This is a genomic window from Streptomyces sp. IBSNAI002, assembly GCF_052244475.1.
Taxonomy (GTDB): domain Bacteria; phylum Actinomycetota; class Actinomycetes; order Streptomycetales; family Streptomycetaceae; genus Streptomyces.
In genome coordinates this window covers 57672-285034 of the sequence record NZ_JBQPXG010000002.1, presented here as the reverse complement: position 1 = coordinate 285034, position 227363 = coordinate 57672, and the positions used below count along the sequence as shown (strand labels likewise).

The window sequence follows — 227363 nt, the reverse complement described above, 5'->3', positions numbered from 1 at the left end:
CGACATCCACCAGGTCCGCGAGGGCTGGGGGAAGGCGATCTTCCCGATGGTGCCCGGTCACGAGATCGCGGGCGTCGTCTCCCGGGTGGGCGCCGGGGTGACGCGCTTCGAGGTCGGCGACCGGGTCGGCGTCGGCTGCATGGTCGACTCCTGCCGAGCGTGCGAGAACTGCCGGGCCGGCCTGGAGCAGTACTGCGCCCAGGGCCCGGTGTGGACGTACAACGCCGTCGGAAAGGACGGCAGGCCCACGGACGGCGGTTACTCGCAGAAGATCGTCGTCGACGAGAACTACGTCGTGCGCATCCCGCAGGCGCTGTCACTGGATGTCGCCGCCCCGCTGCTGTGCGCGGGCATCACCACCTACTCGCCGCTGCGCCACTGGAACGCCGGACCCGGCAAGAAGGTCGCCGTCGTCGGTCTCGGCGGGCTCGGCCACATGGCCGTCAAGATCGCACACGCGCTCGGCGCCGAGGTCACCGTGCTCTCCCAGACCCTGTCCAAGAAGGACGACGGCCTGCGGATGGGGGCCGACCGCTACTACGCCACCTCCGCCCCGGCGACGTTCGAGGACCTGGCGGGGAGCTTCGACCTGATCCTGAACACCGTCTCCGCCCCGCTCGATTTCGCCGCGTACTTCTCCCTCCTGCGCACGGACGGGGCCATGGTCAACCTCGGCCTTCCGGAAGAGGCGGCGCAGCTGGAACTGCAGTCGTTGTTCGGGGGGCGTCGCAGCATGAGCAGTTCGGGCATCGGCGGCATCGCCGAAACCCAGGAGATGCTGGACTTCTGCGCCGACCACGCGGTGGCGGCCGAGATCGAGCTGATCGGCGCGGACGGGATCAACGAAGCCTACGAGCGCGTCCTCGCCAGCGACGTCCGCTACCGCTTCGTCATCGACGTCGCCACCATGTGACGCGCTCCGCGTCCGGCGCCCGAGTCAGCTCGGGACGCCGGCCCTGACGCGCTGGTTGTGCAGGCGGCGCATGACTTCCCAGGGCAATAGCGCCGCTGTGCAGTAGACGGTCATGGCCGCCCACGACGGCAGCGCGAAGGCGAGCAGCAGGGCGCTTGCGAGCCACGCAGGCAGCAGACCGGATAGCCCCGGAGCGGAACCGTAGCGAAACCTCGAAGGGCTACGTCCAAGGGAAACCGGCTGCAGGTCGTGCGGTCATGCGGCGAAATGCCGTGTCTTGACATCGGGGGAGCGGCGGGCGGGGCAGCGGCCTGTGCCGGTGACAGATCGGCGGGGTTTCGTCCAGTCACGCGTTCTCGTGCCACGCGAAACAGGGACGTGACGCGATCCGAAGGCAGGGGCTCAATGGGATACGTCGCGTCCCGCGCAGCTGCGGGACGCATTCCCCCGCTTCCTCCCCGGAAAGGACGTGGCAGAGATGTATCCCTCTTCCCCGCACCCCCTGTACATCAAAGCGATCCTGGACCCCGGTCTCAGCCGATGGAAATGGCTCGTGAAATGGATCCTTGCGATCCCGCACTACGTCGTGCTGGTCTTCCTGCAGATCGGCTTCTTCCTGGTGACCGTCGTCGCGTTCTTCAGCATCCTCGTCACCGGCAGATATCCACGGTCCCTCTTCCGTTTCAATGTCGGCGTCATTCGCTGGAACACGCGCGTCAGCTATTACTCCTCCACCGTGCTCGGCACCGACTCGTACCCGCCGTTCACCCTGAAGGACGTGCCTGACTATCCGATCCAGGTGGATGTCGCCTACCCCGAGCGGCTTTCCCGCGGACTGGTCCTGGTCAAGTGGCTGCTGGTCATCCCGCAGTTCCTGGTGATCTTGCTCCTCGTCACCAGCGGCTGGGGCATATTCCGCTACTTGGACGACTACAGCCCCTTCTCCTCCGGGCTCATCGGCCTGCTCTCCCTGTTCGCGGTGGTGATCCTGGCGGTGACGGGGACCTATCCCCGGGATCTGTTCGATTTCCTCATGGGCCTGCTGCGATGGTCGTTGCGCGTATGCGTCTACGCGTTCCTGATGACCGACAAGTACCCGCCGTTCCGGCTGGACATGGGAGGAGCCGAGCCCGCACCGGGTCCGCCGGCGCCGGCGGCCGGCTGAAACCGCGCACCGGCCGGCGGCGACCTGGGGCCGAGCCGGCGGCCCTGTCTCGATCGCAAACCGCACAGTGGGTAAAGCCTTGGCCCCTATGGAGTGAATCGCGTCAGAACCCCGTGACCCCCGGCCGGAACGCTCCATAGGTTGGCCGCTCTTCGTTCATCACCACAACTGGGGGGCCGGTGCGCAACCACCGACTCGTAATGACCGCTGCCCTCGTGGCAGCCGGTCTCGGCATCATTCCGGGCGCCGCACAGGCGGCGGATCCCGTACCCGTCGCGGCGGGCGTGGCCGAGGCGATAGCCGCGGCAGCCACCTCCGAGGGCTTCCACAGCCCGGCCGACCGCACGATCCGTACCGCCCTGCCCGCCGCCAAGGGGAACGGCGCGGCGAACGCGAAAACCGCGGGATCGCAGTCCGCGCAGTCCGCGCAGTCCGCGCCGACCGCGCTGACCGAGCAAGCCGCGCTGGACGCCGGGGCCAACCCGGCCCTGGCCGTCGACGTCAGCGGCACCAGCTACACCGCGCACGGGATCGAGCTCACCGCCCTGATCACGAGCGCCGACTTCGCGCTCGACGTGGTCATCGACTGGGGCGACGGGAAGACCGACACCGTCACCGCCCAGGGCAACGCCGAACTGCACCACTCGCACGTCTACGACAAGTCCGGCGAGTACCAGGTGAAGGTGACGGTGACCGACACCGCCAACGCCGTCGAGGCCGTCAACGGCGGCGCCTTCCTCACCCCCGGCTCCGACTTCACCCCCCACACCCCGACCCGGCTCCTCGACACCCGCAACGGCACCGGCGCGCCCGCGGGCAAGGTGGCCGGGCAGGGTTCGGCCCGGGTGAAGGTGGCCGGCAACGCCGCCGTCCCGGCCGGAGTCACCGCGGTCGCCCTCAACGTCACGGTCACGGAGACCGTCGACAGCGGGTACGTGACCGCGTGGCCGGGCGCGGGCTACGACCGCCCCGGCACCTCCAACCTGAACTACACGGCCGGACGGTCCGTCCCGAACCTGGTGATCGTGCCGGTCGGTGAGGACGGCTACGTGGAGCTCTACAACGGAGGCCCGCAGTCCGTCGACCTGATCGCCGACGTCACCGGCTACTTCACCCGTGCCTCGGCCGGCGGCTACACCTCGATGACGCCCGCCCGGTTCGTGGACACCCGCGAGGGCGTCGGCGCGGCCAAGGGCCGGCTCGCCGCGCGCAGCGCGTTCACGACCAGGATCGGCGGTCTGCAGGGCGTGCCCCAGGGCATCTCGGCCGTGGCGCTGAACGTCACGGTGACCGAACCCGGAGGGCCCGGTCACCTGACCGCCTACTCCGGCAGCGGGCCGGTCCCGACGGCGTCGAACCTGAACTTCGTGCCCGGCCAGACGGTCGCCAACGCGGTGATCGTGCCGGTGGCCGCGGACGGGACGATCAAGGTCTTCAACGGGTCGTGGATGCCCGCCCACGTGGTGGTCGACGTCGTCGGCTACTACAGCAACGACAGCAAGGCCGCCTTCCTGCCCTTCACCCCGTTCCGGACGCTCGACACCCGCGAGGAGGCCTACGGCTGGCCCGGAGGCAGGTTCCGCGCCCGTGAGTTCATCACGCAGGGATTCACGCCCGAGGCCGCGACGGGCGTCGAGGCCTACGTACTGAACACCACCGTCACCGAGACGGCCGGCACCGGATTCCTCTCGGTGGCGCCGAGCCCCGCCCCGCTGCCGGTGGAAGGCGGGCCCGCCGCACCCGCCGGGCCGCGCCCCGGTTCCTCCACCCTGAACTGGACGGCCGGCGACACCGTCCCGAACCTGGTGCAGGCGAGCGACGGCGAGCACGGCGTCATCACCTTCTGGAACCAGGGCCACGAGGACGCCGACCTGGTGCTCGACGTCTTCGGCGTCTACCAGTCGAAGTGACACCGCGGCGACGCGCATGAAGCGGGCGGGCCACCCCGGTGGGTGGCCCGCCCCCTCAGGCGGCGGCCGGAGCCGCCGCCGTCACAGCTCCGGGAAGGTGTCCGCGACGCCCAGGGCGGGGGCGATCGCGTGCCAGATCGCCGAGCGGGCCGTGGCCAGGTCCAGGCGGGGGTCGTCGAGCATCAGGCGGATGCCGAGCCCGTCGCACAGGGCCAGTACGAGCGTGCTCACCGCCGCCACGTCGCAGTCGGTGAACTCCCCGCTCTCGATGCCCCGTTCGATGGCTCCGCCGACCCACGCGTGCAACTGGTCGTACAAGTCGACCGCCAGGTGCCGGGCCGCCGCATCGCGCTGGGCGCGCACCCACAACTCCTGCCAGAGCTTCCAGTCCTGGCGCAGTTCCGCATCCGTCGGCAGCATGCTCCGCAGGATGCGGGCCAGGGCGACAGCCGCCGGGACCGCGTCCGCGCCGCCCTCGGCGCCGGCGTCGTTGTCCGCACCGGTCTGGGCGAAGGAATGCGTCATGGCCTCGGCGAAGAGCTTCTCCCTCGTGTCGAAGTGGTAGTGGAGCAAGGCCTTCGAGACACCGGCGTGGTCGGCGACCTTGCGCATGCTGACGTTCTCGAACCCGATCTCCGCGATGACTTCGCACGCGGCCGTGAGGATCCGCTCACGTGTCTCGAGTGCGCGTTCGACCTTGGTCACGTCGGCTGCTCCCCGTGTCGGCGCCCGTGGACCGGGCGGGCTGGCCCGGCTGCCCCGGCCACCACGGCACCATCCTCGCGCATCGCGCCCCCGTGCCCGCAGACGCCGTAACCGTGGAAGCCCCGGCCGGTCTTGCGGCCCAGCAGGCCCGCGTCGACCATCCGGGCGAGCAGCGGCGGCGGAGCGTACAGCGGCTCGCGGTACTCCTCGTACATCGACCGTGCGATGGCCTGCACCGTGTCCAGGCCGATCAGGTCGGCCAGGGCCAGCGGTCCCAGCGGGTGTGCGCAGCCCAGGGTCATGCCCCGGTCGATGTCCTGGGCCGACGCCATACCGCTCTCGGCCATGCGTACGGCGGCCAGCAGGTACGGCACGAGGAGCGCGTTCACGACGAAACCCGCACGGTCCTGGGCGCGGACGACCTCCTTGCCCAAGACCTCGGTGGCGAACGCGTGCGTCCGCCGGACCGTCTCGTCGCCGGTCAGCAGGGACGGCACCAGTTCGACCAGGGGCAGCACCGGTACGGGGTTGAAGAAGTGGAGGCCGATGACCTGCCGCGGCCGCGAGACGGCGGCGGCCAGCCGGATGACGGGGATGGAGGAGGTGTTCGTCGCGAGGACGGCGTCCGCGCGCTCCACCACGGCGTCGAGCCGGGCGAAGACCTCCAGCTTCGCCCGCTCGTCCTCGGCCACCGCTTCGACGACCAGGTCCCGGTCCGCCATCCGGGCCATGTCCGTGGTGACCACGATCCGGCCGACGGCGGCGTCCCGCTGGGCTCCGGTCAGCTTGCCGGGTGCCACGGCGCGGGCCAGGGAACGGGTGATCCGCTCCAGGCCGGCGGCCGCGGCCGTACGGCTCGTCTCCACGACCACGACGTCCCGTCCTGCGTGGGCGCAGACCTCGGCGATACCGGACCCCATCAGTCCGCAGCCCACGATCCCGACCCGCCGGACATCGGCACCGGCATCGTAGGCATCGGCATCGACATCGGCATGGACCTTGATACTGGCGCTGACACCGACCGTGCTCATGGGCTTGCCTCCCCTTCCACTGTTCTCCTGCGTACCCCGGGCTCCGCGTCAGTCCGCCGACGGCATCCGCAAGACGCCCGTACCGCGCTTCACGAGCTCGCCCGCGATGATCAGGCGCTGGATCTCGGAGGTGCCCTCCCAGATCCGGTCGACGCGCAGCTCGCGGTAGAGGCGTTCGACGGGGTACGAGCGGTCGTAGCCGCGGCCGCCGAAGATCTGCAGGCAGCGGTCGATGACCCGGCCCGAGGCCTCGCTGGCCGCCAGCTTGGCGATGGCGGCCTTCGCGTGCAGCGTCTTGCGGTCGGCGATGCCCTGGTCCACCTCCCAGGCGACCTGGTGGGTGTAGGCACGGTTGACGGCGATGTCGACGGCGCTGTCCGCGAGCATCCCCTGGATGAGCTGGAAGTCGGCGATCGGGGAGCCGAACTGGCGGCGTTCGACCGCCCAGTCGCGGGCCAGCTCCAGGGCCCGTTCCGCCGCCCCGATCGTCCGGGCCGCGATCATCAGCCGCTCCTCCGTGAACCAGGAGCGGGTGATGTCGTAGCCCTGCCCCACCTCGCCGAGCACCGCCCCGTCGGGGACGAACACCTCCGTGAAGGTGAACTCGGGGTGCTCGTAGACGAAGGTGTGCATCCAGCGCGGCACGCGCGTCATCTCGACGCCCGTCGTGTCCTTGTCGACGAGGAACAGGGTCGGTGCGCGCTCCTCGCCCGCCGCGGCCAGCACGATCATGAAGTCTGCGTGGTCGCCGACCGTGACGAACCACTTCTCGCCGTTCAGCACCCAGCCGCCGTCGGCCCGCGTCGCCGTCGTCTTGAGGTTCTGCGGGTCCGAGCCCGCCTCGGGCTCCGTCACCGCGTAGCAGTCCCGGCGCTGGCCGCGGATCACGGGGACGAGGTAGCGCTCGCGCTGCTCGGGCGTGCAGAAGGACAGGGCGTTGGCCGGCCGCCACACCATGTCCCACAGTGCTCCGGTCAGCCGTCCGAGCTCCGCCTGGACCGTGACCTGCTCCAGGATGGTGAGGCCGGCGCCCCCCCATTCCCGGGGCATGTTGACGGCCTGCAGGCCGCTGTCGAGCACGGCGTCGCGGATCTCGGCGTGGGCGTGCGGAGGCAGGCCGTTGTTCTCCTCGCAGTCGAGCTCGTACTTCGTGATGAAGTCGGTGAGCGCGCGCGCCGCGTCCCGGAGCTCTTCCTGACGGGCGGTGAGACGGAAGTCCATGTCTGTCCTTAAGGAGAAGGAGATGGAGGAGGGATCGTGTGGGGGAGGGAGGGGGCGGCCGTCAGGAGTCGGTGGGCAGGGCGAGGGCCCGGGTGCCGCGCTTGATCAGCTCGTTGGCGATGATCAGGCGCTGGATCTCGGAGGTGCCCTCCCAGATCCGGTCGACGCGCAGTTCCCGGTACATGCGCTCGACGGGGTACGAGCGGTCGTAGCCGCGGCCGCCGAAGATCTGCACGCAGCGGTCGATGACCCGCCCGGCGGCCTCGCTCGCCGCGAGCTTCGCCGTCGACGCCTTCGCGTGCAGCGTCTTGCGGTCGGTCTCGGGCCGGTCGGCCTCCCAGGCGACCTGGTGGGTGTAGGCGCGGTTGACGGCGATGTCCACGGCGCAGTCGGCGAGCATCCCCTGGATGAGCTGGAAGTCGGCGATGGGGGAGCCGAACTGGCGGCGCGAGACAGCCCAGTCGCGGGCCAGCTCCAGAGCCCGCTCGGCGGCGCCGACCGTCCTCGCGGCGATCATCAGCCGCTCGTCCGTGAACCACTCCTTCGTCAGCTCGTAGCCGTTGCCGACCCCGCCCAGCACGTCCTCGTCGGGGACGAAGACGTCGGTGAAGGTGAACTCGGGGTGCCCGTTCACGGCGGAGTGCATGAACCGCGGTACGCGCGTCATCTCGACCCCGGGCGCCTGCTTGTCGACGAAGAACAGGGTCGCCGCCCGCTCGGGCCCCGCATCGGCCTGCACCAGCAGGAAGTCCGCGATGTCGCCACAGGTGACGAACCACTTCTCGCCGTTCAGCAGCCAGCCGCCCTCGGTACGGACGGCGGTGCTCGTGCCCGAGCCGGGGTCGGAGCCCGCCCCGGGCTCGGTCACCGCGAAGGCGTCGAACCGCTCGCCCCGGATGACGGGCAGCAGGTACTTCTCCCGCTGCTCCTCGGTGCCGTAGGCGAGGACGTTCGCCGGCCGCCAGGGGATGTCCCAGAGACAGTTGGTGACCTTGCCGAACTCCTCCTCGACGATCACCTGGTCGAGGAGGGACAGCCCGGCGCCGCCCCACTCGGCGGGCATGTTGATCGCGTAGACACCCGCCTCGACGGCGGCGCGGGTCAGTTCACGGACCGTCTCGACGGGCAGCGGGCCGCCCGCCTCCTCGGACTGGTCCTCGTACCTCATCAGGAGCTGCGCGTACGCGGCGGCGCGCGCCTTGAGGCCGGCCTGCTGGGGGGTGTAGCGGAAGTCCATGTGTCCTCCGGGGCACAGGTGGTGCGGACGGGTGGGGGGAGCGGGGCGTGTCGTTCAGCTCGTGACGGGGCCTGTGCCGGTGGCGTCCGGCGCGGCCAGGACGGCCCGCGCGTCCAGTGCGAGGGCGCCGTCGGGGCGGACCAGCAGCGGGTTGACCTCCAGTTCGGCGATCTCCGGGTGCGCCGCGGCCACCGTGGTGATCCGCTCGATGACGGCGGCCGCCGCGGCCACGTCGACGGCAGGCCGGCCGCGTACGCCGTCCAGCAGTGCGGCGCTGCGCAAGCCCCGCAGCAGCGCCTCGGCGCGCCGGGCCGGTACGGGAGCGAGCGCGAAGGCGACGTCGCGCAGCGTCTCGGTGAGGACGCCGCCGAGGCCGACCAGGGCGACCGGCCCGAACCGCGGGTCCTGGTTCACTCCCACGATCAGCTCGACGCCGTCCGCGAGGTCGGCCATCGCCTCGACGGAGTAGGCGGGCGCACCGAGCCGGGCGTGCATCTCCCGGTACGCGGTGAGCAGCGCGTCCCGGTCGGGCAGGCGCAGTGCCACCCCACCGGCGTCGGACTTGTGCAGGACGTGCAGCGCCTTGAGTACGTACGGCCCGTCGAACTCCGCTGCGGCGCTCTGGAGTTCCGTCTCGTCCGTGACCTCCCGCGCGGCCGGGAACGGGACGCCGGCGGCAGCGAGCAGCGCCCGCACCCCGTGGTATCCCGGGTCCCGCAGTGGCGTGGCGGCCCGCGGGAGCGGGGGCACACCGTCCGCGTCGGCCCCGGCCGGCCGCCCGCCGGTGATCGCCGCCAGGGCGCGGGCGGCGTCCTCGGTGGCGGAGAACACCGGCACCCCGGCCTCGGCCAGCACCCGGCAGCTCGGAGAATGCGGGTACATCGACTGCACCACCAGGGGTTTCGCACCCGTGGCGAGGTGGCCGACGATCTCCTTGGCGGCCCGGGTCTCGCCCTCCGCGAGCGGCGAACCGCCGCCGGGGCCACCACCCAGACCGCCGCCCAGACCGCCCTCGGAGGCAGCGTAGCCGCCGAAGTAGCCGGTCATCAGGACGGCGTCGACCTCTTCGGCGGCGAGGAGTTCCCCGACCGTGTCCGCGTAGGACAGCGGCCGCTGTTCACCCATCCCCGCCAGGTCCACCGGGTTGCCGACGGAGGACTGTTCCCACAGCACGGTCCGCAGCCGGTCCTGCGTCGGCGCGCCGAGCTCCGGTACGACGAGACCGGCGTCCTCGGCGGCGTCCGCGGCGATCGCGCCGTGGCCGCCGCCATCGGTGAAGACCGTGGTGCGCCGGCCGGCCGTACGGGACCCCGAGCTCAGTCCCGCCAGTACGACGGTCATCTCCCTCGGCGTCCGCACGAGTTCGACTCCGGCGTCGCGGCAGGCGGCGGCGACCACGTCGGCCGAGGTGGTGAGCGCCCCGGTGTGGGACTGGGCGCTGCGCGCGGAAGCGCTGCCGCGACCGGCGGTGAGCAGCACCACCGGTTTGCCCGCCGCCGCGGCGGCCGCCGCGAAGGCCCGGCCGTCGCCGAAGTCCTCGGCGTACACGGCGATGGCGGTGGTGGCCTCGTGGCGGGCGCAGTCCGTGACGAGGTCGACGAGGGTGACGTCGGCCTGGTTGCCGAGGGAGACGAAGCGGGAGAACCCCAGGCCGTGCGGTTCACCGCGGAGCTGGAGTTCGAGGGCGAGGTTCCCGCTCTGGCTGAGCAGGGCGACGCCGCCGGGGGCGAAGCGGTCCGAGGCGAGGTACAGCTCGGTGGTGTTGTCCGCGATGCCCAGGCAGTTGGGGCCGACGAGGACCGCTCCGGCAGCGCGGACGCGGGCGGCGATCGCCCGCTGCCGGGCCAGACCCGCCGGCCCGGCCTCCGCGAAGCCCGCGGTGATGGCGACGATCGCCTTCGCCCCGCAGGCCAGCGCGTCGTCGACGGCGGCCTCGAAGCCCGCGCCGGGCACGGAGATCACCACGAGTTCGACGGGTTCGCCGATCTCGGTCAGGGAGGTGGCGGCGGTCCGGCCGAGGACCGTGCCGCCGCGCCGGTTGACCAGGTGGACGGGCCGCCGGTCGGGGGCGCGCAGTGCCTGGGAGGCCACGGCGTGGCCGTACTTGGCCGGGTCGTCGCTGGCGCCGACGACGGCGACGGAGCGGGGGTCGAAGAGGGCGCTCAGGTCTCGGGCGGTCATGTCATCCCTCCACGCGGAGGGCGGAGTTGGGGCAGCTGTCGGCGCAGGCGCGGGCGGCGTCCTCGCCGCCGGGCGGGACGACGACGGCGAGGATCTGCGCGTAGCCCCATTCGTCGAGTGCGACCAGGTCGGGTGCCGGTTCCTGGCACAGCCCGTACCCCTGGCAGCGGGTGGAGTCCAGCAGGAGCTTCACGGCGTTCCTTTCAGCGTGGGCAGCGGGATTGCGGTGGGGGAGGAGGCACGGGGCGCTCCGGTGGCGCGGCCGGCGGCTGGCCGCGGGGGAGCCGGGATCCGGCCGGGCGGGACGGCGACCTCCGGCACGGCCACGGTGAGGCGGCGACGGCCGTCCGCGGGGGCGTGGCCGGCGCAGTCCGGGCAGGGGGCGGCGAGATGGGAGCGGACGAGTGCGGGGAAGGACCGAAGCAGGCTGCCCGCGATGCCGGCGGCCGCGTCGAGGAGCCCGCAGGCGCCCCGTCCGCGCAGGCCCGTCGCCCAGCGCTGCAGGTGGTCCGGAGTGTCCGGAGCGGCGGTCCCGGCGGCGAGGGCGTGCAGCGCGTTGCCGACGGCGCCGGTGCCGGAGACGCAGACCCCGCACTGCCGTGCGCTCTCGGCCGAGAGGTGGGCGGCCGCGTCGGCCGCGGTGGTGACCGGGCAGTCGCCGGGGACGAGGAAGCGGATCGCGCCGCAGCCCAGGGCGGTACCCGCCGCCGCGAGTGCGGCCGGTTCGAGGGGCAGGTCCAGGGCGCGGGCGTCGACCAGCCCGCCGAACAGCCCGCCCATCAGGGCTCCCGTCGCGTCGGGGCTGCCGTGCCGTTCGGCCAGGTCGCGCAGGGAGGTGCCGTACGCGGCTTCGGTGAGTACGGGCCCGGCCGCGCGGCCGGACAGGGTCACCAGCGTGCCGTGGGCGATGTCGCGGCGCAGGTCGGGCCGGGCGGCGGTGAGCGCGATCCGGGCGAGCGTCTCGACGTTGGACACCAGGGTCGGCGCGCCGCCGACCCCGCGTTCGAAGGGGCGGGGCGGCTTGGCCGTCGGCAGGGCCGGTCCGCCGTCGATCCTGCGGACCGCGGCCGTCTCCTCGCCGGCGACGTAGGTGTGCGCGGTCTCGACGACCTCGACGGGCAGCGGCGGCGGGTGCTCGGTGAGGGCCCTGCGTACGCTCGCGGCCGCGGCAGGGTCCGAGAGGTACACGAAGCCCCGTACCGCGCCGGTGATTTCGGCGGACCGGACGAGTCCGTCGAGCACCAGGTGGGGCCGGGCCCGCAGCAGCCACCGGTCCTTGGCCGAGCCCGGTTCACCCTCCTCGCCGTTCGCCACGACGACGGGGGCTCCGCCGCCGTCGCGCACGGAGCGCAGCTTGACGGCGGCGGGGAATCCGGCCCCGCCACGGCCGCGCAGTCCGGAGTCGGTGAGGTGGGCGAGCAGTTCCTCCGGGCCGGTGGCGGCCGCGCCGTAGCCGCCGGTGGCCCGGTAGGCGCCGGCGCTCTCCGTGCGGTGCGGGGCCGGCCCGAGCACGGAGCCCGAAGGTGTCGACGACGTCGTCGGGAGGCGGATCGTGGTCATCTGCCGGCTCCTTCCAGGGTGTGGGTCGGGGTGCGGGTGCGGGTACGCAGGGTGCGTACGGCGCTCTCCAGTGCGGTGCGGTCCTGTGCGGTGCGGCCGTATCCCGGTCCCGGGAGGCCGATGAGCATGCGGTGGTGGTCGAGGACGACCTCGCCGGCGAGCAGGGCGGCGGAGGGGTCGCCCGCCCGGGATCCGGCGGCCACGCCGGTCACCAGATCGGTGACCTCGGCGAGGTAGCGCAGCCAGCTGTGTCGGCTGCCGCGCAGGATCAGGCGCTCGACGCGGCGCCGCTCGGCGGCGGCCAGGTCTCCCGGTGGCCTGCCGGGAGTGCCGGGAGTGCCGGGAGTGCCGCGTGACGAGGCGCGCAGGGCGGCGACCGCCAGGGGGAGTTCTCGCTCCGGTTCGGGCGTCAGCCCGAGCCAGTCCAGACGCCGACGACCGCTCATGCGTGCCTCCGGGGGGTGGGATGCCGCCGTCGGCCCGGTGCGGTGCGGTGCGCCGGGGCGCACTGCGGTGCCGGGCGGGGATCGGGCGGATCGGGAGATCGGGGGTGCGGGGCCCGGATGGAGACGGGCGGGCCGTCCGGCTGCGTACATCCCCGGTGAGCAGGAGGAATGCGGAGCGCAGCCCGTACGGCGACAGGGAAGCACGTTTGCTGACCGATCGGTCAGGCAAGAATCACGCTAGCTGACCGATCGGTCAGTGAACAAGTCTTGACCCGGCGGAAATGAGCCAGCAATGTGGCTGTCCAATCGGTCAGCCAGGTCCCGGCTTCCCGCCCCGACCGCCTGTCCGCAGCAGGGTCGCCTCGCCATGGAACGCCGACACCGACCGCCGCACACCGGCACGGAGGAGTCACCGATGCAGTCCAGAGCTCCCGGAACACCCGCGGACCCCACCGCCCCCTCATCCCCCAGGGTCCCCAGTGCGCACCCCGAGCACGCCGGCCGGACCGGCCCGCCGGGCCGTACCCCCGGACCCGGACCCGGGCAGCAGTCCCCGCCCACTCCCGCCACCATCGCTGCCACCGCCACCGACATCCCCGGGCCGGGCCTCCCGGCGCGCTACTACACCGACCCCGAGACCGCCGCCGCCGAGACCCGGCAGGTCTTCGCCAAGTCCTGGCAGCTCGTCTGCCACGAGTCGGACCTTGCCGCCCCCGGCGCCCGGCTCGCGGCCAAGGTCGCCGACCGGGAGGTCATCGTCGTCCGCAAGGAGGACGGCTCCCTCGCCGCCCACCTCAACGTCTGCCGTCACCGCGGCACCCGCCTGGTCACCACCCCGGAGCCGGACGGCAAGGCCATCCGCTGCCCGTACCACGGCTGGACGTACCGCCTCGACGGAAGCCTCGTCGGCGCCCCGGAGGCACGGCAGATCCCCTGCCTGGACAAGCCGAGGCTCGGCCTGTTCCCGGCCGCCGTCGAGTCGTTCCTCGGCTTCGTCTTCGTCAACCTCGACCCCGGCGCCGTACCGCTGGCCACCAGCTGCGCAGGCCTCGCGGAGGCGGTCGGCCACTACGCCGGCGCCGACCTGGTCCCGGTCGGCCGCGCCCGCATCCACGACCTGGCCGGAGCCGAAGTGCAGCAGGCCAACTGGAAAGTGGCGGTCGACAACTACCTGGAGGGCTACCACGTCCCGGTCGCCCACCCCGGCCTGATGCGGCTGCTCGACTACCAGGGCTACACCTGCGAGATCGAGGAGAACTACACGCTTTTCGCGTCACCGCTGCGCGACAAGCCGTCCTCCAACTGGGCCGAACGCCTCTACCAGCGGATCGCCGCCCCCATGCCCGGCCTCGCCGAGGCCGACCGCCGGGTCTGGCGCTACGCCGTCATCTACCCGAACACCCTCATCGACTTCTACCCCGACCACGTACTGGCCTGGACGGCGATCCCGACCGGCGTCGACCGCGTGGCCGTGCCCGGCGCCTTCTACACCCGCCGCGGCACCGGACTGCGCACCCGCCTCGCCCGCCGCCTGAACATCCACATCGGCTGGATCACCAACGACGAGGACGCCGAGCTGGTCGCCCGAGTCCAGAACGGGCTCACGACCCCCGGGTTCGAGCCCGGACCACTGTCGCGCCGCGAAGCCGCGGTCGCCTGGTTCGCCGGGCGCATCCGCGCGGACCTCGACGGCGCCGCGGACCCCGACGGCGCCGCGCCGTAGGCCCGCAGGCCGCCACGCCCCACCTCCCCTCCGCCCCACCGCCGCACCGCCGCACCCCCGCCCGGTCATCGCCGTATCCCCGTCCCTACGGAAGGACCCCATGTCCGCCGAGGCACTCTCACCCACCAGACGCTCGTTCCTGCGAGCCGGCACCGCCGCCGCGTTCGCCCTCGCCGCCTCCGGCTGCGGCTTCGCCGCGGACGATGACGCGGCCGGCAAGGAAGCCGCACAGGCTCCCATCGACGTCGAGGTCGACGGCGACCTCGTCTACTTCAACTGGGCGGACTTCGTCGACCCCACCGTCTTCGAAGGCTTCCAGAAGGAGTACGGCGTCAAGGTCATCCAGTCGAACTACGACTCCATGGAAGGCATGGCCGCCAAACTCAACGCCGGCAACCGCTACGACATCATCTTCCCCACCGCCAAGTGGGCCGAGCGGCTCGTCGCCGGAGGCCGGCTGCGTGCCATCGACCACTCCCGACTGCGGGGCAGCGAAGCCGTGTTCGGCGGCTACGGCTACTTCGCCGACCCCTGGTACGACCGCCGGTCCGCGCACACCGTCCCGTTCACCATGTACAAGACGGGCATCGGCTGGCGCCGCGACCGGCTCGGCGATCTCACCGGCTCCTGGGGCGACCTGTGGAACGCCGAGGCCCAGGGCAAGGTCTTCGTCCTCGATGACCGCGACGAGGTCCTCGGAATCGGCGCGCTCAAGCTCGGCCTCGACCTCACCACCGGTGACAAGGGCGACCTCGCACGCATCACCGACACCCTCCGGACGCTCCGCCCCCACCTGCGGGGCTTCTCCAGCGACAGCTACAACAACCTGCTCAACGGAAACGCCGACATGACGCAGGCGTGGAGCGGTGACATGGCCGCCATGCTCGCCCAGGCCGAGGACCCGGCCGTCTTCGGTTTCGAGGTCGCCCGCGAGGGAGCCCCCGTCAACTCCGACTGCTACGCCATCCCCGCCGACGCCCGGCACCCCGGCACCGCGATGCTCTTCATCGATTACATGCTCCGCCCGGAGAACGTGCGGAAGAACATCGAGTACATCGGCTACCCGATGCCCGTCCGCGGCACCGAGGACACGTACGCGGCGCTCGTCGAGCCGTTCCCGCAGTGCGTGGTCACCGCCGACGACCTCAAGGCGGACCTGTTCTTCCGCAACCGCGACGCCCGCGGAGAGCAGGCCCGCGACGCCGCGTGGACCGACGTGAAGGCCGGCTGACATGGCACGAACCGACCGACCCGAAGCCGCGGCACGACCGCCCCGTCTGTGGACCTGGCTCCTGCTGCCCGGCACCGTCTGGATGACCGTCTTCCTCCTCGCGTCCCTCCTCCTGGTGGCCACCCTCGCCCTCGGTACCACCGATCCGCTCGGCAACCCGCGCTTCGGCCTCAACTTCGACAACCTCACCGCGCTGGCCGACCCGGCCTACCGCACCGTCCTGCTGCGCTCCGTCGGCTACGCGCTGATCACCTGCCTCGTCAGCCTCGCCGTCGCCTACCCGGTGGCCTACGCCATCGCCCTGTACGGCGGCCGCTTCAAGAACCTCCTGATCGCCGCCATCGTCGTGCCCTTCTTCGCCAACTACCTGGTGCGGATGTACGGCTGGTCGGTCGTGCTCTCCGACGACGGCCCCCTCCTGAAGGCCCTGCGGGCGACCGGCCTCGCCGACGACGGCACCAAGATCCTGCAAACCGGCACAGGTGTCATCGCCGGACTCGTCTACGGCTTCGTCGTCTTCATGGTCATCCCGCTGTACGCGGCGATGGAACGCATGGACACCTCACTCATCGAGGCGGGCCGCGACCTCTACGGAGGCCCGCTGCGCACGTTCCTCTTCGTCACCGTCCCCGCCACCCGCCAGGGAGCGGCCGCCGGCTGCGTCCTCGTCTTCCTGCCCGCCATGGGCGACTTCGTCAGCGCCCAGCTCATGGGAGGCCCCGACCAGATCATGATCGGCAACCTGATCCAGGACAAGTTCTTCCAGGGCCAGAACTGGCCCCTGGGCTCGGCCCTCACCATGCTGCTGATGGCGGTCCTGTTCCTCGGCATGCTCGGCTACCTGCGACGCGCCCGCAAGGACGAGGCGGAGGCCGCCCGATGAGCACCCCGATACGCACCCCGAAGCGCCGCCGGCCGCGCGGTGCCGAACGCCGCCCCCGCTTCGCCCTCGCCGTCACCGCCGTGTTCTTCGCCCTCCTCTACCTCCCCGTCGCCGTCGTCGTCCTGTTCTCCTTCAACGCCCAGAAGTCCCTCACCGTCTTCGACGGCGCCAGCCTGCGCTGGTACTCGGCCCTCGTCCACGACAGCGTGCTCCTCGACTCCGTAGGCATGAGCCTGAAGGTGTCCCTCGTCGCCATGGCAGGCTCGCTGGTCCTCGGCGTGGCCCTGGCCCTGGGCCTCGTACGCAGCCGCAGCCGCCTCGGCTCCTTCGCCGGCCTGGTCATGCTCGTCCCGCTGATCACCCCGGAGATCGTCACCGGCGTCGCCGCGATGCTGCTCTTCAAGGGCCTGGGCATCCCCCTGTCCACCACCACCGTGATGCTCGCCGAGATCACCTTCTCGATCTCCTACGTGACGGTGATCCTCCGCTCCCGCATCGCCGCCCTCAACCCCGAGGTCGAAGAGGCCGCCATGGACCTAGGAGCCACCCGCCGCCAGGCACTGCGGCTGGTCACCCTGCCCGCACTGCTCCCCAGCATCCTCGCCTCCGCAGTGCTGATCTTCGCCCTCGTCTTCGACGACTTCGTCCTCGCCTACTTCACCACCGGCGTCGACCCGCAGCCGCTGTCCGTACGCATCTACTCGGCGATCCGCTTCGGCGTACAGCCCACCATCAACGCCGTCGGCACGCTGATGCTGGCCGGATCCGTCGCCCTGATCGTCCTCGCACTCGCCATCCCGCGCCTGTTCGGGCGCCGCGGCGGCCTCGACCTGCTTTCCGGGAAGTGACCCTCATGCACCCCACAGCCGTGCACCCGACCCCAGCCGTCCGGCTCGACCACGTGAGCAAGCGCTACTCCGGCGCGGGCGCCGCCTACGCCGTACACGACGTCGAACTCGACATAGCCCAGGGCGAGTTCTTCTCCCTCCTCGGCCCCTCCGGCTGCGGAAAGACCACCCTGCTGCGGATGATCGGCGGCTTCGCCGACCCCACACGGGGCAGCGTCCTGCTCGACGGCCAGGACGTCACCGGCCTCCCGCCCAACAAGCGCAACGTCAACACGGTCTTCCAGAGCTACGCCCTCTTCGACCACCTCTCCCTCGCGGACAACGTGGCCTTCGGCCTCAAACGCAGCGGCGTCGACCGAGCCGAGATCCGCCGGCGCGTCACCGAGATGCTCGACCTCGTCCAGCTCGCACACCTCGCGAGCCGCAAGCCCGCCACCCTCTCCGGCGGCCAGAAACAGCGCGTCGCACTCGCCCGCGCGCTCGTCAACCGCCCCCAGGTGCTGCTCCTCGACGAGCCGCTGGCCGCCCTCGACCTCAAACTGCGCCGCCACATGCAGGTCGAGCTCAAGCAGATCCAGCGCGAGGTCGGCATCACCTTCGTCTTCGTCACCCACGACCAGGACGAGGCCCTGACCATGTCGGACCGCCTCGCCGTCATGAACGAGGGCCGCGTCGAACAGTGCGGCACCCCCGAGGACGTGTACGAGCGCCCCACCAGCAGCTTCACCGCCTCCTTCATGGGCACCTCCAACCTCGTCCCCGGCACCTACCGCTCCGGCAGCGTCGTCCTCGACGACGGCCCCGAACTGCCCGTCGGCACCCGCGCGGCCGTCCCCGACGGCAGCCGCGTCAACCTGTCGATCCGGCCCGAGAAGATCTGGCTGTCCGACCTGGAACCCGGCATGGCCCGCGTCACCGGAGTCGTCCGGGAAACCGTCTACTGCGGGCCGACCACCACCTACCTCATCGAACTCGCCCCCGGAGTCACGGTGTCCGTCCTGGAGCAGAACACCGTCCGCTCCCGCAGGGAGGACCGCTGGAGCGGCGGCGAGAGCGTCGAGATCGGCTGGAAGCCCGAACACTGCCTGGTCCTGGACTGAAACGGCCCCGACCGAAGGAACCCCCATGAACCACGATGTCATCGTGCTCGGCGCGGGCCTGGCCGGCCTCTGCGCCGCACGCGACCTCGCCGCCGGCGGAGCCGACGTCCTCGTCGTCGAGGCCCGGGACCGCGTCGGCGGACGCGTCGAACAGACCGAACTCCCCGACGGCCGGCTGGTCCAGCTCGGCGGCGAGGTCGTCGGCCGCGCCCACACCGCCTACACGGCCCTGGTCGCGGAGCTCGGCCTCACCCTCACCCCCAGCTACGTCGCCGAGCCCGGCGCACTCACCCGCGCCACCGCCGAAGGGATCTCCGCCGGCGACCCGCCCCACTGGTTCGGCCCCGGCGACGACGGCTGCCACCAGAAGGTCACCGCCGCCTTCCGCGCACTCGCCGGCACCGTCGACCCGGCCGACCCCTGGGCCCACCCCGACGCCACGGCCCTGGACCGGACCTCCGTCGGCGACTGGCTGCGCGCCCAGGGCGCCACCCCGCCCGTCGTCCGCCTCTGGGAGATCGGCCAGCTCGCCCTCGCCGACGGCTCCTACGAGCGCACCTCCCTGCTCGCCGCCCTGCGCAAGCACGCCGCCGTCCCCGCACCCGGCCCCGACCACTACGACTACGAGGCCTGGGAAGGACTCCGGGTGGCCGAGGGCTCCGCCACGGTCGCCCTGCGCATGGCCGCCGCCCTCGGCGGACGCATCCGCACCGGCTCACCCGTCGCGGCCGTCACCGTACGCCGCGCCGGCGCATGCTCCGTCCGGCTGGCCGGAGGCGAGACCCTCACCGCGGGGGCCGTCGTCAGCGCCCTGCCCGTCGGCCCGCTCCGCAGCGTCACCGTCACCGGCGTCTCCGAGGAGCGCCTCGCCTCCCTGCACCGCCAACGCCAGGCACTCGCCGCGAAGTTCGTCGCCGCCTACGACCGCCCGTTCTGGCGCGACCGCGGCCGCAGCGGACTCTCCGAGTGCGAAGGCGTCCTCGGCAGCACCTGGCCCCAGAGCGACGGCATCCTCTCCGCCCTCGTACCCCCCGAGCGGCTCGGCGTCCTGCTCGGCACGCCCGCCCCGCTGCGCACCCACGAGCTGCTCGACGACATCGCCCGCCTGTACGGCGACGAAGCGCACCGGCCCCTCGCCACCCACATCCGCCTCTGGGGCACCGACCCCTGGACCCAGGGGTACGTCACCCAGTGGACCCCCGGCGACGTCACCGCCGTAGGCCCCCGCCACGGCACCCACGAACCACCCTTCTACGTCTGCGGATCCGACCAGTGGGTGGCCGGCTACATGGAGGGCGCCGTACGCACCGGACGCGACGCCGCCAAGGAGGCGCTGCGCCGTGGCTGACACCCCGTACACGTCCGCTTACCCGTACACCGTGCACAACCACATCGCCGGCGAGGACCGGCCCGCGGCCTCGGGCGAGACGACGCAACTCGTCGACCCCGCCACGGGCCGGGCCCACCGCCACGCCCCCCGCTCCGGCCCGGCCGACGTCGAAGCCGCCTGCACCGCGGCCGCCACGGCGTACGCACACTGGTCCGCCACCACACCGGCCGTACGCCAGCGCGCCCTGCTCGGCATCGCCGACGCCATCGAGCGGCACGCGGACGCCCTGGTGGCAGCCGAGACGGGCGACACCGGCAAGCCTCCCCACCAGTTCCGGGACGAGGAACTGCCCGCGATCACCGACACCATCCGCTTCTTCGCGGGAGCCGCACGCAACCTGCCCGGCCTCGCGGCCGCCGAGTACACCGAGGGCCGCACCTCCCTGCTGCGCCGCGAACCGGTCGGCGTCTGCGCCCAGATCACACCGTGGAACTACCCCCTGATGATGGCCGCGTGGAAGATCGCCCCGGCGATCGCGGCAGGCAACACGACCGTGCTCAAACCCGCGGACACCACCCCGTCCTCGACCGCCCTCCTCGCGCGCATCGCCGCCGAGCACCTGCCGCCTGGCGTGCTCAACGTGGTCTGCGGCGACCGCGACACCGGCCGCGCGCTCACCGCCCACCCGGCCGTCGCCCTCGTCGCGCTCACCGGCAGCGTGCGCGCCGGCCGGGAGATCGCGGCCGCCGCGGCCGCCGACCTCAAACGCGTCCACCTGGAACTCGGCGGCAACGCCCCGGTCATCGTCCACGAGGACACCGACGTCGAGGAGACGGCAGCCGCCCTCGCCGCGGTCGCCTTCTACAACGCGGGCCAGGACTGCACCGCGCCCACCCGCTTCCTGGTCCACCACCGGATCCACGACGCGTTCCTCACGGCCTTCGCGGCCGCGGCGGCCACCCTGCGCACGGGCGGCCCGGACGAGCCGGACACGGACCTCGGCCCCCTGAACAGCGCCGCCCAACTCGCCTCGGTCCGCGGCCTGCTGCAGCGGCTCCCGCAGCACGCCGAGATCGTGACCGGCGGCGCCCGCCTCCCGCGGCCGGGCTACTTCCACGAGCCCACCGTCGTCGCGCACGTGCGCCAGGACGACGAGATCGTGCAGGAGGAGGTCTTCGGGCCCGTGGTGACCGTGCAGCCCTTCACGGACGAGGCGCAGTCGCTGAACCTGGCCAACGGCGTCCGCCACGGCCTGGCCGCGAGCATCTGGACGGCGAACCACGACCGTGCCATGCGGGCGACCCGCGCCCTGCACACCGGCATCGTATGGGTCAACACCCACGGCACCACCGTCTCCGAGATGCCCCACGGCGGCGTCCGGCACTCGGGCTACGGCAGCGACCTCTCCATGGCGGGCCTCCTGGACTACACCCAGGTCAAACACGTCATGCTGTGACCCGCGCCGGCGCCCGCGCCCGCGGGCCGTCAGGGCGGCGTGGTGATCGGGTCGAGGGAGTACCCGAACAGGCCGTGGTCGCCACCGACGTACAGGGAGCGGCCGTCCGGCCCGAACGCGAGCGCATGGAGCCCGCTGCCGGTGCGCATGAGGGTCAGCGCGCCCTCCTGCCCGGGGTCCCAGATCCGTACGGTCATGTCGGCGCCGGCCGACGCGATCAGTGCGCCGTCCGGGCTGATGGCCACCGCGTTGACCCGGCCGGTGTGGCCGCGCAGCGTACGGAGCAGCCGGCGGCTGAGGGTGTCCCAGATCCGGATCTCCCCGTCACGGTCCTGAGCGGCCGCCAGCCACGTGTCATCGGGGCTGATCGCCACGCTCGTGGTCTCCGACCATTCGTCGGTGGGAAGGTCGTGGAAGTCCTCCCACGACCTTCCGTCCCCGGAGACCATCAGGACGCTGCTCAAGCTCCCGACGGCGAACCAGGTGCCGTCGGAGTTGACGGCCACGGAGGAGGCCGCACTGAGGTGGGGGACCTCATGGGCCAACGAAAGGCTTCGGCGGCCGACGGTGCCGTCCTGGTTGACCGCGATGACCGTGGTGTTGTCCGGTCTGACGGCCAGTGCCCGCGCGCTGCTCCACTGGCTCGAGACGTGCTCCTGCCCGGTGAGGCGGTTGAAGAGGCGGACGGATCCGTCTCGGGCGCTCGTCGCGACCGCCGTTCCGTCCGGGCTGATGGCCACTGCGTCGAGGTGGCCGCGGTGACCGGTCAGGGTGCCCGTCTCCGCCCCGGTCACGGGGTTCCAGGTGCGGGCCAGCCCGTCGTCGCCGGTCGTCGCGAGCCAGGACCCGTCGGGGCTGATCGCCAGGGTGCGTACGGCGACCGCCGGCCGCGGTCCGCCGGACGGCCCGGCGCCTACGTAGGTGTCACAGACGCGTACCGCGCCGTCCGGCTTGAGAGCGGCCAGCCACGTGCGGTCGGGACTGATGGCGATGCTCCGCACGTGGCCGGTGCCGCTGAGGAGGCCGAGCTCGCCACCGCCCGCGGATTCCCACAACTGCACCGTGCCGTCGGTGCCGCCGGTGGCCAGCCACGCGCCGTCGGGGCTCACGGAGACGGTGTCCACCGCGCGGGGACGCGGGGTCAGCGCACGGATCTCGGCGCCCGTGTCAGGGGCGTGGAGGGTCACCGTGCCGTTGCCGCCGGCGATGGCGACCCACCCGCGGTCCGGGCTGACGGCTGCGGCACGCACCGAGCCCGTACCGCAGGTCACGGTGGTCAGCAGGGTGCCGTCGGAGGTGTTCCAGGTCCTGGCCGTGCCCACGGAGTCGATGGTGGTGAGCAGGGCGCCGTCGGGGCTCGCACCCGCGGCCCGCACGGCGTTCGGGGACCAGATCGCCGGCGTGCCGTTCGGGAGGGCCAGCGTGCGGAGCCGTCTCCAGGTGACGGTGCTCCACAGGTGGGTGGAGCCGTCGCGGTTGACGGTGGCCAGCCATACGGCGTTCGGGTCGGCGATCAGCGCGGTCACCCAACTGGTGTGGCCCCGGAGGGTGTGCACATGAGCTCCGGACGCGGTGTCCCACACCCGCACGCGTCCGTCCGCACCCGCGGTGGCCAGCCACGCGTCCGCCGGACCGATCGTCAGCGCGCTCAAGGGGCCGTTCTGTTCCCCTCCCAGGGTCCTGATCTCGGTACCCGTGCCGACGTTCCGGAGACGAACGGTGCCGTCCTGGCCGGCGGTGGCGAACCATGAGCTGTGCGCGTTGACGGCCAGCGCGGTGGCACCGTGGTGCGCGTCGGTGTGGTCGCGCATCAGCGAGGGGTCGGGGAGGTCGGGCGGGGCCCACTTGTCGACCAGCGTGGGAGGGGACGCGGCGAGGGGCACGCGGCGGGCGGCCCAGTGGGGGAGCGACCCGAGGCGGCTGCGGAGCACGCCTTCGAGGGCCTCGGGAGGGTCCGTCGGTGTGAGCAGGTGCGCCGCACGTGCCAGATCCCGTGCCATGGTGCGCGTCGCAGGTGTCCGGACCCGGTCGAGGTCGCGGATGGCGGCGTTGGGCCCCAGCTCCTCCAGGTGCGCCCTGATCCAGCGCAGATCACCGGCCAGGGCCTCGGCGACGTCCGTCCGGTCGGCGTCGACGAGGTGCTCGACGAGATGGTCCCGTACGTAGCGGCTCTCGGAGTGCCACCAGGCCCTGCCCAGGAGCGCCGTCGTACCAGGGCCGACGGCCGGACGCGGAAGGTCCACGCCCAAGGCGTCGGTGAACACGCGGTTCACCACGGCCAGTTCGCCGCCGAGTTCGGCACGCTGGTAGTCCCGCACGACGTCGTGGATCCGTACGACGCCTTCGGCGACGGTGGTGTCGAGCGTCAGCAGGGACAGGTCCGCCATCTGCTTGCACAGGGCCCGCGCCCGTGCCTCGTCCAGCTGCCCCGTGCTCTGCCAGAGCCGGAGCACGAGCGGCACGGGGACGGTCTCGTCCTCGGCGAAGATGCCCAGTTCGGCGAAGCGCCGGGCGCCGTCCGGCGGCAGGAGGGTGGTGGCGGCCTGAATGCTCGCGCGCACGGCGGCGTTGCGCCGCTGGGGGTCGTTCAGATCCAGCGGGGCATCGGGATCGTCCGCGCCGGTCGGCCCCTGCGCACGCAGCCGGGTCAGGAGCTGGTAGGCAGCGGCGGCGGGGTCGGCGCCGGTGGCGGCCTGAGCGGCCAGACGCTGGTTGGCCATCCGCAGGAGCAACGCCCACCGGCCCGTGGCATCGACCAGGGCGCGCGAGATCGACTCGGGCAGGTCCAGGCCGTGGTTCAGGACGGCGAGCGCCTGCTGCGACGACATCCGGTCAACGGTGACGGGCCTCGAACCCGAGGGCAGCACCCCCGGATTCCGCGTGGTGACCAGCCTGACGCACGTACGGGAAGCACCGTGCATGAACGGCGCCAGCTGCTCGGCCTCCCAGACGTCGTCCAGGACGAGCAGCATACGAGGCCGCTGTGCGAGCAGCCCCGCCAAGTGCCGGCCCGCCAGGTCGGGGTCCTGACCGATGTCCCGTGCGTCGCCGGTGAGGTACCGGGTCACCTCCGCCACCTTCGCCGCGATCGCCGACCGGCCGCGCACCTCGCGCCCGATCGTGACGATGTAGACGTGACCGCGGAAGTGGCGGCGAACCTTGGGATCCGCACAGACCACATGGGCCAGCACGGTCTTCCCGAAACCGCCCGCCCCGTGGAGACCCGTGGTGATGCCCACCGCTCCGCCGCCCCGCCGCCCGCACACGGCGGCGACCACCTCCCTCACCTCGGCCCTTTCCACCACCCACTCGGGCACCACCGGCGCGGCGGACAGCGGGAGGCCCGCCTCCGGGGACTGACCGGCGCGGGACGTGCGCAGCGCCGCGACGAGCGCGGCGATCCCCGCCGCGGCGCCCAGCACACTGGCGACGGGGTCCGCCCCACCCCAACCGTCTCGCACCGCCATGGCGCCGAGCCAGACCACCGCGGCCACACAACAGGCCACTCCCGCACGGACGCCCCAGCTTCTTCCCCCACCCATGGGACCGATCCTCGCCGCCCGCCCCGCGGCACGCCAGCCCTTCACCGCGGTCCACCGCACCGCGGCGCGGCGTCAGCGGGGGAGCACCTTGCGGGACACCACGTTGCCGAGGAGCTGCGCCGCCTGCACCAGGGCGATCAGCACGAGCACCCGCCGAGGGGCGAGAGGTCGTGGCCGTCCAGCGGCACGCTGCCCGAGGTCGGCTCCTCCAGGCCGTTGACCAGGCGCACAGGGTGGACTTGCCTGCCCCGCTGTGCCCGACGACGCCGAAGACGGTTCCCGCCCCGACGCCGGGGCTGACTCCGTCGACGGCGCGCGCTCTCCGGGAACTCCTTCGAGACGTTGCGCAGTTCCACGGGGGCGGGCAGCTCGACGTGGTGGGCGGTGCCGCTGCTGCTGCGGCGGACCTCGTCCTGCACGACCTGGGACGCGTAGAGCTTGCCGATCTTCTGGTAGTGCGCGTTGTTCATGGCCTCCTCGGCGAGGACGTCCCGCTCCGGGGAGCCGCCGGAGACGCCGACCCGGATGCGATGTCCGTCGGAGCCTCCGGTGCCGCAGCCGCGCGGCACCGGCGCCGTGTCGGCTAGCGCCAGACGACGGCGCGCCAGCGGACCGGCCAGCTCCTCGAACTGCCCACGTCGCCCGCGACGCTCCCGGTCGCGTTGATCCCGAGCGGCTGGGTGGTGTCGATGCCGGCGGGAAGGGGAAGGGCGGTGACCCGCCCCAGTGGGTCCCATGTCACGGCACGCTCGTCGGAGGTGCCGACGCTGGTCCCCGCGTCGTTGATCCCTTTGACGAAGACCCGGCCGGTGCCGGGCAGCACCGCGAGTTCGGTGGTGTCGTCCGCGTCCCACCTCACGGCGTGGTCCTTGACGTTCCCGACGACGACGTCGGCGTTGTTGAGGCTCGCGGACCGCGCGCCGACCCCCTGCGACGGCAGGGCCCTGAACTTCTTCCCGTACGGGGCGCGAACGGCCTTCCACTGCCCGGCCCCGTCGGTCGCCCGGCCGATCACCGTGCCGCGGTCGTTGATCGCGCTCGACTCGCCGTACGAGCCTCCGAGCGAGCCGAGATCGTGGACGCGGCCGGCGGTGTCCCACCGTACGGCCCGGATCTTGTCGCCGGGCAGGAACACCTGGCCGGCGATCTCTCCCCGCCTGTTGATGCCGGTGGCCACGCCGCCCTCCGCGTACGCGGGCAGTCGCAGCAGGGTCGCCCGGCCGTCCGGGCCCCAGCGCACCGGGCGCGTACGGTCGGCCGTCGACAGGCGGCCCACGGCGACGCGGGAGTCGTTGACGTCCTGGGCTTCGCCGTCGACGTAGCCCGGTGGTTCCTCGAGCCGGGTGAGGGCGCCTGACGCGGACCATCGGGCGGCATGCCGCACGCCGTCCGGGGTGGTGGTGAAGCCGGCCACGGTGCCGTCCTCGGCGATCTCGGCCGCCTGTCCGCCCGCACCTCCGGAGACGGCCTGCAGACGGGTGAGGGAGCCGTCGGCGCCCCACCGCACGAGGTAACCCTCTTCGTTCTCGTCCAGCGAGAGCCCCACGACGTCCCCGGCGTCGTTCATCGCGTGGGCCGAACTACTGGAATGGCCTGCCAGGAGCGGCAGTTCGTACATCGAGACGGCCGCGCCGGAGGGCGCGGAAGGCGCCACCAGCACGGATAACATCGCGGAAACCACCACGGGTATCAAGAAGCTCCCCCTGTCTTCTTTCGGATTTCCCGGACTTCTCGGATTGTCGCGGCGCCGTGCCGGACGCACTCGCCCGCCCCTGCACGACGCCCGAGCCCTCCCCCGACTCCGGGGCGAAGAAACTTTCCCGAGGAATCCGCCGCCTACCACTACTTCGACGGCCGCGAAGACCTGCTGACCGCAGTCCTCGACCGGGTGCTGGCACGACTGCTCGGCGCCCTCGGCCCCTGGGTCCCGGCCCGTGACGAGGCCGACTTCGGGTCCCGGTTCGCCGCCGGCTCCGCCGCCCTCGCCGCCCACCTGCGCGACCAACCCGAAGACCTGGCCCTCGCCGACGCCGCCATCGGACGCACCCACGCGGGCCCATGGCTCGCTTGGTTCGAAGCCCTGGTCACGGACGGGCAGCGGCTCGGGACGATCCGGACCGACGTGGACCACGGGCTGCTCGTGTCGGCAACCGCAGCGGTCATCCGGGCCGCCGACGCCTGGGCCTTGGCCCGTATGACGGCCGGACCCCTCCCCGAAGCCGGCGACTTCCCGGCAGACGAGAGCCCGGCGCAGCTGTGGCGTCTGCTGCTCGGACTGTGGGGCGGGGCGGTCGCCAAGACCGCCACGGCTGCCGGAGAGGACCCGACCGATGCGCGGTGACCTGTGGATCTCCTGGGAGATACCGGCCGCTCAGCCCGGCCTCGCGGGACGCATGGAGCGGTTCATGGGCCCGGGCAAATCCCGTTCCGAGTCCGTGGTGGAGACCCTCGGCATCCTCGGCTGCGCCGTGCTCCTGGCGGCCGGCCTGTGGACCTCGGGGGCCACGCGCGACTGGTCGACCGCGCAACTGGTCGTGGTCGCCCTCATCGGACTCGACCTCATCGGCGGGGTGCCGACCAACGCCACCAACGCAGCTAAGCGTTGGTACCACCGGGCCGACCCCGGGGCCAGGCGCGCCCGGCTGCTGTTCGTCTCCGCGCACCTCATCCACCTCGCCGCGATGGGGCTGGGCGTCCTGTCCGGTGACCTCATGTGGACGCTGGCCAACGCCGTTCTGCTGCTCGGCGGCGCCGTGGTCGTGGAGTTCGTGCCCGTGCACCTCAAGCGGCCGGTGGCGATGGCCCTGCTGATGACGGCCGTTCTCGTCAACTTGTTCTGGCTGCCGGTGCCGGCCGCCCTCGCCTGGTTCGCGCCCCTGTTCTTCCTCAAACTGCTCGTCAGCCACCTGGTGCCCGAGGCGCCGCTGGAGCGGAGGCGAGATGCCTGAAGCCGGGGCCGGCCGTTCCTGGCGGATCGACACCGATCCCGACGCCGACGGCTGCGTCGACCTGCTGGCCGCCGCCTTCGCGCGGGAGCCCGCCGTCTCCTGGATCTGCGGCGGCTCGGCCCGCGTACGCACCCACTGGTTCCGGGCCACCCTGCGCACCCACGCCGGCCTCCACGGGGCCGCCGTACCGCACTCGTGGGCGCGGACGGCCGGCTCCTCGCGGCGGCCGTCCTCACCCCGCCGAGCGCGACCCCGGCCGCGGGCCCGCACGTCCTCTGGGCCGCCCGGACCGGGCTGCGCTGCGGGCCGCGCACCCTCGGCAGGACCCTGCGCTACCTGGACGCCACCGAAGCGGGCGCACCGCCGGGAGCCTGGACCCTGGAGTTCGTCGGCGTCCGTCCCGACCTGACCGGACGCGGCGCGGGCCGCCTCCTCCTGGACCACGTTCTGGTGGTCACACCCGCCGCCCACGGCCTGTACCTGACCACCGCGGACCCGGCGAACGTCCCCCTCTACCGCCGCTTCGGCTTCACCACGCTGCGCGAGACCCCACTGGGGCCGCTGCACGTCACATCCATGAGCCGCCCGGGGAGGTGAAGCATCCTCGACCGCGCCGCGAGCGGGGCTGTAGCGACGGGGCTTGACCTCAAGTGGGGTTCAGCATGGAGGCTTCCTCGTATGCAGCTGGCCGGCCGTTGGACAGCGCAGCACTTCACACGTTGGAGGAAGTCCCATGTCGAGCAACGCCGTTCACCACTCCGGCTCTGCCCTGCCCGCCGCACCCTCGGTCCGCCGCTCCGGCTTCTCCTGGTGGAAGGCGCTGGTCACGGGCGCGGTCGGCGCGGTCGTGGTCAACCTGATCGTTCTCGCCGTCGCCAAGCTGGCCGGTGCCTCGCTCATCGTCGTCGACAGCGGCCAGGAGCACCCGATCACGGTCGGGGGCGTCATCAGCGCCTCCGTCATCCCGCTGGTCGTCGGCATGGGCGCCGCCCTCCTGCTGGCCCAGTGGAAGCCCGTCTTCCTGCGGATCGCGCAGTACGTGGGCGGCGGGCTGGCCCTGCTGTCGGTCGCCGGACCGTTGTCGTCCAGCGCCGACGGCGGGACCGTGGCAGCCCTGGCCCTCATGCACCTCACCCTCGGCGTGGCGGTCGTCGCCGCCCTGCAGCTCCACCGCCGCGACCGCTGAGCTCGTCCCTACCGCTCCGGCCACGAACCCTGCCCCGCGCGCGAGTCGGTCGGGCCGGGCCGGCCGTGGCGTGACGTAGGGTGATCGCCGGCGCAGCGGTACCGGTACCAGTAGCGATACCGCAGGAGCGCCCGACGGACAGCACCAGGGACGGGACCCATCACGATGAAGCTCGGCGAAGCACTGGCGGAGCGCGCGGAGGCGGCTCGCCGCGTCGAGCAACTGCGGGCCCGCATCGTGGCCAACGCCCGCCACCAAGAGGGCGAAACCCCCGCCGAGGACCCGGCCGCACTGCTCGCCGAGGCCACCGAGACCCTGGACGCCCTGGAGTCCCTGATCCGGCGCATCAACCGGACGAACGCCGCCGTCGACATGGGCGCCGACGGCACCCTCACCGACGCGCTCGCCCGCCGGGACACCCTGCGCCTGCGCCACTCCGTCCTGACCTCGGCCGCCGACGCCGCCGCGGGCAGCGGGGACCGCGGCTACGGCCGCCAGCTGCGCTCCGAGCTGATGGTGCTCCCCGCGCTGCCCGTCGCCGAGCTCCGCGCCCGCGCCGACGACGCCGCTCGCGAGATCCGCGAGATCGACGTACGCATCCAGCGCACCAACTGGGAGGCCGACCTCCTGGACTGAGACCCGCGACGTGGAGCAGGTAGTCGCTCCGGAGGCGTGCACAACCGAGGGCCGGCGGTTACCGGCCCGGCTGGCGCGCGGAGAGCAGCGCATCGGGTTCGACTCCCGAATCGACAGTGCAGCTCAGCAGCGTGACGAGTCACAGCGCATCGCGCACATCTCATCACCACGTGCAGATCCGGGCGCGACGAGGGCGGGTTCGGGGCATCCACACCGCAGGACGGCGCCCGGTCCGAGAGCTCAGGCTCCCGGACCGGGCGCCGTGTTCCCGTTCCCGTTCAGCGTGGGACGCCTGCGACGTCGAGAAGCCGGTGCATGAGCGCGCCGGGCAGGGCGGGATTGCGGGCCGCCGCTCGCGCCATCCCTTCCGCGGGCACACCGAGGAGCTCCACCAGACGTCCATAAGGCAGGCCCGGGTGGGAGGCGGCACGGCTGCGGACCAGGCCCTCCGCGTCGTGGGAGAGGCGCTCGACGAGGTCGGGCCCCACCTCCGGGTCGAGCAGGGCCGCATAGCGCAGCCGGTGGTTCGGGTCGTCCGCGAACCGGGCCAGACCCGGGCGCGCGAAGTTGCGGCGGTACGCCAGCATGCCCCAGCTCAGCCCGTTCCAGTCGGCGTACATCTCCACGAGGAGCTCGTGAGGGGCGTGCTCGTTCTCGCAGAGCATCAGCCTCACGAAGTAGTCCTCGTCGGCCGCCAGCAGTTCGACCACATCGGCGGGCAGCTCCGGTGCACACGTGACGCCGCGACGCAGCAGGACGTGACGGGATGCCGCGATCTCCCGCAGCGCATCCGGGTCGCCGAAGCGTTCCTCCACCCAGGTCGGCACCGGATGGCGGCCTTCCGGCACCGTGTACGCGATCGCCGCCCGCTGCTCCTCGGTCACGTCCGCGCGCAGGGACACGGCGAGCCGGACGAACGGCTCCGGGTCGGCGGCCAGCCGGAGGGCGAGCGCGGTGGGCACGTGCGGGTTGCGGGCCGCGCCGTGACGCAGCGAACCGTCCTCGTGGGTCGCGAGGAGCGCGGCCAGGGCCGCGTCGACGGGTGCGCCGGACGCGGCGTCGCGGCGGCGGTGTTCGTCCGTCTCGGCGAGGAACTCCTCGACCGTCGTCGGGAGCGGTGCCTCGACGTGGGTGGCGCGGTCGACCGCCTTCCGTACCCGGGGATCAGGGTCGGATTGGGCCGTGGCCCGCACCTCCGGGCGCAGCCTGGGCCAGCTCCACGAGCTGATGGCCGCGGCCCGCACACGGGGGTCGGGGTCCTCGGCGAGCGAGAGCAGCGTCTCGTCCGGCAGGCCGGGCAGCCCGGCTGCGAAGAACCGCAGCCGCGCCTGCGGGCCGGTGGCGAGCCGTACGGTCAGCTCCGCCGGCAGCTCGACCCCGTACTCGCGCGCCATCACCACGGCGACGCGTTGCACCTTGGGGTCGGTGTCCTCGGCCAGCACGGCGAGCGCCTCCGGCGGCAGGTACGGATTCTCGGCCAGGACCTGACGGACCCACGGGTCCGGGTGCGCGACAGCGGCTCCGGCCACTCGGGGCGACAACTTCCGGTAGGCGAGCCAGGACCGGGCGTCGGGCAGCGGGTCGAGCGTGAACACGCGCCGCAGCACCTCGTCGGGCGCCGCGTCGTTCGTGGCGATCCCCGCGATCCACTCCGTGCGCAGATCGGCATCGGCTTCGAGCAGCCGCACGGCATCGGCGAATGCCGCGTCCGTCGCCTCCGGCACAGCCGAGGGGGCGCGTGTCAGCTGATCATCTGTGTGGGCCATGAAGCGATCATCTCAAGGCCCTCACAGCAGCCCAACGATCCTTGATGCCGGCGAGGCCGAGACACGGCAGGGCCCGCACAATCGGACCATGACCAACACCGTCGAAGCAGCCTGGCACACGATCCTGACCACCTACGGCGAGCCTTCCCGGCCGGAGGTTTCACCCCTCACGGAACCGTTTGCCAGGCTGGTGCGGGCAGCGCACGCCGAACCGCTGCTACGGCGACTCGCCCCGTGGACCGGGATGTGGGAGCTGCACTTCAGCAGATGCACGGAGATCCGCTACACCTGGGACATCCCGTACATCGGCACAATGAGAGACGGCCGGTACTACGTCGAGGGACCTCATCGGAGCAGTCCGAGGATCGCCGAGACGGCCAGCGCGGAGGCCGCGGTGGCGCTGGTCATCGACCGCCTCCCGCCGGGCTGCGGCCCGGCCTTCATCGGCAATGCGGAAGCACTGGCCGAGTACGGGAAGGAACGAGACCGCAGCATTCCCGAGCGGCGGCAGCCGTGATGGCGCGCGCAACACCGCCACTGACCCCGCGGGCGCGAACCTTCGTCGAGGTGCACGGGCTGCGCGTTCCCCGCCGGGACATCGGGCCCCATCGGGATGCATGGCTCGAGCACGGGATACCCGCGCCGAGATCGACCGGGCCGTGGCCTTCCAGGAACACTGGGGCGGTCTCGCGCTGCCCCCAGCCCCCGCGTACGAGGGCGGCCCACGTGCCCTCCAAGCCGATGATCGGGCCGGGTGGTGAGTTCGGGATCGACGCCTACCGCTGGACACCGCTGCACGCCAGTGCGGAGGGCTGGGTGGAAGCCCTGGCGCTGGCCCACCACGCGCGCCGCTGGGCCAGGACCGTCACGAAGATCAAGGGCGACGCCGTCGAAGCACTGGACCTCGACGGATTCGAGCCGGTACCTGAAGTCCAGGGACTGGCCGACACCTGGTGGCGGGGCAAGGACTCGCTCGTCGCCGTCTACCGAGGCGAAGCCGTCGGCATGCAGGCCCCTCAGTGCCGAGAGGCCCATGTCTACGGCGGACTCGACAGCTGGGGCCTGGGCGGCGGCTGACTTCCGCAGACCAAGCTCCCTGTCCTGGTGGCCTGTTACGCCACGGGGTCGGTCGCGCCACGGGATGATCTCGTGCCCGCGGCCGTTCGGCACGGCCCGTTGGCACGTGAGGTGGGACCCGGCCTCGGCGATGGCGGGCTTCACCGGGGGTGACCGGCGAGGGCCACAACCTCCCCAAGCCGGCCGAGAGGGTAGCCGTCGCGTCCCTCTGACCTCGGCTTATCGTTGGCCTGAGGTATTGCGGAGAGTGATCGATTCGGGAATGATTCCCCGCCGTGACCATCTTCCTCGCCGTCGCACTCGGCGTGTTTCTCATCGTGCTCTACCTCGTCTTCATCACCCCCAGCCGTGTCGACCGCTGGGTCAAAACGCACTTCGTGGCAACCGCCTACGGCCTTCCGCCCCGTGAGGTGCTCGACGACCGGCGCCCCGGTCCGCCCCCGCCGGCGCACCGGGCGCACGAGGTCCAGGCCGTCGCCGACGCCGCGTGGCAAGGGGACTGGAAGTCCGCCGAACGGTACGTCCGGGCGGCGGGTGAGGACTGGGACGAGCGCTGGTCCCGGCTCGAGCTCCTGAAGGAAGTCGCCCGGCAGGACGACGCCTGGCTCGACGCCTGGCGCGCCGCCGAGCCGGGCAACTGCGACGCGGCAACCCTCCACGCGAGCATCATGGTCCGCCGGGCCTGGGAGATCCGGGGCGGCGCATACGCCCACGAGGTCCCGACCTCGGACATGAACCGCTTCCGCGCCATGCTCCCGGCCGCGATCGAAGAAGCCCGGAAGGCCGCGCTGCTCGACCCCGCGAACCCCGGCCCCTGGGTCGTCATGGTCACGGCGGCGCGCGGCGCCCAGTACGGCCACTCGCAGTTCAAGCCGCTCTGGGAAGGGCTCGTCGCCCGCGCGCCCCACCACTACGAGGGGCACTGGCAGGCCCTCCAGTACTGGTGCGCCAAGTGGTTCGGCAGCAACGGCAAGATGATGCGGTTCGCCCGCCAGGCGGTCCGCAAGGCCCCGGCCGGCAGCCCGCTCGCCGGGATCTACCTGCACGCCCTGAACGAGCTGACCGCACGCTCCGCCACTGCCGCGCTGCCCGTCACGCCCATGGCGAGGAGACTGCTGAAGCAGGTCGCCGCCGCGTTCGACCAGGTCGCCCCCGACGACGAACGCCTGCCGGTCCTGCGCCACCTGCTGGCGCACTACATGCTCCGGTCGATGATGTACGGGCCCGCCCTGGAGCAGTTCCGCCAGATCGGCGCATGGTGCGGGGCCGAACCCTGGCGCAAGGAGGGGAACCCGGTCGTGGCCTTCGAAGCGGCTCGCGGCAGGGCCGTGAAGCTGTCCCGGGCCCGTCCCGCCCCGGCATCGCAGGACTTCGGGATGGCGCGCTGAGGGCACCCGAAGGGCGCCGCGCAGCTGCTTGTGTAATATCCCAACTGAGATTGCAGTCATTACTTGGAGGGGTGTCCGGATGTGGGAGCTCGCGCGTTCGTGGGTCGACGGATGGACCGTCTCCCGGCGGGCGCCCAAGCCGGTGGATGTGCCGTGGGGGCTGAGGATTCAGGTCGGGCGGCCGACCGAGGCGGTCCGTCACGTCCTCCTCGACGCCGATGCCGAGACCGCCCGCGGGCTCGTCCGCTCGATCACCGAACCGGCCACCTGCATCAAGGCCTTTCTGGAACCGGACGTCATGGAGCCGTGGTTCTCACCCGAGTGGGAGCCGGTCGATCCCGGCTTTCTGATGGCCGTGGACCTGCGTCCGGCCGTCGTGCACGCGCCTGACGGCTACACGGCTACAGCCGAGACCGCCGACGGCGTCGTCAGTGTGCGCATCCTGGCCGCCGGCGGGGAGCTCGCCGCGCGCGGTCAGGTGGGGCTGGCGGGTACCGCGTGCGTCTTCGACCAGATCATCACCGAGCCCGCTCACCAGCGCCTCGGCCTCGGAACGGTGGTGATGGGCGCGCTGACCAACGCGGCCGTCGAGCACGGTGCGGGCACCGGCGTCCTGGGCGCCACCGTCCAAGGCCGCGCGCTCTACGAAACGCTCGACTGGAAGGTCCTCGCGCCGCTGAACGGCTTCATCCACGAGCCAGTCGCCGGCTGAACCGCAACCCGGGTCCGGGAACGGCGCCGCGCGGGCCCAACCCGGCTGAGAGGATTGGGCGATGAGCACCACACGCCGCCCGCTCGGGCACGGACCGACCCCCCGTGACGAGGACCAGCCCGTCCGCGCCGCCCGTGGCCGGACAGCCCCCGAGCCGGCCGCCGAGGAGGCGTCCCCGCAGCCCGCCCCGCGTAAGGAGACCGGGACCCCGCCCCCGCGGCGCGGCCTCGGGGCCGGACCGCTCCGTCAGTAGGTCGGGCAGAGGTTGGTCTGCACGGCGGCGAGGATGAACGCGGCCTTGGTGGGGCCGAAGCCCTCCGGGTGGTTGGGCCCGATGAAGCGCCGGTTCGTGGACTCGACGCGCTTCGTCGGGTCCTTCTCGTCCTTCATGGACTGGCACTGGTTCAGGCCGCGGCTGATGGCCTTTTCGTCGTTGCCGTTCACGATCTCGGGGTCGATCTTGTTGAGCGTGGCGAGGTAGATCGTGCGCTGCGCGGGGGCGGGGCTCGGCGGGATGCCGGCGCCGGAGGGCGCGGCCTCAGGGTCGGCCGTGGGCGTGGCGGCGGGCGCCGAGGCGGTGGGCTTCTGTTTGCCTTCGTCGCTCTTGCCCGCGTGGTCGGCGTCGGCGTCGGCGCATCCGGTGAGGGCCAGGAGGGCGGCGGCTGCGGCGATGGTGAGGGTGTGGTGTGTACGCATCAGGACATGGTGGGGGCCCGGCGTTTGGGGACGGGGCGGCGTTGCAGTGCTGTGACACGGACTGCGGCAGTGAACCGAAACAGTCAACGTCAGGTTTAGGGTTAGTCCGGCGTCGTTGTCAGTGGTGCCGTGCATGATCGGTGTGTCAGTACTTCAACGGCGATGGGGAAGCGCATGCCGATCACGAACCAGCAGGTGGCAGAGCACGTATTTCTGCGGCACATGTACGCGGACTCGTACTTCCCCGATCACGTCGTCGGCCGGGGCGGAGCGATCCTGACGCGGCTCTGCGAGCGCATCGAGGCTGAGCAGCCGTCGGATCTGGCGGCGCTGTACGTGCTGACGCAGGCCGCGACGGAAGAGTTCAACCTTCTGGAGGCGGAGTTCGAGGCGGCCGGGAGTGAGATAGAGACGGTTGCGCGCGAGTGGATCGCCGACGACTTCTGGTTCGTCGCATCGGCATACGGATTCACGGACGCGGATGTGGAGGAGCTGATCGCCACCCGGGATTGGTGAACGAACACCGGAGGGCCGGCTGCCGCCATCGCGCCGCGTCGTTCGTCCGCAAACTCTCGGGACAGAGCACCAGCGGGCACTATGGCCTCATGACAAAACTGTCCGTACGGTCGGGCCGTCGTGCCTCCTCTGGTTCGCTGCTGTCGCTGTGGTCACAGGACTCCGTGCTGTCGATCGGCTCGGTCGGATCCGTCCTGTCCGTGGGATCCGTCGGTTCCGCCCTGTCGATCGCCTCCATCGGTAGCGCCTTGTCGGTGGCTTCCATCGGTTCCTCGCTGTCACTGATCTCAACCGGGTCGTGGCTGAGCACGGGATCGGTGTTCTCCGCGCAGTCGCGGTGGTCGGTGCTGTCCTGGCGTTCCTCTCACGGGTTCCTGGCCGCGGGAGCGGTAGGGGCCGCTGCCGGAGGCGCCTTGTTGATGGCCCACATGCTGCAGAAGGCCGGATCCGGCACCGACTAGTCACGGAGTCGCAGCACAAGGTGAAACCGCGTCCCGGCGCGGCGATGAGTCTGGGCGAGCCGGCAGGTCTACCCCTTGACGGAGGCAGAACGACTCACCGGGAGCAAGCCATGGGACTCATCCACATCGAGATGTTCGCGACCCTCGACCTCGTCGGGCAGGCGCCCGGCGGCCCCGACGAGGACCCGGTGGGGTTCCCGTTCGGCGGCTGGCAGGCGCCCTTGCTCGACGAAGTCGCCGGGGCGCAAGTCGCTGCCGCGTACGAGGGCACGGACGCGCTCCTGCTCGGCCGGCGGACGTACGACATCTTCGCCGCCTTCTGGCCCCACTACGAGGGGAGCGAGGACAGCGAGATCGCCACCCTCTTCAACGGCGTCCCGAAGTACGTGGCCTCGCGCGGCAAGCCGGACCTCTCGTGGGCCGGGTCCGCGCAGCTCGGCCCGGACCTCGCCGCCGCGGTACGCGAGATCCGTGACCGGCACGAGAACGTCAAGGTCGTCGGCAGCCTGAACCTCGTGCAGACCCTCCTGCGCGAAAAGCTCTTCGACCGCATCGACCTGTGGCTGCACCCGATCGTGCTCGGCGTCGGCAAGAAGCTGTTCGACGGCGGCGCCGTGCCCACCAACGTCACGCTCCTCGCACCCCCGGCAGCCGGCCCGAAGGGCACCGTGTACCTGCGCTACGGGCTCGCCGACGGCATCCCCGCGACGGGGGACATGAGCGCACCCGACCGTGGCGCCGGCGTGGCGCCGGCAGCGACGTCTGAGGCCTGATGCCACCGGGCCCCTGGCGTCCCGTGCCACCGGGGCGCCAGGGCCCGCGCGAGTGCGGCGTACACAGGCCGCCACGCCTGCTTCGGCAACATGGTGTTCACGACATCGCACGCCCGGGGGTAACAAGCGCTTTCTAGCGTGACCGACCGTGGGCTGAGGCGTGAACAGGGCGCCGTCGGCGGTGCTTTTGACGACCCGTCGCCCCGTCCTGTCAACGGCGCCGCACGGGGCCCCCACCGCAGCACCTGCACCTGTACCTGCACCTGCACCTGCACTCAGCCCCACCGGGAGGCGCGGCATGAGCACCACCGAGTCACGACAGGCGACGACGGACGCAACGGCCACCGCGGAGGCCGTTGCCGACCAGGCGGTCAAGGAGACGCTGGAGGACTACACCCTCCGCTTCGCACCCCGCAGCTACCGCCGCTGGACCCCCATGGTCGTGGCCACCACGGCCCTCGGCGGCATCGCCTACATGGCCGACTTCTCCATCGGCGCCGGCATCGGCCTGGCCCACGGGACCGGCAACGCGCTCGTCGCCATCGCCGTCGCCGCGGTCGTCATCTTCATCACCGGCTTCCCGCTGGCCTACTACGGCGCCCGCTACAACATCGACCTCGACCTGATCACCCGCGGCTCCGGCTTCGGCTACTACGGCTCGGTCATCACCAGCATCATCTTCGCCAGCTTCACCTTCATCTTCTTCGCCCTCGAAGGGGCGATCATGGCCCAGGGCCTCAAACTCGGGCTCGGACTGCCGCTGTGGCTGGGCTACGCCGTCTCCACACTCATGGTGATCCCGCTGGTCATCTACGGCATGAAGGCGCTCAGCAAGCTCCAGGTGTGGACCACCCCGGTCTGGCTCCTGCTCATGGTCGCTCCGCTCGTCTACCTGGTCGCCAGTGACCCCGGCACGGTCGACCGCTTCCTGGGCTACGCAGGCACGAACGGCGACGGCGCCGTCAACACCGCCTCCGTCCTGCTCGGAGCGGGTGTGTGCCTGTCCCTGATCGCGCAGATCGGCGAGCAGATCGACTACCTGCGCTTCATGCCGCCCAAGACCCAGGCGAACAAGCGCGCCTGGTGGACCGCCGTGGTCATGGCCGGCCCCGGGTGGGTCGTGCTCGGTGCGCTCAAGCAGGCCATCGGCGTCTTCCTCGCCGTCTACGTCATCGCCGAGGTCGGACCGGCCGCCACGCCGGAGCCCATCCAGCAGTTCCGCGGCGCCTTCGACGCGATGATGCCGTCCTGGATGGTCATCCCGCTCGCCGTGGTCCTGGTCGTCATCAGCCAGATCAAGATCAACGTGACGAACGCGTACTCCGGCTCGCTGGCCTGGACGAACTCCTTCACCCGTGTCACCAAGCGCTACCCCGGCCGCATGGTCTTCGTACTGGTCAACCTGGCCTTCGCGCTCGCCCTGATGGAAGCCGACATGTTCAGCTTCCTGGGCGGCATCCTCGGCTTCTACTCGAACTGCGCGATCGCCTGGGTGGTCACCGTGGCCACGGACATCGGCGTCAACAAGTACGTACTGAAGCTGTCCCCGCTCCAGCCGGAGTTCCGCCGGGGCATGCTCCACGCGGTCAATCCGGTCGGCGTCGTGGCCTTCGTCGCCGCCTCCGGCCTGTCGATCGCGATGTACTTCCACCTCCTCGGCGACACCCTCCAGCCGTACTCGCCCGTGGCCGCGGCCGTCATCGCCTTCGTCGTCACCCCTCTGATGGCCGTGGTCACCAAGGGCCGTTACTACGTGCGCCGCACCGACGACGGCATCGCCGAACCCCTGCTGGACACGGACGGCAACCCCAGCGGGGTCACCCTCGACTGCCACGTCTGCCACCAGCCCTACGAGCGCCCCGACCTCACCGCCTGCGTCACCCACGCCGCGGTCGTCTGCTCCCTGTGCCTGAGCACCGACAAGGCCGGCGCCCACGTCCTGCCGGTCACCGTGTAGCCGACCCCGCTCAAGGGCCAGGGCCAGGGCCGCCTCGCCGAGCGGGGCGGCCCTCGCGCGTGCACACCAGCCGGTCTTGCTGCGGCGTGCGGCTCTGACCGTCGGTTCGTGGAGGGACCGCGGGTGTCGTGGGCCGCCGAGCGGCCTCTTGACGGCTCGTCAAAGTGCCTGGTGAGAGCGGGTTTCCCGGGAGTTTCCCGTTTCCCGTTGCGGTGGGCCACACGCGCTACCTCGACATGGAGGCGTGACGGGGCACAGTCTCGAAGTGTCGACGGCCGGCCGGTGCGTGGCTTCGTACCACGAGCTGAGCATGCCGACGAACACCACCATCACGACGAGCACGGAAACCCGCGCGACACCGGCGGGGACGGGGGAACGGACATGGCGATGCGGAGAACGGCCGGGGCGGCGGCGGTGGCCGCGATGACCCTGCTGGCCGCGTGGGGAGGGGTACTCGGCGCCTCGGCAGCCGCGGCGCCGAAGGCGGCGGGGGCGGCGCAGGCCGCGGAGGCGTGCGGTGTGCTCGCCCCCGGAGCCTCGGCGGCGGCGGAAGGAGCCGTACGGGCCGCATGCGAACAGATCGGGGTCTGGTACACCTGGGGCGGCGGCCACGGTCCGCAGCCCGGGCCGACGTACGGTCAGGTCGACCCGAGCGACCCGGACAGCGAACACGACCCGGAGCGGCTGGGCTTCGACTGCTCGGGGCTGGTCCGGTACGCCTACGCCCGTGCGGCCGGCGGGGATCCGCTGCCCGGCAACGCGTACCACCAGTTCAACTCGCCGCAGGTGAAGCAGCGTTTTTCGGCGGCGCAGGGGACTGCGCCGCTGCTGCCGGGGGACCTGCTGGCCTGGGGATCGGGGGGCTCCATCCATCACATCGCCATCTACCTGGGTGCGGGCAAGATGGTCGAGGCCCGGGAATCGGGCACCCGGATCACCGTCAGCGACGTGCGGTCGGGCGGGGACTACGCGGGAGCGGTCCGCATCTCCGGCGCGGCGGCTCCCGGCACCTTCAGCACCTGGGGCACCGATGTGTGGACCCACAAGGAGCCGTCCACCACGAGCCCGAGGGTGCACCGGTTTCCCGGCCCGACCACGGTGCGCATCGAGTGCCAGAAGCACGCCGAACCGGTGACCGCTGAGGGCTACACCAACGACGCCTGGTCCTACCTGCCCGAGTACGGGGCGTGGATCACCAACAGCTACATCAAGGGCCCCGCCTGGCTGGACGGCGTACGCACCTGCCCCTGATCACCGGCCGAACCTGCACCACTGAATCAGACACACCATCACCCGGCTCCTGACGGAGCCCTTTTGAGGAGGAAGCATGTCTGCAAGCAGGAAGATCGCCCTGGGTCTCGCCGCCGCCGCACTGGCGGGCGGCATGGCCACCGTGACCGGACCCGCCGTGGCGACGCCCGCCACCGGGCAGAGCGCGGCCGCCGAATGCGGTGTCCGTGCCGACGGCAAGCTGTGGTGTGGCAACCGGGTCGGGGCCAAGGGCTACGAGCACCGCCGGTACAACTCCGCGGTGCGGGGGCCGCTGAACACGAGCCCCAGCTGGTTCCAGTGCTGGGGCCGCGGAGACCAGCACGCCGGCGGCAACAACGTCTGGTACTGGACCAAGCTGGACAACGGCCAGTGGGGCAACGTGGCGGCGGTGGACGTCCACACGTCGGTCGACCCCGCGCCGGGCCTGCGCGAATGCTGACGCTCCGCGAGCGCGGTGTGCGGCCGGGGCTTCGGCACCCGCCCGCCCGGCCGGCCTGAGCGGCTGGTTCACATTGCTCCGATGCCCTCCGGCCACCACAGGCCGGAGGGCATCGGAGCGGTTCGGCGGCGGGTTCAGCCCCGGTGCCGGACCGCGGCGAGGGCGTTCTTGACCTCCCGGACGACGCGGGCGGCGTCCTCGGGGTCGTTCACCACGTCCGTCTGGTTCATGTCGATGATGAGGACCTCGCTGGCCGAGTAGTGCTTGTGCACCCAGTCGTCGTAGCCGGACCACAGCGTCCGGTAGTACTCGATGAGGCTCTCGTCCTGTTCGAAATCGCGGCCGCGCAGTCCGATGCGGTGCAGGACGGTCTCGAAGTCGGCCTTGAGGTAGACCATGAGATCGGGCGCCTTGCGGTAGGGCAGGCCGTCGATCTCGCGCATCATCTCGCCCAGCAGCCCCTCGTACACCTGCATCTCGAGGGAGCTGATCCGGCCCAGGTCGTGATTGACCTTGGCGAAGTACCAGTCCTCGTAGATGGACCGGTCCAGGACGTTGTCGCCCTGCTTGTACGCCTCCTTGATCGAGGCGAATCGTGTCTGCAGGAAGTAGAGCTGGAGCAGGAAGGGGTAACGCCTGGCCTGGATCTCCTCGGGGCTCGCCGTGTAGAAGAGCGGGAGGATCGGGTTGTCTTCGACGCTCTCGTAGAAGACCTCGCTGCCCAGTTCCTTGGCGAGGAGCTCGGCCACGCTCGTCTTGCCGATCCCGATCATGCCTCCGACGCAGATCACTGACATACCTCACTTCTCCCTGGGGATCTTCTGTTCGCGGACGGGCGGGCTGGGCACCCCGCACCTGAGACGCGCGCCGACGGGCGCGCGATTCCCCGGGAGCTTCATGATCAGCGTCGTACGGTCCCCGCCCGGACCAGAACCCTTTTCCGCAGTCGCCGCGCACAGCGGCGATCCGCAGCCCCGCGGCCAGCATGAATCTTAAATCACGATGTACCCCGGCCGGGCCAGCCGGCCGACGTGATGGACCACCGCGAGGCCTCGGTGCGATTCTTCACCCATGACGACGAGACGACTGAGCCAGGCGGAGCGGGACGCGATCCCGGTGGAGATCGGGTACGCGCTGCTGAGCGCGTGCTTCCTCGGGGCGGTCGTGTTCGCCGCGATCGCCGGGCCGACCGCCGTCTGGGCCCTGCCGCCCACGGTCGAGAGGTTCCTTCTGGCCGGCGGGGCATGGGTTGCCGGAGGCCTCGCCGCGATCCGTGTCGTCCATGTCCTCTGGCGGTACGGACGCCACCACTGACCAGGCTCCGAACCCGACGGTCGCCGCGGCCGCCCCCGGGCTCGCCGGCGGCGGCGGCGCATCGTACGTGAGGCCGGGGCATCGCGAGGGGAGAGGCGATCGTGGGGGAACTGGACGGCAGGACCGCACTGGTGACGGGCGGCTCGCGGGGGATCGGGCGGGCGGTCGCGCTGCGGCTGGCCGCCGAGGGAGCGCTGGTCGCGGTGCACTACGGCGTCAATGGCGAGGCCGCCGCGGAAACCGTGGCGCGTATCGCGGAGGCCGGAGGCCGGGCATTCCGGGTGCGGGCCCGGTTCGGCGAGAGCGGTGCGGTGGACCGGCTGTTCACGGAGCTCGTCGCCGGGCTGGCGGATCACGGTGCGGACGCTCTCGACATCCTTGTCAACAACGCGGGCATCCACTCGGTCGGCTCGATCGGCCAGCTCACCGAGGAGGAGTTCGAGCGGCTCCCGGCGGTCAACGTGACCACGCCGGTCTTCGTGATCCAGCGGGCGCTGCCGCTGCTGAGGGACGGCGGGCGGATCGTGAACATGGGCGGTGGCCGGACTCGAGTCGATCACCGCGCTCGGACGGATCGGCGAGCCGGAGGACGTGGCCGACGTGGTGGGCTTCCTGGCCGGGCCGCGCGGACGCTGGGTGACCGGCCAGACCATCGACGTCTCCGGCGGTACCTACCTCGGACCGATCGCCCCCGGGTGACCGGCCCGGGAGGCCCTCGGTACACCGGTCCGCCGAACGGGTCACTCCGCGGTGCGTCGGCTTCCCTTTTCGAATCGAACAGAATTACGATTCGAGAGTGAGCGACGAGACCTCCTTCCCCGACGCCCTGCTCCGCCTGCAGGAGCGCCTCCACCGCGCACACGCCGAGCACCGCGCCTACCTGGCGGCCCTGCCCTGGAGCGAGGAACCGATGAAGGGCCGGGTGCGTGGCGGGCGCTGCTCCCGCCGCACGGACGTCGCCGACAGCCCCGGCTGGACGGACGAACAGAAGGAGACCGCGGACCGGATGTGGGCCGAGATCCGGCAGCTGTCGATCGAGGTCGCCGCACACCCGCATTGGAAGACCGTTCCCACCGACCTCGTGGTGAGCGGCCGCATGCAGCTGAAGCGGCAGGCGCGACCGGCCGGCGTCGGCGAAGCGGCGGGGGCCGCTTAGCCCGGCATGCCGCCGGTTGGCGACACACAGGAAGAGGCTCGACCATGCAGCTCACCATCCTCGGCGCCACGGGCCCCATCGGCCGGGGGGCGCTCCAACAGGCCCTCGCGGCCGGGCACCGGGTCACCGTCCTGGTCCGTGACGCGGCCCGGCTGCCGGAGCACGGCGACGAGCGGGTCACCGTCGTCATCGGCGACGCCGCCACCGCCGCGCACGTGGAGGCCGCGGCGCGGGGCAGCCAGGCCCTCATCTGCGCCCTGGGGCCGGGCAAGGACTACAAGTCCACCCTCGCCACCCGCACCGCCGGTCCCGTCCTGCAGGCCATGGCCGCGGCCGGCGTGGGGCGTCTCGTCTGGCTCTCGGCCCTCGGTTCGGGTGACACCGTCCGCCGCCAGTCGCTGTTCCAGGCGGCGGCGTCGAGGCTGGTGATGGGCAGGCTCATGGCGGACAAGGGCATCGCCGACGAGACCATCGCCGGCAGCGACCGCGACTGGACCATCGCCCTGCCCGTGTTGTTCGGGAAGGACGATGCCACGGGCGACTACGAGACGATCCCGCTGGACGGAACCCGGGGGCGGGTCGGCGGCAGGATCAACCGCGCCGACGTCGCGGACTTCCTGCTCCACGCGGCGACCAGCGGCCAATGGGGCCGACGGCGGGTCATCCTCACCGGCGGAGCCGGCCGGCAGAGGTGACGGGTCATGGCGCGGCGGTCGGGCCGGCCACGTGCGTGCTCAGGCGGGGTAGCCGATCTCCGCGATGTCCTCGGCCAGATCCGCGAGCTCGACGTCCGGGTTGAGCGCGGCGAGGATCTCCGGTGTCAGCGGGCGACGGGCCAGCAGGGCCCGGACGGCTTCGACATCGACGGGTGTCTCGTAGTACGCGGACGCCCACGCCGCGTAGGCCTCCGGCGAGCGGTCGACGAGGAGCTCGAAGAGCATGTCCGCGCCGTCCGGGTCGCCGTCGCCCGCCTCGGGAAAGGTGATCGTTCCGGCCCTCCAGGCGGTGTCTCCCGCCGCTCGCCACACACAGCACGTGACGGTGGCGACGTCTTCGTCGCAGAACGCGGCCTCGGTGACGTACGGGCGGAAAGCGTCCGGCACGTCGTCCAAGACGCCGGGCCACACCCTGGGAGCGTCCATGCGGGCCCACGGGCTCATAGGGGATTCGTGGTCGAAGCCCCGAACCCAGGCCCCGGCGGCCGAGAACACGATCGCGTACTCACCGCCCATCCCGTCGCGCATCGACGCCATCTGCTCCCCCTCGTCCCACTGGGCGTCGAAGCAGTAGTACCGAGCGTCCCACTCCGGGCTGAGCACGGCGTCCAGCATCGCGATCCCGCGGCAGTGCTCGCGGAGCTCCTCCATGCCCGGCAGGGCCCGGGCCACATCGTGTACGGTCACGCGCCCATTCCACCGCACCCCACTGACAGCTGATCGCCGGCCAGGTTCTCGGACGCCACGGTCCGTGGCACTCTGGTGCAAGATCAAGGAGGCGTCACGGCGGCGTCGTGATCGGGGGAGAGACGTGTTCGACCGGGCGGCACTGGACGAGCACGTGGCGGGCTGTGCGGAGGTGCTGCTGAGCGCCTGCGCCACCGGGCGGCGGCTGACGCGAACCGAGCTTGCCGATCGGCGGACCCAGGGGGAGCGGGCGGCGGAAGCGGGCCTGCCCCTGCGGGGGCTGATCCGGCACCACCTCGTCGTGGCGCAGGAGGTCCTTCCGTCCGTTGGGCCCGCCGCGGCCACGCTGCTGGCCTCGGTCGAACAGGCGGTGGACGCCTTCGCCGAGGGGTACGAGCGCTCCCAGCACCAGGCGGTGCGCCAGGAGGAGGCCGCGCGCCGGGAGTTCGTCGACGACCTGCTCTACGGGCGCAGCGACCTGGGCCGGCTGGCGGAGCGGGCCGAACGCTTCGGGCTGCGGCTGTCCCAGGCACACGCGGTCGCCGTCGCCGCCGGACCCGAGCCGTACGGGGACGGGTACCCGGTCGCGCGCGGTATCGAGGCGGCGGTGCTGTCCCGGTTCGCGGGCCGGCAGATCCTGCTGGCGACGAAGGACGGGAGGCTGATCTGCGTGGCGCCAGGGGAACAGCCCGATGTGCTGGCGTACTTCGCGAAGCAGGCGTACGCCGTCACGGGTGGCGGCCGGGTCGCCATAGGCCGCTCCCACCCGGGAGCGGGCGGGGTCGTGCACTCCTACGAGGAGGCGCTCAACGCGCTCGACCTGGCCGAGCGGATGGGCCTGGAGGGCCCGGTGCTGCACGCGGCCGACCTGCTGGTCTACCCGGTGCTCACGCGGGACCGGCAGGCCATGGCCGACCTGGTGGAGAGCGCGCTCGGTCCGCTCCGCACGGGGCGTGGCGGGGCCCAGCCGTACCTCGACACCCTGACCGCGTACTTCGACAGCGGCTGCGTGGCGACCGAGGCGGCTCGTCGGCTGTCCCTGAGCGTGCGGGCGTTGACCTATCGGCTGGAGCGCATACGGGTGCTCACCGGCACCGACCTCGCCGACCCGGTGAACCGGTACATGCTCCAGACCGCGGTGATCGGTGCCCGCCTGCTGGGATGGCCCGAATCCGACGCATGAGGCCATGTCCGGCCAGGGCTGAGGGCGCGTTGCAGGGATGCGTCAAAACCGCGTAAAGATTGCCGACGGCAGGCAATGCGTGCCGACCCCTCCTGCTGTCACGATGCCCTTGTCCGGGGATGACCGCGGTCAGACGGGGGTGGCGCTCGTGGGGTTGTTTCTGGGGTTCGGCATCGGGGGACTCGCGCTGCTGGCCGCCTCGCTGGTGTTCGACGGGATTCTCGAAGGGTTCTTCGACGGTGCCCTGGATGGCCTGTTCGAGGGCTGGCTGTCGCTTCCCGTGATCGCGGGCTTCGTCTCGATGCTCGGTTTCACCGGGGCGATCGTGCTCGGGTCCACCGGACTCGGCCCCGGAGCGGCGGCCACTGCGGGGGCAGTGGCCGGCGCGGGGGCCGGCTGGCTGACCTGGCGGCTGAGCCGTGCCCTCCTGCGGGACGGCAGTGGGGCCGCCCCGCACCACGATGACCTGGTCGGCTCGGCCGGGAGGGTGGTCACCGCCATCCCGGGCGGCGGTTACGGCGAGGTCCTGCTCAGGATGGCCGGGCAGCCCGTGAAGTACTCCGCGACCGCGGAGAGCCCGCTGGCCCGCGGCGCGGAGGTGTGGGTGACGGACGCCCCGTCGCCGACCGCCGTCACCGTCCGGGCCGTGGAGCGCTGACCCGTAGCGCCGGAATGGAGCGCTGACCGGTAGCGCTGACGCGGGCCTCCGGCGGTCCGACGTCGTTTCACCACCAACGATCTGCCGCTTCGGGGGCAGGAGGGGATCCCTCATGAGTCCAGTTGTCACCGCGGTCGCCGGAGTGGTCGTACTCCTCGTCCTGCTCGCCCTCGTCGTGGTCACCCGCTACAAGGTCGCGGGCCCCAGCGAAGCGTTCATCATCACCGGCCGCCGCGGCAAGAAGTCCACCGACCCCGACACAGGCCAGGTCATGACCGACAACAGCGGCCAGAAGGTCGTCGTCGGAGGCGGGGTCTTCGTCGTCCCCTTCGTGCAGCAGCGGTACACCCTCGACCTGTCCAGCCGGCACATCCCGATCGCGGTCCGCGGCGCGGTCACCTTGCGCGGCATCAAGGCGAACCTCGAAGGCGTCGCGATCGTCAAGGTCGGCGGCAACGAGGACGCCATCCGCGCCGCGGCCCAGCGCTTCCTCCAGCAGCAGGACGGCATCGTCGGCTTCACCCAGGAAGTGCTCTCCGGCGCCCTGCGCGCCATCGTCGGCCGTATGTCCGTCGAGGACATCATCCGCGACCGCGCCGCGTTCGCCGGCCAGGTCGCCGAGGAGGCCGAGGCGAGCCTGTCCGGGCAGGGCCTCGTGCTGGACGCCTTCCAGATCCAGGACATCACCACCGAAGGCTCCTACCTCGAGGACCTCGGTCGTCCCGAGGCGGCCCGCGCCAAGCAGGAAGCGGACATAGCCGAGGCCAACTCCCGCCAGGCCGCCGAGCAGGCCCGTCTGAAGGCCGAAGAGGAGATCGCCGTCGCGCAGCGGACGCTGTACCTGCGCCAGGCCGAGATCAAGGCCGAGACCGACGCGGCGGCCGCCCAGGCGAACGCCGCCGGCCCGCTGGCCGAGGCCGACCGGCAGCAGCAGATCCTGGCCGAGCAGGAGAAGGTCGCCGAACGCCAGGCCGCCCTGACCGACCGCCAGCTCGACACGGAGGTACGCAAGCCCGCCGACGCCCGCCGCTACCAGGCCGAGCAGGAGGCCGAGGCCAAGCGCGTCGCCCGCGTCAAGCAGGCCGAGGCCGAACGCCTGGCCGCCATCGCCGCCGCCCAGGGCGAGGCCGAACGGGCCCGCCTGACCGGTGAGGGCGAGAAGCAGCGCCGCTCCGCCCTCGCCGAAGCCGAAGCGATCGAGGGCGCCAAGCGGGGTGAGGCCGAGCGGGCCCGGCGCGCGGCGATCGCCGAAGCGGTCCGGCTGGAGGGTGATGCGGAGGCCGCGTCCATCCTGGCCAGGGGCTCGGCCGAGGCGGAGGCGATGCAGAAGAAGGCGGACGCGTTCGAGAGCTACGGTGACGCGGCGATGATCCAGATGGTGGTCGAAGCGCTGCCGCAGGTCGTCGCGAAGGCCGCCGAACCGCTGTCCGCCATCGACAAGATGACCGTCATCTCCACGGACGGCGCGAGCAAGCTCACGCGTACCGTCGCCGACAACGTCGCCCAGGGCATGGAACTCCTCGGCTCCACCACCGGCGTCGACCTCCCCGAGCTCCTCAAGGGCCTGACATCCCCGAAGACGGAAGCCGTGCCCGAGCCGGTCTCCGCGGTCCGAGGCGGTTCCAACGGCAGGATAGACATCACCGGTTGACCACAGTGGTTCGTACGAAACGGTCGAAGGACCCCCTCCATTGCGGGACCTTGGCCTCACGAACTTCGCGGAGGGAGCGGGCGAGGATTGACCTGATCTCGTCAGGAAGCCCAGCCCCGACCCCGGGGTGCCTGACGAGCGTCTCCCAGACGAAGGAGCCTGGTCATGCCGTTCACCATTCGCTTACGCATCCATCGCCCGACCACACGCGTCGTACTTCGACAACGGCTGTCGTTGGTCTTCGCCGCCGTGTGCACCCTGACCGCGGCAGCCGTCTCGGCGGCTCCTTCCGCATCGGCGGCGAGCACGGCCGGCGCGGCGAGCGCGGCCGTCTCGGACCCCGTCGTCTTCGTCCACGGACTCAACTCGGACTCGGGCGTGTGGGACAGGGCCGCGAAGCACTTCACCGACAACCGGTTCGGCGGAAAGCTCCACACGTTCGACTACCGGGCCACGACGCACGAGCCGATCGAGAACAACGCCGACCGGTTGTGGGAGTGGATGGAGAAGGAGAACCTCAGCGGAAAGCGGGTGAACTTCGTTGCCCACTCGCTCGGGGGCCTGGTCACCCGCAAGATGGCGCTCGACCACAACCGGGACTTCACGCTGAGTTCCCTGGTCACCCTCGCAACACCGAACCACGGATCCAAGTTCGCGGACGTCTGCGTGGGCTGGGAGCCCGACCCGAGGTCCGTGGCCGAGTCGCGGACCCTGTGCAACTCCGCGGTGCTGCAGATGAAGTCGGACTCGCGATTCCTCGACAAGCTCAACGGCGCCACAGAGTTCTCGGGGCACTACAACCCCGGGAACACCCTCACCTATGCGATCACCGGCGACGGCCAGGTCGACACCGGTTCGGTGTCCCTCGCCGGCGCCACCAACAAGACGTTCCAGAACGATTCCGAGGACGGATTCGGCGGAGCGGGCGTCCACACCTCGATCACCGGCAAGAGCACCGTCCTGGAGGACGCCCTCGACTTCGTCGAGAAGGCCAACGGCAACGACCGCGTTCTCGCCTCGGGCCCCGCCCTGCACGACTCGAACTGCTGGATGTTCTATCCCAACAGCGGAACGATCAGCTGGCGGCTGCCCGGCAACGCGCCGCCCACCCTCAAGGCGGAGATCACCCGAACCGACGGCAAACCGTGGACGGTGCCGGCGAGCGACAAGGGCAAACACGACCTCCCGAACGGCGCCTACCGCATCCGCTTCGTCGACCCCTCCCCGAACGGCTACTCAACCGCCTACTCCACCTTCCGCTTCCACGGCGGCACCTGGGCCTGCGAGCCCTCGCACAGCAATACGGGACCCGAGCTCACCACCTGGCCCGCCTCGAAGGACCGGGTCCGGACGTAGCACCCTGCTGGCTGCCGGGCCGGCTCCTCTGCCCTTACACCCCTTTGGGGTGGCAGGCACCCCCGCCAGAAGACTTTCTGTCGGGGGTGCCTCACAATGTCGACGTGGATCCACTCCGGGGAGCAGCCCTCGGCGCCGTGGTTCCCCGACGACCTGAGGACACCACCACGTGAACGCAGAATTCTGGGTCGCTTTCGCCACCGGCGTCGTCGGCATCCTCGCACTGATCACGAGCTCGGCAGGCGCCGCAAGAGCGCGCGTCAAGGCCATCGAAGACGCCTACATCGCCCGCTACTGGCAAATCCTCGACCGCTTCCCCGCCGCGGCCCTGGTCGCCGAGCACGGCCCGCAATGCCAAGGCGAGGAGCTCAAAGCCGTACGCCTGTACTTGCGGCTTTGCGAGGACGAACTGGAGCTGCGCCAGCTGGGCTGGGTCGGCCGCAAGACCTGGCAGCAATGGCGCCCCGGCATCCAAGCCCAGCTCAACCAGTGGCCCGTCGTCGACGAATGGGCCCCCATCCGCGATCGCCAACGTGCCCCCCACCAGTTCAGCCTGCTGCGTCAACTGGACACCGCCCCCGACTACGACCCCTATGAGCCCCACCCCTACGTCGGCCGCCTCACGCGGCTATGGCGGGGACTGTAAGTGCTTCAGTGGTTGCGCCGGATGAGGTCGTGGATGAGCCACGCACCCTGGCCGTCGGGCAGGTTGGCGTAGTCCATGGCCACGATTCCGAGTGCGGGGCCGGTCCAGCCGTGGATGCGGTCCTTGGTAAGGTGGTTGACGCCCCGCGAGAACGCGTCGTCCTTGGCGATCGTGTAGGGAGTCGCTGCTCCGCTGGTGGCCCCGGTCGCGCTCAGGTGGTTGACGTACAGCTTGCCTTTGATGGGTACGTTGTGCGCCCGCACCAGGAACGGCTCGACGTGCTGGGTGAACTTCTTCCAGCTGCGGGGAGCGGTCGGCGCCTTGTAGTGGTCCTGGACCACCATGTGACCGTTCTCGAAGGTTCCGCAGTCGCCGCCCGCCCAGGGGATTCCGGGAAGCCCGCCGGCGTTGCTGATGACGACGACCTTGCCGCGGGCTTCGCGGAGCGTGGGGATGACCGCGGGCTGGATGAGGCGGCCCTGCTTCTTCAGAGGTCCGGCGATCCTGTCGAAGGCGCTGACGAAGTCCTGGCCGCTGATGCCGTTGCCCGCTCCCTCGCGCTTCACACGGATGAGGATCGTCTCGGACTCGTTCCGGGCCAGGAACTGGTCGCAGTGCCGGAGCACGTCCGTGAACGTGTCCGGCATGGTGACGTTGCCATGGCATATCCGGAGGTCGTGGTGGTCGGCGCGGATGTCGAGGTAGCGGATCCCGTTGTCGAGCTGCCGGCGGATGTCCCACTCCTGGCACTGCCACCACAGCCCACCGGCGGTGGCGCCGGAATCGTGCGTGCCCGGGATCGTGATGTTGCAGAGGGAGACATCGTCGGCCACCCGGGACATCCATCGCCCGAGCACGATGTCGCTGCTCGGTTGGGGTGTTCCCGCCCGGGCGATGCCGGTGGGCAGTGCGAGTGCCGCGCCGGCCGCGGTGGTCAGGAGACCTGTGGTCTTCAGGAAATCTCGTCGCTCCATGGGCACGTGTCCTGCCGCCTTTCCGTTCGTCCTGCCAAGTACAGGTTCTGACGGTTCATCATGCGGATGCGAGGGTCATAGGTCCCGAGGGTGTGCCTGTTGGATGGCGTCGAGCCGGGGCACTGGGAGGTATGAGTTCGCGGCGCCGGTCACGGCGCAGACGAAGGTGCTCTTCGACGCGGCACAGAAGCTCGAGCCCCTGGCTGAGGGAGACGTACGCTTGCCCGGAACGGCCACCGTTTCCAGTGCGGACGCCGACCGGGGTATCGCCGTCGTCGTCAACGCCCCGAAGGGCCCATGTGTGGTGCCCCCCGCCGGCCGGGCCGCGGGGGGCACCACCTGTATCCGCGCGGAAGCGCCCACGGGCCCGGGCCGGGAGGCCGTGCGTGCGGCCGCCGGTGCGTAGCGCGAGGTGGGTCCGGTCGTTGAGTCACCGGAGAGAGCTGTACCCGTCCTTCTCCCGGCAACCTGAGGAGTACGCCATGTCCACGCCGCTACATCAGAGCCTGGTTCTCGACTTCGGAGGGGTGCTGACCACCCCCGTCGCGGACAGCGCCCGCGCCTTCTGCGTCCGAGAAGGCCTCGCCCCCGACGCCTTCACGGACGTCATCTCGAAGGATCCGACGGGCCGGGAGCTGTACGGGCAACTGGAGCACGGCCAGATCGGCCAGGCCGAATGGAACAGCCGTACCGCCCCGCTGCTCGGTGTCGACGCGACGAATCTGATCGGCCGCGTCCTGAGCGGCCTCCGCCCGGAACCGGTCATGCTCTGCGCGGCACGGACTCTGAGGGCGGCGGGTGTGAAGGTCGTCCTCCTCTCCAACAGCCTCGGTTCGGATCCGTACGACCCGTACGAGGGCTACGACCTCGACACGTTGTGCGACGCGGTGGTCCTCTCCGAACACCACGGAATCCGCAAGCCCGACCCGGCGCTCTACGCGATCGCTGTGGAAGCGGCCGAAGTGCCCGCACGGGCCTGCGTCTTCGTGGATGACTCTCCCCGCAACCTCACGCCGGCCGGGGACCTGGGCATGACCACCGTCCTGGACACCACGCCGGCGGAGACGGTCCGCCGGCTGGAGGACCTCTTCGGATGTCCGCTCGGCTGAATCCGGGGCCGTGGCCCCGTCCCGCTACCCGCACTCGTGGCAGCAGGGCCGTGCCAGTTCGCGGAAGAGGGAGGCCAGGTCGGCGGGATCGTCCGGCAGTCCGTTGCCCACGCCGACCGCGGTGGCGCCCGCGTCCAGCCAGGGCTGGACGCCGTCGGGGCGTATGCCGCCGGTGGGGATGATGACGGCTCCGGGCAGCACGGCCTTGAGCGAGCGGATGAACTGCGGGCCGCCCACGTGGGCCGGGAAGACCTTCGCGGCTCCGGCCGCGCCGACGGCGGCGGCCACTTCGCCGGGGGTGAAACCGCCTTCGATGAAGACTGCGCCGCGTTCCCGTGCCGCCTCGCGCACTTCGGGCGCCGGATAGGGGGAGATGAGGAAGGCGGCGCCGGCGTCCAGGGCGGTGCGTGCCTGCTCGGCCGTGGTGACGGTGCCCATGCCGATCGCTGCCGGGCGGCCCCGGTGGTCGGTCAGGGGGACCGAGCGGGCCAGGGCCTCCGCCCAGCCCGGAGTGGTGGTGGTCAGCTCGACCGCGCGGCAGCCCGCCGCGAGCAGTGCGGTGGTCTGGCGTACGGCTTCGTCGGCATCGGCGTTGCGCAGTACGGGCAGCAGGCGCTGCGCGGCGATGACGGAGTAGGGGTGGCAGGTCATAGGGGGCTCCGGGTTCGTGGGTGGGACGAGTGGGTGGGGTTGCGGGTACGGGCGCGTGTCCCGGTGCGCGCGGCTCACGGCGTGCGTCGGACCGACTTGCCGGCGAGCACCTGCGTGCGCTTGCCGTCCCGGATGACGAAGCGTCCGTCGATCAGGACGTGGGGGATACCGTGCGGGAGGGTGCGCGGTGCCTCGAACGATGAGCCCGCGGCGACCGTCTCGGGGTCGAAGAGGACCAGGTCGGCTCGGTAGCCCTCGCTCACCAGGCCCCGGTCCGGCAGCCGCAGGCGTGCCGCGGGGCGGGAGGTCATGTGGGCCACGCACTCCTCCAGGGAGAGCTCGCCGAGCTCGCGGACGTACATTCCGAGGTACTGGGGGAAGGTGCCGTACGCGCGCGGGTGCGGCTTGTAGCCCTGGAGGATGCCGTCCGAACCGGCGGTGTGGGCGCGGTGCTTCATGATGAGGCGGACGTTCTCCTCGTGACCGACGTGCTGCAGGATCGTCGATCCGAGCCGGTCGTTGACCAGCAGCCGCCGGGCCGTGGTCCAGGGGGCTTCGCCGCGCATCCGGGCCGATTCGGCGATGGTCTTCCCGACGCAGGAGGCCAGGCCCGGGTCGGAGACTCCGGAGATCTCGATCGTGTCCCATTCGATGGGGACGCCGTGGCAGCCGTCGGAGCCGATGTCCTCGAGTTCGTGCCGGATGCGCTCGGCCGCCGCGTCGTCCGCGAGGCGGGCCAGCACCGCCTGCGGCCCTCCCTCGCCGGCCCAGCTCGGGAGCATGGCGACGAGGGTGGTGCAGCCGGGGGTGTAGGGGTAGGTGTCCAGCGTGATGTCCGCGCCCTGGTCCAGGGCCCGGTCCAGGAGGGCCAGCAGGTCGGGCGCCTTGCCCTTGTTGACGCCGAAGTTCATGGTGGCGTGCGCGAGGTGGAGAGCGCAGCCGGCTTCCCGCGTGAGGTCCACCATCTCCTGGTAGGCCTGGAGGGCGCCGGACCCGTAGGAGCGGTGGTGGGGGCAGTAGTAGCCGTTGAACGAGGCCACCACCCGGCACAGTTCGGTGAGTTCGCCGTCCTTGGCGTACATGCCGGGGGTGTAGGTGAGGCCCGAGGACATGCCCACGGCGCCCTGCCGGAGGCCGTCGGCGACGAGTCGGCGCATCCGGTCGAGTTCGCTCCCGGTGGGGTCGCGGTCCTCCCATCCCATGGCGTGCATGCGGACGGTCCCCTGCGGGATGAGGTAGGCGGCGTTGACCGCGATGCCCTGCCCGTCGAATCCCCGGTCGAGGCGGTCGAGGTACTCGCCGACGGTCCGCCAGTCGAAGTCGATGTCGGAGCCGTCGCCGTTCCAGCCGGTGATGGCCTGGCGGACCTTGGCGAGGGTCTGGTCGTCCACGGGCGCGTAGGACAGGCCGTCCTGGCCCAGCACCTCCAGGGTCACGCCCTGCGCGGCCTTCGCGCTGTGGTCGGGGTCGCGCAGCAGGGCGAGGTCGCTGTGGGCGTGCATGTCGATGAAGCCGGGGGCCAGGGCGAGGCCGTCGGCGTCGAGGGTCCTGCGGTCGGACGGCCTGGGGCCGTCGCCCTCCCGTCGGATCTCTTGGATACGGCCGTCCCGTAGGGCTACATCGGCGCGGTAGGAGGCTGCGCCGGAGCCGTCGATGACACGGGCGTTGCGGATGACCAGGTCCATGATGGGCGGTTCTCCTGGGGTGGGGGAGGGTGTGGGGGTGTGGCGCGGGGGCTGCCGGGGTGCGGGTGGCGGGCGCGGTGCGGCCCGCGGTCAGAAGTAGGTGCGTACGAGGTCCCGGACCGTGCCGTCCTGCTCCACCAGCGGGATCAACTGCCACTTGTCGAAACTGGTGCACGGGTGCGACAGGCCGAGGCCCAGCCAGTCGCCGACCTCGAGCTCGGCACCCGGGGCGGTGCGTACCCAGCCGTGCTGGTCGGAGAGGGCCGACACGGTGATTCCCGTCGCGTCCCGAAGGGCGCCGTCGCGGGCGGAGCGCACCACCTGGGCCTCGGGCAGGTCCAGGTCGTAGGCGGCGTCGCGCTTGCCCGCGTTGAGGAACGCCTGCTCGGGGGAGGGCCGTGAGATCACCTGGGCCCACAGGCGGAAGGCGGGTTCGAGGCGGCCCTCCTCCGGGACGCGGTTGAAGGGGGTCATGCGCCGGTAGTGGCCGTCGTCGTGGGAGAGGTACGCGCCCGAGCGCAGCACCTTGAGGACCGGGGCGGACAGGGTGGGGACCTCGGCGAACACCTCCGCCACCGCGTCGAACCAGGCGGAGCCGCCCGCGCTGACCAGGATCTCGTCGACCGCGGTGAAGCGGCCCGCGGAATCGAAGTCGGCGAGGAGCGAGACGAGGCGGCGCAGCCAGGCCCGGACGCTTTCCGGATCGGCCCCGGGTACCTCGCCCTCGTAGCCGCTGACGCCGGTCAGGCGCAGGGTCCGGGTGGCGGCCACCGCGTCGGCTACCGCCGCGCATTCCGCGTCCGTACGGGCGCCGGTGCGGGCACCGGCGCCGGCGCCGAGTTCGACCACGACGTCGACGGGGCGGGCGCCGCCGGCCGTCCGCAGTGCCTCGTCCATCAGCTCGACGCCGCGTACGGAGTCCACGTAGCAGAGGAAGCGGAACGACGGGTGGGTGTCCAGTTCACGGGAGATCCAGCGCAGCGCGGCCGCGTCGACGACCTCGTTGGCCAGCAGTATGCGCTCCGTGCCGAAGGCGCGCGCCACGCGTACCTGGTGAGGGGTGGCGAGCGTGACGCCCCAGGCGCCGTGGGCGACTTGACGTGCGAAGAGGGCGGGAGCCATGGAGGTCTTGCCGTGCGGGGCGAAGACGAGACCGTGGCGGGCCGTGTAGTCGGCCATGAGGCCGAGGTTGTGCTCGACGCGTTCGGCGGAGAGCGCGATGGCCGGTGTGGTGAATCCGCCGGTGAAGAGGTTGCGGCGTTGCGCTGCCAGCTCGCCGACGGTCAGACCGTCCGCGTCCGGCGGCAGCCCCTTGAAGCGGAAGTCGACGCGCTCGTCGGCGAGGGCCGTGACGCGCGCGGTCGGGTCGGCGTGGTCGGCAGTCATGCGGCGCTCCCTGGTCTCGAACGACCCGCGTTGCATCATGTGCAACGGTCGTTGCGTTATTCGCTACACCGTGCTTAACATCCCGATCAACGCCAGGTCAACAAACCTGATGAACCAGGCAAACGGCGCAAAGGAGTCCAGCGTGTCCACAACCCCAGCGGACGGCCGGGCCTCCGTCGTCGACGTGACCTGCGTCGGCGAGGCGATGGTCGCGCTACGGCCCACCGCCCCCGGCCCGCTCGCCGATGTGTCCGGGTTCACACGGGGATTCGGCGGCGCCGAGTCGAACGTGGCGTGCGGCGTGGCGGGCCTGGGACACAGCGCCCGCTGGGTCGGCCACGTCGGAGCGGACGGCTTCGGCGAGTACCTGGTGCGCGAGATATCCGCCCGGGGCGTCGACACCGCACACGTGACGCGCGACCCCCACCGCCCGACGGGGGTCTACTTCCGCACCGTCGGAGAGCGCGCCACCGGAGCCGCGGGCGAACCCGAACAGCAACTCGCCGAGGTCGCCTACTACCGCGAGGCCTCCGCCGCATCGGCCATGTCCCCGGCCACGGTCGACCGGGCCGTGCTCGACGCCACCAGGCTCCTGCACCTGACCGGGATCACCGCCGCCCTCTCCCCGGACTGCCTGGACCTCCTGCGCGCGCTGACCGCCCCCCGCCCCGGCCGCCCGCGCGTGTCCTTCGACGTCAACTACCGGATGAACCTCTGGCCGGACCACGGCGAAGCCGGGTCGGTCCTGCTCGGCGTCGCCCGCGCCAGCGACCTCGTGTTCGTCGGCGCCGACGAGGCCGAGGCATTGTGGGGAACCGACGGCGGTACGGAATCGGTCCGCCGGCTGCTGCCCGGGCCCGAGGTGCTCGTGGTGAAGCAGGGAGCCGACGGCGCCACCGTCTTCACCCGCCCGGCTGCGGGCGGCCCCGACACCGCGGTCCACGAGCCCGCGCCCACGGTCGACGTGGTCGCCTCCGTCGGCGCCGGGGACGCCTTCGCCGCGGGATACCTCTCCGCCGAACTGCGCGGGCTGTCCGTACCGGAGCGCATACGCCACGGTCACCTCACCGCCGCGTCCGCCCTCACCAGCGCCGAGGACCTCGCCCCGCCCCCGCCCCGCGAACTGGCCGACACCCTTGCCGCCTTGGACGCCCGGGCCTGGCGCGAGCTGCGCCTCACGGCGGGCTGGAGCACCCGCCGGACCGCGGCGCCGGACGGGGGCGCGGCGGCCGCACGGCCCGGCGGGGGCGGCGGACGGGCGGCGCACGCGTGAGCCAGTCCGTCGACCGGGCGCTGAGCATCCTGCCCCTGCTCGCCGAGGGCCCCGCCGACCTCGGCCGCGTCGCGGACCACCTCGGCGTGCACAAGTCCACGGCGCTGCGGCTCCTGCGCACACTGCGCGAACACGGCCTCGTCTACCGCCAGGCCGACCAGGGCTACCGGCTCGGCGCCCGGTTGTTGTCCCTGGCCCAAGGGGCGATGGAGCAGCTGGACATCCGCTCGATCGCGCACCCGCACCTCGTCGCGCTGAACGAGCGGATCGGCCACACCGTCCACCTCGCCGTGCACGAGGAGGATTCGGTCGTCTACATCGACAAGATCGAATCCCGCTACCCGGTCCGCCTGTACTCCCGGATCGGCAGGCCGGTGGCGATCACCTGCGCGGGAGGCACCACCCGCCACCAGAAGGAAGAGCAAGGACAGCACACACCATGAACGGAACCAGCATGAACGGAAGCACCGCGCACCACGAGAAGACGGCCATCACCCCGGCCACGCACACCGCTCCGCCCGCGAGGTTCTCGCACGGCGTGCGCAAGGGCAACCTGCTCCAGGTCGCGGGCCAGGTCGGCTTCCTGCCCGCGGTCGCGGGCAGGAAGCCGACGCCGGCGGGCCCCACCCTGCGCGAGCAGACGCTGCAGACCTTCGAGAACGTCCGCTCCGTCCTGGAGGCGGGCGGCGCCACCTGGGACGACGTGATGATGATGCGCGTCTACCTCACGGACGTGGAGCACTTCGCGGAGATGAACGCCCTCTACAACGCCTACTTCGAGGAGCAGGGCCTCACCGCGCCGCCCGCCGCCCGTACGACCGTGTACGTCGGGCTCCCCGCGGGCCTGCTGATCGAGATCGACGCGCTCGCCGTCCTCGGCTGACGGCACCCGCCCCGCCCTTTCCCCGTGACCCGCCGCGGCCGGGCGGCCGCCTACTGCGGCGCCCGGCCGCGCCCGGCCACCAGGGTCGGCCCCCCACCCGTGCGAACAACGGAGTTCCCATGCTGCCTGTTGCCGCCACACCCACCGAGACACCTCACACCGGGGGTCTGCTGGCCCTCATCGGCGGCACGGGCGGTCTGCTGACCGTGGCCGCCCTCGGCATCGCCCTCTTGCTCGTCCTGATCATCAAGGTCCGCCTCCAGCCGTTCGTGGCACTCCTCGCGGTCTCCATGGCCGTCGGCCTCGGAGCCGGCCTCTCGGTCACCGAACTCTTCGGAACCGTGCAGAAGTCCGCCGCCGTGTCCATGATCGAAAGTGGTATGGGAGGCATACTCGGGCACGTCGCGATCATCATCGGCCTCGGCACGATGCTCGGCGCGATCCTGGAAGTCTCCGGTGGTGCCGAGGTCCTCTCCGAACGCCTCCTCAATCTGTTCGGAGAAAAGCGCGCACCGCTCGCCATGGGCCTCACCGGCCTGATCTTCGGCATCCCCGTCTTCTTCGACGTCGGCATCTTCGTCCTCGCACCGATCGTCTACGCGGCCGCCAAGCGCTCCGGAAAATCGATCCTGCTGTACGCGATGCCGCTGCTGGCCGCCCTGTCGATGACGCACGCGTTCCTGCCTCCGCACCCCGGACCGGTCGCCGCGGCGGGACTGTTCCACGTCTCCCTCGGCTGGGTCATCGCCATGGGCATCGTCTGCGGCGTCCCGGCCGTGCTCGCCGCCTGGGCCTACGCGGGCTGGATCGGCAAGCGCGTCTTCGTCCCCGTACCGCAGGACATGGTCGAAGCCGCCGAGGAGGCGAAGGCCGCAGTCGCGGCCGAGCAGCGCACGGCCGGACTCGCTCCGCGCGAGCAACCGGTCTCGCTGGCCACCGTACTGCTCATCATCGGCACGCCGCTCCTGCTCATCCTGGCCGCCACCTTCTCCTCGATCATGCTCGACCCGTCGACGCTGCGCTCCGTCATCGAGTTCTTCGGCAACCCGTTCGTGGCGCTGACCATCGCCCTGCTGATGGCGTACTACCTGCTCGGCATCCGCCGCGGCTGGTCGCGCAAGTCCCTGGAGACCGTCTCGACGGCCTCCCTCAAGCCCGTCGGCAACATCCTTCTCGTGGTCGGCGCCGGCGGAGTCTTCGGCGCGGTCCTGAAGGGCTCCGGCATCGCCGGCGCTCTCGCGGACACCTTCGACGGCATGGGGCTGCCGGTGATCGTGCTCGCCTACCTCATCTCGGTGGTCCTGCGCGTGGCCCAGGGCTCCGCGACGGTCGCGATCGTCGCGACGGCGGGGATCGTGGTCCCGCTGGTCGAGGGCGGCGGCCACTCCCAGCCCTTCCTCGCCCTGGTGATCATGGCAATCTCGGCGGGCTCCATCTTCGCCTCCCACGTCAACGACGGCGGGTTCTGGATGGTCTCGAAGTACTTCGGGATCTCGGAGCGCGACACGCTCAAGTCGTGGACCGTACTGGAATCCGTCCTGTCGGTGGCGGGCTTCGCGGTGGCGGCCGCCCTCAGCCTCGCCGTCTGACGCCCGGGGCGGCGGGGACGCCCCGCCGACGCTCGTCGTACGCGGCTCGAAGAAACTTCGGCCGGAGGCGAATCCTCTCCGGGGCTCCCCGCCTCTTATGGGTGTGCCGGCCGAGGGGGCCGGCGGAACCGGGAGGGAACACCAATGATGATCACTGGCATCGTAGTGGTCGGAGTCCTGCTCATGGGCGCGTGCAGCTGGCACCTCATGCGGCGCTACAAGAGCCGAAGCTGACCGAGCACCTGTGTACGGTCCTTCTTCGGGGAATGAGTAGCAGCACATGAACCAACGTTTCCGCTGGCCGGACGAGCGGCTGATCAAAGCCGCCCAGGACGGCGACGTCACATCGCTCACCACCGTGGTCATGGAATCGCAGCCCCATGTACGCAAGTTCGCCCTGTCCCTGTGCGCCTCGCCGCAGGACGCGGAGGACGCGGCGCAGGAGGCGCTGATCATCCTCTACCGGAAGATCGGCACCTTGCGCACCTCCGGCGCGCTTGCCTCATGGATGTTCCGGATCGTACGCAACGAGTGCCTCCGGCAGATACGGCTGCTCGTCGCGCGGCGCGACGAGCAGCCGGCCGAACCGGAGGCGTCCGCGGAGCAGTCCGCCGAGGACGCGGTACTGCACCGGCTGGAGGCGGAGCGGATCGCGGCTGCGGTCAGCGCCCTTCCCCGTGACCAGCGGCAGGTCCTGATCATGCGGGACGTCCAGGGCCTGCCCGGCAAGGCAGTCGCCCAGGCACTCGGCCTGAGCACCGCCGCGATGAAGTCACGGCTGCACCGAGCTCGCGCGGTGCTGCGCGACTCACTGGAGGCGACCGGCCGGGCGCCCGATCCCGCCATCGACCAACCAGCCGGAAAGGGCTCGTCACATGAACACCGTTGAGCTCGCACAGGGGCCGAAGGCCCGGGCCGCCGCGCAGCCCGAGGCGGCCGGGCCGAACTTCGCCAGCAGATCCGTCCCGCGCCACCTGGCGCGCGGAGCCATCGGCTTCGGGCTGCTCGTCGGCTCGATCGCCCTGGTGCCCGTCGCCGGCCCGGCCACCCTGCTGGCGGCCCCGCTGGCCCTGATCGCCTTCCGCGGCTGCCCGACCTGCTGGATGGTCGGCCTGGCGCAGACCATCTCCCGCGGCCGCCTGGAGCGCCAGTGCGCGGACGGGGTCTGCACCCTCACCAAGGCACACCCGGCGGCCAAGGGCCCCTAGGGCCTGTCGTCAAACTCCCGTCGTCGCCCGGAGGGCGGCCCTGCGGCGTCTGGTGCGTGCTCTCGGTGCGCCGGGCGGAAGCACGCGTACTGGACGTACTTTGCTTTCGCCCGGTGCGGCGAGAGCGCGTGCCAGGCGTCGCGGGGCAGACGGGAGTTTGACGACAGGCCCTAGCCCTCAACGCTGTTCGACCAGCTTTCGTCGTCGCCCCGTGGCGACCGTCGTGTCGATCCATGCGGCAAGGACGTACGGGCCGGTCAGCGCGAGGAGCACGGCCAGCGCCAAGGGAAGCGCCAGGGCGGCGGACAGGGAGGTGGAGGCTGCGATCCAGGCGATGGCGGCCGGGCCGACCAGGCTGCCGCTGTAGCTGAGCGTGGTGATCGTCGAAAGCTGGCGGGGCGTCCCGTGGCCGGCGGTGCCGGCCAGGACGGGCCAGATGAGCGCCATCCCGGCGCCGGCCAGGGCCCATCCCGCATAGGCGCCGAGCGGGCCGAGGGCGGACGAGGAGATCACGAGCAGCAGTCCCGTCGCGGTGGCGAGCCCCGCGGTCCGCAGCGTGGTGCCCGGACCCAGGCGGGAGTGGAGGCGGTCGCCCGCAAGGCGCACCACGGTCATCGCGGTGAGGAAGCCCGTATAGGCCAGGGAGGCCACAGCCGGCGTGATGTCGAGAACCCGACGGGCATGGACCCCGGCCCAGTCGGTGGCGGCTCCCTCGGTGAGAAAGGCGGCCGCGCCCAGCAGCCCCATCGCCACCACCAGCAGGGGACTGCGGCGCGTGGTGGTGCCCGGCTCGGCGGGACGCGGGACGGGCGGCCTGGCCCGGAAGGTGAGAACGCCCATGACAGCGGCCGAGGAGAGTCCGCTGAAGGCCAGCAGCACCTGCACGCCCACCCCGGCGTGCAGGGCGGCTGCGACGGCGAGGCCGCCACCCACCGCGCCGACGGTCCACATGGCGTGCAGCCGGGACATGACCGGCTGCCGGCGGGCATGCTCGGCAGCGGCGGCGTGCAGCGTCAACACCACGTTGAGGGCGCCCAGGAGCAGCCCGAGGACCCCGGCCGCGACCGTCAGCGCCCCGTACCCTTCCGCGACCGCCGGTCCGGCGAGGGCCAGTGCGGTGGCGGGAGCGATCCACGCGAGCAGCGGTCGCGCGGCCAGGTGACCGGCCGCGGTCATGCCCGCCATCGCGGCGAGCCCCATGGCCAGCAGCATGCCGCCCAGCCTCGCCTCGCCCAGGTTCAGGCGGGCGTCCAGGGCGGGCAGGCACGCCCCCCACTGGGCGTTGAGCACACCGGTGAGCAGGTAGATCCGGCGCAGCCGCGCGAAGTCCGTCACCGTACGACTCGTAGGGCGTCCAGGCCGGTGACGAGGTGGTCGCCCAGGCGGGGCCGACCGGTCGGCACGGGACGGATCTCGATGGTGGTCATCCCGGCCGCCGCACCGGCGTCGATCCCCGCGGCCGCGTCTTCCAGTACGACACACCGGCCGGCCGCCACGCCCAGGCGGCGGGCCGCCTGAAGGTAGCCCTGCGGGTCGGGCTTTCCGGCCGTCACGTCATCGGCGGTCACCAGTACGCCGGGTACCGGCAGGCCCGCGGCGTTCAGGCGGGCGTGGGCCACCGCGCGCCGTCCGGAGGTCACCACGGCCCAGGGTCCGGCCTCGGCCAGTATGTCCAGCGCCCCCGGGCACGCCGTGATGCCCGCGGTGTCCTCGACCTCACGGACCAGGAGCCGGGCCTCCTCCGCGGCCGAGTCGAGGCCCGGTGCCACCAGCTCTATCAACTCCCGGGTGGTACGGCCGCCGGACAGTTCGTGCACCTTCGCGGGATCCAGCCCGTGCTCCAGCGACCACTCGCGCACATGGCGTTCGATCGTGCGCAGGGAATCGACCAGCACGCCGTCCATGTCGAACAGCAGCGCATCGCAGGACAGACGGATGTCGGGCTCAGCGGACAGCAGCATGAGAGTGGATTCCTTCTTCGAGGGGACGGGTGTGATCGAGGATCTCGCTGATGACCGGAGCCCAGTCTCCGGGGTCGAGACCATGACCGCCCAGGGGCAGGGTCGTCATCCGGGCGCCCGGGATCTCCCGGGAGAGGGCCAGGCCGTGTTCCAGCGGGAGGAGCCGGTCGTGCGCGCCGTGGATCACCAGGGTGGGCGTCCGAATCCCGGCCAGGTGACCGCGCCAGGGCGCGACGGGCTCCACGTAGTAGTGATTGGTCAGGCTGGACTCGATGTTCCCGGCCCGCTCGACCACCTTGCGCGCCCGATCACGGGAGGAGTCCTCGTCGAAGTCCCGGCCCGCTCCGGCGTGCAGCCGGTCCAGGAACACGAGGTATTCCGCGACCGCCGCGTGGTCCGACCATTGCGGCCAGGGCGCGTTGTGCAGTTCGAGCCGGGTCTCCAGCGGTGTGGGCGGCAACGTCGGACGTTCGGGATCCGCGTCGCCCGGACTGCTGGAGACGAGCGTCAGCGAGGTCACGCGGTCCGGACGGGTGAGCGCCGCCAGCTGGCAGACGGCTCCGCCCTGGGAGAGCCCGACCAGATGGGCCGCGCCGACCCCGTGGGCGTCGAGGATGCCGATCGCGTCCGAGGCCAGACCGTGCAGGTCGTAGTCCGGTGAGCCGGGCGGGCAGGTGGTCGAACGGCCGGTGTCCCGCCCGTCGTAGCGCAGTACGCGCCGCCGCCCGGCCGCCAGCCGGGCACAGAACTCCCGGTCCCAGTCGAGCATGCACGCTCCCGTGCCCGCGACCAGGAGGACCACGGGATCCCCCTGCGTGCCGAACGCCTCCACGAACAGTTCGCGACCGGGGAGCCGGACCGTCGTCGTCTCACGCATGGACGCAGCTCCTTGCCACGTGCTGAAGGAGCCGCGTGTACGCGGCGGCCTCGTCGGGGAGGCCGTGCCTGCTGTCGATCATCCGGCGGGCGTTGGTCGCCAGGGCGGCCGCGAGCGACCGGTCCTCGAGGAGTCGCTGCGCCTGTTTTCGGAACTCGTCCGGACTGTGGAACAGCAAGCCGGTGATGCCGTCGGCCACCAGGCAGGTGTTGCCGGGAATGTCCCGGGCGATGACCGGCGTGCCCAGATGCATGGCTTCCAGTACCGCGTTGGGGCTGCACTCGCTGATCGAGGTGTTCAGGACCGCGGTGGCCTCGCGCATCGCCGCGTGCAGGTCCCGGCGGTTCAGGACACCGGCGTAGTGGACGCCGCTGTGTCTGAGACATCGGCGCCGGACGATCTCGTCGAACCCGTCGTACGAGACGCCCGCCATGACCAGGCACACGCGGGGGTCCTCCCGGTGCCACTCGTCCACGCACCGGGTCAGGAACAGGGGGTCCTTCACCGGGCGGAGCCCGGCCGGCAGGAGGAAGACCTTCGCGTCGTCCGGCAGGCCGAGCCGGTCCTTCAGCGAGAAGTCGGACGGGTCGGTGTCCACCGCCTGGGGGATCGCGTAGAGCTTCCTGATGGTGTCCGGCCACAGGGCCAGGCAGCGCAGTACGAAGTCGTCGTTGAACGCCACCAGGGCGTCCGCGCCGGCCACCGCCTCGGCCATGACCGCGAGATGGGCGGGATCCAGGGAGAATTCGTTGAGATCGGTGCCGCCGAACACCACGACGTAGGGGAGGTTCAGGCTGCACCGGATTTCACCGGCGGCCACGGCGTGGGTCACGATCGCCGCGTCGAAGCGCCGTCCTCCGGCGCCCTCGGCGAGGGCCTCCGGGAGAGTACGTGCTTCCACCAGCCGCACTTCATGGCCCGCACGGGATAAATGTGCTGCGATCCGGCCGATCGTGGTGTGGTTTCCGGTTCCCGGGGCGCTGTCTGCGATTGCCGCTATAAACATCGCTCGCATGACCTTTCGTCAGAGACGGGGCTCGCGAAGGTGTCGGAGAGGTGCCCCTGTTCCGTGCTCGGGCGGGCCCCTGCGGGCGAGCGGGTCGCGGGCGGTGCGTCCACCTGCGGTTCGAGTACGGGCGCGGGCATGGAGCAGCCTCCAATGGACACGGCGAACAGGTTCCCGAAACTGTCCCGCCGGCCCCTTGAGAGCCCACTGAGCCGAATTGGAGGGCTCCGCCCAGGGCCGGGGGCTGCTGCACGACCGTGGCGCCGCGCCCGCGTGCGTGACACCCTGGTGGCCGTGATCATCAGGGTGAGTGAGGCACGCGTACGTCCCGGCCGTTTCGAGGCGTTCCACGACATGATCGTCTCTGCGGTGCGTGGGTTCCCCGGCCTGTACCCGGGGCTGCTGGACCACGAGGTGCTGCTCGCACCGCCCGATTCCCTGGTGTACGTCAGCCGTTGGCGCAGCGAGGAGGACCTGGTCGGCTACGCGGGCGAGGGCTGGCGCGACGAGCCCGTGGTTCTGCCGGGCGAGGAGGAGTACCTCGTCGCGCCGCTCCGGGTGCGGCACTTCACGCTCGCGTCCCTGCCGCCGACGACCGGCGCAGGTGCGTAGCAGCGGAGACCACCAGCAGGAGAAGCCCGCCCCGGCGCGGTCTGCCACCCAGGAGCCGACCGTCGACGCCGCCGTGCCCGTCGGATCAGTACGCCTGGTAGGCCCCGAATATGTCGACGATCAGGTCGGCGTCCTTCCAGCCCTGGTTCCAGAAGTTGATGATGCCGAACTCACCGCCACTGGCCTGAACGAGGTTGGGCACGGTCTTGCCGGCCGTCCAGTTCAGGGTGGAGGCATCCGGACGAGGCGGCACGGGTGCGTCGGGCTGGTCGTTCTGCAGCCACGGGAACGGGCTGGGCGCGACGGAGAGGAAGCCGGCCTCCGTCGTGTTGGTCACGGTGGTGTTCAGCACGTACGCCTCGCCGCCCTTGGCCTCGGGGTCGGCCCACTGCGAAACGTACCCGCGGGCCGGCAGGCGCCCGCCCGGCCACCAGCTGCCCGGGTCACGGGTGTCGAGCCACCGGTAGGGCCCGTACGGCAGGTAGGCCGCCTTGCCGTCCTTCGCGTAGTGTCCGACGACGTCGACCACGACGTCCGTGTCCGCCCAGGCTCCGTTGAAGACGCTGATCTTGCCGTCGGGGCCCACGGGCACGATGACCGCGTTGGCCACTGTCTCCCCGGCGGCGAAGTTCAGGCTGGACGCCGTCGGGGGCTGGCCGCCGCCCGGGTAGGCCGACAGGTGGCCGGCCTGCTTCGGGTTGGTCACCGTCACGTTCAGCGCCACCGCCGTGGCGTCCGCGGGCACCCCCTTCAGGCCGCTGATCTGCGTGGAGAAGGTGCTCCGCGAGGCGAGCTGGCCCTTGGCGGTGCCCACGCCTGACCGGGTGTCGACGAAGCGGACCGGGGTCATGGGCGTGTAGCCGCTGGACGAGGACCGGGTGAAGTAGCCCGTGACGTCGGCGATCAGGTCCACCGTGCCCCAGCCGCCGTTGAACAGCTCCACGTAGCCGTCGGTGCCGACCGGCACGATGACCAGGTTCGGGACGGACTGGCCGGCCGTGTAGTTGAGGTTCGACGTGATGGGCTGTGTGGAGCCCTTGCCCGGGAACACCGTCACGTGGCCGTCAGTGGTGGTGTTGGTGACGGTGACGTTGAGGACGACCGCGCGGACATCGGCGGGGATCTTGGCGTTCTCGGCGATCTTCACCCGGGTCGTGCCGCGGGCGGCGACCTTGCCCGCCTTCACGCCCGTGCCGTCACGCGTGTCCAGCAGGCGGGTCGGGGCGTGCGGAGTGAAGTCGGAGCCCGGGGTCAGGTACGTGAACCCGTTCTCGGCCGTGACTCCGTTGACGGCGTCGGTCACCGTCACCGACACCTGGTAGTCGCCGACCTCGGCGTAGGTGTGGGCGAAGGCCGGCTCGGCGGAACCCTTGACGGACTGCTTCTCGGTCTTGCCGTCGCCCCAGTCGACGACGACCTCCAGCGCGACGTCCACGCTGGTGATCTTGGTGTTGAGTTCGAGCCCGAGCGCGGAGTAACTGGCGCCGCCCAGGCTGATGGCGAGGTCCGGGTTGCCCTCGCGGACACTCGAAGCCTGCGGAGCGACGGCCTTGCTCCCGGACGCGCCGTGCACGGTGCGGACGGTTCGTTCCGCGGGGCTGTGCCAGGTCTGGACGGCAGCCCGCTCGGCCTTGCTCTCGCCTGCCACGGCAGACGCGGCCGGCCCCTCGGTGGCCGAGGCCATGCTCGGGACAGCCCCGAGACCCGCCGCCACAAGGGCAGCGGTCATTACGAGTCGGCGATTGCGCACCGGCCCCCCATTTTGTTCGTTCTTTAGATCAAGATGATCAAATCTTGGTCAGAATACCCGGAGTGACGAAGATCGCCGCCACGGCTCCGGCCCCGGCTCCGGCCATTCGCTCGTCAAGGGTCAGCCGATGCGGACGGTGACCGCGGGAAGGGGGATGTCGGCGAGGTTCAGCTGGAGCCCCGTCACGGTCAGGTAGGTCTGCGAGTCGCTCAAGGCGGAGGTGGTGGACGGCGCCTGGGTCTTGCCGCGCGTGCTCACCAGCAGGTACCAGCCCCCGCGCTTGTAGCTGCGGGAGACGTCGGGGCTGTCGCCGCCCGGGTTCAGCGTCCAGCCCTGCCGCTCCAGGTCGGCGCAGATCGCGTTCATCTCCGACTGTGCGGCGGTCTTCTCTCGGACGGCCGTCCAGCCCGTCCTGTCGGAGTCGGCGCCCGCCGGGCCGATCGGGCGGCCCTGTGCCTGGTCGAGGCCCGCCGCACTGACCGCGGCCCGGATCACTTCGTCGACGGCGTCCCGGGTGAGCGGCGGCGACGCGGACTCCGGCGTGGTCGCCACCGCGGACGGGGACGGCGTGGACGCGGGCGCGCCCAAGTGGACGCGTCCGTCACCGTCTATCTGTACCTGGTCCGGCATGACCACGGCGGCCAGACTCACGATCAAGGCCGCGGCCAGCCCGACCCACACCCTCTTCAACAGCGCGTTCAACGCGAAACTCCCCCCGAGTGATCATTCAGGGGGAGTTTCACACATGCCGCCCGGCCCTGGTACCGGCACCGGCAGCCCTCAGGGCCTGTACGGTCGGTCACGTGACGCCTGTGGTCACATGGCGGATCCAGGTTGAGTGCGGCTTAGTCGCGGTAGTCCAACGGCCGGTAGAAGTACTTCTGGTTCCAGTCGCCGGTGTACTTGTAGACGACGGCATCGCCCGTGCGCTGCTTTCCTGCTATGTCGATGACCCCGAGGTGCTTCACGTTGGTGTTGGAAGTCGTAAGGGACAGCCCGATCTTGTGCAGCTGATCCGTATCCGAGATCCACATGGCGTCGAGCACATCCCCGCCGGCCTTGGGGGAACCGCTCTGGGGGGCGAAGTACGTCTTGTTGGTTTCACAGGATGCTGTACGCAGCACAGGATTGGCCGAGTTCGGGTCCTCGATCCCGGCACACTTTCCGGCGTGCGGTCCGGTCATGACGACCAGACGGTACAACTGGCGGATGGACTGGTCATCCATGGCCACCTGCTGACTGCGGATGTTGCCGTCGTCATCCTTGTAGGTCACGGACTGCCAGGCGAATTCGGCATTGCCGTGCAGGATGTTCGCAGGCTCATTGTCCCCGGAGCAGCCGATGTTCCCCTTGCCCCTGAGCTTTCCGTCTCCGTCAATGTCGATGAAAATCCCACGGCCTGAGCTGATAGTGCTGCACTTGTGCGTGGAGTCGAACTCGGTCTGAAGCCTGAAGTTCTCCCCGAAGAGGTTCTTCGAGTTCGGCCTCGCATCGGGCTTCGTCCCCGTGACGTGGTAAGTGTTTCCTGCGGAGAGGAAGCTGCACCCCGCAGCCTTGGCGGCCAGGTATGCGGAGATGTAGGCGCCGCTCGCGTACATGTTGGGGCTGGAGGCGTCCGAGTGGGCATCCAGGACGCGCTTCAGCTCATCGCAGCTCCGGCTGTCCGCGTGGGAGGCGGTAGCCGTGGCGACCTGAACGCCGAATCCACAAACTGCCAGAAGGCTTGCTGTGATGGCAGGAATCGCGGTTTTCCTGAGAACGCGCATGGAGATGGGCTCCGGTCTTTGTGATGGTGTGCTGGTTGTAACACTGGGCAACCCGGGGAGGGTGGGCTTTCAAGTCCTGTGACGGCGACCGCGAAGCGAATGTGGCGTACCGTCAATTTCTTGAGCGCGACCCCGGTAGAACGGGCCGCGCCTGAAATCGCGGGCACCCCCTCAGGGCCTGCCTATTCAGCATGGCAGTCCGCATTGAACCCGGTGTCTGACTTTCGTCAGTATCTGCCGATACGAAAGGAACGCGGCCGTTCGGGCTGGGGGCGGCCATGCCGCGGGCCCGGCCTGTGATGCCTGAGCCGACTGTGTCCGGCGAGGACGGCGCCGGCCCCGGTGTGCCGAGGCGGATGCGCCCCTCTTGGCTATCTGGACGCGGTCCGGAATGACCACGGCGCCCAGACTCACGATCAAGATCGCGGCGGGCGGGATCCGTACCCACTCCAACGCCGCGTCCAATGCGAAACTCCCCCCGAGTGATGATTCAGAGGGAGTCGCACACACATTTCTCTTGCCGGGCGGCCCTTCAGAGACGGGGCCCGCTCAGCTCTGAGAGCAGATCAGCCCCACACGCCGACGTTCTTCTTCTCGGCGACCGTGTCGAGGAAACGGCTTGCCACAAGCCGTCGGCACGACGCCGGGCGAGACACGGACGGGCTGGGCGGGCTCAGGGTGTCCAGTGGTTGCCGGTGACCGCGATCATGGCCTGGAGCTGGATGGTGGACCCGTAGTAGTTGGACGGGTTCAGCGGCGTGGCGTCGAGCTTGTTCCACAGCGCGTCCAGCCAGGACTGGCTCGCCGGGTCGGTGGCGGCGGCCACCGCGAACGGGGCGATGAACGCGGGGGAGGAGCCGTTCTGGGTGACGGTGCCGTCCAGCCGGTAGCCGGTCCGGATCTGGTCGGGGTTGCCGCCGGTGGCCTTCTTGATCCAGGCGTTCATCTTCGCGACGGCGGCCTTCGATCGGCTGTCGCCACTGGTGAGCGCGTCCACACCGATGCGCCAGGGGTCCCGGCAGGCGTTCCAGGAGTATCCGCCGTCGTTCGGGGATTCCAGGACCTGTCCGGTGGCGGGCCGGGGGCCGGTGTCGGTGTTGATCACGAAGTCGGGGAGCAGTCCGGTCATCGGCGCGTAGCGGGACTGGAGGTCGGCGATCAGGTTCTGGTGCTTGTCGCGGACGGTGTCCCAGGACGGGTCCCCGGTCGCCTTCCCGAAGGCCCGGAAGTGGCCCGGCACCCAGTCGGAGGTGCGGCTGATGGTGTCCCACGTACCCGATGACCAGTCGCCCAGGTTGACCAGGCCGGTGCGGGCCACGATCTCGCTCCGCTTGATGGCGTTGATGCGCTTGACCGCGAGGGCCTTGTAGTCGTACGTACCGGTGCTGCCCCACTGCCTGTCCGCGAGCAGCAGCGCGTAGGCGATCTCCAGGTCTCCGTCGGTGGCGGAGTCGCCCCCGTTGACGCTCTGGCAGGCGGAGTTCTGCTCGGCGGCGTGCAGGTCCTTGTCGATGGCGGACGGGTGGTCCAGGACGTACTTCAGGACGCGGTCGAAGGTGGTGCGTGCCTCGGCGTCCGCGCCCGCCATGGTGGCGAGGACCGTCAGGCCGTACCCCTGGGCCTCGGCCACGTACGGGTGGTCGGCGTCCGGGGAGGCGACGGCCGACCAGCCGTTGCCGCAGTCGGAGCGTACGAAGGCGGCCTTCCAGCGCTTGTAGTACTCCACCACCTTCGCGTCGTTGGCCGGCTGGCTGCCGGAGACGGTGATCGTGCCGGGGGCGTAGGAGAAGGTGTGGCTGCCGAAGGGGATGCTCGGACCGCCGACGGGCGGCTTCGCGGGTGTCTGTGTGCGCAGGGTGACCCTGTTGCTCTCGGCGGAGACGTTCCCGGCCGCGCCCTTCGCGCGGACGCTGAAGGAGTACTGGGTGTCCGGGGTCAGTCCGCTCACGGTCCGCTCTCGTGCGGAGCCGCCGACCTCCGCGATGACCGTGCCGCCCCGGAGCACCTCGTAGCCGGTGACGCCGGCGTTGTCCGTGGCCGCGGTCCAGGTCAGCTTGACGGAGGTGGCGCCCAGAACGGAGCCCTCGGCCCGGGGAGCGCCGGGGCGATCGGTTTCGGGGGGCGTGGTAGCGCCGGTGCAGCCGGTCACCGGTGCTCCACCCAGCGAGCAGCCCCGCACGTCCAGTCCGGTACTGCCGTCACCGGAGATCCCGAAGCCGATCTGGACGCTCTGACCGCCGCCGACGGTGTGACCCGGCTTCGGGGTGATGACGACCCTGGTGCCGTGCTGGGCGCTGTCGGTGAACCAGGAGGAGTGGTTCTGGAAGGCGCCGGACGGGACGTCGAACTCCAGCCGCCAGTCTCCGGCCGACTGCCCGCCGGTGTTCCTCACGGTGAACTGGCCCCCGGTGTACCAGGTGCCGCCGCCGTTGGTGGTGAGTGCTCCGCTCCACCCGGCGTCCGGGGACGCCACGGCGGCCATCGGGGTCAGGGCGGCGGCCGCGAGTACGGTCACCACCGCCGCGGCGACGTACGCATGCTTCCGCTTGGGCCTCGTCATCCGGATCACAGGGCCCTCCACGGCGCCGGTTCGGGTCCGGGCTCGGACTCCGATGTGACCAAAGTAGGAGTCCGAGAGGATCATGGGTGTCGTCCTGGGGTGACAGGTGGGGCGTCGAAGGTTGACTCCTGGCGTACCGCGCGGATGCGGCTCTGTTCCGGCCCACCGCCCAGGGCCGGCTTCCCCCGCCCGCTTCGCTCCCGACGTCCCCCGGACGGCGTCCTTCGGCCTTTCGGCGGAAGACGGCCGCCCGCGCGCCCGCCTACGCTCGCGGTGCAGGAGTGCACCCCGACCCGAGTGAGGCCGAATGAGGCCGATGGAGCCGGGCGGCATCATCGGCCTTGGAGTACGGCTCCCCAGGGCGGCCCCGGCCGTGTGAGACAGACGGAGACTCGGCAATGCGCACCGCGAGGCTGATCCAGGTCCTGGTGGCCGACGACAGCGAGATCGTCCGGCACGGGCTGTGTCGCGTGCTGGAATCGGCCGACGACGTCCATGTGGTCGCAGAGGCGTGGGACGGGCAGAGCGCCGTGGAGGCCGCCGGCCGGTTCAGCCCGGACGTGGCGCTGGTCGACATCCACATGCCCGGCGTGGACGGGCTGGCCGCCACCAGGGCGCTGCGTTCCTTGCCGGTCCCGCCGCGGGTCCTGATCCTGACCACGTTCGCCCGGGACGAGTACGTCGACGAGGCGGTCCTGGCCGGAGCGAGCGGATACCTGCTCAAGGACACACCGGCGCTGGACCTGCTGGCCGCGGTCCGACACGTCGCCGCGGGCCGCGCGAGCCTGGATCCGACCGTGACCGCGCGGGTGATGGAACAACTCGCCACGCGTGGCTCCGCACAGCTGACACGCGACGAACGGGTCGTCATGGACTCGTTGACCGTGCGGGAGGTCGAGCTGCTGCGCCTGATCGGGCTCGGGCTGTCCAACGCCCGCATCGGTGAGACCCTCTACTTGACCGAGGGCACGGTCAAAGGCCAGGTGAGCCGCTTGCTGGCCAAGATCGGGGCGGAGAACCGGGTACAGGCGGCACGGCTGGCCTACCGGGCCGGACTGGAAACGTGAGCCGCGTCCCGCCGGGCGAAGGCGGACGCCGACGGCTCCGGCGCGTAGGTCCGCTCCTTCGGACACCCCGGTGCGTGGACGCGGCCGTGGTCGCGGCGTGCGTCCTGATCGGCGTCGGCAACGTCTGGGCGAAACCGTCCAACGGTCTGCTCACCGGCCAGCCGACCGTCGCGATCGCGGTGGTGTCCGGGACGGTCGGGCTGCTGCTGTGGTGGCGGCGCCGGTGGCCCACCCGTACCGCCGTCCTGGTCGCGCTCTGCCACGTCGTCGCCTTCACGCCCACCGCGCTCGCCGTCGCCCTGTACACACTCGGCTTCGCCCGGTACCGCCGGGTCCGCGTGCTCGTGGCCGTCACCGCGCTCGCGGCGCTGACCAGCTTCGTCGCGCTGCGGGCCGCCGACCGGTGGGACGGGCGCGAGCTGATGTACTCCCTCGCCCTGGTGGTCGGCCCCGTGCTCACGGGGTGTGTGGTCGCGTTCCGCAAGGACCTCGCCGAGGCCGCCCGCGCCGAACTGGCCCACGTCGAACGGGAGCACCAGCTGCTGGTGCAGCAGGCCCGGACGGAGGAGCGCGGACACATCGCCCGGGAGATGCACGATGTCGTCGCCCACCGCGTGAGCAACGTGGTGCTGACCGCGAACGCCCTGTCCGTGAGCCAGGCCGCGACCGACCCGGACGTGGCCGGCTACGCGGACCTGATCCGTGAGGAGGGGCACCAGGCGCTGGAGGAACTGCGAGGAATCCTGGGCATCCTGACCCCTGGCCCCGGGGCTCTCGAGGCTCGGAAGACCACCGACGTCCTCGCGGCCTCGCTGCCGGACCTCGTCGAACGCGCCCGCGGGATCGGGCAGGAGGCCGAGCTGACGGTCAACGGCCATCCGGAAGCCCTCCCCTCCAGCACGCAACGGGCCCTGTACCGGGTCGCCCAGGAGGGACTGACCAACGCGGCCAAACATGCTCCCGGCGCCCCGGTGCGCATCGCGGTGGACTGCCGCATCGACGCGGTGAGCGTGACAGTGGACGACGAGGGGTCCGCGCGGCCGGGCGGTGCCGGGCTGCCGGGCAGCGGGTACGGACTCATCGGACTCCAGGAACGGGTCTCCCTGATCGGCGGCACCTTCACCGCGGGCCCGTCGGGATCCGGCTACCGGATCAGCGCGGTGATCCCGCACCCGTAGCCGGCCCGCCCGCCGGCTCGCGCAGCGCAGGCGCACCCCACGCGCATGACCCTCCGTCACTCATCTGCCCCCGACCGCATGCACCGTGCGGCCCCGTCTGCGCAGAGTGGACTGCGGCTGCCCCGGCCGGCCCGCACCGCTGACCACAGCCGGCCGGGCAGCATGCGCATGCGCTGACCAAGCGATCGGAGAAACTGATGAGACGGACGGGCGGGCTCCGGACGGCGGCCGCACTGTGCACCGGAGCCGTGACCGCGGTCCTCTCCCTCGCGCTCTGTCCGGGAGCTGCTCAGGCGGCCGCGGTCACCGAAACGCTGGAGATCTATTCGAAGACCGAGCTCGCCGTTCCGGTCAGCCCGGCCCCGGGGACGGTGTTCACCGGCAACGCCGAGCTGTTCGACGCGGCCGGGAGCAAGATCGGGACGGCGACGGGGGACTGCACCGTCACCGCCGTGTCCGTTGCTCCGGCTGCTGTGACCAGCCTCTGCGATGTGGCGTTCCGCATTGCCTCCCTCGGCACCAGGAGCGGCGACATCTTCACGAGCACCGTGATCACCACCACGACCGGGCTGCCCAGCGTCCTCAATTACGCCGTCACGGGCGGCACGAACGACTTCCGGAACGTGACGGGCGATGCCGTAGGCGTCCTGCAGAAGCCACCCCTGGGGCCGATCCCCGCAGAATTCAAGTTCACCTTCCGCCTGAGCCAGGCCGCCTGACAAGGGGAGCTCCCATACGAGAAGGCCGCCGCTTCCCAGGAAGCGGCGGCCTCACCTACGTCTACCCTGCGACGGGCAGGATCCGATCGAATCCGGGCCCGGACCCGGACCCTAGAATCCCAGTACCTTCCGGTCCATCACAATGGAGACTTGTTCGCCCCCGGATTGGGGGTCGACATCGAAGTAGCCGCTGTCTTCGTCCTGCAGGTAGTGCACTCGCTTCTTCTCAAGGCTGCCGAGCCAGAGATTCAGCATGCAAAGGTTGCTGGAGCCGTCAGTCTTGCCGGATTCAGACAGGTAGCCGGGGATCTGCTGCCAGTTCAGATGCTTTCCGTCGTACTTCAGCTCGACATTGATGCTGTTGACGAGCTTGACCGACCACTTCTTCGCCTCAGGGCTGCCGCACGGCACCGGCTTGAGCGGGTACGCCAGGCAGCGGCCGTCCTTCGTGACCATGAAGGTCCCGAGAGGGAAGTCGGGCTGCTCGGGGAGGTTCTGCAGGGGGATCTTCTCCGGTGTGGCCTCGGACATCAGGAGCTTGTTGTCCTTGACGATCCTGAGCGGGACGCCCATTTCAGGACCGATGAAGCCCCCGTGCCAGCCCAGCCACTTGCCGTCGCCGTACGTCAGGTCGCTGTTCTTGAGGCTGAAGGTGTCGATGACGCCCTTGCCTTCGTATGCCAGCTCGACGTTGTTGCCGGCGACGTTGACGGACCACTTCTTGGCGAGATCCGAGGTGCAGGCCGTCTCGTGGATGCCTCCGTCGACCTGCCCGTTCTCGGCAGTGGGCACCTGGTAGTACAGGCACTGTCCGGCCTGCGTCACCAGGAACGTACCGCCGGGGAACAGCGGCTGGTCGACTCCGTCCTTCACCGGGATCTTGACGACGGGCTGCCTCGGCGGCATGTTCAGGAGCTTGTTGTCCTTCACGACCCTGAGCGGCATGCCCATTTCAGGGCCGATGGCCCCGTTGCGCCAGCCCAGCCACGTGCCGTCCCCGTGCGTCAGGTCGGTGTTGTTGACGGTGAAGGTGTCGACGACGCCTTTGCCGTCGTACTTGAGCTCGACGTCGCCGTTGGCGAGGGTATTGACGGACCACTTCTTGGCAAGGTCCGTGGTGCAGCCTGTCTCCTTGACACCCCCGTCGGCCTGTCCGTTCTCGGCAGTGGGTACCTGGTAGTAGAGGCACTCTCCGGCCTGCGTCACCAGGAAGGTGCCGGCCGGGTAGTCGGGCTGGTCAATCCCGTCCTTGAGCGGAATCTTCCCAGGCGTCGGCGGCGGCGGTGGCGGCGGTGTCCAGGTGTCGTTGACCTTGCTCACCGTCATCAGGTTGCCGTATTGAGCGACGAGTTCGGACTGGACCTTCTCGTTGACCTGGGCGCCCAGCGCCCAGAGCTGGTCGCTCCCGCTGTACTTCAGATCGTCGGTAGAATTCGCTGCAACATCCGCGGCCCTGTCGACGCCTCCGAGGAGCGTCTCCAGATTCAGGTCTTGACCGCCCACACTGAATTTCTCAGCCCGGCCGCCCCCTAGCTTTCCAGATTTCACGCCGGCGTAGAGAGTCGACAGGAGAATGTCTCGCCTCTTTTCCTGGAAGAGCTTTTTTCCGAAGTCGCGATATCCTTCCGCGTTCTTCGGATTGTCGAACATGTCGTAGTGAATTGCCTTCTTCTGTTCCCTGAGCATCTCGGTCGATTCATCATAAAGATGCTGCTTGAGCTGGTCGCGCAAGGCCTGCTTGTTCTTTACGAGGCTGTCGTGCGCTGCCTTGGAGTGATCGCTCTTGGTGTTGTAGGCGTCATCGAGGATGACTTCGGCGTAGGCCGTGTAGGAGGCGGCGAACTGCTCCACGTACTGGTACATCTCCCAGGCGGCCTTGCCTTGCTTCCTGGCAACCTCCTCCCAGCCGGCACCCCACGAAGCCATCAGCATCTTACGAAGGGGGACCTGGAGATCTCCAGCGAGCTGGTCTGCGACCGCCGGCGACGGATCACTCTTGTTGCCGAACAGTTCCAGCAGCCTCTGCGCCCCCGGACTGTTCGGGCCGAACACTGCCGAAACACCGATAGCGGCCAGAGTGGCTCCGCCCTTGGCGATGTTCTCCACGAACGCGTCCCAGCCCTGGGTCGCGAGAACGTAGATCAGCTGACCGACGGCGGTGCCGGCGGAGATGGCGGCTCCGAACGGCCCGGCGACGAGGCCCACGAGGTCAGGGCCCCGGAGTGTTCCCGAGATGTCCGGTTTGGTCATGTGATGCCGTGGAGCCGCAGGACGGCGGTGGGGTCGGTGTGGGCGCGTCTGGCGCTGGCGGCGTTGACCCAGCCGAGGGCCCGGAGGGTGCCGCGGACGATGTCGCCGAGGCCGGCCATGACGGCGGGCGTGTTGCGGGTGCGGATGGTGCGGGCGTCTTCGCCGAAGGTGACGTCGCGGACCCAGTGGACGCTGTTCTCGATCGTCCAGTGGCCGCGGGCCCAGGCTGCGATCTCCTCGGGGCTCGCCTGCTCGGCGGTCAGGTCGGTGACCGCGTAGACGATCTCCTCGGACCACTTCTTCGTGCCGAGCGGGCGGCGCCTGCGGCGGATGCGGACCACCTGGCGGGCGTGGGGGAACAGGAGCCCGTTCACGCTGGCGACCTGCAGTTCACGGATCTCCTCGCGGCCGTGGCCGGACTCACTGGTGCGGTGCAGGACCGGGATCTGCTTCCAGGGAAGGGACTTGAGCTGCCGGGCGAGGTTCTTCTGGTTCCCCTTCACGGACAGCAGGTAGTGGGCGCCGCGCTCCTCGACCAGGTAGCGGGCGTGCTCGCGCTGGGCGTGCAGGGCATCGAGGGTGACCACGGCGTCTTCCAGTTCCTCGTCGGGGATCTGTTCCATGAGGGGCTGGAACTCGGGTATCTCGTTGGTCTTGGCGCCGACCTCGCGGGCGGCGACGGTCAGCGCGTCCTGGTGGCGCACTGCGGAGAACACGTAGACCTGGGAGCCGTCCGGGCGCTTCGCCCCGCGCAGGCACTTGCCATCCCCTGCGAAGACCCGCCGCCGGGCCCGGGACGGTGGTGTGCGTTCGGCGGCGTGGTGAGCGCGACGCTGTTCGCGTTCGGCGAGTCCCTCCGGGGTCCGCGCGCTCGGCGCCCGGTCTGCTGATTGCCGGGCCAGGACGGCCAGTCGCGTGTAGCCGGCTCGGGTCAGCTCGGCCGGGTCGACCTTGCCGTAGGCGTCGCGCAGGGTCTTCTCGTTGGGGCACCGCATCCGGCCGGTCATCGGATCGAACGGACAACCGAGATCGGCCAGGACCTGCTGATCACAGCGACGTGCCCACTCCCCGATCGCGACAAGGGAGTTATGGCCGGCGGTGGTCATCGCACAGACCCCGATCGCCAGCAGCGTCGCCAGCCGGTAGCGCCTCCCACGCGGATCACGCGAGTCCGGGACCTGGGCCAGAGCCTGCAGCAGCCCGTCCGGGACGACCGGCTCCGACGCGGCCAGCGACTGCGCAAGCAGGGGCGCGCACACGGGCACGACGGCCACAGGGCAGGATGAAGCAACGAGCACGGCACCCCTGCAGATCGTGAAGCCTAGAGAACTCCATGATCCACAGGTGCCGTGCTCGCTTCACGCCCAGGGACAACCGGCGCCCACGGGGCCAAATCAGACATTCCCGGAACACTCCGGGGCCCTGCCCACGAGGTACCCCGCGAGGTAGCCGGCGGAAAAGACGGTACCCGCCAGGGCGTCGCGGAGCTTTATGGGATCGGCCAGGACGGCGGGGTTGGCGAGGGTCATGACGGCGCCGACCATGCCGAGGGCCGCACCCGCGCCGCCGAAGTGTCCGCCCTTCAGGGCGACCAGGGATCCGGCGCTGTTGAGGCCTGCGGCCACACCCTCTTGGCCGCCGTCGAGCGTCGCCCGCGCCGTGTCGAAGTAGAGGTAGTTTCCGACGCCGTTGTTGAGGAGACTGACAGCCATCTTGTCGAGGCCCCACCAAGCGTTGGCCACCAGGACGGGGGCCTCGAGCGGGGTGCCTTCCCCACCGATCGTGGAGCCGGCGGTCGGAAGGCTGGAGACCAGGGAAGTGCGGTCGTTCTCGGGCTTGTCGGCCTTCACCTGCGCCAGTCGCTGGCGCGCGAGCTCCAACATCTGGTCGTAGTTCTTGTGCTGGAACGCGGGAATGCCGGGGAGCGCTGTGGAACCGGTGCTCGCCGGCGTGCTCTTCGCCATGGTCGCGGCCATGGCGAGGCCCGCGTCGAAATTCTGCTGCGCGGCGGCGATCTGTGCCGATGTGGCGCCTTGGGCGGTGAGATCGTCGACGACACCCCGGCGGGCGTTGGCTATGGCCGCATTCGCGGTCGCCTGCGAGACGGCGCCCGCCTGCGGGGCCTCCAGAGCAAGGGCCGGCTGGGCGCAAGCGGTGCCGCCGATCGCGAGACTCATGGTCGCGGCGATCGTCAGGGCCGCCTCCCTACTGAAATTCACTGAGCTGTGTCCGTCCTGAAATTGCTGTACTGAAGTGGCCCATGAGGGAATGCCGGAGAGTTGACCGAACCGGTCGAATTGTGGAACGGGCGGGAGATCGCCGCGGGCGAAGGCGACCTTGCACGGTCACGGGAAGTGCGGCATGCCTCCGTGACAGACGTATGCAGCGAGTGGCGGTGCGTGTCAGTAGACGGACGCGTCGGATTCCAGCAGTCGATCTGCTGGGAGGACGCGGAAGCCTTCTATACGGATGCCCGGAAAACGACTGGACCGCTGCCGTGGCGGTAGCCGGGGCGGATCCGCCGACGGCCCCCTCCACGACTCAGCGGATGAATCGCTTCCAGTGAATGGACATTCGTATCACGTGCCTTCTCGGTGCGGCTGAGGGCTGTTCGAAAAGCCTGGGAACCGGGGATCGCCCAGCTGGCCCAGAGTCGAATTCTCTCCGCTTCGAAAGTGCAAGATCTCCCCGACTGACCCCTGCGCCGCTCACTGTAGCCAACCCCGATCGGGATTACGTCATTCTTTCGACCGATGTGACAAGTCATTGGCGAAGCGGCTGAGTGAGCCCTTTTAGGTCCGGGTGTGTCTTTGGTGCCGCAGATGATTTGGTCCCTGACGGCAGAGGAGAGCGGATCGCCCATTCGTGACATGGACCAGGCCGGCACGGTGCCGACGGGGGCAGGAGGGGGAGACGGCCGAAGCAGCGGCGGACAGACCGTCCGCGGCTGTGTGCCGGCTGTCGGGGCCACCGGAGGAGGCGCGACGGCGGGGGGACGGCCACGTGGAGTGCCCCGCCGGGCAGGTGCCGACCGGCGTAGGTGGATCCGGCAGCCCCGCGGTCCTCTTCAACTCCTCGAGCCTGACGGCACTCTCGGGTCGCCGAGCCCGCCGCACCATCCTGCTCACCGGTGCCACCGCCGCGTTGACCGTGTTCGGTGCCACCGGTGCGGTGGCCGCCACACCGGGCAAGCGGCCCGCCGCCGGCCAACTGGACGCCGCGGGGCTGCCGGTGGAACCGACGCGCACTCAACCGTTCTCCATCGTCGGCGTGACCTGGGACGATCCCGGCCGGTCCCTCTCCGGGGCGGTGCAGGTCCGCACCCGTGACAGCGGCAACGGCCAGTGGCGGCCCTGGCAGACCCTGGCGGGCCTGCACCACGGACCCGACGCGACCAGCGGCGAGCAGGGCCGAGGCGGGAGGGAACCGCTGTGGGCCGGCCCGTCGGACGGCGTCCAGTTCCGCGCCGCCGAGACGGCTCGGGCCCTGAACCTGCCCGGGGGCATGGCACTTGCGTGCCTCGACCCGAAGGCCACCGCCTCGACCGCTGCCGCCCCCACGCCTGTCCGCCCGGGCCGGGCCGGGCAGGCCAGCCGGCCGGCGCTCGTCGACCGGGCGGGCTGGGGCGCCAACGAGAACCTGGTCTTCGACCCGCCGCAGTACATGGCCGATGCCAAGGCCGTGTTCGTCCACCACACCGCGGGCGGCAACGACTACGGCCCCTCCGACTCGCCCGCCATCGTCCGAGGAGTCTTCCTCTACCACGTGCAGGAACTGGGTTGGAACGACGTCGGTTACAACCTCTTCGTCGACAAGTACGGCACCCTCTTCGAGGGCCGGGCCGGCGGCATCGAGCGGGCCGTGCGCGCCGCCCACACCTACGGCTTCAACACCGACACCTCCAGCATCGCCCTGCTCGGGAACACCGAGGACGCCGGAGTCGGCACGGCGGTCAAGTCCAGCATCGCCCAGCTGGCCGGCTGGAAGCTGCGCCACCACGGCCACGGCCCGACAGCACGGTCACCCTCCCGGCCGCCGCGGACGGCGGCAACTTCTTCGGTGACACCTGGAAGCTCGGGCAGATGATCGCCCTCCACCGGATCCCCGGCCACCGCGACGGGTTCAACACCCTCTGCCCCGGCCGCGCCCTCTGCCAAGCCCTCCCCGAGATCCGCCAGCTCACGAAGCACCGCAACTCCTAGCTCGGCGCCCGCACCCCCATTGGAGTGGCCCCCACGTCGTACGCCGGCATGGGGGTCACTTCTGTTCGACGCCCGGGACGAGGCGGCCGCGAGCCGTCCCACCCGCTTCGGCCCGCGGCGCATCTCAGGGACGGTGTACCGCGACGGCGGACGGGAGGCGCCGGGCGACCTTGTCCGCCAGCGCCTCGAACTCCGCCCTCATGAACGGAGTCGCCAGTTTCGCCAGGCCCTTGAAGCGGAGGGAGGCCTCGTACCTCAAGAGGGTCTCGTCGCCCGGGCGCGCCTCGAAGCGCATGTCGTCGGTCGCGGTCACCGACTTGTTCGTGCCCACGAAGACCAGGCGGGCCGGCTCTCTGACCTCCAGCCGGTACGTCAACTCGGTGGTACGCCCCCGGAAGCGTGAGGTGTTGCGCCACACGGCACCCGGCCGCACAGGCCCTTCGTCGACCCGGACGCAGGCCACCGTTCCCGGATCCCATTCCGCGCTGCGACGGAAGTCCTCCAGGTAGGAGACCGCCTCGTCAACGGGGACGGGGATGACGATGTTTCGTTCCACCACGATCACCGGATGACCTCCTGGGTCCTGGGTCGGCTCGAACGGACCGCATGCCCAGCCGTTCTCCCTTCTTCTCCCGCTGGGCGCCGGACGGATGCGGGGGAGTGGCCCGAGAGGTGACGCCTACCGGAAAGCGATGCACAAACGCTGCATCTTGCAAGACAAGGGGACGTCGCCCGACCCTGACACCGCCGGGGTGCAACCGCCCGGTGGCCGAAGCCTCCAGCCGGACCACACGACGGGCAAACGGGAGTCGTCATGATCGCAGCGCCTACGGCCCAGCGCCTTCGGCCCCTGGGCCCCGAGCCGACCGACGAGGAGCTCGGCGCCGGCCTCGCCCGCGGCGACGAGGACTCCCTGGCCCTGGCCTACCGGCGGTGGGGCGGCCTCGTGCACACCCTGGCGTGCCGGGCGATCGGGGACTCCCGCGAGGCGGAGGACGTGACGCAGCAGGTCTTCCTCGCCGCCTGGCGCGGTCGCCAGGGGTACCGCCCCGACCGCGGGACGGTCCCCGCCTGGCTGGTCGGCATCGCGCGGCGCAAGATCGCCGACGCCCTCTCCGCGCGCACCCGCAGGACCGAACTGGTCGCCGCCGCCGGAGCCGCTCTGCCGCCGCACGTGGTCTACACGGACGGCACCGAGCGCGTACTGGACCGCATCGTGGTGATGGGCGAACTCGCCCGCCTGCCGCGGGTGCAGCGGGACGTGCTCACCCTCGCGTTCTTCGCAGACCTGACGCAGGCCAGGATCGCCCGGACGACCGGTATGCCGCTCGGCACCGTCAAGAGCCATGCCCGGCGCGGGCTCCAGCGACTGCGCGGCAGCCTCGCACCACCCCCCGAGGCCTGCCCCGCCGACGACGAGACGGCCGCCCGTCCGTCCGCGGCAACCGGGCCGGTACCCGGCACCGCGCCGGAGAAAGACGGACCCGTCCGCCGGGGCGAGGGCGCCGAATCACATCAGAGGGCAAGCCGAACAGCCGACGGTACGAGGGGGAACGGATGAACCGGCGAAGCGTCGCCGTCGTCGGAGCCGGAGTGGCGGGCCTGACCGCCGCCCACATCCTGTCGCGCACGCATGACGTGGTCCTGTACGAGGCCGACTCCCGGCTCGGCGGCCACGCCCATACCCATGAGCTCCCGACCCGCGCGTGCGGCACCGTCCGCGTGGACACCGGTTTCATCGTCCACAACGAACGCACCTACCCGAACCTCCTGCGGCTCTTCCGTGAACTCGGTGTCGCCACCCAGGACTCCGAGATGAGCATGTCCGTACGGTGCGACGGCTGCGGTCTGGAATACGCCGGTGCCCGCGGCCCGCGCGGGCTGCTCGGCGCGGGCAACGCACTGCGTGGCCGCCACCTGCGGATGCTCGCCGACGTACCGCGCTTCCACCGGTCCGCCCGCCGGCTGCTCGCCTCCGGGGACGACTCCCAGACCCTCGGCTCCTTCCTGAACCGGAACGGCTTCTCTCCCTACTTCGTCGGCCACTTCGCCCTGCCGCTCGTCTCCGCCGTCTGGTCCTGCGCGCCGGACACCTCCCTGCTGTACCCGGCCGCCTACCTCTTCCGGTTCCTCGACCACCACGGGCTGCTCTCCACCACCGGATCGCCGCAGTGGAAGACCGTGACCGGAGGCTCCGCCGCCTACGTGGAGAAGGCGGCCAAGGGCCTCGCCGCCGTCCGCACCGCCACGCCCGTCCGGACGGTCGAACGCGGACCCGACCACGCACGCGTGACCACCCGAGACGGGGAGACCGAGGTGCACGCCGCCGTCGTGGTGGCCGTCCACCCCGACCAGGCCCTGCGGATGCTGGCAGACGCCACCGCGGACGAGCGCCGCGTCCTGGGAGCGTTCACGTACTCCCGCAACCCCACCGTCCTGCACCGGGACACCAGCGTTCTCCCGCGGTCACCGCACGCGCGAGCGTCCTGGAACTACTGGATCCCCTCCTGCGCCGCACGCCCCGGTTCCGTGCGGGTGAGTTACGACATGAACCGGCTCCAGCGCCTGCCCCTGACCGAGCCGCACATCGTGACCCTCAACCCCGACGGCCGTGTCGACGAGAGCACCGTGATCGCACGCATGGTGTACGAACACCCCGTCTACACCCCCCGTTCCGTCGCGGCACAGCGAGAACTCCCCGGCCTCGCCACATCCGTCACCGCCTTCGCCGGTGCCTACCACGGCTGGGGCTTCCACGAGGACGGCTGCCGTTCCGGAGTCGAGGCCGCCCGCGCTCTGGGGGTGACCTGGTGAGCTTCGAGGTCACGCCTGCCGACTCCGCGATACCAGCACCGGCATCCGTACCCGTACCCGTACCGGCATCCGTACCCGCGCTCTACACCTGCGAGGTCGGCCACACCCGCGTCCAGCCGGTCAGGCATTCCCTGCGCAGGCGCACGTACCTCTGGCTCGTCGACCTCGACGACCTGCCCCGACCGCCCCGCCTCCTGCGCCCCCTCGCCCGCTTCGACGCCAGCGACCACTTCGGCGGGCGGGCCCGCACGATCCGGGCCGGCCTCGACGCCTACCTGATGGCCCAGGGCGTACGGAACGCCGACGGCCGCGTCCTGATGCTCGCCCACGCCCGGGTCCTCGGCCACGTCTTCAACCCGCTCACGCTGTACTGGTGCCACGACCGGACCGGCCGGCCCGTCTGCGTCGTCGCCGAGGTGCACAACACCTACGGAGGCCGGCACTGCTACCTCCTGCGGCCCGCGGAGGACGGCAGCGCCGACGTCGCCAAGGACTTCTACGTCTCGCCGTTCTTCGACGTCGAAGGCTCCTACCGGATGCGGGTTCCGCTGCCCGGCGAGCGTCTCGACCTCACCGTCCAACTGCGGCTCCCGGACGGATCCCGGCCGCTCACCGCCACGGTCCGAGGCCGCCACCGCCCGGCCGACGCGCGCGGTCTGCTCACCGCGGCGCTGCGCCACCCCTGGTCCACCGCGGCCGTCAGCGCCGGCATCCGCTGGCACGGCATCCGGCTGTACCTCAAGGGACTTCCTGTCCGACCCCGACCCCGACCCGTTACGCCCACCAGGGAAGGCATGTTGTGACTGTCTCCACCGCCTCGGCCGCTCAAGCCTCCACCGTCCCCGGCGGCCGACCGGTCGTCATCGGCGTCGATCCGGCGCGATGGCCCGACGTGGCGCGCCTCCCACCCGCCTCCGCCGTCCGTACGGCCATCGCCCGGCGCGTCGTCGAACGCGCCCTCACCAGGCTGCCCCTCCGGCTGCGGAACGGTGGCGACCGCGAGACGGACGGCGGGGTCGGCGCGCCGGCGCTGACGTTGCGTGACCCGGCCGCGTTCCACCGGCGGATCGGCGCCGACGGCCTGATCGGCTTCGGTGAGTCGTACATGGCCGGGGAATGGGACAGCGACGACCTCGTCGGCGTGCTCACCGTGCTCGCGGCCCATGTGGACCAGCTCGTACCCGCCTCGCTCCGCCGGTTGCGGGGCGTCTGGGCGCACCGACGGCCCGCCCGCGACCGCAACACCCTCGACGGTGCCCGTGAGAACATCCACCGGCACTACGACCTGTCGAACGACCTGTTCGCCCTCTTCCTCGACCCGAGCCTCATGTACTCCTCGGCCGTCTTCGAGACCCTTCCCGCCGCACCGGACGCGCTCACCGCCGCCCAGCACCGCAAGATCGACCGGCTGCTCGATCTCGCGGCCGTCGGCCCCGGCACCCGGCTGCTCGAGATCGGCACGGGCTGGGGAGAACTCGCCGTCCGCGCCGCGGCCCGGGGGGCCGACGTCCTGACCGTCACGCTCTCCCGGGAGCAGCGCGACCTGGCGCTGCGGCGCGTCGCAGACGCCGGCATGGAGGGGCGGGTGGACGTCGAGATCCGTGACTACCGTCAGATCGAGGGCCGGTACGACGCCGTCGTCAGCGTCGAGATGATCGAGGCGGTCGGCGCCGAGTTCTGGCCCGACTACTTCGGCGCCCTGCGCCGGCTCCTCGCCCCCGGGGGCAGCGTTGCCGTCCAGGCCATCACGATGCCGCACCAGCGGATGCTCGCCACGGCACGGACGCACACCTGGATCAGCAAGTACGTCTTCCCCGGCGGCCTGATCCCGTCGCCGGACGCCATCAGCCGGGAGTCCGCCGCGGCCGGCCTGAGCATCACCCACGACACCGGTTTCGGCGACCACTACGCCGAGACGCTCCGGATGTGGAGGGAGCGGTTCGTCCAGCGGTCGGCGGAGGTCGACGCGCTCGGCTTCGACCCGGTCTTCCGCCGCATGTGGGAGCTGTACCTGGCCTACTCCGAGGCCGGCTTCCGCTCGCACTGCCTCGACGTACGCCAGCTCCGCCTCGTCGCGGCCGGCCCGGAACGCGAGGCGTCCCGGTGAACGCGTCCGCCTCCGCCTCCGCGTTCGCCGTCAACCTGGCAGCGGCGGCGGGAGCCGCGCTCGCGGTCATGCTGGTCACGTTCGCCCTGGCACTGGTCAAGGGCGTCCACCGGATCGTCGATGTCGCCTGGGGCCTGGCGTTCACCGCCGTCGCACTGGTCACCTACGGGCTCTCCGCCGGCCACGGTGACGACGTACGCCGCCTCGCCGTGACCCTGGCGACCTGTCTGTGGGGGCTGCGGCTCGCGTTCCACATCGCCCGCCGCGGACGCGGACACGGCGAGGATCCCCGCTACGCACGGATGCTCTCCCGGGTTCCCGGCAATCCCGCTCTCGTCGCGCTGCGCAAGGTCTACCTCCTCCAGGGCGCCCTGGTCTGGCTCGTCTCGCTCCCCGTACAGGCGGCGGCGTACCTGACCGAAGGAGTGGACGTCCTCCTGGTCATCGGCCTGGTCCTGTGGGCGGCGGGGCTGGGCTTCGAGGCCGTCGGCGACCACCAGCTCGGCCGTTTCAAGGCCGACCCCGCGAACCGGGGCCGGGTCATGGACCGGGGACTCTGGGCCTGGACCCGGCACCCCAACTACTTCGGCGACTTCCTCGTCTGGTGGGGCCTCTACCTGGCCGCCTGCGCGACCTGGCCGACCGCGGTCCTCACCGTCGTATCGCCCCTGGTGATGAGCGGACTGCTCATCTGGGGGAGCGGCAAACGGATGCTGGAAGCCCATATGGCGCAGCGCCCCGGCTACGCGGCCTACCGGGCCCGTACGAGCGGTTTCCTTCCCCGGCCCCCGCGTCAGGCGGCAAGCGGGACCGGCCCGTGGTGACGGCCGAGAGCCGACGGGTCCGCGGGGTCCGCGGGCTCCGAGCGCGTGCGGCCGGGCCCCTGCGCGTCGTGAGCTCACCGGCCGACCCCAACGCCGCGGTCCTCCTCCTGCACGGGGGCCGCTCGGTGGGCCTCGAGCCGCCTCCCCTGATCAACCTTCCCGCACTGCGCATGCGGCCCTTCGCCGGCGGCGTCGCGCGCACCCTCGCGGACCGGGACGTGCTCGTGGCGATGGTCCGTTACCGTCACCGAGGCTGGAACGGGCGCCGCCGGGACGCGGCACGGGACGCCGAGGCCGCCCTCGCGCTGCTGAGGCGCACCGCGGGCGAGATCCCGGTCGTGCTCGTCGGCCACTCGATGGGCGGCCGGGCCGCGTTGTGCGCCGCCGGGGATCCGACGGTCCGCGGCGTGGTGGCCCTGGCCCCCTGGTGCCCGCCCGGAGAGCCCGTCGCCCACCTCGCGGGACGCACGGTCTACGTGCTGCACGACGAGGCCGACCGGATCACCTCGGCGCGGGAGTCGTGGGAATTCGTCCGCAGGGCTCGGGCGGCGGGTGCCCACGCCGTCGCAATTCCGATGCGCGGGGGAGGGCACGCGATGCTGGGCTGCTCTGCCGGCTGGCAGCGCCACACCGTACGCCTGGTCTCCGAACTGCTGGCACCGGGCACGTGATCACATGAGCAGCCGTCAGCGCCGAGGCGTCCGAAGGGCTCCGAGCTCCTCGTTGAGCGCGGTGAGGAAGCGCAGTGCGGTGGCCAGCTCCTGGTCGTCGAACTGCGCCCTCGCCTGCGTGGCCGCCTGCGCCAGCGGGTGGAAGTACAGCCGGGCGACGGCTCGTGCGCTCTCCACGTAGTGCACGTGCACCACACGCCGGTCCGTGCTCGCCCGGGCCCTGCGAATGTGCCCCGCCGCTTCGAGACGGTCGAGACACGCCGTGACCGCGCCCGAGGTCAGCCCCAGCTGTTCCCGCAACCGGCCGGGTGTCAGGGGTTCCGGGCTGTCGAGGATGAGGCCGAGCGCCTGCACGTCGGTGGGGTGCAGGCCGTGGGTGGCCGCGAAACCCTGGACCAGCCGGCTGATCTCGCCGTGCGTACGGCGCAGTGCGACGGCGAAGTTCTGCAGGTCGCCGGGCACCGGCGCGGGGGGCGACGCCGTCTCTCCGTCATCGGTACTGGCCACGCGGTCACCCTACGCGGCGCGACCCCGGGCGGATCACCCCCCGGCACCAGATCTCTCAATCATTGAGATATTTTGCTTTCGACCAATCGAATGGCGCCCTGAAAGGCAGACATGAGAAGCACATCGCGCTGGGCACGCTGGCTGGTTCCGCTCGCGCTGCTGGTGGTCTGGCTGGGCATCGGAGCCACGCTCGGCCCGTACGCGGGGAAGCTCGGCGAGGTCGCCACGAACGACCAGGCCGCGTTCCTGCCGCGCAGCGCCGAGTCGACCCGGGTCATCGAAGCCCGCAGGCCGTTCGAACGATCGGAATCGGTGCCCGCGATCGTCGTGTGGACCGGCAAGGGCGGCCGGGTGACGGACGCCCAGCGCGAGGCCGCGACCCGGGCCGTGGCCGCTCTGGCAGGACGTACCGGGATCGAGGGTGCCCCCTCGCCGGCGATGGCCTCACAGGACGGCCAGGCACTCCAGGCCGTCGTACCCCTGGCCCCCGGCCTGGGGGAGGAGCTGCCGGTCGTCCTCGACGAGGTACGCGCGGCCGCTCGTACGGTCCCCGACGCGCAGGTCGAGATCGCCGGCCCGGCCGCCGCCCAGGCCGATCTGTCGGACGCCTTCGCCGGGATCGACGGACTCCTCGTGGGCGTGGCACTGGCGGCCGTCCTGCTTATCCTGCTGCTGGTCTACCGGAGCGTCCTGCTGCCCCTGGTGATCATCATCAGCGCCGTCTTCGCGCTGGGCCTGGCCTGCGCGGTGGTCTACGCGCTGGCCGACCGCGACATCGTGCGGGTCGACGGGCAGGTCCAGGGCATCCTGTCGATCCTCGTCATCGGTGCCGCGACCGACTACGCCCTGCTGCTCGCAGCCCGCTACCGCGAGGAACTCGCCGTACGGGGCGACCGCGCGGCAGCGGCCGTTGCGGCCGTACGCAGGTCCGCAGGAGCCATCGTCGCCAGTGCGGCCACCGTGGCCCTCGGGCTGATCGCCCTGCTGGCCAGCGATCTCACGAACAACAGGGCACTCGGCCCGGTGGGTGCGATCGGGATCGTCTGCGCGGTGCTGAGCACGCTGACGTTCCTTCCGGCCGCCCTCGTGCTGCTGGGCCGCGCCGCCTACTGGCCGGCCACCCCCAGACCCTCGGACGCGACGACGGAAGGCCACCGGGTGTGGCGTCGCGTCGCCGCGCTCATCGACCGCGCACCACGGCGGGTCTGGGTCTCCACCGCGCTCGTGCTCCTCGCGCTCGCCGCCTTCGCGCCGGGCCTGTCCTCCAAGGGAGTACCGCTCGACGAGATCTTCGTGAACGACGCTCCGTCCGTCAGCGCGCAGAAGACCCTCGGCCGGCATTTCCCGGGCGGATCGGGGAACCCCACCGTCGTCATCACCGACGCCGATCACGCTGAGGAGATCACGCGGGCGACGGCGCAGACCGAGGGTGTCGCGTCCGCGGCGCCCGTCACCGCTTCCGGCCGTCCGGGCGCCGGCTCGCCGCTCGTCGTCGACGGCCGCGTCCGCATCGACGCGACGCTCACGGACGCCGCCGACAGCGACGCCGCGAAGGAGACCGTGCAGCGGCTGCGCGACCGGGTCCACGCCGTTCCAGGAGCGGACGCCCTGGTAGGCGGCTACACGGCCCAGCAGTACGACACGCAGCGGACCTCGGAGCGCGACCGGACCGTCATCGTCCCCGTCGTCCTCGGCATCATCCTGCTCATCCTCGTGCTGCTGCTCCGCTCGCTGCTCGTGCCCCTGCTTCTGGTGGCCACCGTGGCGCTCAACTTCTTCGCCACGCTGGGCGTGGCGGCCCTCGTGTTCGAGCACCTGCTCGGCTTCAGCGGCACCGATGCCTCCGTGCCCTTGTACGGGTTCGTCTTCCTGGTCGCGCTCGGCGTGGACTACAACATCTTCCTGATGTCACGCGTGCGCGAGGAGTCCCTCATCCACGGCACGCGGCAGGGAGTCCTGCGCGGGCTGACCACGACCGGGGGAGTGATCACCTCGGCCGGTGTGGTCCTCGCGGCGACGTTCGCGGCGCTCACGGTCATCCCGCTGGCCTTCCTCGTCCAGATCGCCTTCATCGTCGCCTTCGGGGTCCTCCTCGACACCCTGGTCGTCCGTTCCCTGCTCGTTCCCGCGCTGGTCATCGACATCGGTCCACGCGCCTGGTGGCCCGGCAGCCTCGCCCGACGCGCCGCCTCCGACCCGCCGCATCCGTCAGGCGCGGAACGGCGGAAGAGATCACAGTAGACGCGCAGAAGTCCGCCGGGTGATCTCGAGAGCACGCGCGGCGGTCGACATACGGGAGTCGCCCCATGACCATCTCCGTGGTCCTGTTCACATCCGACCTTCGGGTGCACGACCATCCTCCGCTCAGGGCAGCGCTGGAGGGCGCTGACGAGGTCGTCCCCCTGTTCGTCCGCGACCCGTCGGTCGACCGCGCCGGATTCGCCGCGCCGAACAGGCTGGCGTTCCTCGCCGACTGCCTCGCCGACCTCGACGAGGCGCTGCGGGAGAGGGGAGGCAGGCTCGTGGTGCGTACGGGCGACACCGTGGCCGAGGTGTGCGCCGTGGTGCGGCAGACCCAAGCCGACGAGGTGCACATGGCCGCCGGACACACGGCCTTCGCGGTCTCCCGGGAGGCACGGCTCGGCGAGGCACTGGAGGCGGACGGCTGCCACCTCTCCGTGCATGACGGCGTCGGCACCGTGGTGCCGCCCGGCGACGTGCTGCCTCAGGGATCCGACCATTTCGCCGTCTTCACGCCCTACTTCAGGCGCTGGGCCGACCAGCCGCCGCGCAAGCCGCTCGCGGCCCCGCGCACGGTGCCGGTTCCGCACGCGGTGCGGTCGGAGGAGATCCCCAAGCGGTCGGCGGTCTCCGACGTGTCGGACGGTTTGCCGGCGGGCGGGGAGAGCGAGGGGCGCAAGCTGCTCGGCTCGTGGCTCTCGCGCCATGCCGACGCGTACGAGGAGGGACACGACGACCTCGCCGGAGATGCCACGTCGAGGCTCTCCCCGTACCTCCATTTCGGCGCCGTGTCGCCTGCCGAGGTGGTGCACCGCGCACGGGCCCGCGGCGGCGCGGGCGCGGACGCGTTCGTCCGGCAGCTGTGCTGGCGGGACTTCCACCATCAGGTACTGGCGGCGAGGCCCGAGACCTCGGTCCAGGACTACCGGTCCCGGGGCGACCGCTGGCGACGGGGCAAGGAGGCCGAGGCGGAGCTGCGGGCGTGGCGGGAGGGCCGAACCGGATACCCGATCGTCGACGCGGCCATGCGCCAGCTGGCCCACGAGGGCTGGATGCACAACCGCGGCCGCCTGATCACCGCGTCCTTCCTGGCCAAGACCCTGTACATCGACTGGCGCGAGGGCGCCCGCCACTTCCTGAGCCTGCTGGTCGACGGAGACGTCGTGAACAACCAGCTCAACTGGCAGTGGGTGGCCGGCACGGGCACCGACACCCGGCCCAACCGGGTCCTCAACCCGCTCCGTCAGGCGCGCCGGTACGACCCCGACGGCCACTACGTGCGCCGGTGGCTTCCGGAGCTCGCCGGGCTGGAAGGCCCCGCCGTCCACGAGCCGTGGCGGCTCACCGGACTGGACCGGGCCGCGTACGACTACCCGGACCCGCTCGTCACCCTCACCGACGGCCTGACCAGATTCCGCCACGCCCGCGAATCGGAATGACAGCACGGGCCGAAGGCCGGTTCTCGGGTTCACACGCCTGGTACCGGCCGCCACCCCGCGGACGTTCGGCCTCTGTCGGAGGCATCACCCTCCGGAAGGAGGTGTCAGTCGGCCGTCACCACAATCCGAACCTTGGGACCGAGGTCGACGTTGCCTGAAGCTGTAGCACTGCCATCGGTGGCACTCAGAGAAGCCCAGTATTCCCCGGGGCCTTGATACGGGTAGGGTGGAAGCCGGGGTCACCGGCCTCGTCCCGGCACCAACCGCCAAAGCCGACGATGCATCTACTGAGGCCAGGGCAAACGCAGCCCCTGCTGCACTCCAGCCTCGGAAACCGAATTTCACGACACTCCCGTTCGCGTGTAGGCGAAGCGATGACTTAAGCCTGGTGCAGGAGGGTCCTTTGTCCCACCACGCCCTTTCGAATTCGTGGCCACCCACCCGATCGGTGATCAAGCGGACGTTCGATCTGGGCTTGCCGCGGCGAGACCGGTGCCGACCACACATCGAGGTGCAGCCGGTTCTTGGTGGCCTTCCCTTCGGGGACGCGGCGACCGGCCGGCGCGGTCAGTGACCGTGGAGGAGGGCGACCGCTTCGGCGAAGTCGGCATGTGCGGGTTCGAAGGATCGTGCCGCGACGAGGAACATCGACCGGTCGGTGAGGGCGCGGGCCAGGCGCACCGGGTCGCCGGGCAGGCGGCGGGCCAGCGTCACGCCCTCGTCGAAGTACGGCGCGAACCGCTCCTCGAACAGGTAGGGGCGGTCCCCGTAACGGACGGCCGTGCGGACGCCGATTCTGCGTTGGACGTCGACCAGCTCGGGCAGCCGCTCCGCCTCGCGCAGTCGCTCGGCCTCCGCTTCGAGGCCCGCCAGCATGCCGAGAAAGCCGTCGCGCACGTGACGCGACCATCCGAACTCCGTGCCGAACGGCGGCATGGGGGAGTCGGGGCTCGCGGCGGGTTCGGCGGACCGCCCCGACAGGACGAAGAGCGTCCGCCACCACCCGAGGATGCAACTCCAGTTCTTGGGCTCGCCGGTGCTCGCGAGTACCTCCAAGACGCCCAAGGCCTCGCGGCGGGCGGCCGCGGCACGCGATTCGTCTCCTACGGCCTCGCGCATCCGGGAGAAGTGAACCAACTCCCAGGTGAGTATCGCCAGAGCCTTGTGCTCATCGGCTGCCTCTCGCCGGGTCGTCTCAAGGAGCTCGCTGAAGACGTCCGCCGCGGCGTCGTGCAGCCCGGCGCCCTCCAGGTTCGCCGCCCACCGCACCATGCTCCAGAAGGCGTGCTCCGGAATCCCGTTCCGGGCGCTCTCTTCGTCGAGCTCCGCTGCCTCCCTGAAGCGGCCCTCCTCGGCCAGCGCGCTCGCCAGGGGCTCGCGCAGACCGGCCTCGGCCAGTTCCTGACAGACCGCGCGTCCTTCCGCCCTGCGCCCGAGGGCGAACAAGGAATCCTGGTGGGCGTCCAGGGCCCGGCGCAACCGCTCCGCCCGGTTCGGCGCCCCGGCCTCCAACCTGCGAGCGGCCCGGGAAGCCTCGGCGGCCAGCGAGACGTGCACCTTCGGATCCCGGCTCTCGTAGCGCAGTGCGAGCAGGGCGTCGACGAGCTTCGGCGCGTACGCCTTCGGACTCACCTCGGCCAGCACCCGGTACGCGCCGACCAGTTCGGCCAGACTCGGCCGGCCGGACCCCAGCAGCAGCACGCGGGCCCGAAGCACCGCATCGTGATCGATCGTCACCATTCCCCCTGTCTCCGGATGACGCACGAGGGAGATTCTGAGACGTGGGGAACGGACCGGACAAGCCTCGCGAACTGTGCGTTCCGTCCTACGAAAAACGGCCCTGACCTGTCATGATGCACACGTCTTCACCCTGGAGCCGCGAGCGGAGAGGCGCACCGAACGCCTCCCGCGGCGCACACGGCACACCGGTCCGGAGAAGCCGTGGTCCCGCCGGTGGAGGGCGCCGCGAAGCTCGCGGGAACGGTGTTCGGAGCCAGGCCCGACCTGCTGTCCGGCACCCCGTCCTTCACGCCCCTCCGGCTCGGTGACACCGGCTTCCGGCTGCGGGACACCGCCGTGGACAAGCTCAGCGCCGCGACGAGGACGGTGCTGTCGGAGCGCGGTGTCGTCCTCACGGCCCAGCCCCTGGACCGGATCGTCAACCTCCTGGGCGACGAGCAGGGCGCGATCGGGAAGGAGCTGGAAACGCTGGTGGGCCGGCCCACCAGGCGCAGCGTCAAACGCATCGGCGACACCCTCGTCACCGTCTCCACCCCGTTGCCGTCCCCGTGGACGGCACTGGTCGTCGGCGAGACGCTGCCACCGGAGGCCATCCCCCTGGAGGACACCCGGGTCCCGCGTACCCGCGGCACGGTCGCCCCGTCCGGCGTCGCGGACCTGATCCTGGTCCGTCAGCAGCTGATCGGCTACGCGGGCGCCGACATCGCCCACATCGAGAACGTCCTGCGCGGTGAGTCCAAGCAGCGCGAGCACATCCGGCGCCAGGAGCACGCCACCGATGTCGCCCCGCCGCCGGAGATCTACCGGACCAAGCCCTTCGACTACCAGGCCGGCGGAGGCGACAGCAAGACCGACTACACCCACTCGGGGCAGATCACCATCGACGACGGCTACATGCCCGTGCAGGCGACCTGCGGCACGGTGATGAACACCTGGCAGCAGGACTGCTGCGTCGACGTGATCGTGGGGAGCAGGCCGCACCGCTTCTCCGACGACGGCAACTGGATGTGGACCACCCCGATGGCCGAAGAGCGCGACTCCGTTCCGATCACCGTCCAGACCTGGCGGGTCTCCCACGTCGGAGTCACCGTCGAGGTGAAATGCCAGCGCACCGATCGGGCCATGGCCAAGTGGCGCCTGGAAACCCACGCCAAGCTCACCACCGCCTGCCTGGCACGCCTCTCGGAGTACGAAGCGCAGATCGCCGCCCTCCAGCTCCAGGCAGGAGTGGTGATCCACGGCCGCAACCCGGAGGCGAACCAGCTCCTCGTCGCCGACGAGCTGCGGAAGAACTGCGTCAGCATCCTCACCGACCAGCACTTCGACATGTTCGGTGCCGTCGACACCGTGTACGGAGCCGACGGCCGGGCGATCCCGCAGGTCGACATCGCCGAGGCCGCCGCCGAGGGCGCGTACGTACGCTTCTTCGAGCAGGCCTTCGAGTGGGAGCACCTGACCTGGGCCGCGTACCCGTACGTCTGGGGACGCAAGGACAAGTGGGACGAACGCCTGACCTACGAGGACCCGGATCCGCAGTTCAACCAGTTCCTCAAAGCCGGCTACTGCCGGGTCACCGTCCCCGTACGCCCCGGCTTCGAAGATCACGGGCGCGGAATCGACGTCGGGCACATGCTGATCGGCCTGGAGGTCCGCTCGAACCGGATACTGCGGACCAGGAACTTCCCCGGCCAGGGCGGAACCGGCCTGGAGATCGTGACTTGGCTGGGTGACCTCGGCGGCGGCGCCGCGAACCTCGCCAAGCGCCGGATCCTGCGCCCGACCGGTGTGGAGGTCATCTTCCACAACAGGACCTCGGACTACGGGGTGATGGACAACCTCGAGGGCGACATCGCCGGATACCCGGTCGGCTGCGGCGCCACCCCCGGCGGCCCGCCGCAGTACGTGCCGGGCAAGGGGATCGCCGACGCGCTCGCAGGCTATCTTCCGCTCGCGGGCAGCACCGAGTGGGCCACCCGTGCCCGGCGGTTCGCGCAGGCGCTCGGCGCCACGGTCTCCCCGACGGGGATCACCAACAAGACCGACGTGATCGACAGGCTCGCGGACAAGCTCTACGAGTTCGCGGTGTGGTACGCGGCGACCAGGTGGGTCCCGTCGGGGGAACTGCTCGGCCCGGCCGCGGAGAAGGCCTGCCAGCACATGAAGGGAGCGGCACATGAGGTGGCCACCGTCTTCGTCACCACGCTGGCGTCCGCCATCGCGCATCCGCCCGACCCCGTGGACGCGGCGGGCCCGTACCCCGGGCAGAGCGCGACGGGCCCGTGCGCCAGCACCCTCCTGAAGGCCGCCTCCACCAACGTGGGCGCGGTGCGCAGGCAACTCGACGAGTGGGCCGAGGAATTCGGCCGCCTCCTTGAGTGAGCCGCCGTAGCGGGTGGGCCCTACGGCTGCGCGCCCGTGCCGCGGAGGGCGTCACCGACCCTCCGGTAGGAGTCGACACGGTGCTGCGCACGACGGGCGCGTTCCTCCGGGTCTCGTACGAAGAGAGCCTGCCGGCCGGGGTGGTAGGTGCTGATCACCTCCAAGGTCCTGTCATGGACGGCGCCGGGGTACGTTCGCAGCAGGCGGCGCCACACGTCCTGGGCTTCGTTGCCCTGGAGGAGTACGACCGCTGCCTTCGGCATCAAGTCCAGCAGTTGCCTCAGGACCCCGGCACCAGCCTGGAGTTCAGCCGCGTTGGGCGAGCGGTTGATGTACCAGGGATAGGCGTTCCAGGGAGTGACGTCCCGCGGCAGTACCCCGGCCCGCTCGAAGATCTGGGCCTGGAGCTCCGCCGTCGGGTCGTCGTTCTCCACGCACAGGAATCCCGAGCCGGTACCTTCCTGGGTCTTGGGCCCCGGGTCCCGCAGAACGGACAGGACCCGGGCCTCGGTTCCCCCGTGCCAGGGTGCGACGTACGGCATCCAGCCACGCCCGTCCTGCTCACGCAAGCCGTCGACCATCTCGTTGACCGGACGGACATGGGGGTCGTATCGCCCCTGCTCCTGCTCCGATCGGAACCCCGCTTCACGCATCCGTCGCGCCATGCTTCCTCCAACACCCCGACCGCCACCAGAGCATCCCTGGGAACGGCTCAATCTAGGCGAAGACGGCGCGCGAGCGTCGATGGATACAGGGTGAGGACGCCGCCCAGGGCGATGGTTCCCAGCGCCGCCGCGCCGGTCAGCCTCGCGCGTTCGGGCCGGGTCGCGAACCGTACGGTGACACCGGTGCCGGTTCGCTGCCGGCCGAGCCGCCACTGACGCCAGCCCCACAGGGCCATGCCGATGACCAGTACCAGGCCGACCAGCCCGATCGTGTTGCCGAGCAGGTCGGACCAGATGACCGCCTGCCCGAAGACGGTTAGCGCTTCGTTGTTGAGCCAGTTCACGAGGCCACCGAGTCGGACCCGTGGGCGCGTGCGCCGAGGAGACGCTCCGTGTACTTCGCGAGGACGTCGACCTCCAGACTGACCCGGTCGCCGGGCTTCTTGATGCCGAGCGTGGTGAGCGCGAGGGTGGTCGGGATCAGACTGACCGTGAAGTGGTCGGCAGCGGCGTCGACCACGGTGAGGCTGACCCCGTCGACCGTGATGGAGCCCTTCTCGACCACGTACCGGGCCAGGTCGGCAGGCAGCGCGATCTTCACGACCTCCCAGTGCTCGGAGGGGGTCCGGGCAAGGATCTCGCCGGTGCCGTCCACGTGGCCCTGCACGAGATGCCCGCCCAGCCGGCCACCGAGGGCCATGGGGCGCTCAAGGTTGACGCGGGAGCCTTTGGCCAGGGCGCCGAGGTCGGAGCGGAGCAGGGTCTCGCGCATCACATCGGCGGTGAACCCGCCGTCCGTGGTCTCCACGACGGTCAGGCAGACTCCGTTGACGGCGATGGAATCACCGTGCCCGGCGCCCTCGGAGACGACGGGACCGCGCAAGCGGAAGCGCGACGCGTCCGCGAACTCCTCCACCCCGATGACCTCTCCCAGTTCTTCGACGATTCCGGTGAACATCCAGCACTCCTCAGATCAGCAAGATCAATATCCGCACATACTACGTTCTTGATCGGAATAGCTGTTCTGTCCCCTTGTGTCCGTGATGGCTGAACCCCGGCCGGGGGAGGGGCCGGACCGCCTCGCGCTCACGACAGGCTCGGCTCCGAGGCGGCTCGGACGCTGCCGCTGCCGCTCGCAGGGTCCGGGGCATGCGCCGGGAGGCGTCGTACGGCGGGGACGCAGAGAAGCGCGAGAGCGGCGGGGACCGCGATGACCGTCATCGCGTACAGAGTGGGCCGCACGCCGAGGGATCCGGACACCGGTCCGGCGAGCACCAGGCCGACCGGCATCAGTCCGGTCGACAGGAGGTGGTCGTAGGAGCTCACACGGGACAGGGCGTGCTCGGGCACGTGAGTCTGCAACGCCGTCTCCCACAGGACGAAGAAGAGAGACACCGCAACGCCGGTGACGGCTTCGAGGACCGCGATCAAGGCAAGCGAACCGCCGGATCCGATGATGATCGCCTGACAGGAGGCCACCGCGAGCGCCGCAGCGGCCAGGGCCATGGGCCGGGCGGTCTTGAGCCGGTAGGCGCACACATCGCCGACGACGGCCCCGATACCGAAAGCCGCCACCACCACCGACCAGCCTGCCGCACCGCCCCACTCACGTTCGGCGAGGACGGGTCCCAGCACGAAGACCGACGGCAGCACGACGACGTGGTAGACCGCCATGCCGGCCAGGCCGGACAACACCCACGTCCGGCTGCGGACGTGAACCCAGCCGGCGCGCAGTTCCGCGAGGAAGGTCCCCGCGGCAGCGCCCCGCACTGCCTCGGGTGCCTGCTCGCGGGGCCTGAGCCGGGCCAGGAACGCGGCGCTGACCGCGAAGGTCAGGGCGTCCAGGGCCAGGGCGCCGCCGGGGCCGGCCAGCGCGACCAGTCCACCGGCCAGCGCCGGACCGAGCACCAGCCCGGACGACTGGACGAACCCGCGCAGGGCATTGGCCTCCCGCAGTCGGTCCGGACCGACCACCAGGGGCACCAGTCCGGTGGCAGCGGGCATGAAGAACGCATCCGCCGTGCCGAACAGGACCATCAGCAGGGCCAGGTGCGGAACCTCGGCGACACCCGTCAGCAGCAGTACGGCGATGAGCCCCTGCACGGCGAACCGCACGACATCGGAGACCAGCATGATGCGGTGCCGCCGGAAGCGGTCCGCCCACACTCCGCCGACCAGGCTGAAGAGCAGCATGGGCACCAGGCCTGCGGCGGCCACCAGGCCGACGTCGGAGGCGGACCCGCCCACCGAGAGAACGGCGAACGGCACGGCCACGAACGACACACGGTCGCCCAGCACGGACAGGGACTGCCCCATGAACAGGCGGGCGAACTGCGGTTCATCACGCAGCACGCCAGGGATCAGGGATTTCATGCAGGAGCCGATCAGGAGCCGTTCAGGAGCCGTTCAGAGGCAGGAGGGCAGTTCGCCAGTGCCCGATCGTAGGGAGAACTGTCCTCGCCGGTCACCTGTATTTCTCCCAGGCCCGCTCCTGGCTCCCGTCGGGAGCCGCCGGCCCGTCAGTCGGTATCCGTCGCGGCCAGCACGGCCAGGCTCCGGCCGCCCGGTGCCAGCGCGGACAGGCCGATGTCCCACGAGACGTGCTCGAACCACTTCGTGCCGGCGTCGAAGCCGAGCCAGACGCAGTCCCGCACCCGTGCCTCGACCTCCGCCGCAGGGGCGCCCTCCGGGCTTCCGGCCAGCGCGGCAAGGGACCGCCAGGCCGCCAGCCGGCCGTAGGCGCCGTAGGAACCGGAGTTGTACGCCCCGCCCAGTGAGGCCGCCGCGAAGAGCACGCGCCACGCCTGGCCCGGCGGGCAGACAGCAGCCGACAGCGCGGTCTTCTTCCCCACCCCGCGCAGGCACTCCAGACCCAGCGCCAAGAGCGCGTTCGGCACCGAACCGGCGTCCAAGGGCTCGGGGAGCTCGAATACCCGTGCCTCGATACGCCCGTTGGACTCCTCGGCCCAGTTCGCCACCGCCTCCGCCATCGCCGTGGCGGCGGCCGGCGTGGTGGTCTCCCGCGCGGAGAGGGCGGGGACACGGGTGATCGCCGTCGGCTCGCGGCCTTCCGGTGACGTGTAGGGCGTCGAGTAACTGCTGCCGTGGACGCTGTAGCGCGGCAGATCCGCACCGGCCTCCACGTCGGACAGCGTGAGGGGCAGCCGGCGCAGCGGGTGGTGACTCCAATGCGGCGATGTCGCCCAACGCGAGATGCCCGGCACCTCCTCGACGGCCACACCCCTGAGGACCAGCTCGTGGAGCAGGCAGGCCCGCAGTTCCTCCGAAGCGCGGCCGGTGAACGCGGCGGCCAGGCCCGTCACCTCGTGGCTGGAAGCCAGCACCGAGGCCGTGTGGCGATCCAGCTTCTCGTCGGCGGCCTCGACCGAGGAGACCAGCCGCAGCGCCTGCGCGACGTTCTCGGGACCACCGGTGGTGGCCAGCAGCCGAAGCAGGTGCTCGAAGACACTTCTGTACTGCCACATCTGTGGCGTGGAGCCGTACGTCCTGGTCAGCGCGATCCCCAGATCCGCAGCGAGGGCCGCGTCCCCTCGCGCGACCCAGCCGTCGGCAACCGCGTACACACCGGATACGTCCTTCAAGCCCGGCAGCTCCGTCACGAGCTCCTGCATCTGATCAGCCACGGCTTCGAGCCTACGCGTCCGACAACCCGGGTCCGCCCCGGTTCCCGGCTCAGCCCCGCTCGTCGCGGCTCACGGATGGCGCGGTCGGCGGCATCCGGGCCGGGCCCGGACCCATCGCCGGACCCGGCCGGCGCGGCGGTGACGGCGGGCCAGACCTCCGCCCAGGGCAGGCCCGCGCCCGGTGCGAAGGCCGTCGCCCGCAGGGCGGCGACGAGCAGTGCGGCCGGGACCCCGGAGCTGCGGGAGACGGCCTGGACGTCCTCGCGCAGCAGCCCGCTGGTGCCGTCGGCGAGCCGCTCCTGCCACCCGTACTCGGTCAGGTCCTGGCGGGTCTGGGCCCGGCGCAGCTGGTCGGCGGCGATGCGGGCGTCGAGGAAGGACGGCGCGACCGCCTCCGCGATGACGGCTGCCGCTTCCGCCGCCGCATCGGGCGCACCGTGGTAGGGGCTGTCGGCCGGGGCGAGGTTCCGGCCGCCGCGGACGGCGGGCCGGGGGTGCTGTCCCTGATCACGTGCGGGTCCCCGTTGAGCTGGCTGGCCGTCAGGAAGGGCGTGCACACCCCCGGTGTCCCGCTGTCCGTCCCGGCGGGAGTGGAGTGGACCAACCTCTACGCGCCCAACGACCCGGCCAACAAGGGCGGCGGCCTCGGCCACCTCGCTGAGGCCTTCCGTACGGCGTTCACGATTCCTTCGGGTCGCCGTCCCGCCCGAAGGGTGGTGCGGCCAGGATGCGGGGCAGGTCGGTGCGGATCGCCGTGATCAGGACGCGGCTGGCTTCGAGGGCGGCAGCCTTGGCGGCGGTCGGGTTGGTGTCGGCGTGCTGGTGGAGCACCACGCCCAGGATGAGCCGGTCGGCGCCCGCGACTTGCTGGGTGGCGGCCCACATCAGGTTGCCGCCCGCCGGGGTCGAGGAGCCGGTCTTCAGGCCTATGACCCCGTCCTGGCCGAGCAGGGTGTTGGTGTTGAGGATGCGTGAGCCGCTGTCGGGGGCGGTGATGGCGGGCAGGGCCACGATCTGCCGGAAGGCGGCGTCCCGCATGACGGCACGGGCCAGTTTCAGCTGATCGGCCGCAGTGCTGCGGGTGCTGGCCTCCATGCCGGCGACCCCGGTGTAGGTGGTGCGGCCCATCCCCAGCTGCCGGGCGGCCTGGTTCATCTTCCGGACGAACTGCTGCTCGTCGCCCGCGTCCCAACGCGCCAACAGACGGGCCACGTTGTTGCCGGAGGGGACCAGCATGAGCTCCAGCAGCTGGCGCTGGGTGTACTCGCGCCCGGCCACCACGGGGGCGGTGGACTCCGTCGTGGAGAAGGACTCGTCGGCGGCGCGCTGGTCGGCGACCACCGTGGCGCCCGGGGCGTCGGGCCGCAGCGGACGGGCGGTGAGGACGACGTAGGCGGTCATCACCTTCGTGAGGCTGGCGATCGGCACCGGCGTCTGACCGCCCTTGGACCCGAGGCTGCCGACGCCCTCGACCTCGGCTGCCGCCTGGCCCTCCGCCGGCCAGGGAAGTTCCGTGATCCCGGCGAGGGAGCCGGCCGCCGCGCGGGTCGCTTCTCGGCCGTCACCGCTGCCCCACGCGTACCAGCCGCCCGTGGCGAGGGTGAGGGCGACCGCGCAGGACACCGGCACGGCGACGGACCGGCGGAAACGGGACCGGAGTCCGCTGAGGGCTGATCGGTGGTCGACGGGCATGGGGAAGAACCTCCGGGAGACGGGTGCGGTGATCCACACCCGAAACACCCTGGTGGAGCGGGTCTTCCGGATCGGTGCGACCGGGTTTCCGCGGCCGCGTGATCGTGTTGCGGTTCCGTTTCAGCTCGCGCCCGCGGGCGGACCGAAGGCGGCGGGCGAGCCCGCGTCCGGGGGCAGGTCGAGGGTGGCGACCGCGCCCCCGTCCGCCGCGTTGGCCAGGGTGAGCCGTGCTCCGAGCACCCCCGCCTGGCCGAGGGCGATGGTCAGCCCCAGTCCGTGGCCCCCGCCGCGTTCCGCGGACCCGGTGCGGAAGCGCTGCGGTCCCTCGGCGAGGATCGCGGCGGGATAGCCCGGTCCGTGGTCCCGTACGACGATCCGCTTGCCGGTGACGGTGACCTCCACGGGGGCCGCGCCGTGCCGGAACGCGTTGCCGACGAGGTTGACCACGATCCGCTCCACCCGGCGCGGGTCGGTCTCCACCCTCCTCGGCTCGCCCGCCACCTCGACGCGGGCTGCCGTGCCGGTCCGCCGGACGACGTCGGCGACGAGCTCGCCCAGCGGGACCAGGTCGGTGCGGGCGTGTTCGGCGCCGGCGTCGAGCCGGGACACCTCCAGCAGGTCTTCCACCAGCTCGCCCAACGCCCGCGCCCGGTCGCGTACGAGGTCGGCGGCTTCGTCGTCTTCAGGCAGGAGCCCCGCGGCGGTGGTGAGGCCCATCAGCGGCGTCCGCAGCTCGTGCGCGACGTCCGCGGTGAACCGCCGCTCGCCCTCCAGCTTGCGCTGCAGGGCGCCCGCCATCTCGTCCATGGCCGCCGACATCTCGGAGATCTCGTCGCGGGCCCGTCCCGCCGGTCCGATCCGCGCGTCGAGGTCCCCCTCGGCGATGGCCCGGGCGGTGCGCGAGCCCCGGCGCAGGCGGCGGTTCATGGGCTCGGTGGCCAGCGCGGCGAGCGGAACGACGACCACGAGCGCGGCGAGCACGGCCTGGACGATGCTGCGGTCGAGGAGTTGCAGGGCGCGCACCTCGAAGCTCATGTCGGTCCGGGCGACGAACACCCGGCCGCCGTCCACGGGCATGACTGCCCAGAGCCAGTACGAGTTCGGCGGCTTGCGGTCGTACCAGGTCGCGTGCGGATTGCCCTGTGGCATGTCGGCCAGTGCCCGCGCGAGCGGCGGATCGAGCTGGTCAGGCCGCAGCACCTGGACGTCGAGCGGTGTCTTGCCGGTGCGTGCGTACTCGCTTTCCGCGATGGCCAGCTGGGCGCTGACCCGCTCGACGCCGGTCCGCTCGCTGCGGTCCGCCATCGACCGGTGGACGAGTACGCCGACCACCGCTGCCACGGCGCAGCACGCGGCGGCGGTCAGCGCGGCGATCTTCCAGCGCAGGGCGCGGGGATTGGGGAATGCCATGGTCCTGTCCGGTTGGTCCTAGCTGCGGACGAGCTTGTAGCCGAAGCCCCGGACGGTCTCGATCCGGTCGGCGCCGATCTTCTTGCGCAGCCGCAGCACGCACAGGTCCACCACCCGGGTGTCACCCTCCCAGCCGTAGTCCCACACCTCGTGCAGCAGCCGGCGGCGGTCCAGGACGGCGCCGGGTGCCGCGGCGAACTCCAGCAGCAGTCGCAGCTCGGTGGGGGTCAGCGGGACGGGCCGGCCGCCGCGGCGCACCTCCAGGCCGAGCGTGTCGACGGTCAGGTCGCCGAAGACGAGGAGTCCGGGAGCTCGGGACGCGCCCGGGCCCGTGCCCGCGTCCGGGGCGGGAGCCGGGGCGGGGTGGGAGGCCGGGTGAGGGTCGGCGGGGGTCCCGGACGGCGTGAACGTGGCGCGGCGCAGCAGGGTGCGGATCCGCGCGACCATGACCGAGGTGTCGACGGGCTTGACGACGTAGTCGTCGGCGCCCGCCTCCAGCCCGGCGACCACGTCGAGGGCGTCCCCGCGCGCGGACATCATCAGCACCGGAACCAGGCTCTCCTCACGGATCCGGCGGCACAGCCCGATCCCGTCGAGCTCGGGCAGCATCACGTCGAGGATCAGCAGGTCGTGGCGGCCGCTGCGGAAGGCCTCCAGCCCGGCGAGTCCGTCCGCGGCCGGCGTGACCCGGTAGCCGTAGCGCTCCAGTGAGAGCTGTACGGCGCGGCGGATGGTGGCGTCGTCCTCGACGAGCAGGACACTGACGAGTTCGGGGACGGGGATGGCCGACATGCCGCCTTCTTGCATATCCGGGTGGGTTACGGGCTCTACCGTACAGAACGGCTGTACGCAGTCCTCTCCTCACAGGCGGAGGGAGGCGGTGACGGGCAGATGGTCGCTGCCGGTGGCCGGCAGGGTCTCCGAGGAGACCGGGGTCATCCCCTTCATCAGGATCTGGTCGATGCGGACCATCGGGAACGCGGCCGGCCAGGTGAGGCCGAAGCCCGCGCCGGACTCCTGCTGGGCCGAGCGCAGGCCCTCGGTCGCCGGCCGGAGCGCCGAGTCCTCGTCCGTGCCGTTGAAGTCGCCGACCACCAGGACACGGGGGAGCGGCTCCGCCTTCAGGGCCTCGCCCAGCTTCCGGGCCGAGTCGTCGCGGCGCCCCGTGGTGAATCCGGCGTCGGGGGTGACGCGTACCGAGGCGAGATGGACGGCGTAGACGGCGATGGGGCCGCGGGGGGTGTCGACGGCGGCCCGCACGGCGCGCGTCCACGGCATGATCTCCACCGGCTCCACCCCGCTGAGCGGGTAGGTGCTCCACAGCCCGACACCGAGGTGGACCGAGTGGTACGGGTACCGGGAGGCCAGCTCGCGCTCGTACACGGGGGTGGAGGCGGCGGACAGCTCCTCCAGGGCCACGACGTGCGCCCCGGACGCGGCTAGCGCGCGGGCGGTGCCGGTGGGGTCGGGGTTTCCCTCGTCCACGTTGTGGCTGAGCACCGTGAGCTCCCCGCCGGAGGCGCGCTTGTCGATGAGCGTGCCGGTGAAGAGGAAGCCCCAGACGATCGCGGGTACCAGGGCTGCGGCCACGGCCGGCCGGGAGCGCCGGATCAGTGCGGCGGCGAGGAGCAGGGGAACGCTCAGACCGGTCCAGGGCAGGAAGGTCTGGAAGAGGCTGCCGAGGTTGCCGGGCCCGTTCGGGAGGTGGGCGTGGAGGGCCATCAGCAGGGCGCAGCCCAGGGAGGCGGCCACGAGCACCCGGCCAAGGGTGCGGGCGGGGGTGCGGGTGGGGGTGCGGGTGGGGGTGCGCTCCGGGCGGGCCGGGCCGGGGGCGAAGAGCGGGTCGTACGGGGCTTCGGACACCTTTGAAGTACTCACGTGGGAAGACTCCGCGAGGCGCGCTTCGACCGGGCAAGGGCGGCGCTTCGGGGTCCTCACGGTTGTGCTTCAGGTGTGTATCGGCGGAGGTCATTCGACATGCGTTTCGTGCCGTGTGCGGGGCCTGCCCGTCTTGTGGGTCGGTGTCAGGGGCGAGAGCGCGGTGGCCGCGTGCCGGGAAGGCGCACGGGGGACCGCACCCCGGGGATGGCCGTGGCACAGGCGGATGTGGTTCACGAGGGGGTGGTCTCTGACCTCGAGGTGGACACGGCGCACACCGAGTCCCTGGTGTGCGCGCGGACCGTCGCCGGCCACGTCAGCTGACCCCCGGATCGGTGCGGAGCCCTGCCCACCGCCGTGGGCCGCCGCCCGGAACGGGCAGCACATCCTGCGCCGCCGTGGTCCGGCTTCGGGTGCGCTGTGGCGTCGGCGTCGAACAGGGCGCGGAACGAGGTTCGGAGCGCAGCCGTCGCGTTCCTGCAACGCCCCGGCAACCACCGTGCGTTCGGCGAGCGCCGGTCACCGGACCGATGCGTCTCGTGCCACCCCCCCCGTCCCGCGCGCAGCGCCGTGGTGCGGACTCGCGCTCGGGGTTGTCCGGCAGGGTCGGTCAGGGCAAGGAGCAGATGACGTGCGCCTGCGCCGCCTTGTACACATTGGTGCTGTTCCTGACCGTGACCTGCCAGCCGCTGAGGGTGGGGAAGGATGACTGCACGATGACTCCGCCATCGGTGGCCGTGTTGAATCCACCACCGGTCGGCACCGTGGGGGCCGGACACTGCACCTGGATCCGCAGGAGCTCTCCGGGGCTGACGTTGCGTTCTTCGACGTACCGGGTGAAGGGGGCTTTTGCCGCGGCGTCGGCGCCGCCCTGTGCCAAGCCGACCCCCGCCCCGACCACGAGTGCGGCCACAACTGCCGTGCTGATCGCGATACCTCTCACCTATGCCTCCGGGTGCGGTGCTGGGACATGTGCCTGTACCAGTCCCCAGAAATCGCCGGGAGCGGGCGGCCTCTCATCCGGACGGCCGAAGAGGGATGGATTCTGCACCCCCCACATGGCCGCGGCCATGCCCCGCGCGTACTGAGCAGGGGCCTCCGTCCCCCGCCCGGGCGCCGGGGGAGGGAGGCCCCATACCTACGGGGTGATGAGCACCTGGTACGCCTCGCCTTGGAGGATGCGCTCGGTCTGAACCTGACGGCCCACGGACCGCCCCGCGTTCTGGTTGACGTCTGAGCTGACATGGGCCCTGATGCAGGGCGCGGCCGGTTCGTCGCGTACGACGTCCACGCGCCATACGCCGCCGCCCACGTAGCGGGGGATGATTTCCGCGCACAGGGAGCCGAGCGTGCCGCCCTGGCGGGTCCTGGCGAAGGGGAACTCGTCGCATTCGTCGTTCACGACGGTGAGGTCGGCCACGAAGGGCTTCGGCGGAGCCTTGCAGGTGTAGTAACTCCTGCTCTTCGCCCTCGGCTTGTCGCTGTCACGCGTCAGCGGCCGTTTCGCGGTGCCCATGGCGTTGTTGTTGCTCAGGTTGTTCTGCGCCCATTCGTAGGCCACCGCGGAGGCCCCGTACTGGGACTTGCTGAGGACCACGGTGGCCAGGCTATCGGTGGCGATGCAGCCGGGGGTGCTGCCGACCTGCCCGTCACAGGCCACTGAGGGGCCGGCCCACTGCCCGTAGCCGATGACGGGGTACTCCGCGTCGGGGCTCTCCGTCTGGCTCTGGTAGGCGATCATGCTGCGCGAGCGCTCGCCGCCGCCCCGGGTGGTGGTCTCGTAGAAGAGGTGTCCGGACTGGTCCTCCTCGCCCGCGCGCAGCTCGATGGCCCCGCCGCCCCAGGCGGGCGGCCCGGGTATGCACGCGGTGCACGAGGACGACAGAGCGAGTCTCATGGCGGAAACACCGTCGTACTTGCCGGCGAAGACGGCGATGTTCTCCTGCCACGTCACGCTCTTGGGGTCCACCGCGGACCGGGCTGTGACCAGGAGTTCAGCGGTGCCGATCGTGTCACCCGCGCGGTTTTCCAGCAGGTACACGATGGCGTGCCGCATGCAGTAGGCATGGCGGTTGGCGACGACGTCCTGGCGCTTCTTCGAGGTGCACAGCGCTTCCGGGCCGGCAGCCGGGTCGTCCCCGGGGTCGACGTCGTCCCGGGTGGCGGCGGTGCCCACCGGGACAGCGGCGCCCCCGGGGACAGCGGCGGTGCGGGCGCGGATACGGGCGAGATCCTCGGCGGTGACGGCCCGGTCCTTGACGCAGGTCCGGGCCGCGCCCTGCCGTGCGAGCGTGGAGCCGGGGGTGGTGGCGGTGCAGGCGCCGCGTACGTCGGGAGCCGCCGACAGTGGTGCGGCGGTGGCCGGTGAGACGTCCGGGGCGAGGAGAACTGCGGTCAGGGCGAGCGAGGCCATCGCCGCGCGCAGTCGTATGACGTGTTTCAAAGGGTGGTCCCCCTGTTCGGTGGCGTACGGGTCCGGTAGGGATGGAACCGGTCCGGCGCCCTCGCACACCAGAGCGGAATTGGCCCCCTGTTTGATCACTTTTGGCCCGTTGCGGGCTCACGCCCCCACCCGCGTGGCCGCTACATTCACCCGTTGACCGAACACACACGACCAGGGGGAAAGGGCAACGATGCGCCCCACGAAGCCCGTCAGCCGCGCAGGCACCACGCTCATGGCCTGCGTTGCCTCGGCTGCGTTAGCAACCGTCGGACTTGCCGCCTTACCGGCCTCGGCCGCACCCGTGAAGTCCGCCGCGGCCACGCAGGTCAAGCCCGGTGACGCCTGTACGACGGCCGACCTCGGCACACGCCACCCGTACATCAAGACGACCGAAGTCGCCCCGACGATCACCCACTTCAAGGGCTGGTACGTCACCCAGGGCGCCACCGGTTACCAGAGCGTCACCACCAGCACCCAGACCACCATCTCGGTCTCGGTGGGCCTCAACGGCACCGTCCAGGGCGGCTTCGCCGTCCAGACGCTCGGCACCGTCGGCGCGAGCCTGGGCCTGAACGTTCAGGTCAACTACTCCTCCACCAGCAGCGAGTCGAGCACGGTCACGTGGAACTTCAACCGGCCCGGCTACTACGGCGTCTACAAGGGCACCAAGAAGGTCACCGGTACGTATGCGAGCCTCAACTGCAACCGCGTCCAACAGGGCGACGGTGGTTGGGCGTTGAGGTGGATCGAGGGGCCCGGTGGTGGCAGCTTCACCACCTACACCACCCTTGAGGAAGGCGCGGTGCGCTGCGAGGACACGGTGCCCGCCAACAGCATCATGGCCAAGGCGCAAGTTCTCCTCGACTGCGGTTCGGCCGCCGCGAAGGCCGAGCACCCGGCCGGTGAGGTGGCCCCGACGGCGAAGCAGACGCAGGACCTCCTCGTGCAGCGCCCGGCTCCCACCGGCGGAACGTCGGCCGAGCAGCCCAAGGCCACCGGGCAGCCCAGGGACACCGGGCAGCCCAAGGCCACCGAGCAGCCCAGGGCCACCGGGCTCAGCGCGCAGGCCGGGCTCAACTGCGAGGCCGGCGTCTACCGCATCGACGTCCCCGGCAGGCCGCTGAACTGGAGCGCACCGCTCCTGGCCAACGACGGCATCCGCCTGCGGGTATCCACGTTCTTCAGCGCCCACCTGGACAACTGGCGCCTGTGCAACGTGACGGAGAACAACGGAGTCCTCGAGGCGTCCCTGTGGAACTGGGGCAACGGCGGATGCGCGACCATCCCGGCGAACATCGCCAACCAGGAGCAGGCCTACCTGACGACGGCCGCCTGCGGCGAGGACGACCTCCAGCGGTTCTCCATCTACCGCGACGTACCCGGCAGCTCGAAGATCGGTGTGCAGAACAAGTACACCGGCTCCATGATGGGCTACGACCGGTACGCGGACGGGGAGTTGATCCGTCAGTACTCCAGCGGCAGGCAGGACGGTACGGGTACGTTCACCCTGACCGGAGTCTGACGCCCCCGACCCCGTGAGCACGGCCGGCACGCGAACCCCTGGAACCCGCACGCCCGACGAACACGACGTCCGTCGGGCGTGCGGGTTCGTGCTGCTGCATCCACGACCCCGCGCGCTCCCGATCGCGGCTACCGCATCCGCCCGAACGGCGACGGCCCGGGCTGCGGCGTTCTACGGTGGCCGGTAGCACCCGCCGCAGGAGGAACCGATGAGCGCCCAGCCCGACCACACCCCCGCTCCCGCCCCGGCCGTTCCCGCAGCTTCGTACACTCCCGCACCTGGCGCCGCGGCCGAACTCCTCGGCCGGCTCCGGGCCGACCGCCGCGCCGAGCAGTGGGTGCCGGCGTTCGAGCGGGACTGGGCCAAGGCTCTGGAGGACGCCCGCCACGCCTTCAGCCTCACCCCTCTGCACGAGGTGGTGCGCACCTGGCAACTGCGCGTGGCCGCGGCCCCGGACGTCGACGCCTTCATGGACTCCGGACAGGACGACTCCGGCTTCGTGGACCTGGACGACGTCCTCGGCGGCCGCCGGTGACCGAGGAACAGCCGTGGGCGGTGCGGCTGTCCCCACAGGCCGCGAAAGCCCACGCCGGCCCCCGAGCCGGCCCGGGAGACGGTCCGCGACGTCCTGGACATCGCGGTGCGCTCCCCGTGGGGCTGGCCCCAGTGGAACGCCGGCGACCCCGAGGGCGAGGACGTACGTGCCGCGCCCCTGGGCCGGCTCTCCGTCGTCTACGTGGTCAACACGCTCACCCGTCGGCTGTCCGTGCCGGGCGCCGTCCGGCTCGGCTGAGGGGCGGGGAAGCGCGGCCGGGAGGCCCTGGACACGGCGTCCTGGGCCTCCCGTGGGCCCTCGGAGTCTCCCTTTGCCGTTCGCCGGGCGTCAGACACCCCCTCGTCGCCCATCCCGGCACGGATACGCGTACCCTCGCCCAACACCCTTTGGCGGCGCGGAGTTTCATGCCGATGCGTCCAGCTCACCGGCGCCTGAAGAACCGTCTCCGGTGGGCCCCGGAACCTGCAGGTCAAAGCGGTTTCAGTGCAGGGAACGCGCGCACGTAGCCAACCGCCCCGCCACGGCAAACCTATGGCGCACGCCACGGAAGGTCCGACGGTCGAACGGCAACCGCAGGTCGGCCAAGGCCGAGAAGGCGAAATGCGTCCGCCCGGAAATCCGCGGCCGCCGGCCAGCCCTCCCAGCGTGTGAGACGACCCAGCAGGTGTCGCCAGAACCCCGCTAGCATCCACCGGCCCTTGCTCGATGAAGGGACCGGCGGGCGCACCATCCAGTTGCCCGCCCGGCCGCGGGCTGCACCCAGCCTGAAGGCCCCTGCCGCTCCGACTGCTCAAGAAGCCATACCTCCACGTCTGCTGAAGCCCGCCGCGCACACGCGGAGGTCGCACCCCCGTCATCACCCTCGCCGCGCTACCCGCCCCGCACCCGCGGGGGAGCAGCCCAAAGGAGACCCGCCTCATGTCCGACCAGCACGACAACCCCGAAGCAGACGAGACCGGCACCGTGGCCACTCCGCCGATACCACCGCAGCCCGCGTACGCGCCCGCCCAGCAGCCTCAGCCCCGTACGCGCCCGGCCTGGCTCGTCCCGGTCATCGCCACCACTCTCGTCGTCGGCGTCACGGCCGCCACCGCCGGCTACCTCCTCGCCGGCGGCAACGAGACCGACACCGCGGCGACCGGCGCGAGCGCCAGCCGGAGCCCGAGCCCGTCGGCCGGCGCCGCCACGGCCTCCGCGTCGCCGACTCCCTCGCCCTTGCCCCGGGTCAGCGGCGTCGTCGGCGTCAAGCGCGCTTCCTGGGAGGACGCCGTCACCGAGCTGACGAAGGCCGGCGTCGCCAAGGACAACATCTCCTGGGTGTCGCCGTTCTCCGACCAGCCCAGACCCGAGGCCCCTGCCGGAATGACCGTGTGCGAGGTCGTCAGCGGCAGCGCCGCGCCGATCGACGCGACGACGAAGGTCGACCTGTCGGTCATCGAGAAGGGGGGCACCTGCCCGATCACCCACAACCAGCCGAAGCCGAAGCCCTCCTGCACCGAGACCGGCGAGTACAAGAAGGTGTCCGACCGGGAGTTCAAGCAGATGGTGCGCAACACCACCGCGCACCTCATGGGCTGCTTCACCATCTACGGCGAGATCGTCCAGGCCGACTCCGCGACCGGCACCACCTCGGTCCGTGCGAACACCTGCGGGGAGAAGAAGCAGCCCAAGTACGGGTTCCTGCCGGATTGCGACACGAACAGCATCCTCACCGAACTGTTCTCCACCGGGAAGCTCAACGGCGTGGTCAAGGGTGATCTCTTCGAGGCCAAGGTCCAGGTCGGGATCGACACGACCTACCAGACCACTCTGGGCGGCTCCCTGACCGCGCCGACCTTCTACGTCAAGGAGATCAAGTCGTACGGCAGCGTCGACTGACCCAGCTGACGGGCACTGCCACCCCGTCGCCGTCCGTCCACGGCGACGCCGGCCAGTGTCAACCCCTCCCCGGCCCCGGCAGCCAACCGCGCCGTGGCCTCGGGCGGCGGCTGCTTAGGACCATGCCCGCCAGGCGCCAGGCGCCAGGCGCCAGGCGCCCGGCTCGCCCCGCCACCGCCACCGCTCGCGCGCCGCCGGCCGCCGGCCGCCGCTCGTCACTGCGTCCGACGGGCGTGACCGCCCACCCTGGAGAGACCGCCCGTGCAGAAGACCGCCCTCGTTCCCTACGCCCGCCTTCCCCGAGCCCACCATCACCGCCACGTCCTGACCAGTACGGTCGACGTCTTCGGCGTCGCCCACTGGCTGCTTGCCGAACGTGCTCCACAGCCCGGTGAGGTCCTGCCCTTCGACGCCCTCGTCGTCTCCGCCGATGCGGGCGGCGACGTCGAACTCACCGAGCTGAGCTCTGTGCGGGCCCGCTGGCCGCGCCTGGACCGCCTGCCCGACGGCGGATTCATCGTCGCCGCCGCCCGCGCCCGCCGGTACGAGGACGGGAACCAGGTCCAGGTCTTCGACACGCTCGGCCGCGAGACCTCGTCCTTCTCCGTCGGGGATGCCATCCAGCACCTGCTCGTGGACGGGGCCGGCCAACTCTGGGTCGGGCACTTCGACGAGAACCCGGTCGGCATCCGCCGCTGGAGCACCACGGGCGCTCCCACCTGGACCTCGGACGGCGCGGATATCCCGGGTCTCTTCGACTGCTACGCCCTGAACGTGTCGGGCACCGCCGCCTGGGCGTGCACGTACACGGACTTCCCGCTCGTCGAGATACGGCCCGACCGCACCGACCGGCCCGTGACGGTGCGGGCGAACCGGATACAGGGCGCCCATGCGGTGGCCGTCCACGGTGACAGGGCGGTCTTCTACGGCGGCTACGCCGAGGAGCGGGACCGGCTCGCCCACGGTGAGCTCACCGAGACGACCGTCGAGCCCGCGGACGTCGGCCTGCTCACCCTGCCCGATGGCCTCGCCCCCGGTCGTCGAAGGGTCGTCGGCCGAGGAAGCAGGATCTACGTCCAGGCCGAGCCGTTCACCGCGTGGGGCGTCTTCGACCTCAGCGGCTGATCCCCGGCTCTGAAGGGCCGGCAGGCCGCCCCGTCCGGGGGGTGTGTAGGGTGGCGAACGGTTGAACATGTTCAACTTCAAGATCGCCCCGCACCCGGGGGAGCGAGCGAGGGGAAGGCGCAGTGGTGCGGAAGATGACGGGCGGGCGGACCCTGCGTGTCGCGGGGTACGCGACGACAGCTCAGTATGGGGCCATCGGCGTCGTTCTGATCGCACTGTCCCTGGTCACCGAGGGGCTGCCGGTCGAGCGCGGCGACTGGTTGTACTCGCTGGTCTGGCTGGTCTTCCTCAGCGTCGTCCTGGGGCTGATCCAGGCCGTGCTGTTCGCCACTCCGACGGCCTTGATCGGCGAAGCCCTGGCCCGGCGGCTGCCCGGCGGCCGGATGCTGTGGCACGTGGCGTCCGTCCCCGTCCTGCCGCTCGTCCCGGCCGCCGTCGCCTGCTCCGTCGACGGCGCGGCCTGGCAGTGGTGGGCCTGTCTGACCCTGCTGGGCTTCGTCCCCGCTGTGGCGGAGGGGCGGGTTCGGACCCGGGCCGCCCTGAGAGCCTCCGCGCAGACGTAGAGCGCGTACCGCGCCCGTACACGATCCCGGCCCGTGCGCGGCCTACGCCGGCGCCGGCGTAGGGGCCGCGGCTGGGCCGGGGCACGGGGCCCGTGGACGGGCCGGGGAGATCTCCCCGCTGCCCCGTCAGCCGTGTGGGACGGCGCGGGCCAGGAAGTGACCGGCCGCGTCCTCGTACTCCTCCAGCTGCCAGCCGGTCGTGTGCAGCGCGAGTCGGAGGTTGGGCCGGGCGAGGAGGTCGTCGGGGTCGAGGGGGCGGCCGTGACGGGCGGCGCGCTCGGCGCGGCCGGAGGGGTGGAAGAGGAGGAGGACCCCGTCGGGGGCGGTGACGCGGGCCCACTCGTGCAGTGCCGCGTAGGGGTCGGGCAGGTGGTCGATCAGGCCTGCGGAGAAGATCCCGTGCACGGAGGCGTCAGGCAGGGGGAGCCGGGTGCAGTCCGCGGCGAGGAGACGGCCGTGGCGGGTGCGGCCGTGCCGGGAGGCCGCGGTGAGCATGGCCGGGGTGACATCGACGCCGAGTACGTTGCCTGAGGGGCCGACCTGGGCCCGCAGGGCGGGCATGGCCCGTCCGGTGCCGCAGCCGAGGTCCACGGCGAGCCCGCCGGGCGCCAGCCGCATCCGGTCCACGGCCGCGGCGTACGCCGGGGTTCGCCGGGGTCTGGTGGGCGAACCGCGCCTCCCAGGCCTCGGCCCGGCGAGTGAAGAAGGCGCGGGTGGCGGTGTGTTCGGCCCGGGCGGCGACCAGCGCGGCGAACCGGCGCAGCAGTTGCTCGCCCCACGGGTCGAGGACGGCCCCGGAAGTTCCGCCGCCCGGCGCAGCGGACTCCTGGGGCAGGAACCGCACGCCCCATCCGCTGACACCGACCCGGAACGCCTGCTCCGGGTGTCCCTCGCAGGTGACGAGTACGACCGCCCCGGCGGGCAGCTCCAGAGGGTCCAGGGCCGGGCGCAGGACGGGGGAGGGCAGCCCGGGGCCGGCGAAGACGGGGTCGGCGGCCGCGGCCGGAGTGAGTTCCAGCGTGTGGTGGATGTCGGACCGGCCGACCGCTGCGGTACGCGTGGCCGCCGGATCCCGCTCATCCGTCAGGAGCCGGGCTCCGGACCCCAGGGCGAGCACGGGCACCTCGGCGGCGAGGGCGCTGCGCACGAGCGCGCGCCGGGTGGCTTCGGCGGCAGCGGCGCTGTCGTGTGGGGTGCGAGGACCGTCCTCCAGGATGATCAGGCCGTCCACGCCGCGCAGGTCACCGGACGGATCACCACCCAGATCGCCGAGCAGCATCCTCCGCGTGGTGAGCCCGGCCGCGGTGAGCATCTTGCGCACGGTGGGCGGAGCCTCCGCGGCATCGCGTTGAACGACCACGACCGCCGTGACCGCCTCCTCATGTTCGAGTCACTCCGGCTGTTTCAGGTGGCATTTACGCAAGGATGCGCCATCAGGGGTTGCATATGCCAGACCATCTCCGCCCGTGAGACGTCCGGCCAGCGGAGGCCTGCCCGCCGCTGGGGTTCCCCGAAAAGGCCAGGCCCCTGCGCGCCGAACACCGCGATCGGCGCGCAGGGGCTTCTGGCGTTGGTCCCGTGACGAAGAGAGCCGCTCTTCCGCCCGGGGCCGGTGCCCGCCAGTCAACCAATCGCCGCACTGTCGGGGCGACTGGATCGAGACACGAAATCAGGCCAGTGCGGCCTACGCGGTTCCAGGCGATCATCCAAGAGGTGAATCTGTCACAATGACCAGCATCTGCGAGGTGAAGGATCTGATCTGCCTCGCTCATGCCAATCCAGTGTGCGTGAGAGTCGAGGTGCGTGGTGTGGAGTGAGTGAACCCCTCCCTCCCGGGCAGCGCACGGTCAAGGGCTGGCCGGTGTCCCACTACGGACCGGTGCCCAGGTTCCGGGCCGACCGCGGGCACGACCACCACCGACCACGAGTTCTTCGGCGTGCCGGCTGCCGCCCTCCTCTACGGCTACAAGGGCCCGAAGTGGCTGCGTGCGATCGCGTACATGACCCAGGACAGGCGCGGTTTCTGGGAAGGACGGCGAGGCCTGAGCGCTGTGCGGACCGAGGTCCGCCCGCCGCTCATTCGGGTGCCCGAGGAGATGCGTTGACGACTCCGAACGGGACGTGGACGCTGGGGGTGGCGGGTGCCGTGCCGTTCAGGTGGGAGACCTGGTCGTCGAAGAAGATGTGTGGGTCGAGGGCACGCATGACGGCGGCCTTGTCGACTCCGCCGAGGAAGAAGGCGTCGTTGACGCGCAGCCCCCACTCCTTGAGGCTCCGTACGGCACGTTCATGAGCGGGTGCGTCCCGAGCCGTGACCAGCGACACCCGGAGCCGGGGCCGGTAGGCGGGATCCTTGCGGCGGGCCTCCTCTTCGCGGCCCTGGATGCGGTTGATGCCCGCGAGGAACTCCTTCAAGGGGCCGGGGTCGTGAGCGGTGGCCGTGTTGCGCACTTCATGTGCGCGGAACCCGTCGAGGCCGGCGTCCTGAAAGACCCGTTCGGAGGAGTCGCCCGCCAGCACGCCGTCGAAGTCGAACGCGATGCGGAGCTCCTGATCGGCGTCGTCATCGACTCTCTCCGTCTTGAGCACGTGCCCTGCCGGCATCCCGTCGGCCACCGCCTCGCGAACGTCGGAATCGTTCGCGGAGAGGAACAAGGACATGTTCAGGGCCGGCATGAACCGGTGGGGGGACCGGCCCTGCTGGAAGACGGCCCGACTGATCCGCAGGCCGTGCGCCGCGATGGAACGCATGACACGGAGCCCGGTGTCCGGATCGTTGCGCGACAGGATGATGACTTCGACCAGCGGATCGGTGGGATCCACCAGGTCGTTGAGCGCCAGCAGGCGCCGAACGAAGGCGAAGGCCACGCCCTTGTCCAAGACGACTTCCAGATGCGCTTCCTGGTAGGCCCGATACGCATCCTCACCCTGCTCCCGGAACACGGCGTCGCACTCGGTGAGATCGAACAGCGCGCTGGAAGCGAGCCCTATGACGAGGCGGCCGGACAGGTCGTACTTCATTGCGCGCCCCCGGCCGTCACACGTGCAACATCGAGACGGTTATCGCCCTTTCGAACGTGACGGAAACATGTGCGGCTGTCGGCGGTCAGGTGCGGGCGATCGGGATGTGCGGGCGCTGGATGTCCTCCGGGTGGGCCGTGTGCCGTACGGCGTCCTCGTACGTGATGGCGCCGGTCGCTATGAGGCCGTTGATGCTGGTCTCGAGGGTCCGCATGCCGTCGCGGTGGCCTGTCGCGATCATGTTGCGGATCTGGCGGGTCTTGCCCTCGCGGATCAGGTTGCGGATCGCCGAGGTGCCCACCAGTACCTCGAAGGCCGCGACCCGGCCCCCGTAGGTCCGTGGGATGAGCGTCTGGTTGAGGACGCCGACCAGGGTGTGCGCCAATTGCAGGCGTATCTGGGGCTGTTGCTCGGCCGGGAACACGTCGACGATGCGGTCCAGCGTCTGCGACGTGTCGTTGGTGTGGAGGGTGGCGAACACCAGGTGCCCGGTCTCGGCGATGGTCAGGGCCGCGGAGATGCTTTCCGGGTCGCGCATCTCGCCGAGGAGCAGGACGTCGGGATCCTCGCGCAGCGCCGAACGCAGAGCGGCGGGGAACGAGTCGGTGTCGGTGCCGACCTCACGCTGGTTGACCGCCGAGCGCTTGTGCCGGTGCAGGTATTCGATGGGGTCCTCGATGGTGAGGATGTGCACGGACCGGTGCGTGTTGACCCAGTCGAGGAGCGCTGCCAGGCTCGTCGACTTCCCCGACCCGGTCGGCCCCGTGACCAGCACGAGGCCGCGCGGCATGCCCGCCCACCCGATGACGACCGGGGGGAGCCCGAGCTGCTCGGACGTCGGTACGCCGAACGGGATGATCCGCAGCGCCAGCGCCGACGTGCCGCGCTGCACGAAGGCGTTCCCGCGCAGCCTGGCCCTCTCGCCCCAGCTGAACGCGAAGTCGACCTGCTTCTCCCGGCGGAACCGTTCCGTGAGTTCCTCGCCCAGCACCCCGGTCACGAGGCGATCGGCCTCCGGCTCGGTCAGCGCGGACCCCTCGACGGCTCGCAGGGCGCCGTCGACGCGGAGGAACGGCGCCGATCCCGCGGTGAGCAGCAGGTCGCTGCCGCCCCGCTCCGACAGTTCATTGAGCAGGTGGTCGATGCCTGCGGAAGTCGGCCCGGGCATGGTGGTCTCCAAGGTGGGGTGGTCGCTCATGGCAGGACCGTCCACTGCTTGACGGTGCTGGTGCGGCCGTCGAAGGACACGGCGGCCTTGACGAGCGGGCCGGACAGCAGGTCGACCCGGGTGCCGCCGAGGTGCGCGGTCGTGCCCCCGTTCCCGGCGGCGACGGTGTAGGCCACGGTCAGCCCGGCCAGCTGGGAGGCTTGGGTCAGGCCACACGGTGCCAGGTCGACCTGGTCGGTCACCGGACCGCTCGCGCCGAGACGGACCGGTACGTTCAGTGAGTTGTCGACGCCGGTGCAGGTGCTGCCGGGGAAGTCCACCGACATCTTCACCGACTGCACGTCTCCCTCCTCGTGGTGCGCCACCTGTAGCACGACGTGGTCGAGCGGTCCTGTCGTGGCCGGTGCCGGCTGGGCGTAGCCGCCGAACGTGAGGGACGCCCGGCCACCGCCGGGGACCGTGGCGTGCGTGACGTCGACGGGCGCTCCGGGAGCCGGGGTCGCGAACCCGGTGATCGCAGTGACCGACGCCGGTTTCGCGATCCCGGCCGGATACGTCGTGAACAGGACCGGCTCCGGTGGAATCCCGATCACCGGTCGGAGGTACCCGGCGGCCGGGCGGATGCCGAGCCGCGCCGACCGCGGCGGGGCCGGTGGGGTTCAGCCGGCCGCGCGGAGCCGGGCGGCGGCCGTTTCGGCCTCCCGCACGACGCGGTCCGTGTCGACGTCCACGAGCCGGCCGTCGAACTTGAGGGGCCGTCCGTCGACGAACACCGAGTCGACGTTCTCGGGCCGCCCGTTGTACACGGTCTGCCCGACCCAGTCGAAGCGCGGCGCGAAGTTCAGGGCGGCCGGATCGACGACCACCACGTCGGCACGCTTTCCGGGGGTCAGGGAGCCCACCCGGTCGCTGATCCCGAGGGCTTCGGCGCCGCCCAGCGTGGCCATCCGCAGGACGTCGTGCACTTGCGGGAAGATCCCGGCTTCCGTCGCGCGGGCGCGCTGAAGCCCGATGGCCGTCTTCATCAGCGCGTGGAAGTCCGAGCTGTCGTTGGTCCCGCCGTCCAGGCCGAGGCCGACCTTGACGCCCCGCCGTCCGAACTCGGACAGCCGCATGATGCCCGAAGCCAGCCGCATGTTGCTGAGCGGGCAATGGGCCGCACGTACATCGTGCGCGGCGACGGCGGCGATCTCGTCGTCGGTCAGGTGGATCGCGTGGTTGATCAAGAGCCGTGGACCGAGGGCGCCGATGTCGGCGAGGACTCCGATGGGGTCGTCGGCGCGCTGCTCGGGGCGCTCCAGGACATGGGAGTTGAGCATGACTCCGAGGTCCTGGGCGGCCTCCCAGTGCGCGTGGTTGAGGTGTTGGACGGGGCGCGCGGCGTGCGTGGCGACCTGGAAGCCGGCGAGCGGAGCGGGGTCGACGAGTTCCTTCTTCACCTTCGTGACCAGCGCCGGGTCGGCCTCGGAGGGGAACATCGCGTAGGTGAACCGCACTCCGGTGCCGGCCAAGGCCCGTACGTAGCTCTCGATGAGGTCGTACGAGAAGATGTCCACCCAGTCCACGAGGGTGGTCACGCCCGACTGGACGGCGTCGAGGGCGGCGAGGCGTACGCAGCTGTGCACGGCCTCGGGGGTGAGCCGGTTCCGCTGGGGGTTGGTACATCGGCTGAACCAGCCGAACAGGTCTCCGTCGGTGCAGCCTCCGCGGATCACCGCCTGCCAGAGGTGGGTGTGCGTGTCGACGAACCCCGGCATGACCAACTTGCCCGAAGCATCGACGATCCAGGTGCCGGGCGGGGTCCGCAGGTTTCTGCCGACGGCGGCGATGGTGCCGTTCCGCATCAGTACATCGGCGTTCTCGACGGAGCCGAGGGGGCCGCTGCCGAGGGCCGGATCCATGGTGAGCGCCAGCGAGGCGCCGCGCAGCAGGACCACCGGGCCGACCGGGAGCTGCGGGCCGGTAGGGCGTTCGGGGCGGGTGGTGATGCCGAGGACGAGCGGGGCGGCAGCGGCCAGGCCGAGGCCGGTGAGGAGGTCGCGGCGGCTGGGGGCCGGCGACGAGGTGGGGGATGAGTGCATGGCGTAGTACCTCCCGAATGCTCAGAACGGAAGGCCCGCCCGGGCGGCGCGGTGTGAGCGCCGGGCACGGGCGGGAGATTACACGCAGCATTCCCAGTGAACGGCCCTTCGATAGGCGTCAGCGGAAAACATTTTCCGTTCCGGCCATGTGCTGGCCATCCGTTGGCTCGGACGACGATGGAGTGGCCGTCGCTCACCCACCAGCGGGCAGCGTGGAACTCAAGCGCCTGATCGTCCGCAAGACCTCGGTCCGGTTCCTCGCGGTTTTCATCCAGGTGGGAAGCCGCTCGACCAGACTCGTCGGAGCCCCCGGCGCAGGCTCTCCGCGCTCACGCAGCTTGGCCGCCACGTAAGTCTCCAGTAGATGGAGATGGCGCCCGTTGTACGCCCACAGCACGTGGCCACAGCAGCTCGCCTGCAACCACAGCGGTCGCTGGCAGTAGGGATCGACAGGTCCGTCCGTGCCGTCCGTGCCGCCGGAACCGGCCTTCCGCCCCTCCTGATCCCTGAAGTAGCCGCACTCCGTGCACAGCAGTCGCCGATCGAGGTCCAGGATCCAGGGGCCGGCCGCCGTCTCCCCTGTGGGGATGCCGGGGTAGGGCGTGACGGCGGCGCACCCGTCACACCGCGGGCAACGCACCAGCACCTCATCGAGGAAGTCGTATCCGTACTTGTGCTCGCGCCGATCCCGAAACCGTTCACCCGACGCCCCTGCGTTCCCGCTCACCCGACCAGCGTGCCAGAACCCGATCCTGCCGCCGGGCAGCCACGCCTCTTTTCGTCCTCTTGACGATATCGGATCCTTTCCTTATCGTCGTACTGACGAAATGAAGGGGGTTCGCCATGGCCGACATCACCCGGCGCTTCGGTTGGCGCCATCTGCGCTCCGCGCCCACCGCCCACATCCGCCACCACAGGCGGGGCCGTCTCGTTCACGACGGGCGGGGGCTCAGCTTCTGGTACCGGTCGCTGTCGGCGGCCCTTTCCGAAGTGCCCGTCGACGACCGCGAGCTGGCAATGGCGTTCCACGCCCGTACGTCCGACTTCCAGGACGTTGCCGTACAGGCCACCGTCACCTACCGGATCAGCAACCCGGCCGAGGCCGCGGAACGGCTCGACTTCTCCGTCGACCCGGACACCGGGAGCTGGCGCGGCGCGCCCCTGGAGCAGATCGCCACGCTCCTCACCGAGACCGCGCAGCAGCACACGCTCGACGTACTGGCCCGCACCCCGCTGGCCGTCGCCCTGGTGGACGGCGTCGCCTCCGTACGGGGACGGGTCGCGGACGGTCTCGCCGCCGAGCCCAGGCTCCCGGCCACCGGCATCGACGTGGTGGCCGTGCGGGTCGTGGCGATCCGCCCCGAGGCCGAGGTGGAGCGCGCCCTGCGCACCCCGGCCCGCGAGCAGATCCAGCAGGAGGCGGACCGGGCCACCTACGAACGGCGGGCCGTCGCCGTGGAGCGGGAGCGCGCCATCGCCGAGAACGAACTCGCCAGCCAGATCGAACTCGCCCGCCGAGAAGAGCAGTTGGTCGAGCAGCGCGGCACCAACACCCGTCGCGAGGCCGAGGAGAAGGCGGCGGCCGACGCCGTGAGGACGCAGGCCGAGGCGGCCCGCAAGGTCAGCCTGGCCCGCGCCGACGCCGAGGCGGCCCGCCAGACGGGCGCCGCGCGCGCCGAGGTCCAGGCCGCATGACTGCGCGTGCACGACGAAGCCGCCCCGGGCACGCTGCAGGCCCTCGCGGTGGCCCGGCTGGCGGAGAACCTGCCGCGGATCGAGAGCATCACGCTCTCTCCCGACGTCCTCACCGGGCTCCTCAGCAGGCTCGGACGCCCGGAAGGCGGCGCGGACGCGTGAGCCTGGCCCCGCGGGCGGTGCTCGTGCACCGCAGGACCGAGTACGAGGAACTGCTCGCCCGGCACGGGACGCACGGCCAGGCCGCGTTCTTCCTCTCCAGCCGGGGCCGGTCGATCGACGAGGTGTTCCGCCGCCACGACCGTACGCGGCAGGCGCTGCGGGATGTGGCGGCGGCCGTCCCGCTCACCTGGCGCAGCTCCCGGGTGGAGCGGGCGGACCTGGACCGCTTCCTGTTCGCCCCGGAGGACGTGGTGGTCGTCGTCGGCCAGGACGGCCTGGTCGCCAACACCGCGAAGTACCTGCGCGGCCAGCCGGTGGTGGGCATCGACACCGACCCGGGCCGCAACCCGGGGGTGCTGGTCCGCCACCGGTGCACCGACGCGGCCGCCCTGCTGCGTGCGGCGGCCGAGGCCGGGGGCCGGGTGGAAGAGCTGACCATGGTCGAGGCCGTGGCCGACGACACCCAGCGCCTCCTCGCGCTGAACGAGATCTACCTGGGTTCGCCAGGCCACCAGACGGCCCGCTACCGACTGGGCTCCGAAGGCGAGACGGGGCCGGGCGAGGCCCAGGCATCCTCCGGGGTGCTGGTGGGCACCGGGACGGGCGCCACCGGCTGGCTGCGCTCCCTGTGGCTGGAGCGCGGCAGCCCCGTGGGGCTGCCCGAACCCCGCGACCGGCGGCTCCTGTGGTTCGTGCGCGAGGCCTGGCCGTCCCCCGCGACCGGCACGACGAGGGTCGCCGGCGAGCTGGAGCAGGGACAAGGCCTGACGCTGACCGTGGAGTCGGACCGGATCGTGGTCTTCGGCGACGGAATGGAGAGCGACGCCCTGCAACTGACCTGTGGCCAGAGCGTCCGGCTGGGCATCGCGGAAACATCCCTGAGCCTGGTGACGTGAACGCCCATCGCCGGCCTGTCGGACCCTGCACCTAGGCTGATACCGAAATCGATCAGGGAGCAGGGCAGTGCGAATAGAGCGTCACCAGGTGGGCGGGGCCGCCATGTCGGCAGCGCGCGAGGACTTCACGAACCGCATCGGGCGCCAAGTGCACTCGATGTCGAGGGCCGGCCGCATGGCGACCTACGAATGGCAGTCGATCGCCGACGAGTTCCTCGACTACCTGGGCGCCCTCTCCGCCGAGACGCCCGATCTCGACACCGCAGAGGCCAGGGTCGCCCTCAAGGACGCCTCGGAGGCCGCGGCCGGCGCCGTCGCGTACGCGGCGTACCACCCGCACTGCAGCTTCAACGTCTTCCTGGAGTACGTGAACTTCGGCATGAACTACGACCCGGGTGCCGACGCCCCCGAGGAGGAGGTCACACCGGGGGAGTGGATCGACGCGCTGTGCCTGGCGGTCCTCAGGGACAAGGCCAAGTGGCACGGTGAGGAGTTCACCTTCGCCCGCCGGAAGTTCGCAGAACAGGCGGAGGGAACGCCCCTCGGCGAGCTCGCCACGGGGTTGACGGCCGTAGTCCTGGACGACGCCGGCGACGGGGTGTACCCGCCGAGCGCGCAGGCCAAGCTGACTGCCGTGGACGCCGCTCTTGACCGCATCCGTACCCGTGCGGCGGAAACGGACGAGCCCCTCCTGGACCAGCCGAACGGCCTGGCCCTGCGAACGCTGCGCGCGCTGTCCGCCGAGGACCGGCAGGGCTTCGATGCCGCCCTGGCCGAGCTCCTGGTCGGATACAGCGCCCTGCACGGCCCGGCGGCCTCACCGAGCAGCCTGCTCCCGCTCGTGCCCATCGCGCTGGCCGCGATCGCGTACCGGACGCTCGGCTGGGCGCCGGCGGTTGACACCGACTACCTCCCGCACGCGCTGGTCACCGGTTTCGAGACCAGGGGCCCGCGGGTCGCGGGGCTCGGCCGGAACAGGCGGCCGGACGCTGTCGCCGAGCTCGCCGCGGGCCCGCTCGTGGTGGAACGTCCCTCCTGCGAGCGGGAGGGGATCGCGCGGATCGAGGCCGTGTACGAGGAGCACCTCCAGGAGGCGTTCGCTCCCGTCGGCGGCGAGCCCCTTTCCGTCGGGCGGCTGGGCAGCCTCCTGGGCGATCAGGAGCGCCTGTTCCAGTGGCGGGCGGGGAACCCCGGCGAGGACACGGCCGTCACGGACGCCCAGCTCGCCACCCTTCGGCTGGCCTCTCAGATGGGGGCGGCGCTGTTCCGCATCGCGCTGGCCGGGCCGGATTCCGAGGCCGAGGTGGCCATCGGCGGGCGCACGTTGCGCTACCCCGCCAAGCGGGGCGCGGAAGCCGGTGCCGGATACTGGCAGACGGCCGCCGCCTTCGCCCTCATCACCGGCGTCCGCGAGGACCTCGCCCCGCTGGTCCTCACCGGCCCCGCCTTCGCCCGCCCGGACGGCTCCGCGTTCACCGCGTACCGCGTGGCCCTCCACGCCTACCTGACGGGCACCGAGCCCGAGGCGGCCGCGGAGCGCGCGCTGCATGAGGCCGAGAGGGCCAAGGACTGGGGCTTCGCGATGCCGCCGGCCGTGCTGCTGTCGCAGCTCGTGGAGGGTGACGAGGAGAGCTTCAACCTGGCCCTGGCCGACGCGCTCGAAGCCCACCGCGCCTACTACGAGGTCGCCGACCGCGCCGACCATCCGGAGGTCTCGGTCAACCTCGACGTCCTCGCGCTGGCCTGCCACGCCCGCCGCCGAGGATGGGCCATTCGCGTCGAGTCCCCGTACCTGCCGCCGTACCTCCTGCGGGCCGCTGAACCCTTCTAGACGACCTCTGCGAACGATTCTCCGGCCCGCGCCTTGGCTGCCAGGGCGCGCAGGCTGCTCGCGGCTGGTGAGCCGGGTTCGGCGGCGTAGACGGTCAGTGCCTGGTCCGGGTCGTCGGGGATGCGGAAGGTCTCGAAGGACAGGTCGAGTTCGCCGACGGCCGGGTGGTAAAGGGGCTTGTGGCCGTGGGTTTCGTCGCGGACGGTGTGGTCGGCCCACATGCGGCGGAAGTCCTCGCTCTTTTCGGAGAGTTCGGCGATCAGCCGCACCACCTCGTCGTCGTGTGGATGGCGGCCCGCGTCGACCCGAAGAAAGGCCACCGTGTCATCGGCTTTCTTCTGCCAGTTGACGTACCGCTGTCTCGCCGTCTCATCGAGGAACGTCAAACGTGCCAGGTTGCGACGCTCAAGCGGCAAGCTGGGGAAATCGGCGATGAGCACGCGGGCGAGGTCATTCCAGGCGAGGATCTGCAGGCGGCGGCCGACCACATAGGCGGGCGCGTTTTCGAGAGTGTCGAGGATGCACCGCAGGCCGGGTCTGACGTGCTGCTGCTGTGCGGTGTAGTCCGCCTTCGTCTTGGTGGTGCCGCTGCCGGAGAGCACGAGGGAGTGCAGGTGCTGCCTTTCGGTCTCGTCCAGTTGCAGCGCCAGGGCGACGGCGTCGAGGATCTCGGTGGACACCTTGCCGCCGCGTCCCTGTTCCATACGTATGTAGTAGTCCACGCTCACACCGGCGAGCTGAGCCAGTTCCTCGCGGCGCAGCCCCGGAACCCGGCGGCGAGCACCGTATCCCTTTATGCCTACGTCCTGGGGCCGTACCCGGGCCCGTCGTGAACGCAAGAACTCACGCAATTCCGATCGACGATCCATACCCCCATCATGCCGTGTGCCGAGGCTGGTACCAGGAGACCCAGGATCGATGTACCCACGGATGACGCAGACTGGTTTTCCTGAACCGAGGGAAGAAGCAGGCGTACCTGGGGACTTGGTTTCGGGCGCATGAGTCCGCAGAGTGGATGCACCGCGGGAAAGAGACCGGAATCGACCGCCGAGACCGCCCGGCAAATCAACCCCTGTGTGAAGGAACGTCATGAGCAGCCGACTGCGCATTGTCATCGGAAGTGATTTCCGTGGTTTCGAATACAAGGAAGCCATCAAGGAATTCCTCGGCAACGACCAGCGCGTCGCGTCCGTGCGGGACGTCGGCGTCGTCAAGGACGCCAACACCGGCTACCCGCACATCGCCGTGGACGCCGCTGAGATCGTCGCCGACGGAGAGGCGGACCGAGCCCTGCTGATCTGCGGTACGGGCCTCGGCATGGCCATCAGCGCAGGTCTTGTCCCCGGCATCCGTGCCGTGACCGTCAACGACGCGTACCAGGTGGAGGGTTCGGTCCTCATCAACAACGCCCAGGTGATGACCATCGGGCAGATGAGCGTGAGCCTCCACCACGCCCTGACCCTGGTGGACCAGTGGCTCGGCCTGCGCTACGACCCCACCTGCGAGTGGGCGCCCCTGATGGACGCGATGGCCGACTACGAGGCCGAGTACGCCAAGAACACCGGAGGCCAGACCGATCGGCGCCAAACCACCGCCTCCTGCGGTGTCCCCGCGCCCTGACCCGGAGCGGCGGGTGCGCCCTTCCCTCAGACGCGTGCGCATCCCCGGCACCGTCCCGCCCCAGCCGTTCTGCCGCCCGTCCCTCCCCGCCGCTTCCGGCGGCCCCCAACGAGAGGAACAACACCTCTATGTCCGCCCCGAAGATCCTCGTCGTCGCCGGTGACGCCACGGAAGATCTGGAACCGCTGTACGGCCTGCAACGCCTGACCGATGAGGGCTACCAGGTCACCATCGCCGCCCCGAAGGTGGAGAGGCTCAACCTCGGCGGCACGTTCGTCGACGCGGCTCCCGTTGTCGACGGCAATCTCGTCAGCGTCCGCGACTGGTCCGAAAACCCGCAGCTCTTCCGGGAGTTCCTCAGGCTCCTGCGGCGGCACGCCCCGCTCACAGCCTGATGGGGTGCTTCGACTGCGCCGCATCCGGGCACACCGCGGTGGCGACGGCGATCTGCACCGGGTGCGGCGCGGCCCTGTGCCGGCAGCACAGCATCACCACCGGGCGCGACGTGCACCGCGCGGGAGGCATGGGACGGAGCTCCTCGCCCGTCCAGGCCCGGCGCATCACCTGCCGAATCTGCTACGGAGCCCGCCGGGCCGCATGACGGCCGGCCCTCGATGCCCGGGCCCCCTGAGCGGCCCGGCGGCTCCGCCCGGCCTCGACCTCGGCCGGCCGGGCGCCGGTCCGGGCCGCGCCGGCTTCGCGGATCAGGCCTGCGTCGACTCCTCCGCCCGGTGGCCCTTGAACAGGAAGTTCGGGCCCTGGGCGTAGGAGTCGACCATCTCGTAGAAGCTCTTGATGGTCTGGTTGCCGCAGTGCTCCTCGAACGCTTCGCGTGAGGCGTAGACCTCGTCCAGGTAGATGCGGTTCGGGTTGTCCTCGTCGCGGATGACCTCGAAGCGCAGGGTTCCCGGTTCGTTGGCCAGGGAACCCGCAGCGTCGAAGAGGCCGGCGACCAAGAAGTCATCGCGCTTGCCGGGCGGAACATCGAACTGAACGAGCACGTGATAGGTCATGGCGTTCTCCTCTGCGGTTCTGCCGAGCCGGAACTTTCAGGTGCCTGCCTGTGACCCGTTCGACCACCCGTGGTCGAACGGAGGCGGCGCCGTTGCGGCTCAGCGGCCCCGTGCTGCGCGCACGGCGCTCACTGTGGTCCCGCCACCCTTTCGGCGGCGGTGACAACCACCCTGCCGCCGATGTACCAGGCCGCCCAGACCCTCCTTTTCCCAGGAACGCCATGCATGGGCGGCGCCGTCATGGGAATGGCACTACCACCCCCTCACCCGTGGATTTCGCCCTTGGCCGCGAGCAGCTCCAGATCGACGGCCGCCGATGTGCCGGGCTCCGGCAGATAGACGACGACTGCCTGGTCCGGGTCGTCGGGCAACCTCAACGTCTCGAACGACACCTGCAGGGTGCCCACCAGCGGGTGGTACAGAGGCTTGGATCCGTGCGTGACATTTCGTACGTCGTGCTGGGACCACATCCGCCGAAAATCCCCGCTCCCCGCCCGCAACTCCTCAAGCAGGGCGCGCAGTCGGACATCATCCGGGTGGCGCCCGAGGTCGAAGCGGAGAAATGCCACCGTGTCCAGGGCCTTCTTCTGCCAGTGGACGTATCGCTGACGTGCCGAGGTGTCGAGGAACGTGAGCCGGGCAAGGTTGCGCTGTTCCTCCCCGAGCACCGGAAAGTCGGCGATGAGCATGCGAGCGAGGTCGTTCCAGGCCAGGACTTCCAGACGTCGGCCGATCACATAGGCCGGAACATGTCCGAACGCCTTGAGCAGTGCCTGCACCCCCGGACGCACGCCTTGCTCCTGCTCGGCGGGCAGACGCACTTCCTCTCCCCGGACCAGGGCGAACAGGTGGGCCCGCTCGAACGCATCGAGCCGTAGCGCATCGGCCAGAGCCTCGAGGACCTCCGACGACGTCTGCCCCCCGCGACCCTGCTCCAGACGTACGTAGTAGTCGATACTCACCCCGGCCAGCTGCGCCAGTTCTTCTCGACGAAGGCCCGGCACCCGACGCCTTCCGCTGAATCCCGTTCCCCGCCCGATACCTGCCATCTCGGGAGTGATCCGGGCGCGCCGCGAGCGCAAGAACTCCTTCAACTCAAGCTGCCGGTCTCTCATTTCGGCTCCAATCGCCTATTAGTTCCCCTATCCTACTTTTAGCCCCGTGACGGAGGTATCGTCCGGGATGTGCGTGGAGCCTGCCGACTCGGCGCGGCTCACGTGAAGTCCGACCGAAAATCGACGTGTCCGTACTGGGCGCAGGTCGCACGGGTGATGCCGAGCAGAGTGCGCTCGGGGCGGCCGGTTTCGGTGTGCTGTGTCATGGCGAGTGCATTGAGTCTGGTCATCGCCCAGCGCAGGTCGCGTGCCACCTGCGTTTCGGCTTCGGCGAGTGCTCGGCGCGGGTCGAGCCCGCAGGAGGTGGCCGCGTCCTGGCGGAGGCGTACGGCGTTGATGCCGCCTTCTTCGCGTTCGCGGCGGTGCGTGGCCAGGTCATTGGCCAGGCGGATGCACACGTTTTCCTGCGTCCCCAGTTCGCTCAGCTGCGGCAGGACGTGTTGGGCGGAAAGATCGTCCAGGAGGATCAGGGCCAGGGGTGTGTTCCCGGAGCTCGTGGGTGGCCAAGCCGGCCGTGTCGAACAGGTCATCCAAGGCGTAGATCCACATCAGAGCCCGCATGAGAAGCTCCAACTCCGGTGCTTTCAGGTCGGGATGGGCCCCGGTGACGACTGCGGAAAGGGACGGGATGAGGGCCTGGGACATCCCCTGGTGACCTTGGACCCAGGACCGGGTGGCGTGAGCGATCTCCGTTGCCCGGGCCGCGGGCGGCTGCCCCGGCGGACGGCCGAAATGGTCGCTGACAGCGTCGAGGGCGTCGCTGATCGACAGTGCGGAGCCCGGTGCGGTGATCAGCAGGCGGTCGGTGGCCTCCAGTGCGGCGGTCACCACAGCCCGTACGACGGCGTGGGGAGCGTAGCGGTCCTTGTCCTGCCACAGAGCCGGATCGCGTGGTGCCGAGCAGGAAAGCCCGGGCCAGGCCGAGGAGATCCCGGTCGCCCCCGGCCGGGGCGCAGCAGTACAGAGCGTAGAAGGGGGAGGAGTGCCACTTGTCGCTCCACGTGCCGTCCTCCGCCTGCGTCTGGCACAGCCACGAGACGACCTTGGCGCTCGCGCGGTAGGTCCAGGGGCGGCGGCCGTGGCCGGTGTGCTGCCGGTACGGTCCGAGGGCTTCGAGGACATGGGCGTTGGCCGTGGGAGAGGGCGTGTCCTCGCCGGGGTAGCACGCGAAATGGGTGGGCGTTTCGAACCGGCGCAGTACGGAGGGGTCCCGTGCCTCGCCCAGGAGGCCGAGCAGGGTCAGCGCGGTGGCAGTGTCGTCGGCGTCCGGCGGCAGTCCGTCGACGCCGGGCGCTCCGTCCGGTCCCAGGAGCCCGTGGACCTGTTCGACATGGCTCGTGGGGTCACCCACCGCGCAGCCGGCGGTGAGGAGGATCGCAAGGATCCACAACCGCTCGAAGGGAGCGGTAGGGGTTACCGACGGGACCAGCCCATGATGGTGACGCACGAGGTCGGCGAGGGCACGGGTCCGGCCCGGGGACTGTTCAGGCCCTCCACTCAAGCCGATCCGGGCCGCCGTTGCCGCGGGCGAACTGCCCACGAGAGCGGGAGCATCAGGTAGCAGCAGTGCGGTCTGTTCGTCCGCGAAGGCCTCGAAGGCGTGCTGCAGCTTGGACGCGACCACGCCTGCTTCGCCGACCTTTTGTCTGACCTGTGTCCGCAGTTCCGGGCGCAGTCCCGCGGGCATGAGGAGTGGCTGGTGGGTGGGGCGGGTCAGCTGATTGATGCTCTCCACCAGGGCCGGGATGATGAGTTCGTGCGCCGCGGTGTCCACCAGCGCGTCGTCCACGAACCCGTGGCGCGCGAGGCAGCGCAGACCCGCCACGACTGCGGCGTCCACGCGTTCACGACCCAGGTCTGCGGCTGTTCCCTCGCCGCTGCGCAGGAGGACCAGCAGTGCTTCCACGGCACTGAGCGTGGGTACGAGCCCAACGCTGCCCGAGGGCCCCCAGTGGCCGTCGGCGGTTTGCCGGCTCAGCAGGAACTCGACCCGGTGGCGGTGCCCTTCCAGCCAGGGAGCCAGGGAGACCAGGCGGGCCGTCTCGTAGACCGGGGGCGACACAGACCCCCAGACATCGGCGTACGCGTTCTTGACCAGTTGCTCCGGCCTCATCCGCGATCCGCCTTTCAGATGACCTCTACGGGTGTCGCGTCATGCCCGTCTGGGGGCCCGTAGCCGTACAGCAGCCGGTCGCTCACCGCGCGCACCTATGTCCCGCAAGGCGGCGAGCGTCTTGGCAGGGAAGGAGGCATCGTCCACAGCGGCCGGCGATTTCCCCGGGTCCTGACCGCCTGCCGCATCGTCAAGGAGCTCGGCCTGATCAGGTTCGGCTGGGCGTACCGCGACGGCCGGCAATGCGGTGTGCTTACCCGGCCGGAGTTCACCCAACACGGATTCGCCCGTGTGGCGGGGGTGACCGGCGCGCGCCCAGCGGGTGGCTCGCCGTGTGCGGTCCCGCCTGTCGATGGCCTCAGCGACCTCTTGGATGGCGCCACGAAGAAGGTCACCGTAAGCATTCTGAGGAAGCGTGGGGGCGTGTTCTTCGGCCGCGTTGATGTGCTCGGTGGCGGCTTCGAAGGAACCGAGTCGGCGGTAGTTTTCGGCCAGGTGACGGCATCGGCGGCGTCCAGGGCCCGGACGTCCCAGGTTGGAGCCCGACGTGCTCACCGGGATGTTCTTCCAGGTTTCTCAGAAGCAGATCCTTCGAGACCGTCACGCGGGTGCTGACCTCACCCAGTGACGCGAACATCAGGCGATAGTCCGGGAAGTCCTCGGACAGCAACCGGCAACGTGATGGTGGCAGCATTCTGCTGAGCCGCCACCGCGTCTCCGACGACCTTCGTGACATGCTCATCGAGCAGCCGGGATGCCGTGTCAGCCCCGGAACCCAGTACCGCCTCGACACCAGCGAGGGGCATGCCAATCTCCCGAAGCCGTCGCAGCACGGTCGCTCGAGCCACCTGATGAGCGCTGTGGTAGCGGTATCCCGAGACCGGGTCGACCTCGGCAGGGGGCAGTAGCCCGGAGTCGGCGTAGAACCGCAGAGCGCTGGAGGTCAGACCACTGCGCTGCGCGAAGACGCCGATCGGCATCAGATCATCATTTGGCACCGCGCCATCATCGAGCTTCAACCAACGTGAAGGTCAACACCGACGAGCGCCGCCAACGCTCCTCTCAAGGCTTCTGTGACCCTGCCGCCCAGATCAGCGCCTGGGCAACGATGACGTTCTCACCGTTGAAGGTGACGGCGGGGCCTTCGTGCAGTTCGTAGCCAAGGCCAATCGCCTCGCTCACCCGGTGGCAGAACGTGGCGTCGTCGGGGCCGGTCAGGACTCGGTAGACGGGCAACCCGTCCGGTGGTGTACTCATGAATGGAGCATCTCAGACAGGTTCAGGCGGTGATGAACCTCCACACGTGACCGAACGGACTCCTTCGGAGCAACTTCGCCTGAAGACGCGGCCTGCACGGCAGAGGTTTTCTGCCCCGGAGGCTGCTGAGGAGAGCATCCTCTTGGAGTTGCTGTAGCGCCGCTCTTAACACCGCAGGCAGCAGTCCGGCTTACAAGTGGAGATGCCTGTGCGAAGAGGGAACCTCCATCAGTCGCTGACCTGCATGTTTGCCTGTCCAGATCGCTGGAGTCGGCTCTCAGACAGTCTTCTTGGCGACATCCTTCTTGGCTGTCGGAGTGGTAGCGAAGTCGCATAGTGCGTTACGGTGGCTCTCGTCTCTATAGCCCAGGCATTAGAGCGATGACAACGATCTCTGCTCCGTGGATGAAGAAGAGGTCGCTGCACACATCGGTGGGGTATGTCTCCCATGATCACTGCCCTTAGGCGTTGGCGCGCCTGAGGGCAGAGTGCTTTGGTGACCCATGAGCGGTAGCCCAAGGCGCCCCGACCGGTCCTACCCTTGGGGCTGCCCACCCACGCGGCACAAGGGCCCGACCTTCGGGTCGACGCCAGCCAAGTCGGGGCAGAGGATTCTCGCGAGCAACGTTTGCTCTATCAGGCGCTCCGATGTGCGATCCCGGCATCACGCACGGCCGCCGCCGCGTAGGCAAGGGCGCGTACGGGGACCCGTCGACCACGAAGCACGGCATGATCAACGAAGTCCGGACACACCAACGGCCCCCCTGCTCCGACGTTCTGGATGAAGAAGGGGGGCCGCTGTATCGGTGATGGGGCTGTCTCGCGTGATCACTGCCCTCAGGCTTTGGCGCGCCTCAAGGCAAGGGAAACGGTCAGATACTGCTCAGAAATTCGAGCAGCCACTTCCCGAACTCGATGGCCGAGTCCGAGATACCGTCCGCGATCTCATCTCCGAAGAGAACCCCGACGACGTCGAGGGGAGATCGCGTCCCGCGAGAGCAATCCCGGCAGGGCTTCGGCTCGTCGTCCTCCCCGGAGGGATTGGGCATGCCGTCGGTGTTGCCGGTGTCGCCACTCACTTGGCGCCTTTCGTGTAGTGCTCGGAAAGGCGGGCCGGTTGTCCCGACCCCCCGAGAGCTACACGAGGGCAGTCCACACTCTACAGGCGTGGCGAGGCGTCACCGCCGGTGAGAGGACAGGTCCGTTCAGGAACCCGGTGCTCCGAGTGACCGTCAGGCCCCTTAACCAGCAATTTTGTTGCCGGTGGACGATGGTGGCCACGGTGAAATTCGAGTATCCACCGCGCCCACGACCTCCACTTTCGCGGAGGCGGAAACGATTCTGCTGGAGGCCCGCCGCGAAGCCCGCCGCCGCTGCGCGACTCCCGCGGCGATGGGCAGTCGAACGAATACACGAGACGCCGCGCGGGCGGGAACTCCGCTTCTGCGCGACCGGCGTACGGTCGACGGCGGTCTCCCGGGCGGTCCCGCCGCCCGGCATGTCGACGTCGTCCAGGTCGGCGGGGGAGGCGACCGGCGTGCGTACGAGGGGGCGGCCCGTGGCGGTGACGTGGCCGGCCGGGCTCGGTCGGGCTCGGTCGGCGCGTCCGAGCCCGGAGGTCGCCGAGGGCGCACCACCCGAGCCGACCTCCACGGCGGCGATAACCGCGACCGGCTCGGCCGCCGCGTACGCCAGGCCCTCGACATCGAGGACGCTCCGCACCCCCGGTGGCGCCCACAGGCCGGTCCGACCCGGCCGAGGGGCCGGGGGGCGGTTGTGGATGCTGCCGCGCTCGGCCAGACGCAATTCGCGACTGCAAGTGATGGCAGGCATGCCCTGGATGTCGTACGTCAACTGTTCCGCCCATGGCCGTCGCAGAAGTCCCACCATCAGCACCACGCAAAGGAGCGCGCAGGACCAGCGGCGTCGGCGCAGTCTCACAGCGAGGGACGGGAGTCCCTCCCAAGTCGTCGAGATTCTTTGCCGGTCGTGTGCGGTGCGGGCGCCGAGAGGTGAGTACTTCATCGAGTGAGGAGCAACCAACGTGGTTCCGCAGCCAAGTCGCAGGTTCGACACCAGCCGCCCCGCACGCGAGCGGGACGGCTTCCGCCCATGGTCCTGGACCGAGGCACAGGACTACGCGTTCTCGCCTCTGCTCCGAGCGCTGCGGCTTCAAATGGTGATCACAGGAGTCGCAGAGGCACGCAGTTCCGTTGAGCGTGAGCTGGACCTTGTCGCGTCCAAGGTCCTGTCGGTACCGCGCAGCGAGCGGTGGCGTGAGGCTGTCTCCACTGCCGTCATCGGGGACTGGAGCCGGCCCCTGTACCGCAACGTGGATCGGCGCAAGCAGGCGAACGAGCGGCTTGCTGCCCTGAGGGCCGAGGCCCGCGTGCTGCACCGGCAACTGGTGCCCCTGTGGCGACGCGGAACCCGACATGGTCGGGTCCTGTCCCTCGACGCCGAGCTGGGAGATGGGCTCTCGCTGTACCACCTGGTCGCAACCGACCTCGACCTGCTGGGCCGTGTACAGAGCGACCAGGTATTCGAAGACGAACGCCTCAATGTGGTTCTGCGAGGGCTGGATCCGGCAGAACGACAGGTGCTGTTCGCCTACGCCGACGGCGAGGGCGCGACCTGGACCGAGTCTGCTGCTGTCGCCGGGGCCTGCGACCCGGTGGCTTTCGGTGAGCGGGTCCGGCGCAAGGCACGGCGTTTGGCGGCCGAACAGCAAAGGCGGCACCACGCGAGCGGCGGACGGTGGAACCCGGCCAGGACCATGGCTGCGCGTACCCCCGCCCTGTCGTCTACGTCACGCAAGCGCGCGCGACAGGAGCGGGAACCCGTGACGAACGACCTGGCGCCCGGGGAGTCGTAGTGCGGATCGATCCACTCCCACACCGTCCTCAAGCCGGTCTCCCCGGCGAAAGCGCGAGGCCGGGCATCTGCCCGGCGCCACAGATCGGATCCCGTCCATGACCCCGTTGCTCCTGACCGCCCTCGCCCTCTCCGCCATGGCGGCCCTCGCCGCGTACGCACTGCACCGTGCGGCCTCAGCCGACGTTCCCGCCGTCCTCGTGACGGCCGCCCGTACGCTGCCCGTGCTCGTGCTCGGGGCCATCGCGCTCGTCCTCGTCGACCCCGCCGACGTTCCGGGCGTACTCCGCGCAGTGATCCCGAGGCGCTGACCGCCGGTGGGCAACGGCGGCCCCAGGTGCGCGCCCGGCGGCGACGTGTCGATGCCGGGCACAACCAACCGTACGTAGGGCGGACAGGCCGCGGGCGTGACGCGCGGCGCAGCCGGCGCCTCACTCCGGCCGGTGTTCTGGGCTTGCGAAGTCGGGTCTGGTGTAGCCCGAGGGGGAGCCCGTAGCGGGCTGGGAGCCCGAACTGGGGGAGGTGAAGTCCGGACGGCTGTAGCCGAGGTTCGGTATGCGGCCGGGACCGCGGGAATCGGTCTCCGCGCGCGGAGCGACCGGGTCGGCGAGGGCTGAGCTGAGGAACGGCACGATGCCCCGTTCCAGCAGCGCGTTCCGCCAGGCTTCTCCGGCCCGGGCCACCTCCTCGTCCACCGGTTCGCCGTCGAGCCCGGCCTCTGGCACGGGTCGGTCGCGGCCGCTGCGCAGCGCGGTGACCACCAGACCGACCACACATACGACGATCGAGGCCGAGGCCACGGCCACGAACATCGAACCAACGTCAAACAGGGTCCGGCCGAGCCCTGACTCGCTGCTGACCACCTCGAGGACCAGGCCGACAAGGAAGAACAGCGCGGCAGAGGCTCCCGAGAGCACCGGGGCGAGGACGGCGATGACGGTGAACACCCCGGCTCCGCCGGCCTCGGCCGGATCCAGGGTCGGTGTTTCGCTGCTGCTTGGACGCGTGCGGGCGGCCGGCGGCGGCTCGGGGGTACGCGGTGGCCCCGCCGCAGCCGGTGCCGGTGCCGCCGGACGTACGCTCAGGCCGAGCAGCGCTGCCAGCAGACGGCGGCCGTAGGACATCGCGGCCCACCGCGGCGCGGGGACCCCGTCGCCGGTACGGCGGCCGCCGGGCTGCCCGGCACCCAGGAAGGCCGCGCCGAACCGTCGGGCCCAGACCGGCCCGTGCAGGGCGGTCGGTGGCCGCGGGGAGCGTGCCGGAGCGCGGAGGGACGGACGGAGCGGGGGCGGACGCCGAACGCGAGGACGGGTGCACCGTGTCCGAGGACCTGTGCCGCTGCAACACCGCACCACGGCGTTCTTCGCGGACCTTCACGTAGTGGGCGTACTCGGCCGCTGCGGCCGCCGTGAGGAGTGCGGTGGAGTTGATCGCCATGGTGCGCAGTTGTTCCGCAGTGAGCCGTTCGCCCACGGCGGCCAACTCCGGGCGGTCGGAGGCCGTCCGCAATGCCTCGTCGAGGATCCGCTCGTACTCCGGACGGTCCTCGGTCAGCAGGTGTGGAGCGCTGGTCACAGCCCCTCCTCCCCGATCACCGGCACCGGCACCGGCACCGGCACCGGCACCGGCACCGGCACCGGCACCGGCACCGGCACCCGCACCGGCACCGGCAGTCGACGGTGCGGCGGCCTCCGTGACTGCCTCCGCCGTCCCAGCCGGCCGCTGCAATGGTCGGTCGGCAGGAACACGGGTAGCTTCCCGGTGGACATCACTGTCTTCGGCCTCTGCTCGGAGGGCACGCTCGGCTCGCCTGTCACGGCCGGGACCGCGAGCCTGCCACCGGTAGTGCCCGGCCCCATGCCCGGGTAGCCACCGAGCACCGGAGTTGTGGGCCGGGTGTCCGTGATCGACGGCTTACGTGTGCTGCGATCCGGCCCCGATTCCGGCGAGCCCCGGAGCGCGCACCGTGGTGGATGCATGCCCGTCCGCGAGGCCGCGGACCGTTCGGGACGGCGACCGCAGAGCGTCCGCGGCGTCGCTCAGGGCCGCCGGCTGCCCGGCACCGGCATGTTGATGCACGTGTTGAGGGTCATCGCAGACCCGCGAGGGCCGACGGGGGTGGTCGGCGGCTACCTCAGGGGTTTGCAGACTCCCGGACATGTCGATGTGGAGAGTTGCGAAAAATTGCAACTCTTGGCCATAGGGAATGGAAGTGTCGTCAGATTTCGAGCTCGGCTTCGATGCGCCGGAGCTGGTGCCGGGCCATGGCCAGGTTGGCGTTGCGCTTGTCGAGCACGAGGTAGAGGAACAGGGTTTCCTTGCCCCGTCCGGTGCACAGGAGGATGAGGTGGTACTGGTTGCCGAGGGTGATCAGGATGTCCTCGAGCGCGTCGGTGAGTCCGAGGTGTTCCATGGTGCGGGCATTGGAGCGGATGACGTCCGTGTTGCCCGCGGCGGCGACGGAGAGGTCGAGGTCGCGTCCGCCGCCGGCGGTTCCGAGCGCCATCCCGCTGTTGTAGTCGACCAGTGCCGCCCCGAGGGTCCCCTCGACGCTGGTCATGATGTCCTTGAGGGCCGTGTCCACGTTGGCCATGACGTCGCCTTCCGGTGAGTTCGCGTGCGCTGAGCGTGACGCTACCCATGATCGGGGCCCGCCCGTGGAGGATTGGCCAACTTCGGGTGGGATTGACGTGATCCAGGTGGAGGGCGACCAGGGCGGGCAGTCGGCCGACAGTGCGGAAGGCGCGGCCCGGCGCTATCGGTGCGGGCGTGAGGTCAGGTCGGCCAGCAGGTCGGCCTGCCCCTGGAGGACGCCGGTCAAGATGTTGCGGGCAACGCGCAGGAGTTCGGCGACCTCATCGCTGGCAAGCCGGTAGTGGACGCTGACGCCCTCGCGCCGGGCGTGGACGAGGTTCGCCTTGCGGAGCACGGCAAGCTGTTGGGACAGGGCCGCGGCTTCCACACCGACCTCGTTGAGCAGTTCGTAGACGGCGTGTTCGCGTTGGCTGAGGAGTTCCAGGACGCGGATGCGGACCGGGTGGCCGAGGGTTTTGAAGAACTCGGCCTTCAGCTGGTACAGGGGAGTGCTGATCTCTGGTGTCCCGGCCTCGTTCGGTTTGTCGGCGCGTCCTGGCACGGCGCAAGCCCCATCTCACTATCGGGCGGCTGTCAGGCGTCTGCCGCGCTGTGACCGCCACGATTGCAGAAGTCCGCACGCTGCGGGCAGCCACCCGGAATTCGGGAATCAGGCCGCAGGCCGCCGTGTTCACCGCAGAAGGGTGAGACGTCCGGCCAACTCCGTCTCCAGGAGCCCGATGAACCGCAGCCCCTCCCAACCTCCTGCCGATGTCGGCGAGGTATGCCCATGCCCCTGCTCCGGGCGCCTTCGGGCCGACGGGGAGAGCGAGCTTCCTCCTCGTGCTGTGGCCCAGCCCGAGCCGGCGGGCGACTTCGTGCCGGCTCAGGTCCTGCTCGACCCGGACCGGCCGGCCAGGATTTCGGGATCGAGGTGCGGTTGCGACCGCTCCGAGGAGCTTCGGAGAGGGCGCACTCTCATGCCGCTGCGGCTCCGCACCCTTGACGCCGACTGTTGCGGGACAGCCCTCAGCAGGCGTGATGCAGCGAGTCGTCGTGAGGGCGGTGGTGCGGTCAGTGCGTGGCGGCGTTACGGAGTGTGAGGGTGGTCTTGGCGGCGCCTGCGAGGTCGGCGTCGCGGACGAACCGGACGGCGGCAAAGGAGGTGGCGTCGCTCCAGGCACACACGGCCTGGTCGCCGTCCACGCCCTGTGAGAGGCCGCAGCTGAGGCGCCCGCCGTGGGGCCCCGCGTCGAAGCCGGTCACGTCGCGGGCCTTGGCTCCGGTGAAGAAGTTGAGGAACTCCTGCGAGATCGACTCGGTCGCCTTCTCGTCGTGCATCGTGGGGTCCCATTCCGCGCTCCGGAGGAAGACGACGAACTCGAGGTTCTCATCCCCGCCTCTGTCGTAGAACCCGGCCTTCGTTCCCCCGGGCAGTTGCTTGCGCCCTGCCAAGAGCTGGGCTGCGGTCCGCTCTTCGGCCGCGCCCGTCATCCGACGGAAGTCATCGAAACCGTCCGGCAAGGTGACGGAGCGCGGCGCGCCGCCGGCGGCGTAGGCCGGATCGGCCGCCGTGGTCTCGGAGGCTCGGGGCTCGGGGTTGTGGGCGACCGTGGCCTGCACGCCGGCGACGGCCGCAATCAGCACGGTGGCGCCGATGACGATCAGGCGGCGCTGGGACTCGGTCCGGGCGGTTTCGGCAGGGTCGCCACCTGGCGGGGTCGAGGGAGCGCGCCAGGTGCTGGTCAGTTTCCAGAGCAGCGCGATGCCGATGAGGGCGACGGACAAGAGCCCGATCACCTGGCCGAGGGCGAAGCTTTGCGAGGTGGTGTCCACGGACGAGGCGATCATGCCAGGCATCGCACGTGTGATCGAAAATGGTTTGGGTCACGATTCCGACAGTCCCTGTGAGGCTAAAGGGATCCGGACCACGTCAGCAGAGGAGCGGACGTGTGCTGTCGACGGCGCGCGTAGTCGTTGACGACGATGTGAGCGCGGTACGGAAGCCCACTTCGTGGGCGCCGCCTTCTTGAGTACGAGTGCTGTCCGCGAAGGAGCGGAACTCTCCCGGGGACCAGGTGTTCCGCTGCCTCGCGACCTGCACAAAGATCGCCAGGTCCACGTTCTCCGACTCGAAGCCGATGGCGGGGGAGTGGACGAGACTCGGGGGTAGGGGGTTGAGGTGGGCGACATAGGCCCGGAGACCGTCGAGGTGGTGGCGGCGGACCGGCCGTTCCGGCCGCTCTTCGGCGTGTGAGATGGCCAGGCCCCCATTGAGGAGGGCCAGTTCCTGGAGGAGGCTGTGCCCGACCGGGTGCTCGCGCTTCCCGGCCGGGGTGGCTCGGTCTGGCCTGTCACCGGTGTGCGTACCGCGGGGGTCGGGGCGGTCGGGGCACTGAGCGCCTGGTATCAGCCGCTGATGTCCACGGCGAAGGGTGTCGTCTGCCAGTGGTCGATCGCGGGCTTGAGGTACTCCAGCAGTTCGGGGAGCTGCGGGACCAGGGTGAGGGTGGCGATGACCCGCAGCATGCCCAAGGCGTTGACGAAGGCGAGAACCTCCTTGTCGAGCGGCCTCGTGCCGTTGCGCTGTGCGCCGCGGTTGTAGGCGGCTTCATGCTCGGGTCCGAGAGCGGCCAGGTCCCATTCGACGGGGCCGAGCGTGACCAGTTCGAAGTCGGCGTAGAGGTCGCCGTCCAGGGCGTTGAAGATGTTGGCGGGCGGGGAGTCGCCGTGGATGGGCTGGACGTCGATCCCGGGAAACCGAGCCAGGAAGGCGCCCGGTGAGCGTACGAGGGGTTCGAGGAGCTGCCATTCGCGACGGGCCCGGTCGAGATCGGCCGCCGTCATCAGGTCGGGGTGCTGGTCGAGCAGGGCGAGGCTGTCCGAGATGAACCGCGGGTCGGCCGCGGACAGGAACTCCAGGCGGCCCGGGTAGGTACGCAGTGCCGCGTGCAGGTCGGCGACGCTCTCGGCGTTCGCCACGTAGTCGGGTTCCCTGTCCCGGGCCTCCTCGATGAACGGCCAGAACGTCATGGAGAACCCGCCGCGCTGCACGGGCTCGCGCGGCACCAGCGGGCTGGGCGCGATCACGGAGATCCCCTGGTCTGCGAGCCACCATGTGACATCCAGCTCGTCTTGCTGGCGGCGCGCGAGGGCGGCCAGATCGTCGGGACGGGGCAGGACGGTGGGGATCCTGGCGACGACCGGTGCGGGTGCGAGGTGGACGACGACCGAGAAGAGGTCGTGGAGCACTGTGGGCTCGGTGACGGTCAGGCCGAGCCCGCGCCCAGCCTCGACGGCTGCCTCGACGGCGGCGGAGGTACGGTCCGCGCGCTCTTGTGCTGTCAGGAAGCCGGTCATGGACCATCCCTTGTTCAGTGGACTGATGGCTACGGAGCGGATCGCGTTCGACCGTGCGGTATCGGCGAGCATCCGCTGGCGTGCGCACGGTGGCGGTCGTCGCGCGCTCAGGCCGCCGCCAAGGCGGCCGCAACGGCGGCTCAAGTGCCCGGTTTGGGTCGCTCGTGGGAGGACAGCAGGTCCTTTGCCCGCCGTTCCACCAGGATCTGCCGACGCTGCGCGGTCCGTGCTCGGCACGCTGCGGGCGGCGATGATCTGCTCGTGGGTGACGGGTCCGCCGGGGCGGGTATGTCGGCCAGGCCCACGGCCAGTGTCAGTCCGGCCGGAGCCGCGATGGCTTGGGGCCGGCGCATGAACGGCGCTTTCGCGGCGGTTCCTTCGCTGTGGCGGACTCCGCTGTCCTGGTTGGCGGAAGCGGTGGAACACCACGCTGGAACCTGGTCTGATTGTCCGGCGGCAGGCATGTACGTCTGTGCAGGTCAGCGTGGGTGGGACTTCGGATATCCGCGAACTTGTACGAACATGCGCAGATAAGTTGGACCATGGAGGGGGAGTCATGAGCAGACCTGGGCGTCCGCCGGGCCCGTTAAGAGGGCGCACCGATGAGGCGAACGCGCTCGCGCAGTTCCTGCGGGATCTGACGGCCGAGTACACGGTGAGTCAGCTCGAGGGGCGCTATGAGGGCAGTCGGAGCGTGTGGAGCGAGTACCGCTCCGGTGTGAAGACCGTTCCGCTGTCGCGGCTCAAGAAGATCATCGAAGACCGTTACCCCCGCGATGCCCGCACCCGCGATCACAAACTCCAGGAAGCACGCCGCCTGCACATCGCGGCGATGGCCGCCGCGGCTACCGCCACACCGGCCCGGGGTGCGGCGCCGGCCCTCGCGCCGGCGACGGAGCCGCTGCCCGCACCGGCCGACCCAGTTCCAGACCCCGGCCGAGGCACGGGCGCGGATGAGGTCACGGCGCCCGCCGCGACGGCGCCCCCGACCGTCGCGGATACCGGCCCCGTCACCGCACGCGCGGACGCGGTCGCCGGTCCTGTTCCGGAGCGGGACGCGAACGCCCCGATCGCCGGTGAAACCGCCCCGTTGTCCACGGACAACCAGCGGACCTCGGCGGACGCGGGACCAGCCGCTCCCGCGGACGTCCGGTCGCAGTCGCAGTCGCAGCCGGAGCCGGAGCCCCGCTCCGACGCGGACGAGGCGGTCGTCTCGCGCTCGCTCCCAGGCCCAGCTGCGAGGCGGGGCGGGCGGACCGCCCGGTACGCACGGTGGAGCACTCCGGCACAGTGGGCCGCGCTCCTGGTCCTGGTCGCCGTCCTGGTCGTCGCCAACCGGCCCGACCACGCGAAGGCGCCCTCCACGGAGGCCTCCTCACCAGAAACCCAGGGCCAAGGGTCCATCGAGCCGGGCGAGGACCCGTCGCCGCCGGCTCCTTCCCCCACACCTCCATCACAGTCCGCCGATCCCGGAATCGGACCCTCATCCACCCCTGAGCCGTCCCCGGAAGCACCTGCTGCGGCGCCTGCCCAGCTGAGCGCGAACCCAGCGCCGTCAACGCCGCCGCAGCAGGCACAGAGCAAGGCGCCGCAGCCCGCACCGCCTCCGCCGTCGGTTGGGACCGGTCCCCGGACCTTTGTGAACGCGGCCACGCAGATGTGCCTGGAGATCCGGCGCAGCGCCGGCGAGGACGGGGCGACCGCCAACCAGTGGACCTGCAACAACTCCTCCAGCCAGAAGTGGCTCATCACCACCCCGGGCGGGGACGCGAACCTCGTCCACCTGGACTCGCGCAAATGCCTGGAGATCCGAGGCGACGTCGGGGACGACGGGGCGACGGCCAACCAGTGGAGCTGCAACAACGTTCCCTCCAGCCAGGTCTGGCGCTTTCAGCCCGTCCCGGGCGGCGGCTGGAGGATCGTCGGCGCGTACTCCGGGAAGTGCCTGACCATCCGCGGTCAGGGCGACGGCGCCCTCGCCAGCCAGTGGCCCTGCGACAACAGCCCCGCCCAGACCTGGTGGTAAACCGGCCTCGCCCTCACCGGGACGGCCGGCACACGTCCGGCCCGCCCCGGCCCGTCACGCCGAAGAGCTGAGAGCTATGACGAGGGTGAGGCGGCAGCCCGGCAGCCCGGCTGCCCTGGGCGTGGGGCACCGGCGGGTCGCCGCCTGCCTGGGCTTGGCCGAGGGAGGCGGGATCCGCCGTACCGACCTGGGTGCCCGGTTCGGGGCGGCTGGGGTCAGGGGTAGAGGTAGTCGTTGAGGTATCTGCGGGCCGCGGCCGTGTTCGTTCCGAGGGCGGTTGCGACCTCGTCGGTCGGTACGTCCCGGGCGGCGAGTTCGTACACGGCGTCCTGGCCGCTCCGGGCGATGACGTACCGCATGTCGGCGAGGGCCTTCAACGTGACCAGCGGCTCCTCGAGGGCCAGGGCGTCGAGGGCGCGGACGAGGTCGGTGAGGATACCGGTGAGCTCCGCGGGGAGCGGTACGGCCGCATCCCGGATCGCCGACACGTGCGCCTCGTGGTCCGCGATCGGCCCCGACAGGTCGACGTCCACCTCGTAGAGGGGCTGGTCGTGGGGGAGGACGGTCCAGTCGAGCGGGTACTGCGCGGCGCCCCGCCACCCGCACGAGCAGCTGCCCCGCAGGACCGCAGCCCGGGGGCGGCCGTGCCGGCCGTCGTAGGCGTGCCACTCGCGTGATGACGGCACGTTCGGACCGCTGCCCACGTCGAAGTAGACCGGCCCCGGCTCGACACCGTCGGCCAGCAGTACCCCCACCGACCCCTCATGCGCGGCCCCCAACGCCTTGAGCACCCTGTCCACCACGTTCAACCCCTTCCCGCGAGCGCCCGGTCGGGCCGACCCATCGGCCAGTTGGCCACGTCCAGGCTGCCGCGATCCGGGTGCCCGCGTACCCGGATCCACCGAAAGCGGTACCGGTGTGACCGGCGGCGTCACTGGCCCCGGGGTGCTTCCAGGCCCGTCATGTTCCTGCGGACGCCGGGTGGGGGCGCCTCTTCAACGGCCATGCTCGCGCTGCTCGACCAGGACACCGGGCGACGCCCGCGTCGTGTCGCTGTCGCTGCTCTCCGTTCCCGGCAACGGGAACCTCCACGAGTTGCCCCGCCTTGGTGCTTGTTCAACGCGCTCGTCGACAGCCCTGACATCCCACAAGGAGCTGTCGCATTCGGCCGGCACGCCAACCAGCCATCGGCAGACCTCGCCAAGGCAAGAGATGACGCCCCCTTCCGTCGGGCTGGGGAACGTTGCTCCGTATCGTTGACCCGCCAAGTCGATTCAAGCGTGCGGAGGCTTCGTGCGGGTCGGGGACCATGCCACGTGGGATCACACGTTTCCGGTCAGGTACCTTCTGAACCCGCCAGGATGCCGACCTTCAGAGCGACTTCTGGGGGCGGTGTGCTGACGTCGAGGGACTGTTCGCCGACCCGGTGCCGCCGCCACGTGAACTCCTGATCCTCCGCGGGTGCATGCCCGCAGGGCCGTGGCGGGACGTGCTCGCCTTTCCCGACGAGGCCACGCGCTCTTCGGGCAATCTGGAGGTTGACGTCTCAGATGAGAAGGGCCCCCAGTTCGCGTGGACCCTGGTGGACACCTTCGTCATCTCGCACTCGCCCAACGCGACCGATCCGGGCCGTGCAGACGTCGTCGTCGGCACTGGCGTGATCGAACACAGCGAGGTCTGGCCCGGCGCCGGCCCTGGCACCATGCCTGCGGTTCCGCGGTTCGCAGTCACAGAAGAGGACTACGGGCAACAACCACCTACGCGTCGGGATGCTGCGGCAGGGCGAGCCAGTCCGACCAGGAGATGTCACGGCCGGGGAAGCGCGGCCGCTCGAACGGCCAGTCGGCGGCGATCCACCGCGGCACCAGTTCGTCGACCGCCTGCTCGACCGCGCTGCCCACCAGCTCGTCCACCACCCACCAGGAGATCTCACCGTCCGCGCCGGTCTTCTCCGGCGGGTCGATGTAGACACAGCCGAGCAGAACTGTCTCCGCCGCGTCGAACAGCGCGTAGTTGAAGGACTGGTGCGCGGCGATCTCCTTCTCGTGCCGCAACAGGTCGGCCTGGTCGGCCTCGTAGGTCATGGTCTCCGCGGGCCAGCCCCAAGCCGGGCCGAAAATCGTCCACAGCCGCTCGCGCGAACCCATCACAGCCGGATAGTCGAGCGGGGTGTCCGTTTCCCGGATCGGCCGCAGGTGGTGAGTACCGCCCGGCAGCGGTACCAGGACGGGGTGGACGAAGTCATCGGGAAGCCAGCCCATGGCGGTTGTCAGGGCGGAGAGTTCGAGGGATCTCAGCATCGCCTCCCGGTCGGCCGGCACGTACTCTTCGGCGGCGGCTGCCGCGTTCAGTACCTCCTGGATTTCGGCGGTCGTCAGGCTGCGTGCCTCGGCCGCGGCCAGCAGGTGGTCTGCCCGTTCCCGGGGCAGGCCGCGTTCCGAGGCGATCAGGTCGTTCAGCGCTTCCTCACGCACCGCGAAACGGCTCATCCCGCAGTCGAGGCCGTCGTCGTCCAGGTCGTCGGGGTACGGTGCGCGGGCCCAGGCGCCGTGCTCGTACCAGTAGACGCAGCCCAGCTCCCAGCCCTCCAACAGTTCCCGCAGGCGCTCGTGGGGCAGCCAGTCCGGTGCCCGCGCCAGCATGTCGATGGCGGGTTCGTGCCATTTCACGGCACTGGACTCGTCCTCGCCGTACAGCAGGTAGCGGCCTTCTCCCACCTGCTGGAGCGTCCACCAGGTGCAGCCGCGGTCGTCGAGGTGCAGACCCTCGCCGTCGATCCACGTGCCGACGCGACGGACGCCCCGGGCTTCCGCCCGCGCCGTGGCCTCCAATACGGCGGCCAGGGCCCAGCGCGCCCACAGCACTTCGGCCGTCGGCAGGTCCTCCGGCCGGCCAGGCCTGTCGATCGCCATTTCGTCCCCCAGTCCGGGCCAGTCCTCGTACGGCGTCGTCCCGCATGATCGCCGAACCGTGATCGTAGAACAACGCCGGGACGGGCTCGGAACGGGTGGGGGAGTAGCGAAACGGGGCTCAGCGGAACCAGGCCACGAGGCGGGCGTCGTCCACACCGTGGATATCGCCCCACGAGGCGGCGAGGGGTGCCCAAGACCGGCCGTGCACGGGCGTGGGGGAGGTCGCCCGCAGCACATCCCCGGTGGTGGCGATCTGGGCGGCGGTCCGTGCGTGTCCGGTGAGCGCGGCCTGCCCGCCGGCCTTCTCCGCCGCCTACCGACTGCCATCGAAGCCAGTCGCGTGCAGCGCGCTGATCTGGGGCGACCGGGCTGGATGTCAATGGGTGCGGCTCATCGCGAGTGAGCCAGGCGCCTGTCTCGTGGGGCAGGCCCTAGGCGGAATCGGTGGTGCCGGATGGCAGAGCCTGCTGATAGAGCGCCACCAACACCCCGTGCACGGGCCGGTCCTCCGCATCTTCCTCGGCCTCGTCGACCAGTTTGGCGAGGGTCTCGCCGAGCTCTCGTGCCTTCGCGGGGCTGAGACGCAGGTGGCGCAGTGTCAGGTGGGTCTCGGCGGGTGAGCGGTCGAGCTCCTGGGCGACCGCGGCGAGCATCGCTGCGGTGCCTGCCGCTTGGGGTTCGGCGACGACCATGTGTCGGGCCGTGCGCTGGTAGTACTGCTCGGTACCGCCGCGGACCTGGCGGGTCTCGGCGATGTGGACGAGCCCGGCTTCGCGGAGCACTTTGAGGTGGTGGGCCACGTTGCCCTTCGTCGCGTCGAGTTGAGCCGCGAGCCGGCGGATGGTCGCAGGCCGTTGGCCCAGCGCGAAGAGCAACCGTTGTCGCAACGGGTGGGCGAGCGCCGCGAACTGCTCAGGCGCACTGATTTCCAGGACGTCCTCAGGAGGAGGCGAGTAGGAAGGCTGCTCGTGCATACAGAAAGTGTCTAACTTGCTTGACGCTTTCGCAAGGGCGGTGATCTACTCCCGGCCATGACGACTTCCACGGAACTTCGGCCGCCCCATGTCATCGACGAGACCGTCCGGCTCCTGACCGAACAGTATGTTTTCCCCGAGATAGCAGAGCAGCTCGCCGGCCTCCTGCAACGACGCCTCACCGACGGCGCCTATGACGTCGATGGTGCCGAGGAGCTCGCCCGGCTGGTCACCGCGGACCTGCAGTCGATCAACGGTGACCTGCACCTCAGCCTGAAGTACCACGCCGACCCGGTACCTCCCAAGGAGGGTGCGGCCGTCCTGGAGTCCATTCGCCGCGAGTTCGACACCTCGCTCGGCGGTGCGCCCCGGGTGGAACTGCTCGACGGAGGGGTCGCCGTACTGGAGCTGGCTCCGATGCTGTTCCCGCTGGAATGGACCGCCGAAGCCCTGAGCGCCGCGCTCACCCTGGTCTCCCGCGCCCAGGCGCTGATCGTGGACCTCCGCTCCAACCGCGGCGGTGACCCGGACACGGTCGCCTTCGTCTGCAGCTACCTTCTGGACAAGCGCACCCACCTCAACACCATGTACTGGCGCGCGGGCGACCGCAGCGAGCAGTCCTGGAGCCTGCCACACGTTCCCGGCGCCCGCTTCGGCGGCAGCAAGCCGTTGTACGTGCTGTCCAGCGACGCCACCTTCTCTGCCGCTGAGGAGCTGGCGTACGACCTGCAGCAGCTCGGCCGCGCCGTCGTCGTCGGCGAGCGCACCCGCGGCGGCGCGCACCCGCGGAAGGGTTGGACGGTGCATCCGCACCTGGAAGCCAGTATTCCTACGGGCCGTGCCATCAACCCCGTCTCCGGCACCAACTGGGAGGGCGTTGGTGTGCAGCCGGACGTCCCTTGCGCGGCTGCCGACTCCCTCGACCACGCGCACAAGCTGGCCCTCGCCCAACTGGCGGGCTGACCAGGTTCCACCGGCCGGCGGTACTGCGCGCAGGCCTCCCCTGACCGCGTCCGGCCGACACCCGACGTACGACACCCTCAGCGCGCTCACCCCTCACGACGCAACCGAGTCGGTTGGCGGATGGCCGTGCCGGTACGCGGTGACCTGGACGCCGCTCTCGGCGCCGGACTCGACCAGCGCGTCGAGAGTCTCCCGGAGTCTCACGCGCCCTCCTTCACCACCACGCGCCGTGTCACCCTAAGTAGTTGTAACACTACCTTTGGTCACGGCGGTCGTTCGAGTGTGGCGTAAGAGAAGAAGAGGTGGACCGGGGATGCGCGAGACCCGACGTGTGGCACGGGTACTGGGGGCGTGTGCGGCGGCGCTGACACTGGCGGTGACCACGCCGGGCGCGGCGCAGGCCGCCGACGGGGTGCTGTTCATCGACCGGGGTGCGATCCATGACCCGTCCGGCTGCTATCCGTTGGGCGACTTCGTGCCCTCGGAGGTCGGCAACTTCACGAACGAGACGGCCGCCCTGTGGTCGGGCCGCTTCTGCGACGGGCGCGTGACGGGCTTCGTTCTGCCCGGACAGATCGTCCGCCCGGCCCACGGCATGAGCCTGTACGTCCAGTAGCGCGAGGACGACCGGAGCCGCGCAGGGGAGGAACACGGCGCCGCCCCCCTCACCGTTCGGCTGGCGGGGGCCGGCGCTTCGGCATGCCGTGCGCGATACCGGCCGACACCGGGGTCCACCTTGCGGCCGACGGCCGGGCCTTCACCGTCACCGCAGACCAGTCCGGTGACGCGCCTGCCTTCGAGACGGTGATGGACCGTCTCGGCGTGCCCCGCAGCGGTCCGGGCAGACCCCGGACCGGCCACCGCCCGCGGCGGGGCCGCCGAGCGGTGCATCCACCGGCTCAAGCAGCGGCGTGTGCACCACCGCAGGCGGAGAATGACCGTGTTTCAGCACGGGGAGGGGGGAGGTCGACGCCCGTCGGCGCGGCCGGCCCCGCCCAAGGTGACGGAGGTGAGCTCGGGCAGCGCCAGGATCAGGCGGTTGCCGACCAGGGCGGCGGGGGAGTGGTCGGTCCCGGGGTGTTCCCACCGCCACAGTTCCGTCAGCTGGAGGCCTCCTGCGAAGCAGTCGACGACCTGGGACGGGCCACCGAGTCCGCCATTCGGGTCTATCCCGACGCATCGATCAGGCTGAGCTTCCCTGGCATCGGCCCCCAGACAGGCACACGGATCCTCGCGGAGATCGGCGACGACCGCACCGGGTTCGCCACAGCCGGAGGGCTCAAGGCAGACGCGGGCGCGGTCCCCCATCACCCTGGCTTTTTCGCTGCTCTACAGCGCGGCCGATGAGTTTGTGGCTCCCGGTCGGTCCAAGCTCGTGACACCTGAGGAAAGGGCAGTGCCATGTCGGAGCTTCTTGTCGATTTCATCACCTCTCTCGACGGCTGTGCATCGGGAGAGGGATGGCCCGGATTCTGGGGCCTCGAGGGCCCGGAGTACCTCGCGTGGCTCGGAGCGCAGCCCGAGGCCACCTACCTGATGGGAGCGAACACCTACCGCCTCATGTCGGGCTTCGCCGCAGGCCAGGTCCCTGATGGCCAAGAAGAGTTCAGGCCCGAGGAAGAGGCGTCCGTCGACGAGCTCACGCAAGCGTCCAAGGTGGTGTTCTCCTCCTCGCTCGAGGAGCCACTGACGTGGGCCAACTCCACGCTCGTCCGCGACGATGCCGTCGAGGCGGTCCGTGCCATGAAGTCGAGTGGATCGGGGCTCCTCAGCACGATCGGCAGCCTCAGCCTGTGCCGGTCCCTGCTTCGTGCCGGGCTCGTGGACCGCTTCCGGGTCGTGATGTTTCCCGTGATCACCGGGGCCACGGGCGAGGAACGCATCTACGACGGCTATCCGGACGTTGCCCTCGAGATGATCGAGCACCGCACCTTCGACGGCCGCATCCAGCTGGTCGAGTACAAGCCCCGCGTGCTCGATCACCCGCCGCTCGGCGTCCCTGCGTGACCTCGGCCCCGTCCGCCGGTCTGGACGGCCGCCGGGCCGATTGGACCGGCCTCGACAGCTCGGAGTCATCGAGAACGGAACCCGCACCGCGGCGCGCTGGCCATGGTGTCCAGGCTCGTCGAGCCCGCGCGGGCCCGCTGGCGCCCGAAACGCGGAGCGCACCTGGTCGCCCTGATCTGCTCCGGAGTGAAGCTCGAGAACGGCGTCCTGGCCGCGAGCGAGGAGACTGCCGCGGCCTGCCACAGACGGAATCCGGGCGCAGGATCCGCTGCGGCCCGCAGGTCGCACTGGCACCATGAGGGCCATGAAGCGTGTCGTGATCCTCGGCCGTGGCGGCGCGGGCAAGTCAACCCTCGCAGCCACGCTCGGCACCGCAACCGGGATCCCCGTCAGCGAACTCGACAAGCACTTCTGGGGGCCGGACCTGGAAGCGACTCCACCTGACCGGTGGGCCGACGTCCAACGCGAACTCGCCCGCGCCGACCAGTGGATCATGGATGGCGATCTCGGCCCCTACGACGTCCTCGAAGTCCGTCTCCGCGAAGCGGACACCATCCTCCTGCTCGACTACTCCTTCCCGCGCTGTGCATGGCAGGCGCTGCGCCGCTCGCGGGAACGGGCCGACTTCTGGCTCTGGGTATGGTCATGGCGCCGCCGGAGCCGCCCGCTCCTCCTCCAGGCGATCACAGCACATGCCCCAGAGGCGAAACTGCACGTTCTCCGCAACCCCCGCACAACGGCGCGCCTCGTGGCGCAGGTTCGGGACGACCGGACCGACGGACCGTCGTGACCATCCCCAGTTCTCGACAATTGCTCACTCCCTCCCGGGACGATCCCCTGCCGCCGCAGCATCGCTGCCAACTGCAGGGACCAGGTCGTGGACGGCCTTGAGGAAGTCGTGCTCGTCGAGCAGTGGGTAAGTCCCACTCGGCGCCGGCGAGCGCGGCCTGTCCGGCGGCCTTCTTGGCCGCCCACTGGTCCGCGCCGAGCGCCAGCACCCTGGCCCGCCGACTGCTGACGATCAGGCGCGGCGGCACCCCGTAAGCGACTTCGGCTTCGTCGCCGGCCGCGGCCGCGGCGCCTCCACGGGCTTCCTCTGGGGCGGAGGCGACTTCGGAGGAAAACTCGGCGGAACCTTCGGACCCCTGGCTTCCACAACCTCGCTCATACCCCGGCACGCTACGCCCCTTGACCCCGGCAGCGCACCGGCATCGAGCACAGTCCTCCACCGCGCACGCCACACGAGGACTCTCTACACGGGCCGCCCTCGCGGACCCCGAAATCCCGGAGCAGCCCCGCCCCCGTGAAGGGTGGCGTCATCCCCGGACCCGCGCCCGGACCCGCGCCCGGACCCGCGCCCGGACCCGCGCCCGGACCCGCGCCCGGACCCGGGCCGACGGCGGGGCGCGTGCGGGGTCCGTCCGGCGCGCTGGAACCGGCGCGGCCGACACCGGTCCGGCGGGGCCGTGGTCTCTCGGAACCACTCATCTTGCTGCGAGCTCCCCACAATGCGCCGTTACGCATTCGCATGGCCATGTGCACCCAAATGCGCCTGGCGGGTGCTCTTCTCGCCCGTCCCGCTGGTGCACAGAATCGGATGGAGAATGGTTGTGACAGCGAGACCCTCTCTGACCGCCTGATCGAGGTGCTATCCCTGATGGCTGACCATGATGCTCGGGTAGTTGCCGCTGCACGTCACCAAGAGGCTCCAGCCACGGAGAGCGTTGCGTCCTCACCTAGAAGCAGAGGGGATCCCAGGCCTCGGCACATCGGTGTGATCCTCGACGGAAATCGCCGCTGGGCCCGAGACCGTCATCTCCCTCTGGAACAGGCATACATGCAGGGCGCGAGCCGGGTGGAGGATCTGGTTACGTGGTGCGGGCAAACAGGGATCCCGGTGGTCACGGTCTGGGCCTTGTCCCAGAACAATCTCCAGCGTGACCCCGCGGCCGTCGCCATGATCCTTGAAGCCGTCACTGCAGGCCTGGAGAGGATCGCCGCCGCCGGCCGATGGTGTATCCGGCCGATCGGGAAGCTGAGCCTGCTTCCCCCCGCCCAAGCCTCCCGGCTGCTCTCCATCAGAGCCCGCGCCGCCGATGGCTGCATGGGGGTGCTCAACGTGGCCGTCGCCTATGACGGACGAGCCGACATCGTCGCCGCCGTACGGGAACTCCTCCGTCACGCAGAGCCATCGCCGTCAGGGAGTATCACCGAGGCGGACCTGGAGTGCCACCTGTCCACCGCTGGCCAGCCCGACATCGATCTCGTGATCCGTACCTCCGGCGAACAGCGCCTTTCCGGCTTCATGCCATGGCAGACCACTGAAGCAGAATTGTACTTCACTGATATTCCCTGGCCCGAATTCTCGGCCGCCACCTTCGACGCGGCCCTCGATTTCTATGGCGCGCAGCAGCGAAGACATGGCAGGTGAACGTATGGACTACAGCATCACGCTCCCGTTTCCAGACCTCATCCCCACCCATCCCGAGGTTCTCGCTCTTGCGGAACAGCAGTGCTCGGACTGGCTGGTCGACGTGGGCGGCATCCCAGCAGAGATGCTGCCCGGACTGCGGCGGCAGCATTTGACCGACCTTGCCGCCGGATTCTGCTCCGGTGAGGAGAATCCGAACCTCTTCTTGATGTCCCTGAGTCTTGCCGTATCCAACATCACCGACGACTATTTCGACGGAGAAATAGGACGGAATCCGGAGCGGGCCCTGGAAGCGATCGACGAGGTGCTTCCGCTCATCACATTCCCCCCGCCCCGCCACAGCCGTGCCACCACGCCCATCGCGGATCTGACGGCCCGGTTCTGGGCGCACCTGTCCCAGGAAGCACCCCGCTCCTGGGCTGGGCGCGCCGCCGGGAATCTCCGGGCGTTCCTGCGAGCCTTCCCGGAAGAGGCCCGGCTACGTGCGCAGCACACCATCCCGAGCTTTCCCGCCTACCGCGAGCTGCGGCGCGCCACAGTGCACATGCGGCACTTCAGCGACACCGCGGAACGGGCCTGCGGCATCGAGCTGCCCGGCTACCTCTGCTCCAGCCGTCTCTTCACCGAGCTCCACGAGTGCGTCAGCGACGTGTGCGGATTCATCAACGACGTGTACAGCTTTGAACAGGAGCACGCCCGTGGCGATACATGCAATCTGATCCTTGTGCTTGCGCGGGAGCGCCGCTGGAGCCATGCCCAGGCCGCAAGGGAGGCAATCGACATGGCTCTTGCCGTCTGTGGGCTTTTCGAGGAGGCAGCAGGAGAGCTTCTCCGGTTCTGCCGCAGTCCCGCCGACGGCGACGTCACGCAGCGGTACTTGGCCCTCCTTCGCAACGAGATGAAAACCACAGAGAGCTGGCATCACATGAGCGGCCGCTACGACACCTCTCTGTCATGAGAGCGGTGTGGAGGACTGCATCGACTGCGGAGTGCGCCAGCGCTACCGCGCCAGAGCGGCCCCGTTGCCCGGATCGGCGAGCGAAGGACTGGCCTTCCTCGGGCACGACCGGCTCGTCGAGTACCACCGTCACCTCGGCTCCGTGCAGCGGCCGGACGACGTCGGCGCCTTCGGGCAGCGTGACGGTGCCCCAGACTGCGGCGGTGCGGGCGTAAAAACGGAGACGATCGCCGGAGACAACGTCCGCACCGCCCTGTTCCTCGGACAGCAGGGTGATGTCGGCAGTGAAGCCGGTATGGGCGCTGACCGATCCTGATGCTGCGAGCACCTGACCCCGCTCGACGGCGTCCGCGGCCATGCCGCGCAGCAGCACCCCCACGTTCATCTCCGCCTTCGCCTCGCCGATGGACACGTGGTTCTGCTCGATGCCTGCGATGTGAGCGGTCGCGCTGCCACTCGCGCCGATGATGTCCACCGTGTCGTCCTTGCGTACCCGGCCGCGTTCGATTCGACCTGCCGCGACGACGCCCCTGTCCTGTTGGAGGCGAAACACGTCTTCGACGGGCATCAGGAACGGCTTCCCCGCTGCACCCGCCGCTGACTCACCTGAAGGTCCGCCCATGAGTACCCGTGCTCCCTTGACGCCGAACGTGGGAGCCACGAACGGGAGTCCAGAGGCTAACAACGATCGCGTGCGCCGGCCGTCGTGGCTGACGTCGTCGGTCGCCCCCTCGGCGACCCTCTTCCTCTTCGATCTCACCAACCCGAACTCGTTCAGCCATGCGCACAGCCTGGCAGTGACCGGAGCCGGCAGACGGATTCGCTCCGTCACATCGCCCGGCGATCCCTCAACGCGGCAAGCATCCCTGCCCTGCTCGTCGCGGTGGAGGAAATCCGCCGCTCCGGTCCCGTCGGCGGCCCCCAACGCCACGCCCACCTGTCGACCTCGTCCCGGGGCAGCCGACCTTCGTCAGTCGCTACGGAACGGGCTGCATACCTGGGCGAACCGGAGCTCGTGAGGCGATCCGTTCGGCAGACGCGTGACATCGGCGAGTCCGGAAGGCGCCGGGACTCCTGCTCGGGCAGCATCAACTGGCGGGAAAGGTCATCGGACCGCAGCGGTCCACGGGACTTGTACTGCCTATTCGGCAGCCGGGTGTGACCGTTGAAGGGGCGCGTCGATCCGTGCTCCGATCGAGAGGGGACCGGATGCTCATCCAGGCGGTAGGCGCCATGCTGCCTGCGGCGTTGGCGGTCGCGCTCGGTCCCTTCCCTCTGATCGGAATCGTCGTGATCCTGTCCGGCGCGCAAGGCCGCCGGAACGGTCTGCTCTTCGCGGCCGGGTGGATGGCCGGCCTGACGATCGTGGCGACGCTTGTCGCGGTGCTCTTCGGCGGGGCCGACGACCCCGAGAGCACATCCTCGGCTATCGCGGACTGGGGGCGGGTACTGGCCGGCGGAGCTCTCATCGTGCTGGGGGTACGCAAGTGGTGGAAGCGCCCGCGCGCTGGTGAGCAGGCAGAGCCACCACGATGGATGGCGTCGCTCGAGGACGCCACGGCCGGACGAGTGTTGCTCCTCGGTGCGCTGCTGTCGGGAGCCAACCCCAAGAACTTCGTCCTGACGGCGTCGGCCGCAGCCTCGATCGACGAGGCGGGCGTCCACGACGTCGGCCTCGCCGTGGCGGTCGCCGTCTTCGTGCTCATCGCCTCCTGCACCGTGCTGGGAGCCGTCGGTATCCATCTCGCCGGAGGGCAGCGCGCCGCAACGTTCCTGGACGGCGTCAAACAGTTCATGGTCACCAACAGCGCTGTGATCGTAGTGCTCGTGCTTCTTCTTGTGGGCGCCAGCGTCCTGGGTGACGGGCTGTCGGGTCTGGGCCGCTGAGACTTCCTCGCGACCGTCGTCGCCCGGGAGGAAGCCGCTGGACCCAGGCGCTTTCGGGCACTGCACGCACCGGGCTACGGCGTGATCGAGCTGGTATGCCCGCGTCACGGGGCGATGCTCCGAGGCGGCCATCCCCGACTTCATCGGTATGGCGCGGATCCCGCCTGGAAATGCGTGAGCGTTCAGGGAGCGGGCTCAGTAGCCTGCGGTGCATGACGATTCATGATCTTCCCCTGGTCGAGTTCGCGTTCCCCGGTCCGCTGCGGGACCGGCTGATCGCCGTGATCCTGTCCGGACACAAGACCTCTACCTCCGCGCTGATGCTGGAATACGCACGAGGGAACGAGCCCTTGCCCCAAGTGGGCCAACAGTTGGCCGTGGTCGACTCCGATGGGCGACGGGTCGCGGTGATCGAGATGACCGAGGTCCGGGTGATCCGGCTGGCCGACGTCGACCTGCAGCATGCTCTGGACGAGGGCGAAGGGTTCACGTCGGTGGCCGAATGGCGGGCAGGGCACGAAGAGTTCTGGCACAGTGCGGAGTTGCGCGAGGAACTGGGCGACCCCGATTTCACCGCCGATGACGACACCCAGGTGGTGGCCCAGCGGTTCCGTCTGATCCACACGGCCTGATCTGATCCGAGCGTGGACGGATTCCCGCCACGCCGGCATCGACCAGCCGTCCACCGACCACTGCGACCCGGGATCGACCGGCGCACCGGCCCTTCACCGCCTCGGACCCGTACGGGGGTTGCGGGGGAACGTAGACCGGACGATCTTGCAGGTCGGCGGCGAATCGTGTTGGCCTTCTTCCGATCTTGTCCGGCGACAGTGCCGGGCAGACGTACCGGGGGGAACCCACATGCGCACTCAGCGAATTCGTGGAGTGGCGGCCGCCGTCGCGGCATCCGGATGAGCTGCCGGCCTGGCTCTCGCGACCGGCATGGCCCAAGCCGACTCCGCGATTCCGACTCCGAGCGGAAATCCCACCTTTACGACGGCCCCGAGCCGCGCACCGGACCCCACGCCCACTCTGGCTCCCGCCCGGACTCCGCGCCCGACCACCGAGCCCGGATCCACACCGGTAGCGGCCCGGGCCCTGCTCTCCGCGTCGGATCCGGCCCCGAGCTCCACCGGCATGCCGAGCTCGACCTGCACCCCGATCCCGACACCGGTCCCCACGATCCCGACACCGGTCCCCACGGTCGTACCGACCTCTGGCGTCACGCCGGCTCCTGCGCCGACCCCCACAGTGTTTCCCTCGATCGCACAGCTGACGAAGAGGTAGGGCGGGCCGAGCCCCGGGCGGTTCATGCCCGGGGCCCCGGGGCTGTGCACCTGCTGGCGGGATCGCCGGGCCGTCCGGGTTCGGGCGGCGGGTTGGGGATCACGTGCCTATGGTGGGTATGGGACGGGCCCGGGGGTCACCCGAGGAGGGTGTCGTGCGCCACCTCATCCAAAGCCCCGGCTCGCGGAGGCGCGCCCGTACGACCGCCTTGGTGTGCGTCCTGGCCTTGGCGGGCCTCGGGGCCGCGCCGATGCCCGGTCCGGCGCCGGAGATCCGCTGGGGTGCCTGCCCCCTGCCCGCGAAGACGGTGCCCGACCGGATGCAGTGCGGGACCATCGAGCTACCGCTCGACCACGCCGACCCGGCCAAGGGGAAGACCACGGTGGACCTGGCCCGGATCCGGGCGGTCGATCCCGGCAAGCGCCTCGGCTCGCTCCTGTTGAACTACGGAGGCCCCGGCGCCTCCGGCATCGAGCAGCTGGCCGCCGACCCCGGGGCCTTCGCCGACCTGGGCGACCGGTACGACCTCGTCGCCTTCGACCCGCGCGGGGTCGGCCACAGCGATCCGGTCACCTGCGAGGGAGAGGGCCCGGCCGCCGCGGAGCTGGTCACCACCGGTGAGATCGACGCCGCCGAGGTGCTGGGCGGGATCCGCGCCCAGGCCCAGCGCTGTGCGAAGGACTCCGGCCCGGTCCTCCCGTACATGGGGACCGTCGACGTCGCACGCGACATGGACGTGCTGCGCGATGCCCTCGGCGATCGGAAGCTCAACTTCCTCGGCTGCTCCTACGGATCCCGTCTCGGCGCCGTGTACGCGGCGCTGTTCCCGCAGCGGACCGGCCGCATGGTCCTCGACGGCGTCGACAACCTCACCGACTCGTTGGCCGAGCGGTCCCTGACCACGGCCCGGGTCCGGCAGCGGGCCCTGGGCAACTTCCTGACCTGGTGCGCCCGTCGCGACGATTGCGTCTACGGGACCGGCACCGGCGCCGGTACCGGCGGCGAGAAGGTGGCCGCTCTCATCGAGCGACTCGACCGCAAGCCGCTGGTCGGCGAAGACGGCGCTGAACTGACGGGGCAGCTCGCCGTGGGCGCCATCGGCCAGGCCCTCTTCTCGAGGGCGATGTGGCCCGACCTCGCCGACGCGCTGGCCGTGGCCGAGCGCGACGGCGATCCGGCGGGCATGTTCCGGCTCCTCGACCTCAACCTCGAACCGTCGGGGGAGGAACCGCAGGACCAGGGCGATCAGATCCCCGCGGACAACTCAGGGGCCGCCGTCATGGCCGTGAACTGTGCGGACGAACCGGACCGGTTCCTCGACGAGGCCTCTCCGGCGGCTGCGCAGAAGGAGGTCGCACGCCTGGAGGAGGAGTTCCGCAAGGCGTCGGCGGTCTTCGGGCCGCACCTGCTGGGGCTGGCGCTCACCTGCTACGGCCGCCCCGCCGGAACCGACTTCATTCAGAAGATCGACCGCCCGGGAGCACCGCCGATGCTGCTGGTCGGCACCCGGGGCGACCCGGCGACCGCGTTCGAGTGGACGCAGGAGACCGCCGAGCGGCTCGGGTCGGCGGTGATCGTCGACTACCAGGGCGAGGGGCACACCGGCTACCTGTTCTCGTCCTGCGTGCGCGGCTACGTGAACCGCTTCCTGCTCGACGGGCAGCTGCCGGCCGGAAACCGCAGCTGCCCCGCCGAGGGCTGACGACGCCACGGAGACCGGTCGCCCGGGTACGGGCCGTGGGACAGGCCGCGATTCGGGACGTGCAAGATCGGCAGCGGACCACGGTGCCGAAGTCGAGCCCACCACCCGGCTATCGCGCCTCGTGCTCTCCCGGGCCGCGATTGCCCTCCAGGAGGGTCACCGTGATGAGGGGGCGGTCCCAGAGGGCCAGGAGTTCGTTGGCCAGGGCCGCGATCCGGAGCGGGTGGAGACCGTCCGCCCGGATGGCGGCGGCCGAGAGCGTGCGGGGGACCGCTCCGGCGTCGAGAAGTGCGCGCCATTCGGGGGCGCCCAGTTCCAGGAATTCCAGCCCGGTCAGGAGGGAGATCTCCAGCGGGTCGGCGAGGGTGCCGGGGGAGGCGGAGAGCGTGCGCAGGCGGGGCAGTCCGGCCAGGGAGGCGAGGCTGACTGGCTCGTCGTCCCGGGCGCCGATCTGCAGGACCTCCAGGGCGGGGTCGGCGGCGGCCCGGATGCTCTTCAGGGCCGAATCGTTGACGCGGGCCACGGCGGGCGGCCGGTCCCAGGGGCGGCTCCGGAAGGATCCCGCGCGCCCCTTCGTCTGCATCCCGGTGAGCGAGTCGGCGACGAGGTCGGCGCCGATGCGCTGCTCGTGGTCGAGCACGATGACCTGTCCCACGTGTCCCCGCGGCCCCGGTGTCAGGTCGACCGCCAGCACGTCCCCGTAGCCGTTGTCGCCGAACGCGATCCAACCGGGCGAGCCCGCCAGCCCCTGCACGGCGGCGTCGGGCGGGGTGACGACGGCGGTCGTCGCGGCGAAATCCCAGCCGCAGGGGCGGGAGCAGGCGTCTGCGACGTACAGCTCGTCCAGGGAGAAGAGCTCGCAGCCGAGGGCCTCGGACGCGCTCCCGCGCTCATCGTGCTCCTTGTCGTGGCCCCCGTCGTCCGGGTCTTCCGACCGGGCCCGCGTCACCCGGTAGAGCACCTTGAGCTCGTCGGGCAGGGTGACACCCAGGCGCGCTTCCGCCGCGGCGATCTCCGCCCCGCTCGCGCCGACGGCACCGGGGAGCCGCTCGCGCAGCGTCCGCTCCAGCAGGGCCAGGTCCGCGGACGGGGCCGGTACCGACCCGGGCGCCGGGTCCGGTAGGCGGCGCCAGGGTTCGGCGACGGCCCCCTCGACCAGGACGAGCGGACCGGGGTACGGTCCGGCGCCCTCCTCCACGGCGGGGCCGGGGTCGAGCAGGTGGAGCCGGGTCCGTCCGCCCGGCGCCATCTCCGCCACACACAGCAGGCGGTCGATGCCGGCCTCCGCGAGCGCGTCCTGCACCGGCTCCGCCGCGCGCATCCCGGCTTGCATTTCGGCGAACCCGGCCGCTCTACCGGAAGCGGGCAGGCGCCGCACGGGCAGGGTCCACCCGCGCTGCGCCACGTATCCGGCCACGAAGCCTCCGGGCGCGGCGAGGCTCTCCGCGTTGGCGGCCCGAAGGAGCCGCAGTACGGGTTCCCAGGTGGTGAAGCCGTGAATCGGGGACGTCGGGGATGAGGGGGATGCCGAGGGCAATCGGTTCTCCGGTCGGGCGAGGGGTCGGTCGGTGTTTCAGGGGGCCACGAAGGGATCCGAAAGCCCCTGGCCCGCACCGGACGTTGTCCCACGACGCGTCATGCGTTGAAGTCCACGGCGCTCCCCGCACGCCTTGGCGAAGGCGACGAGGATGACGACACCCGAAGCAAGGACCACACAGAAGAACAACAGCATGGCAAGGACGAAATCGTCCGTGACCAGCTTGCGCCCTCGTGCGCATCTGATCTGCACGCATTCAAGATGGAGGCCCTTCGGCTTCGGTGCCCTGTGCGCAGGCGATCCGGTGTGGGGGCCCGACGCGCGCGGGTCCCAGTTCGGGCTACGTGTGGGGAATCCGCGACGAGTTGAGCCCGGACCTGTGGACAGAACCGAGCGGACAAGGTGTGACGTTGCCTCGTAGTCGGCCCCTTTGATCGCCCGTTGGCCGGTGACGCCTGGTGACCGATCTCGCTTCGCGAGTTGGCACAGCACCTGTTGGCCGCCCCGGCCGGCCAGCGGGTGCTTGACCTGAACTTTGGTTGAGGCACGAGAGTCGTGTCATCGAACGGCGAGACGAGGAGGGGTTCCGATGACACAGCCCAGGATCCTGGTGACCGGCGCGACCGGAAAGGTCGGCGGTGCAGTGGTGGCCCAACTGCACGCGGCGGGCGTGCCCGTGCGGGCGCTGGGGAGAAGGGAGGCGGACTTCCCAGAGGGTGTGCAGGCGGTACCCGGCGATCTCGGTGATCCCGCGTCGCTGGACACTGCTCTGGAGGGCGTCGATTCGGTCTTCCTGGTGTGGCCGTTCCTGAGCGCCGAGGGCGCGTCGGACGTGATCGACGCGATCGGGAAGCACGCCCGACGGGTGGTGTACCTGTCATCCGCCGGGGTGGGGAGCGAGGAGAAGCCGGGCGGGGCGATCACCATGTTCCACACGGAGCTGGAGCGGCTGATCGAGGCCTCGGGCCTGGAGTGGACGGCGCTGCGGCCCACCGGGTTCGCGAGCAACACGTTGGGCTGGGCGGAGGAGATCCGCGCTACCGGTGCGGTACGGGCGCCGCTGGCAAGGCTGGCCCGCCCGCTGATCCACGAGGCGGACATGGCTGCGGTCGCCGTCCAGGCGCTGAGGACCGACGCCCTGCTCGGCGCCCGCCCCCTGATCACCGGCCTCGAACTGATCACCCAGGAACGGCAAGTGGAACTGATCGGTGAGGCAATCGGGCGGCCGGTGCGGTTCGAGGAGATCGCACTGGGCGAGGCCGTCGAGCAGATGAAGGCCGCAGGCTACCCGGCAGAACTGGTGGAGGCCGTGTTGCCGGCCCAGGCGGAGATGCTCGACCGTCCGGAGCCGGTCAACGACGAGGTGGAGCGCATCACGGGTGCCCCGGCCCGATCCTTCCGGGAGTGGGCGGTGGACCACGCGGCAGACTTCCGCTGAGAGGCATGTCCACACACATCGACGTGGACGACCGGAACACCGGATCCAGGCTCCGCCGCCCACACGCTTGACTCCGAGGCCGGGGAGATCACACAGACGAGCAGTGGGCGGCGCTGGAGCCGTTGTTGCCGAAGGGGTCTGGGGTGGGGAGGCCGCCCGTGTGGCCTCGGCGACGGTTGATCGACGGCATCCGGTTCCGGGTTCGGACGGGTGTTCCGTTGTGGGACGTGCCCTTGAGTACGGACCGTGGAGCCGGATCTACGACCTGTTCCGCCGGCGGCAGCGCAATGACACCCGGCAGCGGATACCGACCCGGCTCCAGTCCCTGGCCGATGCGAGAGGTGGGATCGTTCGCCGACATCCCGCAGGACGCGCTGCCCGTCCTGGACCAGGCCCAGTAGCGGCTTGACGACATCATGAAGAAGGCCGCCGACGACTCCGGTGCCGACTTCGTGGACCTCTACGCCCACACGGGCAACAACACGGCGTGCGACGGCGCCAACCGGGGCATCGGCGGCCTGCTGGAAGACTCCGGGCTCGAAATCGGCCTGCCGATCCCGTGGTACGCACACCCCAACGAGAAGGGCCGTGACATCCAGGCCGGGCGCGTGGCCACCAAAATCGAGGAAGTCCTCAACCGCTGACCAGGCCACACAACCCCGAACCCCGAACCCCAATTCCCCATGCCCTGACGCGCGTCACCCACGACTGAACGAGGCCCCCAGGCCCCGCGGCCCGGGGGCCTCACCACGCGACGCGGCGGGACCGACGCCGGTCGGACGGTGCGCCGACCGCCCCCGCTCTCTCCCGACATCTGACCTGGCCGGGCAGGTGGGGAACCTGCGCGAGCCTGGGGAACGCAGCTCCTCATCACCCATGCAACAAGGACTTCCCGGCCGGGTCGTTCACGGCGTGGGGCGTGCTCGACCTCAGCAGCTGACTCGGGCGGCCGCGCTGCTGCAAGTCTTTGGCCACAGCCTTCTCCGTGGCGGACAGGGGTGCACAGCGGCAGGATCGCCGCTGGTGGCCCTCGAAGTGGGCAGCGGTACCGAGGCCGGGCAGGTCGGGTGGTCGGATCAAAGCCGGTCGACGCACACTCCTGCGTGGTGTCGGCCGGGGGGTGGTCGGGGCGGGGAGACTTCCGGGGTATGGATGTGGAGTCGGTGTCGGCGGAGTTGCTGGAACTGGTGCCGTCGCGGTTCACCGCGGTCCGCGACGAGTACGTGGCCCAGGCCCGCAAGGCCGGGGACAGGGAGCTTGCCGCGCGGATCGGGGCGTTGCGCAAGCCGACGCTGGCGGTGTGGACGGCGGGGCTGCTCGCGCGCAGCCGGCCGAAGGAGGCGCGCGGCCTGGTGGAGCTGGGCGAGGCGCTCCGGACGGCGCATCAGACGTTGGACGCGGCGCAGTTGCGCAAGCTCTCGCACGACCAGCACGCGGTGGTCGGCCGGCTCGCTCGTACGGCGGGTGCTCTGGCTGCGGAGGCCGGGCAGGCGGTGAGCGAGGCGGTCCTCCGCGAGGTCGAGCAGATTTTGCACGCGGTACTGGCTGACGCTGAGGTCGCTGCGCAGTGGGTGGCGGGCCGCTTGGTGAAGGCCCCGGATGCGGTGATGGGGTTCGACGGCCTCGAGCTGCTGCCCGGTGCCGCTCCACCCTCGCGCACCAAGGCCCGGCCTTCCGGGCCCGCGACCGAACGCGTCCCTCGGCCGGCGCCGGACGCGGGGGCGGAGCAGGCACGGCGTGAGCGTGCGAAGGCGGTCCAGGAGGAGGCTGCCGAGGCCCTGGCCGAAGCCGGGCGCATGGAGGCCGGGCAGGTCGCCGCGCAGGAGCTGGTGGACCGTACGACCGCTGCCGTGAAGGCGGCCGAGGATGAAGTGCGGGCTGCGACGGAGCGGCTGGAGATGGCGCGCACGGCGAGCGCGGAGGCCGCCGCCCGTCATCGGGAGGCCGGGCGGGCGGCGAAGAAGGCCCAGGCCCGGGCGGAAGCAGCGGCCCGGAAGGCCGGGAAACCTCCTACCTCACCAACGCCGCCTGAACCAGCCTGACCGACGACTCGCGCCGGGGTCGCCAGGTCGCTCCGTAGCGGCGAGCAAGGTCACGCACAGACCCCATGCTGACCGCCCAAGGGGGGAGAGGCTCGGGCCTGTCAGAGCCCTGGACGCCCCATACGGAGATCGCCAGCCCCCAAACGGAGCCAGAGGCCAGCCCGGCTGGTACGAACCGGCCAGATCGTGACGAGTCGTCAACGCGGCGGCGGGCGGGACCGCAACCCGGACGTCCCTCGCTCCTACCTGTACCGGTTTGTTTGACGGAGCGTTGGTGGCGTGTCCGTACATCACGTCAGATTGAGGACTCGTGGACCTGAGAAGAAGCGCCGTGGCTGTTGCGGCTGGTGTGATCGCCCCGGTGGCTCTGTTCGCCGCTCCAGCGCTGGCGGAGGAGGACCGGCCCGCTGTGGCGGTCGGGGACACGTCACGGGAGCCGGACCCGGTGGCGGCCGACGTGCCTTCGGGCCGTCCTCCGGCTTCGCTGCCGGGGGGCGTTCCTGAGCCGGCCGGCACGCCCGCTGTGCGGCCTGTGCCGTCGCTGCCGCCGCAGGCCCCCGCCGTGGACCGCTTCCACGTCAGTGCCACGGCCGGCACAGGCGCGAAATCAGTAGCATCCGCCTGGTACAGGTCCAAGATCCTCCGAGACGCCCCGACGGACCCCACGGACCCCACGGACCCCACGGATCCTGGTGACCCTGGCAGCCCGGGCCGCCCCGGCGGGGAAGAACCGGGACTGCCTGCCGGCGAGGAGAGGGGAAGACGTGGGTGCACCGTCGCCGCAGCCCGTACAGGGGCGCACCTGGGAAAGGTGGCACTTCACGTTGACACCCGCCGCCACTCCATCCAGAAGGCCCGCAACGCGCTCAGGGAGGCCCGAGCGATGGCCCTGACCCGCCCCCGGAGATCCTGCGTCAGCCGTGCTCCCACCTCGAACTGTTCGATGTGATGTGCTGCCGTGAACTGCGCGGCGCGGTCGAGATCCTCATCGACACCGGTCGGCGCCCCGATGAGACCTGCCGCCTGGACCTCGACTGCCTGACCCGCCGGGTCAAGCAGGTCCGGCTCCGCGAAGCCGTCGACAAGGTCACCCAGATGCAGTTCGACCGCCACGGCGGGCTCGTCCGGGGTGTGCGGTGACCAGCGGCCTGGATGCCGAACGCACCCGCCGCGCGATCGGCTCGGGCGTTGTCCCCTTAGGGACCTGCTCCGAGCCGACCGATGTCGCCGCCGGCGGGGGAGCGTGCCCTCTGCGGTTCCGCTGCGTGGGCTGCGGCCACTTCCACCGAGGTTATCCACCTCCCCGAACTCCGCTCGACCCTCGACGCTCTGCTCCGCACCCGGGGCCGGCGACGGATGCCTCACCGGAACAGGTCTCGTGCCGATGACACCACGCCTACAACCTCAGTGAGTACATCCTTCTCGCGAATCTCGATCTCGCTCGGGCGCCGCCTCCACGCCGCGGCCCGCCGCGGCCGCTTCAATGGCGCTTCTTGCAACGAGGACAAGGCCACCGGATACGGGAGTTCGAATTGAGGCGCTACCGCCTGCTCTGGCTGCTCGTACCGTACGTGCTCTTCCTGGCACCACTGCCCTGGGTCAACGTGGTGGAACCGACGGTGGGCGGCGTGCCCTTCCTCATGTTCTGGATCATGTGCGCCACCCTGGCGACGCCCTTCGCCATCCTGGCCGCCGGTCTGCGGGACGAGCGATGAAGGCCGGTGTCGCCACCGCCGTCCTGGCCGTGTTCCTGGTGCTGGCCGTCGTCCTGGGGCTGCTCGCCGCCCGGCGCAGGGCCTCCGACTCCGATGCGGGCCTGGCGCACTGGTCGCTGGGCGGCCGCAGCCTGGGGCCGGTCCTGAGCTGGGTGCTGTTGGCGGGCGAGGGCTATACGAGCTACAGCTATCTGGGAGCGGCCGGCTGGGGCTACGCCTACGGGGTGCCGGTGCTCTACGTGGTGGCGTACATGTCGTGCGGCTTCGCCGTACTCCATCTGATCGGGCCGCTGCTCTGGAAGTACGCCCACACCCACCGACTCGTCGGCATGAGCGATATGGTCACCCACCGCTACCGACGCCCCTGGCTCGGAGCCGTGGTGGCCATCGCGGCGACCGTCTTCCTGCTGCCCTACATCCAGTTGCAGATCATGGGCATGGGCGTCGTGGTCTCGACCGTCACCTTCGGTGCGGTGAGCATCAACTGGTCCTACTGCGTGGCATTCGTGGTCAGCACGGCATTCATCATCGGGAGCGGGCTGCGCGGCAGTGCCTGGGTCTCGGTCCTCAAGGACGTCCTGGTCATCGGCACCCTTCTCTTCCTCGCGGTCTACCTCCCGTGGCACTACTTCGGTGGCTACGGAACGTTCTTCGAAAGGATGACGGTCGAGCACGCGCAGTGGCTGACCCTGCCGGGATACGGCGGTGAGGCCGGGGGCCGCGGAGAACTCGGCGTGACGTGGTTCGTCACGACGGTGTTGGTCAATTCGCTGGTGCTGATGGTGTTCCCGAGTACGGTCGCCGGATTGCTCGCGGCGCGGGACGCCGATGTCGTGCGGCGCAACACGGTATGGCTCCCCTTCTACAACCTGCTGTTGTTCGTACCGATGCTGCTCGGCATGACCGCCCTCTTCGTGGTACCCGGCCTCGAGGGAACGGAGACCGATCAGGCCCTGCTCCGTCTGGTGGTGGACGGACTGCCCGCCTGGGTGGTCGGCATCGTGGGTGTGGCTGCCGCGCTGTCCGCGCTCGTACCCATGGCCGTTTTCATGCTGGTGATCGGCACGATGTGGGGGCGCAGCGTGCTGCCGCTCCTGTTCCGCACGATCTCGGATGCCCGGCAGCACCAGAGCGCCAGGGCGGTCGTGCTCGTCACGGGGGCGGTCGCGCTGGCGGCGACCTATGTGGCCCCCAGCACCCTGGTCCGGTTGTCGCTGGTGTCATGCGAGGCAATGGTGCAGCTGGTCCCGCTGGTCATCGTCGGGCTGCTGTGGCGAGGGCTGCACTTCACCGCCGGCCTCTCCGGCCTGGTGGTGGGCACTTTGATCGTTTTCGCCCTGGTATACACCGGTAATGACCCGCTCGCCGGGGTGAGCGCCGGCCTCATCGGCCTTGCCGCGAACCTCATCACCGTCCTCGCGGTCACCGCCGCACGGAAGGCGATGCAACGCCGCGACGACGACGAAAGGCCGGACTCCGAGGTCCTGGCCTGGGTGCTCGGCGTCCGCGCATGATCCCCGGTGCTCACGTCATGTGGTGCGCAGGGCCCTTCAAGGAATCGGAGCAACATGTTCGAACAGGGTGTGGCCGGAGCAAGAGACGGCCGGAGCAGCGGACCATGGCGGGCGTTTCTCAGGCGCCTGACGGCGGCGCTCGTCGTGACCGGGCTTCTGGTGTGGGCCTCCGCTCAGGCGGCAGCGGCCCACGGCACGAGAGAAATGCGCCCCGGGAATGCCCCGTGTGCGGCGGCACCGGACAGGGGCGTGCGTCTGACCCCCTGCCACGGCGTTTTCGCCTACGTCGCCAACTACTCCTCTGACAGCATCTCGGTGATCGACACCAAGACCAACACCGTCACCACGGCCATCCCTGTGGACGACGGACCGGTCTACCTGGCGGTCAAGCGCGACGGGTCTCGGGCCTACGTCACGAACTTCGATGCGAACAGCGTCTCGGTCGTCGATCTCGGGACGAACACCGTCCTCAAGACCCTCACGCAGAACGACGGCATCGGTCAGAGGCCCTACGGCGTGGCGCTCACTCCGGACGGTTCGCGCGCCATCGTCGCCAACCAGCAATCCGGCAGCGTGTCGATCATCGACACGGGCAAGAACGTCGTCATCAAGACGCTCACCGGTGACGACGGTGTCGGGACCGACCCGTCCCTCGTGGCGGTCACCCCGGACGGCTCCCACGCCTACATCACCAATCAGGGATCGAGCAACGTCACGGTGATCAGCATCCGGAAGGCGGCCGTCACCGGTGTCATCACGGAGGGCATCGGCGACTTCCCGTACGGAGTAGCGATCACCCCGGACGGATCCCGCGCCTACATCACCAAGGCCACGCGCACGCAGAGCAGTGTGTCCATCATCGACACGCGCAGGAACACCGTCATCCGGACGCTCACGAGTAGTGACGGCATCGGCGACCTCCCGCTGGGGCTGGCGCTCACGCCGGACGGCTCCCACGCCTACATCGTCAACCGGAACTCGGACAGCGTGACGGTGCTCAGGACCCGCGACGACCGGGTCGTGAAGACGCTCACCACCGACGACGGTATCGGCGACGAGCCGATCGACGTGGCGATCACCCCTGACGGCTCCCGCGTCTACGTCACCAACCAGGTGTCAGGCAGCGTGACCGTGATCAACGCAAGGAACAACCGCCACATCGAGACGATCACCAGCGGCATCGGTGGCAGCCCCTTCGGCGTCGCGCTCGGTGGGGGACACGGCATGCCGCATATCGGCTGAAACAGCCCGGCCGGTGCTGCCACTCGGCCCGGGGCAGGTTGACAGCGCCGCCGAGGGTGGTGGCCCTGGCCGGTCGCGCTGATCATGGACTTCCGGTCCGTCAAGGCGCCGAGACCGTCTCCAGGGCCACCCGCGGCTACGACGCCGGGAAGAAGACAAGAGGACGGAAGAGGTGCGACGCCGCCCGGCGGGTGACGCTTGACTGCTCAAGCACCCCTGATGGATCCTTGAGCAGTCAAGGAGATATCAATGAGTGATGAGCTGGATGTAGTGCTGCGTATCGCCCGCGCTCAGGCGGCCCTGGTGAAACGCTTTGATGGCGCCCTGGGAGGACTGCACGGCGTGAGCCTGTCCGACTTCACGGCGCTGCTTCGTCTGGGACAGGCGCCCGGCGGTCGGATGCGGAGAGTGGACCTGGCGGAGACGCTGGGTCTTACTGCCTCGGGGGTGACCCGCGGCCTGGCGCCGCTGGAGCGGATCGGCCTGGTCATGCGGGAGGCAGACGCCCGCGATGCGCGGGTTGCCTACGCTGCCCTGACCGACACCGGACGTGAGCGCCTGGCGGACATGCTTGCCACGGCCGAGCAGGTTGCCGCGGAGATCTTCTCTGCCCCCGCCTGGGGAAAGGAAGACGTCGGGCAGCTGTCCGTCCTGCTCACCCAGCTGGTCGGCACCAGCCTGCCTGGCCACGGCGCCCCGCGCCGGTAGCGCTCCCTCCCCGAGCCTCGGGCGCCCCCCTGAACCTTCTTGGAGCATCCGTATGGAAACCACCCCCGCCGCCCAACCCCCGTTTCCCGTTCCCGCACGGTGTTCGCCGCCCGACCTGCTGGTTCTCGGTGCCGGAGGACCGGTGGGCCTGGCATGGCAACTGGGCTGGCTGGCGGAGACAGCACACCTCCTGGGGAACGGCGTGCCGGTGATCGGCACCTCGGCCGGCGCCATGGCCGGAGCCCTGCTTCTTCTGGGCCCCGAACGCAGGCAGGCCATCACGGCCGCGCTGCGGACCGCTGCCCAACAGGCCACCGCCCCGGCCCCGGCCGACACCACACCCGCCCGGACCGCCACCCCTCCGGACACCGAGCTACGGCAGGCCGCCGCAGCGACCTATGCCGGTGGGCCCAAAGCGATCAGAGCTCTGGGAAAACTGATGGCCGCACGTCCCGATGACGGCTCGCACCTTGAGCAGGTCCGCCAGATGGTGGGTGAGGAGTGGCCTGCGGGTGATCTGACCGTGGTGGCCCGCGAGGTGTCCACAGGAGAACGGAAGATCTTCCGCGGCACGGTACCGCTGTTCCTCGCCGTGGCCGGCTCCTCGGCAGCTGCCGGACGTACCGGCCCCGTCTCCGTGAGCGGACAGGAATACATCGACGGCGGCTACGGATCCCTCCTCAACTCAGACCTCGCCCGCGGTGCCCGAACCGTGTGGCTACTGGCCCCGGCAGGTCTGGGCTCCTTCACTCCGGAAACCGTGCCGGCCCTCATGCGCCAAGAACTCGCCGAGCTCCGAGCGACCGGAACCCACGTCGAGGCATTCACCCCACACGGCGACTTCACCGACCTCGGCGCGTTCACCGAAGCAGGCCGGGCCCTGGACGACGGCGGAGAGGTAGCCAGGACCTGGCTCAACAGACCGTAGGAGGCCAACCACACCTCGCCAGTGAAGCCCCGTCCTGGTGCGGAGGTTCCTGAACCCGCAGTGGACGGGCCGGTGCCGGCCCGTTCGGCTCGGCCGGCTTCTCCCAGGGCCTCGGGAGGTCGGTGGCCAGCGGGCGTGCGAGACGAGTCGGGGCTCGGTCCATCGAGGGTCTGTTTGAACGGTCCGCCGGGTCAGCCCCGGGTGCAGACGGTCCCACGCCCGCGCGCGGTCGCCTGTCCGTAGAGCCGGATGTCCGTGACGGTCACGGCCTGCTCGGTGCCCCAGGTGTCAGTCCGGCCGAAAACGAACTCGCCGCCGTGTCGGGGCGGGCGGCCTCCGGCGGGGTGCTGCTTGTGGACTCCTCGCGGATGGGAGCCGGCCGACACATCACGCGGTCCGAACTCAGCCGTCCGAGGATCTCGATGGGCAGCCCGGCCAGCAGGTGAACGATCCGCGGGGCGTCGTATCCGCCAGCCAGCACGACGAGGATGTTCGGGCCGCCCGGCTTCCGCTGGCCCGCGTCGATCAGCCGCTCGACGACTCCGCGCATCTGGACCGTGGTGAGCGCGGCGGCATCCGCGCCGGGTGGGAGGCGGACCGCGTCCGGCACCGCCGTCCAGGACGTGCGGCCTGCTGCGACCGCGGCCACCACCGAGTACGGCCGGCCGGCCACCAACTGATCCTTGCCCTCACCCCGGCCGAACGTGTGGCAGACGGCCCGGTCGGCGCAGGTGTTGGCGTCCGGCCGCAGCCACGGTGAAACATCCACCCCCAGCACGGGCCGACCGTCCGCCGCCCTCGGCAGCGGCACCCCGGCCAGGGCCCGCCGCAGCCGGGCGACATCGACCCGGCCCTGGTGCAGCCCGCCGTGACCACGGCGGTGTTCGGGCGCGAGCGCGAGATCAACCAACGTCCGCACCGGCCCGTCCGTACACAGCAGAAAGCGGAACGAGCTCACCGGGGTCAAGGCCCCTTGACGGCTGCTCAGGCTCCCGCAGCCGAATCCGACGGGGGTGTCTCGTGGCCTGCCAGGGCGATGCCCCGAGATGCCTGGTCCTCCATCCAGGCCACTACGCGCTCCCTTGCATGAGCATCGAGTGCCTGCTCGTGGGGCTCTGTGCGGTCGAACCGGTGGAAGTACGCGCCGCGCACACCGGCCAGCTCGGAGTCGAGGGCCACCCGAAGGACCGCGAGTGTCCCGTCATCGAGCGTCGAGGCGATGGGCAATCCTCCCTCGCTGACCATACGGGTGGGCATCTCGCGCGCTGGGTGGACGGCGTTCACCGGAACGCCGCCTCGAGCCAGTTCGATCGTGGACATCACCAACGCGACCTTGCTGCGGCAGTAGGCCTGGACACCGGCATAGTCACGCTCGTAGTTCAGATCGTCGAGGTCGAGCGGCATCTGCCCCATGCTGCCCACCTGCACGATCCGTCCTGCCGGAGTCAGCGCGTCAGACATTCGCTGGGCGATGAGATGCGGAGTAATCGCGTTCACCGCCATCCGCAGCTCGACCCCCGCGGTGTTGGTCTCCCTGAATGTCGGATCGGCTCCACCGCCCACCGCTGCATTGTTCACCACGAGGTCCAACCGGCCCTCGCCGACGACGCTGAGACACATTTCTTGCACCTCCGCGTGGTCAGAGAGGTCACACTCGACCACCGACGGTACGGGTGCACCCATCATCATCGCAGCCGCCACCAGGTCGCGTGCTCGCCTCGCGGTGCGAACGGGCAACACCAGCCTCCAGCCACGCCGTGCCAGGTCCAGCGCAATTTCGTGCCCAAGCCCGGAGGCTGCGCCTGTCACCAGAGCAGTATTCACACTTTGCAGACTATCAAGGGCGCGGTGATATTCGAGAATTGGGTTTGTCCACGGTCAGCGGCAGCATTCGTCCGCCCAATTGGGAGGCGGTAGGCGATCAGAGTGCCTGTGATTGTTCGCGGACACTGTCACCTTCTCGGGCCGTGGTGGGATCATCTGGGGTTGTCCGTGCGGGGAAGGAGCCCGCTCGTTTCGCCAGGCACGCCGTCGTTCCTGGTGCAGAACCGGCGGGACAAGGCTGCGGCCAGGCCGCTTCTTCCGCCGGCTCCTGCGACCGCCACCACCGGGCAGGTGTGCCGAGTGATCACCACGGACAAGCTCCGCTCCTATGGGGCAGCTGCGCACCGGGAGGTGATCCCCTCGGCCGAGCACCGCTCCCCAAGGGGATCAACACCGGGCGGGGAACTCCCACCAGCCCACCAGGCAACGCGAACGCGCGATGAATGGCTTCCGCGCCGTCGGCGGGGCGCAGCGGTTCCTGTCGGCGTTCACCGGGATCTCACCCCCACTTCCACTGCCGGCCGGTACCGCTTCGAAATGAGGGTCCGCTTCATGATCTGGAACCAGATCACCGGCTCCGCCAGCCGCCTCTTCCTACCTCAAACGATCACACCCCGACAACGTGACAGTGCCCGGATGCGTCCTGATACAGCACGGCAGGCGACGATAATTCCCTATCATCGAACCGCCGACACCGGCCACCGAACAACGTCAACGGCGCCATGAACTTCGTCGCATGCGTCGACAGCGGCGAGATCACCGACCACCTCGGGCATGAGAAACACGATAGGGCCGCCTCGGGCTACACCCGGATCGGCACCCGGTCGAAGACCGGGGTGACCGAGGTCGGCCCGGTCGTGCTCGAGGTCCCGCGGGATTGCGAGGGCAGACGATCTCGACGATCACGGTCAAGGTGGTCGACGGCATGGACGAATGGCAGAACCGGCCCCCTCGATTCGCTCCTGGCCGCTCACGCACAGCTCCGCCTGGCGCGCCCGCTCGCACGGGATCTGCGCCGGCCATGGGAGCGGCCGGCGAAGCCGAACAGACTCACCCCTGCCCGGGTCCGCCGCGGGTTCAGGAACCTGAGGGCGAAGACCGGAACGCCAGCCGGTGCACCAAACCAACCCGCCCCGGCCCCGGACGCCCACTCGGCTCGAAGAACCGCCACCCCGCCGCATTTCACCGGCCCTCCTTTGACCGTCAGGTATGGACGCCGGGGTCGGATCGCCCCCCACAGAACGATCCGACCCCGACGAGCATCAGGGGTTCCTGCACCACACCGAGGCCTTCGCCATGAACAAGACCTGACACCGTTCACAACGCTCGTGCCTGGCACGCGACCTGCGGGTTCCGGCAGGATCCGGAGGAGGTGACTAGTTGCAGGACGCGCTGACGGTGGCCGTCCCGTTCGCCGGGCGCCCCGGGACCTTGACCCAGCCGGCCGTGCTGGTGACCTCCGTGCACTCGGCAAACCGGCCAGCCGTGACGGCGGCGTTCATCAGGCGGCGGGCCTCGGTCAGGGCTGCCGCGGGGTTACCGGCCGAGGCGGTGAATGTCTGGAGGTCGGCGACGCGGGAATCGCTGATCCAGCCGTTGGTGACGCTGGCGACGACATGCGCTGCCCCGGGGTCTGCGGGACTGCCGTAGCGGACCTCCGTCCGGCGAATGGTCGTGCTCGGTGCAAAGACTGCCGCGCCCCACGAGTGCACCGTGCGGACAAGGACGTCGTCACCGATGGAGAAGGAACCGGCGGACACCTCGGCGTCGGGGTTGTACAGGAAGTAGACGCCTCCGGGCTTGACGGCGGGATCGGTGCTGACGCGCAGCATCCAGGTGGTTGCCCCCGTCATGGTGCGCACCGGGGTCCACCGGAGGTTGTCGAGCTCGGCTCCCATCGTGCTGCTCACGCCACCGTCGGGGGCGTAGGAAGAGACGGCGTCTGTCGAGGGCGTAGCAGCAAGGGCGGCCGGTGCGGTGACCCCTCCAAGGATGGACACGGCAGCCAGGGTGCCAGTGACGGTTCGCAGGTTGAACATCGTTGCTTCCTCTAGATGGTGTGGTCGGAGTGGGCGCGCGTCAGGGAAGGAGCTTGGCCGCGGAGCCAAGGAAGGTGCCCGTCCAGGGGGTGGCGGGGTCGCCGTACATCACCTGCACGAGTCGCTGACCCGCAGCCATCCGGAAGGTGACGGTGTTCCAGTCCGGGGTGGAGGTCGCCCCGTTCGCTATCGGCACCAGGCGGCCGGTGAGGACGTCTACGGCGAAGAAGACCCCGCCGGTGCACCCCTGCGGCTCGCCGGCCAGCCTGTATGAGGCGTAGCCGTTGGTCTTCGGGGCGTCCGTGCGGTAGACAGCGCGCAGGTTGGTCAGCGCGTAGTGGTCGGCGGTGGTCACGGTCTGCTGCGGCTGTACGGCACAGGCCGCCGCGGTCTGGGAGGGCTCCGCTTGGGCGGACTGGAGGCCAAGGATTCCGATGGCGGCAACGGCGGCCGCGACGGTGGTCAGGGATGTGAAGGCGGTGCGCACGATCTACCTCGTCTAGCTGTGGAAGGTCCGCCGGAGCGGACGGGGGAGCCGCAGCTCGTAGGGGTAGGTCCCACCCGACCGCGGCCTGGTTACCGTGCAGTAGGCGACTTTCGCGTGGCCAATCCCAGAAGTGAAATCCGGCCACTGAGACGCTGCCCGGCGACGGCGCGCGCGCACCACCCTGAGCTGCTCTGACACAGGATCCTGTCCATCGGTCCCTGATCTTCCTGTCCCCCTGTCCGGCCGCTCCGGACGGCCATCCGGCTTCCGGGCGGCCCGGTGGTGATGGTGTGCGCGCTCGGTGGCCCAACTGGGGATCTCAGGCAGTGAAGGGGGCGGGGTCCGTGGTCATCCACCGCCGTGCGCAACACCTCCGAAGCTCCGGAACCTTGAGCGAGCGCACGTGGCTAGTTTTCATCTCTCTTTTCGCTCCTTCTTCGTTATAAGAACGCCTGCGGCCCCGCTGATGCGGTTCTAGCGGCAACGCCGTTCAGTTTTGGGCTCGCGGATCAGTGACTCGCAGTCTTGGCCTCTGCGGTGACGGTCGTTCCGTGGCTGGTGGCGAGGTGCCCGGCTGCCTGGAGGAGTTGGCGGACGTCGCGGATGCGGCGGCCGACGGTCTCAGGTGTGGCCTCAGCCTGCTCCGCAACGTCGTACCCGAGCCTGGCGACCCGACGCGACGTGCGGCCTCGGTCGCTTGGTGCAAGGGCTGACCAAGTGGGTGTGCCGATCCGACCCAAAGCGCAGGCCGTTGGGGGGATTCGCCACTGGCGGGCTCGTCCTAGCTTCCGATCATGAATGCACGATCTTGCGACGTCTGTGGAGACCCCTTGCAGGGGAGGGCCGGCTACCTGGTGACCGGGGCGGTCTGGCGCGACCGGTGGCTGTCGCGCCGTCTGCTGCTGTGCTCCGCGTGCTACACCGTCCGCAAGGGGCGCGCCAATCAAGATCACAAACAGTTGCCGGTCACGTGGGTCGCAGTCAGCGGCCGCGGCCGGCGCTTGCCGGCCACGCCCTGCGGGCTGTGCGCGCAACCGGTCATTCGCAACGACGATCCCCTGTTGCTGCGCATCCTCTGTTCTCATTCCTGTGCGACCGCCTATCAGCGCCGCATGCGTGCCGGCGCGCCGCCGGGCCCCGTCGGCCGTGCAGGCGTCCTGCTCGGTGCGCCCGAAGGAGTGGACAGGGTGCGGGTCCAGATACGGCTGGAACGAAGGACGCTGCGTGCGGCGGTGAAGGCCGCCGCGCGGAGGAACCAAGACCTCGACAGGTATCTAGAGCACCTGATCGCTCTGGACGGCACTGTCGCATGATGAAAAGTGACGCGCCCACGCCGGGAGATCCGGACGGCTGAGCCGGCCCTGCGGCGGAACGGCGCTGTGGCGCTGTACCGAGCCGCGGCCGGCAGGCGTACCTGCTCGGCGGTGCCAGCGGACGTTGGGGTGAACGGCGAGCCGCTGCGGAGCTGGGTCCGGCAGGCCGACGAGCAGGCCGGCCGGGCGAGTAGCGGCGGGGCCGCGTCGGAGAGCCGGGATGTCCGGGTAACCGACCGACGCCCGGCCGGGCACACCGGCACCTGATGACCGGTCCCCGCCGTGCCCTGACACACCATCAAACGATCGCGCCGCCGACAACGTGACGGCACCGGCGGCCGTACAGGGCCTCCGCATGCGTACGCATGCGGAGGCCCTGTACGGCGCGTGGTGCGGCGGCTACTTCACCGAGCCCGCCATCACGCCCTGGACGAAGTGCCGCTGGAAGGCGAAGAAGACGATCACCGGGACCACCAGGGACAGGAACGCCCCCGGCGCGAGGACGCCGATGTTGCTTCCGAACTGCCGCATCTGGGACTGCAGTGCGACCGTCAGCGGCTGGGACTCGTTGTCCGCGAAGAGCAGTGCCACGAGCATGTCGTTCCAGACCCAGAGGAACTGGAAGATGGCCAGGCTCGCGATGGCCGGGCGGCCGAGCGGCAGCACGAGGCGGGAGAAGATCCGCCACTCGCTGCCGCCGTCCATCCGGGCGGCCTCCAGCATTTCGCGCGGTATCTCGGCGAAGTAGTTGCGCAGGAGGAAGATCGCGAACGGCAGTCCGTAGGCGACGTGGAAGAGGACGACGCCCGCGATCGTCCCGAACAGGCCCACCGCGCCGAAGAGTTTCGCCACGGGCAGCAACCCGATCTGCACCGGCACCACGAGGAGCCCGACGACCACGAGGAAGATCCCGTCCCGGCCGGGGAACTCCAGCCAAGCGAAGGCGTATCCGGCGAGTGCCGCGATGACGACGACCAGGACGGTGGTCGGCACGGAGATCAGGACGGTGTTCCAGAAGGCGGCCCCGATGCCCGAATCCCTCAGCAGGACGGTGTAGTTGTCCAGGGACAGCTGAGAGGGGTCGGTGAGCGCCGTCCACCATCCGTCGGTGGCGTTGTCCTGCTCGGAGCGCATCGAGGACAGGAGCAGGCCCGCCAGCGGTGTGATCCATACGAGGGCGACCAGGATCAGGACGCCCTGGACGGCGGAGCTGCCCAGGAGGCGCGAGATGCGGCCTCCGCGCCGCCGCCCGGGCGTGGGCGACCGGGACGACCGGGACGACTGGGACGAAGGGGAGGGAGGTGGGGGAGAGGGCGGTGCGGCGGGCCGGACCGTCGCCGCCCGCCGGGACGCGCCATGCCGCTCGGCGGTGCTGTGGCCGCTCATGCTCCGCTCCTTCGGAAACGCCGGACGTTGAAGACCATCGCCGGGACGACGAGGAGCAGGAGCACCATGCTGAGCGCGCTGCCGAGGCCCTGATCGTCGCCGCCGCCGAAGGAGACCATCCACATGCGGGTTGCCAGCACGTTCGCCTCTTCCTGGACCGGTCCGGGCGCGATGATCCATACGAGGTCGAAGACCTTCATCACGTTGATCACGAGGGTCACGAAGACCACGGTGAGCACCGGCGCGAGGAGCGGCACGGTGATCTTGCGGAAGATCTGACCCTCGGTGGCGCCGTCCATGCGGGCGGCCTCCAGTGCGTCGCGCGGGATGGCGGCGAGGCCGGCGCCGATCAGGACCATCGAGAAGCCGGTCCAGACCCACAGGTAGGCGCCGATGATGGCGGGCGTCACCAGCGCCGGACCGAGCCAGTTCACACCCTGGTACGGGGCTTCGAAGTTGGCCGCGGGCAGCCGGACGGTGTAGTCGCCGTCGGCCAGCCCGGCGAACCGGAAGGAGCCGTCCTCGGCCGTGATGGTGGCGGCGGTCACCCGGCCGTCCCGTACGGCCTCGACCTTCATGCCGGGCAGACCCTTCTCGCCCGGGTCGACCCGGCCCGGCGTGCCCGCCCCGCCGGGGGCGAAGTCGAGGTAGACGACGCCGCCGATCGCGTCGGCGCCGGGGGCGGTGCTCTTCGGGGCGGCGGGGTCGGACGCGGCCTGTGCGCCGGCCGGAAGGGCGTCGGGTGCGACCCCGATGAACCCGAGGCCGATCGAGTCTCCGGGCCGTACGGTCGCCGCGGTGATGTACGGGCCGCCCGCCCCGCCCGTGAGGCCGTGGCCATCCCGGGCCCGGGCCGTCGGATACGCGGCGGCCTCGTCGAAGCCGTCGTGGACGGCGACGGCGGCGGCGTTGAGCACGCCCCGGTCCGGGTCCTGTTCGTAGGCGAGCCGGAAGATGATGCCCGCGGCGAGGAACGACACGGCCATCGGCAGGAAGAGCACCAGCTTGAACGCGGTCGCCCAGCGCACCTTCTCGGTGAGGACCGCGAGCATCAGCCCGAGCCCGGTGAGCAGGGTGGGGGCGACGACGACCCAGACCGCGCTGTTGCGGATGGCCTTGAGAGTGGCCGGGTCCTGCACGATCGCCGCGTAGTTGGCGGCCCCGACGAACCGGTCGCCGTCCGCGTCGAAGAGGCTGCGGCCGAAGGAGAAGAGGACGGGATAGACGACCAGCGCGCCGAGCAGCAGCAGGGCCGGCAGGACGAAGACGACCGCGAGGCGGCGCTTCCTGCGCCGGGCCAGGCGCCGTCCGTCGGCCGCGGGGCGGCCTGTTGCGGTGCGGCCGGTCGCGGGGCTGTGGGTCATGGTGTCAGCCACGGCGGTGGCCTCAGTTCCCGTAGGCCTTGGCGGCCTCGGCCTCGAGCTTCGCGGCGGTGCCCTGCGGGTCCGAGGGGTCGCGCAGGAAGTCCTGGAGTAGCTTCCACTCACCGGCGCCCTTGGTGCCGCCGAACGCGGCCGGGGCCTGGTCCGACATGTCGAAGCGGATCGAATTGCCCGCAGCGATCAGCGAGTTGGCGGTGCTGCGCGTGGTGTCGTCGCCGTACGAGGCGAAGTCGACCTCGTTGTTCGGGGACAGGAAGCCGCCCGCGCCGGCCCAGACCTCGGCGGCTTCGGCGCTCGCCAGGAATTCGACCAGCTGCATGCCGGCCTTGGCGTTCTTGCCGTCCTTCAGGACGACCGCCGCGTCACCGCCGCTGACCACCGGCGCCCGGCCGCCGTCGACCGGGGGGAAGGGGAAGAACTTGGCGTCCTGCCCGAGCTTCTTGCCGAACTGCCCCTTGGCGACACCGCCGACGAAGTCGCCCTCGTAGACCATGCCCGCCTTGGGCTCCGGGCCGAAGACCTGCGCGACCGACGAGGGGAAGTCGGTGCCCAGCGCCGCCTGGGCGCCGCCGGCGACGAGCTGCTTGTCCTTGAACAGCTCACCGAGGGTGGTCAGGGCCCGTACGACGCTCTCGTCGGTCCACCTCAGCTGGTGCTGCGCGAGCTGGTCGTACTTCTCCGGTCCGGCCTGGGAGAGGTAGATGTTCTCGAACCAGTCGGTGAGGGTCCAGCCGTCCTCGCCGGCTATGGCGAAGGCCGGGCGGCCGGAGTCCGCGAGGGTGCGGCCGGTCTCCAGCATGTCGCTGTAGCTCTTGGGCTCGGTGACGCCGGCCTGGGCGTAGGCCTCCGGCGCGTACCAGACGGTCGACTTGTGGGCGGCCTTGAAGTAGAGGCCGTAGTACGTGCCGTCGACGGTGCCGTAGTTCTTCCACACCGGCGCGAGGGTGGATCCGGCCTTCTGGGAGGTGTGGTCGGACAGGGGCTGGAGCCAGCCCTTCTTCGCGAACTGCTGGAGCACGCCCACCTGGGGCACCATCACCACGTCGGGGGCGGCCCCGCCTTCGATCTTGCTTCCGACGAAGGTGGAGACGTTGTCGCCGGAGGGGACGAAGACCGTCTTGGCACCGGTCTTCTGGGTGAAGGCGTCGAGGACCTTCGTGAAGCTCTCCTGCTCGGCGCCGGTCCACACACCCGCCACGGTGACGGTCTGGCCGCTGAGCTCACCGCCGCTCGCGGGTCCGGTGGCGGCGCCGCCGCAGGCGGTGGTGCCGAGGGCGAGGGCGAGGGCCGCGATGGTGGTTGCGGCACTGCGGCGGGTCGTCTTGCCGGGTCGTCGCATGACGGGTCCTTTCGGGGAGGTCCAGGGCTGGAGAGGGGCTGCTCGGGGACTGCGGGGTGACAGGGCCGAGGGGGCGCGGCTGCCGGGTAAGGCTGCGGGGGTTACGGCTGCGGGGCCGCCGGGCCGGGAGCCGGGTACGCGCCCGCCCACCAGGCCGCTGTCGCGGCGGGGAGCACCCCGTCGGGACAGGGCCCGCTGGCGAGCAGCGGCGTACCGGGTACCGGCGCGGGCACGGGCTCCGTGCCGAAGTTGACCGCGCAGATCAGGCCCTCGCCGCGGGCCATGGCCAGCACCTGCGCGGGGGAGTCCAGCCAGCGCAGGGTGCCGTCGCCCAGTTGCGGCAGGGTGCGCCGCAGCTGGAGGCCGTCACGGTAGAGGTGCCAGAAGGAACGGGTGTCGGCCAGGGCGCGGTCGGTGGCGTGCTCGGCGAACCATTCGGGCTGCGGCAGCCACGGTTTGACGCCGGCCGTCTCCTGGCTGAAGCCGAAGGGGGAGGCGTGCCCGGACCAGGGCAGGGGTACGCGGCAGCCGTCCCGTACGTGCTTGCGGCTGCCCGTACGGCGGAAGATCGGGTCGGTGAGGACCTCGTCGGGCAGGTCGAGCACCTCGGGCAGGCCGAGTTCCTCGCCCTGGTAGACGTAGGCGGCGCCGGGCAGGGCGAGCATCAGGAGGGCGGCGGCGCGGGCGCGGGCCGCTCCCAGTCCGCTGCCCTCGACCCCGGGCTCGCCGGCGTAGCGGGTGACCGTGCGGACCTGGTCGTGGTTGTTGAGGACCCAGGTGACGGTGGAGCCGGTGCCGGCGATGTCGCGGATCGCCGCGGTGATCGTCGTACGGAAGGCATCGGCGTCCCAGGGCGCGCTGAGCAGGTCGAAGAAGAACGCCTGGTGCAGTTCGTCGGGGCGGACGTACTCGGCGTGCTCGCGTGCGGTGGGCACGGACACCTCGCCGACGAGCAGCCGCTCGTGGCCGTCCCGGGCGGTGTACTCCTCGCAGACCGCGCGCCAGCGGCGCCACACGCCGTGCACCTCGGGCTGGTTCCAGGCCAGCTGGTTGACGGCGTCGCGGGCCCGCTCGTCCGCGGCGGGGTCGTCCGAGTCGGGCAGCTCGGGGTGCTTGAACAGCCCGGCGGCGACGTCGATGCGGAAGCCGTCGACGCCCCGGTCCAGCCAGAAGCGGAGCACGCGCTCGAAGTCGTCGCCCACGACGGGGTCGCGCCAGTGCAGGTCCGGCTGCTCGGGTGTGAACAGGTGCAGGTACCACTCCCCGGGGGTGCCGTCGGCCGTGGTGGTCCGGCTCCAGGCCGGGCCGCCGAACATGGCGTGCCAGTTGTTGGGCGGCTCCTCGCCCTCCGGGCCGCGGCCCGGAGCGAAGTGGAAGCGGGAGCGGGCCGCGCTGCCCGGCGCCGCGGCGAGCGCTTCGCGGAACCACGGGTGCTCGCTGGAGCAGTGGTTGGGGACGATGTCGAGCAGCAGCCTGAGCCCGAGCCGCCGGGCGTCGGACACCAGCCGGTCGAACTCGGCGAGGTCGCCGTAGACCGGGTCGACGCCGCAGTAGTCCGCGACGTCGTAGCCGTGGTCGTGCTGGGGCGACGGGTAGAAGGGGCTGAGCCAGATGCCGTCGACACCGAGCTTCCTGAGGTAGGGAAGCCCGGCGCGTACGCCGGCGAGGTCGCCGACGCCGTCTCCGGTGCTGTCGAGGAAGCTGCGGACGTAGACCTGGTAGATCACCGCGTCGCGCCACCAGGGGGCGGGAGGGGCGGCGCTGCGGGAGGGGTGACCGGTACCGGCCGGAAGGGTGCTGAGCATCTCGCGTCGACCTGCCTCTGAATGCGAGAGCGCCCTGGATCAGGTGCGCTGTTATGCATGCATGTTAAGTAGCAGCGACGGCAAGGTGTCAACGATGTGTCCAGAACCAGGCGAAAGCTGGGGTGGTTTGTCACTGAATGACCGGGTGCGCGAAAGAGGGCTTCTACTTAACATGTAAGTAGAAGCCCTCGGGAAGGGTACGGAAGTGCGATCAGCCTGTGCGGGAAATGACCCCGAGCTCGCGCGCGAGCCGCGCCACCGCCTCCTCGGGCGTCTGGCGCAAGGCCATCACGTCCTGCCCCACCGCCTGCACGGCCAGGCTCACCTGGTCGTAGCGCGGACTCTTGGGGCGCGGCACCGCCGACAGCACGCTCTCGCGCAGGGTCGGCAGGTACGGATAGGCGCGCACCAGCTCCGGATCCTCGTACAGCGCTGCGCGCACCGGTGGCAGCGAGCCCTCGGTGAGGACCCGTCGCTGCACCCGTTCACTGGTGAGGTAGGAGATCAGGTCGGCCGCCGACGCAGGATGACGCGTATGAGCGCCGACGGCGAGGTTGGAGCCGCCCAGCACGCTGGTGCCGGGACCGTCGGCGCCCGGCAGCGGCACGGCGCCGAACCTGCCCGCGACCTCGGACCCCGCCGCGCTCGCGTCCGCGTACACGTAGGGCCAGTTCCGCAGGAAGAGCAGCCTGCCGTCCTGGAACGCCTTGCGCGACTCCTCCTCCTTGTAGCCGAGCGCCTCGCGGGAGATCCAGCCCTCCCGCACCCCGTCCGCGAGGAACCGCAGCCCGGCGCGCGCCCCGTCGGAGTCGACGGTGACGCGGGCGCCGTCGTCACGCAGGATCGAACCGCCCGCCGAGTGCACGGCCTCGGTGACGTTGACGGTGAGCCCCTCGTACGGGAGGAACTGGCCGGCGTAGCCGTCCAGCCCGTACCGCGGCGCGATCGTGCGCGCCTGGCGGGCCAGTTCGGACCAGGTGCGCGGCGGCTGCTCGCCCGCCAGGTCCAGGATGTCCTTGCGGTAGTAGAGCAGGCCCGCGTTCGTGACGTAGGGGACCGCGTACAGCCGTCCGTCGAAGGTCGCGGTGTCCACGACCGGCCGCAGGAACGCGTCCAGCGGGAACCGGTCCCGTTCGAGCGGCAAGATCCACCCGGCCGCCGCGAACTCGGACGTCCAGGCCACGTCGATGTTCAGCACGTCGAACCGGTCGCGGCCCGATCGCAGTTCGCTGATCATCTGGGCCCTGGTCTCGTCCGCCGAGTCGGGCAGCTCGACGAGACTCACCCGCTCGTCGGGGCGGCTCTCGTTCCAGTCGTCGAGGAGCGGGCCGAGGTAGTCGGTCAGGTCGCCCGCCGTCGCGAGCGTCAGCGGGCCGCGGGCGTCGGAGGCGGCGGCGCCCGCGTCGGGGCGCACGCCGAGACCGGAGTACCCCGCCAGCACGACCGCGACCACCAGGAGAGCTCTACCCGCGGCACGCATCCACCGCATAGATTCCTCCCAGAGCACGATCCGGCTGCACTGCCGACCATCGTGGCCTATATATACCCGTTAGGCATGGGCGATACTAGACGTCCAGGCAGACAGGACGGCCGTCGGCGACATCCGGCCGGGCACCAGTGAACGGTTGACTACGGAGCGGGAAGGAGGGGGAGCGAGTGCGGCTGGCGCTCCTTGCGCTCCTCACCCGTAGCCCTGCGCACGGTTACGAGCTCAAGCAGGACCTTGAGAAGCTCCTGGGCGCCGCGTACCCTCAGCCGAACGTCGGCCAGATCTACGTCACCCTCGGCAGGCTCGAGAAGAGCGGCCTGATCGAGGGCGAGGACGTCGAACAGTCCGGCCGGCCCAACAAGCGCACGTACAAGCTGACGGACGCCGGGCGCGAAGCCGTACTGGCGTGGTTCGAGGAAACCGCCGAGGAACCCCGGGTACGGGACGAGTTCTTCATGAAACTGGCGCTCGCACCGCAGTCGGGTCTGGCCGATCCGATCGCCCTGATCAACAAGCAGCGGCGCCAGTACCTCAACACCATGCGGGACCTGTCGAAGCTGGCCGCCGCCGAGGACCGCGACAACAAGATCTCCCAACTGCTGATCGAGGGCGCCATGCTGCACCTGCAGGCCGACCTCGACTGGCTGGAACGCTGTCAGGAGGAGCTGGAATGAGCGACGACGCCACCGCCGCTCCAGCCGTGCCGCCCACCGTCCGCCCCGCCGTGCCCATCGTCCGCGCCGAGGGCCTGACCAAGACGCACCACGGCGAAGGCGCGCCCGTGCCCGCCGTCCGCGGCGTGGACCTGTCCGTCCAGCCCGGCGAGTTCGTCGCGGTCACCGGACCCTCCGGAGCCGGAAAGTCCACACTGCTGCACCTGATCGGCGGCCTCCAGCGGCCCGACGGCGGCAAGCTGTGGCTCGACGGGGAACGGGTCGACGCATACCGCGAGGCGCGCTGGGCCGTGCTGCGGCGCCGCAGCATCGGCGTCGTCTTCCAGTTCTTCAACCTCGTCTCCAACCTCACCGTCGCCGACAACGTCGAACTGCCCGCCCTGCTCGCCGGCTTCTCCCCGAAGGCCGCCCGCGAATCCCGCGCCGAACTGCTCGCCGAGCTCGGACTCGAAGGCCGCGAGCGGTCCATGCCCGGAGAGCTGTCCGGCGGCGAACAGCAGCGGGTCGCGCTCGCCCGCGCCCTGGTCAACCACCCCCGGCTGCTGCTCGCCGACGAACCGGCCGGCAGCCTCGACAGCAAGGGCACCCGCGAGGTGCTGCGGCTGCTCACACGGTTCCACCAGCGCGGCCAGACGATCATGATGGTCACCCACGACGCCCGGATGGCCAGCGCCGCCGACCGCGTCATCAGCTTTTTCGACGGCCGGATAGCCGACGACGCACAGCTCGGCGGAGGTAGTCCCGGCCCGGCCGGCGGCGTCTCCGGCGTACTCGAACTGAAGGAGTGACCGTGCGGGCCACCCTGCGCTGGGCGCAGGCCGACTTCCGCGCACACCGCGGCGAAGCCCTCTTCGTCGTCCTCGCCAGCGCCGGAGTCATCGCCTCGCTCCTGCTGGCCGGCGCGCTCTTCGGCTACGCCGCGAACCCCTGGCAGCGGGTCTTCAACCAGTCCCACGGCGCCCACATCTGGCTGCACACCCGCGCCGGCGCGGACACCGGCGCCCTGTCCGGCGTGGACGGGGTCGCGGCACTGTCGGGGCCCTACCGCACGACGGCGACCACGGTCGAGTCCCGCGGCGCCCGCGCCGGGGTCACCCTCCGCGCGGCCCCGGTCGAGCCCCCGCAGACCGGACGGCCGCTCGTCGGCGCGGGCAGCTGGCTCGAGGCGCCGGACGAAGGCCCCGCCCCGGGCACGGGCTCGGGTGCGGGCGTCGGCTCCGTCGTGCTGGAGACGTCGGTCGCACGGGCTCTCTGGGCAGAACCCGGCGACACCGTACGCGTCACCGGCCCGGACGGCACCGCGCACCTGCTGCGGGTGAGCGGGACCGCCGACGTCGCCGAACCCCGCTACCAGCCGGGCGGCGCCGCGGGCGTCGGCTGGGTGCTCCCCGCCACGCTCGAGGAGATCGCCCGAGGAGACACCGGACAGAGCGTGGGGCTGCGCCTGGAGGACCCGGACGACACGGACTTCATCGTCCAGCGCGCGGTCACCGTACTGGGCGCCGACCGGGTGGCCGAGGTCACCAAGTGGCAGCAGGCCCGCGCCGACGCGGGCGGCGACGACCGCCTCCTGGGCGCGATGTTCGCCGTCTTCGGCGTCGGCGCCCTGCTCGCAGCCGCCCTGGCCGCTTCCGGGGCGATCGGCGCCCGAGTCCGCGGCCAGCTCCGGGACATCGCCGTCCTCAAGGCGATCGGCTTCACTCCGGGCCAGGTCGCGCGCGGCTTCCTGGTCCAGCATCTGGCCTTCGCGCTCCTCGGGGTGGCCCTCGGTACCGCGGCGATCGCCCTGCTCGGCGCCCGGATACCCGGGCGGATCGGAGAGGCAGCCGCGGTGTGGCAGGACCTGCCCGGCCACACCGCCCTGATCATCGGCATCCCCGTCGGCGCGGTGCTGCTGATCGCGGCTTCCTCCGGACTCTCGGCCTGGCGGGCCGGACGAGTGCCCCCGGTGCCGGTGGCCCGGGCCGCGCTGCCGTCCGCCGCGCCGATGACCGGGCTCGGGAAACGGGCACTCGGCGTAGGGGTACCGCCCGCCCTCGTCCTCGGATGGCGCGCAGCGTTCCCCCGCCGGGGCCGTACCTTGGTACCGCTGGCCCGGCTCGCGCTGCCCCTGATGCTCATCACGGTCGCCCTCGTCGCCTGGTCGACCCTGGACCAGTTCCGCAGCCGCCCCGCGCAGATGGGGCTTGCCGCGGCACTGACCGTACGGGCCGAGCAGCCCGCCGGTCCGGCGGACCCGGAACTGGAGCTGGAGAAGACCCTCGCGGCAGTCCCGGACATCGAGGCCGTCCATCCGGGCGCGGAGATGGCGGCGCTCGTCCCCGGCCAGACCGGCACCATCACGCTGCGTGGACTCGGCACGGCCCGGCAGCCCTACCCCTCCGCGGTGGTGGAAGGGCGCGCGGTCGCCGGACCCGACGAGGCGGTGGCCGGCCAGGGACTCCTGGACCTCCTCGGCGTACGCGTCGGCGACTGGGTACGGATGACGGTCGGCGGGCGGCCGCAGATCCTGCACCTCGTCGGCCGCACCATCGAGCCCGAATCCGGCGGTCGGGTGATCACCACGACCCTCGACGCACTGCGCGAGAACGACCCGCAGCTGCGTCCCGCCTACCACGCCCTGGAACTGCGCCACGGTGCCGACCCCCGGGCCGTGAGCGGCGCACTCGCCACGGCCGCCGGCGGAACCCTCGAGATCCGCGAGACACCCAACCCGGCCGAACGGCTGGAACCGGCACGCGGGGTGATCGGGACTCTGATCGCCGTACTGGCCCTGATCGGACTGATCGAGCTGTTGACCCTGATCGGCACGGGCGTACGCGACCGGAGGCGCGACCTGCTCGCTCTGAAGGCGATCGGGCTCACGCCCCGGCAGATCGGCGCGACGATCGTGACGGCCGCAGGCCTGACCGCGCTCGTCGCCGCGCTGGCGGGCACGGGCCTGGGCGTCCTGTCCGGCACCTGGCTGGTGGACACCCAGGGCGCATCGAGTGGCATAGGCGCCGGGATCGCCCAACCGCCTCCGCTCCCGGTGCTGTTGACGGTGATCGCAGGATCGGTGCTGGGCGCGGTGGCGGCTGCGGCAGTACCGGCGACTCAGACGGCCCGGCGCCGCCTGGCGGACTCGCTCAGCGAAACCCTCTGACGGGCCCGGAGGCCTGGCTGTACCACTGTGGCGACGGTGCGCCCTTTGTCGGCCCTGCCGGGTATCGCGCGCCGCGGGGGTGTGGTGGCTGCGGGGTGGCGGCGAGCAGGTGGCCGTGTCGGCTGCGGTGGGAAGGTCGTTGTGAGGGCATGAAGAAGGTCATCACTGCCGCCGGGCTGGTTCTTGCCAGCGTCGCCCTCACTGCTCCCGCTCACGCCGACAACGACTCCAACTTCGGTGGTGGCGTCAGTGCGGCCAACAACTGGAACTTCACCGCCGCCGAGGTATGCCTTCAGGAAGTCGCCGTGGTGCCCGTCATGGGGGAGTGGGTGGGTGACCACGCCGACAACTGTTCCAACGGAAACGTCATCGACCACTCGGGCAGGTAGAGCCACCCGAGGCCGCGCCCGGCCGGGCCTCGCCGCTCTATGAGAAAGCAGGACTGGTGAAGGGGTTGGTGGCGCGTAGGCGCCGTCGGGTGGGCTGCAGTGTGCTGGCCGGGGTGGTGCTGGGTCTGGCCGGGTGGTGGGCGGACTGGGCCGGGTACCGCACGGCGGGGACGGTGTTGGGGGTGTCGGCGGGAGTGGCGGTGTTGGCGGGTGCCTGGCGTACGGGCGGCCGGCACCTGTCGTGGGCTGAGGAGCCGCCGCATGAGGGCTCGCCAGTGCTGGATGCGGACCGGGAGCGGTAGCCGGGGCCCGGCGCCGGTGTGCAGACATCCGGTTGCGCAACCCGCGAACACGGCATCATCGACGCGCTCACCGAGCCCGGCATTCCCTGGTGGGCCGACATGGCCCACCAGGGCGCCAAGGGCACGGTCCACACCGCGGCCGATGGGAGACACTTTCCGCGCGTCAGCATGCAGCCAACCGATCCATACGCGCATCCGGGCCCTCGTCGCACGAATCCCGGTGTCCACTCCCCGGGATCACCTCAACCCTCGCCTGGAGCATCAAATTCCAGGCTTACCCTGCAGGACTTTCTTGTTTTCCGCAGCCTCCTGCCAGCGGGTTTTCAGGAAGGCGCAAAATTCCTGCCAATACTTTTCGAGCCCCGGGTATACGTGCTCACCGATTTTAGCAATCGAGTCGTTCTTCGCGTACTCGGCTTTGGCGAGTGCATCGGCAAGTCCCGAACGCACGTGCTCCGCAGCCAACGCGTGTTCCTGGCTCTTCTTGTCGCCCGCGGTGAGGCATTCGTGCTGCCTGTGATCCAGCCCGAGGAGCGCCGCCTCATCGATGGTCATCGAGCTGATGAACTGGCCCAGCTGTACGTCTCCACGCGCGGCCATGTCCAGACGCGACGTCTGGCCTATGCAGGTCTCAAGCATGCACAGTAGCCCTGGGTCCGCGATACCCGGGTTGGCGCCCGCCGTGCCGTAGGCGGCCGACTCGAGCACCTCGGTGTCGAGCACCTTCTGCCCAATGTGCTCGTGGCCGGACTCGTCGAGGAAGGCCGTCGTGGCGCCCATGTACTGGCCGATCTTGTTCCACAAAGTCAAACGGGCAAGCATTTCACCGCCTGCTTGGGCAGGACCGCTGAGGTAGAAGTGGAACGCGTGACGCCAGGCGTAAGTGTCGGGGGATTCCGCCCAGGCCTCGCCGAGGCTTTGCGGCGGATCTCCCAGTGAGCCGAAGACGGCCGCCTTCGGAAAGAAGTTCGAAGCGGCCCGGAACTCACCCTGCAAGTCCACCTCCCTTCGCCACGAGTCGGCCTGAGCTACGTGCCAAGGCCAGCGGAGCTCCATGTTCATATCTCGCATCGCGCCTTTGAGAGGTCGCGAGTTCCCCTCGAGCTCCGACATCGCGCCATGGAGATCCGTACGGCTGCGCGCGATGAGCTCGTCCTTCTTTCGCTTCAAAGATGGGAAGTGCCGGGTGTCGTCTTCCGGGATGACGAAGGCGTTCGTGATCCGCTCGTCGTAGTCGCGGCTTTCTTCAGTTCCAAGTGCAATCTGGTCCTTTGCTCGCTGACGAAGCTTCGGCCTGCAACAGAGCAGGTGCAATACCACGTCACGATCTTCGTCATCGGGCCCGAACAATTCTCCTTGCAGTCTCTCCATGAGATCGTGGAGCGTTAGGTCGTTGTCTGTGCGGACCGGTCGGAGAGGGCTGGGAACGTCGACTTTTGTGCCGCAGACCACGAATTTTTCTGCAGACTTCGACAGAGACGATTCACCGGTGAGGTAAGTGATCATCGCCTCATGGTCGTGGGGCTGGAGTGTGAGATTTGGGACCTGCTTCGCCTGGTGACCTTCACCGAAAGCAGCGCGGAATCCAACCGATCCGCCAGAGTTGAGGACAGCGACGGAATTAGGCCGCAACTCATAGGTGTTCTCGTCCACATAAAGGCGGACTTGCCAGCCGTCTGGAACATCGACACCCTGCGAATTCTTGTCGATCCCGTGGGCCATCACGAAAATTGTCTTCACTCGAATATCTTCCTTCTGTCCGTTCGTCCCCCTAGAGTCCATAGCACCCAGGCAGGAGGCATGCGGGGATCTCTGAGAATGGTCGCTTGAACGTGCCTCCGGTAACCCGTGTAGGAAATCCTTCGGGCAGATCTCGTGACAGGATCGCCGTTCATGGTGGTGTGAGTACTCGGTGGCCCTGTCACTTTGTCGGTGGTGCGGCTGATGGAGCGCCACCCGCATGCGACCCGGCATCCGAGTGATGAATGAGCTGGTCGCGTGAGACGGGGTTGCCCCTAGTGGGTTCGGGGCCGCAAAGCCATCCGCAGAGGCACGTCGACCACTGCGTTGGTGGTGAACGCCAGGCGGCGGGCGGTGTCCTTGACCAAGGCGTCGGTCACGGTGCGGGCCGCGGCCACATTGGACGGGCCGGCTGGGGCGCACAGGCCCCGCTAACGCCCGTAGCCTGGCCGGCGTCGACCTCGTACTGCATCGCCCACCGTCGCGCGACTCCCGGGACACGCCGAGGTGATCGGCGGCCTGGAGGTGCAGAGCGCGCTCGGAGAAGTAACTCCGAACGGTGTTCTGTCACCAGGCGCACAGCCTGGCTACGAAGGGTTGCGTCAGTCTTCTTGGGCGCGAGACCCACCCTCTCTGATAGCGGAGCGGCAGAGAAGTCCCAGAACGGTTCAGGCTGCTCACCGCGGCCTGAACAATGGCCCACCCGGCCCCAGCGCCCCCTGATGCACCATCAAACGATCATGACTGCCGAAAAGGTGACGCCAATTCCCCAGTGTCAAGGCCCCGGTGGGCTATTGGGGGATCTGCGGCGCCGTAGCCGGATGGGCGATGTGGTGGGTGGAGCCGTTCGGTGGATGGAGTTCGGGCACGTGGCCCGTCATCGTTGGTGCCCTCAACGCGGCATACCACATCTTGCGAGCTCCGCCGACTGCTCCACACGCGTCGGTGCTCGCCGGATGGGGGGTCCATCCCGGACGCTGCCACCAGCTTAAGGATGTTGGAGATGATGCGAAGGTCCGTCACCGCCACGACCACGATGGTCATGGCAGCAGCAAGTGTTCTCGCGACCCCGGCTGTAGCCGGCGCCGCCGTCGAGACACCCACCCATTGCGTGCTCCGCAACAACAGTGCCACGTTCGTGAACAAGTGTTACGGGAGCCTTCCCGAAGCCATCAAGGACGCGACGTCCGGCAAGATCATCGCCAGCTCGGCGGAAGCTGCTGCGATGCCGAACTCCCTGGTGAAGAGGATAGAATCTGCGAATCCGCAGATCGCCGGAATGGCCTTCGCCAGCTCCAAGTACGGTGGTTCAAGCGCCATCTTCGTCGGTCCGTACTCCTGCCGAACGAAGGGGACCAGCTGGACGATTAACTTCAGCCCGCTGGAAACAAAGTTCGGATCCAGACCGGCTTGGGACAATCGGTTCAATTCCACGATCGGGATGAACGGATGCTCTAGCGGCCTGGCCCAGGATGCCAATTACAGCGGGGCTTACCTGCAGTCCCGGATGCCCAGAACCTCGACTGCGGAAGGTTCGACTCCCTTCAACACCTACAGCTCCATCCGCTTCGGCTACACGCCCACGCCGGAGGAGTTCGTCTCGTTCTGCAACGCCGTCGGGGCGCTCGCCTGTACTTTCACAGCGGATCCAGCCATCACCTACAAGAACGGACCCAAGGTCCTCACCGCACGCCCGGTGAACTGCTCCGACACCGCACAGACCATGACGGTGTGGGCGGGCCACACGTGGACCAACAGCTCCAGTTTCACGTTCGGGGTCACCACGTCGTACGGGATCACCGGCAAGTGGCCCGGGGTCGAGGCGAAGCTCGAGCAGGCCATCAAGACGGAGACCTCCTGGGAGAGTTCCGAGACCACCAGGTTCGAGGAACAGGTGCCCACCAACGTTCCCAGCAAATCATCCATGCAGCTCTATCACTCGCCCGTGATCCGAGTGATGAGCGGACAGGCCGTCATGAGGATCGGCGACGCGGCGACCGAGCTCCCGTGGTCCCGCGAGGAAGCAGTACCTACCGGTGCAGGATTCACCGGCGCGTGGACATGGATTCCAGGCGGCCTGTCCGCAGGTGACTGCATCTCCGAATAGAGAAGTCAGCGAAGGGCAAGACGGCCACGTCGTCGTTCGGCGGGTGGGCAGGGCTTCGGCGTAGTCGGATGGCGTCCGCTTTGTGACGGTCTGCCGGGTGGGTGGTTCGAGTGCGGGAACGGAGGCAGGCACGGTTCCCAAGGTCATGGAGCTCTTGACGTGTGATCCAACTGAAAGACCGTGCCTGCCGACGTATCGTCGCTGCTCCCGCCTGCCCTTGACCAGCTCGGTCAGCAGTCGGAGGTGGCCACGGGGGAGGTGCCGGGCTGCTGGAACGGCTGGTCCAGATGCCGCACCCGCGTGATCCCCGCGGAGTGCGGAGCGCCCTGGCGCAGGGCTGGGACAAGACCTCGAAGGTCCTCAAGCCCGTCTGCACCGCACCGAGCGAGGACGCCGCGATGGAACGGTTCCGGGTATTCCGGGAGGAATGGGGCGTCAAGCATCCGGCGAACGTCCGGTTGTGGGAGCACGCTCGGGCCGAGTTCGTGCCGTTCCTCCGGTCCGACACCGACAGACGCGGCGGCCGGGCCCGCCGGGACGGAAGTCGTCACGAGGGTGGTGCCTGGCCAGCCTGTACTGACACCGCGTTCGGATCGTTGTGGTTCATGCCGGGCGTGGGCAGGGTGGTGTGACCGGGTGTTCCTCGGGGGCCGGGCAGGGCGTGCCGTGTCGCGGTCCGCCCGCACCGCGCGGCCACCGCTATCGTCGGGGAGATGGCGACATTCAAGGTCGAGGTGGAGGAGTACTCGCCGGTTGATCTGCTGGATCATTGCGGCGGGCCGCCGTGGGAATTGGAAGCCGACCGCGCGGGGATCCTGGTCCATGATCTGCAGCCGTACTACGTGAACGTACTGGCGGCCGGGGTGCGGTCGTGGCTGCGCATCGGCGTGGAGCGTGCCCTGTCCTGGGCCGACGAGAACGAGGTGCCGATCCTCGCCAGCCGGCCTCGCCCGGCGCGCGAACCGGCACAGCGGGGACTCCTGGGGCGTATGTGGGGTCTGGGGCCAAGTGGCGACCAGGCTGATGAGGTTGGAGTGCCCCGGCTGGCCGAGGACGATGTCACCTGGATGGCGAAGCGCAGCTACAGCGCTTTCTTTTCCACGGACCTGGCTACGGAGCTGCGCCGTGCCGGGCGTGACCAGCTGGTGGTTGTCGGCGTCTACGCTAGTGCGGGAATCCTGGCCACGAGCTTCGACGCGTTGGCCGAGGACCTTCAGGTATTCGTTCCCGTGACGGCTACGGCCGACTATACGGGTCGGCACCACGCGCGCGGTCTCGACAGCATCTCGGCGCTGACCGGACGCGTGATCCCAGGCATGGGGTAGCCGGCCCCCGTCAGCCGCAGTACCGATCCGTGTTCGGAACCGATCCGCCTGGGCAGCGCAAGCGTCATCTCTCGCAGCGGTTCTTCACTCAATGTGTCGGCCAGGGCCGCTTCTCGCGCTTCGTTTCCGACCTCCCGGTAAGTGGCTGGTGTGACACGTGGTGGTCTCAGTGATGCCAAGTGGGAGTTGCTCGAGCCGCACCTGCCGTTGGGTGAGCGCAGCCGCTTCCGACGTGCGCCGGCATCTCAACGCGTGATGTGGCGTTTCCGGACGGGGGAGCCCGTGGGCGCGACATCCCCGAGCGGTACGGCTCCTGTCGAGCACGGCTGCGAACTGGCCTACCGCATCGTGGGTGCAGTCAGTTCCGGGCAGTGCTCGAACAGCCGGCGGAGTCCCTCGGAGGCGTGCAGGCTGTGTCGGCAGGTGTGGTGGTGATCCATCGGGCGACTTGGCGGGGCGATGGCGGCCGCTCGCGCGGTGTGTCGATCGGCAGGCCTCGACCCGGCGGTGCGACGGCCATCTTGATCCGCTGGTAGTGGGCGCGGTAGCCCTTGGCGACGAGTTCTCGGTGCAGCACTGTGGCGTTGTGCTCGCCTTCCTCCCGGCGTTGTTGCAGGTAGTCCAGGTAGGGGGCGAGGCTGGTGGGGCGGCGGGGCCGGCTGGTTCGTACGTATTCCTGCCAGGTGGCTGCTCGGGCGGATCTGCTCACGGCGCGCCGGTTCCGGCCCAGCTCGCGGGCCTCGAACAGCCGCTTCGCGTGGCGTCGAGCCGGGGCATCGGCCTGGTCGGACGGTCCCACAGGCTCGGCCTGGGTTGGCGTTGCTTCGGGCTCGGGCACCGCAGCGGGAAGACGGCCGCAGTGCGCGGCTGCGATGTCCCCGACCCGGTTCGAGAGCCCCTGCCACAGGTGAAGGCGGTCACCGACCTGCACCGAGTCCGGCGCACCCTCGGTCCATGCCGTGGCGGTAGACCAGCGAACCGTCCCGACAGACGACCTCGACACCGGGGTGCGGCCGCACCCCGGGGTGGATCGGTGGTCAAGGGCGGCATTGTCCACCGACGTGGGCTGGGACCGTGCCCGGCAGCCGGCGCGAGAAGTCCTCATGGCGGGAGACGAGGGGGAAGCACCGCTGCCGGACGTCTGCATCGTCTGATGACTGCTGGAGCGAGGTGCAGACCTCAGGCTGCCGTCTCGCGTTCGCGTGCTGTGAGGCGGTCGAGGATGGTCGCCCCTGTCCCGGAGGGGGTGTTCATCACGGTCCAGGGGGCGACCCGCCAGTCCCGACTGTGCCGCCAGAGCACGGCCACGCCTTGGGGGCCAGGCAGGGTGGTGGTCGGTCCACCAGAAGGCTGTTCCGGCAGCTTCCTCGGTGCGGTTGGTCGGGGCCCCGTCCGATAGCGGTGCAGGCCGCGGCGAACGCGGCATCGGCGTTGCGTTGGTCCTGCGCCGGAAGGGAATCACCTACCGGTCCTACCGACGCCCTCGACGTGTTTCCGATCTTGCGTCTCAACGGCCACGCTACGGGGAGGGGCGAGACGGCTATCTGCTGTGCCGCCCGCTACGCCAGAAGGAGGGTCAGGAGTTCAGGGAGTTCAGGCAGACCGGGGGCGCATCGGTCATGGACGCCGACGAAGCTGATCATGTCGACGCGGTCGGTCTCCTTGAGACTGCCACGGATGCTCCAGTCGCCCTTCTTGAGCGAGACGAGAACGAGTTCACCCCGCTCGCTTCGGCTCTCGCGCTGCCATCCCCGCTTCTCCAGTGACTCGACGGCGGCCGCGTACGGTCCGGCCCCGGTTCCCTGGCCGACCGGGGCGTCGGGGCGGCCGGACCACAGTGTCGTGCACGGCGCCAGCGGCATACCGGACGGTCCCTTGGCATCAGGGCCCGCCGACGGAGACAGCCCGATCATCCCTGCCTCAGAGGTGGCCTCCTCGACCTCGCGGTCGACCTCGTCCCGGCCCGCCACCGTGGCGGCGGCGGACACCGTGGGTGCGGTGGACGCATCCGGACGGCCTGCCGCCCCGGGTCCCGCAGTGTCCCCGTCGGCGCAGCCGCTCACGCCCGCCATGACGACGGCCGTCGCGGCCACAGATCTGACCACTACTCTCCACACAGGTGCTCTCCCGCCCCTTGATCGTTCACCAGGCGGGTGCCCGCACGTTCGTCCGTGAAGTATGGCATGGCGGCGGACGCACCGGTTTGCTCGCCCGAACCCCTGCAAACCGATCCCGTGTTCGCCGTCGCGGGACGGATTGAGCGCGTACAAGGGGTGCGGCGGCCAGCCGGGGCGGTCGCCAGGCCGCGTCCCCATCGCTTTGCGATAGCTGTGAATGAGGGCCCAGGGCGACCCCAGATGCCTGAACACGGGCCCAGGAGCGATCTGGGCGCCGCCCACTTCGCGTAGGTCCGACTGGGGAGCGGCGGTCGCCCTCGGGCTCTGGCCCGGAGGGGCTGCGCCGACCACGGCAGGGTGGTGCACCGGGCGCTACCCGGCGACCTCGCGTGCGCGGGTATCGGGCGACAGGGTGGGTAGGTGCCCGACGAGCCGGTTGAGCCGGCACGGCGGGTGAGGAGGTAGACATGTCCGCACGTATTCCAGACCCAGAGCCGCGCTTCACATTCCGCCCTAACCCAGGGGTGCCGCCCGGCGAGACCCCGCCTGGTGAATCGAGTACCGGATCCGGCGCCGGTCCGTACCGTCCACTGACACGCGGCTGGGCCAAGGGCCCCCTCGTGCTGATCTGCCTGGTGGCCTTGGCCTGCGCGCTCTTCTTCCTGGCCTACGCCGTCATGCTGAACGTCTGAGCGTGGTGGATCAGGTGAAACGGACAGTGCCGCGGTTGCCGTGCTCTGGTGTCCGCCTCATTCGTGACCGCTACCGCGGCCTTCCACGGGGCGGCTCGCCGGGGTGGTTCGGGGATCAGGGGTGGGGAGGCGTACCGCGAGCAGGACGGTGTCGTCCTCTGCCTGGGGGGCTGCGACGACGTTGTGCAGGGTGAGCTGGACAGACACTCTGACCGGAGATCTCAAACACTCACTTATTGCTCCTCTATCTTCCGGCGCTCGTGAACTGGTGCGGGCAGAGTGGGTGGTATGACAGACCGTTCCGACTCTGTTCCCGAGGATGCAGCTGATCGCCGGGCCATGGAGCACATCCTCGGTCGTCCCTTGAGCCAGATATGGCCGGCGGGTGCATTGGCAGCCGGTACCCGGGTAATGGTCGTTCGGGACCGAGACTGGGACGGCCCGTGGCAGGTTGAGTTTCCCGGGACGATCGATGCCATGGGTGCACCTGTGCCCAACGAACATGCCCAGGCGCTCAGTGGCGAGCTCCTGTACTGGGTCACCTTCGACGCGCCGCAGTACGGCAGCGACGGGGATGGTCCCTCTCGCAAGGCCCAGATTTGGGGTCGGTACCTGCGAACGGATCCCGAGCCCGGAGTGTAGGGACGCAGCAGGTCACGTTTCCGCGCTCGAATTGTCCGCCGAACCAGATCGCTGGCCTGGGCATCCGTCGGACGGGCCCGCACGCCGACCGGAGGCTGAGACGCGATGGATCCGGTCGACGCGGTACCACTTCGACACGCAGGCGGCGACCCAGTCCCGTTCGGGGTCGGCGGTGAAGAACGGCTCGGCCAGACCATCGATGTACATGGGCCGGTAGCCGGGGTCCGCGGAACCCCGGGCGATCTCGGCGCGGATGCGGACGTGGGGCACGGGGCACGGGACACGGGGGCACGGGCACGGGGCACGGGCACGGGGCACGGATGATGTCCGTGGTGCCCGTAGTGCCAGTGCCGTCCAGCACGCCATGCTCGGCATCGCCCGGATGCACGACCTCACCCTCGCCGGGTCTCCCTATCATGTACACGCCATTCTTCAAAACGTGACAGTGCCCCGCGGCGGGTACGGGGGTCCCTGCCTGCCCACTTGTCCGAACGGCTGTCGCGCCCTGTGGACCCCGTGCGAGTTTGCTACTGCAGGGTGAGAAGCGGCGACCTCGATACGGCGAGAGTGTGCGGCTGATCACGCAACACCTGCCACCGGCCCGCACGTCGCGCAGCAGCGTGCTCCGAGAGGCTGGCATGGAGCTCGACTTGACGCATGGCCCGGGTGAAGGTGGGCGGGGCATGAAGCGCCGCCGCGACGACGACACGACCTCTGACACGACGGAGCGGCCGGGTCCCACGCCGACCAGGGACGTCGCGCCCGCGCCCTCCCCCAAGGCGAGCAGCACGTCGTAGCGAGCGGTGGCCACCGCCACCCCGCAACCCGGTCATGACGTGGTCCGGGGTCCTTGCGTCCGGCGAGGCGTACAGACCGCCCGCCCACCGCGAGGCCGGCACGCACCCCCGACGTGTCACGTCAGTTCCCAGCTGATGAGCGTTGCGCAAGCCCCCAGGGCGGCTCTCGCCCGCGTTCTGACCAGGGACATCACCGCACCCACCGACCGCGCCGCTTCCCATGGCTGTCTCGTAAGCGCCCTCCCTCGCAACTGTTGCCTTGACAACAATTGTCGTGTCACTCATTCTGGAGAAGTGACAGCTTCTAGCAGCGGCCTGCGTGATCACCTCGGCTACTGGCTTCGTCGGCTCTCCGATGAAGTGCATGGCCGGTTCGAACGAGAACTCGCCGAGCACGGCGTGACCGTCTCCCAGTGGGCGGTTCTGATCACCGTCCACCGCGGCGACGCCACCACCACCCGGGAAGTGGCCCGGTATCTGGACATCGACGCCGGCGCGGTCTCGCGCCTGGTCGACCGGCTTGCTGCCAAGGGCCTGATGACCCGCGAACCGGACCCCGCCTCCCGCCGCACCCTGCGGCTGGCACTCACCGACACCGGCCGTGACCTGGCCCCCAGGCTGGCTCAGATCGCCGACCGCAACGACGCCGACTTCTTCGCCAGCCTCGACCCGGCCCAGCGCCACCAGCTGGAGGAGTGGATTCGACGCCTGCTCGGCGAAGCCCACCCACCGCCCACTTCCTGAAAGGCGCACCCATGAGCACCACACCCACCATCGCCCGCTCCGTCACCAAGACCGTCACCATCGACCGCCCTGTCGCCGACGTCTTCGCCTTTCTCGCCGACGCGGCCAACTGGCCGGCCTGGGCGATCGTCAACATCAAGGCGATAGAACGCACCGGTGAACCGGACTGGTGGCTGATGGCCACTCCTCAGGGCCCCGCCAGGCTCCGCATCCACGGCAATGCCGAACTCGGCATCCTTGACCACGACTACGTCGATGACCAAGCGTCCTGGCAGGTCCCCGCCCGAGTCGTCGCCAACGGCGCCGGCGCAGAGTTCATGATCACTTTCTTCCAGCCGCCGGCCTTCACCGACGACTTCTTCGATGAGCAGATCACCCTGGTCGACACCGAGCTCGCGACCCTCAAGCGCATCCTCGAAACCGGTGCCTGAGCCTGCCCGACACCTCATCACGCCTGCCTTTCGACGGTTCGTGCAGATCCACGGAACCCTCGAGGCGGATCTGCACCGTGGGCTGCCTGATGGGGCCGCGGCGGCAGGTCACGGCGCTCTCGTCTCTCGCCGGTTTTCCGTCGTCCGGCTCTCGGTGGACTGGTTGGCGGTGTACGCCGCCCCGGCGGGCGCCCGCTCCCCGCTCCCCGCTCACGGCCCTTGCTCCGGCTTGTGCCGGGCCGGGACGTGGGAAATGCGAAGGTCGATTGCCGGAAACGATGCATGGGCCGCACCCCGTCGTCTCCTCCGGTCGCAGCATCCATATGAGGAGCAGATACCGGTGCGCACCATTTCCACCGAGATCACCATCGACGCGGCGCCCGAGGAGGTCTGGGTGGTGCTCGTCGACGGGGAGCACTACTTCCGGCTGAGCGTGGCGCCGGGCAACAAGACGACGATCGAGCACGTCGAACACTTCCGCGGTGCCCTGGAGAGGGTGCGCGTGCCCGGCAGCGAGGTGCCGGTCCGTCCGCAGCACACCCGCACCGCGTACGGGGCGCGGGTGGCGGCGGCCGTCGAACATGGTCTGCAGGACGCCAGAGCCCTGGTGCTCCGTGCTCTGTCGGAACACCGATCGGGGGACGGTATGGAGCGGGGAACACTGGTGGCCACGTTGGGCGGTGGTCTGATCGCGATAGCGGGCACGGTGCTGGCCGACCGTCTGCGTACCCGGCAGGAACACCGCCGTATCCTTCAGGGCGCCGCCGGGAGGTGTACACGGAGTTCACCGCGGCCGCGGGCGCGACCCATACGCACATGCACAGCCGGTCTCAGAACCCGGCCATTTGATGTGTCGAGTACCCCGCCTATCGCGCCGTACAGGCTGCATTTTGTGGTGTGTCCGGATCTTCTTCGGGTGCGGTGCAGGGTGGCGCGCATCGTGGCCCCGGTGTCGGGGTGCGGGTGAAAAGGCTCAGCCACGTACAGGTGGTGAATGTGCCCAGTTCCTAAGGCTATGAGGGCGGTGCACAGCACTTTGCTGCTGTCCGGTTCGTGGACGAGGGCGAGTCAAGTGGTCTGGGATCCGCTCCAAACGTCACGAGGAGGTCTCGTCACCTTCGCCTCAGCCCTGCTCCGGGTGGGATCTCTTGACGGCGTCTTCCGGCACGCTGTGCGCGGACCTTGCTCACGTACCCCACCATGATCGTTACCGGGAGTCCGCCGGCCAGAAGGAGGGCGAAGCCCACCGGGATAACCCCCGTCCACACCGACGGTGAGACGTACGCGGTGCCGCCCGCCAGCCGTGCACGTAACGGATAGACGCTGACATCCTCCTCCTCGACGTCGACCTCGTACGACGATCCGCTGCCGTCTGGCGTGAAGGAGGCCGAGCAGTACGACGAGCTTCCCGGTGAGGTGCCGGTGTTGCTGTACGTCCGGCATCTGCTTTCAGATATGGTTCCGGACTTGCCCCACAGCGCCGCCCGTGCCTCTCCGGTGAAGCCAACCAGCACCAGGCAGGCCAGAATCAACCCGGCGAGGCAGGCCAGCGTCGGCCTCAGTCTGAGCCTGACGTCCTTCTGATTCTGCCGCTTGTTCGTAACGTCTTCGCCCTCGCTCATTCTCTCCCCCCTCGGATCGCCGATCGACCTCCAGGGTGACCGGTCCGAATCACCCCTGGAAGCCCCTGTGCACATCACGGCCTCTGACCAGCCCGCACAGCGAAGAGCTTCTGGAGCCTGCACGACAAGGCCGATGACGGCGCAGGCGATGCCCTCCGCCACGGCGGCCCGACTTGCGCCCAGGAGCGCAGGGTGGCCACCAGGACCCGACCGAGGGCCTCCAGAGCGAAGATCTCCGTGGTCGGCTCGCCGGCCTCCGCGCCGGGCAGGGCGGTGACGGAGACGACGATCCGCTCGACGACGGCGACGAGCAGCTCGGCCATCCGCGGCTCGGCGTCGGCGAACCCGCGGGTGGCTTCGACGTCCCCGGCCTGGACGGCGCCGAGCCAGCCGAACGCGCTGATCGCCGGGTGCGGGGCTATCGGGGCGAGCGGCAGGGCGGTGGTCTCGGGCTGACGTCTCCTCACCTACGGGCCACCGCGCGGATCGCGACGGCCCCAGGTCCCGAGGCTCGGGGAGCGGCGCTGTGGACAGAGTCCGCGCACCGACGGTGACCACCAACCCCCTTGACCTGTTCCGCCAGGTGCGACAAACCGCCCCATCCTGAGCGGGGAGAAATCTCCGTCCCGGCACGCTGGGCAACGGCCGGGGGGAAGCCGCTGCCGCCCCCGGCACGTCGCTGGGAGACGACGGATACGGCCACGCAGCGCCTCCCGTTCCCGGTCCCCGACGAACGCGCCCACAACTTCGCCGGCCAGTACGCCGACATGCACGACCTCGTGGAGGACCTGGCCGTGCCCGACAGCGTCCTCCAGGCCCGGGCGACCGTCCTGCGCACGGATGTTGCCCCGACCTGTTATCGCAGCAGGTCCAGGGCGACGAGCTTGCCGCCGCCCGCGGCGCCAACATCGAACTGATGGCCCAGCTGAATCGTCACGCCGGCTGGCCGATCACCCGGCGCCCGGCCGCTACACGGCCGAGGCACCGCGGTGAAGGCGCTGGATGAAGGCGACCGAGGTCTCCCTCGCCGCCGCCTGATCCCCGCATCCGCACCGGACACGGTTCCCCCGCCGCAACCCGTGACCCGGCCGCCGGCCGGGGCCGGATCTCCCTTCCTCAGCCTCCCGCTCCGGCCGGCGGCCATACTGGGCCTGGGCCGGCTGGTGGGGACGACCGATACGCCCAGCAGTCAGGCTGCTGGTGCTGGGGGATCCTCCACTGATGCAGGCGGAGGTGCGTTTGTTAGGTTCGGTGGTGGCTGCCGCACCAGCCTTCGCCTGGGCCGTGGGCCCGTATCGCTGGAGTGTTCTTGAGCGCCGATTCCTTGCTGGTCTCTCGGCAGCAGACCGATGGTGTCGCGGCGGTTGCGGAGCGGCCCGGGTGGCGGGCGGCCGCAGGTACGGTGCGGGGCCTGGGCGCTGTACTGGTGGCGCTGCTGGGCCTGGCAGCGGTGGGTGCGGTGCTCCACGAGCCGGTGTTGATCCCGTCGCTGGCCGCGAGCGCCGCGGTCGTTCACGCGGCCCCGGCCGCGCCGGCGGCGCAGCCCCGCAGTGTGCTGGCCGGCCACCTCGTCGGTGCAGGAGCCGGGTATGCGGCGCTGGCTCTCGGGCTCGGCGGCCCCTGGGCTGCGGCCGTGGTGGGGGCTGTGACCTTCGGGGCGACCGGTCTGCTGCGCGTTCCGCATGCTCCGGCCTGCGCGACCAGCGTCATCGTGGTCCTGCAGGCCCCCGACCCGGCCCACTTCGTCCCGCTCCTGGCCGGCGCTGCCGTGGTCCTCGTCCTCGTCCAGCACCTGGCCTCCCGCCTGGCCCGCGGACAGGAGCGCTACCCGGCCCGCTGGTGGTGAAGCCGGCGACGGACCGGCCGTTCATCGCCTCCATGGCCCGTTGCCGCCTGGCCCGGAGTACCGCGAAGCCCGAGGGACCCCGATTCGACCACTGACAGCGGCGTTCGCCTCGATGCGCCCCGCAAGCAGCAGGGCAGGCCGCCCTTTCGCCTACGAATCGAACGATCTATCACCCGAAAGGGTGACGGTGACGTCCATGGGCTGTGCTCGGACGGGAGGGTGCGCTGTTGTGGGGCGTCGCGGCCCTCCCCGCCAGGAGGGCCGCGGCCTTCCGGTAGCGCGGAGAGGGGGCGGGTCATGGGGTTGTCGTCCTGGCGGTCTGGTTGCTGACCGCTGGACTTGGGGGGTTCCCCGCCGTGGTCTGGATCCGAAACGGCGGGCTGCGCCAGCGAGGCCGCGGTGTGACGAGGCTTCCGGTGTGGCTGGTTCTGGGACACGTGCTGCTCGCGGTGGTGGGCCTGCTCCTGTGGGGGCTGTTCGTGTGGGGTGCGGTGAGGGCTTCGGGGTGGGCTGCGTGCGCCGTGCTCCTGGTGGTGGCCGCGTTCGGGTTCATGATGCTGATGCGGTGGATGCCCAGCTCGGGGCTCCACGCCCAGGCGGAGCCGACCCCCGAGCGGCACTTCCCGCTCAAGGCGGTGGTCGCACACAGGTCGTGCGCGGTGGCGACCGTGGTCCTCGCGCTGGTCCTCGCGGCCCGATGGCTCTGACCCCACAACGACGGAGGCAGCGCCGGCAAGCAGCATCTCGTGAGGCCCCGGGCGGCCCGATACCCTGCGGCAGGAGGGCGCCGGTTCAGCCGATGAGTACGCAGCAGCGTCCGGGTCCGGCTCCGGGTTCGAGCCGTGCACGGGCTGGGTCCTTGCCGAGTCCGGCCAGGATCCCGCTCAGCAGGTGGAGGTTCATACCGCACACGGTGTCGGTGTGCTCCCGGGCCAGAGCATCGAACGGGCAGTTCACCAGTACCGTCGCCCCGCCTTCGGCACGCGGCTCGTAGCCGAGCCGCTCCAGCACGCCGACCAGACCGTATGACCCTGCCTGACGTCCCACCTCACCACTCAGCTCCCGGGTCCTCCTGAAGAGTGCGGGGCCCGCGCCGCAGTCCTCCACAGCCCCGGCCGGCAGCTGCCCCGCCAACGCGTAGTCCCGCGCTGGAAGACTCACCGCAACGGGCTCCCTGGCGCGGCGGTAGAGCTTGGCCGGACGCCCGCACTGCGCCGCCGGTCTGGACCGCCCCACCAGCGGACAGGTGCTCTTGGGCGAGACCGACGTGGCCGCGTGCGGTGAGCGCCGGCTGACGCTGATCCGGCGCCGTCGCATCGGTCCAGCCTCGGGGAGAACACTTCCTGGAAGGACGGTCCGTCCTCCACCCCGGTCGGCGCCACGTGGACGCGACCGTGAACTCCTTGACGGCACCGCCCCCGCTCCACCACTGCGCCCGCTGCTGGGGCTCCCGGACAGCGGTCAAGCGATCGCTTCCGCGGTGATCTGGAGAGTTTCCTCGACGGTGGCGGCGTCGTACGGGGCGAATCCGGAGAACAGCAGGGATTCGCCCTTCGATGATCGGTAGTTCAGTACGAAGTCCTGGACAGCCGAGCGCAGGCGCGGTGGAGTCTCTTTCCTGGCGATGAACAGGGGTGTGGGCAGGTGGTTCCTCCGGGCGATCGCACGAGTTCTTTCAGCGTTGGCCGGATCTTTCAGCCACACGTCTTCCTGAATGAACGTTGCGTCCGCCGCGCCTGTTACGACTGCTTCCAACTGCCCTTCGTAGGGCGGTGTGACGATGAGTTCGCCGAAGAATTCGTCGATCCGGCTTCCCAGGTCGTGAACCATCAGCATCGGTGCGAGGAAGCTCGTCGTGCAGAATCGGTGCGCTATGGCCAGCCGCTTGCCGCGAAGGTGGGCGGCATCGGTGACCTCACTGCCCGCGGGGACGACGAGCAGGCTCGGGATGCCGGTGGTGCCGTCCGCCGCGTAGACGGCGCTGGCGATCGGCTCGTACACGGGGTCGGTGCGCAGATAGAAATAGTTGAGTACGGGAAGGTAGGAGAACGTCGCCATGTGGTGTTCGCGCTGCTTGGTCAGCGGAGCCATGTCGCCGTGGTATCCGGCGATGCGAATTTCGTGGTCTTCGAGGAAGCGGGACCATTCCGGGGAATCGACCTCGAGTCTCAGATTCGCGTCGTACAAGAACGTTGCGGTCATCGAACCTCCCGTGAGGTGAGACTCACCATCCAGTCTGGCCTCTCACGGAAAGACCTGCAGGGCGTCACCGCCCGCGGCCGCGAGGCGGCGGGCGGCAGCGGCCCAGGACGGGGCCGGGGCGTCAGTCGCCGTGGCTGCGGGCGATGGCACATCAGGCGAACGACCTCAGGCACATGGGAACGGGCGCTGCTCGGGTCGTGTACGCCCGCCCGCTGGCCTCCGCCGACCGCGGGCAGGACGCTGCCCTGCACTGGTGCGTGCGGAAGACGATCTCGCTGCCGTCCTCGACGGCGAGAGCTACGGGCGGCGCTGGCCCGGGATCGGGGCGGTGAGAGTCCTGACCAGGAGTCCGGCGTGGATCACATGCATCAGGCTGCCGTCGAAACGCGCGGCGTAGGCGCCGGAACGGTCCCGGCAGATGATCTCGATGCCGGGATGCCGGGCGAGCCACAGTGCCAGCGTGGTGGCATCCCGGTGGTCTCGGCGCAGGGCGAAGTCTCGTCGATGCCGGCCGCCCGCGGCTGAACGGCCGGCGGGTCGGTTTGGTCCATGACCCGGCGCAGCAGGATGGTGCGGCTGGCAGTGATCCCCATCTGGTCTACGAGCGGGATCCGGCCCGGCCTGCCAGGGCCAGCCCGATCGTGCCCAGCGCCGAAGCAGCCGCTCGGTCGCGCGGCCGTGCCGACGGGTCAGCCCCGGAATCTGCTCGGCGAACGTTTGCCTCGGCACGAGGTGCCCCGCTCAACCTAGGAGGACGGTCACGTTCCGTAGCGGAATCACGGAACTCGTGCCAGACCCCACCTCAAGGCGTTAAAGCCACAAGAGAGCCTGACTAACACCCTGCAGGCTCGGACAGACATCCCGAGAAACGCTGCGGCCCCGCCATAGGCGAGGGCCACAACTGTGAAGCGCGAGGTCGGAGCCTATGCGACTCGGAGGACGGGGCCCTGGACCTCTGCGGGTACCTGTTCAAGCGTGATGACGGTGGCTCCGGCGGTGGTGCCGACGGCGCAGGCAAATTCCTCCGCTCCCCGCCCCTTCACCACGGCTCCTGCCGCGCGGGTCCACGACGGTGCGCCCGTCACGGTGAGATTCACAGGCGTATCCGCCAGCCGGTACATGATCGTGGCCACTCCGGATTCCCAGGGGAAGCACACCGAGGTGACCCGGAACGCGTCAGAACCTCCGGGACGCAGGACGTGCCCCTCGACCGGAGCCTCATCGAAGTATCCGGGCACAGCCTTGGAAGTCAGCACCAGCGGCCGATCACTTCGATTACTGACCGTGACATCGAATTGGTTGCGCTGCGGCAGCGGCGTGCCCGTCTCGATGGCCATGTCCCTGAACTGCTTTGCGAGGTCCTTGTCCATACAGCCATGCTGACGCGCCGGGCGATGCAGGGAACCAGCCGACCGGCAGAGGAGACCGGGGGACTGAGCCGTCCCCCAACCAGGGGAACTCAGCCCGGCAGCCCGCCCACGGATCAAAAACAGACACTTAGCTTGTTCTTTGTGGTCTGACCTCGAACGATGTGCCGAACGTGCTCGCTCGTACGAGGATTCCGACGTCGTGAACACGGGCTTCGTCTGATCCGGCTCCCTGACCGTGTCAGGGGACACGCTGCTCGAGCTAACGGACGCCCTGCTGTGTGCAGACGGGCTGGTGAAGACACCGGTCGACCTCACGCTGACCGCCGAGCACCGCCGCGGGCACGGCGCGCTGTACGAAGCCTTGAACGGCGGGAACGTCGATGTGCTGCGACTGCGGCAGGTGCTGGCCGGGCTGCCGCAGCCCGAGGCCGCTGACGGGCGCCGGGTGCTGGTTGTGGTCGTCGGCGAACTCGCCTTCATCGAGGGCATGTTGATCCGTCTGGAGGTCGACGGTCTGCCCGGCGGCCACGATCCGCTGCCGGGCTGGCTGTGGTCGTCGGAGGCCGGCGTGTCGAGTGAGGGCGTCGATCTGCGCCGGCAGGCGTTCTTGCGCGGGTTCGATCTGGAGCACACCTTCCGGATGATCAAGCAGACGCTGGGCTGGACCCGTCCGAAGCTCCGTACGCCCGCGGCGGCGGACCGGTGGACCTGGCTGATCATCGCCCAATGCCGCGAAGTAGGAGACCCGGAGACGGTGTCAAGAGGGCGTGAAATGCCGCGTTCAAGGTTCCTTCCATCGGTGCCCGGCCGGCACCATCACACTGGCCGGGCACCGGCGCACCCCACGGGACCCCCGGGCCGAGCGCCAAGGGCAAGCGGGTGGGACGTGGTGTTGCAGCCGTGAGAGGCGGTTACCCGGGCCCGGAGATCAGCGAACTGCAGCGAGCCCGCGGATCTCCAGCTGAAGGGACAGTGCCGTCCGGAGGGATGTGCGGACCGGGCCGCAGAGACACGGTGCCCGACCAGCGGCGACTCGTCTGCGGACGACTTTGAATCAGCCCTCAGCTGAGACTGAGGATGGAAAGGCTCAGTGAGCGTTTTCAGAGTGGCCTCTGATCGGGTGACGGGCCGGTGTCCCGCAACGCACGAGGCTCCTGTGCCGTTGAGAGAGGTGTTCGACGTCTCAACTCATCAGCGCAGGAGCCTCGTTGGTTCCCTATCCTGCCGCACTCGACCTGCCTCACGCCCTGGTCGAGTGGGTATCCATGCTCATCGTCACCCGTGAGGGTGACCGACGCTGCAAGCTCCCGCCTCATCAGCGTGCCCTCGTCGGCCTGGTCTACCTTCGGCGCCACGACACGCTCGCGCAGATCGCCGCCGGCTTCGGCATATCCGTCGGCACCGCCCACGCCTACGTCACAGCCGTCGTCGAGCACCTGTCCCGCCGAGCACCCGGCCTGCTGCGTGTCCTGCGGGAGGCTGATCCTGATCACGTCCTGCTCGACGGGACGCTCGCCGAGTGCGACCGCGTCGGCGACAGCCGGGCCGATTTCTCCCAGAAGCACCGCCGTCACGGCGTGAACGTGCAGGTCGTGGCTGATCCCGCAGGCAAGCTGCTGTGGATCTCGCCCGCGCTGCCCGGCCGCACCCACGACCTGACCGCGGCCCGCACCCACCGCATCATCCGGATCTGTGAACGCCAAGGAGTTCCGATCCTTGCCGACCGCGCCTACATCGGGGCCGGCCCCTGGGTGACCACACCGATCAGGAGGCTGCCTCTTCAGGAACTCACCGCGACCCAGCAGACGATCAACCGGGCTCTCTCGGCGGCACGTGCACCGGTCGAACGCAGCATCGCGCGACTGAAGTCCTGGCGGATCTTCCGCAGAGCCCGCTGCAGCCCCAACCGCATGAGCGTCATCGCCGCCGCCGTCCTCACCCTGGAGCGGCAACGCTGAAACCGCTCAGTGCCTTCCTCTCTGTCCCATCGGGCACTCTTTCCGAGGGGGGCGGCACCTACTGTGAATGATCCGGTCGAGCCACACCTGCGCGTCATACCAGGTCCAGCCCGTGTGCAAGGCCGCTGATCCACAGCAGCTGAAGGAAGGAATTCGATGGAGCAGAACCATGCCATTCCCTCTACCACGAGCGCCTTTGGTGCCTTCTTTGAGTGCGTCCTGAGGGTAGTACGCGAGAATGGGGATACCGAGGGCACCCTTGCCCTGTTCATCTCAGCATGGGGCGGCTCGTACAAAGATCCAGACAAATCGACTCCAGCCGACTTCACGCATTTCTCGGACACTGTCTACGCCAGCCTGATGGGATTCCGCAGCAATGGCGGCCATTATGCCTCCTTGGTTCTGCACCAAGCTGCCATGGGTCCGGAAACCGTATCTGAAGCCGCGACAGCTTCCACGTGGCTGGGGGTCGTCCGGAGGGTTCTGTTTGAAGAAGGCGATACTTTGAATGCGCCTGGCGCGCCTGGATGGGACGTCCACCTGACCCACGTGAAGACACCGACCACCGAACAGTTCGTTCGTGGCCCGGCGAAACCGCAGGAGCTGAAGCGCCTGCCGTCGAAGTATCCGGGCTGGAGCAGGGGGCTGGATGAGAGGGCCAGGCAGGTACTCGGCCGGGTGGGTGTCGCCGTGGGCGAGAGCGAGAAATGCAAAGACATCATCGTCATGCCGGACGCCGGAGCAATCAAGAACGCTGCCATCGCGGTCATGATGGACTCGACCGCCGAAAATGTTCGAAAGTCGATTCTGGAGGTCTACCGGCCCAGGTACTCCGTTGACCACAGCTCGAACATCAACTACCTCGGGTGGTGCGATCGAGTGAAACCTGGTGTCATATTGCTGACGGAGAGCTGCCTGGACAGTGCGGACGACATAGGAATCCTGCTGCACGAAGCAGGGCATGTCGTTTCTGAAAAGCACACCGAGTGCGGAGCCGTGTTCACCCTGGAGCTGAAGTACATTACCGAGCTGATGGGAGCCGCTTATGCGCGAAAATGGTTCACCACTAAGCGAGGCGCGCAGTATCTGCGTGATTACCCCTTCAAGTACGGGCCAGGTTGTGCGGAATTCGCCGAAGCGTTGAGGGGGATTCACGACGAGGCTCAGTTCTACTGGGAATTTAAGGCAGATCATGAGCGGGTGACGAAAAATGACCTACCGCTCACGCAAGGCATCCGGGAAAAGCTCGGAATTCCCGAGGGGCAGACAAGGCCTCCCGTCGTGGGCGATATCATCAAGGGGAACATTCAACTGCTGAGGTCTTATGCGACGACCATACTGAAGTCCAATAATGGTTCTATCGCTCCGCCGGGCCCGAAAAGGATCGGTCAGCACGTAAAGCTGGGAGGATTGGACTGGCGTGTGAGGGACATGCCGGAGAGTGGAACATTCGTACTGGAACGTATCGCGCCGCCCGAGGAATGACCTCCCATAAGAGCTGGTCGGCCGTGACCCGTGTGACGATTCGACCGTTCGGGAATGTGTGAGTGCTCGCCGGTGGATCGTGGACGACGACGTGTGGTTGCTGATCGAGCCGTTGCTGCCGCCTTCGCCGGAGCGGTCGCCAGGGCCACGGCCGGTGGCGGACCGGCTGCGCCTGCAGGGGATCCTGTACGCGCTCTGCAACGACAGCGCCTGGCAACTGCGTCCACTGGAGCTGGCCGTCGGTCACCGCGCCCGCGCGGATCCGCTGGTCCGCCTCGGTCCGGACCAGGCCGCAGGCCGGCTCGGGGTGGTCCGCCGCGTCGACTTCGACGCCGTGGCGCAACTCCCGTCGTCCGGAAGTTGGTGGACTGGCGGTCGCTGTACGCCGCCCCGGCGGGCGCCCGCTCCCTGCGCGGCGCCCTCGCTCCGGTTGGCCCGGGTGGGGCGGGCGATGGTGGTCAACTGGAGCCGCCGGCCTGCTGACTTCCCCGCCCCGCCGGTGGCGCGGAGGTGCATCCGCAGTTCGACCGGTCGGCGGTTGTGGCGTGGCTGCTCGCCCACGACAAGATCGGGGTGCCCATCGGCATGCCGTCGGCCTCGCTGGGCGTGGTCGGCGCCGGACGCCGTACGGTTCCGGCTTGAGGCCCGCACCTGGTACGGGCCGACGATGGCGAGGGGCAGGACGAGTTGTCCGGCTGGTCGACCGACGCGGACTCCGACGAGCTGGCCGCCCTGGCGGCGGGGAGTCCGGGGCGTGGGTGGGTCGGCGGACCGTGCCGGGTACGGCGCCGTTGCCGGTGCTGGGGGAAGTACGCGTGGTCGAGCGGTTCCGATCGGGTTCGGGGGGCCTGCGGGTGACGCTGGCCTGGCGTCCGCCTTGCGGGGCAGCGCCGCCCGTCACGGGGGAGTGGTGCACCACTCGGTCCTGGACTCGGACTCCGGCGCGGGCGCGGAGTGCGGATGCGTACGCCATGCCTGCGGTGGTGCGACCGCCACGTCCGTGTGCCCGGATCATGGCACAGCCGCCGGTCACGTGACGGACGCCGGATTCATGACGACGCGACGTCCGTATCCGAGTGATCTGTCCGATGCCAGGCGGGAGTTGATCGAGCCGGTGCTGTCGGCGTGGCGCTTCGAGCGCCGCGGCCGGGCTCTGGACGTCGGCCGGCCATCGCGGCATGACCTGCGCGAGATCATGAACGCGATCCTCTGCGTGGACCGCACCGGCTGCCAGTGGGCCTACCTGCCGCATGACTTCCCGCCGCACCAGAGCGTCTACGGCTACTTCGCCAGTTGGGCGGAGGAGGAGATATTTGCCCAGCTCGACGGCCTCCTCCGCCAACTGCTGCGGGAGAAGGAAGGACGGGACGCGGAGCCCTCCGCTTGCGTGTTCGACGCACAGGGCGTCAAGACCTCCACCAGCGTCCCTGTCGCAGGCCAGGGCATCGACGCGGGCAAGAAGATCGCGGGCCGCAAGCGAAGCATCGTCACCGACACCCTCGGCCTCCTCCTCGCAGTGCTGGTCACCGCGGCCAACGTCCAGGACTCCGTCGCCGGCACCCGACTCATTGGCCAGGTCGCCGCGGAACACCCCCACCGTTCGGAAGGTGTGGGTCGACGGCGGCTACCGCCAGCACCTCGTCGAACACGCCGCCACCCTCGGCATCGACATGCAAATCACCGCCCGCAAACCCGGGACCAGGGGCTTCACCCCAATCCCGAAAGGCTGGGCAGTCGAGCGGACCTACGGCTGGCTCATGCTCCACCGCTGCCTGGCCCGCGACTACGAAACCCTCCCCGGACTCTCCGAAGCCCTGGTCAACCTAGCGATAACCGACCTCTGACCCGCCGCCTGACCGGCGAGAACACCATCTCCTGGCGCGACCCAAAAATATCCGCCAACCACCCCGTATCGGGATAAAACAGCGGGATAAAACCGCAGCCTTGTCCCGCCGGTTCTGCACCAGGATGTCGAGGACGTTGCCGTCGGCATTTACGGCACGCCGCAAGTACTTCTGCACTCCGCAGATCTTGATGAAGACCTCGTCGAGGCGCCACTTGTCGCCTGGCTGCGGGTGCCTGCGGCGCAGGGCGTTGGCGTAGGTCTGGCCGAACTTCAGGCACCGCCGCCGCACTGTCTCGCAGGAGACGACGATGCCGCGCTCGAGCATCATCTCCTCCACCCCACGGAAGGAGAGCGGGAAACGGAAGTACAGCCACACACCTCACCGGACACGGACAACCCCAAGATCATCCCAGACCCCCGAACAAGGTGACAGTGCCCTGTGTTCAACCCGAACGGCGGAACTACTTCCCCCGGACGCGCGCCTTCCACCCTCTGCGCGTGCCGTGTGGCCCCCTCAATGGAACCGTTGCCCCGTGTCTACCTCGCATCCGATCGTTTCAGGTGTGGTACGCAAGGCAGCCTTCCGTGTGTTGCCTCTGCTCGGCGCACTGGCGACGATGAACTTCCTCGACCGTGCCAACGTTGGGTTCGCGGCTCTGCGGATGAATGCTGACATCGGTCTGAGCGCAACTGCGTTCGGGCTGGGCGCGGGCCTGTTCTTCATCGGCTATTTCTTCTTCGAGGTGCCGAGCAACCTCTTCCTCCACCGGTTCGGTGCCCGGCGCTGGATCGCACGCATTGCTCTGACCTGGGGAGTCATCGCCAGCTGCCAGGCCTTTGTCGACAGCCCCGTAGCCTTCTTCATCGTGCGGTTCCTGCTGGGGGCCGCTGAAGCGGGCTTCTTCCCCGGAATGGTCCTGTATCTGACCTATTGGTTCCCCCGCCGCCACCGCGCCCGCATAATGTCGCTGCTGCTCCTTGCGCTCCCCGCAGCCTCGGTCATCGGCGCCCCGGTCTCCACCTTGATCATGGAACACGGGCAGGGGTTTCTCGGCTTCGACGCCGGCTGGCGCACTATGTTCTTCCTGGAAGGACTGCCATCCATTCTGCTCGCCATCGCCTGCTGGGTCTTCTTGCCGGACCGGCCGGATACCGCGAACTGGCTGTCCCCTGAGGAACGTCAGACGCTGGCGGACAGCATCAAGACGGAAGACCGTCGATGGGTCCCCGACCCCCCGGGACTGCGCCGCAGCCTCCGTGATGCCCGTGTCCTGCTGCTGTGCGCCGTCTACTTCGGCGTCGTGTACGGGCTCTACGCCCTGACCTTCTTCCTTCCGCAGGTCATCGCCGGATTCGAGGGCGGCTTCGGCACCAAGCTCAGCCTCGTGGAAGTCGGCCTCGTGACGGCCATCCCCTCTGTCTGTGGTGCAGTAGCCATGCTCTGGAACGCCCGGCGCTCCGACCGCACGGGGGAGCGGGTGTTCCACCTCGCCGTGCCTTCGTTCGTCGGCGCTGTGGGCGTGGCGTGCTCGCTGTACCTGCAGTCGCCCTACTTGGCGGTCATTGGGCTCTCTCTCTGTACTGCCGGGGTGCTGGCCGCCCTTCCGGTGTTCTGGCAAGTGCCGGCCGGCTTCCTCGGCGGGGTCGGCGCGGCAGGAGGCTTCGCCCTCATCAACTCCTGCGGCAACCTCAGCGGATTCGTCGCGCCGTTCGTGACCGGCTGGCTCAAAGACGGCACAGGCGACTTCCATGCCGGCATGTGGACGGTTGCTGCATGCATGACCATGGCAGCCGTCCTCACTGTCGTGTTCAGGCGTCTCCTTGTCGGAGGTGGCGATGGACCTTGACCGCGGGTCTTGGACACCGGAGACAATTGGATCTTGATGGTCCAGGAGAACGGAGTCCCAGCGGGGAAGCACTACCCCACCGGTTGCTGCCACCAACTACGTGACAGTAACCCACAACGCCACTGTTCTGACTAACCGTCAGCCGACTGCACGTGTGACAGTCGGCTCACGCGCCGTCAATGACACTCGATATTAGCGTTTCGGGTCAAACTTGCCCAGACCGGTCCTCAAATTTTGGATTCGGTGTGGCCACCCGGACGAATTCGCCATCACGGATGGGATGACAACGCTGATGTTCCAGTGGGTCTACGTTCTGCCGATTTGGTTGATGCCCATCGTCTTTGTAGGCGCTTTCGCCGCCTTCGGCGCGGCCGGCCTGTGGGCTGGCAGGTCTCTGGCCCGGCGCCTTTTCGGTGAGGAGCGCCACTGGGCTGAGGTGATCTCCCTCACCCTCCACCTCGCGACAATTTTCTACAGTCTGTTGCTCGCTCTGCTAGCCGTCGCGGCATATGAGGGCTACAGCGAGACACAACGTGCCGTTTCCCGCGAAGCCGCGACACTAGGTGTCCTGTACCGGGACATCTCCGGTTTCCCCGAGCCGGTCCGGTCCAATCTTCAGGAGGAACTGAGGGACTACACACGCTACGTCGTGGACGAGGCCTGGCCTCAGCAGCAGAGGGGCATCGTCCCACGGGAGGGTGTGGCCCGGACGACAGAATTCCAGAACACGCTGCTTACATACCGGCCCACTGAAGGCGAGCGAGCCCTTACTGAAGCTACGATCGCTCAGTTCAACGAGTTCGCCGATGCGCGGCGTGCCAGGCTCGATGCAGTAACCGACCGGCTTCCTGATCTACTCTGGGCAGTTCTGACCGTGGGCATCCTGATCAGTATCGCCCTCGTCTGGTTCCTCCCCGTCGAGAGTGTCAAAGCGCATCTGTTTCTCGCGGTGGCCTACGCATTGCTCAGCAGCCTGGTCCTGGCGCTTGTCGTCGCCATGGACAACCCATTCCGGGGAGCGTTCAGCGTTTCCTCTGAGGACTTCGAGTTGCTGCTGCGGACGCTGATGGCGCCCAACTTCCAGCAGTGAACAGGGTGCTGTCACGTTGTCGGTGGCGGGTTGGGATGATCTTCGGGTTGTCCGTCTGGGGAGGGGGCCGAGCATGTCGTCCCGGGTGCCGTCGTACGCGAACCACCGGTACCACGGCCGAGGTCATCTCGCACTGCGTGTGTCTGTACTTCCGCTTCCCCCTTTCCCGTGAAGTGGAGGAGATGATGTTCGAGCGCGGCATCGTCGTCTCCCACGAGACGGTCCGGCTGTGGTGTCTGAAGTGCGGGCAAACGTACGCCAACGCGCTGCGCCGCAGGCGCCTGCGGCCCGGCGACAAACGGCACTGGTCGGCGGCGGTGCACTGGTGGCAGAGGCCGTGGCTATGCGGCCGTTCGTGGACGCCGCAGCGACGGCAGTTGCCCCGGGCCGCGTGGTCCTGGCCGTAGCAGGACCGGCAAAGAGGGGTGCCGTCGGCCGCGTGTCCGTCGACGCGCTTGGCCCCGCCGCAGGTGCCGCAGGGCTTGGGGCGGTAGGAGCATCGCCGGCACATCGGCCCACCGTCGGCTGTCCGTGCGTTGACCCGGCGGACGTTCCCGCACTTCACGTACTGTCCCGTCGTCTTCCGTAGCCGTCCCGCGCAGGTCTCGCACCGGGGATGGTCGCGCGTGGCGAAGAAGCACGGCCGCAGCTGACCGCAGAGCGAGCAGACAGCGCCGGGAAGCGTGGAGCAGCGTTGGCAGAGCTGTTCGCCGCTGGTGCGGCTGATGATCAGTGCGATGCGTCCGCAGCGGGAGCACGGTTCATGGTTGAGCACGTCCTTCCGGGTGCACTGGGTGCAAAGCGGCTCGTCGTCAGGATTGCGCGAGGTGATCACCGCGGTTTGCCCGCAGTGCGAGCACTCCTTCGCCCGCAGGACGTCGAAGCAGCGCCGGCAGCAGCGCAGGCGATTGTGGGAGAACGGCAGCGATACCATCCGGTCGCAGAACGGACAGGCCGGGACAATGACCGCAGTAGATCCGGCGGCAGCAGGGTCGCGGGCTGGACAACGCTGTCGGTGTGGACGAAGCCCGCTTGTGCCCCGTCGAGTGCGCCCGCAAGGTCGGGTGGGCGCCAGGGCACGGCCTCCTGAAGACCGGTGACCGCCATTCCACACAACACCCAGCGCCCTGACAACGCGCCACCCGGCACCCCGACAGGCGATGGCGAGGTCGGCTGGTGGCAGTGCACCGCGCTGCTGCGGATGGGTGACGGCGAGCAGGTCAGCGGCACGGTCGCCGTTCTCCCGGTCCACCGAGCGCGACGCCCGTCTCTGGGGGCGGGACCACAAGGCCGAGTGCGCCCCGGAGTTGTGCGGCTACGTCGCCGAAGCAATGGACAGCACACCGACGCCAACCTGACGCCCGCTGCCCGGGGCCTGGCCGTCCCGGGGCCGTGCACGTCGGCATCGTGTCGCGGGTTCCCTCCTCCTCCCCGCACGCGCGCAATCCCTTGAAGCGGTACCAGGGCCGGGTGCGCCGTGGAGGGGCCGAGCGGGTGGCGCGGTGGCATCTTTTGCAAACGATGCGCAACCGTTCCGCCGTTGGGCATGTCCCACTATGCGGGAGCAATCAACTCCAATGGCGACCTGGGGGAAATATGCAGTTCACCCGTTCCGTCCTTACCACCACCGCATTCGCCGCCCTGGCCCTGGCGGCCACGACCGCTCTGGCGGCGCCCGCGACCGCCGCGCCCAACACCACGCCGCAGAAGGTCTGCGGAAGCGCCTACAAGACCGTGAACTCGGCAGCCATCGGCTCGCTGGGCACCGTCTACCTGACGTACAACGCCTCGACCGGCAAGAACTGCGTCGCGACCATCCGCAACAACCCGGGTGCGGCCGTGGACATGGCCCTCTGGATCGAGGTCAACGCAACCTCGGAGCGGGGCGAGGACTACGGCCGGTACACGTCGTACGCGGGCCCGGCCTACGTGTACGGCAAGGGCCACTGCGTCGACTGGGGCGGGGGCATCAGCAACGTGCACGTGCAGGTGTACAACTCCAACTGTGGTTCTCTCAAGGAGCACCGGGTCACCGAGGTCCGCTGACCCGATCTCCTCCTGACCGCGACGTTCTGTGCCGTCGTGCAGTCGTCGGGGCAAAGTCTGCGACCCGACGGCTGCACGGGAACCACCGTGGTGCGACTCGCCCCGGCAGACTCTCCGAGTTCTGCCGGGGCCGCATACGGCAAGATCGTTTCACGGTCCGCAATGGGCCGGTCCGCGGACGACCCGACCCGACCCGACCCGGCCCGGGTCGGGTCGGGTTGGTCCGGTTCGGGCCGGGTCACACGGCCGTCAGCGGAGCAGCGCACCGCGGACCGTGATGCCGTGACGCGTTCGCAGTCGGCGCAGTTCCCACATCGCTACGAGGGTGACCGACAGCGGTGCTCCCAGTACGAACGCCAGCCGGGCCCCGAGCGGCACGCTGTCATAGGTGCCCCGGAACAGGTCCAGGAGGGCGACCTCCCAGACGAGGAGCATCGCGAGCAGGGGCGGCACCGTCTCATGGAGGTCTGCCGTACGGAAGACACGGACCAGGGACTGCGCGATGCCGTAGAGGGCGAAGGGGGCGCCCACCCCCGTCGGGCCGTTTCGGCGGGGTCGAAGCGGCGCGGGAACGGTTCGGCGGACAGGTCCCTGCACAGGCCTCGGGCACGGCCCGGACCTGTAGACGCCTACCGTGCAGGCGTGCCTCGAGGTAGGCGGCGAAGAGGGCGTTCAACGCGGCCCGGTCGCACGAGGTGGTCTCGGAGAGATCCACCACCGTCAACGGCCACTCGGCAGCCGCTGCACACAGCACACTGCGCAGCCCGGCCGCGTCCGCGGGGCCCACGTACCCACGGACCGCGATCCGCATCGCGGACATTGAAGCTCCGCTGGTGATCGTCAGCTGCACCAGAACCACCTCCCGACCCGAACCAGACGTCCCCTAAATAGTAGATACGTCAACATTTCACCCAGCAATCGTTCTTCTCGTCAGAGGCATCCGCCCCCCAGGACCTTCGCCCCGAGACGCTGTCTGCCGCGCTATGCGGGGACTCGTTTCTGGGCTGGAGTCCCCCGCAGCCGACGCGATACCCGGTCCGTCACCCACGGTCGCGTCCTCGGGGCGGTGTAAAGCTCGACGAGGGGTTGCGTGGGGTTGGTGTCATGCGGCCTTGCTGAAAGAAGCGCGGGCCGGGGGTGCGGGGTGGATCACGTCTGCCTCGGTGGGGTGGAGCAGGTCGCGGCGCGGGACAGGACGTCGAAGGCCAGGCTGACGCAGCGGCTCTCGCCGGAAAGCGGCCGATGAGGCGCTGATCACGTTGACAGGCTCCGATGAAAGCACGAGGTCAGAGCCAGCCCAGGGACCCGAACACGATCAGACACACGGCATCGAAGGCGAGGACCGCCGAAACGACCAGGGCCTTGGTCCGGACCCTGGGAAGGTCGTGCACCACTACCACCGCGATGAAGAAGGGGACGTATCCCAGCAGCGCGATCATGACCGGGAACTTCGCCTGCCACCAGCTCCAGTCCCATGTGAGCACGCCCGCCCGGTTCAGCAGGATCTCAACTCCCACGCAGGCGAGCGAGTTGACCATGACGAACACCGGCCTATTGGGCATCCCCAGAATGCGCGTGCCCTTGGGGGGCAGCAGTTTGGCGGCAGCGACCCCCATCACCGCGAACATGAAGGAGATCTCGATGTTGAGGCCAATCAGGATCTGGTACGCGCTCGGCCCGCTCGCCCCCCAGACCGGTGCCCGGTCGGTGAAGTGGAAGACGAGCGCGTTCCAGATCTCGTTGAACCAGTCCACTCCCCAAAGCGCGAGGCCGGCGAAAAAGACATCCCAGTTCCTGCGCTCCACCTCGTTCGCGTAGACGTAGATGACCAGGAGCAGAAGGGGTATGACGTACCACTGGAACTGGTCCGGATCCCGTAGGTGCAGCAAGGCGTCCCGGGCATGTTCGGTCATGACGTTCCCCTCGACGAGCGATGCGGAAGTCACGGCAGTCGCCGCTACTCGGCGGTAACTATGTGCAACGCGTCACTCGTCGTCAAGGGGTGCGTCGGCGGCGACGAACGTCTTGCCTGCGTCCTCGTCGTACCTATCGGGCGTCCAGGGAGAGATCGAGCGCCGCGATCCTCATCGTCTGCCTGGTGACGACGACATCGGTGGTCGTGAAACGCCGCGTGCCGAGTTCACGAGCCACGAACGCGCGCACATCCGAAGGTTGCTGTTCGAGCGTCAGCCGTGTCGTGGGCGGAATCTCGACGGCTCCGGTGTAGGCGCGAGGGGTTTCGTCCAGACCGGCGGCTCGGGGGATCTGCCGCAGTGCGTCGACTGTGTGCAGGACCAGTTCCAGGCTCGCCCCGCTCGCGAAGCGCACCGTCAGTGGCGTCGCACCCGAAGCCACGTGAAATCCGTCGACGTCCGCCACGTAGTCGGCTTCAGCTCCTGCGTATGAGGGCGCCGCGGGGGCCAGGGTATCCGAGGACCGGTCCTCGGGCGGATTGGCCATCAGGGGGCGCTGCAGCGGTTGGTCGGTGGGCACGAACGTCCAGCTCGAGGCGGCCAGGTCCTTCGTCCAGAACCCGGTCCGTCCGTCCTGCAGACCTTCGACCCGCAGTTGGCGTGACAGCGGGCCGGGCCCGGTCTTGTGTATGGAGATGCGGTCGGATATCTGGCCGGGAACTTTCGGCTGGCGCTTCCACTCCTGTGCCGGCAACTGGACTGCGGCGTATCGGTGGTTGATGTACGCGGACAGCAGATCTGGTGCGGCGGGGAGTCCGCGCTGGTCCTCGTACGAGTAGCGGAAGAAGACCGTGTTGGCGCCAGACATGTCGAAGTCGTACTGGCGCGTGTACAGATCCCCGAAGCGGTTCGTCACGAAGACAGTCGATCCACTGGCCGAGAGTTTCACGGCCTGGAAGCGGCCTCCCAGCGGACTCCTTACCTCGTAACTGTGGTCGTTCGGCAGCCATGGGTCCATGTACACGATCCTGCTGCCGTCGCCGGTAAGCGCGTAGACCTGGCTGACTTTGGCAGGTTCGATGTGGTGGTCGTTGCCGAAGCCGTCGCGCCAGCGCTGGTCCTCCCGAGCCGAGATGACCGACCACGACCAGTCGATCGCATTCGGCGGCAACCGGTGCCCGCCGCCCAACCACAGCGGCGTTCCGTAGCGGCTGGTCCAGTTCCACATCCGAGGTGACGTCAGAGCGTGGTCCATCGTGTACAGTGCGCCCGCCCTGTTGGTGGCGAGCAGTTCGTCGTCATCCACCGAGATGCCGGCAACCTGGCCGTTGAGACAGTCGGGCAGCGGTACCACCCTCCATCCACCCTGCTGGTCGCGTGGCTTCACGTAGATGCGACCGTCGATGAGGGCGAAGGCCCAGATCCTGTTGAAACTCGCCTGGGTGCTCCGGAAGTGCACGTCATCCGGTAGATCAGCCTTGAGCGGCGCGGCGGGCAGTTCCGCGAGCCCGGCGGTCCCGCCGCTCGGCATGTCGGCCAGTCCCGCGGTGCCGAAGGGGACGCAGGCCAGCGCCTGCTGGGCAGCCACCGCCACCGGCGCGGTTGCCACCGCACCGGTGGCAAGGAGGGAGAGGGCAAGAGGAGTGATGCACCATCTCCACGAATTCGCGGTCAAAACGTCCTCCAATCCTGCGCACCGCATCCGGCGCGCACAGTGAGTGCAGCTGCCCACCTCGGTGCCCCGTCGCGGCGCATAGCCGCGCTGATCCGAGCTGACCGGAACTGCTGAGTGAGGAACTGATCCTGGCGGCCCAAGACCTCCGGCGCACCCACTCCATGTCACCGCTCAAGGATGAGTGGCTGGATTTCGGCTGCCGTCGATACGTCGTGTGGCGTTGATGCCCGTATGAGCTCGTAACAGGGTCATGAACGGGCGGTTCTCGAGCCGTCGCTAGCAGATGAGGCTGCAGGCGAGGGAGATGAGGGCGTCGTGGGGCCTTGTCACGTTGTCGGTGATGCCGTTGCCTGATGATGCGTCAGGACATGGCGGGGCGCGGTCTGGCCTGCCACTCAGACCGTGGCGGGCAGGCCGGCGTCGGTGATCTGGTTCCAGATGGTGAAGCGGACCTCATTCCGAACCGGTGGAGGCTGGCTGTCATGAGGTGTCGGTGGGGCCGGAAGTGGGGTGAGATCCCGGTGAACGCGGACAGGAACCGCTGCGCTCCGCCGACGGTGCGGGAGCCCTTTATCGCGCGTTCGCGTTGCCTGGTGGGCTGGTGGAAGTTCTCGGCCCGCTTGTTGATCCCTTTGTGGGAGCGGTGCTCGACCGAGGGCATCACTTCACGGTGCGCAGCCGTGTAGGACCGGAGCTTGTCCGTGATGATCACCCGGGGAACCTGCCCGTCGGTGCTGAGGAGCCGGCGGAAGAAGCGCCTGGCCCCGGCCTCGTCCTGCCGTTCTGCACCAGGATGTCGAGCACGTTTCCGTCCTGATCCACGGCCCGCCACAGGTACTTCTCGACCCCGACAACCTTGACGAAGACCTCGTCGAGGTGCCATTCATCGCCTGGCCTGGGGCGCCTGCGGCGCAGCGCGTTGGCGTACGTCTGGCCGAACTGCAGACACCACCGGCGGTCTCCTGGGAGACGACGATGCCGCGCTCGAGCATCATCTTCTCCACCTCACCGAAGGAGAGCGGTAAGCGGAGGTACAGCCACACGCAGTGCGAAAGGACCTCTACCGGGTAGCGGTGATTCGCGTACGACCGCACCTCGGACGACACGAGCGGCCCCCTCCCCAGACGGACACTCACACCGGCGTCAGGCGATATGGCACAGAGGTGCGGAGCCTGTGTGGCAGACCGCGGCTGTGGGAGCGTGCGTGGGCGTGCCGTTTCTGGTGATGCGTCCGGGTCTGCCGTGATGTGGTCGCCTGCCGCGACGATGATCGTGATGTCTGGCGCGGTACGGGTTTTCCAGTGATCCGTGACGGCATCTGCGGACGCGGTGTGCGCGCCGGTGATCACCAGTGCCACGGTCGTGGTGGCCGCAAGGACCCATCAGTTCTTGATCGGCATGGCGAATCCCTTTCCCGGTGCCGCTTGATGAGACCGTCCTACATCATCCCGTTGACTCGACCGGCATCCCGTCCGACGCCACTGACCGGCGGGAATGAATCCCAAGATGATCGTTGACCCCACGTCAGCGCGGGGGAGGGGTACCTCACTCTCTCGGATCGAAGCCTTCGGCTTTGGGGATAGGCCGGACCGTCCCCGGTGCGTCGTCGGCGTACGATCCCCTTTCCCGCACATGGATCGAGGCCTCGCGGTCGAGGAACCATGTGGCCGATGAGGGCGGGCGGGTCGTGGTGAGGGCGCGGACCCGGGGAGAGCCCCCTTCTTGCCCGGTGTACGGGGTGGCGTCGGGGCAGGTGCACGGGTATCACTGGCGGACGGTGGCCGATGTGCCGGTCGACGGCCGGCGGGTGGTGCTCCGAGTACGGGTGCGGCGTTTGGTGTGTCCTACGCGCGGGTGCCGCCAGACCTTCCGCGAGCAGGTGCCCGGGGTGTTGGAGCGCTGTCAGCTGCGCACTCCCTGTCTGGCCAGGCAGGTCAAGGCGGGGGTGAAGGAGTTGGCGGGCCGGGCGGGAGTACGGTTGCTGGCGGCACTGGCCTTTAGCCTGTCCCGTCACACGGTGTCGCCGTACAAGTGAACGTGGCTCTGGCAAGATTTTCGTAGACGGAGATCATCTCGGTGGCATGGTCGGCCGGTCCGCAAGGCGGGCAGCCTGCCACTGTGCTCTGTCGAACTGGCGAGTCTGTTAACGCAGTTGTCTGCTGTGCTGGTGGTCGAGGAGACCACTGGGGACGCCCCACCCCGCAAGCCATCCACCCTGGATCCCTACCTCGAGTACCTGCGACAACGCTGGGACGAAGGACAGCACAGCGCGAAGATCCTGCACGAAGAACTGCAGGCCAAGGGTTACCTCGGCCACTACCAGCGCGTGAAAATGGCCGTCGCGCCACTCCGGCGGGGCCTGCCCATCGACGAGCCACGCGAGCGACCACCCTCACCTCGCGAAGCGGCCCGCTGGATCACCACCCACCCGCGCCACCGCAACCCGCACATCAACGAACGCCTGCCCCGGCTACTCGAACACCGCCCCGAACTCAGGCTCACCCACGACCTGGTCCGCCGCTTCGCCACCATGCTCGACAACCGGGACGCCGTACCCCTGCCAGGCTGGCTCGTAGACCTCGCCAACAGCGGTCTGGCCCCACTCGCCGGCCTCGCCGGAGCCCTGCATGAAGACCGGCACGCCGTCGCGCAGGCGGCATCACCACCCCTCACAACTCCGGGGTCAACGAAGGCCGCATCACCGACGTCAAGCTCCAGAAACGGATCTTGGCCGGGCCTGCTGGCGTCCCACTCCTCCGCCACCGCGTCGTCCTAATGGCCCACCTTCGCCGCCGCGATGCGGACCTGCCGACCATGCCACCGAGATGATCTCCGTCTACGAAAATCTTGCCAGAACCACTCGACGAAGTACGCCGACAGCCATGGCCCCAGCTGACAGGATTGGCCTGATACGGCAGCCGTAGATCTGGTGTTATCGCAGGTCATGGCACTTGCAGGCTTCGCTGTGGGCGTGGGTGCGGCCACCCCGATCATGAAGCCTTATGACGAGACATCATGAGACGGTGGCCGCGGCGGCGCGGAAGCCGTGCAGGGGTGGGCGGGTGTCTTCGGGGCTGCGATGGGAGCCATCGCGGACTGCTTCGAGCGGTGTCAACCCCGTCAAGCCGCGGCCGAGCTGACGTCGGGCCTGTTGATGGAGCTGGAGACCCGCAGTTGCTGGACATTGGCCGAGTCTGCGGGTCACCGGAGTCCGGACCGGTTCCAGCACCTGCTGGCGCGGGCGAAGTTCGACCACGAGTCGGCCCGCAGGAAGATCGCCGAGCAGGCGTGCACCTTGCCGACGAGGAGATCGTGCTGGTCGTGGACGAGATCGGGGACGAGAAGGCGTCCGAGTACGCGGTCGGGGCGGCCCACCAGTAATCCGGGGCGATCGGCGGCACGGCGAAGTGCCAGGTCGCGGTGCATCCTCGCAGCAGTGACCGCGAGGATGCGGGTGATGATCGACCGGAGGCTCTACCCTGCCCCAGGGATGGGCGGCCGACGACGAGCGCCGTGAACTTCCCCGTGTACCTGAGGAGTTGGAGTTCTCGACGAAACCGGACCAGGCAGTCGTCATGGTGCGCGACGCCCTCGATGCTGGCGTCCGGGCCGGCTGATTCGCCGGTGACGAGGTCGACGCAAGCCGAGCTCTGAGGCACAGCATGCGTGAGATGGGGCTGGGCCATACGGTCGCGGTCAAGCAGAACCAGAATGGTCACCCTGCGCTCCGGCCTGCGTCTCGAGGCCCGGAAGGCGATCAACGCACTCACGGCCGGGAACTGGCTGCGCATGGCCACCGGCCAGGGCGGGAAGAGGACCCGCGAGTACTACTGGTCCATGATCGACATCTGCCCGGACGTTACTCCGGAAGGACACGAGCCCGGGACGTCCGCACTGATCGTTCGCAGGCATCGTTACACCCACGAGACATCGTTCTACCTCTGCCACCACCCACAGCCTTTCACGCTCGCGAAGCTGATCGAGGTGATTTGCCGCCGCTGGGGGTCGAGAAAGCGTTTCAGCTGGGAAAGTCCTTCGTCGGTCTCGATCAGGGCTTGGTGACCTGCTGGAACTCATTGCACGGCTGGTCACTGTTCTCCATGATCGCCGCGATCGTCCTCACACTGACCCGCGCCGCCACTACAGCCCGCACCGCACCCGACTGGCCCCCCGACCTGACCCCGGTCTCCTGCCCCGAACTCCTCAAGCTGCTCCGCGCCTCAGCCCTGCCACGCTCGGCCCGCGACAGTGACCACGTGGTGTTCTGGACCGCCTGGCGACTCCACCACCAAGCCGTCGCCCAAGCCTGACCAGGGACAACACAACGGCAGCACGATCTACGGCTGCCGTAACTTCGCGCGGTGGCGGGCGTCTTGCGGAAGCGCCCAGCACGCGTGGCGGTGCCCCGGACCACCAAGCTGCCCCAGCGCGCGCAGCACAGCGGCCTCGGTACGCAGTGCACGGGGCCGAGATGGGGCCTCAAGAGTTATTAACATCCAGCGCGACATAATAGGTCGAGTCGGCCGTGGGATTTTCCTGCGCCGTATCTGTGCAGACCGCCGTCACGAGATAGGGAAGGCCCGGCTGCGGGTCGACGATCTTTGCCTCGGCCAGCCACCCGTTACCAGAATCATGCACATTTAGCACATCCACGGAACCAAAAGCAGGCGAGGAAAGGCTCTTGAGTTGGTGCGTTATCGATCCACTGCAAATGCCCTCGACGTACACATTCTCGCCCACTTTCGCCGGCCCCTGCTCCACAGTGAGGTTCTGCGTGCGAGAATGCGTGATATTGCGAAAATACCGAGCATCCTCGATGAACAGATTGTGTTCTACGGGATTGGCGACAACCTCAACGTCACCTTGACTGCTAAAGGTCGGAACAGAGCCATCGTTGGTGAACGAAATCTCTGCAGAACCGCTTACTCCACCCTGCTGGGAGATTACTTGCAGCTGCACGCCGCTGTTGGCTGTAGGGCCGGTCAAGGCCACCTCCTTCTTTCCTCCGGACCCCAAGAACATCCCCTGCTGGGGATTATTATCTCCAGATCCCGCACTGCCGCCATTAATGCTCGTCACATTTTGGAATTTCGTCGCAAACGTCGTCGAGTTATAGATGTCCCACGCCTGACCGTCCGTTGAATCTTTACGGCCGTCGGACCCGGCTCGAGGTTTAGCAGCCGACGTAGTGGTCGCGTCCTTGGACGCGTTCAATTCCGTGGCAGCAGAAGCGGCTCCAACTCCGGTGGTGCAGACTACCGCGCCTGCAAGGAGGAGAGATGCGATCGAAGCAGTTTTTGCCTTCATGTTCCAGCTCCATATGAATGGGTGACCGCAAGTCCGCGGTGTGCTTTTACTCGATGCTGCCCGAACCCTCCTCAGCCGGGAATCCACTGATCAGTGGACCGCCACGTGGACACCATGCTCATCCGGCTGGCGGGCGGACCGGATTGCGGAGCCGGAGGCCCGTGGGGCACCACTACAGTGGCCCGGTCCGAGTCCGCCGCTCCGGAGAACCGCACTCCGGCGGCCGCGGACCGTACCCACAGCGCTGCCGAGCATGAAAATCACCATCGCGCGGCGCTGCTTTTCCCCTTCAACCCAGGCAGCCAGTGACGGTCGGCCTGGCCCATTCGGTGACTACGAAGATGTAGAACCAGGGGAAATCGCTGACCGTTCACACTCAAGAACCATCGTTGAATTTACGGACCCGAGGCCTACGCGCGGTCCGTGTAGGAGACGTCGTAGTGGACGACTCCGTCAGTTCCGGTCGTCGTGGTGATCGTGGCCTTGAGCCCGCCTGTGTTCTTAGCCGTCATCCAGCCCTTATTGTCGGTGACAGTGAAGCCGAAAGGATTCGTCTGGCCAAAGCCGCCCTCGGTCCAATTGACGGTGGACAGGGGGGCGGTGCCGACGTGGTAAGGGACGGAGTAGGAGTCGCTCTGCCCATAGTGGATAAGGCTCGCGGGCCCGTAACCATCGAACTGGCCGGACTTGCTCGCTACGGCCATGTCGGCCTGACTGGAAACAAGATTGTTGTGGACGGTTACCGTGTAAGGGCCTTCGGGCACGCTACCGGCGTCGTTGATCTGTATGCTGCCCGGGGCGCCCACGTGCCCTTCAATGGGAAGGCCGGCCGTGTTCGACACCGTGGCACTGATCTCATTGCTGCTGCTGTCGTCGAGGGTGAAGTGGATCCGACCGTCCTGAGCATTTCCGTCCTGCGTGTCGAACTCCAGGACGACTTTGATGTCTTCTGCGAACTTGTAGACCTGCTCGAAGTGCATTGTCATACCAGGTTTGATTTCCCCCCTCGGGGGGCCGGGGTACTCGATATCGCCGTCATAGCTGGTGTCACGGGTCGCTATCCAACCGACGTACTTGACGGGAACGTCGGAATTATTCGTGAAGTCCCAGCCTTTGGTCGCTAGGGGGGCGGGTTTCACAGCCGCTGAGAGGACGGGCCCGGTGGTGGCTGCCATGGCGGGCGTCATGCCGATTCCACTGATTGCCGCTGCCGTGGCGATTCCGGCGATGATGTGGTGAGTTGTGCGCATAGTTTTCCTCTTGGCAGAGTCGTTTTCCTGAAGCCTCTTGCTATCCATGCTCAAACCGTGCGTCGTGGTGGGCGGGGGCGCATCCTCCGATCGGTGCTCGGGCAGGTTGATGCGGCACTCCTGGCTGCGGGCCAGGGCTGTTTCAAAGTCCCGATGGTGTCAACGGCCTCGTAGTGCGGCTCTGATCCGCTTGTTGTCGAGCGATGACGTACCGTCGCGACCGCGTTGATCGTTGATGATTCGTGTGGCTGAGGTTGTTCCGGTTTGGCGGACATCCGGACTGCGGGCGCGGTTTCGCGCGGCTGCACAGTCGCTACTGCAGCACCCTGGCCGATGTTGCTGCCGGTGGGCGTCCGGTGCTGATCGAACTGTCCGTGCGGCGGTTGTTCTGTGACGGCCCGGGCAGCGGCCGGCGGACTTTCGCCGAGCAGGTCGAGGGGCTGACCCGGCGCTACCGGCGCCGCAGCCCGCTGCTGCAGCATCTGGTGGAGATGGCCGGCGTCCTCCTCGCCGGCCGAGGTGGTTCCCGGTTGCTGCGGATTCTGAACGTGCCGCCGTCGCGGACCAGCGTGCTGTTCCACTTGATGCGCGTGCCGCTTCCGTCAGCCGCGACGCCGCGGGTCCTGGGCGTGGACGACTTCGCGCTGTATGCGGACGTCTACGGCACCCTGCTGGTGGATGCCGAGACCCGGTTGCCGATCGAGCTGTGGCAGGGGCGCGACGCGGAGCAGTTGGCGGCCTGGCTGCGGGCGCACCCTGGCGTTGAGGTCGTCTGTCGGGACGGTTCGCTGGTCTATCGCCAGGGCACTAGCGAAGGTGCGCCGGACGCGGTGCAGGTCAGCTACCGCTTTCACCTGTGGCAGGGGCTCTGAAGCGGGTGGGGACATCGCAGCCGCCCACCGCGGCTGTCTTCCCGCTGCAGCGCCCGAGCCCGAAGTCGCGCCGTCACGCGCTGAGCCCTGTGGGAGCCTCGGACCAGGCCGATACCCCGGCCCGACGTCACGCGAAGCGGCTGTTCGAAGTGGTGCACGCCGTGAGCGGCCCCAGCCGGTCGCTCAGTGCCATCGCCCGCGAGCTGGGCTTGAACCGGCGCACCGTGAGCAAGTACGTCCGAGCAGCCACCTGGCAGGAATGCGTACGAACCCGGCGGCCCCGCCGCCCGACTACCCTCGACCCTTACCTGGACTACCTGCAGCGACGCTGGGAGAAGGGCGAGCACAACGCCACAGTGCTGCACCAAGAACTCGTCGCCAAGGGCTACCGCGCCCACTACCAGCGGATCAAGATGGCCGTCGCACCGCCGGGTCGAGGCCTGCCGATCGACACACCGCGCGAGCGGCCGCCATCGCCCCGCCAAGTCGCCCGATGGATCACCACCACACCTGCCGACACAGCCTGCACGCCTCCGAGGGACTCCGCCGGCTGTTCGAGCACTGCCCGGAACTGACTGCACCCACGATCTGGTACGCCAGTTCGCAGCCATGCTCGAAACCCGCGACGCCGCCCCGCTACCAGCCTGGCTCGAACACCTCACGCAATCACGCCTCCTGCCCCTGGCAGGCCTGGCCAGCGCCATCCGGGAGGACCAGCCCGCCGTCGTGCAGGGCATCACTACCTCGTTCAGCTCCGGCGTCAACGAAGGCCGCATCACCGACGTCAAGCTCCAGAAGCGGATCATGGCCGGCCGTGCCAGAGTCCCGCTGCGCCGCCACCGCGTCATCCACAGGGCCGTACTCCGACGCCACTACCCATGACGGAGCGTCACCGGCGCACGGTGGCACACCCCAGCTTCACGAAAATCTTGCCAGGGGCGAGCGTGACGAGCACGTCGATCCCCATCTCGTGGCGGCCTGGGATGCGGATCTGCCGTGTCCGGCCCGCGTCCCGGACCGACCGCGTCAACATCCCCTCGAACACTGGGAGTTCACTGTCGTGGTCGAGCCAGGAGGAGCGGTGGGTGAGCCGGTGGTGGACCCGGTCCCACGCCTGGGTTTCGGCCTTGCCGTAGTTGGTGGTGTCGGTGACGGTGGTGATCGCGGTCTCGGGCCAGGTCTCCGGCTTGGTGAAGCGGAACTCCGGCCCGTGCTTGGGCGGCCGGCCGTTGACTCCGTGCATCCGCGGTGGTTTCGGCAGACGCATGACACGGGCGGAGCGGACCCGGCCGACCAGTTCGACCGGCAGGTCGCGCAGGACCCAGGCCAGGCGGGTCACGTCGTAGCCGGCGTCCATGACGATCACCATGGCCGGGTCTCCGGCCCGCCACTGGCCTGCGGAGCCGCTCGACGACACCCCTCACCTGGGCTGCAGTGATCGCGGTCGTGTCGTCGCAGGTCCCAGCCGGACCGCATCCAGGATCGGAGTCCAGGACGTGGAACCACGCCCCAGCACGGCAACAAAGGAGTAGGGCCAGCCCGGAATGAACTGCGAGGCCGTGTTCGCACGGCCGTAGACGTGGCCGCTCCGCTGAGCACGGCGCGTCCAGCAGGGACCGCAGGCGGCCGACGTCGATCCGGCCCTGGTTCAGGCCGCCGTACATCGCTCCGTTCCCACGACGACTCGGGCAGCAGCGTCAAGTCCACCGGGGACTTCACGGCACCGTCCGCACACAGCACCGCGTCCGCCGGCTCGAACAACTCGTCACGCTGGGCGGTCAGGCACCCGCAGAACTCGCCCCGGAAGCGTGACGCTTCCGCGAACGCCTCCCGCCCGACTGCACACTCATCCTCACGGCCTTCGTCATGGTCACGTGCACCTTGGTCGGAGCACATGATCAGACGAAGGCCGCCCCCACATCCGGAAACCCCCTGGTGAGCGACCCAATACGAGACACCGTTCGAGCCCGAAAGAAGAGGAACAAGCTAAACGCATTATGTGTAGAGATCGCTTCCGCCAAGAGCGAAGAACGTGCTAATCATGCCATCGGCCGCCTTTACCATGAAATCCCCGACGGGGATCAGGTCGACAGGGTTGAGGTCGATCCCCCATTCAAGCGGATTCGGATAGCTGCCCGCATAGTTACCGGTGAATGTAAGCACATTGTTCCTCACCTCCGCCAGTGACCCCTGAGCGAAACTCAATCCAATTACGGAAACCTCATCCTTGAATTCCAAGGCTTCCTTGACTGACTTCTTAACGTCAACATTCGAGACGTCCCACCCGGCCGTCGCGGTGGCGTCTCCGTCGACACCCCACTCGAGCGCAGGATTCTGCAGCATAGCGGCGGCCAGGGAGTATACGTGCGTCGAGTATAGTTCCACCTGCTTCCGATAGTCGGATATAAAATTATCAAGCCCCTGCAGAGCTGCATCGGGGACCCGATCTGCGTCACGCAATCCCTTCAGGCACGCTTTGAAATCCCTCACGCCACCAGTGACGGAGGAACTCCAAATCCCAAGCCTGATTTCGAACGCGGCCAGATTGTTTCGAATTTCATTTTGAATCGGCATCGATCTAACCTGCAAAACTTTCGTGAGAAATATATGTCGCTCGCGTCGCGTTCTTGCTCGCGAACGGCGAGTAGTGCAACCCTTCCTCCTTGTCGGCGCTTTGGATAGAGACAAGGGGAGACAGAAGAGGAAGCCTCCTTCCCGATCGTGCAGAGTACGGTGCCGGCCGTCGTCCACCTCCGCCCCTCGGGGCGCATCGTGCCCATTCTCTTTCCCTTTGGGTCGCGACAGATGCCTCATGCCCGGGGAAACTTACCCCAGATGTACGCCGCATGGGTGGCAACTGGCCGACGAGTTCTGTCGTCCATTCTGGCGTTCTTCATCGACCTTCCCTGGGCAGCGAAAGACGCCCCAGGAAGGCGGAACCAATACCCGCCATCACTCCTTTGATCACCGAACCTCACGAATAGGCGAATCATATGACCTCACCACCTCCCACCTCACCGGCCGTCGAAATGGAAGCACTTGCAATCACGGACGATGGGGTGGTCTGGGCCGCTACGGCGAAGCGGCGAACAGTTGAGTTGAGCGCGGCGGCTCGTCTGATCCGGGAGGTCGAGAGGTGGCAGGTGCAGGGGATTCCAGAACTTGTCAACAGTGCCATCCCTTCGCTCCAGCAAGCGGCCGAGGCATTCCACTCGATCGTCTGCGAAGAGAAGGACAAGGTGATGGAGACCCGTCGGCAGGCAGAACAGCGCATCGCTGACACGGCCCCGCAGACGACGGCGGAGCAGCCGGATGCTTCGCAACTGGAGGCCCA

Annotated in this window: 207 protein-coding genes and 21 pseudogenes (2 of these 228 cut by a window edge); 130 read left to right on the top strand and 98 right to left on the bottom strand. The window is 70.0% G+C overall.

Annotated elements, in window-relative coordinates; genetic code table 11:
• The 3 genes from ACTVZO_RS01600 to ACTVZO_RS01590 form a co-directional block, all read left to right on the top strand.
• Positions 1-913, top strand: partial view of an NAD(P)-dependent alcohol dehydrogenase gene (locus ACTVZO_RS01600; RefSeq protein ID WP_443296572.1) — the 3' portion only. Its footprint begins 128 nt before the window's first position; the window shows 913 of its 1041 coding nt (coding positions 129-1041); its start codon lies off the left edge, out of view; it ends in the stop codon at positions 911-913.
• 478 nt (positions 914-1391) lie between these two features.
• The gene (locus ACTVZO_RS01595; RefSeq protein ID WP_443296571.1) at positions 1392-2078 is read left to right on the top strand and encodes a DUF4389 domain-containing protein; all 687 of its coding nucleotides are present in this window, start codon (positions 1392-1394) and stop codon (positions 2076-2078) included.
• A 200-nt stretch (positions 2079-2278) separates the two neighbouring features.
• Positions 2279-3988, top strand: coding sequence for a PKD domain-containing protein (locus ACTVZO_RS01590; RefSeq protein ID WP_443296570.1), 1710 nt, complete (start codon positions 2279-2281; stop codon positions 3986-3988).
• An 81-nt stretch (positions 3989-4069) separates the two neighbouring features.
• On the opposite strand, the gene ACTVZO_RS01585 is transcribed toward ACTVZO_RS01590, so the two are convergent.
• From ACTVZO_RS01585 to ACTVZO_RS01550, 8 genes are all read right to left on the bottom strand, one after another.
• Positions 4070-4693, bottom strand: coding sequence for a TetR/AcrR family transcriptional regulator (locus ACTVZO_RS01585; protein ID WP_443296569.1), 624 nt, complete (start codon positions 4691-4693; stop codon positions 4070-4072).
• A complete protein-coding gene (locus ACTVZO_RS01580; protein WP_443296568.1) occupies positions 4690-5724 on the bottom strand; it encodes a 3-hydroxybutyryl-CoA dehydrogenase in 1035 nt (344 codons plus the stop codon). Before ACTVZO_RS01580 ends, ACTVZO_RS01585 begins: the two co-directional genes overlap by 4 nt.
• Positions 5725-5772: 48 nt before the next feature.
• On the bottom strand, positions 5773-6945 hold the full coding sequence (locus ACTVZO_RS01575) for an acyl-CoA dehydrogenase family protein (RefSeq protein WP_443296567.1): 1173 nt from the start codon (positions 6943-6945) through the stop codon (positions 5773-5775).
• Between the two features lie 61 nt (positions 6946-7006).
• Positions 7007-8182 carry an acyl-CoA dehydrogenase family protein gene (locus tag ACTVZO_RS01570; protein ID WP_443296566.1) on the bottom strand — a complete coding sequence of 392 codons (1176 nt, stop codon included), beginning with the start codon at positions 8180-8182 and terminating at the stop codon, positions 7007-7009.
• A gap of 54 nt (positions 8183-8236) precedes the next feature.
• Positions 8237-10363 (bottom strand): acetate--CoA ligase family protein, encoded by a 2127-nt coding sequence (locus tag ACTVZO_RS01565; protein WP_443296565.1) that lies wholly within the window; start codon positions 10361-10363, stop codon positions 8237-8239.
• Position 10364: 1 nt separating this feature from the next.
• Positions 10365-10556, bottom strand: a complete 192-nt coding sequence (locus ACTVZO_RS01560; protein WP_443296564.1) for a ferredoxin — start codon at positions 10554-10556, stop codon at positions 10365-10367.
• Positions 10553-11923, bottom strand: a complete 1371-nt coding sequence (locus ACTVZO_RS01555; RefSeq protein ID WP_443296563.1) for an NADH-ubiquinone oxidoreductase-F iron-sulfur binding region domain-containing protein — start codon at positions 11921-11923, stop codon at positions 10553-10555. The genes ACTVZO_RS01560 and ACTVZO_RS01555 overlap by 4 nt, the downstream gene beginning before the upstream one ends.
• Entirely contained in the window at positions 11920-12369 is a 450-nt protein-coding gene (locus ACTVZO_RS01550) for a hypothetical protein (protein WP_443296562.1), read from the bottom strand. Before ACTVZO_RS01550 ends, ACTVZO_RS01555 begins: the two co-directional genes overlap by 4 nt.
• A 415-nt stretch (positions 12370-12784) precedes the next feature.
• On the opposite strand from ACTVZO_RS01550, the gene ACTVZO_RS01545 reads away from it, so the two are divergent.
• The 7 genes from ACTVZO_RS01545 (at position 12785) to ACTVZO_RS01515 (ending at position 20940) form a co-directional block, all read left to right on the top strand.
• Positions 12785-14092 carry an aromatic ring-hydroxylating oxygenase subunit alpha gene (locus ACTVZO_RS01545; RefSeq protein WP_443296561.1) on the top strand — a complete coding sequence of 436 codons (1308 nt, stop codon included), beginning with the start codon at positions 12785-12787 and terminating at the stop codon, positions 14090-14092.
• Between the two features lie 100 nt (positions 14093-14192).
• A complete protein-coding gene (locus tag ACTVZO_RS01540) occupies positions 14193-15323 on the top strand; it encodes a polyamine ABC transporter substrate-binding protein (protein WP_443296560.1) in 1131 nt (376 codons plus the stop codon).
• 1 nt (position 15324) lies between these two features.
• Complete coding sequence (locus tag ACTVZO_RS01535; RefSeq protein ID WP_443296558.1) at positions 15325-16206, top strand: ABC transporter permease; 882 nt, start codon at positions 15325-15327, stop codon at positions 16204-16206.
• Positions 16203-17054, top strand: a complete 852-nt coding sequence (locus ACTVZO_RS01530; protein ID WP_443296557.1) for an ABC transporter permease — start codon at positions 16203-16205, stop codon at positions 17052-17054. Before ACTVZO_RS01535 ends, ACTVZO_RS01530 begins: the two co-directional genes overlap by 4 nt.
• Positions 17055-17059: 5 nt before the next feature.
• Positions 17060-18154: an ABC transporter ATP-binding protein gene (locus tag ACTVZO_RS01525; RefSeq protein WP_443296556.1), complete on the top strand. Its 1095-nt coding sequence runs from the start codon at positions 17060-17062 to the stop codon at positions 18152-18154.
• A gap of 25 nt (positions 18155-18179) precedes the next feature.
• A complete protein-coding gene (locus ACTVZO_RS01520; protein WP_443296555.1) occupies positions 18180-19502 on the top strand; it encodes a flavin monoamine oxidase family protein in 1323 nt (440 codons plus the stop codon).
• Positions 19495-20940, top strand: coding sequence for an aminobutyraldehyde dehydrogenase (locus ACTVZO_RS01515; protein WP_443296553.1), 1446 nt, complete (start codon positions 19495-19497; stop codon positions 20938-20940). The genes ACTVZO_RS01520 and ACTVZO_RS01515 overlap by 8 nt, the downstream gene beginning before the upstream one ends.
• 29 nt (positions 20941-20969) lie before the next feature.
• Here the strand turns inward: ACTVZO_RS01515 and ACTVZO_RS01510 are convergent, their stop codons facing one another.
• The 3 genes from ACTVZO_RS01510 to ACTVZO_RS01500 all read right to left on the bottom strand — a co-directional run bounded on the left by ACTVZO_RS01510 (position 20970) and on the right by ACTVZO_RS01500 (position 26151).
• Positions 20970-24482 (bottom strand): NB-ARC domain-containing protein, encoded by a 3513-nt coding sequence (locus ACTVZO_RS01510; protein ID WP_443296552.1) that lies wholly within the window; start codon positions 24480-24482, stop codon positions 20970-20972.
• Positions 24483-24619: 137 nt separating this feature from the next.
• Positions 24620-25051 carry a hypothetical protein gene (locus ACTVZO_RS01505; protein ID WP_443296551.1) on the bottom strand — a complete coding sequence of 144 codons (432 nt, stop codon included), beginning with the start codon at positions 25049-25051 and terminating at the stop codon, positions 24620-24622.
• Positions 25052-25065: 14 nt separating this feature from the next.
• Complete coding sequence (locus tag ACTVZO_RS01500) at positions 25066-26151, bottom strand: hypothetical protein (protein WP_443296550.1); 1086 nt, start codon at positions 26149-26151, stop codon at positions 25066-25068.
• A 219-nt stretch (positions 26152-26370) separates the two neighbouring features.
• Here ACTVZO_RS01500 and ACTVZO_RS01495 point away from each other — a divergent pair, with 219 nt between their 5' ends.
• From ACTVZO_RS01495 to ACTVZO_RS01475, 5 genes are all read left to right on the top strand, one after another.
• Positions 26371-26823 carry a hypothetical protein gene (locus ACTVZO_RS01495; protein ID WP_443296549.1) on the top strand — a complete coding sequence of 151 codons (453 nt, stop codon included), beginning with the start codon at positions 26371-26373 and terminating at the stop codon, positions 26821-26823.
• Positions 26813-27430: a hypothetical protein gene (locus tag ACTVZO_RS01490; RefSeq protein WP_443296548.1), complete on the top strand. Its 618-nt coding sequence runs from the start codon at positions 26813-26815 to the stop codon at positions 27428-27430. The genes ACTVZO_RS01495 and ACTVZO_RS01490 overlap by 11 nt, the downstream gene beginning before the upstream one ends.
• A gap of 195 nt (positions 27431-27625) precedes the next feature.
• Positions 27626-28027 carry a GNAT family N-acetyltransferase gene (locus ACTVZO_RS01485; RefSeq protein ID WP_443296547.1) on the top strand — a complete coding sequence of 134 codons (402 nt, stop codon included), beginning with the start codon at positions 27626-27628 and terminating at the stop codon, positions 28025-28027.
• Between the two features lie 136 nt (positions 28028-28163).
• Positions 28164-28616, top strand: coding sequence for a DUF6069 family protein (locus ACTVZO_RS01480; protein WP_443296546.1), 453 nt, complete (start codon positions 28164-28166; stop codon positions 28614-28616).
• 165 nt (positions 28617-28781) lie between these two features.
• A complete protein-coding gene (locus ACTVZO_RS01475; RefSeq protein WP_443296545.1) occupies positions 28782-29252 on the top strand; it encodes a DIP1984 family protein in 471 nt (156 codons plus the stop codon).
• 278 nt (positions 29253-29530) lie between these two features.
• Here the strand turns inward: ACTVZO_RS01475 and ACTVZO_RS01470 are convergent, their stop codons facing one another.
• A complete protein-coding gene (locus ACTVZO_RS01470; protein WP_443296544.1) occupies positions 29531-31018 on the bottom strand; it encodes a hypothetical protein in 1488 nt (495 codons plus the stop codon).
• Positions 31019-31106: 88 nt separating this feature from the next.
• Between ACTVZO_RS01470 and ACTVZO_RS01465 the strand changes: the two genes are divergently transcribed.
• The 5 genes and pseudogenes from ACTVZO_RS01465 (at position 31107) to ACTVZO_RS01445 (ending at position 34448) form a co-directional block, all read left to right on the top strand.
• Positions 31107-31535, top strand: coding sequence for a DUF6193 family natural product biosynthesis protein (locus ACTVZO_RS01465; RefSeq protein ID WP_443296543.1), 429 nt, complete (start codon positions 31107-31109; stop codon positions 31533-31535).
• Positions 31535-32095 (top strand): annotated as a pseudogene (locus tag ACTVZO_RS01460) (hypothetical protein). Before ACTVZO_RS01465 ends, ACTVZO_RS01460 begins: the two are co-directional and overlap by 1 nt.
• Before the next feature lie 275 nt (positions 32096-32370).
• Positions 32371-33483: a hypothetical protein gene (locus ACTVZO_RS01455; protein ID WP_443296542.1), complete on the top strand. Its 1113-nt coding sequence runs from the start codon at positions 32371-32373 to the stop codon at positions 33481-33483.
• A gap of 79 nt (positions 33484-33562) precedes the next feature.
• Positions 33563-34195: a GNAT family N-acetyltransferase gene (locus tag ACTVZO_RS01450; protein WP_443296541.1), complete on the top strand. Its 633-nt coding sequence runs from the start codon at positions 33563-33565 to the stop codon at positions 34193-34195.
• A 61-nt stretch (positions 34196-34256) separates the two neighbouring features.
• Positions 34257-34448 carry a hypothetical protein gene (locus tag ACTVZO_RS01445; protein WP_443296540.1) on the top strand — a complete coding sequence of 64 codons (192 nt, stop codon included), beginning with the start codon at positions 34257-34259 and terminating at the stop codon, positions 34446-34448.
• Here the strand turns inward: ACTVZO_RS01445 and ACTVZO_RS01440 are convergent.
• Positions 34442-34891, bottom strand: a complete 450-nt coding sequence (locus ACTVZO_RS01440; protein ID WP_443296539.1) for a DUF732 domain-containing protein — start codon at positions 34889-34891, stop codon at positions 34442-34444. The two genes, ACTVZO_RS01445 and ACTVZO_RS01440, sit on opposite strands and share 7 nt — an antisense overlap.
• A gap of 174 nt (positions 34892-35065) precedes the next feature.
• Between ACTVZO_RS01440 and ACTVZO_RS01435 the strand changes: the two genes are divergently transcribed.
• The 6 genes from ACTVZO_RS01435 (at position 35066) to ACTVZO_RS01410 (ending at position 40309) form a co-directional block, all read left to right on the top strand.
• Positions 35066-35407, top strand: a complete 342-nt coding sequence (locus ACTVZO_RS01435; protein ID WP_443296538.1) for a DUF5713 family protein — start codon at positions 35066-35068, stop codon at positions 35405-35407.
• Between the two features lie 89 nt (positions 35408-35496).
• The gene (locus ACTVZO_RS01430) at positions 35497-35868 is read left to right on the top strand and encodes a hypothetical protein (RefSeq protein WP_443303016.1); all 372 of its coding nucleotides are present in this window, start codon (positions 35497-35499) and stop codon (positions 35866-35868) included.
• A 110-nt stretch (positions 35869-35978) separates the two neighbouring features.
• On the top strand, positions 35979-36641 hold the full coding sequence (locus ACTVZO_RS01425; RefSeq protein WP_443296537.1) for a dihydrofolate reductase family protein: 663 nt from the start codon (positions 35979-35981) through the stop codon (positions 36639-36641).
• 298 nt (positions 36642-36939) lie between these two features.
• Positions 36940-38598 (top strand): allantoin permease, encoded by a 1659-nt coding sequence (locus ACTVZO_RS01420; protein WP_443296535.1) that lies wholly within the window; start codon positions 36940-36942, stop codon positions 38596-38598.
• Positions 38599-38979: 381 nt separating this feature from the next.
• Entirely contained in the window at positions 38980-39849 is an 870-nt protein-coding gene (locus ACTVZO_RS01415; protein WP_443296534.1) for a C40 family peptidase, read from the top strand.
• A 76-nt stretch (positions 39850-39925) separates the two neighbouring features.
• Positions 39926-40309, top strand: coding sequence for a hypothetical protein (locus ACTVZO_RS01410; RefSeq protein ID WP_443296533.1), 384 nt, complete (start codon positions 39926-39928; stop codon positions 40307-40309).
• A 134-nt stretch (positions 40310-40443) separates the two neighbouring features.
• On the opposite strand, the gene ACTVZO_RS01405 is transcribed toward ACTVZO_RS01410, so the two are convergent.
• Positions 40444-41106 (bottom strand): deoxynucleoside kinase, encoded by a 663-nt coding sequence (locus ACTVZO_RS01405; RefSeq protein ID WP_443296532.1) that lies wholly within the window; start codon positions 41104-41106, stop codon positions 40444-40446.
• Positions 41107-41380: 274 nt separating this feature from the next.
• Here ACTVZO_RS01405 and ACTVZO_RS01400 point away from each other — a divergent pair, with 274 nt between their 5' ends.
• The 4 genes and pseudogenes from ACTVZO_RS01400 (at position 41381) to ACTVZO_RS01385 (ending at position 43474) form a co-directional block, all read left to right on the top strand.
• Entirely contained in the window at positions 41381-41623 is a 243-nt protein-coding gene (locus ACTVZO_RS01400; RefSeq protein WP_443296531.1) for a DUF6332 family protein, read from the top strand.
• Between the two features lie 101 nt (positions 41624-41724).
• Positions 41725-42322, top strand: a pseudogene (locus ACTVZO_RS01395) (SDR family oxidoreductase).
• A gap of 97 nt (positions 42323-42419) precedes the next feature.
• Positions 42420-42779: a hypothetical protein gene (locus tag ACTVZO_RS01390; protein WP_443296530.1), complete on the top strand. Its 360-nt coding sequence runs from the start codon at positions 42420-42422 to the stop codon at positions 42777-42779.
• A 44-nt stretch (positions 42780-42823) separates the two neighbouring features.
• Entirely contained in the window at positions 42824-43474 is a 651-nt protein-coding gene (locus ACTVZO_RS01385) for an NAD(P)-dependent oxidoreductase (RefSeq protein WP_443296529.1), read from the top strand.
• Positions 43475-43513: 39 nt separating this feature from the next.
• On the opposite strand, the gene ACTVZO_RS01380 is transcribed toward ACTVZO_RS01385, so the two are convergent.
• Entirely contained in the window at positions 43514-44182 is a 669-nt protein-coding gene (locus ACTVZO_RS01380) for a hypothetical protein (RefSeq protein ID WP_443296528.1), read from the bottom strand.
• 124 nt (positions 44183-44306) lie between these two features.
• Between ACTVZO_RS01380 and ACTVZO_RS01375 the strand changes: the two genes are divergently transcribed.
• The 5 genes from ACTVZO_RS01375 (at position 44307) to ACTVZO_RS01355 (ending at position 49676) form a co-directional block, all read left to right on the top strand.
• Complete coding sequence (locus tag ACTVZO_RS01375; protein ID WP_443296526.1) at positions 44307-45365, top strand: PucR family transcriptional regulator; 1059 nt, start codon at positions 44307-44309, stop codon at positions 45363-45365.
• Between the two features lie 148 nt (positions 45366-45513).
• Positions 45514-46023, top strand: a complete 510-nt coding sequence (locus ACTVZO_RS01370; protein ID WP_443296525.1) for a hypothetical protein — start codon at positions 45514-45516, stop codon at positions 46021-46023.
• Between the two features lie 112 nt (positions 46024-46135).
• Positions 46136-47674, top strand: coding sequence for a flotillin family protein (locus ACTVZO_RS01365; protein ID WP_443296524.1), 1539 nt, complete (start codon positions 46136-46138; stop codon positions 47672-47674).
• Positions 47675-47839: 165 nt separating this feature from the next.
• Positions 47840-49030 (top strand): esterase/lipase family protein, encoded by a 1191-nt coding sequence (locus ACTVZO_RS01360; RefSeq protein WP_443296523.1) that lies wholly within the window; start codon positions 47840-47842, stop codon positions 49028-49030.
• A gap of 169 nt (positions 49031-49199) precedes the next feature.
• On the top strand, positions 49200-49676 hold the full coding sequence (locus ACTVZO_RS01355) for a hypothetical protein (protein WP_443296522.1): 477 nt from the start codon (positions 49200-49202) through the stop codon (positions 49674-49676).
• 5 nt (positions 49677-49681) lie between these two features.
• Here the strand turns inward: ACTVZO_RS01355 and ACTVZO_RS01350 are convergent, their stop codons facing one another.
• Entirely contained in the window at positions 49682-50650 is a 969-nt protein-coding gene (locus tag ACTVZO_RS01350; protein ID WP_443296521.1) for a phosphatidylinositol-specific phospholipase C domain-containing protein, read from the bottom strand.
• Between the two features lie 482 nt (positions 50651-51132).
• Between ACTVZO_RS01350 and ACTVZO_RS01345 the strand changes: the two genes are divergently transcribed.
• Positions 51133-51759, top strand: coding sequence for an HAD-IA family hydrolase (locus ACTVZO_RS01345; RefSeq protein WP_443296520.1), 627 nt, complete (start codon positions 51133-51135; stop codon positions 51757-51759).
• A 24-nt stretch (positions 51760-51783) separates the two neighbouring features.
• On the opposite strand, the gene ACTVZO_RS01340 is transcribed toward ACTVZO_RS01345, so the two are convergent.
• The 3 genes from ACTVZO_RS01340 to ACTVZO_RS01330 all read right to left on the bottom strand — a co-directional run bounded on the left by ACTVZO_RS01340 (position 51784) and on the right by ACTVZO_RS01330 (position 55481).
• Positions 51784-52410, bottom strand: coding sequence for a bifunctional 4-hydroxy-2-oxoglutarate aldolase/2-dehydro-3-deoxy-phosphogluconate aldolase (locus tag ACTVZO_RS01340; RefSeq protein WP_443296519.1), 627 nt, complete (start codon positions 52408-52410; stop codon positions 51784-51786).
• 74 nt (positions 52411-52484) lie between these two features.
• The gene (locus ACTVZO_RS01335) at positions 52485-54095 is read right to left on the bottom strand and encodes an N-acyl-D-amino-acid deacylase family protein (RefSeq protein WP_443296518.1); all 1611 of its coding nucleotides are present in this window, start codon (positions 54093-54095) and stop codon (positions 52485-52487) included.
• 90 nt (positions 54096-54185) lie between these two features.
• Positions 54186-55481: an alanine racemase gene (locus tag ACTVZO_RS01330; RefSeq protein WP_443296517.1), complete on the bottom strand. Its 1296-nt coding sequence runs from the start codon at positions 55479-55481 to the stop codon at positions 54186-54188.
• A 109-nt stretch (positions 55482-55590) separates the two neighbouring features.
• Here ACTVZO_RS01330 and ACTVZO_RS01325 point away from each other — a divergent pair, with 109 nt between their 5' ends.
• The 6 genes and pseudogenes from ACTVZO_RS01325 (at position 55591) to ACTVZO_RS01300 (ending at position 60434) form a co-directional block, all read left to right on the top strand.
• Positions 55591-56754, top strand: coding sequence for a sugar kinase (locus tag ACTVZO_RS01325; protein ID WP_443296516.1), 1164 nt, complete (start codon positions 55591-55593; stop codon positions 56752-56754).
• A pseudogene (locus ACTVZO_RS01320) lies at positions 56751-57146 on the top strand (IclR family transcriptional regulator); the annotation flags it as partial. The gene ACTVZO_RS01325 and the pseudogene ACTVZO_RS01320, both read left to right, overlap by 4 nt.
• Before the next feature lie 62 nt (positions 57147-57208).
• Positions 57209-57637, top strand: a complete 429-nt coding sequence (locus ACTVZO_RS01315; RefSeq protein WP_443296515.1) for a RidA family protein — start codon at positions 57209-57211, stop codon at positions 57635-57637.
• Between the two features lie 119 nt (positions 57638-57756).
• Positions 57757-59226 carry a GntP family permease gene (locus ACTVZO_RS01310; protein WP_443296514.1) on the top strand — a complete coding sequence of 490 codons (1470 nt, stop codon included), beginning with the start codon at positions 57757-57759 and terminating at the stop codon, positions 59224-59226.
• 280 nt (positions 59227-59506) lie between these two features.
• Positions 59507-60115 carry an RNA polymerase sigma factor gene (locus ACTVZO_RS01305; RefSeq protein ID WP_443296513.1) on the top strand — a complete coding sequence of 203 codons (609 nt, stop codon included), beginning with the start codon at positions 59507-59509 and terminating at the stop codon, positions 60113-60115.
• Positions 60102-60434, top strand: a complete 333-nt coding sequence (locus tag ACTVZO_RS01300) for a hypothetical protein (RefSeq protein ID WP_443296512.1) — start codon at positions 60102-60104, stop codon at positions 60432-60434. The genes ACTVZO_RS01305 and ACTVZO_RS01300 overlap by 14 nt, the downstream gene beginning before the upstream one ends.
• Positions 60435-60611: 177 nt before the next feature.
• Here ACTVZO_RS01300 and ACTVZO_RS01295 read toward each other — a convergent pair whose 3' ends face one another.
• The 4 genes from ACTVZO_RS01295 to ACTVZO_RS01280 are packed head-to-tail and all read right to left on the bottom strand — an operon-like array spanning position 60612 to position 64173.
• Complete coding sequence (locus ACTVZO_RS01295) at positions 60612-61769, bottom strand: MFS transporter (RefSeq protein ID WP_443296511.1); 1158 nt, start codon at positions 61767-61769, stop codon at positions 60612-60614.
• Positions 61766-62395, bottom strand: a complete 630-nt coding sequence (locus tag ACTVZO_RS01290; RefSeq protein WP_443296510.1) for an HAD-IA family hydrolase — start codon at positions 62393-62395, stop codon at positions 61766-61768. Before ACTVZO_RS01290 ends, ACTVZO_RS01295 begins: the two co-directional genes overlap by 4 nt.
• On the bottom strand, positions 62379-63272 hold the full coding sequence (locus tag ACTVZO_RS01285; protein WP_443296509.1) for an alpha/beta fold hydrolase: 894 nt from the start codon (positions 63270-63272) through the stop codon (positions 62379-62381). The genes ACTVZO_RS01290 and ACTVZO_RS01285 overlap by 17 nt, the downstream gene beginning before the upstream one ends.
• Entirely contained in the window at positions 63265-64173 is a 909-nt protein-coding gene (locus ACTVZO_RS01280) for a glycosyltransferase (protein WP_443296508.1), read from the bottom strand. Before ACTVZO_RS01280 ends, ACTVZO_RS01285 begins: the two co-directional genes overlap by 8 nt.
• Before the next feature lie 378 nt (positions 64174-64551).
• Between ACTVZO_RS01280 and ACTVZO_RS01275 the strand changes: the two genes are divergently transcribed.
• Positions 64552-64890: an antibiotic biosynthesis monooxygenase family protein gene (locus tag ACTVZO_RS01275; RefSeq protein WP_443296507.1), complete on the top strand. Its 339-nt coding sequence runs from the start codon at positions 64552-64554 to the stop codon at positions 64888-64890.
• An 85-nt stretch (positions 64891-64975) separates the two neighbouring features.
• Here the strand turns inward: ACTVZO_RS01275 and ACTVZO_RS01270 are convergent, their stop codons facing one another.
• The 4 genes from ACTVZO_RS01270 to ACTVZO_RS01255 form a co-directional block, all read right to left on the bottom strand.
• Positions 64976-66619, bottom strand: a complete 1644-nt coding sequence (locus ACTVZO_RS01270) for a PKD domain-containing protein (protein WP_443296506.1) — start codon at positions 66617-66619, stop codon at positions 64976-64978.
• 141 nt (positions 66620-66760) lie between these two features.
• A complete protein-coding gene (locus tag ACTVZO_RS01265) occupies positions 66761-67342 on the bottom strand; it encodes a hypothetical protein (protein ID WP_443296505.1) in 582 nt (193 codons plus the stop codon).
• Positions 67343-67485: 143 nt separating this feature from the next.
• Positions 67486-68406: a hypothetical protein gene (locus ACTVZO_RS01260; RefSeq protein ID WP_443296504.1), complete on the bottom strand. Its 921-nt coding sequence runs from the start codon at positions 68404-68406 to the stop codon at positions 67486-67488.
• A 673-nt stretch (positions 68407-69079) separates the two neighbouring features.
• On the bottom strand, positions 69080-70966 hold the full coding sequence (locus ACTVZO_RS01255) for a glycosyl hydrolase family 8 (RefSeq protein ID WP_443303015.1): 1887 nt from the start codon (positions 70964-70966) through the stop codon (positions 69080-69082).
• A gap of 398 nt (positions 70967-71364) precedes the next feature.
• On the opposite strand from ACTVZO_RS01255, the gene ACTVZO_RS01250 reads away from it, so the two are divergent.
• The 3 genes from ACTVZO_RS01250 (at position 71365) to ACTVZO_RS01240 (ending at position 73930) form a co-directional block, all read left to right on the top strand.
• Positions 71365-72033 (top strand): response regulator, encoded by a 669-nt coding sequence (locus ACTVZO_RS01250; protein ID WP_443296503.1) that lies wholly within the window; start codon positions 71365-71367, stop codon positions 72031-72033.
• Between the two features lie 74 nt (positions 72034-72107).
• On the top strand, positions 72108-73211 hold the full coding sequence (locus ACTVZO_RS01245; RefSeq protein ID WP_443296502.1) for a sensor histidine kinase: 1104 nt from the start codon (positions 72108-72110) through the stop codon (positions 73209-73211).
• 197 nt (positions 73212-73408) lie between these two features.
• Positions 73409-73930: a hypothetical protein gene (locus ACTVZO_RS01240; RefSeq protein ID WP_443296501.1), complete on the top strand. Its 522-nt coding sequence runs from the start codon at positions 73409-73411 to the stop codon at positions 73928-73930.
• Positions 73931-74041: 111 nt separating this feature from the next.
• On the opposite strand, the gene ACTVZO_RS01235 is transcribed toward ACTVZO_RS01240, so the two are convergent.
• The 3 genes from ACTVZO_RS01235 to ACTVZO_RS01225 form a co-directional block, all read right to left on the bottom strand.
• The gene (locus ACTVZO_RS01235; protein ID WP_443296500.1) at positions 74042-76135 is read right to left on the bottom strand and encodes a hypothetical protein; all 2094 of its coding nucleotides are present in this window, start codon (positions 76133-76135) and stop codon (positions 74042-74044) included.
• A gap of 41 nt (positions 76136-76176) precedes the next feature.
• Complete coding sequence (locus ACTVZO_RS01230; RefSeq protein ID WP_443296498.1) at positions 76177-77478, bottom strand: ISAs1 family transposase; 1302 nt, start codon at positions 77476-77478, stop codon at positions 76177-76179.
• 96 nt (positions 77479-77574) lie between these two features.
• Positions 77575-78357, bottom strand: a complete 783-nt coding sequence (locus ACTVZO_RS01225) for a hypothetical protein (protein WP_443296497.1) — start codon at positions 78355-78357, stop codon at positions 77575-77577.
• A gap of 826 nt (positions 78358-79183) precedes the next feature.
• Here ACTVZO_RS01225 and ACTVZO_RS01220 point away from each other — a divergent pair.
• Positions 79184-80266, top strand: a complete 1083-nt coding sequence (locus ACTVZO_RS01220) for an N-acetylmuramoyl-L-alanine amidase (protein ID WP_443296496.1) — start codon at positions 79184-79186, stop codon at positions 80264-80266.
• Positions 80267-80506: 240 nt separating this feature from the next.
• On the opposite strand, the gene ACTVZO_RS01215 is transcribed toward ACTVZO_RS01220, so the two are convergent.
• Positions 80507-80941: an SRPBCC family protein gene (locus tag ACTVZO_RS01215; protein WP_443296495.1), complete on the bottom strand. Its 435-nt coding sequence runs from the start codon at positions 80939-80941 to the stop codon at positions 80507-80509.
• Between the two features lie 255 nt (positions 80942-81196).
• Here ACTVZO_RS01215 and ACTVZO_RS01210 point away from each other — a divergent pair.
• From ACTVZO_RS01210 to ACTVZO_RS01185, 6 genes and pseudogenes are all read left to right on the top strand, one after another.
• Positions 81197-81772 (top strand): annotated as a pseudogene (locus ACTVZO_RS01210) (sigma-70 family RNA polymerase sigma factor); the annotation flags it as partial.
• A 167-nt stretch (positions 81773-81939) separates the two neighbouring features.
• Positions 81940-83196: an NAD(P)/FAD-dependent oxidoreductase gene (locus ACTVZO_RS01205; protein WP_443296494.1), complete on the top strand. Its 1257-nt coding sequence runs from the start codon at positions 81940-81942 to the stop codon at positions 83194-83196.
• A gap of 29 nt (positions 83197-83225) precedes the next feature.
• On the top strand, positions 83226-83999 hold the full coding sequence (locus tag ACTVZO_RS01200) for a DUF1365 domain-containing protein (RefSeq protein ID WP_443303014.1): 774 nt from the start codon (positions 83226-83228) through the stop codon (positions 83997-83999).
• Positions 83996-85303, top strand: a complete 1308-nt coding sequence (locus ACTVZO_RS01195; RefSeq protein WP_443296493.1) for a class I SAM-dependent methyltransferase — start codon at positions 83996-83998, stop codon at positions 85301-85303. Before ACTVZO_RS01200 ends, ACTVZO_RS01195 begins: the two co-directional genes overlap by 4 nt.
• On the top strand, positions 85300-86127 hold the full coding sequence (locus ACTVZO_RS01190) for a DUF1295 domain-containing protein (protein WP_443296492.1): 828 nt from the start codon (positions 85300-85302) through the stop codon (positions 86125-86127). Before ACTVZO_RS01195 ends, ACTVZO_RS01190 begins: the two co-directional genes overlap by 4 nt.
• Before the next feature lie 68 nt (positions 86128-86195).
• Positions 86196-86798 carry an alpha/beta fold hydrolase gene (locus ACTVZO_RS01185; RefSeq protein WP_443296491.1) on the top strand — a complete coding sequence of 201 codons (603 nt, stop codon included), beginning with the start codon at positions 86196-86198 and terminating at the stop codon, positions 86796-86798.
• Positions 86799-86813: 15 nt separating this feature from the next.
• On the opposite strand, the gene ACTVZO_RS01180 is transcribed toward ACTVZO_RS01185, so the two are convergent.
• Positions 86814-87305, bottom strand: coding sequence for a MarR family winged helix-turn-helix transcriptional regulator (locus ACTVZO_RS01180; RefSeq protein ID WP_443296490.1), 492 nt, complete (start codon positions 87303-87305; stop codon positions 86814-86816).
• Positions 87306-87416: 111 nt separating this feature from the next.
• Here ACTVZO_RS01180 and ACTVZO_RS01175 point away from each other — a divergent pair, with 111 nt between their 5' ends.
• Positions 87417-89546, top strand: coding sequence for an MMPL family transporter (locus ACTVZO_RS01175; RefSeq protein WP_443296488.1), 2130 nt, complete (start codon positions 87417-87419; stop codon positions 89544-89546).
• 65 nt (positions 89547-89611) lie between these two features.
• A complete protein-coding gene (locus ACTVZO_RS01170) occupies positions 89612-90985 on the top strand; it encodes a cryptochrome/photolyase family protein (protein WP_443296487.1) in 1374 nt (457 codons plus the stop codon).
• 567 nt (positions 90986-91552) lie between these two features.
• On the opposite strand, the gene ACTVZO_RS01165 is transcribed toward ACTVZO_RS01170, so the two are convergent.
• Complete coding sequence (locus tag ACTVZO_RS01165) at positions 91553-92725, bottom strand: hypothetical protein (RefSeq protein ID WP_443296486.1); 1173 nt, start codon at positions 92723-92725, stop codon at positions 91553-91555.
• Positions 92726-92926: 201 nt separating this feature from the next.
• On the opposite strand from ACTVZO_RS01165, the gene ACTVZO_RS01160 reads away from it, so the two are divergent.
• Positions 92927-95104, top strand: a complete 2178-nt coding sequence (locus ACTVZO_RS01160) for a hypothetical protein (RefSeq protein ID WP_443296485.1) — start codon at positions 92927-92929, stop codon at positions 95102-95104.
• A gap of 20 nt (positions 95105-95124) precedes the next feature.
• Here the strand turns inward: ACTVZO_RS01160 and ACTVZO_RS01155 are convergent, their stop codons facing one another.
• The 10 genes from ACTVZO_RS01155 to ACTVZO_RS01110 form a co-directional block, all read right to left on the bottom strand.
• Positions 95125-95646 carry a uracil-DNA glycosylase gene (locus tag ACTVZO_RS01155; RefSeq protein ID WP_443296483.1) on the bottom strand — a complete coding sequence of 174 codons (522 nt, stop codon included), beginning with the start codon at positions 95644-95646 and terminating at the stop codon, positions 95125-95127.
• A gap of 170 nt (positions 95647-95816) precedes the next feature.
• Complete coding sequence (locus ACTVZO_RS01150) at positions 95817-96113, bottom strand: nicotinamide mononucleotide transporter (RefSeq protein ID WP_443296482.1); 297 nt, start codon at positions 96111-96113, stop codon at positions 95817-95819.
• Complete coding sequence (locus ACTVZO_RS01145; RefSeq protein WP_443296481.1) at positions 96110-96727, bottom strand: riboflavin synthase; 618 nt, start codon at positions 96725-96727, stop codon at positions 96110-96112. Before ACTVZO_RS01145 ends, ACTVZO_RS01150 begins: the two co-directional genes overlap by 4 nt.
• Before the next feature lie 128 nt (positions 96728-96855).
• On the bottom strand, positions 96856-98121 hold the full coding sequence (locus ACTVZO_RS01140) for an MFS transporter (protein WP_443296480.1): 1266 nt from the start codon (positions 98119-98121) through the stop codon (positions 96856-96858).
• Positions 98122-98288: 167 nt separating this feature from the next.
• On the bottom strand, positions 98289-99413 hold the full coding sequence (locus ACTVZO_RS01135) for a DUF6183 family protein (RefSeq protein ID WP_443296479.1): 1125 nt from the start codon (positions 99411-99413) through the stop codon (positions 98289-98291).
• Positions 99386-99970: a hypothetical protein gene (locus tag ACTVZO_RS01130; protein WP_443296478.1), complete on the bottom strand. Its 585-nt coding sequence runs from the start codon at positions 99968-99970 to the stop codon at positions 99386-99388. The genes ACTVZO_RS01135 and ACTVZO_RS01130 overlap by 28 nt, the downstream gene beginning before the upstream one ends.
• Before the next feature lie 121 nt (positions 99971-100091).
• On the bottom strand, positions 100092-101105 hold the full coding sequence (locus ACTVZO_RS01125; RefSeq protein ID WP_443296477.1) for a D-alanyl-D-alanine carboxypeptidase family protein: 1014 nt from the start codon (positions 101103-101105) through the stop codon (positions 100092-100094).
• A 120-nt stretch (positions 101106-101225) separates the two neighbouring features.
• On the bottom strand, positions 101226-102515 hold the full coding sequence (locus ACTVZO_RS01120) for a sensor histidine kinase (protein WP_443296476.1): 1290 nt from the start codon (positions 102513-102515) through the stop codon (positions 101226-101228).
• A gap of 18 nt (positions 102516-102533) precedes the next feature.
• On the bottom strand, positions 102534-103307 hold the full coding sequence (gene cseB / locus ACTVZO_RS01115) for a two-component system response regulator CseB (protein ID WP_443296475.1): 774 nt from the start codon (positions 103305-103307) through the stop codon (positions 102534-102536).
• Between the two features lie 69 nt (positions 103308-103376).
• Entirely contained in the window at positions 103377-104273 is an 897-nt protein-coding gene (locus ACTVZO_RS01110; protein WP_443303013.1) for an endonuclease/exonuclease/phosphatase family protein, read from the bottom strand.
• A 219-nt stretch (positions 104274-104492) separates the two neighbouring features.
• On the opposite strand from ACTVZO_RS01110, the gene ACTVZO_RS01105 reads away from it, so the two are divergent.
• Complete coding sequence (locus tag ACTVZO_RS01105; RefSeq protein ID WP_443296474.1) at positions 104493-104717, top strand: phosphotransferase-like protein; 225 nt, start codon at positions 104493-104495, stop codon at positions 104715-104717.
• Positions 104718-105003: 286 nt separating this feature from the next.
• Here ACTVZO_RS01105 and ACTVZO_RS01100 read toward each other — a convergent pair whose 3' ends face one another.
• Positions 105004-105336, bottom strand: a complete 333-nt coding sequence (locus tag ACTVZO_RS01100) for a hypothetical protein (RefSeq protein ID WP_443296472.1) — start codon at positions 105334-105336, stop codon at positions 105004-105006.
• A 195-nt stretch (positions 105337-105531) separates the two neighbouring features.
• The gene (locus ACTVZO_RS01095) at positions 105532-106836 is read right to left on the bottom strand and encodes a NucA/NucB deoxyribonuclease domain-containing protein (protein WP_443296471.1); all 1305 of its coding nucleotides are present in this window, start codon (positions 106834-106836) and stop codon (positions 105532-105534) included.
• A 190-nt stretch (positions 106837-107026) separates the two neighbouring features.
• Between ACTVZO_RS01095 and ACTVZO_RS01090 the strand changes: the two genes are divergently transcribed.
• From ACTVZO_RS01090 to ACTVZO_RS01065, 6 genes are all read left to right on the top strand, one after another.
• The gene (locus ACTVZO_RS01090; protein WP_443296470.1) at positions 107027-108358 is read left to right on the top strand and encodes a hypothetical protein; all 1332 of its coding nucleotides are present in this window, start codon (positions 107027-107029) and stop codon (positions 108356-108358) included.
• 208 nt (positions 108359-108566) lie between these two features.
• On the top strand, positions 108567-108893 hold the full coding sequence (locus ACTVZO_RS01085) for a DUF6247 family protein (RefSeq protein WP_443296469.1): 327 nt from the start codon (positions 108567-108569) through the stop codon (positions 108891-108893).
• 105 nt (positions 108894-108998) lie between these two features.
• Positions 108999-109151 (top strand): hypothetical protein, encoded by a 153-nt coding sequence (locus ACTVZO_RS01080; protein ID WP_443296468.1) that lies wholly within the window; start codon positions 108999-109001, stop codon positions 109149-109151.
• A gap of 681 nt (positions 109152-109832) precedes the next feature.
• Positions 109833-110792, top strand: coding sequence for a hypothetical protein (locus tag ACTVZO_RS01075; protein WP_443296467.1), 960 nt, complete (start codon positions 109833-109835; stop codon positions 110790-110792).
• A 261-nt stretch (positions 110793-111053) separates the two neighbouring features.
• Positions 111054-111917: a hypothetical protein gene (locus tag ACTVZO_RS01070; protein WP_443296466.1), complete on the top strand. Its 864-nt coding sequence runs from the start codon at positions 111054-111056 to the stop codon at positions 111915-111917.
• Between the two features lie 125 nt (positions 111918-112042).
• On the top strand, positions 112043-112480 hold the full coding sequence (locus tag ACTVZO_RS01065) for a hypothetical protein (RefSeq protein WP_443296465.1): 438 nt from the start codon (positions 112043-112045) through the stop codon (positions 112478-112480).
• 126 nt (positions 112481-112606) lie between these two features.
• On the opposite strand, the gene ACTVZO_RS01060 is transcribed toward ACTVZO_RS01065, so the two are convergent.
• Entirely contained in the window at positions 112607-113098 is a 492-nt protein-coding gene (locus tag ACTVZO_RS01060; RefSeq protein WP_443303012.1) for a class I SAM-dependent methyltransferase, read from the bottom strand.
• A 1165-nt stretch (positions 113099-114263) separates the two neighbouring features.
• Here ACTVZO_RS01060 and ACTVZO_RS01055 point away from each other — a divergent pair.
• Positions 114264-114585, top strand: a pseudogene (locus ACTVZO_RS01055) (hypothetical protein).
• Here the strand turns inward: ACTVZO_RS01055 and ACTVZO_RS01050 are convergent.
• From ACTVZO_RS01050 to ACTVZO_RS01030, 5 genes are all read right to left on the bottom strand, one after another.
• Entirely contained in the window at positions 114557-115501 is a 945-nt protein-coding gene (locus tag ACTVZO_RS01050) for a 5'-nucleotidase (RefSeq protein ID WP_443296464.1), read from the bottom strand. The pseudogene ACTVZO_RS01055 and the gene ACTVZO_RS01050 overlap by 29 nt on opposite strands.
• An 85-nt stretch (positions 115502-115586) precedes the next feature.
• Positions 115587-116699: a type IV pilus twitching motility protein PilT gene (locus ACTVZO_RS01045; protein ID WP_443296463.1), complete on the bottom strand. Its 1113-nt coding sequence runs from the start codon at positions 116697-116699 to the stop codon at positions 115587-115589.
• Complete coding sequence (locus ACTVZO_RS01040; protein ID WP_443296462.1) at positions 116696-117262, bottom strand: hypothetical protein; 567 nt, start codon at positions 117260-117262, stop codon at positions 116696-116698. Before ACTVZO_RS01040 ends, ACTVZO_RS01045 begins: the two co-directional genes overlap by 4 nt.
• A 66-nt stretch (positions 117263-117328) precedes the next feature.
• The gene (locus ACTVZO_RS01035; RefSeq protein ID WP_443296461.1) at positions 117329-118750 is read right to left on the bottom strand and encodes an amidohydrolase family protein; all 1422 of its coding nucleotides are present in this window, start codon (positions 118748-118750) and stop codon (positions 117329-117331) included.
• 193 nt (positions 118751-118943) lie between these two features.
• On the bottom strand, positions 118944-119477 hold the full coding sequence (locus ACTVZO_RS01030) for a hypothetical protein (RefSeq protein ID WP_443296460.1): 534 nt from the start codon (positions 119475-119477) through the stop codon (positions 118944-118946).
• Between the two features lie 116 nt (positions 119478-119593).
• Between ACTVZO_RS01030 and ACTVZO_RS01025 the strand changes: the two are divergent.
• The 3 genes and pseudogenes from ACTVZO_RS01025 (at position 119594) to ACTVZO_RS01015 (ending at position 123334) form a co-directional block, all read left to right on the top strand.
• A pseudogene (locus ACTVZO_RS01025) lies at positions 119594-120607 on the top strand (SPFH domain-containing protein).
• Positions 120604-121503 (top strand): hypothetical protein, encoded by a 900-nt coding sequence (locus ACTVZO_RS01020; RefSeq protein ID WP_443296459.1) that lies wholly within the window; start codon positions 120604-120606, stop codon positions 121501-121503. The pseudogene ACTVZO_RS01025 and the gene ACTVZO_RS01020 overlap by 4 nt, the downstream one beginning before the upstream one ends.
• Before the next feature lie 67 nt (positions 121504-121570).
• Positions 121571-123334, top strand: coding sequence for an Imm49 family immunity protein (locus ACTVZO_RS01015; protein ID WP_443296458.1), 1764 nt, complete (start codon positions 121571-121573; stop codon positions 123332-123334).
• Here the strand turns inward: ACTVZO_RS01015 and ACTVZO_RS01010 are convergent.
• Positions 123331-124203: a helix-turn-helix transcriptional regulator gene (locus ACTVZO_RS01010; RefSeq protein WP_443296457.1), complete on the bottom strand. Its 873-nt coding sequence runs from the start codon at positions 124201-124203 to the stop codon at positions 123331-123333. The genes ACTVZO_RS01015 and ACTVZO_RS01010 overlap by 4 nt on opposite strands.
• A 220-nt stretch (positions 124204-124423) precedes the next feature.
• Between ACTVZO_RS01010 and ACTVZO_RS01005 the strand changes: the two genes are divergently transcribed.
• The 3 genes from ACTVZO_RS01005 (at position 124424) to ACTVZO_RS00995 (ending at position 125555) form a co-directional block, all read left to right on the top strand.
• Positions 124424-124954, top strand: a complete 531-nt coding sequence (locus ACTVZO_RS01005; protein WP_443296456.1) for an RpiB/LacA/LacB family sugar-phosphate isomerase — start codon at positions 124424-124426, stop codon at positions 124952-124954.
• A gap of 128 nt (positions 124955-125082) precedes the next feature.
• Entirely contained in the window at positions 125083-125349 is a 267-nt protein-coding gene (locus ACTVZO_RS01000; RefSeq protein ID WP_443296455.1) for a hypothetical protein, read from the top strand.
• On the top strand, positions 125349-125555 hold the full coding sequence (locus ACTVZO_RS00995; RefSeq protein WP_443296453.1) for a DUF2180 family protein: 207 nt from the start codon (positions 125349-125351) through the stop codon (positions 125553-125555). Before ACTVZO_RS01000 ends, ACTVZO_RS00995 begins: the two co-directional genes overlap by 1 nt.
• A 103-nt stretch (positions 125556-125658) precedes the next feature.
• Here ACTVZO_RS00995 and ACTVZO_RS00990 read toward each other — a convergent pair whose 3' ends face one another.
• From ACTVZO_RS00990 to ACTVZO_RS00965, 6 genes and pseudogenes are all read right to left on the bottom strand, one after another.
• Positions 125659-125967: a putative quinol monooxygenase gene (locus ACTVZO_RS00990; RefSeq protein WP_443296452.1), complete on the bottom strand. Its 309-nt coding sequence runs from the start codon at positions 125965-125967 to the stop codon at positions 125659-125661.
• Between the two features lie 263 nt (positions 125968-126230).
• Complete coding sequence (locus ACTVZO_RS00985) at positions 126231-127082, bottom strand: helix-turn-helix transcriptional regulator (RefSeq protein ID WP_443296451.1); 852 nt, start codon at positions 127080-127082, stop codon at positions 126231-126233.
• A 98-nt stretch (positions 127083-127180) separates the two neighbouring features.
• The gene (locus tag ACTVZO_RS00980) at positions 127181-127612 is read right to left on the bottom strand and encodes a hypothetical protein (protein WP_443296450.1); all 432 of its coding nucleotides are present in this window, start codon (positions 127610-127612) and stop codon (positions 127181-127183) included.
• Positions 127613-129715: 2103 nt separating this feature from the next.
• Positions 129716-130175 (bottom strand): annotated as a pseudogene (locus ACTVZO_RS00975) (MerR family transcriptional regulator); the annotation flags it as partial.
• 82 nt (positions 130176-130257) lie between these two features.
• Positions 130258-130452, bottom strand: a complete 195-nt coding sequence (locus tag ACTVZO_RS00970) for a DUF1737 domain-containing protein (protein WP_443296449.1) — start codon at positions 130450-130452, stop codon at positions 130258-130260.
• Between the two features lie 872 nt (positions 130453-131324).
• Positions 131325-131531 carry a hypothetical protein gene (locus tag ACTVZO_RS00965; RefSeq protein WP_443296448.1) on the bottom strand — a complete coding sequence of 69 codons (207 nt, stop codon included), beginning with the start codon at positions 131529-131531 and terminating at the stop codon, positions 131325-131327.
• 965 nt (positions 131532-132496) lie between these two features.
• Between ACTVZO_RS00965 and ACTVZO_RS00960 the strand changes: the two genes are divergently transcribed.
• Entirely contained in the window at positions 132497-133327 is an 831-nt protein-coding gene (locus ACTVZO_RS00960; protein ID WP_443296447.1) for a hypothetical protein, read from the top strand.
• A gap of 97 nt (positions 133328-133424) precedes the next feature.
• Positions 133425-133637: a hypothetical protein gene (locus tag ACTVZO_RS00955; RefSeq protein ID WP_443296446.1), complete on the top strand. Its 213-nt coding sequence runs from the start codon at positions 133425-133427 to the stop codon at positions 133635-133637.
• Positions 133638-133757: 120 nt separating this feature from the next.
• Here ACTVZO_RS00955 and ACTVZO_RS00950 read toward each other — a convergent pair whose 3' ends face one another.
• The 8 genes and pseudogenes from ACTVZO_RS00950 to ACTVZO_RS00915 form a co-directional block, all read right to left on the bottom strand.
• Positions 133758-134273, bottom strand: a complete 516-nt coding sequence (locus tag ACTVZO_RS00950; protein ID WP_443303423.1) for a hypothetical protein — start codon at positions 134271-134273, stop codon at positions 133758-133760.
• Between the two features lie 406 nt (positions 134274-134679).
• Positions 134680-134901: pseudogene (locus ACTVZO_RS00945) on the bottom strand (hypothetical protein); the annotation flags it as partial.
• Positions 134898-135074, bottom strand: a complete 177-nt coding sequence (locus ACTVZO_RS00940) for a hypothetical protein (protein WP_443296445.1) — start codon at positions 135072-135074, stop codon at positions 134898-134900. The pseudogene ACTVZO_RS00945 and the gene ACTVZO_RS00940, both read right to left, overlap by 4 nt.
• A 470-nt stretch (positions 135075-135544) precedes the next feature.
• Complete coding sequence (locus tag ACTVZO_RS00935; RefSeq protein WP_443296444.1) at positions 135545-135919, bottom strand: hypothetical protein; 375 nt, start codon at positions 135917-135919, stop codon at positions 135545-135547.
• 162 nt (positions 135920-136081) lie between these two features.
• Positions 136082-136417: an ArsR/SmtB family transcription factor gene (locus tag ACTVZO_RS00930; protein WP_443303011.1), complete on the bottom strand. Its 336-nt coding sequence runs from the start codon at positions 136415-136417 to the stop codon at positions 136082-136084.
• 557 nt (positions 136418-136974) lie between these two features.
• The gene (locus tag ACTVZO_RS00925) at positions 136975-137751 is read right to left on the bottom strand and encodes a hypothetical protein (protein WP_443296443.1); all 777 of its coding nucleotides are present in this window, start codon (positions 137749-137751) and stop codon (positions 136975-136977) included.
• An 82-nt stretch (positions 137752-137833) separates the two neighbouring features.
• The gene (locus tag ACTVZO_RS00920) at positions 137834-138160 is read right to left on the bottom strand and encodes a hypothetical protein (protein WP_443303010.1); all 327 of its coding nucleotides are present in this window, start codon (positions 138158-138160) and stop codon (positions 137834-137836) included.
• A 149-nt stretch (positions 138161-138309) separates the two neighbouring features.
• A complete protein-coding gene (locus ACTVZO_RS00915) occupies positions 138310-139260 on the bottom strand; it encodes a phosphotransferase family protein (RefSeq protein ID WP_443296442.1) in 951 nt (316 codons plus the stop codon).
• A 556-nt stretch (positions 139261-139816) separates the two neighbouring features.
• On the opposite strand from ACTVZO_RS00915, the gene ACTVZO_RS00910 reads away from it, so the two are divergent.
• Entirely contained in the window at positions 139817-141286 is a 1470-nt protein-coding gene (locus ACTVZO_RS00910; RefSeq protein WP_443296441.1) for an RICIN domain-containing protein, read from the top strand.
• Positions 141287-141501: 215 nt separating this feature from the next.
• Here the strand turns inward: ACTVZO_RS00910 and ACTVZO_RS00905 are convergent, their stop codons facing one another.
• The 3 genes from ACTVZO_RS00905 to ACTVZO_RS00895 form a co-directional block, all read right to left on the bottom strand.
• Positions 141502-142089, bottom strand: a complete 588-nt coding sequence (locus ACTVZO_RS00905; protein ID WP_443296439.1) for a hypothetical protein — start codon at positions 142087-142089, stop codon at positions 141502-141504.
• A gap of 954 nt (positions 142090-143043) precedes the next feature.
• On the bottom strand, positions 143044-143547 hold the full coding sequence (locus ACTVZO_RS00900; protein WP_443303009.1) for an N-acetyltransferase: 504 nt from the start codon (positions 143545-143547) through the stop codon (positions 143044-143046).
• 1082 nt (positions 143548-144629) lie between these two features.
• Positions 144630-145172 carry an ArsR/SmtB family transcription factor gene (locus ACTVZO_RS00895; protein ID WP_443296438.1) on the bottom strand — a complete coding sequence of 181 codons (543 nt, stop codon included), beginning with the start codon at positions 145170-145172 and terminating at the stop codon, positions 144630-144632.
• Positions 145173-145229: 57 nt separating this feature from the next.
• Here ACTVZO_RS00895 and ACTVZO_RS00890 point away from each other — a divergent pair, with 57 nt between their 5' ends.
• From ACTVZO_RS00890 to ACTVZO_RS00855, 8 genes and pseudogenes are all read left to right on the top strand, one after another.
• Entirely contained in the window at positions 145230-146135 is a 906-nt protein-coding gene (locus tag ACTVZO_RS00890; RefSeq protein WP_443296437.1) for a S41 family peptidase, read from the top strand.
• Positions 146136-146448: 313 nt separating this feature from the next.
• On the top strand, positions 146449-146751 hold the full coding sequence (locus ACTVZO_RS00885; protein WP_443296436.1) for a hypothetical protein: 303 nt from the start codon (positions 146449-146451) through the stop codon (positions 146749-146751).
• 50 nt (positions 146752-146801) lie between these two features.
• Positions 146802-147114, top strand: a pseudogene (locus tag ACTVZO_RS00880) (IS5/IS1182 family transposase); the annotation flags it as partial.
• An 83-nt stretch (positions 147115-147197) separates the two neighbouring features.
• On the top strand, positions 147198-147482 hold the full coding sequence (locus ACTVZO_RS00875) for a transposase (RefSeq protein WP_443296435.1): 285 nt from the start codon (positions 147198-147200) through the stop codon (positions 147480-147482).
• A 54-nt stretch (positions 147483-147536) separates the two neighbouring features.
• Positions 147537-148142 carry a dihydrofolate reductase family protein gene (locus ACTVZO_RS00870; RefSeq protein WP_443296434.1) on the top strand — a complete coding sequence of 202 codons (606 nt, stop codon included), beginning with the start codon at positions 147537-147539 and terminating at the stop codon, positions 148140-148142.
• A gap of 304 nt (positions 148143-148446) precedes the next feature.
• Positions 148447-148932, top strand: a complete 486-nt coding sequence (locus ACTVZO_RS00865) for a hypothetical protein (protein WP_443296433.1) — start codon at positions 148447-148449, stop codon at positions 148930-148932.
• Between the two features lie 738 nt (positions 148933-149670).
• The gene (gene uppS / locus ACTVZO_RS00860; protein ID WP_443296432.1) at positions 149671-150573 is read left to right on the top strand and encodes a polyprenyl diphosphate synthase; all 903 of its coding nucleotides are present in this window, start codon (positions 149671-149673) and stop codon (positions 150571-150573) included.
• Positions 150574-150577: 4 nt separating this feature from the next.
• On the top strand, positions 150578-151531 hold the full coding sequence (locus ACTVZO_RS00855) for a terpene synthase family protein (protein WP_443296431.1): 954 nt from the start codon (positions 150578-150580) through the stop codon (positions 151529-151531).
• Here the strand turns inward: ACTVZO_RS00855 and ACTVZO_RS00850 are convergent.
• Complete coding sequence (locus tag ACTVZO_RS00850; protein ID WP_443296430.1) at positions 151437-152099, bottom strand: EF-Tu/IF-2/RF-3 family GTPase; 663 nt, start codon at positions 152097-152099, stop codon at positions 151437-151439. The genes ACTVZO_RS00855 and ACTVZO_RS00850 overlap by 95 nt on opposite strands.
• 641 nt (positions 152100-152740) lie before the next feature.
• On the opposite strand from ACTVZO_RS00850, the gene ACTVZO_RS00845 reads away from it, so the two are divergent.
• The 3 genes from ACTVZO_RS00845 (at position 152741) to ACTVZO_RS00835 (ending at position 156407) form a co-directional block, all read left to right on the top strand.
• Complete coding sequence (locus ACTVZO_RS00845; RefSeq protein ID WP_443296428.1) at positions 152741-153418, top strand: GAP family protein; 678 nt, start codon at positions 152741-152743, stop codon at positions 153416-153418.
• A gap of 212 nt (positions 153419-153630) precedes the next feature.
• On the top strand, positions 153631-154050 hold the full coding sequence (locus ACTVZO_RS00840; RefSeq protein WP_443296427.1) for an ASCH domain-containing protein: 420 nt from the start codon (positions 153631-153633) through the stop codon (positions 154048-154050).
• Positions 154051-154859: 809 nt separating this feature from the next.
• A complete protein-coding gene (locus ACTVZO_RS00835; protein ID WP_443296426.1) occupies positions 154860-156407 on the top strand; it encodes an alpha/beta hydrolase in 1548 nt (515 codons plus the stop codon).
• 109 nt (positions 156408-156516) lie between these two features.
• On the opposite strand, the gene ACTVZO_RS00830 is transcribed toward ACTVZO_RS00835, so the two are convergent.
• On the bottom strand, positions 156517-157944 hold the full coding sequence (locus tag ACTVZO_RS00830; protein WP_443296424.1) for an SMI1/KNR4 family protein: 1428 nt from the start codon (positions 157942-157944) through the stop codon (positions 156517-156519).
• Between the two features lie 589 nt (positions 157945-158533).
• On the opposite strand from ACTVZO_RS00830, the gene ACTVZO_RS00825 reads away from it, so the two are divergent.
• The 10 genes from ACTVZO_RS00825 to ACTVZO_RS00780 all read left to right on the top strand — a co-directional run bounded on the left by ACTVZO_RS00825 (position 158534) and on the right by ACTVZO_RS00780 (position 167531).
• Entirely contained in the window at positions 158534-159382 is an 849-nt protein-coding gene (locus ACTVZO_RS00825; RefSeq protein ID WP_443296423.1) for an NAD(P)H-binding protein, read from the top strand.
• 143 nt (positions 159383-159525) lie between these two features.
• Positions 159526-159783, top strand: coding sequence for a hypothetical protein (locus ACTVZO_RS00820; protein ID WP_443296422.1), 258 nt, complete (start codon positions 159526-159528; stop codon positions 159781-159783).
• A 15-nt stretch (positions 159784-159798) separates the two neighbouring features.
• Positions 159799-160026 carry a hypothetical protein gene (locus ACTVZO_RS00815; RefSeq protein WP_443296421.1) on the top strand — a complete coding sequence of 76 codons (228 nt, stop codon included), beginning with the start codon at positions 159799-159801 and terminating at the stop codon, positions 160024-160026.
• Between the two features lie 504 nt (positions 160027-160530).
• On the top strand, positions 160531-161424 hold the full coding sequence (locus ACTVZO_RS00810; RefSeq protein WP_443296420.1) for a hypothetical protein: 894 nt from the start codon (positions 160531-160533) through the stop codon (positions 161422-161424).
• A gap of 948 nt (positions 161425-162372) precedes the next feature.
• Positions 162373-162564 carry a hypothetical protein gene (locus ACTVZO_RS00805; protein WP_443296419.1) on the top strand — a complete coding sequence of 64 codons (192 nt, stop codon included), beginning with the start codon at positions 162373-162375 and terminating at the stop codon, positions 162562-162564.
• 392 nt (positions 162565-162956) lie between these two features.
• Positions 162957-163139, top strand: a complete 183-nt coding sequence (locus tag ACTVZO_RS00800; protein ID WP_443296418.1) for a DUF3311 domain-containing protein — start codon at positions 162957-162959, stop codon at positions 163137-163139.
• The gene (locus tag ACTVZO_RS00795; protein WP_443296417.1) at positions 163136-164653 is read left to right on the top strand and encodes a sodium:solute symporter family protein; all 1518 of its coding nucleotides are present in this window, start codon (positions 163136-163138) and stop codon (positions 164651-164653) included. Before ACTVZO_RS00800 ends, ACTVZO_RS00795 begins: the two co-directional genes overlap by 4 nt.
• Before the next feature lie 249 nt (positions 164654-164902).
• Positions 164903-165895 (top strand): beta-propeller fold lactonase family protein, encoded by a 993-nt coding sequence (locus ACTVZO_RS00790; protein WP_443296416.1) that lies wholly within the window; start codon positions 164903-164905, stop codon positions 165893-165895.
• 249 nt (positions 165896-166144) lie between these two features.
• Positions 166145-166603, top strand: coding sequence for a MarR family winged helix-turn-helix transcriptional regulator (locus ACTVZO_RS00785; protein WP_443296415.1), 459 nt, complete (start codon positions 166145-166147; stop codon positions 166601-166603).
• Between the two features lie 52 nt (positions 166604-166655).
• A complete protein-coding gene (locus tag ACTVZO_RS00780; protein ID WP_443296414.1) occupies positions 166656-167531 on the top strand; it encodes a patatin-like phospholipase family protein in 876 nt (291 codons plus the stop codon).
• A gap of 262 nt (positions 167532-167793) precedes the next feature.
• On the opposite strand, the gene ACTVZO_RS00775 is transcribed toward ACTVZO_RS00780, so the two are convergent.
• Both ACTVZO_RS00775 and ACTVZO_RS00770 read right to left on the bottom strand, forming a co-directional pair.
• Positions 167794-168450, bottom strand: a complete 657-nt coding sequence (locus ACTVZO_RS00775; RefSeq protein ID WP_443296413.1) for a transposase — start codon at positions 168448-168450, stop codon at positions 167794-167796.
• Between the two features lie 65 nt (positions 168451-168515).
• On the bottom strand, positions 168516-169340 hold the full coding sequence (locus tag ACTVZO_RS00770; RefSeq protein WP_443296412.1) for an SDR family oxidoreductase: 825 nt from the start codon (positions 169338-169340) through the stop codon (positions 168516-168518).
• Positions 169341-169568: 228 nt separating this feature from the next.
• On the opposite strand from ACTVZO_RS00770, the pseudogene ACTVZO_RS00765 reads away from it, so the two are divergent.
• The 3 pseudogenes from ACTVZO_RS00765 to ACTVZO_RS00755 all read left to right on the top strand — a co-directional run.
• Positions 169569-169943 (top strand): annotated as a pseudogene (locus ACTVZO_RS00765) (DDE-type integrase/transposase/recombinase); the annotation flags it as partial.
• A gap of 161 nt (positions 169944-170104) precedes the next feature.
• Positions 170105-170304 (top strand): annotated as a pseudogene (locus ACTVZO_RS00760) (transposase); the annotation flags it as partial.
• A 10-nt stretch (positions 170305-170314) separates the two neighbouring features.
• Positions 170315-170655, top strand: a pseudogene (locus ACTVZO_RS00755) (hypothetical protein); the annotation flags it as partial.
• 76 nt (positions 170656-170731) lie between these two features.
• Here the strand turns inward: ACTVZO_RS00755 and ACTVZO_RS00750 are convergent.
• Positions 170732-171265: a hypothetical protein gene (locus ACTVZO_RS00750; protein ID WP_443296411.1), complete on the bottom strand. Its 534-nt coding sequence runs from the start codon at positions 171263-171265 to the stop codon at positions 170732-170734.
• Between the two features lie 169 nt (positions 171266-171434).
• Entirely contained in the window at positions 171435-171881 is a 447-nt protein-coding gene (locus ACTVZO_RS00745; protein WP_443296410.1) for a hypothetical protein, read from the bottom strand.
• A gap of 794 nt (positions 171882-172675) precedes the next feature.
• Between ACTVZO_RS00745 and ACTVZO_RS00740 the strand changes: the two genes are divergently transcribed.
• Positions 172676-173194: a hypothetical protein gene (locus tag ACTVZO_RS00740; protein ID WP_443296409.1), complete on the top strand. Its 519-nt coding sequence runs from the start codon at positions 172676-172678 to the stop codon at positions 173192-173194.
• Between the two features lie 399 nt (positions 173195-173593).
• On the opposite strand, the gene ACTVZO_RS00735 is transcribed toward ACTVZO_RS00740, so the two are convergent.
• From ACTVZO_RS00735 to ACTVZO_RS00715, 5 genes are all read right to left on the bottom strand, one after another.
• Complete coding sequence (locus ACTVZO_RS00735; RefSeq protein WP_443296408.1) at positions 173594-174580, bottom strand: carbohydrate ABC transporter permease; 987 nt, start codon at positions 174578-174580, stop codon at positions 173594-173596.
• The gene (locus ACTVZO_RS00730) at positions 174577-175944 is read right to left on the bottom strand and encodes an ABC transporter permease subunit (RefSeq protein WP_443303008.1); all 1368 of its coding nucleotides are present in this window, start codon (positions 175942-175944) and stop codon (positions 174577-174579) included. The genes ACTVZO_RS00735 and ACTVZO_RS00730 overlap by 4 nt, the downstream gene beginning before the upstream one ends.
• A 22-nt stretch (positions 175945-175966) precedes the next feature.
• Positions 175967-177301, bottom strand: a complete 1335-nt coding sequence (locus tag ACTVZO_RS00725) for an ABC transporter substrate-binding protein (protein WP_443296407.1) — start codon at positions 177299-177301, stop codon at positions 175967-175969.
• Between the two features lie 101 nt (positions 177302-177402).
• Positions 177403-179106 (bottom strand): glycoside hydrolase family 13 protein, encoded by a 1704-nt coding sequence (locus tag ACTVZO_RS00720; RefSeq protein WP_443296406.1) that lies wholly within the window; start codon positions 179104-179106, stop codon positions 177403-177405.
• Positions 179107-179317: 211 nt separating this feature from the next.
• Entirely contained in the window at positions 179318-180595 is a 1278-nt protein-coding gene (locus tag ACTVZO_RS00715) for an ABC transporter substrate-binding protein (protein WP_443296405.1), read from the bottom strand.
• 167 nt (positions 180596-180762) lie between these two features.
• On the opposite strand from ACTVZO_RS00715, the gene ACTVZO_RS00710 reads away from it, so the two are divergent.
• From ACTVZO_RS00710 to ACTVZO_RS00690, 5 genes and pseudogenes are all read left to right on the top strand, one after another.
• Positions 180763-181269: a PadR family transcriptional regulator gene (locus ACTVZO_RS00710; protein WP_031151728.1), complete on the top strand. Its 507-nt coding sequence runs from the start codon at positions 180763-180765 to the stop codon at positions 181267-181269.
• The gene (locus tag ACTVZO_RS00705; protein ID WP_443296404.1) at positions 181266-182057 is read left to right on the top strand and encodes an ABC transporter ATP-binding protein; all 792 of its coding nucleotides are present in this window, start codon (positions 181266-181268) and stop codon (positions 182055-182057) included. Before ACTVZO_RS00710 ends, ACTVZO_RS00705 begins: the two co-directional genes overlap by 4 nt.
• A gap of 2 nt (positions 182058-182059) precedes the next feature.
• Positions 182060-184414, top strand: a complete 2355-nt coding sequence (locus ACTVZO_RS00700; RefSeq protein ID WP_443296403.1) for an FtsX-like permease family protein — start codon at positions 182060-182062, stop codon at positions 184412-184414.
• 149 nt (positions 184415-184563) lie between these two features.
• Entirely contained in the window at positions 184564-184803 is a 240-nt protein-coding gene (locus tag ACTVZO_RS00695) for a hypothetical protein (RefSeq protein ID WP_443296402.1), read from the top strand.
• Positions 184804-185141: 338 nt separating this feature from the next.
• A pseudogene (locus tag ACTVZO_RS00690) lies at positions 185142-185319 on the top strand (IS5/IS1182 family transposase); the annotation flags it as partial.
• 47 nt (positions 185320-185366) lie between these two features.
• Here ACTVZO_RS00690 and ACTVZO_RS00685 read toward each other — a convergent pair.
• Positions 185367-186845 (bottom strand): putative adhesin, encoded by a 1479-nt coding sequence (locus ACTVZO_RS00685; RefSeq protein WP_443296400.1) that lies wholly within the window; start codon positions 186843-186845, stop codon positions 185367-185369.
• Between the two features lie 1042 nt (positions 186846-187887).
• Between ACTVZO_RS00685 and ACTVZO_RS00680 the strand changes: the two genes are divergently transcribed.
• From ACTVZO_RS00680 to ACTVZO_RS00670, 3 genes and pseudogenes are all read left to right on the top strand, one after another.
• Positions 187888-188952: a hypothetical protein gene (locus ACTVZO_RS00680; RefSeq protein ID WP_443296399.1), complete on the top strand. Its 1065-nt coding sequence runs from the start codon at positions 187888-187890 to the stop codon at positions 188950-188952.
• Between the two features lie 317 nt (positions 188953-189269).
• Positions 189270-189470, top strand: a pseudogene (locus tag ACTVZO_RS00675) (transposase); the annotation flags it as partial.
• Between the two features lie 195 nt (positions 189471-189665).
• Positions 189666-190277, top strand: a complete 612-nt coding sequence (locus tag ACTVZO_RS00670; protein ID WP_443296398.1) for an isochorismatase family protein — start codon at positions 189666-189668, stop codon at positions 190275-190277.
• A 358-nt stretch (positions 190278-190635) separates the two neighbouring features.
• Here the strand turns inward: ACTVZO_RS00670 and ACTVZO_RS00665 are convergent, their stop codons facing one another.
• Together ACTVZO_RS00665 and ACTVZO_RS00660 are read right to left on the bottom strand one after the other, a co-directional pair.
• Positions 190636-191076 carry a hypothetical protein gene (locus ACTVZO_RS00665; protein WP_443296397.1) on the bottom strand — a complete coding sequence of 147 codons (441 nt, stop codon included), beginning with the start codon at positions 191074-191076 and terminating at the stop codon, positions 190636-190638.
• Between the two features lie 760 nt (positions 191077-191836).
• A complete protein-coding gene (locus ACTVZO_RS00660; RefSeq protein WP_443296396.1) occupies positions 191837-192382 on the bottom strand; it encodes a hypothetical protein in 546 nt (181 codons plus the stop codon).
• Between the two features lie 479 nt (positions 192383-192861).
• Between ACTVZO_RS00660 and ACTVZO_RS00655 the strand changes: the two genes are divergently transcribed.
• From ACTVZO_RS00655 to ACTVZO_RS00640, 4 genes are all read left to right on the top strand, one after another.
• Positions 192862-193086 carry a DUF6480 family protein gene (locus tag ACTVZO_RS00655; protein ID WP_443296395.1) on the top strand — a complete coding sequence of 75 codons (225 nt, stop codon included), beginning with the start codon at positions 192862-192864 and terminating at the stop codon, positions 193084-193086.
• A 1733-nt stretch (positions 193087-194819) separates the two neighbouring features.
• Positions 194820-195269: a MarR family winged helix-turn-helix transcriptional regulator gene (locus ACTVZO_RS00650; RefSeq protein WP_443296394.1), complete on the top strand. Its 450-nt coding sequence runs from the start codon at positions 194820-194822 to the stop codon at positions 195267-195269.
• Between the two features lie 11 nt (positions 195270-195280).
• A complete protein-coding gene (locus ACTVZO_RS00645; RefSeq protein ID WP_443296393.1) occupies positions 195281-195700 on the top strand; it encodes an SRPBCC family protein in 420 nt (139 codons plus the stop codon).
• A 340-nt stretch (positions 195701-196040) separates the two neighbouring features.
• A complete protein-coding gene (locus tag ACTVZO_RS00640) occupies positions 196041-196667 on the top strand; it encodes a hypothetical protein (protein WP_443296392.1) in 627 nt (208 codons plus the stop codon).
• A gap of 145 nt (positions 196668-196812) precedes the next feature.
• On the opposite strand, the gene ACTVZO_RS00635 is transcribed toward ACTVZO_RS00640, so the two are convergent.
• Together ACTVZO_RS00635 and ACTVZO_RS00630 are read right to left on the bottom strand one after the other, a co-directional pair.
• Positions 196813-197322, bottom strand: a complete 510-nt coding sequence (locus ACTVZO_RS00635; protein WP_443296391.1) for a hypothetical protein — start codon at positions 197320-197322, stop codon at positions 196813-196815.
• A gap of 74 nt (positions 197323-197396) precedes the next feature.
• Entirely contained in the window at positions 197397-197789 is a 393-nt protein-coding gene (locus ACTVZO_RS00630) for a hypothetical protein (RefSeq protein ID WP_443296390.1), read from the bottom strand.
• A gap of 842 nt (positions 197790-198631) precedes the next feature.
• Between ACTVZO_RS00630 and ACTVZO_RS00625 the strand changes: the two genes are divergently transcribed.
• Together ACTVZO_RS00625 and ACTVZO_RS00620 are read left to right on the top strand one after the other, a co-directional pair.
• On the top strand, positions 198632-199168 hold the full coding sequence (locus ACTVZO_RS00625; protein ID WP_443296389.1) for an HPP family protein: 537 nt from the start codon (positions 198632-198634) through the stop codon (positions 199166-199168).
• Positions 199169-199584: 416 nt separating this feature from the next.
• Positions 199585-199875 (top strand): hypothetical protein, encoded by a 291-nt coding sequence (locus ACTVZO_RS00620; RefSeq protein WP_443296388.1) that lies wholly within the window; start codon positions 199585-199587, stop codon positions 199873-199875.
• Between the two features lie 85 nt (positions 199876-199960).
• Here the strand turns inward: ACTVZO_RS00620 and ACTVZO_RS00615 are convergent, their stop codons facing one another.
• Together ACTVZO_RS00615 and ACTVZO_RS00610 are read right to left on the bottom strand one after the other, a co-directional pair.
• Complete coding sequence (locus ACTVZO_RS00615; RefSeq protein ID WP_443296387.1) at positions 199961-200215, bottom strand: hypothetical protein; 255 nt, start codon at positions 200213-200215, stop codon at positions 199961-199963.
• 414 nt (positions 200216-200629) lie between these two features.
• Positions 200630-201370: a phosphate/phosphite/phosphonate ABC transporter substrate-binding protein gene (locus tag ACTVZO_RS00610; RefSeq protein ID WP_443296386.1), complete on the bottom strand. Its 741-nt coding sequence runs from the start codon at positions 201368-201370 to the stop codon at positions 200630-200632.
• Between the two features lie 354 nt (positions 201371-201724).
• Between ACTVZO_RS00610 and ACTVZO_RS00605 the strand changes: the two genes are divergently transcribed.
• Entirely contained in the window at positions 201725-201895 is a 171-nt protein-coding gene (locus tag ACTVZO_RS00605) for a hypothetical protein (protein ID WP_443296385.1), read from the top strand.
• 398 nt (positions 201896-202293) lie between these two features.
• On the opposite strand, the gene ACTVZO_RS00600 is transcribed toward ACTVZO_RS00605, so the two are convergent.
• A complete protein-coding gene (locus ACTVZO_RS00600) occupies positions 202294-202740 on the bottom strand; it encodes a hypothetical protein (protein WP_443296384.1) in 447 nt (148 codons plus the stop codon).
• 229 nt (positions 202741-202969) lie between these two features.
• Here ACTVZO_RS00600 and ACTVZO_RS00595 point away from each other — a divergent pair.
• The 5 genes and pseudogenes from ACTVZO_RS00595 to ACTVZO_RS00575 form a co-directional block, all read left to right on the top strand.
• Positions 202970-203464: pseudogene (locus tag ACTVZO_RS00595) on the top strand (transposase); the annotation flags it as partial.
• Between the two features lie 484 nt (positions 203465-203948).
• A complete protein-coding gene (locus tag ACTVZO_RS00590; protein WP_443296310.1) occupies positions 203949-204698 on the top strand; it encodes a transposase in 750 nt (249 codons plus the stop codon).
• Positions 204699-204854: 156 nt separating this feature from the next.
• Positions 204855-206183, top strand: a complete 1329-nt coding sequence (locus tag ACTVZO_RS00585) for a hypothetical protein (protein ID WP_443296383.1) — start codon at positions 204855-204857, stop codon at positions 206181-206183.
• Between the two features lie 510 nt (positions 206184-206693).
• A complete protein-coding gene (locus ACTVZO_RS00580; protein ID WP_443296382.1) occupies positions 206694-206825 on the top strand; it encodes a hypothetical protein in 132 nt (43 codons plus the stop codon).
• A gap of 409 nt (positions 206826-207234) precedes the next feature.
• Positions 207235-208104: pseudogene (locus ACTVZO_RS00575) on the top strand (IS5 family transposase).
• Positions 208105-208120: 16 nt separating this feature from the next.
• On the opposite strand, the pseudogene ACTVZO_RS00570 reads toward ACTVZO_RS00575, so the two are convergent.
• Positions 208121-208405 (bottom strand): annotated as a pseudogene (locus ACTVZO_RS00570) (IS6 family transposase); the annotation flags it as partial.
• Positions 208406-208562: 157 nt separating this feature from the next.
• Between ACTVZO_RS00570 and ACTVZO_RS00565 the strand changes: the two are divergent.
• The 4 genes and pseudogenes from ACTVZO_RS00565 to ACTVZO_RS00550 all read left to right on the top strand — a co-directional run bounded on the left by ACTVZO_RS00565 (position 208563) and on the right by ACTVZO_RS00550 (position 213012).
• Complete coding sequence (locus ACTVZO_RS00565) at positions 208563-209876, top strand: MFS transporter (RefSeq protein ID WP_443296381.1); 1314 nt, start codon at positions 208563-208565, stop codon at positions 209874-209876.
• Positions 209877-210156: 280 nt separating this feature from the next.
• Positions 210157-210966, top strand: coding sequence for a bestrophin-like domain (locus ACTVZO_RS00560; protein ID WP_443296379.1), 810 nt, complete (start codon positions 210157-210159; stop codon positions 210964-210966).
• A gap of 73 nt (positions 210967-211039) precedes the next feature.
• Positions 211040-211271 (top strand): annotated as a pseudogene (locus tag ACTVZO_RS00555) (IS6 family transposase); the annotation flags it as partial.
• 1291 nt (positions 211272-212562) lie between these two features.
• Positions 212563-213012, top strand: a complete 450-nt coding sequence (locus ACTVZO_RS00550; RefSeq protein ID WP_443296378.1) for a spore-associated protein — start codon at positions 212563-212565, stop codon at positions 213010-213012.
• A gap of 249 nt (positions 213013-213261) precedes the next feature.
• Here the strand turns inward: ACTVZO_RS00550 and ACTVZO_RS00545 are convergent, their stop codons facing one another.
• The 5 genes and pseudogenes from ACTVZO_RS00545 to ACTVZO_RS00525 all read right to left on the bottom strand — a co-directional run bounded on the left by ACTVZO_RS00545 (position 213262) and on the right by ACTVZO_RS00525 (position 217706).
• On the bottom strand, positions 213262-213543 hold the full coding sequence (locus ACTVZO_RS00545; RefSeq protein WP_443303422.1) for a hypothetical protein: 282 nt from the start codon (positions 213541-213543) through the stop codon (positions 213262-213264).
• Entirely contained in the window at positions 213470-213823 is a 354-nt protein-coding gene (locus ACTVZO_RS00540; protein WP_443303007.1) for an STAS domain-containing protein, read from the bottom strand. The genes ACTVZO_RS00545 and ACTVZO_RS00540 overlap by 74 nt, the downstream gene beginning before the upstream one ends.
• Positions 213824-214298: 475 nt before the next feature.
• Positions 214299-214925 (bottom strand): hypothetical protein, encoded by a 627-nt coding sequence (locus ACTVZO_RS00535; protein ID WP_443296377.1) that lies wholly within the window; start codon positions 214923-214925, stop codon positions 214299-214301.
• A 133-nt stretch (positions 214926-215058) separates the two neighbouring features.
• Positions 215059-216534, bottom strand: coding sequence for a hypothetical protein (locus tag ACTVZO_RS00530; RefSeq protein WP_443296376.1), 1476 nt, complete (start codon positions 216532-216534; stop codon positions 215059-215061).
• A gap of 461 nt (positions 216535-216995) precedes the next feature.
• A pseudogene (locus ACTVZO_RS00525) lies at positions 216996-217706 on the bottom strand (IS6 family transposase).
• Between the two features lie 530 nt (positions 217707-218236).
• On the opposite strand from ACTVZO_RS00525, the pseudogene ACTVZO_RS00520 reads away from it, so the two are divergent.
• The 4 genes and pseudogenes from ACTVZO_RS00520 to ACTVZO_RS00505 all read left to right on the top strand — a co-directional run.
• Positions 218237-218617 (top strand): annotated as a pseudogene (locus ACTVZO_RS00520) (transposase family protein); the annotation flags it as partial.
• Between the two features lie 135 nt (positions 218618-218752).
• Positions 218753-219376, top strand: a complete 624-nt coding sequence (locus tag ACTVZO_RS00515) for a hypothetical protein (RefSeq protein WP_443296375.1) — start codon at positions 218753-218755, stop codon at positions 219374-219376.
• A gap of 935 nt (positions 219377-220311) precedes the next feature.
• Positions 220312-220662, top strand: a complete 351-nt coding sequence (locus tag ACTVZO_RS00510; RefSeq protein WP_443296374.1) for a hypothetical protein — start codon at positions 220312-220314, stop codon at positions 220660-220662.
• Between the two features lie 38 nt (positions 220663-220700).
• Positions 220701-220910, top strand: coding sequence for a hypothetical protein (locus ACTVZO_RS00505; protein WP_443296373.1), 210 nt, complete (start codon positions 220701-220703; stop codon positions 220908-220910).
• 169 nt (positions 220911-221079) lie between these two features.
• Here ACTVZO_RS00505 and ACTVZO_RS00500 read toward each other — a convergent pair whose 3' ends face one another.
• Together ACTVZO_RS00500 and ACTVZO_RS00495 are read right to left on the bottom strand one after the other, a co-directional pair.
• Entirely contained in the window at positions 221080-221907 is an 828-nt protein-coding gene (locus ACTVZO_RS00500) for a hypothetical protein (protein ID WP_443296372.1), read from the bottom strand.
• Positions 221908-222317: 410 nt separating this feature from the next.
• On the bottom strand, positions 222318-223205 hold the full coding sequence (locus tag ACTVZO_RS00495) for a hypothetical protein (RefSeq protein WP_443296371.1): 888 nt from the start codon (positions 223203-223205) through the stop codon (positions 222318-222320).
• A 308-nt stretch (positions 223206-223513) separates the two neighbouring features.
• On the opposite strand from ACTVZO_RS00495, the gene ACTVZO_RS00490 reads away from it, so the two are divergent.
• The 3 genes from ACTVZO_RS00490 (at position 223514) to ACTVZO_RS00480 (ending at position 224911) form a co-directional block, all read left to right on the top strand.
• Complete coding sequence (locus ACTVZO_RS00490) at positions 223514-224029, top strand: transposase (RefSeq protein ID WP_443296370.1); 516 nt, start codon at positions 223514-223516, stop codon at positions 224027-224029.
• Positions 224030-224190: 161 nt separating this feature from the next.
• Entirely contained in the window at positions 224191-224604 is a 414-nt protein-coding gene (locus ACTVZO_RS00485) for a hypothetical protein (protein ID WP_443296369.1), read from the top strand.
• A 34-nt stretch (positions 224605-224638) separates the two neighbouring features.
• A complete protein-coding gene (locus ACTVZO_RS00480; protein ID WP_443296368.1) occupies positions 224639-224911 on the top strand; it encodes a hypothetical protein in 273 nt (90 codons plus the stop codon).
• Positions 224912-225050: 139 nt separating this feature from the next.
• Here ACTVZO_RS00480 and ACTVZO_RS00475 read toward each other — a convergent pair.
• Together ACTVZO_RS00475 and ACTVZO_RS00470 are read right to left on the bottom strand one after the other, a co-directional pair.
• Positions 225051-225925, bottom strand: a pseudogene (locus tag ACTVZO_RS00475) (transposase); the annotation flags it as partial.
• Between the two features lie 99 nt (positions 225926-226024).
• A complete protein-coding gene (locus ACTVZO_RS00470; protein WP_443296367.1) occupies positions 226025-226603 on the bottom strand; it encodes a hypothetical protein in 579 nt (192 codons plus the stop codon).
• Between the two features lie 455 nt (positions 226604-227058).
• Between ACTVZO_RS00470 and ACTVZO_RS00465 the strand changes: the two genes are divergently transcribed.
• Positions 227059-227363, top strand: partial view of a hypothetical protein gene (locus ACTVZO_RS00465; protein ID WP_443296366.1) — the 5' end (the start) only. 1057 nt of this gene lie beyond the right edge of the window; only the first 305 of its 1362 coding nucleotides appear in the window; the start codon lies at positions 227059-227061; the stop codon falls past the right edge of the window.

Excerpts from the sequence above, each read along its gene's own strand:
- ACTVZO_RS01595 (WP_443296571.1), top strand. The coding sequence starts at position 1,392 with ATGTATCCCTCTTCCCCGCACCCCCTGTACATCAAAGCGATCCTGGAC.
- ACTVZO_RS01590 (WP_443296570.1), top strand. The coding sequence starts at position 2,279 with ATGACCGCTGCCCTCGTGGCAGCCGGTCTCGGCATCATTCCGGGCGCC.
- ACTVZO_RS01580 (WP_443296568.1), bottom strand. The coding sequence starts at position 5,724 with ATGAGCACGGTCGGTGTCAGCGCCAGTATCAAGGTCCATGCCGATGTC.
- ACTVZO_RS01575 (WP_443296567.1), bottom strand. The coding sequence starts at position 6,945 with ATGGACTTCCGTCTCACCGCCCGTCAGGAAGAGCTCCGGGACGCGGCG.
- ACTVZO_RS01570 (WP_443296566.1), bottom strand. The coding sequence starts at position 8,182 with ATGGACTTCCGCTACACCCCCCAGCAGGCCGGCCTCAAGGCGCGCGCC.
- ACTVZO_RS01565 (WP_443296565.1), bottom strand. The coding sequence starts at position 10,363 with ATGACCGCCCGAGACCTGAGCGCCCTCTTCGACCCCCGCTCCGTCGCC.
- ACTVZO_RS01555 (WP_443296563.1), bottom strand. The coding sequence starts at position 11,923 with ATGACCACGATCCGCCTCCCGACGACGTCGTCGACACCTTCGGGCTCC.
- ACTVZO_RS01550 (WP_443296562.1), bottom strand. The coding sequence starts at position 12,369 with ATGAGCGGTCGTCGGCGTCTGGACTGGCTCGGGCTGACGCCCGAACCG.
- ACTVZO_RS01545 (WP_443296561.1), top strand. The coding sequence starts at position 12,785 with ATGCAGTCCAGAGCTCCCGGAACACCCGCGGACCCCACCGCCCCCTCA.
- ACTVZO_RS01540 (WP_443296560.1), top strand. The coding sequence starts at position 14,193 with ATGTCCGCCGAGGCACTCTCACCCACCAGACGCTCGTTCCTGCGAGCC.
- ACTVZO_RS01535 (WP_443296558.1), top strand. The coding sequence starts at position 15,325 with ATGGCACGAACCGACCGACCCGAAGCCGCGGCACGACCGCCCCGTCTG.
- ACTVZO_RS01530 (WP_443296557.1), top strand. The coding sequence starts at position 16,203 with ATGAGCACCCCGATACGCACCCCGAAGCGCCGCCGGCCGCGCGGTGCC.
- ACTVZO_RS01525 (WP_443296556.1), top strand. The coding sequence starts at position 17,060 with ATGCACCCCACAGCCGTGCACCCGACCCCAGCCGTCCGGCTCGACCAC.
- ACTVZO_RS01520 (WP_443296555.1), top strand. The coding sequence starts at position 18,180 with ATGAACCACGATGTCATCGTGCTCGGCGCGGGCCTGGCCGGCCTCTGC.
- ACTVZO_RS01510 (WP_443296552.1), bottom strand. The coding sequence starts at position 24,482 with ATGGGTGGGGGAAGAAGCTGGGGCGTCCGTGCGGGAGTGGCCTGTTGT.
- ACTVZO_RS01500 (WP_443296550.1), bottom strand. The coding sequence starts at position 26,151 with ATGTTATCCGTGCTGGTGGCGCCTTCCGCGCCCTCCGGCGCGGCCGTC.
- ACTVZO_RS01490 (WP_443296548.1), top strand. The coding sequence starts at position 26,813 with ATGCGCGGTGACCTGTGGATCTCCTGGGAGATACCGGCCGCTCAGCCC.
- ACTVZO_RS01480 (WP_443296546.1), top strand. The coding sequence starts at position 28,164 with ATGTCGAGCAACGCCGTTCACCACTCCGGCTCTGCCCTGCCCGCCGCA.
- ACTVZO_RS01475 (WP_443296545.1), top strand. The coding sequence starts at position 28,782 with ATGAAGCTCGGCGAAGCACTGGCGGAGCGCGCGGAGGCGGCTCGCCGC.
- ACTVZO_RS01470 (WP_443296544.1), bottom strand. The coding sequence starts at position 31,018 with ATGGCCCACACAGATGATCAGCTGACACGCGCCCCCTCGGCTGTGCCG.
- ACTVZO_RS01465 (WP_443296543.1), top strand. The coding sequence starts at position 31,107 with ATGACCAACACCGTCGAAGCAGCCTGGCACACGATCCTGACCACCTAC.
- ACTVZO_RS01450 (WP_443296541.1), top strand. The coding sequence starts at position 33,563 with ATGTGGGAGCTCGCGCGTTCGTGGGTCGACGGATGGACCGTCTCCCGG.
- ACTVZO_RS01445 (WP_443296540.1), top strand. The coding sequence starts at position 34,257 with ATGAGCACCACACGCCGCCCGCTCGGGCACGGACCGACCCCCCGTGAC.
- ACTVZO_RS01440 (WP_443296539.1), bottom strand. The coding sequence starts at position 34,891 with ATGCGTACACACCACACCCTCACCATCGCCGCAGCCGCCGCCCTCCTG.
- ACTVZO_RS01435 (WP_443296538.1), top strand. The coding sequence starts at position 35,066 with ATGCCGATCACGAACCAGCAGGTGGCAGAGCACGTATTTCTGCGGCAC.
- ACTVZO_RS01430 (WP_443303016.1), top strand. The coding sequence starts at position 35,497 with ATGACAAAACTGTCCGTACGGTCGGGCCGTCGTGCCTCCTCTGGTTCG.
- ACTVZO_RS01425 (WP_443296537.1), top strand. The coding sequence starts at position 35,979 with ATGGGACTCATCCACATCGAGATGTTCGCGACCCTCGACCTCGTCGGG.
- ACTVZO_RS01420 (WP_443296535.1), top strand. The coding sequence starts at position 36,940 with ATGAGCACCACCGAGTCACGACAGGCGACGACGGACGCAACGGCCACC.
- ACTVZO_RS01415 (WP_443296534.1), top strand. The coding sequence starts at position 38,980 with ATGGCGATGCGGAGAACGGCCGGGGCGGCGGCGGTGGCCGCGATGACC.
- ACTVZO_RS01410 (WP_443296533.1), top strand. The coding sequence starts at position 39,926 with ATGTCTGCAAGCAGGAAGATCGCCCTGGGTCTCGCCGCCGCCGCACTG.
- ACTVZO_RS01405 (WP_443296532.1), bottom strand. The coding sequence starts at position 41,106 with ATGTCAGTGATCTGCGTCGGAGGCATGATCGGGATCGGCAAGACGAGC.
- ACTVZO_RS01400 (WP_443296531.1), top strand. The coding sequence starts at position 41,381 with ATGACGACGAGACGACTGAGCCAGGCGGAGCGGGACGCGATCCCGGTG.
- ACTVZO_RS01385 (WP_443296529.1), top strand. The coding sequence starts at position 42,824 with ATGCAGCTCACCATCCTCGGCGCCACGGGCCCCATCGGCCGGGGGGCG.
- ACTVZO_RS01365 (WP_443296524.1), top strand. The coding sequence starts at position 46,136 with ATGAGTCCAGTTGTCACCGCGGTCGCCGGAGTGGTCGTACTCCTCGTC.
- ACTVZO_RS01360 (WP_443296523.1), top strand. The coding sequence starts at position 47,840 with ATGCCGTTCACCATTCGCTTACGCATCCATCGCCCGACCACACGCGTC.
- ACTVZO_RS01350 (WP_443296521.1), bottom strand. The coding sequence starts at position 50,650 with ATGGAGCGACGAGATTTCCTGAAGACCACAGGTCTCCTGACCACCGCG.
- ACTVZO_RS01345 (WP_443296520.1), top strand. The coding sequence starts at position 51,133 with ATGTCCACGCCGCTACATCAGAGCCTGGTTCTCGACTTCGGAGGGGTG.
- ACTVZO_RS01340 (WP_443296519.1), bottom strand. The coding sequence starts at position 52,410 with ATGACCTGCCACCCCTACTCCGTCATCGCCGCGCAGCGCCTGCTGCCC.
- ACTVZO_RS01335 (WP_443296518.1), bottom strand. The coding sequence starts at position 54,095 with ATGGACCTGGTCATCCGCAACGCCCGTGTCATCGACGGCTCCGGCGCA.
- ACTVZO_RS01330 (WP_443296517.1), bottom strand. The coding sequence starts at position 55,481 with ATGACTGCCGACCACGCCGACCCGACCGCGCGCGTCACGGCCCTCGCC.
- ACTVZO_RS01325 (WP_443296516.1), top strand. The coding sequence starts at position 55,591 with ATGAACCAGGCAAACGGCGCAAAGGAGTCCAGCGTGTCCACAACCCCA.
- ACTVZO_RS01315 (WP_443296515.1), top strand. The coding sequence starts at position 57,209 with ATGAACGGAAGCACCGCGCACCACGAGAAGACGGCCATCACCCCGGCC.
- ACTVZO_RS01310 (WP_443296514.1), top strand. The coding sequence starts at position 57,757 with ATGCTGCCTGTTGCCGCCACACCCACCGAGACACCTCACACCGGGGGT.
- ACTVZO_RS01305 (WP_443296513.1), top strand. The coding sequence starts at position 59,507 with ATGAACCAACGTTTCCGCTGGCCGGACGAGCGGCTGATCAAAGCCGCC.
- ACTVZO_RS01300 (WP_443296512.1), top strand. The coding sequence starts at position 60,102 with ATGAACACCGTTGAGCTCGCACAGGGGCCGAAGGCCCGGGCCGCCGCG.
- ACTVZO_RS01290 (WP_443296510.1), bottom strand. The coding sequence starts at position 62,395 with ATGCTGCTGTCCGCTGAGCCCGACATCCGTCTGTCCTGCGATGCGCTG.
- ACTVZO_RS01285 (WP_443296509.1), bottom strand. The coding sequence starts at position 63,272 with ATGCGTGAGACGACGACGGTCCGGCTCCCCGGTCGCGAACTGTTCGTG.
- ACTVZO_RS01270 (WP_443296506.1), bottom strand. The coding sequence starts at position 66,619 with ATGACCGCTGCCCTTGTGGCGGCGGGTCTCGGGGCTGTCCCGAGCATG.
- ACTVZO_RS01260 (WP_443296504.1), bottom strand. The coding sequence starts at position 68,406 with ATGCGCGTTCTCAGGAAAACCGCGATTCCTGCCATCACAGCAAGCCTT.
- ACTVZO_RS01255 (WP_443303015.1), bottom strand. The coding sequence starts at position 70,966 with ATGACGAGGCCCAAGCGGAAGCATGCGTACGTCGCCGCGGCGGTGGTG.
- ACTVZO_RS01250 (WP_443296503.1), top strand. The coding sequence starts at position 71,365 with ATGCGCACCGCGAGGCTGATCCAGGTCCTGGTGGCCGACGACAGCGAG.
- ACTVZO_RS01240 (WP_443296501.1), top strand. The coding sequence starts at position 73,409 with ATGAGACGGACGGGCGGGCTCCGGACGGCGGCCGCACTGTGCACCGGA.
- ACTVZO_RS01225 (WP_443296497.1), bottom strand. The coding sequence starts at position 78,357 with ATGAGTCTCGCGATCGGCGGCACCGCTTGCGCCCAGCCGGCCCTTGCT.
- ACTVZO_RS01205 (WP_443296494.1), top strand. The coding sequence starts at position 81,940 with ATGAACCGGCGAAGCGTCGCCGTCGTCGGAGCCGGAGTGGCGGGCCTG.
- ACTVZO_RS01175 (WP_443296488.1), top strand. The coding sequence starts at position 87,417 with ATGAGAAGCACATCGCGCTGGGCACGCTGGCTGGTTCCGCTCGCGCTG.
- ACTVZO_RS01170 (WP_443296487.1), top strand. The coding sequence starts at position 89,612 with ATGACCATCTCCGTGGTCCTGTTCACATCCGACCTTCGGGTGCACGAC.
- ACTVZO_RS01165 (WP_443296486.1), bottom strand. The coding sequence starts at position 92,725 with ATGGTGACGATCGATCACGATGCGGTGCTTCGGGCCCGCGTGCTGCTG.
- ACTVZO_RS01155 (WP_443296483.1), bottom strand. The coding sequence starts at position 95,646 with ATGCCGTACGTCGCACCCTGGCACGGGGGAACCGAGGCCCGGGTCCTG.
- ACTVZO_RS01145 (WP_443296481.1), bottom strand. The coding sequence starts at position 96,727 with ATGTTCACCGGAATCGTCGAAGAACTGGGAGAGGTCATCGGGGTGGAG.
- ACTVZO_RS01125 (WP_443296477.1), bottom strand. The coding sequence starts at position 101,105 with ATGCCCGTCGACCACCGATCAGCCCTCAGCGGACTCCGGTCCCGTTTC.
- ACTVZO_RS01120 (WP_443296476.1), bottom strand. The coding sequence starts at position 102,515 with ATGGCATTCCCCAATCCCCGCGCCCTGCGCTGGAAGATCGCCGCGCTG.
- cseB (WP_443296475.1), bottom strand. The coding sequence starts at position 103,307 with ATGTCGGCCATCCCCGTCCCCGAACTCGTCAGTGTCCTGCTCGTCGAG.
- ACTVZO_RS01105 (WP_443296474.1), top strand. The coding sequence starts at position 104,493 with ATGCGTTTCGTGCCGTGTGCGGGGCCTGCCCGTCTTGTGGGTCGGTGT.
- ACTVZO_RS01090 (WP_443296470.1), top strand. The coding sequence starts at position 107,027 with ATGCGCCCCACGAAGCCCGTCAGCCGCGCAGGCACCACGCTCATGGCC.
- ACTVZO_RS01085 (WP_443296469.1), top strand. The coding sequence starts at position 108,567 with ATGAGCGCCCAGCCCGACCACACCCCCGCTCCCGCCCCGGCCGTTCCC.
- ACTVZO_RS01075 (WP_443296467.1), top strand. The coding sequence starts at position 109,833 with ATGTCCGACCAGCACGACAACCCCGAAGCAGACGAGACCGGCACCGTG.
- ACTVZO_RS01060 (WP_443303012.1), bottom strand. The coding sequence starts at position 113,098 with ATGCGGCTGGCGCCCGGCGGGCTCGCCGTGGACCTCGGCTGCGGCACC.
- ACTVZO_RS01050 (WP_443296464.1), bottom strand. The coding sequence starts at position 115,501 with ATGAAGTACGACCTGTCCGGCCGCCTCGTCATAGGGCTCGCTTCCAGC.
- ACTVZO_RS01045 (WP_443296463.1), bottom strand. The coding sequence starts at position 116,699 with ATGAGCGACCACCCCACCTTGGAGACCACCATGCCCGGGCCGACTTCC.
- ACTVZO_RS01035 (WP_443296461.1), bottom strand. The coding sequence starts at position 118,750 with ATGCACTCATCCCCCACCTCGTCGCCGGCCCCCAGCCGCCGCGACCTC.
- ACTVZO_RS01010 (WP_443296457.1), bottom strand. The coding sequence starts at position 124,203 with ATGGATCGTCGATCGGAATTGCGTGAGTTCTTGCGTTCACGACGGGCC.
- ACTVZO_RS01005 (WP_443296456.1), top strand. The coding sequence starts at position 124,424 with ATGAGCAGCCGACTGCGCATTGTCATCGGAAGTGATTTCCGTGGTTTC.
- ACTVZO_RS01000 (WP_443296455.1), top strand. The coding sequence starts at position 125,083 with ATGTCCGCCCCGAAGATCCTCGTCGTCGCCGGTGACGCCACGGAAGAT.
- ACTVZO_RS00995 (WP_443296453.1), top strand. The coding sequence starts at position 125,349 with ATGGGGTGCTTCGACTGCGCCGCATCCGGGCACACCGCGGTGGCGACG.
- ACTVZO_RS00990 (WP_443296452.1), bottom strand. The coding sequence starts at position 125,967 with ATGACCTATCACGTGCTCGTTCAGTTCGATGTTCCGCCCGGCAAGCGC.
- ACTVZO_RS00985 (WP_443296451.1), bottom strand. The coding sequence starts at position 127,082 with ATGAGAGACCGGCAGCTTGAGTTGAAGGAGTTCTTGCGCTCGCGGCGC.
- ACTVZO_RS00980 (WP_443296450.1), bottom strand. The coding sequence starts at position 127,612 with ATGACCTGTTCGACACGGCCGGCTTGGCCACCCACGAGCTCCGGGAAC.
- ACTVZO_RS00970 (WP_443296449.1), bottom strand. The coding sequence starts at position 130,452 with ATGAGTACACCACCGGACGGGTTGCCCGTCTACCGAGTCCTGACCGGC.
- ACTVZO_RS00955 (WP_443296446.1), top strand. The coding sequence starts at position 133,425 with ATGACCCCGTTGCTCCTGACCGCCCTCGCCCTCTCCGCCATGGCGGCC.
- ACTVZO_RS00935 (WP_443296444.1), bottom strand. The coding sequence starts at position 135,919 with ATGGCCAACGTGGACACGGCCCTCAAGGACATCATGACCAGCGTCGAG.
- ACTVZO_RS00925 (WP_443296443.1), bottom strand. The coding sequence starts at position 137,751 with ATGATCGCCTCGTCCGTGGACACCACCTCGCAAAGCTTCGCCCTCGGC.
- ACTVZO_RS00915 (WP_443296442.1), bottom strand. The coding sequence starts at position 139,260 with ATGACCGGCTTCCTGACAGCACAAGAGCGCGCGGACCGTACCTCCGCC.
- ACTVZO_RS00910 (WP_443296441.1), top strand. The coding sequence starts at position 139,817 with ATGAGCAGACCTGGGCGTCCGCCGGGCCCGTTAAGAGGGCGCACCGAT.
- ACTVZO_RS00900 (WP_443303009.1), bottom strand. The coding sequence starts at position 143,547 with ATGGGCTGGCTTCCCGATGACTTCGTCCACCCCGTCCTGGTACCGCTG.
- ACTVZO_RS00895 (WP_443296438.1), bottom strand. The coding sequence starts at position 145,172 with ATGCACGAGCAGCCTTCCTACTCGCCTCCTCCTGAGGACGTCCTGGAA.
- ACTVZO_RS00890 (WP_443296437.1), top strand. The coding sequence starts at position 145,230 with ATGACGACTTCCACGGAACTTCGGCCGCCCCATGTCATCGACGAGACC.
- ACTVZO_RS00885 (WP_443296436.1), top strand. The coding sequence starts at position 146,449 with ATGCGCGAGACCCGACGTGTGGCACGGGTACTGGGGGCGTGTGCGGCG.
- ACTVZO_RS00870 (WP_443296434.1), top strand. The coding sequence starts at position 147,537 with ATGTCGGAGCTTCTTGTCGATTTCATCACCTCTCTCGACGGCTGTGCA.
- ACTVZO_RS00865 (WP_443296433.1), top strand. The coding sequence starts at position 148,447 with ATGAAGCGTGTCGTGATCCTCGGCCGTGGCGGCGCGGGCAAGTCAACC.
- uppS (WP_443296432.1), top strand. The coding sequence starts at position 149,671 with ATGGCCATGTGCACCCAAATGCGCCTGGCGGGTGCTCTTCTCGCCCGT.
- ACTVZO_RS00855 (WP_443296431.1), top strand. The coding sequence starts at position 150,578 with ATGGACTACAGCATCACGCTCCCGTTTCCAGACCTCATCCCCACCCAT.
- ACTVZO_RS00850 (WP_443296430.1), bottom strand. The coding sequence starts at position 152,099 with ATGCCCGTCGAAGACGTGTTTCGCCTCCAACAGGACAGGGGCGTCGTC.
- ACTVZO_RS00845 (WP_443296428.1), top strand. The coding sequence starts at position 152,741 with ATGCTCATCCAGGCGGTAGGCGCCATGCTGCCTGCGGCGTTGGCGGTC.
- ACTVZO_RS00840 (WP_443296427.1), top strand. The coding sequence starts at position 153,631 with ATGACGATTCATGATCTTCCCCTGGTCGAGTTCGCGTTCCCCGGTCCG.
- ACTVZO_RS00825 (WP_443296423.1), top strand. The coding sequence starts at position 158,534 with ATGACACAGCCCAGGATCCTGGTGACCGGCGCGACCGGAAAGGTCGGC.
- ACTVZO_RS00815 (WP_443296421.1), top strand. The coding sequence starts at position 159,799 with ATGAAGAAGGCCGCCGACGACTCCGGTGCCGACTTCGTGGACCTCTAC.
- ACTVZO_RS00810 (WP_443296420.1), top strand. The coding sequence starts at position 160,531 with ATGGATGTGGAGTCGGTGTCGGCGGAGTTGCTGGAACTGGTGCCGTCG.
- ACTVZO_RS00805 (WP_443296419.1), top strand. The coding sequence starts at position 162,373 with ATGTGCTGCCGTGAACTGCGCGGCGCGGTCGAGATCCTCATCGACACC.
- ACTVZO_RS00795 (WP_443296417.1), top strand. The coding sequence starts at position 163,136 with ATGAAGGCCGGTGTCGCCACCGCCGTCCTGGCCGTGTTCCTGGTGCTG.
- ACTVZO_RS00785 (WP_443296415.1), top strand. The coding sequence starts at position 166,145 with ATGAGTGATGAGCTGGATGTAGTGCTGCGTATCGCCCGCGCTCAGGCG.
- ACTVZO_RS00780 (WP_443296414.1), top strand. The coding sequence starts at position 166,656 with ATGGAAACCACCCCCGCCGCCCAACCCCCGTTTCCCGTTCCCGCACGG.
- ACTVZO_RS00740 (WP_443296409.1), top strand. The coding sequence starts at position 172,676 with ATGAATGCACGATCTTGCGACGTCTGTGGAGACCCCTTGCAGGGGAGG.
- ACTVZO_RS00735 (WP_443296408.1), bottom strand. The coding sequence starts at position 174,580 with ATGAGCGGCCACAGCACCGCCGAGCGGCATGGCGCGTCCCGGCGGGCG.
- ACTVZO_RS00730 (WP_443303008.1), bottom strand. The coding sequence starts at position 175,944 with ATGACCCACAGCCCCGCGACCGGCCGCACCGCAACAGGCCGCCCCGCG.
- ACTVZO_RS00725 (WP_443296407.1), bottom strand. The coding sequence starts at position 177,301 with ATGCGACGACCCGGCAAGACGACCCGCCGCAGTGCCGCAACCACCATC.
- ACTVZO_RS00720 (WP_443296406.1), bottom strand. The coding sequence starts at position 179,106 with ATGCTCAGCACCCTTCCGGCCGGTACCGGTCACCCCTCCCGCAGCGCC.
- ACTVZO_RS00715 (WP_443296405.1), bottom strand. The coding sequence starts at position 180,595 with ATGCGGTGGATGCGTGCCGCGGGTAGAGCTCTCCTGGTGGTCGCGGTC.
- ACTVZO_RS00705 (WP_443296404.1), top strand. The coding sequence starts at position 181,266 with ATGAGCGACGACGCCACCGCCGCTCCAGCCGTGCCGCCCACCGTCCGC.
- ACTVZO_RS00695 (WP_443296402.1), top strand. The coding sequence starts at position 184,564 with ATGAAGAAGGTCATCACTGCCGCCGGGCTGGTTCTTGCCAGCGTCGCC.
- ACTVZO_RS00680 (WP_443296399.1), top strand. The coding sequence starts at position 187,888 with ATGGCAGCAGCAAGTGTTCTCGCGACCCCGGCTGTAGCCGGCGCCGCC.
- ACTVZO_RS00670 (WP_443296398.1), top strand. The coding sequence starts at position 189,666 with ATGGCGACATTCAAGGTCGAGGTGGAGGAGTACTCGCCGGTTGATCTG.
- ACTVZO_RS00655 (WP_443296395.1), top strand. The coding sequence starts at position 192,862 with ATGTCCGCACGTATTCCAGACCCAGAGCCGCGCTTCACATTCCGCCCT.
- ACTVZO_RS00645 (WP_443296393.1), top strand. The coding sequence starts at position 195,281 with ATGAGCACCACACCCACCATCGCCCGCTCCGTCACCAAGACCGTCACC.
- ACTVZO_RS00635 (WP_443296391.1), bottom strand. The coding sequence starts at position 197,322 with ATGAGCGAGGGCGAAGACGTTACGAACAAGCGGCAGAATCAGAAGGAC.
- ACTVZO_RS00610 (WP_443296386.1), bottom strand. The coding sequence starts at position 201,370 with ATGACCGCAACGTTCTTGTACGACGCGAATCTGAGACTCGAGGTCGAT.
- ACTVZO_RS00600 (WP_443296384.1), bottom strand. The coding sequence starts at position 202,740 with ATGGACAAGGACCTCGCAAAGCAGTTCAGGGACATGGCCATCGAGACG.
- ACTVZO_RS00585 (WP_443296383.1), top strand. The coding sequence starts at position 204,855 with ATGGAGCAGAACCATGCCATTCCCTCTACCACGAGCGCCTTTGGTGCC.
- ACTVZO_RS00560 (WP_443296379.1), top strand. The coding sequence starts at position 210,157 with ATGACAACGCTGATGTTCCAGTGGGTCTACGTTCTGCCGATTTGGTTG.
- ACTVZO_RS00550 (WP_443296378.1), top strand. The coding sequence starts at position 212,563 with ATGCAGTTCACCCGTTCCGTCCTTACCACCACCGCATTCGCCGCCCTG.
- ACTVZO_RS00540 (WP_443303007.1), bottom strand. The coding sequence starts at position 213,823 with ATGCGGATCGCGGTCCGTGGGTACGTGGGCCCCGCGGACGCGGCCGGG.
- ACTVZO_RS00535 (WP_443296377.1), bottom strand. The coding sequence starts at position 214,925 with ATGACCGAACATGCCCGGGACGCCTTGCTGCACCTACGGGATCCGGAC.
- ACTVZO_RS00510 (WP_443296374.1), top strand. The coding sequence starts at position 220,312 with ATGGTCACCCTGCGCTCCGGCCTGCGTCTCGAGGCCCGGAAGGCGATC.
- ACTVZO_RS00505 (WP_443296373.1), top strand. The coding sequence starts at position 220,701 with ATGATCGCCGCGATCGTCCTCACACTGACCCGCGCCGCCACTACAGCC.
- ACTVZO_RS00500 (WP_443296372.1), bottom strand. The coding sequence starts at position 221,907 with ATGAAGGCAAAAACTGCTTCGATCGCATCTCTCCTCCTTGCAGGCGCG.
- ACTVZO_RS00495 (WP_443296371.1), bottom strand. The coding sequence starts at position 223,205 with ATGGATAGCAAGAGGCTTCAGGAAAACGACTCTGCCAAGAGGAAAACT.
- ACTVZO_RS00480 (WP_443296368.1), top strand. The coding sequence starts at position 224,639 with ATGCTCGAAACCCGCGACGCCGCCCCGCTACCAGCCTGGCTCGAACAC.
- ACTVZO_RS00470 (WP_443296367.1), bottom strand. The coding sequence starts at position 226,603 with ATGCCGATTCAAAATGAAATTCGAAACAATCTGGCCGCGTTCGAAATC.